Here is a 230,686-nt window from a genome sequence, read left to right as displayed (position 1 = left end):
TGCGCGCCGACCTTGATCAGGGCGCCGCGGAACAGCGGGAAGTCTTCGAGGGAGAACGGGTGCCGCATGTCTTCGTGCATCCACTCGAGCGCGGCGGCCTCCGGGTCGGCTTCCCCGGTCACGTCCGGGTAGCGGATCGGGAGGTCGGTCAGCGGCTCGATGAGCTGCCGCGGTTCGCCCTCGACCTCGACGAACCGGGCGCGGAAGCACTCGGCCTCGTCGGCCAGCGCCCGCAGCGCCGTCCGGAACACCTCGACGTCCAGCGGGCCGGAGATGTCCAGGTAGTCCGCCATCGCGTAGGCGAGGCCGCCCCCGGACAGCTGTTCGTCGTACCAGACGTCGGTCTGTGCGGTGGACAGGGGCAGGAACGCGTCGACCGCGGTCATCAGGGCACCTCGAAGAGTGTTTTGGCGTACGGGGATTCGTGTTCGGCACCGTCGAACAGCGCTTCGGGGCCGTAGTTGTCCTTGACCCACTGGTCCTGGTAGATCGTGTCCAGGTAGCGGTCACCGAGGTCGGGCGAGATCACCACCGCCGTGGCCGCGTCGTTCTCCTCCAGCCAGCCCAGTGCGCCCGCCAGCACCATGCCGGAGCCGCCCCCGAGCAGGAAGCCGCTCAGCGCGAGCCGGCGGCAGGCGCGGATCGCGGCCGCCTCGTCGACCCGCACCAGATCGTCCACAAGGGACATGTCGATGACCGGGAACCGCACGCTGGTGCGCACCGCGGTGCTGCGCCGGGCGGCGCGCGGCCCGGGCCCGACGCACTCGACCGCCACGATCCGCACCTGCGGCCGGACCTGCCGCAGGTAGCGGGCGCAGCCGGTGAGGGTGCCGGCCGAACCGACGCCGACGAAGAGCACGTCGAGGTCCGGCACCGTGCGCAGGATGTCCGGGCCGGTGGAGCGGAAGTGGGCCATCCAGTTGCCCGCGTTGGCGTACTGGTCCAGCCAGGTGTAGCCGTCGTTCTCCGCGCACAGCTTGCGGACGAGCCGCAGGCCCGCGGCCGGGTCGGGGGCGACCAGCACCTCGGTGCCGAGGTTCTGCATCAGCTGCCGGGTGAGCAGCGTGCTGCGCGGGTCGGTCACGCAGACGAACCGGTACCCGCGGCTGGCCGCGACCAGGCTCAGCGCCACCCCGAGGTTGCCCGACGACATCTCCACGATGGTCGAGCCCGGGCGCAGCACGCCCGCGCGCTCGGCCAGCGTCACCATTTCCAGCGCCGGCTTGAGCTTGCTCGACCGCGCGAAGTTGAAGCCTTCGCACTTCATCAGGACCCGCCGGCCCACGACGTGGCGGAGGTCGACGTACAGGTCCGTGACGTCGAACTCCTCCGGCCTCGTGATCACCTGCACGACGAACCTCCGGACGACGATTTCCCGGCGTGGGCGGCGAAGGGGTCGCCGCGCCCGACCTTGCCCGCGATCAGGCCCTGGAAGAGGGTGAGCTTCTGGATGTTGCCCGCGCCCTCCATGAACTCGACCCCGCGCGCGTCCCGGACGAGCTTGTCGAGCACGGCGTGGTCCCAGCGGGCTCGCGGCCCGAAGAAGCTGCAGGCGGCGAGGGTGGCTTCTTCGGCCAGCCGGCACGCTTCGGCCTTGGCCGCCGAGGCGAGGTGGCCGCGCGAGCCGTCGGCGTCGACCTCGACGGCGGACAGGTGCACCAGGTGGCGCACGCTGTCGATGCGGTGGCCGAGCGCGTCGAGCCGGTCGCGCTCGGCGCGATCGAGCCGGAGCCGGCCGGCCAGCACGGAGTCGTGGGCGGCCGCGGCGATGCCGACCGCGATCGCGGCGACGCCCGGGCGCAGCCGGTTGAAGGTCTGCACGCACGCCCACATCCCGCGCCGGGCGGGCGACCGGTCCCGGCCGAGCACGCGCTCGGCGGGCACCGCCACGTCGTCCAGCGTCACCTCGCAGATCCGCGCGGCCCGCAACCCCAGTGTCTCGATCGGCTCGGCGCGGTACCCCGGGTCCGCGGTGTCCACCAGGACCGCGGTGACGCCCAGCGGGCCGGGCCCGGTCCGGGCGAACACGACGCCGAGGGCGGCCCGCGCGGCGTTGCCGACGTACTTCTTGCGGCCGTCGAGCCGGTGCACCCCTTCTGCCGCGGGCGAAAGCGCCGTCTCCAGCGCGGCGGCGTCGGATCCCCGGCCGGGTTCGGTGAGCGCGAAGAACGTCCACGTGGGACGTTCGAGGAGCCGTCCGTAGAACCACTCCTTCTGCTCCCGGTCGGCCAGCACGTCGACGAGCACGCCGGACATCGACGCGCCCGGGCCGGCCAGCATCAGGCCGGCGTCACCGCGGGCGAGCTCTTCGAGCACCACCACCCGTTCGATCGCCGTCATGCCGTGGAAGCGGTGCCCGCCCAGGCGCAGGCCGGCGCCCCCGAACTCCGCCGGGATCAGCATGGACGCGAGACAGCGGACCCCGGCGAGGTCCAGGTGCGCGCCGACGCCGTCGGGTTCGAGGTCCAGGCCGGCGCCCGCGGTGCGGAACTCCGCACCCCACTCGCGGGCCGCGTCCCGCAGCGCCCGCAACCGGTCGTCCAGCACCGTCGCCGTCACGCCGCGACCTCCGGGGTGTAGGCCCCGGCGAGCAGCTCGGAGACGTCCGCGACCTCACCCGCGCCGCCCCGGGCGAACCCCGCCGCCCCGAGCAGGCGCAGCAGGACCCGGTCGGACTCGGTGAGCCGGGTGTGCAGATAGGACAGTGCGGCCGGTGCCGGGGTGTCCGCGGTCAGGGCCGCCCGCACCTGGAGCTGGCCGGTCAGCGCCTCGGCGACGGCGCCTTGGACCAGCTGACGGCGCAGCAGCGTGGTGTCCCCGCTCCGGCGGCCACCGAGGTAGCCGAGGGCCGCGTCGAGCAGGGCACCGGACAGGCCCAGCCGCAGCCACACCGACCCGATCGCCAGGACCGGGTCGGCGGGGCCCGCGGGCCGGGGAGTGCGGGCGAGGACCACGGTGCCGCCCGGCAGCTCCGCGGTCCGGACCACGAGCACGTCGCCGTCCACCGGCAGCGTCGGCAGCGTCGGCAGGACTGCGGCCCCGCCGGCACCGAACACCGGCGCCCCCGCCGGCAGCGCGGCGTGCAGCGCGGCCAGCGCCGGGGCCATCCCTTCCGCCCGCGCGATGTCGTGGCACCGCAGCCAGGTCGCCGTGATCGGCGGCGAGATCGTGGTCATCGCTCAGGCGGCCATTTCCGCCGAGACGAACCGGGCCAGCGACCCCACCGACTCGAAGTGGCTCATTTCCAGGTTCTCCGCGTCGAACTCGATGCCCAGCGCCTCTTCCAGCTGCATCAGCAGTTCCAGCACGCCGGTGGAGTCGAGACCCGCGTCCGCGAGCCGGGTCTCCGGGCCGAGGTCGGGCACCTCCGTCTCCAGCACGGACTCGAGTGCGGCGCAGATCCCCGCGACGACGCGGTCGTCCAGGACCTCCGTCGGTTCAGCCACGGTTTCCGTCACAGTGCTCACCATTCCCTTCGTCAAGACAGCAGTCGTTACCCACGGGCCCGGAACCGGGCCTCGAGTTCTTCGGTTTCGCTTCCTAGCCCGCGACGACCCGGTCCAGCAGGGCGAGGCCGCGTGCCTCGCGCCGCCGCAGTCCCCGGGAGGTGCGCAGCGGGTCCCAGCCCGGCTCGCGGTCCGGGAGCAGCTCGGGATTCCCGAGTGGACCGTCGTCGAGGACCGGCCGGCCGAGGATCGTCGACGCGCACTGGGCACCCCCGGTGGCGCAGCCGACGATGCCGCCCCCGTGCAAGATGCTCTGCCCGGTCAGGTAGAGACCGTCGACCCCGGAACCGATATCGGGTCGTTGCCCGACGCGGCCCCAGGTCTGCAGGCCGTACGCCGTGCCGCCGGTCGAAAGCGTGTAGCGCTCCTGGGTCAGCGGCGTCGACGTTTCGACGTGCACCATGTTCGCGCGGAACGGCCCGATCGCCGCCTCGGCCAGGTCCAGCATCTGCTCGGTCAACCGGTCCTTCGCGCCGACGTAGGCTGGCTCACGCCGGTACCGGGCGCCGTGCGCCGGGCCGTCCGTGAGCCCCCAGGGCGCGTACCCGGGCGGGCAGGCGGTCATGATCTGGAAGTTCGTGTGCCCCGGCGGGCACGCCGCGCCCGGCACCGGATCCTTCAGGGAGGCGAAGGACAGGAACGCGAACGGCAGTTCGTCGAGGCTGCCCGACTCCACCTTTGCGTAAGCGGCATCGACGTCTTCGTCCGGCCAGTACCAGATGTTCGCGCTCGGCAGCGCGAGTTCCTTGTCGAGGGCGACGTAGCAGACCGCCAGCGGCAGGCGCATGGTCGCCGTCTCGGCGCGGGCCACGACCGGCTCGGGCAGGTTTTCCCGGCCACCGCACAGTTCCAGGACCGTGCGGCAGTAGTCCGCATTGGACACCACCACCGGCGCGCGGTGGACCGTGCCGTCGGTCAGCCGGACACCGGCCGCCCGGCCGTCCTCGATCAGGATCCGGTCGACCCGGGTGCGGGTGAGCAGCGTGCCGCCGTGCGACTCCAGCAGCTCGACGAACGACGCGGCGATCACCTGGCCGCCGCCCTCCGGGTAGTAGGCGCCGCGGAGGTAGTCGTCGAGCATCATCGTGTGCGCGACGACGAGCGTGCTCGCCGGGGCCGAGCCGTAGTTCCCGGACTGGGCGGCCAGCACGGTGCGCGCCCGGGCCGACAGGCCGCAGTGGTCGAACAGCTGCGCCAGCGTCCGGCGGCTCCAGCGCAGCATCACGGCCGGCACCTTCGCGCCCGGGCCGGCCGCGAAGGCGGGCTGGCGGCACGCCTGCGCGATCGCCGAGCAGATGTCGAGGTAGCGGGTGATGCCCTCGGCCTCGGCGGGCAACGCGGCCCGCAGCCGGTCGGCATAGCGGTCCCACCCGGCCGGCACGTCCACCGTGACGCTCGGCAGCACGATCCGGTCGAAGCCGTCCGGGTCCATCGGGTGGAAGCGCACCCGGTCGCCGAGGCCGAGCCCGGTGAGCACCCGCGGCAGCAGGCCGTCCGGTCCGCAGTCGCCGAGGTAGTGCACCCCGACGTCGAACTGGTAGGCCCGCCGCCGCCGGAACACGTGGCTGTTGCCGCCCGCGACGTCGTGCTGTTCCAGCACGAGCACCCGCATCCCGCTGGCGACGAGGTACCCGGCGCACACGAGGCCGCCGATCCCGGAGCCCACCACGATGGCGTCCCAGCGGCCGGCGGCCGTCTCTTCTGTGTCCACGCCCCGACGCTATGCCGGAGCGGTGACCTCGGGCTGACCGCGCGCTGACAATCCAGGGGGAGAGAGTCGTCAGCGCCTCACTGGGGTCCCCGGCCCGCCCGAGGTCACCTATTCAGGGGCGAGCGTCGAAGGCGACGGCCTGGTGCGCAACGTGAACCACGTCGGCGCACAGGTGGCCACCACCGTCAGCACGACGGCCAGCCCGAGTATCACCAGATATATCCACAAAGGACCCGACGGGACGGGGCTGTCCGAGACCGCCGCGCTGAACGGCACCAGCATCGACGCGGCGACCAGGGTGCCGAGGAAGACGCCGATGGCGGCCACGATCCCCGCCTCCACGGCCATCATCCGCATCACCTGGCCCCGGGTCGACCCGATGAGCCGCTGCAGCCCGAACTCCCGCCGCCGGTCCGCCGTCGCCATCACCAGGGTGTTCACCATGGAGATGGCGGCGTACACGAGCAGCAGCCCGACGATCAGGTAGTTGACCCAGGCGTTGGCCTGGACCTCCGCGACGAACGCCTTGGTCAGCGCCTCCCGGCCGGCCACCTGCACGCCGTCCGCTCCCCCGACCTGGCCGCGCAACGCGGCGAGCAGGTCGGCTTCCCCGGTGCCGGGTTTCGCCATGACGAGGATCCGGTCGGCCGCGCCCGCCGCGGTGTGCGGCGCGAGCGTCTCGGCCGGCATCAGCGCGGAAGCGGAGGCCGCCGTGGTCCGCAGCGTCGCGACGACGTCCAGGGTGGCGTCGGAGCCGTCGCCCAGCCGCATGACGATCTTCGCGCCCACGCCGGCCCCCAGCCGCTGGGCGAGGTCGGCGGGCAGGGCGATCGTGTTGCCGTGCAGGGCGTCGAGCTTCCCGTCGGCGACGATGCTCCCCCACGCCTGCGCGATGCCGTCCGCGGTGACCCCGGTGAGGTCCACGCCGTCCTCGTCCTGCGTCGGGTCCGACGGCTTTTCGTTGTACCCCTTGCTCGTCACGAACGCCGTCGCGCCACCGACGCCGGGCGCCTGCTGTACCTTGGCGACCAGGTCCGGAGGCAGGTCCCCGGTCGCCGACGTCACCACGGCGTCGGCGAGCAGCGAGTCGGAGTACTGCTTCTCCGCGACCGCCACCTCCGTGGTCTGGAAGTACAGCATGAAGATCGCCAGCCCGGTGGCCAGCATGATCGGCGTGACCGCACCGGCCATCGGCATCCAGCGGGCCCGGGCGTTCAGCGAGGCCAGGTAGCCGGGCAGGCCGCCGAGCGCGTGGATCGGCCGCCGCAGCAGCCCGGCGAGCAGCTTGGTGAGCCCGGGCGCGAACAGGGCGACGGCGGTGGCCACCAGCGTCACGGCCGGGCCTGCCGTGCTCGCCGCGAGCGGGCCGTCGACCACGGTGATCGTGAGGTAGGCCAGCGCCACCGCGCCGATCAGGCTGGACACGCCCAGCCAGAGCCGCGTCGGCGTCAGCCAGCGCGTGGGGATCGCCGTTTCCCGCATGGCTTCGACGGGCCGGGTGCGGCCGGCGTACCGGGCGGCGACGAACGCGGCGCCCCACGCCGAGCCCAGGCCGACGATCGCGGCGGCGACGACCGGGTAGAAGCCCTGCTCGAACTTGAGCACCGGCTGGATCACGCCGAACCCGGTCAGCCGCCCGAAGAGCCAGTCGCCGAGCAGCATGCCCGGGAAGATCGCCAGCGCCGTGCCGAGCGCGCCGATGATCATCGACTCGCCGGTGATCATCCGGCTCAGCTGGCGCGGGGTCGCGCCGATCGCCCGCAGCATCGCCACCTCACGACGGCGCTGCTGCACCGAAAGCGTCAGCGTGCTGGCGACGACGAACATCGCGACCTGCGCCGCGAGGCCGCCGAACACGGCGGCGAGGATGATCAGCAGCTCGCCGTCGCCGGCCGCCCTGGCGAACTCGGCGGAGCCGCGGGCGTCGCCGGTCAGCGTCACCGCGTGCTGGTCCCGTACCGCGGCCGCGATCTGCGCGCTGACGGCGGTCACGTCGGCCCCGGGCGCGAGCTGCACCCCGAAGGCGTCGACCTGCCCGGCCGCGGGCCGCAGGCCGCCGGCCTCGGCGGGCGAGAAGAACACCGCGTCGCCCGCCATCCGCCGGCCGGCGTCGGCGACGCCGGTGACCTGGTAGGAGCGGACGCCGCCGTGGACGGCGATGTCGGCCTTGCTGCCGGCGTGCGCGCCGATCCGGCCGGCGGTGGCCGAGTCGAGCACGACTTCGCCCTCGCGGATCGGGGCCACGCCTTCGGTCAGCCGGTAGGGCGCCAGCTCCGCGGAAACCCAGCTGTGGCCGGCCTGCGTGCCGGGCACGGAGGACCCGCCCGGGTCGGCGAGCACGTCGGCGTGGAAGGAGACGTCCGGGACGACGTGAGCGACGCCGGGGACCCCGCTGATCGTGTTCGCGAGGCCTTCGCCGAGCCGGACGCGCTCGGACAGTGTCGCCGTTTCGTGGTAGGCGTCTTCACCGTGGCCGACCGTGGGCAGGTCGTAGGACTGGTTGCCCGCCACCACGATCGGCGCGGCGGCCAGCCGCTGCGGCGGGATCACGGTCCGGACGCCGGTTTCCATCAGGCCGCCGCAGGCGAGCATGACCGCGGTGCCGACGAACACCGAGACGAGGGTGGCGATGAAGCCACCGGTGCGGTAGCGCAGGGTGCGCAGGACGAGGGCCAGCATCAGCGCGTCAGCTCACTCAGCCAGGGTCCCTCCGGGGACCGTTGTTCGGTGCGGGCGACCAGCGCGGTCATCCGGCGGGCCACCTCTTCGGGGTTCGGCTGCCGCAGCTCGTCGACGACCCGGCCGTCGGCGAGGAACAGCACGCGGTCGGCGTAGGAGGCGGCGACCGGATCGTGCGTGACCATCACGATGGTCTGGCGGGACGCGTTCTTCGCCTCCCGCAGCAGGGAAAGGACTTCCTGCGCCGAGCGCGTGTCCAGGGCCCCGGTCGGCTCGTCGGCGAAGATGACTTCGGGGTGCGTGACGAGCGCCCGCGCGATCGCCACCCGCTGCTGCTGCCCGCCGGAGAGTTCCGCGGGCCGGTGGTGGCGCCGCTTGCCGAGTCCGACCTGCTCGATCACCCGGCGCACGAAGGCCGGGTCGGCTCGCCGGCCGGCGAGCCGCAGCGGCAGTGTCACGTTCTGCTCGACGTCCAGCGCGGGCAGCAGGTTGAAGGCCTGGAACACGAAGCCGATCCGGTCGCGCCGCAGCTTGGTCAGCTCGATCTCGCGCATCGCGCTGAGGTCCGTGCCGCCGAGGGTGACCGTGCCGGACGTCGGTTTGTCCAGGCCGGCCGCGCAGTGCAGCAGCGTGCTCTTGCCGGAGCCCGACGGCCCCATCACCGCGGTGAACGTGCCGCGGGCGAAGCCCGCCGTCACGTTGTCGAGGGCGAGGACCTGGGCCCCGTTCTTGCCGTACGCCTTGCGTACGGACAGCAGCCGCACGACTTCGACCGTGTCGTCTTGCTGGTACATCTGCGGCTCCCCTGCCGTGGCTTCGATCCCTTACCGCGACCACGTTACGAAGCCGCGGGCCGGTTTCCGAGGGTGCTAGGGAGCGGACTTATGCGGGGGTTAGCACTACCGCGGAGAACGAGCCCACCTGCGCATAATGGGCGCCATGACTAGCGGAAGCCCGGTCGCCGCCATGACGCGGTCGCTGCTGCGCGACGGCGGCCTGGCGACAGTGCGCGGCAGCGCGCTCGCCGTGGTCGCGGTGACCGAACTCGTGATGTTCGTCGTCGTGGTCACCGCCGGTTCGCTGCTCGGGGTGGGCATCGGCCTCTTCGTGCTGCCCCCGGCCGTGCTGCTGATGCGGCACCTGACCAACGGCGTGCGCGCGTCGGCCGCGGCGTGGTCGGGCGTGCGCATCCCGGCGCCGTACCTGCCGGAGCCGGCGGGCGCCGGCTCGCCGCTGCGCCGCTGCCACCACCTGCTCGGCGACCGCGCGAACTGGCGCGACGTGCTGTGGCTGCTGGTGGACAGTTCACTGGGGATCCTGCTCACCCTGACGCCGTTGCTGCTGATCCTGCACGGCCTGCGCGGGCTCGCGATGCCGTTCCTGATCGGCTCCGACGCGGCCGACTGGCTGGGCAGCTGGTACGTCGTGATCCCGGTGGACGACCAGCCGACGGCCTGGTTCGCGGCCATCCTCGGCCTGGCGCACTTCCCGCTGGCGCTGTGGAGCGCGCCCCACCTGCTCCGGCTGCACGCGAAGCTGGCGGCCACGCTGCTGTCGCCGACCGAGGTGACCCGGCTGACGAACCGGGTGCAGCACCTGTCGGAGAGCCGCGACGACGCGGTGGGCTCCCAGGCGACGGAGCTGCGCCGCATCGAGCGCGACCTGCACGACGGCGCGCAAACCCACCTCGTCGCGATGGGGATGACGCTGGACGCGGCGATGCGCGTGCTGGATTCGCACCCCGAAGCCGCGCGGTCCTTGATGGACGAAGCGAAGAACAGCTCGGCGAAAGCGTTGCAGCAGCTGCGAGACCTGGTCCGCGGCATCCAGCCGCCGGTCCTGGTCGACCGCGGCATCGCGGACGCGATCCGCACCCTGGCCCTGGAAAACCCGCTGCAGATCGCGACGACGATCGACCTGCCCGGCCGCCCGTCCCTGGCGGTCGAGACGGCGGCGTACTTTTCGGTGTCCGAGGTGCTGAACAACGCGGTGAAGCACTCGGGCGCGCAGACGGGCGAGATCAACGTGCACTACGAGTTCGGCCGCCTGGTGATCAACATCAGCGACACCGGCCGCGGCGGCGCGAGCACGGAGAACGGGACCGGGTTGCGGGGCATCGAAAAGCGGCTGGCCCCCCTCGACGGGTTCATCACCATCCTCAGCCCGCTGGGCGGCCCGACGATGGTGACGATCGAGATCCCCTGCGCCCTCGAGCGCTGAGCTACCGCCGCTTCCCCCACCGCCCGTCGTCCGGTTCCTCGCCCCGCCGCAGCGCGTCGAGGTAGGCGCGGTCGGTGGCGAAGCGGGCCGCCACTTCAGGTCCCTTCGCGACGGACCCGTGGCCGGGGATGAGCACGTCCGCCTGCCGGGCCGCCTCCTCCAGCCGGTCCAGCGCCGCCGGATAAGCGACCTCCTGACCGTCTCGGCGCGGGTCGAGGAGCGGGATCAGGACGTCGGAGAGCATGTCGCCGACGAGCAGCACGCCCCGGTCGGCGAGCAGCAGGGCGGCGTGCCCGGCGGCGTGCGCGTCGTGCTCGATGAGCTCGCCCGGCAGCGGTCCGCCGTCCGCGGGCAGCGGCGTGACGAGCGCGACCAGGTCGGCCGGGACGTCCGGCGCGGTCTCCACCGCCATCGCCTGTGCACGCTCCCGGGCTTCGGTGGCCACCGCCGCGCAGGGCGCCGTGGCGTAACGCGGGACGTCGCCGAACCGGGGGTGCCAGAGCAGGTGGTCGAAGTGCGGGTGGGTGCTGAACCCGGCGACGACCGGAAGACCCAGCCGCTCGACGTCGTCGGCGAGCTGGTCCAGTTCGGCACCGGTGATCCCGGGATCGACCAGGACGAGCCCGGTTTCCCCGCGCACCACGATGCTGTTGCTCCAGACCCACTCGCTCTGCCGGACCCAGACGCCGTCGGCCACTTCGTTCAGCATCGGGACACTCTAGTGCTTCAGGTACGCCAGCACCGCCAGCACACGCCGGTTCGCGTCCTCGGACTGCGGCAGGTTCAGCTTCGCCAGGATGTTGTTGATGTGCTTGGAAACCGCCTTCTCCGACACCACCAGCACCCCCGCGATGTTGCTGTTGGACCGGCCCTCCGCCATCAGCTTCAGCACCTCGCGCTCACGGGCCGTCAAGCGCTCCAGGCGGTCGTCGCGGGTGTTGTGGGTCAGCAGGCGGGTCACCACGTCCGGGTCCATCACCGTGCCGCCGGCCGCGACCTGGCGGACCGCGTCGACGAACTGGTCGCCGTGGAACACGCGGTCCTTCAGCAGGTAACCCACCGAACCCTCACCGTCGGCGAGGAGTTCGTCGGCGTACAGGCGTTCCACGTACTGCGAAAGGACCAGCACCGGGAAACCCTGCATCCGGCGCCGGGCTTCGATCGCCGCGCGCAGGCCCTCGTCGGTGAACGACGGGGGCAGCCGGATGTCCACGATCGCGATGTCCGGCCGCTCGCGCAGCATCGCCTCCAGCAGGTCCGGTCCGTTGTCCACCGCCGCGCTGACCTCGAAGTCGTGCGCCTCGAGCAGCCGCACCAGCCCGTCCCGGAGCAGGAACTGGTCCTCGCCGATGACCACGCGCACTTGTCCGTCCCCCACCCTGAGCCCGTTGACGACCACCATCATAGGGGCCCGGTCAGGCGGGCTCGGTCACCACGCAGACACCCAGCGCGCGGTGGTCCGGGTCGTAGTCGGCCAGCACGAGGGGGCCCGCGGCGCCGTCCGCGAGCGGCGCCCACAGGCCCGTGCACGGGTACTCCGCCGGCGCGGCGGCGGCCCCCGGCCACGCTCCCGTGCGGGCGAGCCCGGGCCCGGTGACCGCGGTGCCCGGCGGCCGGAACCCGGCCACGGCCGCGGGCGCCACCCCCGGCACGACACCGGCGCGGAGCGCGCGCCCGCCGCCGGGCTCGAACAGCAGCGCCGCGGCGGCGTCGCCGACGTGTTCCGGGGTGTCGTACGGCGTGACACCCTGGTCCATGACCAGCACCAGGACCCGCCGGAAACCGTGCCGCCGCACGTAGGAAGCCGCGATCCGCAGCGCGCTGAACGGCGCCAGTGCGCCCTGCCCGGACACGGCGAACACCAGCGGCCCGCCCGGGAGCACGGCCGTGAGGTGCACCGGCGCCGACAGCCGCGGGTCGAACTCGGGCGCCGCGTGCGCGACGACCGCCAGGTCGATCCGCTCGCCGGACAGCTGCCCGGCGAGCAGTTCCCGCGCCATCGCGAGGAAGGTGTTGCCCCGCGCGCGCGTCACCCGGCTGGGGCGGAAGCCGATCTCGTGCCCGCGGCTGAGGTCGGCGAAGTAGTGGTGCAGCTCGGGGACGTCGATTTCCCGGTCCCCTGGCCCGAATTCGCGCCGGATCGCCAGCGCCAGGGGCAGCGGGAACGGCCGCAGTCCCGCCGGTGGTGCGGCGGACAGGACCGGGGCGGCGGCACGGTACATCGCCTAGCGCTCCGCGCCCGCGGCGGCCAGCGGGGCGAACTCGTGCAGGTGCTGGCGGCGCAGCAGGTCCGCCGGCTGGTCCCGTTCGCTGACCAGGTGCGCGCGCCCGCCGTAGACCAGCACCTCGGCCGGGTAGCCGTGGCTGAGGAACAGCACCGGGGACGCCGTCGGGCCGTAGGCACCGGACCGGGTGACGCCGATGAGGTCGCCGCTGCGCACCGGCGGCAGGGCGGCCTTCTTGGCGAGCACGTCGTTGGGCGTGCACAGCGGCCCGGTCACCTGCCAGGTTTCGGTGGCCGGCTCGTCGATCCGGTTGAGCAGGCGGATCGGGAAGTCGCGCTTGACGTAGGAGCCGATGCCGACGGCCGCCATGTGGTGGTTGGTCCCGCCGTCGGCAACGGCGAAGTTCTGCCCCATCGAGGTCTTGGTGTACCGGACGCGCACGACGTAGGTCCCGGACGTGGCGGCCAGGTACCGGCCGAGTTCCATCACCAGCCGCGTCGCCGGGTGCCGCTGCGCGAACTCGTCGATCACCGGGTTCAGCAGCGAGGCCAGCCGATCGCGGTCGAGGTCCGTTTCGCCGTCGAAGTACGCGACCCCGAGCCCGCCGCCCACGTCGACCATTTCCAGCGGGAAACCGAGGTACCGCGAGACGCGTTCGGCGAGGTCGAAGATCCGCCGCGTGTTCTCGACGATCGGCTCCTCGTCGAGGATCCGCGTTCCCATGTAGACCTGCACGCCCATCAGCCGCAGGTTCGGGTGCCGCTCCACGAGCCCGGCCGAGGCGAGCAGCTGCTCTTCGTCGATGCCGAACTGGCGCGGCTTGCCGCCCATGGTCAGCCCCGAACCCTTGACCGCGAAACTCGGGTTCACGCGCAGCGCGACCCGCGCTTCGATCCCCCGCTCGCGCGCGAGGTCGTCGAGGAGCCGGAGCTCGCCGAACGATTCGCAGACCACGGTGTGGACACCCTCGTCGAGGCAGGCAGCCAGTTCCGCCGCGCTCTTGCCCGGGCCGAGGAAGATGATGTCGGCACCGGCCACACCCGCGCGGCGGGCGGTGATCAGCTCGGCCATCGACGAAACCTCGGCCCGCGCGCCGTGGGCGTGCAGCAGGCCGCAGACCGAGATGTTCGGATTGGACTTCAGGGAGTAGAAGATCTCCAGCCGCGGGTGCAGCCGTTCGCGCAGCGCGGTCAGCCGGCCGCCCAGCTCGTCGCCGTCGTAGACGAACAACGGTGTGCCGTAACGCTCCGCGAGTTCGGTGATGCCGATACCCTGGATCTCGAACTCGACACTCATGAAGCGCTCCTCATTTCCGGAAGACCATGGCGGAAAAGGTCGACCCCAGGCCGACCGAGATCATCAAGTAGCAGGCCCCGGGCGCCAGCAGGCCCAGGCCGTTCGCGGTGTGGTGGTTGAGGAACGGGTCGGCGCAGAAGCTGTGCCCGGTCGTCCCCACGTTGTCGAGGAAGATCCGGCTGCGCGGGATGTCCAGCGCCCCGCTCGCGCGGACCCACGAGATCTTGTTGACGTTGTGCGGCAGCACCATGGCGATGTCGTCGGAAGTGAGCCCCGCCGCCGCGATGGCCTCCCGCGCGACGTCCGCGACGGCGCCGGGGTAGATGCGCCGGAACTCCGCGGCCTGCTCGTCGTCGAGGATGACTTCGCCGCCCGGGCCGCCGAGCGTGGTGGTGGCGTAGCCGAGCAGGGTGTCCTGCCCGTCGCCCGGTCCGACGAGGACCGCCGCCGTGGCCTCGCCCATGATCGCGACGTCGGGGATGACCTGCGCGGAGTGGGTGAACGCCTTTTCCCCGGTGAGGATCAGCGCGAGCGCGTCGGGATCGCCGTCGGCGGCCAGCAGCGTGCCGCACAGGTCGACCGCGAGCAGCCCGGAGGCGCAGGCGTGGTCGGTGACGGTGAACATCGTCGCGTGGGCCAGGCCGAGCGCCTCCCGCACCCCGAGCATGGGGTTGACGGGATAGGGACTGGCGGCCGGCATGGTCTTGGCGCGCACGACGTACCGGACGCGTTCTTCCTGCCCGGCCAGGAAATCGAGCTTGCTGACCGCGCCGAGCAGCAGGTCCGCTTCGGACTCGTCCGACCGGCACACTTCGGACAGGCCGTACATCCGGCGGAACCGCCGCAGCTGCGTGGCCGACAGCCCCAGCTCGTCCTGCAGCGATTCGATCGGGACGGTCCTGGGCACGTAGGCGGACACCGCCACCAGCGAAGTCATCGCGCCGTCACCCTCCCGGTCCTGCCGATCGTGCTTGCCCGGCAAGGATTGCCGCGGACGCTGACGGCGCACTGACGACCTGCTGACCCGGCGATCAGCCGTCGGCGCCGGCCACTCCCGCGACCGCTCACGCCTCCGCGTTACGGCTCGGGCCGCCGTCAGCCGGACGGCTCGCCGAAAGCCTTGAGCAGCAGCCGGTGCAACGTCTCCCGCTCCCCCGGGCTCAGCCGGCCGAACAGCTCGGCGGTGACTTCGCTTGAGACCTCTTCGACCTTCCCGACCGTGGCCCGGCCGTCCCCGGTCAGGGTGAGGACGTGCCGGCGGCGGTCCTCGGTGTCCCGCTCCCGCAGCACCCAGCCGGCGGCTTCGAGCCGGTCGAGCACCTTCACCAGGTCGCTGCGGTCCAGGCCGAGCCGGTCGGCGACGCGCTGCTGGGACAGCGGGCCGGATTCGCCGATGCAGACCAGTACGTAGAACTCGCGCAGGGACACCCCGGATCCGGCCAGCTCGGCGTCGATCCGGCTGACGCCGGTGCGGTGCAGGTGTCCCATCAAGTAGGTGGGCCAGCGCAGCAGGGCACGGGGACGCTCGGGGGGCAAGGGGGCCATGCCGCGAATCCTAGGACAGGTACCGCGGGTTGGCTCAATTGTAGGGATACCCTACAGTAGGAGTCATGAACGAAACCGTCCTCATCACCGGAGCGAGCCGCCCGCAGGGTCTCGGCTTCGCCGTCGCCCGCGCGTTCGCGACCCGCGGCTACCACGTCGTCCTCGCCGGCCGGGACGCCGACCGGGCCGGCGCCCTGGCCGGCCAGCTCACCGGCGAAGGACTCTCCGCCGACGCGATCCGGCTCGACGTCACCCTCCCGGCGGACGTCGCAGCGTGCGTCGAGTTCCTGCGCACCCGCGCCGGCCGGCTCGACGTGCTGGTGAACAACGCCTCGACCATGCCGGACTTCACCGCGTTGTCCCTGCTCGACGCCGACCTGGCCGAAGCCCGCGCCGCCTACGACGTCGACGTCCTCGGCGCGCTGGCGCTCGTGCAGGCGTGCCTGCCGCTGCTGCGGGCCGCGCCCGCCGCGCGGATCGTCAACGTCTCCAGCGCGGCCGCCGCCCAGCTCACCGCCGGGACCGGCGGCGTCCGGGCGCCCGGTCACTCGCTGGCGAAGTACGCCCTCGACGCGCTCACCACGGCCCTCGCGGCCGAACTGCGCGAAAGCGGCATCCTGGTCACCGGCGTCGACCCCGGCTCGGTCGCCACCCACCCGGAGCGCGGCGACGACGCCGACGACCGCTCCCCCGCGGAAGCGGCCCTCGACGTCGTCCGGGCGGCGCTCAGTGCCGCCGCCCCAGCGCCTCTCGCTTGACGAAGCCGATCACCCCGGTGGCGACGAAGAGCACCGCACCCACGATGATCAGCCAGAACAGCCCCTTGACGACGATGCCGAGCACGACGAGCACGGCCCAGATCACGAGCAGGGCGACGAGGATTCCCATGGCGGTCCCCTTCCGGACGGTCAGGAAGGGGATACCCGGCGCACAGGCCGGCTACGCACCCCCGCAGCGTTCCCGGCCGTCCCAGGTCCCGGGCACTCCTCAGCCGGGATCCGCTTGCCCAAGGTGACGAACAGCAGGACCAGGCCCACGGTCAGCAGGATGTGCCCCAGCCCGGCGACCAGGGCGAGTGCCTCGCCGGCCGGCTTCCCCAAGACGGTCAAGGTGCCTTTGAGCGTCATGGCGCCGACGGTGACGGCCAGGCCCGCGTTGTAGATCCCGAAGAACCACCGGAACAGGCCGTGGCCGGTCAGGTCGAACAGCTTGTCCAGGGCCAGCACGATCAGGAAGAACAGCATGCCGAGCGCCAGGATGTGCGTGTGCACCACGGCGAGCTGGGTTTCGCCGGTGAAGCCGGTGATCTTGGTGAGTTCGCGGTAGCCGAGCCCGCTGACCAGCCCGAGGACCAGGTACACGTGCGCGGTGTTGAGGATCGTTCTCATCGGTGCCTTCACGGGGTTTCGGTGGTGCCGCGCCGGTCCCAGGCCGGGCTGGTGCGGAAGTAGGTGTCGTAGAGCTCTTGGACGTCCGAAAGGGACTGCGGGGGCTGCTGGCCGTAGGCGATGCGTTCCAGGTGGCGGAAGTACTCGAAGCGTTCGACGCCCGGGGTGATGACGATGAGGATGTCGGCGTCGTGGCCCGGGGCCGCGGCGAAGGCGTGGGCCAGTCCCGGGGGCACGACCACGAGGTCGCCGCGTTCCGCGGTCACCACCTGGTCGCCCGACAGCAGCTGGGCGGTCCCGTCGAGCAGGTAGAACAGCTCGGCGGAATTCGCGTGGTGGTGGGGTTTCGCGCCGTCGGCGCCGTCGGTGAGGGTGACGCGCTGGGTGGACAGCGCACCGCCGGTCGACCCGGCGTCGGCCAGCAGCCGCACGGTCGTGGGGGCCCGGCCGATGACTTCGGCGTCGGCCGCGCGGACGACCAGGGAATCGGTGAAGCCGGGCAGGACGAGCGTCATCGGAGGGAGTCCTTTCGGGTGCGGCGAGGTGCCGCTGCGCGAGGGGCGGTGGCCGTCCGGCCGGGCAGGGCACCGTCGACCGCGGCCGGGGTGCGTTCGCGGGCTCCCGGGCACGGCGTGGTCATGTCGTGCAGCCTCGCGCGGACGGCTTGGAATCCACTTGGAACGGTTGGGATGATCACGGCATGGTGTGGCTTCGCGTGCTCGGGCCGATCGCGGCCGAGCGGGACGGTGTCCCGGTCCCGCTCGGCGGCCCGCGGCAGCGCGCGGTGCTCGCCATGCTGGTGGCCGCCCGCGGCCACGTCGTCCCGGTCGACCGGATGATCGAGAACCTGTGGCGCGGCGAGCCACCGGCCAAGGCACTGGTGTCGCTGCAGGCGTACGTGTCGAACCTGCGCAAGCTCCTGGAACCCGGCCGTCCCCCGCGCGCGCCGGCGCGGGTGCTGGTCAGCGCGCCGCCGGGGTACGCGCTGAGCCTGCCGGAGGAGGCGGTCGACGCGTGGCGGTTCGAGGGGCTCTTGCGCACCGCGCGCACCCTGACCGGCGAGCGAGCGCGGGCGGCGCTGACGGAAGCGCTGGCGCTGTGGCACGGCCCGGCGTTCGCGGAGGTCGCGGACGAGGAGTGGGCCCGGGCGGAGGCATCGGCCCTGACGGAGGCGCGCCACATCGCCCGCGAGCTCGGCGTGGCGGCGGCCTTGGACCTGGGGGACGCCACCGCGGTGACGGCCGAGGCGGAGGCATTGGCGCGCGAGGAGCCCCTGCGGGAGGAGGGCTGGCGGCTGCTGGCGCTGGCGTTGTGGGGAAGCGGCCGGCAAGGGGACGCTTTGGAGGCGCTGCGGCGGGCCCGGAAGGTGTTCGCGGAGGAGCTCGGCTTGGATCCCGGGCCGGTGCTGACCGAAGTCGAGACGGCGATCCTGGCCCAGCGCGACGTCCTGCCGGGAAAGGCGCGGCTGGTGGCCACCGCGGAAGGCGGGCCACGTTCGGAGGCTGCCGGGGCGTTGGTACCGCGGCGGCCGGCCATGGCAGGCCTTGGCCTCGCCAACGATCCCGGCCGGCCGCAGCCGGCCACCCCCGGCACCAGCCATCCACGCGACCCCGGGCTGCCTATGCCGCTGCGGCCGGGCACGGCAGGCCTCGGCCACCCGCACACTCCCGGGCCTCAGCCACTGCGGCGGGGCACGGCGGTCCTCAACCCCCCGCCCAATCCCAGCCATCCGCACACACCCGGCCAGCCGCAGCCGGCCACCCCCGGTCCCACCCGCCCGATCACCTCCGCACTGCCGTCACCACCCCCCGGCGCGGGCCTCTTCCTCGGCCGGGAAGCCGAAATCGCCGCCCTCACCTCCCTCGCCGCCGCCGGTGGGGGGATCGCTCTCGTGACCGGCGAAGCCGGGCTCGGCAAGTCCGCCCTGCTCGCCGCCCTGAGCCGGCGGCTGACCGCCGATGGCTGGCTCGTCGCGACCGGCCGGTGCCCCGAAACCGCCGGGGCTCCCGCCGCCTGGCCGTGGACCGAAATTCTCACCGAAGTGGCCCGCACGGTCCCTGCCCCGGCCGCCCTCGCGCCTCTCCTGGCGGCCGATCCTGCCGAGCCTCCCGCCGACCCCGCCGCCGGCCGGTTCCGGTGGCACCGCGCCGTGTGCTCCTGGCTCGCCGGTGCGGGCCCGGTCGCGATCCTGCTCGACGATCTCCACTGGGCCGACGCCGAAACCCTCGCGCTGCTCGCCGCCGCCGGCGCCGGGCTCGAACGTGCCCACGTCCTGCTGGTCGCCGCCTTCCGGCCCGGCGAAAACGGCGAAAGCGACGAAAACGCCGGGCGCCTCCGGGAAACCCTCGCCACGCTGGCGGCCCGCGCTCCCCTGCGGCTGCCGCTCGCCGGGCTGCCGGAGCGGGCCGTCGCCGAGGTCGTCGAGGCACTCTGCGACGTCCCGGTCGACGAGCACACGATGGCCGCCCTGGCCCGGCGGACCGGCGGAAACCCCTTCTACGTCAGGGAAAGCGCGCGGCTGCTGCGCAGCGAGGGCGCCTTGGTCGCCGTCTCCGAGGTGCCGGACGGGGTGCGGGACGTGCTGCGGCGCCGGCTCGCGCGGCTGCCCGCGGCCACCGTGTCGGTGCTGCGGCTGGCCGCGGTCGCCGGGCGGGAAGCCGACGTCGAAGTGCTCGTCGAAGCGGCCGGCACCGACGAGGACGGCGTGCTGGACGCGCTGGAAGCCGGGCTGCTGGCGGGCCTGCTCGACGAGCCCGCGCCCGGCCGCGTGCGGTTCGTGCACGCGCTGGTGCGCGACACCCTGATCGCCGACCTCAGCGGCCTGCGGGCGCGGCGCCTGCACGGCCGGATCGCGGTGGCGGTGGAGCGGCGCCACCCCGGCGACATCGCCGCCCTCGCCCACCACTACACCCGCGCCGCCGCGGCGGCCACCGCCGGCAAGGCGGTCGACTACTGCGTCCGGGCGGCCGAACAGGCCGGACGCCGCTACGCGCATGACACCGCGGTCACGTTCCTGTCCGACGCGCTGACCAGCTTCGGACGCCTGCCGGGCGACCGGCTCGCGGACCACGTGGCCCTGCTCGGCGACCTGCTGCGCGCGCAGATCCGGGCCGGCGCGGTGCCCGGCGCCCGCGCGACCCGGCAGCAGGCGATCGACCTCTCCGAAGCCGCGGGCCGCGAAGACCTGGTGATCGCGGCCTTCACGGCGTGGACCGAGCCGACACCGTGGCAGACCCGCCCGTACGGCACCGAAGACACCCCCGTCGTCGACCTCCTGGCCCGGCTGCTGCGGCGGCCCGGCCTGGCCCCGGACGTCCGCTGCCGGCTGCTCGGCGCCTACGCCGTGGAACGGGCCGACAACGGCAACCCCGACGCCAGGGCGGCCGCCGAAGAAGCGGTCGCCCTGGCCGGCGAGCCCCGGCTGCGCGCCCACGCGCTGGCGACGCTGTCCCGCGAGCTCGACGCCGACCTGGAGTGGCGCGAGAAGGCGGAGATCGGCCGCGAGCTGGACCGGCTGGGCGAGGAGCACGACCTGCCGGTGTACCGGTGCTACGGCCGGATCGTCGGGGCCCGCGCGGCCGCTGCGGCCGGTGCGGTGGCCGACGTCCACCGGCTGCTCGCCGAGGCCCTCGACCTGGCAGGGGCCTACCGCCTGCCCGAACTGACCGACGTGGCCGAACTGGCCCAAGCGATGCTGGCGCACCTCGCCGGCGACTTCGGCGGAGCCCGGCGGCGCTACACCGAGGTGACCGGGCGGATGGCCCGCCGGGGCTCCCACCACGGCCACGCGTACCGCCGCCTCGCCGAAGCCCTGGGGCTGCTGGACCGGAACCTGATGCCCGCCTTCGCCGAAACGGCCGAAGGGCTGTACCACGACTTCGGCCCGCTCGCGGCCGACCTGCACGCCCTCGGCCTGGCCGCCACCGGCCGGCCCGGGGAGGCACGCCGGGTCCGGCTGCAGGCGCGTCCCCTCCGCCGGGACTGCTTCTTCACGCTGTTCGCCACCTTCCGCGCGCTCGCGGTGGTCGCCCTGGACCAGCGCGAAGAAGCAAGGGCCCTCTACGAAGCACTCGAGCCATACGCGAAGGTGACGTCGGCGGGCGCGGCGAGCCTGTCCCTCGCCACGCGCCCGGTGGCCCGGACGCTGGGCGAACTGGCACTGGCGCTGGGCGACCCCGAACTGGCGGCGGCCCACTTCGCCGACGCCACGGAGGCCGCCGGGCGCTGGTCCTGATCGGTCAGCGGACCCGCCGGTGGCCGGGTGCCGTCTGCACGGGCGAGCACCTGGACGTCGTCGTGACCGGCGACGGGCCGGACTCCGGCTGCCCGCCGCCGCGACGCACGAACACCGGGGAGAACCTCAGTGCGTCTCGGTGCTGAAGCCGCCGTCGATGGTGAGCGTCGCGCCGGTGATGTTGCCGGCCACCCGGTCACTGGCCAGGAACGCCACCAGGTTCGCCACCTCCGCCGGCCGGGTGAAGCGGCCCGTCACCGCGTGGGCGGCGGCCTCGCCGGCGACGGCCTCCGCGTCCGCGCCCGTCGCGGCGGCCAGGGTTTCCGCCACCCCGCCGGCGCCGAGCCACAGGTCCGTCGCGACCGGGCCCGGGCTGATCGCGTTGGCGCGGATGCCGCGGGGGCCGAACTCCTTCGACACCGACTTCGTGAAGTTGACCAGCGCCGCCTTCGCCGCGCTGTAGTCGATGACGCCGGGGTCGGGCAGGTGCGCGTTGACCGAGGCGATCGTGACGATGCTCCCGCGGCCCGCGGTCACCATCGTCGGCAGCACCGCGCGCGTGGCGCGGACCGCGCTCAGCAGGTTCAGGGTCACCGACCGGGCCCACTCGTCGTCGGTGACCAGCAGGAACCCGTTCGGCCGCGGCGACACGGCGCCGACGTTGTTGACCAGGACGTCGATCCGCCCCCGTTCGGCCAGTGCCAGCCCGGCGAGCCGGCCCGGGCCGTCGGGGGTGCCGAGGTCGACGGCCAGCGCGTGGGCCTTCCCCGCCCGCACCAGGGCTTCGAGGTCCGGTCCGGGGTGGCGCGCGCCGGCCACGACGTGCGCGCCCTCGGCGATCAGGGCTTCGGTGACGGCCAGGCCGATGCCCCGGCCGGCTCCGGTGACGACGGCGACCGCGCCGTCCAGTCCGAGGTCCACGTCAGCGGATCCCCTGCTCGCGCAGCCAGCCGAGCACGGCGTCGGCGACGTCGCGCCAGCCGTGGTCGATGGTCAGCGAGTGGCCACGGCCCTCGAACTGCTTCAGCTCGGTCACCGCGGTGGAATCCCGGTACTGCTTGAACGTCGAGCGCGTGACCACGTCCGGGACGGTGTGGTCCGCGGTCCCGGAGATCAGCAGCAGCGGGCCGCGGTCCTCCCGGCGGGTGTCCACCTGCGCCTCGGAGTGCAGCACGAAGTTCGCGGCCGCGGCCTGGAACAGCGGGCGGGCCGGGGACGGGATCGTCCAGCGCCGGTGCAGCTCCGCCGACTCCTCGTCGGTCAGCGCGTTGCCGAAGCCGAACCGGAACTCCTTCTCCGTCAGCGACACCGACCGGTGGCGGTTCGCCGGGTTGCCCAGTGCGGGCAGGCCGGCGCGCAGCTGGGCCAGCGGCAGCGGCAGGACACCCTTGATCTGGGCGGGGTCGATGGCGACGCCGGCCAGGCCGATCCCCTGCCCCAGCAGCTTCTCGGTGATCAGGCCGCCGAAGGAGTGGCCGATGATCACCGGCGGGCGGCCCAGGCCGGCGATGATCGACGCGTAGTGGCCGGTGGCGTCGTCGATGCCGGTGTCCGCGACGGCGTCCGGGTTCGCCCGGGCCAGCTCGACGGTCTCGGGCTCGTGCGGCCAGCCGGGCGCGACCGGGTCGTACCCGGCCGCCCGGAAGTGCTCGATCCAGGGGTTCCACGAGGTGGCGTGCAGCCACAGCCCATGGACAAACACCACGGGGGTGCCCGGCTCGGCCATCGTTCCTCCAGTGTGTGGGAGCGGTCCCCCGAAGCCAACACCCGGCCCGGCCGCCGCGTCCAAGACCTGTTGCGCGCGCATCGATAGCCGTGGTGGCATCGTCGGTGACCGGCTCCACCCCTGCGCGCGGAAGGCCCGCATGGACCTCGACCTCCGGCTGGTGCGCTACTTCGTCACCGTCGCCGACGAACTGCACTTCGGGCGGGCCGCCGCCAAGCTGTTCATCAGCCAGCCGACGCTGTCCAAGCAGATCCGCAAGCTCGAAGCCGACGTCGGCGGGCCCCTGCTGGTGCGCGACAGCCGCCACGTCGCCCTGACCCCGCGCGGCGACCGGTTCCTGCACCTCGCCCGGCAGCTGCTGGCCACCGCGGACCGGATGCTGCGCGAACCGGCGCCGCACCACCTGCGGATGGCGCACATCTTCGAACTGGACACGAGCCGGGTGGTCGCCGACGCGTTCCAGGCGGCCCACCCCGGTGTCCGGCTCGTGCAGAGCCAGATGGACAGCGGCCGCCAGCTCGCCGCGCTGCTCGAAGACCAGCTCGACGTGGCGATCATCCGCGTCACCGGCGCGATGCAGGCCGCCCACCCGGCCGGGTGGCAGCACGCGTTGCTGCGGCTGGAGCCGTTCTGGCTGGTCGGCAGGCCCGGTGACCCGCACCGGGCGGCGGCGTCGGTGCACGAGCGCCCCCTGGAGGTCTTCGCGGACGCCCCCGGCACGGCGTTGTACAACGTGCACGGCCGGTATCTCAGCTCGCTGGAGCGGCACACCGGCCTGGCCCTGAACTGGCTGGGCAACCCCGGCACGTTCGACACCTGTCTCGCGGCCCTCACCCGCGCCCCCGGCCGCGCGTACCTGCTGGAGTTCGACAGCTACGCCCGCCGGTACGCGGCCTCGGACATCCCGGCCTGCCGTCCGCAGGAACTGCAACCGGTCTACCCCTGGTCGCTGGCCTGGCGCGACGGCGAACAGCCGGAAGCCGTCCGGGCGTTCCTCGCGATCGCGCACGAAACCGCCGCCCGCCACCACTGGCTGCACCCCGAGCGCGCCGGCGCCGCCCCGCTGTGGGCGCCGCCTGAGGACCTCACCGTCGTGACCGCGTCCTCCGGTGCACCGGAGGACGGCGAGCCGTAGCCTTTCGCTGGTGGCCCGGGTTCGGTCGGCCGCGCGAGGAACGAGCAGAGGAGTTCGGATGCAGGGAGTCGACCCGTCGGTGCCGCCCAGCGGCACGGGCTGCGCGGACTGCGACGCCGCGGACCCGCCGGGCTGGTGGTTCCACCTGCGGCGCTGCGCCGGCTGCGGGCACATCGGCTGCTGCGACTCGTCACCCGGGCAGCACGCCAGCGCCCACGCCGCGGCCACCGGCCACCGGTTCGTGCGCAGCTTCGAGCCCGGCGAGGAGTGGTTCTGGGACTACGACGAGCAGGTGATGTTCGAATCCGGCCCGGCGCTCGCCGAGCCCGCGCACCGCCCGCTCACCCAGACCGCGCCGGGCCCGGCCGGGCGGGTCCCGGAGGACTGGAACCGCCACCTGCACCGGTGACCGGCCCCGGCCGGGCGCGCCGGATGCGGTTGAATGACCGTCGTGACGCTCGACGACTGGCTGGCTCACCTCGCTTCGGCGGCCGGCGACCGGGTGACCATCGACCCCGCGCTCGTCGCCGAACTCGCCGGCGCACTCGGGGCGGACGAGGCCGGCCTGCGGGCCACCCTGCTGGATCTGCTCGACTTCCACGCCGGAAGCGCGGCCGGGAACGGAAACCGCGGCGGCGCCGGGCACGGGGACCTGGCACCGGCGGTGGCCCGCGCCGTCGTGTTCGGGTCGGTCACCGCGGTGGTCCTGCGGCAGCTCGGGGCCGGCGCCCTTCCGGCCGGCGTCCTGAACGCGGTCGCGAACCTGCTGTTTTCCGTGGAGCGGGCCGAACTCACGACCGGCGACCCCGTGCTGCACGCCCGCGTGCCCGGCACGGTTCCGCCGGACCCCGGCGCCGCCGGGCTGGCCGACGTGGTGGCCTGCCTGGACCGGGCGGGGCTCACCCGCGGCGGCGAGGTCGTGCTCGGGCCGCGGCGGATCCGGCTGGTGTGCCGGGCGCCGGTGGCCGGGCCGAAGGTGTTCATCTCCTACGCCCACGAGGACGACGGCCACAAGGAAACCGTCCGGAGGCTGGCGGAGCTGCTGGTGCGCAACGGGATCGACACGGACCTGGACCAGTGGGCCGGGGCCGGGCGCCAGGACTGGCAGGCGTGGGCGACGAGCCTGATCTCGCAGGCCGGCTTCGTGCTCGTCGTCGCGTCGCCCGCCTACCGGCGGGTCGGCGACGGTTTCGCGCAGACGAACGACAACCGGGGCGCGCAGGCCGAGTCGGCGACCATCCGCGACCTGCTGCACCGGGACCGGCACACGTGGACGGCGAAGCTGCTGCCCGTGGTGCTGCCCGGCCGCTCGATCGACGACATCCCGCTGTTCCTCCAGCCCTACTGCGCCGACCGGTACCACGTCACCGAGCTTTCGGACGCCGGCATCGAAGACCTGCTGCGCGCGCTGACCGGGCAGCCGCGGTATGTGCGGCCGGAGCTCGGCACGGTGCCGCACCTGCCGCCCCGCTCCCTGCCGCGTCCGGGCCGGTCCTGACCCGGCGGACCGGCACCGGTCCGAACCTGGTCCGGCCTTGGTCCACGCGGCACCGTCCGGCCGCCGCGAGTCCACCCCCCGCTTCAGCCGGGATCCTGCCCGCCATCGGACTGCTCGCCGCGGTGGCGATCCCAGGTGTGCACAGCGGATCCGCCCAGGTGCGCGGCGCCCGGATCCGGGAACGGCGGATGGCACGGGGGCTTTCCCTGCGGGCCGTGGCCCAGCGGGTCGGGCTGGACGCCGTTCAGCTGGACGGTGCCCGCGGTGGACCAGGTGACGACCATCGGGATCCAGTTCTGGAGCGGGTCCGACCAGCCGCTGCTCGTCGGGATCGACGCCGTGACCTGGTGACGGCTCGGGGAGCCCGCCGCCGTCAGGACCGCCCGGCCAGCAGCGTGGTCACCGTGTCGTCCGCCCCGGCCAGGCGCAGCTCCCGCCCGAGGCAGCACGCCTCGACCGCGCGCCGGACCACCGGTGACGGCAGGACCACGAATTCCGCTCCGCGACCGGCGCAGTCTTCGCTCGTGAGGAGCAGGGCACGCAGGCCGGCGCTGCCGCAGAACGTGACTCCGGTGAAGTCGGCGATCATCCACGTCGTTTCCGACAGTGCCGTGTGCAGGGCTTCGCACAGCGATTCACCGTTCGAGCTGTCGATTTCCCCGGATACGGCGACCACCGCCGCCCCCTCCGCGATCCGGCGGACGGTAATGCCGATTCCGGCCGAACCACCGCAGTCCACCCGCCACTGTCGCATCGAACTCACCCCTGATCATGGTTCAGCGCGGTAGGAGGAAGAAGGTAAACCGCGCGGCTCCACCGCGGCAACCGGACGCCGACGATTCCCGCTTTCGTGGGTGTTCGGTCCGCCGATTTCCCCTCTCCCGGGTGGCGATTTCCGAACCGTATTCCCGCGCCCCCTGATCGGGGTCACCCGGAGACATCCCCCGGTCTTTCCGGTTGTCCGCGGCCGGTCCGGGTACGCGGCCCGGATGACCGGCAACCGAAATCCGTCGCCGCCCCCGGACAGCTCCGTCCGGCGGTTCACCGACGACCTGGTCGGCGCCGCTTTGGCGGGCGACTACGACGGCGTGGCGGACGCGCTGGGCGTCCTGGCCCGCTCGGATCCCGCGCGGTTGCCCGCCGCGGTCGTCGGCGAGCTGGTGAGCCGCTGCACCGGCGCGGTCCGCGCGCTCCAGCGCACGCAGGCCGACGCGCTGTTCACCGTCGTCGTCGAGAACGAGCGGGGCGAGCCCGCGCCGGTGGAACGGCTGCCGCGCGGGCCGAGATCGGCGTTGCGCGCGGTGCTCGCGGCGCTCAACGACGATGGGCCGAGCCGCGACATCCACGTCGAGCTGGCGACCCGCGGCGGCCCGGTGGACCTCGTGGGCGTGCTCAGTCACCTGCTCGTGTGGCTCGTCGAGCTGTCGGCTCCCTCGGCGGCGGAGTTCCCGCTGTTGAGCTGCTTCGCCGGCTGACGGCTCCCGGCCGCGGCCAGCCGTTCCTGCACCCGCGCGTGGCGGAACTGGTAGACGCCGCCGGCCTGCCGGAGGACGCCGCGGCGGTGGGCGTCGTCGAGGAAGGGCATCAGGCGCCAGGGCAGGCGGCCGGTCGCCGCCAGCCAGACGTGGTGGACGAAGTAGCTGCCCCACGCCCGGGTCACCAGGACCGCCAGGCCGATACCGCCCCCGAAACACACGCCGGCCACGAACGGCAGCACGGGGTCCGCCGCCGGCGGGAACACCTGGCCGCCGGCGATCGCGCCCGCGAGGCCGTAGCACACGGCGGCGACCCCCCGGGCCATGAAGAACCCGAACAGCGCGCCCGCCAGCCCGCCCGCGACGGCGAGCGCCAGGTCGTACCGGCCACCCAGCACCGGCAGGAACCGCGTCTGCGCGGTGAACGCGAACGCCATCCCGTCGAACAGCCCCAGCGACACCAGGAACGAGACGGACAACGCGATCGCGCCGGTCCGTTCGTTGCGCAGGATCGTGCCCGGGCTCGCCACGCGGGCGGCGTCGACCGGTTTCGCCAGCCACACGTGCACCGCGAACACCAGGCCGAACACGAGCGCCAGCAGGACGACCAGGCCGGTGGCCAGCGACCAGCCCAGCCCGAGCAGGACACCCACGACGGCGCCGATCGCGAACCGCCCGGCGAACTTCCGCGCGGCGCCGGCGAAGCGCAGTTCGGTGCGCAGCGGCTCCGGCGCGCGTCCGAAGCGGTGGGTCAGGCAGGCGGCGCCGCCGAAGGAGAGACCGTAGATCGCGGCCAGCCCCGGACCGTCGTCGACCCAGCCTGTGACGACGAAGAACACCGCGATCAGGGCGCCGACCAGCGCCGACCGGGTCCGGACCGGCACCGCCCGGTACAGCTGCCACCACGCCAGGTCGCGGCTGCGCGTCCGCTCGAGGTGCCGGGCCAGGAACCCCAGCCAGCGCGTCGCCTGCTCCGCGGTGTACCCCCCGGAGGGGCTGGTCTTCGGGTTCCGGCCCGGCGGCTGCGGCACCTGCGCGTAGGCGTCGGGGACGAAGGAGTCGAGCAGCCGTCCTTCGAGGACTGCGGCGTCTTCGGCGTCGAGCAGCTCCGCGGGATCGGTGCCGGGACGGCCGTAGGCGATCCGGGCGAGGTCGACCATCAGCGGCGTCCGCAGCACCCGGCCCAGCGGCGCGCCGGGCTCGCGGCCCAGCCGCTCGGCCACCGGGCGCCAGCGGTCCTGGCCGGCGCCCTGCCGCGCCGCCAGGTAGGTGAGCGCTTCCTGCCGGGCGACGGGTTCGAGCCGCACCACGGTGGCGCCGCCGAACACCGGCCCGGCTTCGCGCCGGACCTGCTCGTACTCGGCCGGGCGGCTGGTCAGGACCAGCGACCGGCCCACCGCCATCGCCTGGTCCAGGGCGTCGAGGGCGGCCACGCGCAGGTCGGGCGGCAGCTCGTCGAGGCCGTCGAGCACCGGGACGACGTGGCCGCCGAGCACGAGCCGGGTGGGTGCGTCCCGCCCGTACTCCCGCGCGTTGAGCAGCGCCGGGTGGTTCTCGGCGAGCCGGCCCGCCAGCCACCGGTCGAGGTGCTCCCGCCGCGGGTCCCAGGAAGCCAGGGAAAGCAGGACCGGGACCGGCGCGCCCGGGGCGCGGACGCGCAGCAGCTCCAGCGTCAGCATCAGGGCGAGCACGGACTTGCCGGAGCCGGGCTCGCCGAGCACGACCAGCTGCGGCACCGGCAACGCGGTGAACACGCCCGCGATGTCGTCGAGGTCGCCCCGCTGCACCGGCCTTCCCGGACCCGCGACGGCCGACCAGCGCAGCGCGATCGGCTGCGGCCGGTGCAGCGAACGCAGCTCGGCTTCGGCACGCCACTGCCACGTGACGGCTTCGGCCAGCTCGGTGACCGCGCGGCCGAAACGGTGCTCCGGCGCGGGTTCCGGGGCCGTGGCGGCATCTTCGCCGGCCGCGGCGTCGGCGAGGACCCGCTCGTGCAGCCGCCGCAGGTCGGCGTTCGGGTCGACGCCGAGCTCGTCGGCCAGCCGCCGGCGCAGGCCGTGGAACAGCGCCGACGCCTCGGCGTAGCGGCCCTCCTCGGCGAGGGCGCGCATCAGGAGCAGGTGGGGCAGTTCGCGGATCGGGTGCTCACCGCAGAACTCGGTCAGGCGGCGGACGACCTCGCCCGTTTCGCCGAGCCGCAGCTGCCATTCGGCGCAGAGTTCCACGGCTTCGGCACGTTGTTCGTCGAGCAGGGCGGCCCGGCCGGCGAGCGTGGCGGTCCGCACCCCGTCGAGCGCCGGGCCCCGCCACAACGCCAGGGCGGCGCGGATCTCCTCGACGGCGTCGACGAGTTTCGCCTGCCCGGCCAGCGCGCGTGCGGCATTGACGTGCCGGTGGAACCGGAGGGAGTCGAGGTCGCCGGCGTCGGTCCGCAGCCGGTACCCGGGGCCGTCGGTGACGATCGAAGCGCCGGCCTCGCCGAGCCGGCTACGCAGCGCCGAAACGGAGTTGCGCACCTGCTTGGCGGCCGTCACGGGCGGCTCGTCCTCCCAGAGCGCGTCGATCAACCGCTCGACCGGGACGACGGAGTTGGCGTTGAGCAGCAGGGCGGCGAGTGCGCGTTGCTGACGCGGGCTGGCGAGGGTGATCCGGTCTTCGCCGGCACGCACTTCCAGCGTCCCGAGAATCCGGAACCTCATCGCGCTTTCCCCCTCGCCTCGCGCCCTTCGCCCGCGCCCGGGTTCCGGAACCCGCAGGTGAAGCGACGCGAGGACGAAACGAGGACGGCGTCCGGAACCCTAGGGCCACGGCCGAAGAGGGGGAATGCCGGGGCGACCCGGTGGCGGGCGCGTCGTTGGGGGTCGCGCCCTCCACCGGGACCGCCGGGCGGGGACCCGGCGGCCGGAGACTGGACAGAAGCCGGACAATCCGCCTGGCGGGCGGCCGCGCCACAATTCTTGCGGTTCAATCGGAGCCACCGGCACCGGGAGCCCAAGGAAAAGACTGGATGAGCATCGCAGAACACCCGCGGGTTTTCCTCAGTTACGCCCACGATTCGGCCGAACACCAGGACGTCGTCCGGCAGTTCGCCACTTTTTTGCAGGCCCAGCTGGGGGTCGAGGTATTTTTCGACCAATGGGTCGACGGCCACCGGCTCGACTGGTCGCTGTGGGCCTCCCAGCACCTCACCAAGGCCGACTTCGTGCTGGCCATCGCCTCGCCCGCCTACAAGCGCCGCGCCGAAGGCGACGAGGTTGCCGACGTCGGCCGCGGCTCCCAGTTCGAGGCGGCGATGATCAGGGACAACCTGACCCGGGACCTGCCGCGCGAAACCCGGCGCATTCTTCCCGTGGTGCTGCCCGGGCGGAGTGTCGACGAGATTCCCTCGTTCCTCAACGCCCATTCCACCACCCGGTACGAGATCTCGGAATTCACCCTCGAAGGGACCGCGAGCCTGCTGGCCGCGTTCACCGGTGTGCCCCGGTTCGCGCCACCCCGGATCGGCGAGTGGGTCGGTGCGCGGCAGGCGAGCCGGCCGGCGGCGGGCGCCCAGCTGCTCACCACGGTGCTCCAGCCGGTCGCGAGCACGTCGGACATCCGGTTCACCGGCGCCGAAATCGACGGGATGCACCGCGGCACCAGCATCGTCTACCGGCCGCAGCTGTTCGCCAACGACCCGCGCGGTGTCGTCGAGTTCAACCTCAGCCGCCGGTACCGGCGCTTCGAGTCGGTCGCCGGGGTGCTCGACGACGCCGACGAGGCCGACCAGGTGGGTTACTTCCAGGTGTTCCTCGACAACGTGCCGCAGGGCCAGTTCGAGGCACGGCTCGGCAAGCCGGCCTGGATCCGGTGCGACCTCACCAACGTGCTGCGGATGAAGCTCGTCGCGTGGCGTCCGGGGATGACCCTGCACCCGCTGGCCGCCGGCGCGGCCATGGCCGTCGGCCGGTCGAACCAATTGCCTTCGCTGGGCTGGGGCGATCCCACCCTGGTCGAATAGCGCGCGAAGGGGCCCGGCGCGGGATGCGCCGGGCCCCTCGACCGCGGTGGTCAGCTCGTCGTCGTCGGTGTCGGCGCTTCTCCCGGCAGGCCGAGCAGCTTCGCCTCACCCAGGTCGAACGCGTCACCCCCGACACCGCTGCGGCAGGTGGGGTTGACGAGCTGCCAGGACAGGCGCAGCCGGAGCACGCCGCTCAGGTCGACGTCGACGGGTGTCGGCTTTCCGAGCTCCAACGTGACGGAGGTCAGTTTGCGGCCGTCACCGAACACCTCGAACTGCACCTTCAGCCCGGAGTCCCCGGAGTTGTCGTCCATGCCCGCCGTCGCGACGAACCGGCGGTAGCCCTTGGACACGTTGTACTCGATCGCGCCCGTTTCGGAGCAGTAGGAGACGCCCATCGAGACGGTGTGGAGGTAGCTCTTCCCCGCGATGTTCCCGGGCTGGCTGACGTTCGACCAGGAATTGCCGTTGACCGGCCGCAGGTCCGCCAGGTAGACCTCGACCGCGGACCGGGCGACGGTCAGCTTGATGTGCCCGGCCAGTGCGGCACCGGCCTTCGGGTCCTGGCCGATCACCGTCCCCGGGGCCGCGGTCTGCTCGATGGAGTCCACCGTTTCGATCTGGACGCCGTTGCCCAGCAGGTCCTGCGCCTCCGCCAGCTTCTTGCCGACGAGGTCGGGCGCGACCGTCGGAGCCGCCGAGGTGGTGGTCGTGGCCACGTCCGAGGAGGTCGCCACCGAAGCCGTCGAAGGAGCCGGCGCGGCGACCGGGGACACCGCGGGTGGCGCCGACGAGGAGCCGAGGTTCAGCGCCGTGATCGTCCCGGCGATCGCCAGCGCCGCGACGACGAGGACGGGAACCACCTTCCGCTTCCGCCGCCGCGCGGGCGGCGGGCCGGTGAGGGGGGTTTCGAACACCGTGTCTCCGATCCCCGGCGGCGGCATCGCGCCGGTCGTGGTCTGCTGCCGCCCGTAGGTCGGCAGGGGCGGGCGCGCCAGCCGCGGCCCGACCGGGCTGTTGGCCAGGTCCGGCACCATCGCTTCGAGCACCGCCCCGATCCGGCCGGCGGCCGGGCGCATCGCCGGGTCCACCGCGAGCAGCAACCGCACGACTTCCCAGAGCGGATCCGGCATGTCGCCCGGACGGCCGGGTTCTTCGTCCGCGCGCCGGACGTACCCGCCGGGGAAGGGCACCACGCCGCAGTAGAGCTCGTAGATCACGACCCCGAGGGCGTAGCTGTCCGCCGCCTTGGCCGGCTCGCCCCCGCCGGCGACTTCCGGGGCGAGGTACTTCGACGCTTCCCGCAGGGAAATCCCGGGCTCTTCCGGCACGATGCGGAAGATCCCGGCGCCGGTGAGCTTCGGAATCCGGACGGGCCCGGAGTCGTCCATCAGCACGTGCTCCGGGCGCAGGTCGCCGTGGACGACGCCCACGTCGTGGACCGCCTGCAGCGCGGCGGCGACGCCGGCGGCGATCCGCGCGATCTCCTTCGGCAGCAGCGTTCCCGAGGCGTCGAGCCGGTCGCGCAGCGAACCCCCGTGCACCGGATCCAGCACGAGGGTCACCACGTCCCCCTCGGTGAGGAGGTCGTGCACCGTCACGAGGTTCGGGTGGCCGAGTCCCAAGAGGACGGACTGCTCGCGCACGAACGCCGCCCGGCCGTCGGAGCGGCCGGCCGGCAGCTGCCGGCACACGACCTCCCGCCCGTCCGGATCCACCGCGGCCCGGAAAGTTCCGCCCCTGCCTCGCGCCAGTTCCGCACCGAGCCGGTAGCGCCCGGCGAACTCAGGCTCCATTCCGTTCCACCCTCCGAAAGCATTCGATCATTCCGCCCGGCCGGATCCGGCGTCATGGCACAACAGTCGGAAGCGAGAGCACGGCCGCTACCGGGAACGAAGCACTTTCGGTAAGTGTCATGGTTCTGACCAGTTTCACATCACATTCCCGCGACGCCGGAGAGCAGCGCCGTAACGACCGCGAACAACCGTGCGACTGCCGGGGAACAAATCCGTTCGAACGGCCGGAACACTCACGAGGAGCCAAAATGACCACCGGACAGCAGCCGGCCCACACCCGCCCCGCGACCCCCTACAGCCAGGGAAAGCGCGCGTTCTACGGGCTCACGTGGACGTTCTGGACGATCGTCCTGATCATCGCCGCGTTCACGATGTTCAACACCGACCTCGTCGGCCAGGGCTTTCTCGCGCTGGCATTGTCCGGCGCGACCGGGTACTACGCCTACCGGATCTGGACCTGGCAGGCGCGCCGGCTCGTCTTCTTCATCATCTTCTGACGACGCTACTTCAGGGCCATGCCGGGAATGCGGGCCCGGATCGCGTCCAGGCCGGCCTCGTCCGAAACGCCCTGGAAGTCGTAGCGCGGCGTGTACGGCGCTTCCAGTTCGCGGACCTCGGCCTCGGACAGGACGATGTCCAAAGAGGCCACTGCATCGTCGAGCTGGTGCACCGAACCCGCTCCGACGAGCGGGGCGGTGACCACCGGCTGGTGGTGCAGCCACGCCAGGGCGATCTGCGCGCGGCTCACCCCGCGGGCATCCGCGATCCGGCCGACCGCGTCGACGATCGCGCGGTTCGACGCCTCCTCCGCGGGCGAATAGAGCAGGTCGGCGAAGGCGCCGTCCGTCGCCGCCCGGGCCGTCGCCTTCGCGTCGTCCCAGGCGCGGGCGAGCCGGCCGCGGGCCAGCGGGCTCCAGACGATCGTGCCGACACCCTCGTCCAGGCACAGCGGGATCATCTCGCGTTCCTCCTCGCGGGCGAGCAGGTTGTAGTGGTCCTGCATCGAGACGAACCGCGCCCACCCGTGCTGCTTCTGCAGGTGCAGCGCCTTCGCGAACTCCCAGGCGGGCATGGACGACGCGCCGAGGTAGCGCACCTTGCCCGCCTTGACCAGGTCGCTGAGCGCCTCGAGGGTCTCCTCCAGCGGTGTCGCGTGGTCGTTGCGGTGGATCTGGTAGAGGTCGATGTAGTCGGTGCCCAGCCGGCGCAGCGAATGGTCGATCTCGGTCATGACCGCCTTGCGCGACAGGCCGCGGCCGTTGGGGCCGGGACGCATCGGGTGGCGCAGCTTGGTCGCGATCACCACCCCGTCACGCGCCGCGAAGTCCTTGAGGGCGCGGCCGAGGATCTCCTCGCTGGACCCGTTCGAGTACATGTTCGCGGTGTCGAAGAAGGTGATGCCGACGTCCAGGGCGTGCTTGATCAGCGGCCGCGCCTGCTCCTCGCCGAGCGACCACACCGGGTGGCCGCGGTCGGGTTCGCCGTAGCTCATCGCGCCGACCGCGATGGGCGAGACGTCCAGGCCGGTGGTGCCGAGCTTCACGTAACGCATGGGATTCTCCCGAGGACGGAAACTCGCGGAGGATCCTCCGCGAGTGACCGCCAAACTAGCGGAGGATTCTCCGCACGTCAAAGATGGGGCATGATCGGGTCATGACCGACGGGACGTACGGCACCCAGCGCAAGGCCGCCGCGCGCAACCGCGTCGCGATCATCGAGGCGGCCCACGAGCTGTTCGCGCAGAACCCGCTCGTGCCGCTGAGCGAGGTCGCCAAGCGCGCCGGCGTCGGCGCGGGCACGCTCTACCGCCACTTCCCCACCCGCGAAGACCTGATCCTCGCGGCCTACCAGCACGACATCGAGCGCCTGACCACCACCGCCGACGAGGTGCTGGCGCGCCACACGTCGGCGAAGGCGGCTTTCGTCGAGTGGTTCGAGACGCTGTCCGCCTACATCCGCATCAAGCACGGCCTCGGTGACGCGCTGCACAGCGCCGCGGCCCAGGAGATGATCCAGTCCGCCTGGGCCCCCACCACCGCGGCGGTGACGAAGCTCGTCGAGGCGTGCGTGGCCGAGGGCACGATCGCCCCCGGGCACGACCCGGCCGACATCATCATGCTGATGAGCTTCCTGTGGCGCGTCGCGAACGACGACGAAGGCGCCGCACAGGGGCGGCGCCTGATCGCCGCGGTGTTCTCGGGCCTGCAGGCGCCCCCTCAGCCGGCCTGAGCGACGCTTCGCGTCCTCAGCCGCAGCGCGGAGACGAGGAAGAAGACGCCGCCCAGCGTCGCGTAGCCCGCCAGCGCCGCGAGCGAGGCACCGTCCTTTGTGGCCTGGAAGATGAAGGAAGCCCCGGCCAGCACGGAAATCCCGCCACTGAGGATCATCGCCCACTGTCCGCCGAGACCGCGCCGGGCGACGCCGGCGACGAGCTGGACCGCACCGGCCACGACGGCCCAGATCCCCCACACCCGCAGGACGGCGGGAATCCCGGACGCGGCGGCCACGGCCACACCGGCCGCGGCGAGCAGACTGATCACGACGTTGACGTACAGCGTTGCCGCCTTCGACGTGCGCGCGTCGATCACCGCGGCGGCCACGTCGAACAGCGGGTAGAGCACCAGCAGGGCGACGCTGACCGGTCCGAGGCTCGACGCCGTCGTGAACAGCAGGGCCGCCCAGACCAGGGCGAAGGCGAAGCGGGTGAAGTAGAGCCGTCGCAGGGTCGGCGCGATTTCGGTGTCCACGAATCCTCCGGGTAGATAGAACGATCTGTCTCGTCAGGGACTATGGCAGTCCGTCGGCGCCGTCGTCAAGACCGACCGTTCTATCTGCTAACCTGGGTGGTGACCGCGAGGAGGACCGTGTCCGAAGCCCGAGCCCGGCTGCTCGCCTCGGCGAGCCGGCTGTTCTACACCGAAGGACTGCACTCGGTCGGCATCGACCGGGTGATCGCCGACGCCGGCGTCACCCGCGCCACGCTGTACCGGCACTTCCCGAGCAAGGACGACCTGCTGGTGGCGTACCTGTCCGAAGCCGACAAGGCGATCCGCGCCCAGGTGGAAGCGGCCCGGGCGGCCGGCGGCGAACCGGCGGACGTCGTCCGCGCGGTGGCGGCCACGATCGCGGAGGGAATCCGGTCCCCCGGCTTCCGCGGCTGCGCGTTCCTCAACGCCGCGGCCGAGTACCCGGACCCGGGCCACCCGGTGCACCAGGCGGTGCTGGCCCACCGGCAGTGGTTCTCGACAACGGTGACGGAGTTGCTGGCGGCCACGGGCGAAACGGCCCCGGAACCGGCGGCCCGGCATTTCGTGTTGCTCCGCGACGGCGCGATGGCGGCGGGCTGCCTGACCGACCCGGGGCCGATCTGTGAGACGTTCCTGCTGGGCGTGGAAGGAATTCTGCGGTACCGGGACGTCCCGGTCGTAGCTGGAGAGACGCACGGTAAGACTTAGTCCGCATGAGGTTCCTCGAGAATCAACCCCGCTTGGTCGCTCTGGTTCTGGTCCTGCCGGAGCTTGCCGTGCTGGGGGAAGCGGATCAAGCTCGTGATCCCGGTGCCGCGCGGGTGGAAGCGATCAAGGCGGGTCTGGGCAGCGCGGCCGGCGCGACCGGCATCTTCGCCTTGCTCCTGGCGGTGAGGCGGCAGACGCATCAGGAACTGACCGCCATATTTGCCCGGCGCCGACCTCCCGGATGGATCTCAGGACAGCCTTCCTGGTTCGAGCGGACCTCCGGGGCGCCAACCTCCGTCGCGCCAATCTCTCGATGGCGCGGCTCGCCGGCGCCCTCCTCGAAGACGCCGATCTCGAGGCAGCAAACTTCGAACACGCGAACTTGGCGGGTGTGCGAGCTGTCGGCGCCCACTTCCGGGGAGCTCGCCTTTACGACGCCAACCTCACCAACACGGATTTGTCGGAGATCGACTTCCAAGGAGCGGACTTTTCCAGAGCCACCTTCCCGGTCGCACGGATCGACCCCGCTGCCTACACCTTAAGGCGTCGAGGCGGGAACGTCGTCGGCTCCGGCTCATAGCCCAGGCGGTCGATCGCCGCCGTGATGTCCAGGGTTCGCTCCATCGCGAACTGGCTGATCACGTACCGGTTCACCCGCCCCCGGGGGAACACTCGCGCGACCGGTGTCACCAACGCCGCCGGGACATACAAAGGCCGCGCCGGAACACCTGCCGAAGCCAGCAGGCCGCGCAGCGCCCAGCCGATCGGGACCGGTTCGCTGTCGGCGATGTTGAACACCCCCGCCGCCGTTCCGGTGGCCGCCAGCAGGCAGGCGCGGGCCAACGCGTCCACGGCCGTCATGCTGACCAGGACCCGGCCGGTGCCCGGCACCGGCAACCGGCCGGCGCGCACGTTCTCCAGCAGGCGCGGCAGCAGCGTCGTGTCCCCCGGGCCGTACACCGCATGGGGACGCAGGACGACCGGGCGGTCGCCGACCGCCAGCACCAGGCGCTCGGCCGCCGCCTTCGCCGCCGCATACGCGTCCAGGTAACGGCTGACCGGGCCTTCGTGCTCCTTCGCGCGCACGGTCGGCCGGAACGGGTCGTACACGCCGGCGCTGCTCACGTGGACGATGCGGCAGTCCGGGAACGACGCCAGCACGTGGTGGGTCCCGAGCAGGTTCGTCCGCCACACCTCGTCCGCGACGCCGGTGCCGGTCGCCGACGCCGCGCAGTGCACCACCGCGTCGACGTCGGGCGGGTCGGCCAGCTTGGCCGCCCCGATGTCCCACGGGCGGTAGGCCGCGCCGCCGAGGTGGCGGCCGTCCGCCGCCGCACGCCGGCCGAACGCCGTGACTTCCCAGCCCGCCGCGGTGGCGGCCCGGCAGACCGCGCCGCCGACGAACCCGGTCGCGCCGGTCACCGCCAGTCTCATGGCCGGCTCGCGGTGATCAGCTCGCGCAGCGACGTCGCCGAAGGTATGCAGCCGTGCGGGCCGTCCCCCGGGCTCGTCAGGCCGTAGCTGCTTTCGATCTCGTCGGCCGGCGCCGGCGGTCGGTGCCGGACACCTTCCGGATCAGCCGGCACGGTGTGCTCGATGTCGTCGGCAGGGCTCACGGGTCACCTCTCACGGGATAGGGGGTGCGGCCGGAGCCGGCCACGCCTTGCACGCTGGCCACGGGCGCTGACCGACAGCTGACAGGTGGCCCCGATTCCGGGGCTCCTGTGCGCCGTGCACAAGGAATCCGCGGCACCCGCCCAGCCCGCGGGGCTATGGTCGGCGGATGCCGGGGCATCCGCACGCACCCAGGAGAGTCATCCGCGAGGTGGCCGCCGCCGTCCTCGCCGAGCTGCCCGTGTTCGCCGACCGCCTGGTCGAGCGGGGCGCGGTCGAGGAAAAGACGTTCTACGCCCGCGGTGACTGGGTTGCGCCCGCGGACATGCGGCAGTCCTTCATGGACAACGCCCGCAGCGCGCTGGTCCTGATGAGCGAGGGGTTCGGTACGCGGGCCGGCTGGAGCGCGGCCCCGCTGGCCACCGGCCGCCGCCGGGCCGAGCAGGGGGTCCCCCTGGAGGCGGTGCTGCACCTGTTCCGGCTGGGCACCGAGCTGCTGTGGGAGATGCTGCTGGCCGCGGCCCGCCGCCGGTCACCGGACGAGCTGGCCGAGTTCATCGACAGCGTGATGGTGCTGTGGCAGGCGACCGACCGCGTCTCGACGGCGATGGTCGAGGGGTACCGGTCGCGGGAGACCCGGCTGCGGGCCCGGGCGGACCGGCGGCGGGAGCGGCTGGTCCGGCTGCTCGTCGAGGGCCGGGGCGCCGACCCGGTGGTGGCCGCCGAAGCCGAGGCCGGCCTGGGCCTGCCCGGCCACGGCCGGTACGCCGTGGTTCTCGTCGGCTGCGACCTGGCCGACGACGTGGTGCCCGCACCCGGCCTGGCCGCCCTCGGTGTGCGCGTGGTCGCAGCGCTGTACCGGGACCGGGTCGTGTGGCTGGCCGAGCTGGGCGGGGTCACCGCCGACCGGCTGGCCGCCTCGCTGACGCCGCACCTGCAGCACCGCGCCGGCCTGTCCGGCGAGGTCGACGGCCTGGCCGAGATCGGCATCGCCTACCAGCTCGCCGAAATCGCGCTGTCCACACAGGAACCGGACGTGCCGGGGCTCGCCGTCCTCGACGACCGGCTGCCCGAGGCACTGGTGGCGGCCAGCCCGCGGCTGGCCCGGCGGCTCGCGGCCCGGACGCTCGGCCGGGTCCTCGAACTCGAGGACGAAGAACGCCACGTCCTGCTGGCGACCCTGCGGGCGTGGTTCAGCGCGGGCCGGTCCGCCACCCGCGCCGGCGAACTGCTCTACTGCCACCGGAACACGGTGCTCAACCGGCTGCGCAAGCTGGAGCAGCTCACCGGCGCCTCCCTCGAAGACGACCGGCACCAGCTCTGCTGCCGCCTGGCCCTGATGGCCCACCGCGAAAAGCCGTGAACGGCCCACCGGCGGCGCGTCCGCCGGTGGGCCGTTCCCGGATTCCGGTCAGGAGGTGCTGCAGCTGACGCTGGGCCAGCTCCAGTTCCCGTTGCTCATGATCGTGACACCCCAGTTGTTGCCGTTGCCGTTGGGGGTCGCGACGAGCACCTGGCTGCTCGGCCAGGTGGCGTTGACGTTCCAGGTGGCACTGATCCGCTCGGGGCTGGGCACGTTCATCGTGACCGTCCACGAGGAGGACCCGCTGACCGAGACGTTGAGGTTGTACCGGTCACCCCACGACTGCCCGGCCGAGAGCGTGGCCGTGCAGCTGCCGCCGCCTGGTGTGGTGGTCGTGGTCGTCGGTGTCGTGGTGGGCGTTGTCGTCGTGGTCGTCGGCCCGGTCGGCGTGGTCGTCGTCGTCCCGGGTGAGGCGGCGTTGAGGGCGTTCAACACCGAGTTGTACGCGGCCTTCTTGTTGCCGTTGCCGTCGAACAGGAGCGGGCTCTCGTTCGACCGCCACGAGTCGCTGTCCCGCACGCCCCACACCGTGATGCCGACGCAGCGCGCGACGTTCATGCACGCCTGGGTCAGCGCCGAGTACTGCGAGGTGTTCGCGTTCGTGACGTCGACCTCGGTCAGCGCCACGTCGACGCCGAGCGCCGCGAAGCTGGAGATCGTCTGCTGGAAGTTGCCCGGGACGGAACTCCCGCCGGTGAAGTGGGCCTGCAGGCCGACGCAGTCGATCGGCACCCCGCGGGACTTGAAGTCCTGGACCATCCGGTAGACGCCCTGGGTCTTGCCGTAGCTCCAGTTGTCGATGTTGTAGTCGTTGTAGCAGAGCTTGACCGACGGGTCGGCCGCGCGGGCGGTCCGGAACGCGACCTCGATCCAGTCGTTGCCGGTGCTCTGCAGGTTCGACGACCGGCGGCTGCCGTCTTCGTTGAACGCTTCGTTGACCACGTCCCAGTAGGCGAGTTTGCCCTGGTAGTGGGCCATCACCTTCTGGATGTGGTTGATCATGGCGTTGCGCAGGTTGCTGCCGCTCATGCTCTGCATCCAGCCGGGTTGCTGCGCGTGCCAGGCCAGCGTGTGCCCGCGCACCCGGGAGCCGTGGCTGACCGCCCAGTTGTAGACCTGGTCGCCGGACGAGAAGTTGAACTGGTTCTGGTTGGGCTCGGTCGCGTCGGGCTTCATCTCGTTCTCGGGCGTCACCATGTTGAACTCGCGGGCCGCGATGGTGGTGTAGGCCGAGTTGCTGAGCCGGCCCGCGGCGATCGCGGTGCCGAAGTAGCGGCCCGACTGGGCGGCCGCGGCCCCGAGCGTGCTCGCGGCGGCGTCCGCACCGGGCGCCGACACCAGCACCGCCGCGGTCGCGGCGACGGTGGTCACCCCCGCGAGCACTCGGGTGGCCGGCGACCGCCACCACTGCCGCCGTCGGCGCGGGTCCGGGGAACTTTCTGCCATCCGTGGTCTCCTTCCGGGCTGGAAGGCCAGCACAACACGGCATTCCGCGGCCACGCAAAAAGTTTCGGCCAACTTTCGAAAGCGTGAAAATTACCTGCCACCGGGCACCGGAGCCCGGCACTGGGTACGGCGAAGCCCCGGGCCGGCCGTCTCCGGCCGGCCCGGGGCCGGTCAGCCGTTGCGCACGATCCGCCACCGCGTCGCGGCGGCGCCGCTGTCGGGTCCCTGCGCGGCGTACGCACCCGCCGCGGTCGAGTTGTTCTCGATGGTCAGCAGCTTGCCGCTGTTGACGTTGCGGATCTTCACCGTGCCGTCGCCCTGGTCGACGACGGTCCAGCGGTGGTCGGCCGTTCCGTTGTCCGACCACTGCAGGACCTGGGCGTTGTCCGCCGTCGACATGTCACGGACACCGAGCACCTTGCCGCTGTTGGCGTTGCGGAACCGGACGGCGGTCCCGTCGGTGACGATCTCCCAGTTGTGGTCCGCGGTCCCGTTGTCCGACCACTGCAGCGCGCGGCCGCCGTCGGCGGTGGACATGTTCTCGATCCCCAGCAGCAGCCCGCTGCCCACGTTGACCAGCCGGGACGTCGTCGCGCCGGAACCGCCGCCGGTGTTCCAGTAGACCGTGTAGTTGAAACCCTGGGCGTCGTGGAAGGGCACCAGGTTGACCGTCGAACCGTTGGCCTTGGCGCTGAAGAGGAGCGCGCTGGTGCTGGTCCGCGTGATCGACGCCGGGTCGAGGGACGGCGGTGCGCTGAGCGTGCTGGTGCCGTAGTTGCCGGCCAGGACCACCGGGCCGTAGGTGACCGCCGCGATGTTCGCGTTGTCGTTGGCGGGCCGCAGGACGGCCTTCATGGGCAGCCGGACGGTGACCGCGTCCCCGGAGGTCCAGGACCGGGTGAGAGTGGCGTAGCTGCCGGGGGTGGCGGTCACGTTCTGCGCGACGCCGTTGACGCTGATCGTCGCCCCGGCGGCCCAGCTCGGGATGCGGATGCGCATGGCCCAGCTGCCGCTCGCGTTCCCGGTGACCGTCAGCGTCGTCGTGTCGCTCGCCGGGTAGGACGTGGTCTGGGTGACGGTGATCCCGCGCTGGGTCCAGGTGAGCACCGACGGCAGGAACAGGTTGACGATCAGCGTCGTGTCGGTGTGGAAGTAGATCGAGTCGGCCAGCTTGGTCTGGGTTTCCACCCCGGTGCCCTGGCAGCACCAGAAGGAGTTGTAGTCGGTGCTCCACGTGCCGCCGCCCCACGCCGGGCCGAGGCCGCGGCGGCCGCCCGGGTTGAGCGAGCTGAAGTACGTGATGTGCCCGTGGCTGTCGGCCGGGTTCTGCTGGCCGATCATCTGGTTGAGCAGCGCCCGCTCGTAGTACTCGGCGAGGTCGGCGCGGTCCGGGTAGAGGGTGAACAGCTCCCGGGTCAGCTTGAGCATGTTGTAGGTGTTGCAGCTTTCGCACGTGTCCTGGTTGAGGTACGCGGCGATGGCGTTCGGGGCGCGGAAGTGCTCGGCCTGGCTGTTGCCGCCGATGGCGTAGGTGTGCGCGCCGACGGTGATGTTCCACGCGTTGGTGGCGATGTCCCGGTAACGGGTGGTGCCGGTGGCCTTGTACTCCCGGGCCGCGCCGATCCACTTGGGGACCTGCGTGTTGGCGTGCAGCCCGTTGAGCTGGTCCCGGTTCGCCGCCAGCGGGTCGAACACGGCGGCGTGGTCGAACCGCTGCGCGACGGTCAGCCAGCGGCTGTCGCCGGTGTACTGGTAGAGGTCGGTCAGCACCGCGTTCATGCCGCCGAACTCGGTGTTCATCACCGACTGCATCTGGCTGTAGCTGAGTCTCGCGGTGCGGCGGTCGACCCACCCGGCGAGGTTCAGCAGCACGTCGCGGGCCTGGGTGCTGTCGGCGTAGCGCCAGACGTCGAGCAGGCCGGCCATGGTCTTGTGGATGCAGTAGTACGGCACGTTGCCGTTCGACAGGTTCCCGGCCTCGAGGGCGGTGAAGTCGGATTCGGGGAAGCCGGACAGGTAGCCGGCCCCGAACCCGGCGGCGCCGTTGTTCGCCTGGCACTTGGCCAGCTCGGCCACCATGTAGGTGGCCTTGTCCCGGCAGGTGGTGTCGCCGGCGACGGCCCACAGCTGCGCCCACGCGGTCAGGAAGTGGCCTTGGACGTGGCTGCGGAAGGGGAAGTTCGGCGCGTCCCAGCCGCCGTTGGTGGCCGCGCCGCCGGTCGAAAGCCGATGGTTGGCGCGGAAGTTGTACAGCAGCCGGTCGACGTCGACGAACCGCAGGTAGTTCTGCGTCCGGTTCTGGTTGTCCAGCCAGCGGCTCGCGGTCAGCCGCACCTGCCCGAGGTCGAACGGGAACGCGGCCACCCCGATCTCCGAGCGGACGGGATCGGTGGCCGCCAGGGCGGGCGAACCCCCGAGGACGGGGCCGGCGGCCGAGGCAAGGGCGGTGGCTCCGGCGGCTTGCAGCAGTCGCCGCCGGGTGAAGGAGGAGTTCACCGGGTTCTCCGTTCGTCGCTGAGAGGAGGACGCGGTGGAACGTTAGCGCTAACATTCGCCGCTGTCACGCCCCGGACGTCGGGGGAAGGGGCGGCGGCGTGAGCGGCGCGCACCGGTGGGGCCCGGACGGTCCGCAGGGCGTGAAAGTTACCCGGTCTCCGCCGGCACCGTGCCGCCCTGCCGCAGCCGGCGCCAGGCTTCGCGGCGCCGGTGCTGCGCCTCCGGGTCCGCGACCGGGGCCGCCGACAGCAGCCGTTGCGTGTACGCGTGCGCCGGGGCCGTCAGCACCTCCTTCGCCGGCCCCTGCTCGACCACGTGCCCCCGGTGCATCACCGCGACCCGGTCCGCGAGCTGCTCGATCACCGCCAGGTCGTGGCTGATGAACAGGCACGCGAAGCCGAACTCGTGCCGCAGCTCGCGCAACAGGTCGAGGATGCGGGCCTGGATGGTCACGTCGAGCGCGCTCGTCGGCTCGTCGGCCACCAGCAGGTCCGGGCGCAGCGCCAGGGCCCGCGCGATGCACGCGCGCTGCCGCTGGCCGCCCGAAAGCTCGTGCGGGTAACGGGAAGCCAGTGCCGGGGACAGCTGGACCGCGTCGAGGAGACCGGCCACTCGTCCGTCCACTTCGGACTCCGCGACCGCGCGGTGCAGCCGCAGCGGGGTCGCCACGCTCTCGCCCACCGTCGTCCGCGGGTTCAGCGACGACAGCGGGTCCTGGAACACCACGCCGATCCGGCGCCGCAGGGCCTTCGCCGCCCGGCCGCGGGTGCGCGTGATGTCCGCGTCCCCGATGCGCACGGATCCCGCCGTGGGCGCGAGCAACCCGGTGACCGCCCGGGCCACCGTGCTCTTGCCCGAGCCCGACTCGCCGACCAGGCCGAGCACCTCCCCCGGCTCCACGTGCAGGTTCACCCCCGCCGCGGCGTGCACAGCCAGCGCGCGGAACCGGCCGCGGTAGGTGACCGCCAGGTCCGTCACGCGCAACAGCGGCGCCACGGCGGGGACGTCCGGGACCGACGCCGTCGCCGGGTGCCCGGCCGCGGCCACGTGCCCCGGCCCCACCGAGATCTCCGCGGCCACCGCGCGTTCGAGCCCGGACGTCGCCGCGCTGCTCAGCGAGACGACCGAGCCGAGCAGCTGCCGCGTGTAGTCCTCGGCCGGCGTGGCGAAGATCCGCGCTGCCGTCCCCTGCTCGACGACCCGGCCGTCGTGCATCACGACCACCCGGTCGGCGAGGTCGGCGACCACGCCCATGTCGTGCGTGATCAGCAGGATCGCCGTTCCCAGCCGCGCGCGCAGGTCCCGCAGCAGCTCGAGGATCTCCGCCTGCACGGTGACGTCCAGCGCGGTGGTCGGCTCGTCGGCGATCAGCAGCTTCGGCTCGTTCGCCACCGCCATCGCGATGACGACCCGCTGCAGCTGGCCGCCCGACAGCTCGTGCGGGTACGACCGGAACCGCTCGCGCGGGTCCGGCAGCCCCACCAGGCCGAGCAGCTCGACCGCCCGGTCCCGCGCGGCGGCCGCCGCGAGCGGCCGGTGCGTGCGGATGGCCTCGACGAGCTGGTCCCCGACGGTGAACACCGGGTTCAGCGCGCTCATCGGCTCCTGGAACACCATGCCGACCTCGCCGCCGCGGACCGCCCGCAGCTCGGCCGGCGTCATCGCGTAGAGGTCCCGCCCGGCCAGCTCCGCGCGGCCCGTCACACGGGCCGTGGGCGGGAGCAGGCCGAGCAGGGACATCGCGGTGACCGTCTTGCCGGAGCCGGACTCCCCGACCACCGCGACGACCTCGCCCGCACCGACCTCGTAGCCGACCCCGCGGACGGCTTCGACGTCGCCGAACGAGACCGCCACGTCGTGCAGCCGCAGGAGCCCGGCCCCGGTCACTGGAGCAGCCCGAACTTGCGGTAGTCGACGTAGGCCGGGAAGCGGCCGATCTGCACGCCGCCCACCTGCGAACCGTGCAGGAACGAGTTGCGCGTGTAGATCAGCGGCACGACCGGCGAGTCGGCGAGGATCTTCTTGTCCAGCGCCGCCCACTTCTTCCCCGCCTCGGCCGGGTCCACAGTGGCCTGTGCGTCGGCGATCAGCCGGTCGACCTCCGGATTGTTGTAGCGGGACTCGTTGTACCCGCCGTTGCCGATTTCGGTGGACTGGAACAGCGGCTGGATGTTCGCGTTGGCCGACGGGATGTCCGGCTGCCACGAGGTGAGCGTCAGGTCGTAGTCCGAGAGACCCTTGGTGTCCACTTCGGACGTGTACGTGTCGTCGTCGAGCGGCTTGATGGTGACCTTGATGCCCGCCCGCGCCAGCGACGCCTGGATCGCCGCGGCCTTCTCCGGGAAGCCGTTTTCGTTGTGGGTGGCCAGGACCAGGCCGTCGAGCCCGTTCGGCAAACCCGCCTCGGCGAGCAGCTGCTTGGCCTTCGCCGGGTCGCCGGACGGCGGCGCCGGATACAGGTCGTACTGCTCGCGGCCCTGCAGGCCGGGCGTGATCAGCGTGGTGGCGACGTCGCCGGCCAGCTGGGCGCTGCCCGCGCTGGCGACCTGGTAGGCGGCCTTGTCGACGGCGTACTGGAACGCCTGGCGCACCTTCGGGTTCGTCAGGTTCCCGCGCTGGGTGTTCAGCGAAAGGTAGGCCAGCGCGCCGGATTCCGACGTCACCAGCCGGGACTTCGCCGACGCGTTGCCCTGGATCTGGGCCAGCTGGGCCGGCGAGGCGAACGACATGCCGAAGGCGGCGCGGTCCTTGCCGGTGTCGTCGATCAGCCGCTTGGAGATGACGCCGGTGTCCTGCCCGAGCTCGAAGTCGACGGTGTCGGCGTAGGCCAGCCGCGTCTTGTCCTCGTCGCGGCTCCAGTTCGGGTTGCGCACCAGCTTCGCCGACTTGCCGCGCTGGTAGCTCTGCAGCTGGTACGGGCCGGACGCGACCGGGTGGTCACCGTAGTTCGCCTCGGCGCCCTTGCCCTTCGGCACCGGCGAGAACGCCGGGGTGCTGGCGACCCAGTTGAAGTCGCCGTACGCGCGGGCGAGGTGGAAGACGATCGTCTTCGCGTCCGGCGTCTGGATGGTGTCGAGCTCCTTGCCCTCGAACGGGCCCTTGTACGCCAGGCCCGGCGAGAGCAGGTCCTTGTGGTAGGCCAGGCCGCCGGAGAACGCGGGCGCGAACGACCGCTCCAGGCCCCACTTGACGTCCTCGCTCTTGATCGGCGTGCCGTCGGCGTACTTCAGGTTGTCCTTGAGGGTGAACGTCCAGGTCCTGCCGCCGTCGCTGGGGCGGCCGGTGTCGGTGGCCAGGTCGGGCACGATGGTGGTGTCCTTGCCCGGCGCGACGTCCCAAGACGTCAGCCGCCGGTGGACCAGCCCGAGCGTGGTGACGACCAGGTTCGAGCTCTTCGCCGGGTCCCACGTGATCGAGGGCCCGTCGTTGAGCAGCAGGAGGGTGCCGCCCGGTTTGACGGTGCCGCCCTGCCCCGCCGGTGTGTCGTTGGCGCCGCACGCCGTCAGCAGCATGACGGCCGCCACCAGCCCCGCAGCAAGCTGTGACAACCGGGGCTTCGCCCCGGGCCGGGGGCTCCGCCACCCGGAACCCCCGAAAAGCGGCCTGAGTTTCATCGTGTCCCCTTCAGACGAGGCGGGCCCGCGGATCGAGCGCGCCGTAGCAGAGATCGACCAGGAAGTTCAGGACCGTGACCAGCAGGGCCGAGAACAGCGTCACGCCGAGCAGCACCGGCAGGTTGAGCGAGGCGATGGCGTCGACGAGCAGCCGCCCGACCCCGGCCATGCCGAAGATCCGCTCGGTGATCACCGTCCCGGCCAGCAGCGAACCGAGGTCGACGCCGAACACCGTGACCACCGGCAGCAGGACGTTGCGCAGCGCGTGCCGTCCCACCACCTTCCGCTCGGTGAGCCCCTTCGCCCGCGCGGTGCGGATGTAGTCCTCGCCGAGGGTCTCCAGCATCTGGCCGCGGGTCAGCCGCGCGTAGATGGCGGCGTGCAGGAAGGCCAGCACGAACCACGGCAGCACGAGGTGCCAGGCCCACTGCACGGGGTTCTCGGTCAGCGGCACGTACCCGTTCTTCGGGACGACGTCGAGCGCGAAGGCGAAGATCGTGATGCCGATCATCCCGGCCAGGTAGGCGGGCATCGAGACGCCGGCCATCGCGGCGGCCATCGTGATCCGGTCGGCCGCGCTGCCGCGGCGCAGCGCCGAAAGCACGCCCAGGCCGACGCCGGCGACGATCCAGATCGCGGCCGCACCCAGCGCCACCGAGAAGCTGACCTCGATCCGGCCGCCGATCTCGCTCAGCACGTCGACGTTGTTCTGGAAGTCCCAGCCGAAGCAGGGCGCGGTGCAGTGGATCGCCGCGGCGCCGACCCCGAACGTGCGGCCGCCGAAGATGCCGCCGAGGAAGTCGAGGAACTGCCGGTACCAGGGGACGTCGTAGCCCATGAACTCCCGCGCGAGCTGCAGCCCCTCGGGCGAGCAGGGGCGGCCGCACGCCATCCGCGCCGGGTCGGCGGGCAGGATGTAGAACACGACGAACGTCACGAACGCGACGACGAACAGGACCAGGAGCATCCCGGCGAACCGGGTCGCCGCGAACCGGGCGGTGCGCATCAGGCCGCACCTCCGGAGCGCGGGTCGAGCGCGTCGCGCAGGGCGTCGCCGACGACGTTGAACGCCAGCGTGATCAGGAACAGCAGCAGCCCGGGGAAGACCAGGTACATCGGGTCGGTCTCGAAGAAGTCGATGGCGGCGCTGATGGTCCGGCCCCAGCTGGGGGTCGGCGGCAGGACGCCGACGCCGAGGAACGACAGGGCGGCCTCGCTGCCGATCATCGACGGCACGGTCAGGCTGGCGACGACGATGACCGGCGCCCACAGGTTGGGCAGCAGCTCCTTCGTGAACACGTGCCACGGCCCGGCGCCCACCACCCGGGCGGCGGCGACGAAGTCGCGCTGGGCCAGGCTCAGCGTCTGGGCGCGGACGATCCGGGCCACCCGCGGCCAGCCGAAGAGCCCGAGGACGGCGATCAGCGTCACCTGGCGCGGGAAGTCCACCGGCAGGACCGCGCCGAGCGCGATCATGAAGATCAGGTACGGGAAGCCGAGGATGACGTCGGCGGTCCACGTCACCACCCGGTCCCACCAGCCGCCGAGGTAGCCGGCGCTGACCCCGGCCACGACGCCGAGCACGGTGCCCAGCGCGGTGGCACCCAGCCCGACCAGCAGCGACGTCCGCGCCCCGTGCGCGACCAGCGCGAAGAGGTCGACGCCGGTCAGCGGCTCGACGCCGAACCAGTGCGTGCCGCTCAGCCCGCCCAGCCTCCCGGCCGGCAGGCCGGTCGGGCCGAGCGTGCCGATGTCCGGGGTCAGGCTCTGCCCCTCGGCCAGGACGAAGAGGTCGGCCGCGGCCGCGAGCAGCACGATGACGACGATCAGGACCGCGCAGACGGACGTCCACCGCCCGGAGCGGACGGCACGCCACACCGCGGCGGGCAGGGAACGCGCCGCCGAGGGCGGCAGAGCGGGGACGGACACAACACCTTCAAGGTTCAGCCGATCGAGTGACGATCGAGGACTTTAAGGAGTTCGCGCGTGATCGATCCACTGTCTCGTAGGGTGGGACGATACTTGCTTGCGCCGCCCGTGTCATGGGAACGGAGATCGACGGCCGGCAGAACCACCGCACCGGCCGAGCGTCTAATGGAGGCGATGCCCCCGAGGACGGAAGGACGTGCTGCGGGTTGTCCCTCTTGGTCGACCGGCCGCCCGGCAGCGCCGAGGCGCCTCCGGAGGCTCTGCCGCCGAAGGGCCGCCGGCGCTGGTGGTACGCGCTCGTCGTCGTGGCGCTGCTGGCGGAGATGGCGATCGCGATGATCACCACCGCCGTGGAGCAGTCCCCGACCATCGACGAACCGGTCTACGCGGGCACCGCAGTCGTGTACCTGGAGCAGCACAGCCTGCGGTACAACCCCGAGCACCCGCCGCTGGGCAAGCTGGCCGTCGCGGCCGGGCTGGCCTTCACCGGCGTGCACCTCGACCCCGGCTTCACCGGCGACCAGACGCAGCTGGGCCGGCACGTGCTGTACGAGTCCGGCCAGGACCCGGGCCGCCTGCTGCTGGCGGCCCGGTTGCCGGTGATCGTGCTGACGCTGCTGTTCGGGCTGGTCGTCTTCCTGTTCGCCCGCGACCTGACCGGCCAGGCCGGCGGCCTGGTCGCGCTGGCGCTGTACGCGTTTTCCCCGGACGTCATCGCGCACGGGTCGCTGGCCACCCTGGACGTGCCGGTGGCCGGGTTCCTGGTGACGTCGGCGTGGCTGGTGTGGCGGGCCCGGCGGCGTCCCGCGCTGTACGTCCCGTTGACGGGACTCGCGCTGGGTGCGGCCGTGGCCACGAAGATGAGCGGGCTCGCCGCGGTGCCCGTGCTGCTGCTCCTGGTGGTCGTGTCGGTCCGGCGGGCGCCGGTCGGTGGTCCGAAATGGCTTCGCGCGATCGGGGCGGCGATTTCCGTGGCCTTGCTGGCGATCGCGGTCGTGTGGGCGTCCTACCTGGTCGTCGATCCGCAGCTGCGCTGGACGGCACCCCCGGGCCTGCCGCCGTTCCACGGCGTGCGCGCGCTCGCGGCGTGGCTGCCGCTGCCGGAGCCGTACCTGGCCGGGATGCGCATCCAGTTCGGCTTCGAAGACCAGGTGTGGACGACGTTCCTGTTCGGCACGCAGCACACCGGAGCCCTGTGGTACTACCTCCCGGCGGCGCTGCTGGTGAAGACACCGTTGGGAGCATTGGCGTTGTGGGCGGCCGGAGCCGTGACGCTGGTGACGGTCCCCCGCCTGCGCCCGGCGGCGTGGTACGTGCTGCTGCCTGCGGCCGTGCTGCTGGCGGCGGCCATGACGGGCAGCCGCGACCTCGGCGTCCGGTACGCGGTGTTCATGCCGATGTTCCTGGCCATCGCGGCGGCCGGCGTGGTCGCCCTGCGGCACCGGTGGGTGCGCATCGCGGCGGCGGCGCTGGTCGTGTTCACCGCGGCGAGTTCCCTGCGGACGTTTCCGTACTACTTGCCTTACTCGAACGAGGCTTTCGGCGGCCCGGAGGCGACGCACCGGCACCTGCACGATTCGAACGTCGACTGGGGTCAGGACTTGCGGCGGCTGGGATCCCGGTACGCGGGCTCGCGGGTGTGGCTGGTGTACAAGGGCGCCGGGGTGCCTTCGTACTACGGGATCGTCGCGGCGGACCCGTTGGCGGTCCCGGCGACGGAGGTGCACGGGCTGCTGGTGGTGTCGGATTCGGCGGTCGCCAAGGCGGACGGGCGGCTGGCCGAGCTGATCGCGACGAGCACCCCGATCGACGAGGTGGGCCACGCGATCACGATCTACCGGCGGCCGTGAGGAACTGGACAACCGTTCCGCGGCCATTGACCCTCCGCGAACTACCTGCGACCCTTCGTGCACGCGCTCTCGCTCTGTGGCCGGGGAAGGGGAGAGACCGATGCCAGCCGGCACGCGCATCCGATCGCTCGCACTGGAACTGACCGGGCGTTGCCAGCTGTCCTGTGCCCACTGCTACGCCGAGTCGTCACCACGCGGCGGGCACGGTTCCATGACCGGCGCGGACTGGCGGGAAGTGCTGGACACGGCAGCCGGATCCGGCGTGACGGCGGTGCAGTTCATCGGCGGCGAACCGACTCTGCACCCGGAGTGCGCGAGCCTGGTCGAACAGGCACTGGCGTCGAGCATGCAGGTCGAGGTGTTCACCAACCTGGTGCAGGTCAGCCGATCCTGGTGGGCGCGCTACCTGCTGCCGGGGGTGTCCGTGGCAACGTCCTACTACACGGCGGATTCCGCGGCGCACGACGCCTTCACCGGCCTGGCGGGCAGTCACGCCCGGACGCGGGCGAACATCGCGGAGGCCGTGCGGACGGGGGTACGGATCCGGGTGGCGGTGGTCGGATCCGGTGCGGTGGCGGACCAGGCGTGCGCGGACCTGACCGCGCTGGGGGTCGAGAAAGTCACGGTGGGCCGGTTCCGCGAGATCGGCCGTGGCTCCCGCGGCAACCGCCCGACGGCCGCCGAACTGTGCGGTCGATGCGCCCAGGAAAGCGCGGCCATCGACCCGTTCGGCAACGTATCGCCCTGCGTGATGGCGCGGTCGATTCACGTCGGAAACGTCCGCCGGGAGGCGGTCGACAAGATTCTTGCCGGACCGCGGATGGCGGCGATCTCCGCCCGCTTCGCCAAGCGGAACGGCGGCAGCGACTGCCCGCCCAATCCGTCCGGCCCTCAGTGTTACGGCGGTTGACGCTCAGTCGAGCAGCCCGGCCAACCGTGCCGAGTAAGCCTGCGTCAGCGGATCGGCATAACCTTCGAACAGGTCGTACGCCTCTTGCCGGCACGCCCGCGCTTCGACGGCATCCTCCTCCGCAAGGGCCGCACCGAGGTTGTCCAGAGCGACCGCGAGCTGCCACCGGTCGCCGAGATCCCGGAGAATCGCCACCGCACGGCGGTGGAAAGGCACGGCGTCCGCCGCACGGCCGAGGCCCTGGTACGCCTCCCCCGTGCCGTCCAATGCGACAGCTTCCCTGACCGGGCTCTCGAGCGCCCGGTGCAGCGTCGTCGCCCGCTGGCAGGAGATGAGCGCGTCGTTGAACAGGCCGTTGAGCCGTTGGATCCGGGCATACTCGAGGAGCACCCAGCCTTCGTTGCGGTCCTCGTTGCGAGTGCGCGCGAGTTCAAGCGCTTTCTCGGCCGATTCGAGCGCTTCTCCTCTGCGGCTTTCCGCCGAATCGGCCTGTGCCCGGGCCAGCACGACGAGCGCGACCAGTTCCCGCCGCTGGTCGCCGAGTTCCCGGCTCAGCGCGAGGCTCCGGCTCGCGGTCTCGATCGCCTCCGGGTACCGGCCCGAACCGCAGTACGCGTCCGCGAGGTTGAACAGCGCGGTCGCCTCGCGCTCGGGATCATCACGGTCGCGCGAGAGCGCCAAGGCCGACTCCAGTTGCTCGACGGCTTCGGGGAACCTGCGTTGCATGAGGAAGAGCACCCCGAGCATGTTGACCGACAGCAATTCCCCTTCGCTGTCGCCGATTTCGCGGCGGAGCGCCAGCACGTCCCGGTGCACGCGCACGGCGTCGTCCAGCCGATGCTGGGCGGAGTAAGCGGTTCCGAGGGCGAACAGCGCTTCCGCCTCAGCCAGCCTGTCGCCGTCCCGGCGTGCGGCACTCGTCGCGGTCTCGATGACCTGTAGCCGGTCGGCGATCGTCGCTTCCCGCGTGAAGTACGGTCGCAGCATCAGCGCCAGTTGCCAGGAAACGCGGTGCAGCCCGGATTTCTCCGCGGCTTGGACGGCGGCCAGGAGGTTGGACCATTCGACTTCGTACCACCGCGCGCCGTCGAGGTAGGCCGGGAAGGTGGGCACCGCCGAAGGAGCCGGAAGCGCCGTCGGCGGGAGGAGCCGGACCGGTGTGCGCATGGCTGTACCGGCGGCGTGGGCGACGTGCAGGTACCACGCCAGCACCCGGCTCAGGGCGGCATACTGCTCCTCCAAGGAGTCTTGGTGGTGGGCTGCGTTCGTCGCATACGCGCGCAGAAGATCGTGGAATTCGTAGCGATCCGGCCCGGTCTGCTCGATCAAGTGGACACCGCAGATGGAATCCAGCAGCCGGCGGGCGTCCAGCACCGTGACGCCCGCCAGCTCGGCCGCCGCCTGGACGCTGAACTCGGGCCCGGGGTGCAGGCCGAGCAGCCGGAACATCCGGGCCGCGTCGACCGGAAGCGCCCGGTACGACCAGGCGAACACCGCGCGCACGCCATCCGCTTCTTCGCCGTCCTCGGCGGTGAGGGCGTCCCAGAGCCCGGATTCGTCGCGCAGGTCCTGGATGAGCTGCGCCAGCGGCATCCACGGCCGGGTCGCGGCCCGTTCGGCGGCGATCCGCAGCGCCAGCGGCAGGCAGGCGCACAGCCGGGCGAGCTCGGCGACGTCGGCCGGATCGTCCTCGCCGCGGTAGTCCGCGGTGATGGCGGTGATCAGCTCGACCGACTCGGATTCGGGCAGAACTTCCAGGGTAACGCGCTGAGCACCGTCGCGGGCCATGAGCCCGGCGAGCCGGCTTCGGCTGGTGACGACGACCCGGCAGCCGTCTGCGCCCGGGATGAGGGGCCGTACCTGACTGACGCTTTCGGCGTTGTCCAAGACGACCAGGACGCGACGGTTGGCCAACAACGACCGGTAGAGAGACGCCTTGGCCTCCAGGTCGGCGGGAATGCGGGACGGGGGTACGTCCAAGGCGCGGATGAATCGGTCAAGCGCCTGTTCGGCGGTAATCGGAGTACCCGGATCATAACCGCGGAGGTTCACGTACAACTGACCGTCGGGGAATTGGTCCTGCGTGCGATGCGCCCAGCGGAGTGCCAACGCCGTCTTACCCACCCCGGCCGTTCCGACGATCACCGTGAGGTGCGCGGCTTCCGGGCCGAGCGGGAACAGGGCGGTGTCCAGCCGGCCCAGTTCCGCGGCCCGGTTGACGAATCCGCGGACGTCGCCCAGCAATTGACGAGGCACGTCACGCCGCTCTGGGCCGGAACGGTGAAAGTGCACGCCTCCGCTGACATCACGCGCCTGGACGACATCACTGGCTGTGCCGGACAGCTCCGATCGGGTGCCGTCCATGGGAACCGGTACCGCCTTGTCGGCGTTCCTGTTCATCGGGTTCATCGTTCCTCCGCAGGTCGATGCAACCGAACCTCCACCGTAGGGCTTCGTCGGCGGCCCGGCGAGGCCTCAAGGATTGAGGTCGCAAGAACGCGACACTTGTTTCACCCTGCCGTGGTCCCGGTTCGACCCCGCACTACGGAGTCCGCCCCTCGTGCGCGTGAAATTTACAAAATCTCTCCGATATTTCCGCCGACGCGACCTCGGGCTCGTCACCGGCTCCTTGCCACCCCCGCGGAACGGCTGCTAACGATGACGGGCGGACCAAGCCGCAGCTGATGCGCCATCGACCTTCTGTGACGGAGATCCGATGTCCTTGCTCTCCCCCGGCCGGCGGCTGACCGCCACCGCGCTCACCGCGGCGATCGCCGCCGCCACCTTCGTCGTTCCCGCCGCCGCGGCGGACGTGCCCGCCAACCTTCCCGTCTACCGGGACACCCGCTACAGCTTCGCCGAACGGGCCGCCGATCTCGTCTCCCGGATGACGCTCCCCGAGAAAGTCCTGCAGCTGCACACCAACAGCGCACCCGCCATTCCGCGGCTCGGGGTGCAGCAGTACACCTACTGGAGCGAAGGCCAGCACGGGCTCAACACGCTCGGCGCCAACACCGATCACGGCACCGACACCGGCGGGGTGCACGCCACCAGCTTCCCCACCAACCTCGCGAGCACCATGTCGTGGGATCCCGACCTGCTCTACCAGGAGACCACGGCGATCTCCGACGAAGCCCGCGGCATGCTGGACAAGTCGCTGTGGGGTGTCGCGCAGAACAACATCGGGCCCGACAAGAACGGGTACGGCTCGCTCACCTACTGGGCGCCGACCGTCAACCTGGACCGGGATCCGCGGTGGGGGCGGACCGACGAGGGATTCGGGGAGGATCCCTTCCTCGTCGCGAAGATGGCCGGTGCCTTCGTCAACGGCTACCAGGGCCAAACCCCGTCCGGCCGGCCCATGACGCCGTACCTCAAGGTCGCCGCCACCGCCAAGCACTACGCGCTCAACAACGTCGAGAACGACCGGCACGCCGACTCCTCCGACACCACCGACGCCAACATCCGCGACTACTACACCGCCCAGTTCCGGTCCCTCATCCAGGACGCGCACGTGTCCGGCCTGATGACCTCCTACAACGCCATCAACGGCACCCCCGCACCGGCGAACACCTACACCGCCAACGCCCTCGCCCAGCGCACCTACGGCTTCGACGGCTACACCACCTCCGACTGCGGTGCGGTCGGTGACGTCTACGCGCCGGGCAGCCACAACTGGGCGCCGCCCGGCTGGACCACGACCACCGCCGGGGCCGCGACGCAGTGGGCGAACGCCGCCACCGGGCAGCGGGTCTCCGGGGCCGCCGGTGGGCAGGCCTACGCCCTGCGCGCCGGCACCCAGCTCAACTGCACCGGCTCCGAAGCCACCGTGGCCAACGTCGAGGAGGCCATCAAGGCCGGTGTGCTCTCCGAAGGCGTGCTGGACAACGCGCTGGTGCACGTCTTCACCACGCGGATGCAGACCGGCGAGTTCGACCCGCCGGACCGGGTGGCCTACACGAAGATCACCAAGGACCAGATCCAGAGCGCCGCGCACCACGCGCTGGCCGCGAAGGTCGCCGCGAACTCGCTCGTGCTGCTCAAGAACGACGCCGTGCCCGGCACCGGGAAGCCCCTGCTGCCCGCCGATCCGGCGAAACTCGGCACCGTGGTCGTCGTCGGTGACCTCGCCGGCAAGGTCACCCTCGGCGGCTACTCCGGCGAACCCGCCGTCCAGGTGAACGCCGTGCAGGGCATCACGGCCGCCCTCAAGGCCGCGAACCCGGCCGCCACCGTCACCTTCGACGCGTGCGGCACGTCCACCGGCGCCACCACCGCGGCGAGCTGCGCCGCGCCGACCCTCGAAGCGATCAAGGCCGCCGACCTCGTCGTGGTGTTCGCCGGCACCGACGGCGCCACCGCCACCGAGGGCAAGGACCGGACCAGCATCGCCATGCCCGGCAACTACGACTCCCTGATCGACCAGGTCAAGGCGGCCGGCAACCCCCGCACCGCGCTCGCCGTGCAGGCGGGCGGCGCCGTTTCCCTCGGCCACGCCGGGACCGGCGTCCCGGCCGTGGTGTTCAGCGGCTACAACGGGGAAAGCCAGGGCACCGCGCTCGCCGACGTCCTGTTCGGCAGGCAGAACCCCAGCGGGCACCTGAACTTCACCTGGTACGCCGACGACACGCAGCTGCCCGACATGAAGAACTACGGCCTGACCCCGTCCCAGACCGGCGGGCTCGGCCGCACCTACCAGTACTTCACCGGCACGCCGGCGTACCCCTTCGGCTACGGGCTTTCCTACACGAACTTCGCCTACTCGCATGTGCACGCCGACACCCGGCACGTCACCGCGGACGGGCAGGTCACCGTGCACGTCGACGTGACCAACACCGGCAGCACACCCGGTGCCACGGTCGCCCAGCTGTACGCCGCCACGGCGTTCGGCGTGCCCGGCGTGGAACTGCCGCGCCGGCGCCTGGCCGGGTTCCGGAAGACCGACGTGCTCGCCCCCGGCCGGACCCAGCACCTGGCCATCCCGGTCCGGATCAAGGACCTGGCGCTGTGGGACGAAGGAAAGCACCGCCAGGTCGTCTACGACGGTGCCTACCGGTTCGGCGTGGGCGCCGACGCCGACCACCTTTCCGGCACCGCCACGGTGGCCGTCAGCGGGGCCATCACGCCGAAGACGCGGTCGGTGACCGTGCAGCCCGGCCAGGTCGTCTTCGCGCCGGGCGCGCGGCTGGACCTGACCGGCCGGAACCCGTGGATCGCCGACGACACCGCCCAGGCGGACCGGCACGTGCCGGCCGACCACGTCGTCGAGGCGGTGCGCGACGACCAGTCGTTCACCGACCTCGCGCACGCCCGGATCGGCTACCGCAGCAGCGATCCGCGCGTGGCCCAGGTCAGCCGGACCGGCCAGGTGACCATGGTGGCGCCCGGCGTGGCGACCATCAGCGTCACGGTCGACGGCGTCACCGGCACCACCCCGGTGGTCGTCAAGCAGCCGTTCACGCTCACCGCACCCGCCCAGGTCAAGGCGGGCACGACCTACCCGGTCACCACCACGCTGCCGAACCCGGCAGGCGCGCGGCCGCTGCGGGACGTGACCATGACGCTCGACGTGCCCGCGGGCTGGACCGTGAAGGCCACTTCGCCGGCCACCTTCGCCGTCGTTGCCGCCGGGCAGACGGTCAGCACCACCTGGGAGGTCGGTGTGCCGGCCTCGGCGCAGCCCGGCAAGTTCGCCCTGTCGGCGCAGGCCACGTTCACCTCCGCCAACGGGCGGGGCACGTCCGTGGACGCGACCACCGTGCTGCTGCCGCACCCGCCGTACCCGTCGCTGTCCGCGGCCTACAACAACGTGGGCATCAGCGACGACGCCACCCCCGGCGCGGGCAACTTCGACGGCGGCAACGCCAGCTTCTCCGCGCAGGCGCTGGCCGCGGCGACGCCCAGCCTCACGCCGGGGGCCACGTTCACCCACGACGGGCTGACGTTCACCTGGCCGGACGCCCCGCCGGGTGGCCGGGACAACGTCGTCGCCGGCGGGGTCGCCGGCGGGCAGACGATCGCCATCTCCGGCTCCGGCCACACCCTCGGCCTGATCGGCGCGGGTGACTACGGCAGCCCGAGCGGCACGGCGACGGTGACCTACACCGACGGCACCACCGAGTCCCATTCGGTGAGCTTCGCCGACTGGTGGGCCAACGCGGCCACCGGCGGCGACATCCTGACCACGCTGCCGTACCTGAACAACAGCAACGGGCGGCTGAACCAGCAGGTGAGCCTGTACTACGCGCCGATCCCCTTGCAGCCCGGCAAGACCGTGCAGTACGTGACCCTGCCGGACGTCAGCGACGGAGCGAACATGGGCACGGCGGCGATGCACATCTTCACCATGGCGATCGGGTGAGCCTCACCGGGCACAGGTGAAGCTCGTGGCGCGGTCCGGGTCACCCACCCGGTACCGCGGCCACGCCGGGTACTCGCAGAGGGGGCGGGTGCGCTGGTGGGCCAGGTCGGTGACCACCTGGTTCGCCGGTGCCCGGCCCTGCTCCACCCACCGTTCGAGCGCCGTGAGCGAGTCCCAGCCGGCCGCGAACGCCGGAGTCCCGAAGTTGGCGTGGTTGGCCCCGGGCACGACGTAGTAACGCAGGAACTCGCTCACCCGCGGCCCCACCACCGCACGAACCCGCTCGTAGTAGTCGCTCGTCGAGTACGGCGAGACCAGTTCGTCCGCGGCGCCGTGGAGCAGGATCAGCTTCCCGCCGGCCCGGGCGAACGGGCGCAGGTCCGCGTTGTTGCGGTCCTGGACGGCGGACAGGGCGCTGATCCGGCCGAGCCACCGGCCGGGGTGGCGGGGATCCACGTCCAGTGCGTCGTGCGCCGGGTCCCGGGTGAGGAAGTACTTGACCCACTGGGCCCAGTACTGCATCCCGTAGCCGCTCGTCACCGGCATCGGATCGGCGGGCGCGGTGGTGCCGAAGCCGAGGAACGGCGTCCGCATGTCCGCTCCCGCCAGGAACGGGAAGCCCGGGTAAGCGGTTTCACCGCTGGCGATCCGGTACGGCCACCGGAACGGGGACGACATCGCCTCCACCGCGCCGATCTGCGGATCGGACAGGCAGCCCGGCCCGGCGTCCGTCCCGTTCGGACAGCGCAGCGTCCGCGGATCGAAGCGGCAGCGAGGATTCGAGACGACCTTGTCGGTGACGCCGTCGGCACCGTCACACGCCTTGATGACGCTGTCGTAGAGGAGCGTCTGCTTCCCGGGTCCGGGGAAGGCTCCGGGACGCGACAGGATCTGCGTCAGGTAGCCCAGGTCCAGGACCTCGGCGAGGTTGTTCCACGCCGGGTAGGCCGAAATCACGCCGTCGAAGGCGGCCGGCCACCGCTGGGCGACGACGAGCGCTTCACGGCCGCCGGTCGACCCGCCCGCGAAGAACACCTCGGCGGGTGTCGCCGCGTAGGCGTGCCGGATGAGGAACAGGCTCGCGTCCCGGGTCTTCTTGAGGGCGTCCCCGGCGGCGAAGTTGGTCAGGGCTTCGTCGTTCAGGCCGAAGGACCCGTCCAGGGACGGCGGGGACGCCGGGTTCTGCTGGTGGCCGGAGTCGCTCGCGAAGGTCGCGTACCCGCGGGCCAGCGGGGCCGGCCGGTCGGCGGGACCGAACGGCACGTTCGCCGTCACGTCGGGGATCGTCCCGTTGAACCCCCCGCCGCCGAACATCAGCGCCCTGTGGTTCCACGCGCGAGGCAGGGCGACCCGCAGTTTGATGGCGGGTGCGGCCGGGTCGACGGGGTAGAGGTCCGCGTCGACCCGGCAGTACTCCACGGGACCGGTCACGACGGACACGGCCGTGACGCGGCCGCCGGTGGTCGGCAGGCTCATCACCCGCGCCGGGATGGCCAGCCCGGCGAGCCCGGCGCAGTCCATGGCCGCCGGGGCCGCCGCGGCGGCGGGCGCGGCGGAACTCGCCGCCAAGACCACGGCCGCCGAAACGACGAACTTGCGCGTTCTCATCGCGGCTCCTTCTCAGTGGAGGTGCGCGCCCGGGACGGCGTGCGGGTCGGCGCGGACTTCGGCGGGGTTCGTCTCGGGCAGGAACCACGCGCTGGCGAAGGTGATCAGCCCCATCGCCGTGATGTAGAGGGCGACCGGCCAGGTGCTGCCGGTCTCCGCGATCAGCGCGGTCATCAGGAACGGCGTACCGCCGCTGACGATGATCGCCGACAGCTGGTAGGCCAGTGACGCACCCGAGTAGCGGACGGCCGGGGCGAAGAGCTCGCCGAGGAAACTCGCGATCGGGCCGTAGGTGAGGCACTGGAACACGAAACCCACCGTCACGGCGACGAAGATCAGCGGCAGGGACGCGGTGCCGACGAGCCCGAAGTACGGGAAGCCCCAGGCCGCCACGCCCAGCCCGCCGACGAGGATCAGCGGCCGCCGGCCCACCTTGTCCGAAAGGTACCCGGACCACGGGATGGTCGCGAGCATCGCCGCGGAGCTGAGCAGCACGACCGCGAGGAGCGCGTTGCGCTTGAGCCCCAGCGAACCGGTGCCGTAGCTCAGCAGTCCGGAAATGCTGACGTAGAACAGGCTGTTGGTGGCCGACAGCAGCCCGCAGCCGAGCAGGATGGTGCCCCACCGGCGGCGGACGACCTCGGCCAGCGGCGCCCGGACCACCGGCTTCGACGTTTCCCGCTGCAGGGCCCGGAACTCCGGCGTGTCCTCCACCTTGGCCTGGATGTAGAGCACGACCGCGAACATCACGACGCTGAGCAGGAACGGGATGCGCCAGCCCCAGGTGAGGAAGGCGGCGTCCGGCATGAGGGCGCTCGCGGCCACGAAGATCAGGTTGGACAGCACCACGGCCACCGGAACGCTGGTCTGGCCGAAGGTGCCGGCGAACCCGCGCCGCTTGGGCCCGGCGGACTCGGTCAGCAGCAGCACGATGCCGCCCCACTGCCCGCCCGCCGCGAGTCCCTGGACGAACCGCAGGACGACCAGCAGGATCGGCGCCAGTGCCCCCACCGCCGCCGCGCTGGGCAGGCAGCCGATGAGGAAGGTCGCGGCCCCCATCAGGGCCAGGCAGCCGACGACGACCGGCTTGCGCCCGTACCGGTCCCCGAGGTGCCCGGCGAGCACCCCGCCGATCGGCCGCGCCACGAACCCGGCCCAGAACGTGCTGAACGCCAGCAGCGTCCCGGTCAACGCCGTCGCGTGCGGGAAGAACACCTTCGGGAACACCAGCGCGGCCGCGGTGCCGTAGAGGAAGAAGTCGTACCACTCGATCGAACTGCCGACGAGGCCCGCCGCCAGCAGTTTGCGGAAGGCCCGGCGCCGGGTGGCGGACACCGCGGCTTCGGACTGCCCTTCGGGCTGGGTGAGCGGGATGGCCATGGGTGCCGCCTTCGTCGATGAGCGCCGGCAGGTGATGGCGGTCATGGTAGGGCGCCGTTACGCTGCGACCGGAGGTGTGGACCACCCACTCCTGCGCCCCGCACGGTGGGGCTTTCGCCCACCCCGAACCCGGAGGATCGCGCCGTGACCAGTGGCTCGCCCGGACGCCGCGAGCGTGAACTGGCGTCGTTGTACGCGACCGTCAAGTCGCTCACCGCGCTCGGTGAGCTCGACGAGGTCCTGCAGTCGATCGTCCACCACGCCCACGACCTGATCGGCACCGACTTCACCTACCTCTCGCTGGTCGGCGCGGACGGCCGGCTCTCGGCCCGCGCGTCGGACGGGACGATCTCCGCGGAGTTCCTCGCCGCGACCATCCCGGCCACGGTCGGGCTCGGCGGCAAGGTGCTGGCGTCCAAGAGCCCGCACTGGGTGCGCGACTACGCCACCTCGACGCGCATCCGGCACGATCCGGACTTCGACCGCCTGGTCGGTACCGAGGACCTGGTCGCGCTGCTCGGCGTTCCGCTGGTGATCCGCGGCGAGGCGGTCGGCGCCCTGTTCGCCGCGGACCGCTCCGAACGGTCGTTCCAGGCCGAGGAAATCGCGCTGCTCAACGCGTTCGCCGATCACGCCGCCGTCGCGCTCGACAACGCCCGGCTGTACGAGGAGAGCCGGACCGCGCTGCGGGAGCTGCGGGTCGCCTACCGGAAGATCGAACGGGCGCAGGCGATCCACGAAGCCCTGACCGGGGTCGTGCTCGGCGGCGGGACACCCGGCGACGTCGCCCAGCACCTCGCCGGCCAGCTGGGCGGGTCCGTCACGCTCCTCGACCGGAGCGGGGCCGTTGCGGCGCACCGGGATTCGGCCTCCGGGCCGGTCGACGGTCCATTGGGGACGGACCTGGCCGGAGCCGTCGAGGAGGCCCGCCGGACCGGCCGCTGCACGACGTCGTCCGGGGCCGGCGGCACCGACCGCAGCGTGGCGGCGATCCAGGCCGGCGACAGCTACCTCGGCGCGCTCGTGTGGAGCCGGCAGGCGGCCGCGCACGACGACACGGACCTGCGGACCCTCGAACGCGCCACGCACATCCTCGGGCTGCTCATCCTCAAGGAGCGGGCCGTGGCCGAGGCGGGCGAGCGGCTCAGCGGCGAGCTCCTGACCGAGCTCCTGGTCGGCGGGCCCGGGGCCGGTCCGGCCCAGCGCGCCCGCGCCCGGGCGCGCGGCATCGACGTCGACGCGCTGGACCTGGTGCTGGTCGCGGACTCCCCCGCGGTGTCCCCGGCCGATCTGGCGCGGCACCTGCACGACCTCGCCCGTGACCGCGCCGGGCTGGCCGGCGAACACCTGGGCCGGGCCACGATGATCCTGCCGGGCGCCGACGCCGACCGGACCGTCGCGGAAGTCCACACCGGACTCCGGCGCTCGCTGGGCGGCCCCGTGCTCGTCGTCGGGGAACGGGCGGACGACCACGACTGGGCCCGCGCCCACGTCCTGGCCGGCCGCTGCAACGCCGTGCTGCGCGCGCTCGGGCACACCGACCTGGGCGCCACCACGCGGGAATACGCCTTGTACGCCTTGGTCTTCGACCCCGGGCGGGCCGGCGAGCTCGACCGGTTCCTCGCCGGCTCGATCGGCGCCCTCCTCGAGTACGACGCGCGGCGGGGCACCGACCTCGTCGGCACGCTCGGCGCGTACTACCTCCACCGCGCCAACGTCGCCGCGACGGCCCGTGCGCTGCACCTGCACGTCAACACGCTGCTCAAGCGGCTGGACCGGGCCGGTGCCGTGCTCGGGTCCGGCTGGCGCCACGAGAACGACCTGGAACTACAGCTCGGCCTCCGGCTGCACCAGCTCCGCGCGGTCGCGTCCTGACGCCGCGGCCGAATCGCGCAGGGCGGCCTTCGAGATCTTGCCGGTGCCCGTCTTCGGCAGGCCGGGGACCAGGACGACTTCGTCGGGCAGCCACCATTTCGCGACCCTCGGCGTGAGGTGCGCCAGCAGCTCGCCGCCCGTCGTCACGCTGCCTTCGCGCAGCACGACGTAGGCCACCGGGCGTTCCATCCACCGCGGGTCCGGGCGGCCGATCACCGCCGCTTCGACGACGTCGGGGTGGGCCGTGATGGCGCTTTCCAGCTCGACCGAGGAAATCCACTCGCCGCCGGACTTGATCAGGTCCTTCATCCGGTCCACCAGCCGCAGGTAGCCGTCGGCGTCGATGGTGGCCAGGTCGCCGGTGCGCAGCCAGCCGTCGGCGGTGAAGCTGCCGCCGTCGTCGACCCGGTAGTAGCCTCCCGCCACCCAGGGGCCCGCCACCTGCAGCTCGCCGACGGCGACGCCGTCGCGGGGCAGCTCCCGGCCGGTCTCGACGTCGGCGATCCGCACGTTCACCAGCGGCAGCGGCTGGCCCTGGGCGGCCCGCACGGCCACCCGGTCCGGCTCCGGCGCGGACCGGTGCTGGGTGCGGGTGCCGCCGATGGCCCCGACCGGGCTGATCTCCGTCATGCCCCACGAGTGCGTGATGGGCACGCCGATCGCGGCGCGGTAGGTCTCCGACAGCGCCGGCGGGACGGCCGAGCCGCCGCCGAGCAGGAACCGCGTGGCCCCGAGGTCGTGGTCCCGCAGGCCCGGGGCCAGGCCGGTCCAGACCGTCGGGACGGCCCCGGCGACCGTGACCCGCTCGGCCGCCATCAACCGCAGCAGGTGGTCCGGGTCGGCGGACGGCCCGGGCAGCACCAGGGACGCGCCCGCCAGCATCGCGCCGTAGGGCAGGCCCCAGGCGTTGGCGTGGAACATCGGCACGATCGGCAGCACGACGTCGCTCTCGCAGAGCCCGATCAGGCCCGCGGCCAGGGTGCCCAGGGCGTGCAGGACCGTCGACCGGTGGCTGTAGAGCACCCCCTTGGGGCGCCCGGTCGTCCCGGACGTGTAGCACAGGCCGGACGCGAGGTGCTCGTCCGCGAGCGTGAAGGTGTCCTCGAACGAGCCGGTGAAGGGCGCGGCCGCGGACACCAGGTCGTCGTAGTGCAGGATGCGGGGGTCGGCCGGGACCGGCGTGCCGCTGTCGTCGGGCAGCACCACCCAGTGCCGCACGCCCGGCAGCCGGCCGGCGCTCGGCCAGATGCGGGGCAGCAGCGCGCGGTCGACGAACACGACGTCGTCCTCGGCGTGCCCGACGATGTACTCGAGGTGCTCCGCCGGCAGCCGGATGTTGATCGAGTGCAGCACCCGTTTGGTGGCCGGGACGGCCAGGTAGAGCTCCAGGTGCCGCCGGTGGTTGCTCGCGAAGGTCGCGACCCGGGCGCCGGCCGGGACGCCGAGGGTGTCCAGCGCGGTGGCGAGGCGCCGGGTGTGGCCGGCCACCTCGGCGTAGGTCAGCCGCCCCTCGCCCGCCGTGACGACTTCCTTGTGCGCGAAGAGCCGCTCGGCACGCTCCAGGATGTGGGCGATGGTGAGCGGTCGTGGCTGCATCAACCCGTCCATGGCACCCCTTTCGTTCGGGTCGCCAGTGACTGTAGGAGCGGTTCCGGCCGCGAAGAGAGGGCGGAACCGCCCACTCGTCCGGCCCCTCCGGTGGTGATCACCTCCACGCCGGCGGGCCGTGGGCCCGCCCCGGGCAGCGCGTCAGGCCGATGTGCCGAGGCGCTCGACGAGCATCTTCCGCACCTCGTCCGCGATCTCGCCGCCCGCCGCCGTGGCCACGGTCCGGGTCACCGCCGGGACCAGGTCGGCCACCAGCTTGCCCTCCAGGGCGTCGGCGAGCTTCTGGGCGTCGACCGGGTGCTCCGGGCTGTCCGTGATCAGCTTCGTGATCGCGTCGAGCGACGAGCCGAGGGCGGTGAGCTTCGCGTCCATGTCCTTGATGAACGCGGCGTAGTTGCGGTTTCCGTTGACGTCGAAGACGTTCCCCCACATCAGGTGGGCGAAGTCGTCGCTGGTGAAGGGCATGGCGGCCTCCGGGCCGAGGTGGTTTCCGGTGTAGGACTCGTCGAAGTCGACCGCACCCGCCGAGCCGGGGAGGGTGCCGCCGCTGGTGTACTGGTGGACGTCGTAGCGGCCCGGGTACCGGCCCGGTCCGGGTGCTTCCGGGCGGGCGCCGTAGCGGGCGATCACGATCACCAGGCCGGGCACGTCCCACCGGTCCGGCCGCAAGGCCGCCGCGAAGGACGCGCTCAGGTAGACCGCCGGGCGGAAGCCCGCCGCCGCGATCCGCCGGCAGAACGCCGTGGCGAACTCCGCCGCCACCGCGTCCGGCCGGAACGGGGCCTCGAGGTCCAGCAGCGGCACGACCCCGGTCGCGCCGAGCCGCCGGACCTCGCCGGCCAGCACGTCCGCCTGCCGCTCCGGGCCGGGCGCGAGCTGCGCGTAGTGGTAGCCGCCGACGGGGATGCCCCGCGCCTTCGCGCCCGCCACGTGCGTGTCCGGGCGGTAGACCAGCCCGCGTTCCACGTGCTGGTAGGGCGCCCCGCCGCCGGACACCTTGACCCAGGCGAACGCGACGTCGTCGACCTGGTCCCAGCGCAGGCCGCGTTGGTAGAAGGGGTGGACATCGGTGCCCCTGGCCATCACGGATCTCCTCTCCCCTACTGCCCCGGCTGGAGCGTGGCGACCGGGCAGGACGGCGGGACGTTCCACCGGTTCCCGGTCGAGACGATCGACGGCGGGAAGCCGCCCGCCGCGCGTTGTGAACACTGCAGCGAGCGGGCCGCGCCGCGGGCCGAGTTGAGCGCGACCGTGACCCCGTGGAACGGCTCCGGCCGTGAATCGAGGCGGACCGCGGCGAAGTACGGGCTCGTCCCGGCCACCGTGTTGCCGGTGATCGTGGCGTCTTCGATCGGCCCGCTGATGCCCTGCAGCGCGATCCCCGAGCCGTCCGGGGCGGCTTCGGTGAAGGTGATGTCGTTGTCCCGGACGCCGATTTCGTGCACCGAATCGCCGTAGATGCCGTCCGCGTCGCCGTCCACCGCGATCGTGTTGCCGGTGATCGTCACCCGGTCCGGGAACCCGCCGCTGTGCGGGGTCACGCGGATGCCGGGACCGGCCACGCCGTGCCGCCGGATGACGTTGCCGTCGATCTTGTCGCCGGTGGCGACGTTCTGCGAGTCGACGACGCCGGCCCCGCTCACCGCCGTCACGTCGAAGGTGTTGCCCGCCACGACGACGTCCTCGGTGCGGTAGAGGGAAAGCCCCTTGCCGCCGAAGGTGTTGCCGGTGATCGTCGCGTGCCGGTAGGACGTCAGGGACGCACTGAAGGTCACCGTCGAGTCGGCGAAGGAGTTGCCTTCGAGCCGCAGCCCGTCGTCCCAGTCGCCGCCGGTCGCCTCGCCGTCGAAGGCGGTGTCGCCGATCCGCTCGCCGAAGTGGTTGCCCAGCACGGCCAGGGAGAACACGTTGCGCTGCACGCCGATCCCGGACCGCGCGCAGCTGACGAACGAGCCGCCGGCGATCGTCACGCGCCGGACCGCGGTGGCCGGGGTGTTGCCGAGCACCCGGATGCAGTCGCCCTTGCGCGCGCCGGCCGCCGCCGGGTGGGCGAAGACGACGTCCCGCACGGTGACGTCCGTGACCGGCATCGAACAGGTTCCGTTCGCCGTCGTGCAGACGCCGGAGCCGATCGCGATCGCGTGGGTCTGCTCGTCGGTGTTCGTGGCCGCCGAGGTGTCGATCGTGAGCCGTTCGACGGTGGTGTCGCTCGCCCCCGGGTCGAGCGACACCACCGCGACCGCACCCGCCTGCTGGTCGCCGGCCAGTTCGAGGACCGTGCCCGGTCCGCTGCCGGTGATCATCACGCGCGCGCTGTGCGTGGACAGCGCGGCGAACCGGTCGTAGGACCCGGCCGGCGCGCGCGACACGCGCCAGTGCCCGCTGCTCAGGCACACCGTGCCGCCGCCCGCGGCCCCCGCCGCGTCGATGGCGGCCTGTACCGGCGCCCGGTCGTCCACGCCGTCGTCCGGCACGGCGCCGAAGGCCGCGGGGTCGAAGCACCCGCCGGTCCCCGAGCCGGCCCGGGGCACCGCGGCCGCCGAGACGACGACCGCGGTCGCCACCGACAGGGTCGCGATCGCCGCGGTCACCAGCAGCGCCCGCCCTCGGATCCGTTTCATCGCCACACCTTTCACCAGAAGAAGAGCCAGCGGCCGCCGAGCCGGACACCGTGGCCCTGGTAGGTCACCCGGCGCTGGCCGGGGGTCAGGCACCGCGAGCCGGAGATCCGGTGCCACAGCTCGGTTTCGGTGAACACCACCGTGCCGGTGCCGTAGGGCACCGTGACCGGCACGCCGCCACCCCGGCGGCCGGGCGGGGCGCCGGGCACGTCGGCTTCGATGTCCAGGCCGCTCCCGCCGTCCGGCAGCGCGAACGGCACGGTGAAGTTGACCACCGCGGTGATGTCGGCCCGGCGCGCGAGGAGGGACGGCACCTGCGTCTCGAGGGCGTCGACGTGCCAGCCGCCGCCGGCGTACTCCCCGGGCCCCGGGAACTCGAACAGGTGGAAGCCGGGGACGGCGAGGTCCTCGGCGTACACCACCGGCAGCCCGTACCGCTGCTCGAAGAACGCCGCCACCCGCTCGTGGACCAGCCGGAAGTGCCGGTACAGCAAGCGGTTCTCCGCGCGGGCGCAGGCCGCGTAGTAGCCGGGGCGCTCGCGGTTGCGGTAGAACGCCTCGCCGATCGTGCTCAGGCCCGGGGTGTCGCCGCGCCGCAGCCCGGCCGGCACCGCGTCGACCGCGGCGAGGACCTCCGCCACCTCCGCCGGGGTGAACAGGCCGGCCGTGAAGGCCCGGGCACTCCCGAAGGCGATCTCCCCGGCCGGCCGGACGCCGGTGTCCACTGTGGTCATGCGGAACGCTCCTTGCACAACTCCGCCGCGGCGAGCAGCCCGGCGATGGCCGCCGCGATGGGCTGGCCGGTTCTCGATTCGTAGTAGGTGAACCCCGGCGAAGGGTTGACCTCGAAGCAGTACCACTCGCCGTCCGGGGTCCGCCGCAGGTCGACGCCGGCCACCGGCAGCCCGAGCCGCTTCGCCAGGTCCTGGCAGCGGTCGGCGACGCCGGACGGCAGGTCGATCCCGGTCAGCACCGGCGCGCGGAACCCCTGCGCCCGGGCGTAGCGGTAGTCGTCGGCGTCGCTGTCCACCTCGGCGGCGAACACTTCGGTGCCGACGACGTGCACGCGCACGTCGGTGCCCGGCACGTGCCGCTGGAACTGGGTCGGGCAGGCGGTCACGGCCGCCAGCCGGGCGCGGTCGGCCGCCCCGACGCGGCGCACCCGGCTGCGGATCCCACTGGTGGACTTGACGATGACGTCGCCGTGTTCGGCCAGGAACGCTTCGACCCGGGCCGGGTCGTTCGTGACCAGGGTCGGCGGCACGCGGAAGCCGGCGGCCGCGACGAACCGCAGCTGGTACGGCTTGGACCCGTTGCTCGCGCCGGCTTCCGGCCGGTTCAGGACGTAGGCGGGGGTGCGGTCGGTCCAGGCGTTGAGCACCTGGTCCAGCTCGGCGGCGTGCCGCCATTCCGGCGCCGACGGCGGCAGCGCGCGCACGGCGGGCAGCCGGGTGCTGTCGTGCGGGCGCACGTAGGCCGCCCGCACGGCGTCGAGGTCGAACTCCTCGCCGCCGGCGATCACCCGGGTGCGGCCGTGCGGACCGGCCCCGACCCGCACGGTGGTGTCGAGCACGCGCCGCTGGTCCAGGAAACGGACGGGGGCGTCGAGCTGCCGCAGCTGCGCCAGCACGGCGGCCATCGGGTCGTCCGCGAGCAGGCCCCACAGCAGGATGGTCATCCGGCCACCTCCGCGACGGTCCCCCGCAGCGCGGCCAAGACGGCGTCCGCCACCTGCGCGTCGGACACGTCCGGCCACGCCGAGATGTCGCGCACCCGGGCGCGCGGGCCCGGGCCGGACACGGTCGCCGTGAGCAGCGGGGTGCCCGCGAGGCGGCCGAGCTCGCACAACCGCTTGCCCACCTCGGGGTGCACGTCGCCGAAACAGGCGTCCCGCACCACCTGCACCCGGACGGCCCCGTCCCAGTCCGGGACGGCGGCGAGCGGCGGCGCGACGCCGAGCCCGAGCCGGCGGTCGGCCGCGTCGACCCGCAGGCCGGCCGACGCCGCCAGCTCGGCCCACTCCTCGGGGTACCACGGCGGTCCGTTGAGGCACCGCGGATCGGGCGGGTTCAGCACGGGGGCGGGGCACGCGTCGAGCCAGGCCAGGAGGAACGCGGTCAGCTCGGCCCCGGCGTACGCGCGGTCGCCGGAGTGCACCCGGGGCAGGTCAGCGCCGGTGATCACGCCCAGCCGGTTCAGCACGCCGGTCACCGGGATCGGTGTCCCCTCCGCGGTCGCCAGCCCGGCGGTGACCCGGCCGTCGCGGTCCACGTCGAGGCTCCAGCAGGCCCGGTCCAGGTCGCCGGCGGTGACCAGGAGCGCCTCGCTCCCCCACCGGGCGGCGAGGGCGCGAGCGGAAACGTCTTGGGCGTGCGCGAGGATCAGCAGCATCTCAGCTGTCCTCGTCCGGACCGGACAGCGCGTCCCGGCCGACCTCGGGGCGGTCCTCCAGGGAGATGAACGTGCGCTCGTCGCCCTCGGCCTGGTCCGCCGCGGGCGGCGGGGAGCCCGGAGCGGCGGTGCCGGCGAGGTCGAGGAACTCCTTGCGGTCGTCCTTGGCCCGCTCCTTGTCGTCCTTGCCCTCCTTGCCTTCCTTGTCCTTGTGCTCCTTGCCTTCCTTCTCCTTGGTGTCCTTGCCTTCCTTGTCCTTGCTTTCCTTGCCCTCCTTCTCCTTCTCCTTTTCCTTCGTCTCCTTGGTCTCCTGCTTGTCCTTGATCGGGTCGATCCGGCGGTCGAGCGCGGTGAGCTTCACCTGCAGCTCCTGGACCACCCCGAACAGCTCCAGCCGCAGCTCCTTCATGCAGTTGCTGACCGTGCGCAGGGCCTCGGCGACGTCGCCCAGGTCGTCTTCGATGGCGTGGAACCGCCGGTTGAAGCCGATCTCGGTGGCGGTCTCCCCGGCCTGCACCACGGTCACGCCGTCGACGAAGTCCGGATGCGCGAAGGAAGGCTCGAAGTGCAGCTCGCACTGCGGCGCCTCTTGGGGGACGTTGGTCTGGAACACGAACGGCGGGGTTTCGGTCGCCGTGAGACCGGGGCCGGCCTGCCGGGCGATGGCGCGGCCCAGCACCGCGATGACGTCGTCCTCCGCCACGCCCGCGCCCCGCAGGGCGTCGACGATCGTGTGCGCCGGGACGCCGTAGACGAGCTGCTCTCCGGGTTGTTCGCTCATGAGCTCTCTCCTTGTCCTGCCCGCGCGGACGGCGTCAGGCGGTAGTGCCGGTAGGCCCGGGCGGCGGCGATGTTCAGGCCGGTGGACGTGCCCGAGCCGTCCACGTCGACGTGCCGCCGCCGGATGGCGAAGGTGTCGGCCCGCACCCCGACGGGCGTGACGAGCTCGACGATGTTCAGCAGGTGTTCGTACTGGCGCAGGGTCAGCAGGGCGCCGTCGGGCAGCGCCGGCCGCCACGTGTACGGGTTGTTCGCGCCGGAGCGCTGTCCCACCACGCACGACACGACGCTGATCCCGTCGTTGAAGACCGGGATCGTGACGACGGCACCGCGCCGCGACGAGAGCGTCGCGTGCTGCTCCCCGAGCGCCCGCGCCTGCCAGCGGTGGACCAGGGTGTGTTCCCCGGCGAGGTTGCTGCCCGCCAGCGGCAGCCCCGCGACGCCGAACATCAGCGCCAGCGTCCCGGCGCCGGTGGCCAGCGCGACGACGCTGCTCGCGCCGGCGTCGGCAGCCGTGGTGAACAGCGGGCTCAGCAGGGTGGAATCCTTGAGCACCGCGGCCGTGCGCGGGGCACCGAGGTCGAAGAGCGCGTAGTCGCGGGGCGACACGGTGCCCAGCTGCCGGGTGAACTCGCCGACGTCGGCCACCTTCGCCAGGCTCCGATCGGCCAAAGCGGCGTCCAGCCCGGGGACCGTGCTGGTCGGCCGCGCCCCTGCCAGCACCGCGGCCGGGTCGGCGGCCGGGGTCAGCTGCGCGCCCGCGAGCGCGCTGATCACCGAGACCACCGGCACGTCGTGGTCCGGGTCCGTCGCCGAGAGCAGCTTCGCGGTCAGCGTCAGCGGGACGTCGCCGTCGGAGTCGGGCTCGATGTCCATGACGAGGGGGCCCATCGGTGCCGTGCTGGCGAACACCGTGCCGTCGGCGTCCGGCTCGACGGTGCGGAAGCCGCAGGCGCGCAGCAGCCACGCCCCGATCGGGTCCGCCGACCTCGGCCGCGGCACCAGGTTCGGATTCCCGAGCTTGCCCGCCGCGGTGACGGCCGCGTCGAGCTGGGCCGCGACGGGCGCGGCGAGCAGCGCCCCGAACCCGAGCTCGAACCGCGACCCGCCCGCGTTGTCCTGTCCTTGGAGGACACGAGGCCACGGTCGCGCGCCCAGCTGCCCGCACCGCTGGTCGAGCGTGGTCAGCGCCTCGGCGACGGCGGGCGCCACCGGCTGGAAGGATTCCACCCGCCAGGCGGCGAGCGCCGCGCGCTGGACGTCCACGCGGGCCACCTCGTCCGGCGGCAGGAGGCGGGCCGCGTGCGTGTCGTCGCCTTCGGCGCTGTCGGCGGGCCAGATCAGGTGCACCCGCCGGATCGCGTTGAGCAGTGCGGGGATCTTGCCCGGTGAACCGGGGGCGACCAGCCGCAGCGCGATCAGCTGCGGATCGACCGACTCGTCGGCGGTCACCGTGCTCGTCACGCCGAAGTCGGCGAGGAAGCCGCCGCCGCCGAGCACGGAGTCGATCCACGGCTTGCTGGGCAGCCGCACCCCGCGAAGCACCCGCAGCCGGGCCCGGTAGGACGCGTCGTCCTCGCGCGTGCCGGGTGGCTGGAGCGGCCGGGTGGCGGGGCTCTGCTGCTCGGTGTCCCAGAACAGCTCGTCGGAGAACCGCGGGCTGGACAGGTCGGCCCCGATCCGGTCGAGCGCGTTGCCGCTCGCCCCTGCCAGGGTCCGCATCGCGCGGATCTGCCGCGCGGTGCGCCGGATCCGGCCCTTTTCGTCGAGCAGCACGGTGAGCAGCCGCCCGAGCACGCCTTCGACGAGGTCGAACCGGACGGCGGCGATCAGCTGCGCGGCGCTGAGCGCGGTGCCGGTCTCCCCGCCGCGGATTCCGCGCGCCAGCAGGGAGAACGGCGTGCCGGCGTCCCCCTTGCCCGCCGGCGGCACGGCCGCCACCAGCGCGGTGCCCGCCGCGGTGTGCGGCGCGAACGTCACCACCGGGAGCGTTCGGGGCACACCGTTCCCGGACTGCAGCGCGGGCAGGATGGTCAGCCCTTGAGCGTCCACATCGGACAGTACGGTGCACAGGACCAGGGGCTGCCTGGTCACGCTGCCGACCGCGGCCTCGGCCTGCCCCGTCGGCCCCGGCGGCGGGGTGGCGCGCAACGTCAGCGGCCGGGGGGTGGCCGCCTGGGACAGCGGCCCGATCAGCTCGGCCGCCGCGGCGGCCAGCGCACCCGCACCGAAGCCGGCCGGGTCGAGGAGTGGGTCAGTGGTGGTCATGGCTCACCGCACCGTCAGCCGGCCGGGCTGCTCGACGAAGACCGCGATCTGGTCGGCCCCCACGATCAGGTTCTCGTCCACGTCGAGCGCGACCGGTGAAGTGCTGTCCGCCCCGCCGGATCCCACGGCGTCGATCGACGGCGGGAACCGGACCAGCTGGAGCCCGTTGACGTCGACGACGCCGGGCTCGGCCATCAAGGCCGCGGACAGCGCGGCGGCGCGCACCGGTTCGGCGAGGGTCAGCCCGTCGACGACCCCGCGCAACCGCGCCGCCAGCCGCTGCTTGAGGGCGAGCGCGGCGGGGCTGAGGTTGCGGCTGGCCAGCGCCCCGGACGGCAACGGCAGTCCGGCGGTCACCACGTCGACGTCGACCGTGAAGTACACCTGCTCGGCCCGCACCACGTCGGGGAAGATCCCGATCGGGCGGACGTCGCGGATCGCCTGCTGCACGGCCGCACGCAGCCCGGACGCGCCGTCCCAGATCGCGGCCTCGGTCGGCGCGACCAGCACGGTGACGAAGAACGGCGACGACATGTCCCGGTCGGCCGCGAACAGCCGCTCGAAGAAGTCGAACTGGCCGAAGATCGACTGGGACAGGTCGAGCCCGCCCGCCCCGTCCCGCACCACGGCCTGCCGTACGCCGGGCACCAGCGACACCGTGGCCGCGATCGACTCCGCCGTCCACAGCGACCTCGGGGCGTTGAGCAGCAGCGCGCGGTAGCGGTCGTCGTCGAACTGCGTGTCGCCCCCGGTCAGCGCCTGCGTGTGCTGGATGCGGACCAGGCCCTGGCCGATCGACGCGGCCGTGTCGGGGAAACCCGCCGCGACGTCGGCGTCGATCATCGCGTCGAGCTTGGTGTCGGCGGCCTCCCACCGGTCGATCCGCTGCGGGTGCCCGCCGCTCGTGTCGGTCACCGCCGGGTCGAGGTTGCCGACCGGCCCGGGGTCGAAGCTGGTCACCGGCGCGACGGCCGACGTGACGCCGGAGGTCAGCTGCACGGCCGCGGCGAGCGCGATCCGGTGCCCGCCCGGGGTGGCCAGCCGCGCACCGCGGGGCAGCACGAGGTTCGCCACCCCCGGCGGCAGCGCCTGCGCCAGGGTCAGCGTGATCGCCCCGGTCGCGGTGCGGAACGGCCGCGTGATGCCGAGTTCCGCGCCCAGGTCGGACAGCGCGCGGCCGCGGGCCGTGCTGACGAAGCTGTCGTCGTACTCCGCCGCCAGCGCCGCCCAGGTCCGGGCGTCCTCCAGTGCGGTGATCTCCAGCAGCTTGCGCACGACGCTGCCGCTGGTCAGGTCGATGGCCGGGTCGATCAGCTGCTGGGCCAGCGCGATCTTCTCGGCCAGCAGCCGGGTGAACGGCTTGGGCAGGAACCCCGACGGCGTGACGCCGAACGCGCCGCTGCCGGTGGACCGGGTGACGCTTTCGTCGACGGCCAGGACGTCGGTCAGGTCGATGCTGGTCTCGGAACTCATGGCGTCCTCCCGGGAGTACCGGACGCGACGACGCCCGGGGTGTCGATGGCGCCCCACTCGGCGCCGGTGGCGAGGCCGCCGGTGGCCAGCGTCGCCGGATCGCCGGTGATGGCTTCGAAGGAGACGGTGATGGCGAACGACCGCGAGGCCGGGCCTTCGGTGGGTGCCGGCGTGGTCAGGTCGACCACCCGCCGCACCCGCGGATCGGCCGCCACCATCTCGATCACCGCGCTGCGCAGCCCTTCCCGGGCCAGCACCGGCGACGTCTGGCGCACCAGGGGGGTCAGGCCGAGGAAGCCGAACCGCACGTTGAACGGGTCGCTGCCGCGCAGCGTGGTGAGCCCGATCGCGAGGTCCTGGCAGAGCGCGTCCACCCCTTCGACCAGGTCGAGGTCGACGCCGGTCGCGGTGGCCCGCAGCACCAGGTCGCGGGCGGTGTCCGCGGTGTCCGTCAGGTCGGCGCGCGGGCCGAACCCGAGCAGCCGGCGACGGCGGACGGCGGAGTCGTCGCCCGGCGGGGGCGGTGGCAGAGCAGCGGTCATCGTCGTTCCTTCACGAAGCGGTGAGCTTGTCCTGGCCCGCATCGACCGTGACGGTCTTCGTCGGGTCCGGCGGCTGTTCGGACGGGGGGTTCTCGGTGGTGGCGTGCAGCGTGTCCAGGAGCACGGCGGCGGTGCCGACGGTCAGCCGCCGCGCCACCCCGGGGTTCGGGGCGGGCGCCGGCGTGGTCGTCCGGCACGGCGACGGTGGGCCGCCCGGCGGGAAACCGCAGTTGACGTAGGGCGCGGTCGCGGCGGCCTGGGAGAACAGCAGCACGGGCTGCCCGCGGACGGTCAGTCTCGCGTCGCCGGCCGGCGCCGGCCGGACGCCGTGGTGCGCGCAGGTGAACGTGCCGGAGCTCGTCACGGGGAAGGCCATCAGCTCACGTCCATCGTTCCGCCGGCGAGCGCCACCCGGACGTCCTTGGCCTTGAGGTCGATCTGCCCGTCGCCGGCGTCGAAGGTGATCGACGAGCCGGTGATCGTCACGCTCCCGTCGGCCTGCAGCAGGATCCGCGCCGGGGTCCCGGATGCGGGTTTGGTCTCGATCAGCACGCTGCCCGCGGGCGCGTCCGCCTCCGGGTCCGGCCGCTGCGGGACGGGCGTCAGTGCGCCGGGGTCGTCGACGACGCGCAGCACGAACCGGGCCGTCTCGACGACCCGGTTGCCCCGGCTGTCGGTCAGGTCGTGCGTCGCGGCGCCGTCCAGCGGTACCTGGTCCACTTCGGACGGTGGGGATCCGTCGTGGGGCAGGTGTTCGGGCGCGTCGACGTTCGCCGGCAGCGCCAGCCAGTAGTCGCCGGGCCGGGCCGCCGGGCCCGCGCCCAGCACCCACAGGGCCCCGGCGTCCACGTACTCCCCCGGGCCGCCCGCGCCGTCGACGAGCAGCGCCCGGGTGCCCGGGTAGCGCGGCAGCACGAGGCCGAAGTTGCCCCACGCGAACGGCGTCGCGTAGGGCACCCGGTGCGCCTCGGCGGGCACGTCCCGGCTGACCACGGCCCGCTGCGCGGTGCTGCCCGAGCCGTCGCCGGGATCCCGGGAGACCCAGAAGTCGCTGGTGTGCCGGGTTTCCGTCGCCTCGGCGGCCAAGTGGTCGTGGACGAGGCCGACGTGGGAACGGGCCCGCTGCGCGACGGCGGCGGTGAGGCCCGCCGTCGCGCCGCGGAGGCTGACGGCGAAGGCCTGCGCGGGGTCCGCGGCCGCCTCGGCGACCTGGGGTGCGGGCCGGACTTCCGGCGCCGGCGTGCCGCCGAGGTCCCAGCCGTCGTCGCCGTCGGCCAGCACGAACGCCTTCACGACCGTGAGAAAGCCCTCCTCCCGCGATATCCGGTGGCTGACCTCGGTGATCCGGCAGTTCGCCGGAGTGACGTCGAGGCCCGGATCGCCGAACGGCCGCACGTTCAGCGAGCCCAGCAGGGTCGCCCCGATGCTCGGCGGCTCGGCCTGCGGGAAGTCCTCCGGCGGCAGCTCGACCACCAGGGTGTCGCCCGGCTTGAGGTCCGGCCGCCCGAGCGTGGTCACCGACACCGTCAGCCGGGACTGCGGCGCGTCCGGCCGGCTGCCCGCCGCCGGTTCCCGCGGCCGGGCGGACCCGCGCTCGACCACGAGCAGGCCGCTGTCGTCGTCGACGTGGCGGCGCTGCGGCAGCTGGGGTCCCGCCTCCCCGGCCCACAGCCCGACGTGCAGGACGCCGTTGCGGATCAGGGCGAGCGGCTGGCCGTACCGCCGCAGCAGCTTGCGCGCCTGGTCCTCCAGCACGCCGGTCAGCGCCTGCAGGCAGGTGCCCTCCCGGACGGGGATCTGCACCGGGACGACCGTGCCCGGCGGCGGCGGGACGTCCGCGAGGCCGTAGTAGCGGACCGGCTCCACCCCGGCCTTGCCGGTGATCGCCCGGACCGCGTCCAGGATTCCCGGCTGGGACACCGGATCGGCGTCCGCCCCGGACAGCTGGGCCGTCACCAGCTCGCGCCCGCTCACCACCGCCTCGAAGCGGCGGGTGCCCGAGCGGCGCCACACCCGGTCGACGCGCAGGACCGCGACCAGGCTCAGCGGCGGCGGGTCCGGGGTGATCGCCCCGAGCGGGTGGTCGAGGCCGGTGAAGCGGGCCAGGTCGCCGGCCACCCCGGACGGCGAATCCTGCCACCACAGGTACAGCGAGGCGGCCAGGTGCCGGCCGGGAGCGACGTGGATCTGCTGGTAGTCGGCGTCGGTCAGGCCCTCGAAGACGATCTCGTACGCCCCGCCGGTCAGGTCGGCGGGCAGCGTGGCCGACACCGAACCGGTGTAGGTCTCGCTGCCGAGCGTGGCCAGCGGCCGCCCGGACTCCTCCTCGGAGAACACGACGGCCCAGGCGGGCACCGTGCCCGGCGTGACGTCGGGGCCTTCGGCGGTCGCGATCGGGATGCTGCGGCTCATCGGTGCCTCCTTCCGGATCAGGGGTTCGGGGTGTTCAGGACGGGGATGCCGGGGTCGCCCGCCGGCCGCGGCGGGCCGGTGTCGGGCGCCGGGCCCAGGTCCCGCCAGCGCAGGGCGAGCCTGCTGCCGAACTGCCCGGGGCTGCGCAGCGTGCCGACGGTGACGATCAGCAGGTCGACGGTGACCTCGACGGCCGCCACGGCCCCGAGCCGCAACGCGAACGGCACCCCGGCCACCACCGGGACCGTCTCGCCGATCTCCCCGCCGGACAGCAGCGTGAGCCGCGGCCACGCGGCCCCGGCGTCCCGGGCGGCGGCCGGATCGGCCTCCTCGCGGGTGTCGAAGACGACGGCCTGCGGGTCGGCGGACAGGACGCTGCGGGCGACGCCGAGCGGGACGGCGAGCACGAGGCCGCGCGCGCCGTCGAGGTCCATCCGGACCGGCAGGCCGGCGGCGAGCTCCTGCTTGAGCACGCGGGGCGCGGCCGGCCCGCTCGCCGGGACGTCGGGGCCCGGCGCGGCGAGCACGGCGAAGGGCGGCCGGCCGATCAGCCCGGGCAACGCGAACGCGGTCATCGTCGTCCCCCTCAGACCGGCAGGGCGTCGGTCAGCGCGCCGACCCCGACGGAGGCGACCTCGAGCAGCTTGGCGAGGCTGCCCGGCCGGGGCAGTTGGATCAGCTGCACCGACACGTCGATCGCCTCGCGCCGCCCGGCCGCCTGGGTGAAGGTCAGCGACTGGACGGCGAGGTCGGTGCGGATGGTGGCCGCGGTGATCAGCACCAGCCCGCCGACCGCGTTGCGGGTCAGCCGGGACAGCGCGGTGCCCTGCCTGCTGGATTCGGCCAGGTTCTCCAGCGCGACCTTCCAGGCGAACCGCGACGGGCCGAGCAGCACCGCGCTGAAGGACAGCGTGTCGTCGTGGGTGACGACGGCGACGCGGCGCCGGCTGCCGCCGATCTGCGGCACGAAGTACGTCGACGCGATGGACAGCTGGGTGACGGCCCAGAGCGGGACCGGCACGATCCCGTCGGACAGGATGGCGCTCGGCGTGTGCAGGCCCGGTTCGTAACCGCTCACGGGACATTCCCTTCGGGTGCGGGCAACTCGATGCGGCGCTCCGGCGCGACGGGACCGCGTCGGTCGAGGTCGTTGAAGGACAGGTACTTCCGGGCCGCGCCGGTCAGCCAGGACAGCTCGCCGCCGGCGTTGGTGACCACGCGGCCGACGCCCTTGCGGGCGAGGATCTTGCCGATCCGCCGTTGCACGCGATCGCTGGTGATCTCCTCGGGCCGCACCCGTGAGACGTATTCGCTGACCTCGGCCGACGCCTCCGCCGCGCGCTGGATGGCGTCGACGAGCTTGGGCGGCAACGGGACTTCGTCGCGCTGGAGCCAGCTGCCGAACTCGGCGACGTCGGCGGCCATGTTGTCGGCGATGTTGTCGAGAAGGCTGCTGACTTCGCCCAGCCCGCGGCTCGACAGGGCCTTGTTGTCGCCGAACCAGACTTCGCCGGTCCGCACGTCCACGGCGACGAAGTCGGTCCCGCCGACCGTCACGTTCAGGTCGGGCACCTTGATGATCCAGGCGTCGTCGGCGAGCTGGAAGGCCGCGGTGCGCTCGCCGAGCAGGCCGCGCACGTGGGACCGGGACAACGCCCGCACGTACCGCTCCAGGGTCGCTACCGGCTTGCCCTCCGCCCGCCTCGCCACGGCGTAGCGCAGCCAGTCCGAGGCGAGCTTCGCCAGCTGTCCCGGGCTGCGCGCGGCGAGCTCGACAACAGCCGAGCTGCGGCCCAGCCGGCGGGTGATCTCGTCCTGGGACGGCAGCCCGATCTCGGCCGCCGCCCGGTCGAGGACCTCGGCCCGGGTCCGGGCCTGGGCGCTGCCGGTCCCGTCCGGGCCGACGTCGTGCAGGGCTTCGCGGTGGACGTCGTTCAGCCGCCGCAGCGCGGCTTCGAGGTCGGTCCGCCGCTGCCCGGTGATCCCGTGGTCCGCGCAGAACCGGTCGATGAGCCCGGAAAGCGCGGCTTCGTTCTCCCCGAGCACCACCAGCCGCAGGAGATCCGGGTCGAGGACGTTGGCCTGGTTCACCAGGGTCCGCTGCTCCACCGGAAGCTCCCGGTACGCGGCGTGCACCCGGGCCGTCCCGGCCACCTGCCGGCCCGGGCCGACGCCGAACGCGTAGTCCAGGCCCGGGTTGCGGACGTCGTCGAGCGCATCGAGGGCGTGCGCGATCGACTCCTCGTCCATCCCCTTCTCCGCCAGCTCGCGCCGGAACGCCGCTTCCGCCCGGGGCTCCTCCCGCAGGGCGGCTTCCAGCCGGCCGGGCGCGAGCAGCTGGGCCCGGTCGAAGGCCACCCGCCGGTCCGCGGGCAGCGCCCGCACCCGGGCGGCCCGCCGGCGTCCGGCCTCCGTGGGCGGCTCGGGAGCCGCGTCCGGGGCGAGCCGCTTGTCCGGCAGGTTCGGGCGGTCGCGGGCCCACCGCTGCGGATCGGCCAGGGCCTGGACGTCGTCGGCCAGCGCCGCCTCGAACACGCGGAGGTTCTCCAGGTCCGCTTCGGTCAGCGGCTGCCGGAAGAGCCGTTCGTAGAGCTCGTGGACCCGCCCGCGCAGCTCCCGCACGCTCGCCATCGCCGCCTCGAAGTCCCGGACGTACCCGAGCCCGAGGACGTCCAGCGACGAGCCGACCGACCGGTCCCAGAGCTCGCGCAGGCGTTCCTCGGTCAGCCGGGTGCGCTGCCGGACTTCGGACAGGCCCGCCAGCAGGCGCGGGTGCTCGCTCAGCACGGCGTGCGCGCCGCCCGGCGGCCGGGGCGTCACGGCGCACCTGCCCCGGCGGCGCGGGCCGCCGCGGTCATGATCTCGCGCAGCTCGTCGCGGGAGACCTCGCCGTGCGGGTCTTCGCGCACGACCGCGTCGACGAACCGCTCGATGGCCGAGGACAGCACGAGGTTGAGCACGTACCCCTTGACCGCTTCCTTCAGGAAGGCGCTCACCAGCTCTTCGGCGGTCACGACGGCGAACAGGTGCTCGGCCTCCTGCTTGGCCAGCCGGATCGCGGCGATGGCCGCCGCCCGGCGCTCGGCGCCCGGCAACGCCAGCCGGGCGGCGCCGGAAACCCCGCGGGCGAACGGTTTCGCCGCCGGCAGGAACGCGAGCGCGGCCCCGATCCAGGCCGCCCACAGCTCGGCCTCCGCCTGGGCCCTGGTGATGAGCTCGTCGCCGCCGAGCAGCGCCCGCTGGATCCCGCGGTGCTCGTAGGCGGTCGCCAGCGCACCCAGCGACTGGGCGGCGCCGAGCAGGAACGCCGCGGGCGGGCAGAAGACCGCGAGGAACGGCAGCCCCACGAGGTTGAAGAACTCCGTCAGCTCCGCCTTGCCCAGCTCGGCCGCCGCCAGCTCGTGCAGGGCGTCGACGTAGACGGCCTGGAAGTCGAACATCGGCCGCAGGCGCTCGTCGGCCTTCCGGTGGATGCCGGTCAGCCGGGCACCGATCTCGTCGGTGCGGTCCTCGACGAAACTCGCCAGCCCGAGGGCGATCGTGCGGTCGCGGCGCACCCGCGCGGTGCGTTCGAGATTTTCGCGCCGGATTTCCTTGAGCACCTCGGAAAACTCGCGGTCCACCGCTTCGGTGACGGCGTTGCCCGCCTGCTCGCTGCGCTCGTCGTCACGGCGTTGCGCGTCCTTGAGCCGGCCGGCGACGTCCGACAGGTCCTTGATCTTTTCGAGGAACGGGTCGATCAGGAGCGCCTCGTCGCGGGCCGTGCCGATCGCGAAGGCCAGCTGCTCGTCACTCCACCAGCGCCCGCGGGTGTCCTTGGCCCAGTACTCGCCGTCGAGGACCACGACATCCGGGTTCCGGTCGTGCCACAGGTTCGGGGCGCGCCACGCGAGCCCGGGGTTGCGGTCGCGCGCCTTGGCGAGGCCGATCCGGCGGCGCAGGTCCTCCAGCTCGACGCTCGGCGCCAGCACGATCACCAGCAACGCGCGGGTGAACCGCATGTACTGCGGGAAGTTCGTGCTGTCCAGCCGCCGGTCCAGCTCGGCCAGGCTCTTCTCCAGCACCTCCAGGAGGACGTCCTGGCAGGCCGAGACGAACAGCTGCCCGACGGCGTCCCGCCGCACCCGGAAGAACAGCTGGTGGAAGTGCGCGGCCCACTGGCCGCTGTGGCCGGCGAGCGGGCAGCGCAACGACTTCGAGCGGTCGGCGGAGTACATCGCGTCGACGTAGGCCGCGGCGAGGTTGGTGGCGAGCACCGCGACCTCGGCCAGCCGGCGCAGTTCCGCCTGCCGGCCCCGCGTCCCGCCGCCGGCGGCACCGAGGCGTTCGCTCTGCCGGCCGATCTCGGCCGTGGCCACGATGGCGAACGAGCCGGCGTAGCCGCCGGGCGGCATGCCCAGCCGGGTAGCGATCTCGCCGATCAGCGCGGCCAGGTGCTCCCGGTCGGCAGGCCACTCGGTCAGGTGCGGTTCGCCGAGGTAGGGCGTCTCCAGGTCCGCCTCGTCGGCCGAGGAGAGGTCCAGCGGCGCGCAGTCCGTCCCGTACCCCTCGCGGCGAACCTCCTCGGTCAGCACCGCGACCGGCAGCGTCCCGCTGGTGAACGACGCCGGCGCCACGTGCCACTGCACGTGGGCACCGCCCTTGCGGAACTCGTAGATCACCGCCGGGCCCGGCCAGGCGAACTGCGGTGCGCCAGGCTTCTCCAGGTCCAGCTCGACCAGCGCCGCGTGCCACTTCTTCCGGTCGCCGACGAACCGCCAGTACCGCAGCTCGTCGGCGTCCAGCGCGCCGGCCGCCCGTTCCCCGCCGCCGAAGCGCTCGGGCACGAACAGGGTGAAGTTGCCCGCGATCCGCAGCCGCGGCTGCCCGCCGTTGGCGACCACGATCGCCTGCCGCGGAACGCCGCCGATGCGCGCGATGACGAGGACCTCGGCGGGCGGATCGCCGTGGTAGAGACCGAGCACGGCGTCCCAGGCCTCCCCCAGCGTGGCGAAGGACCGCAACCGCACGGCGGCTTTCGGCGTCCCGGTGGTTCCGGCGGGCCGCTTCGCGGCGCCGGCGGCCGGAGCCCGCAGCCGGGCCGTCGCGGTGTGCAGGGCCGCCCGGGTGGCGGCCGCCAGATCGGCGGCCAGCGCCTGGGGCAGCGGAGCACCGGTGAACCGGACCGTCACCCCGGGCGGGCGGGCGTCCCAGATCCCCTCGCGCACCACGGCCACCTGCCCGGCCCGCTCGGCCGCGCGCAGGGTCGCCTGCTCGGTCGCGGCCCCCACCAGCCGCGCCAGCTCGTCCGGCGGCCCCGCCGGATCGAGGTCGAGCCGGATCCGGACCGGCACGCGCACGGTCGTCATGCCAATCCCTCCAGCGCCGCGGTCAGCCGCTGGATGGTCGTGTCGGCCGGGCGGTCCGGCGAAACCAGCCGGATCTCGACCTCGACCGGGAACTCGAGGACCAGCCCGCCGGGCCGCGCGGTGGCGTGCGCCCCCGCTTCGTCCCACCACTCCTCCGGCAGCGGCAGGAGGCCGCCGGCACCGGCTTCCGGGGCATCGGACACGGAACTACCCCTCTACAGCGACGCCTGCAGCGGACCGGAGGTCTTGGTGCCCCCGGCGTCCGTCGCGTCGACGTGCATGGAGAAGCCGGAGAACGTCGCCTGCGGGGCGCCGGTCACCGTCGCGGCCGTCGGCGAGGCGCTCGTGATCACGCACCGGCTGAGCACGATCGTGGAGAACGACCAGTCGTCCCCGCTGCGCTCCTGCATCGCGATGCTGAACTCGGTCGCGTTCAGCGCCAGCGCGGTCAGCTGCGCGGTGGCCGGGCCGATCGCGTTGACCGTCAGCGAAAAGGTCAGCGAGAAGGGCTGGGTGACGACACCGACGTGGGTGCGTTCGATGCTGTGCAACGGCTCGGCCGTGGTCGCGAACGTGGGCGTGAAGGACTGGATCGGCGAGATTTCGTGGTCGACGCCGCGGTCGTCGGTGTAGTGCACCGAGAGGCGGGTGTTCCAGCTGGCTTCGGGACTCGACATGCTGGGCTCCTGGTCAGAACTGGGGGGCGAGTGTCACGTTGAGCCGGTGCACCGCGGGCCCGTACGTGATGCTGATGAGGACGGACACCTGCCGGGTCTGGCGGGCGGTGACCACCTGGGCCTGTTCGGCGGTGGTGCGGGCGGATTCCGGCAGCGCGAGGATGGCCAGCAGCGGGATGGTGACGGAGAAGTCGTCGATCACCGCGCCGAGCTGCAGCGGGCCGAGGATGCCCTCCACCCGGACGCGCACGGCGGTCAGGCCGGCCTTGGTGATCCGCGCGTCCCCCACCGAGCCGATCAGCCCGGCCCGCAGCCGGGCCTCGGCGTCGTCGATCACCCGGCGCGTGTCGCCGTAGACGATCGCGGGATCGGACGAGAACACGCCGCCGTCCCCCATGAACAGCCCGGTCCCGGGCACGAGCGCCGGGTCGATCAGCGGGATGACGCCCTGGCCCGCCAGCCCGGTGACCTCCGCGGGCACGTACTGCTGGGTGATCGGCATCGTGAAGCCGCGGACCTGCTTGAGCACGAGGCTGGTGGCCGGGGCCAGCCCGGCGACCGCGCCCATCACGGCCGCGGCGGCGTCGGCGACCGGGTTCGGGTTCGCCGTCTCGTCGGTGGTCGCCCCGCGCGCGGCGACGAGGATCATCCGGCCGGTCGAGCTCTTCAGCGCGCCGTAGGAACCGCCCGCCAGCACGGTGTCCACATAGGTCGCGGTCTTCGCGATGGCGGGGTCGATCATCGCGACGGCGATCCGCCGGTTGCCCGCCGCCGACGTGTTCTCCACGTGCTCGGCCAGCGCCCGCAGCCCGGTCGCGGGGGTGCTGCCGCTGGTGGCCGCACCCACCGTCGTCTCCCCGGCCAGGCAGACGAACGTGACGTCGTCCGCGGCCTCCAGGCCCGCGAGCGCGGCGGCGTAGCTGCCGGCCGACGGCGTGCGGACGCCGTAGACCTTGCTGGGCCGCGGGTCCTGGGCGAACACCAGGTCCAGGCTGCGGGTCAGCGGGGTCGCCGCGCCCGCCTTGCCGAAGAGCGCGAGCGCGTCGGCGTGGCCGGTGACCACCAGCGGCGTCGACGCAGGTGCGGTGGCGCCGTCGGCGTTGCCGACGACGGCGACCACGCCCGGCGAACGTTGCGCGACCGGGACCAGCGCGCTGGTGTCGATGGTGACGTCGACAAAGGGGAAAGCCGGTTGCACGAGGGTGGCCATACCGATCTCCGTACGTGGTTCTGACGTGGTCGATGCGCGTTTCGCGCGGGACTTGGCGGTCATGTGGGCTCCGTGGTGGTGATGACGGCGACGCCCTGGCCGGCGAGCCAGCTCCGCGCCGCGCGCAGCCGGCCGGCCCGCCGCTGCTCCGGCGTCGTGTCGCTCGGCGCCCCGGGCCAGCCGGGGTCGTCGAACGTCGTGTCCGGGACGACCCAGCAGACGAGGCGGTCGAACCGGCGGGCCGGCGCCCCGCGGGGGACGTCGGCGGCGGCGTAGCGGGCGGCGCCGAGCCGGGCCACCGCGGTCGCCCGCAGCAGGTCACGGGGGCTCGTGGCGGCGTCCGCGGCGAGGAACGCCACGAGCACCGGGAGCGGGACCGGTACCGGGGCCGGGTCGTGCTCCGGCGGGCTCATCGCCACCGTGGCGTCGATCCCGACCGGGGAGTCCGTTTCGGACGCCCCGGTCGAGACGTCCACAATGGTCCCGTCGGGCAGCGCCGTGCGGACCACGACGGCGCCGGTCCACACCGCGTCGGCCGCGACCGGCGGCGCCTGCCCGGTGTCCCAGGACGCGCTGACCTCCCACGGCACCGGCTCGCCGGTGCGGCGGAACTGGGCCAGCGCCGCCACCCGGGCCCCGAGCGGCACGGCGAGGTCGAACCGGTCGAACGTCGCCGTCGCCGGTTCGGTCACGAGCGCGGGGTCGAGTTCGTAGGCCACGGTGCCGATCGCGAGCAGCGCCTCGGCGGTCAGCACGGAAGGGCGGGCCACCGGATCGGCGAGCCGCAGCACGATCTCACTGGCGACGTCCATGGGCCCACCGTGGCAAGGCGCGTCGACAGCCCGTCGACAACCGGTCGACAACGCCGGGATTGGGCCGAACGGACGCGTATCCACGCCGCGGTCCGGCCCCTCCTGAACAGGGTGGGGATGGACGACCGGCCGGAGTTCCGCGTGCTCGGCCCATTCGAGGTGCTGGTGCACGGCAGGCCGCTCGACCTCGGCGGTCCCCGCATCCGCACGCTGCTCGCCCTGCTGATCGCGAACGCCGGCCGGGTCACCGGGGTGGACACGATGGCGGACGCGCTGTGGGACGTCGACGCCACGCCCGGCACGCCACGGACAGTCCGGACCTACATGTCCCGCGTGCGCCGCTCACTGGCCCCGGTCGCCGCCGACCTGATCGAGACCCGCGCGGCCGGCTACGCCCTGCGGCTGGAACCGGCCCTGCTCGACGCCCGCGAGTTCGAACGGCTGGTGACCGCCGGGCGGGCGGCGCTGGCGGCGGACCCGGTGACGGCAGCGGACCGGCTGTCCCGCGCGCTGGCGCTGTGGCGCGGCGACGCCTACGAGGACTTCGCCGGCACGCTGGCGCTGCTGGCCGAAACCCGGCGGCTGCAGGCGTTGCGGCTCGGCGCCCTCGAAGACCGCATCGACGCCGACCTCGCCACCGGCGCCGGCGAGGCACTGATCGGCGAACTGACCGCGCTGACCGACCGGCACCCCGGCCACGAACGGCTGTGGGGGCAGCTGATGACGGCGCTGTACCGCGCGGGCCGCCAGGCGGACGCGCTGGACGCGTTCACGCGGGCCCGGACGGTGCTCATCGGCCAATTCGGGCTCGACCCCTCGCCGCGGCTGGCCGGGATCCACCGCCGGATCCTCGACAACGATCCCCGGCTGCTCCCGGCGGCCCCGGCCCGGCCGGTCGCCGTCCGGCCGCCCGCGGCGGTCCGCAACGACCTCCCCGGCGACATCGCCGACTTCGCCGGCCGCGAAACCGAGCTCTCCCGGCTGCTGGCGGCCCCGGGCGGCGTCGCGCACGCCGCGCCGACGGCCGTCGTGATCGAGGCGATCGACGGAATGGCCGGCATCGGCAAGACGACACTGGCGATCCACGCCGCGCACCGCCTCGCCGGGCACTACCGCGACGCCCAGCTGTTCATCGACCTGCACGGGCACACCTCCGGCCAGGCTCCGACCACCCCGGCGGCGGCGCTGGACACGCTGCTGCGCGCCCTCGGCGTGGCCGCGGACCGGATCCCCCGCGAACCGGACGCCCGCGCGGCGCTCTGGCGCGCCGAACTGGCCGGCCGCTCGATCCTGGTCGTGCTGGACAACGCCGCGGACGCCGCGCAGGTCCGGCCGCTGCTGCCGGGCAGCGCGGGATCGCTGCTGCTGATCACCAGCCGGCGGCGCCTGGTCGGGCTGGAGGCGGCGCGCACCGTGTCCCTGGACGTGCTGCCGGAGGACACCGCCGTCGGCCTGTTCGACGGCATCGTCGCCGACGACCGGCCCGCCGCGGAAGCCGGCGCCGTCCGCGACGTCGTCGCGCTGTGCGGGCACCTGCCGCTGGCCATCCGGATCGCGGCGGCGCGGCTGCGCACCCGGCCCGCGTGGACCGTGGCCCACCTGGCCGACCGGCTGCGCCAGGCGGGCCGGCCGCTGGCCGAGCTGTCGGCGGGCGACCGCAGCGTCGCCGCGGCGTTCGCGTTGTCCTACGGGCACCTGGACGCCGCGCAGCAGCGCATGTTCCGGCTGCTCGGCCTGAACCCGGGCCCGGACATCGACGTCCCCGCCGCCGCGGCGCTGGCCGCCGTGGCCCCCGCGGAAGCCGAGCGGCTGCTGGAAAGCCTCGTCGACGACCACCTGCTCCAGCAGCCGGTGACCGGCCGGTTCCGCTTCCACGACCTGGTCCGCCAGCACGCGCAGGCCACCGCGCTGGCCGACGAGCCGGAACCGGACCGGACCGCGGCGCTGCGCCGGCTGGTCGCCTTCCACCTGCACACCGGCCACCGCGGCAGCCGCCTGCTCGACCAGCAGCACCCGCCGATCGACGTCGGCGAGCCACCGCCCGGCTGCGTCCCGGCCCCGCTCGCCGACGACACGGCCGCGATGACCTGGTTCGACGGCAACCACCAGTGCGTGCTCGCGGCGCGGCAGGCCGCCGAGGACGCCGGCTGGGACACGTGGGTGTGGCAGCTGGCCTGGACGCTGGACAACTTCCACTACCGCCGCGGGTACCTGCAGGCCAACATCACGTCGTGGCTGGCCGGGCTGGGCGCCGCCGAGCGGCTGGGCGACGTGGCCGTGCAGGCCCGCGCGCACCGCCGCCTCGGCCTGGTCTACGGCCCGTTCGGGATGCCGGCCGAGGCGTTGCACCACCTGAACCGGTCACTGGCGCTGGCCGGGGCGATCGGCGACACGCTGGGCCAGGCGGGCGTCCACTTCGTCCTGGCGCTGCACTGGGCGAACGAGAAGGACGACGAGCGGGCCCTGGAGCACGCCACCAGCGCGCAGGAGCTGTACGGCGCCCTCGACGACGGCAAGTGGGAGGCGCGCGCGTTCAGCCTGATCGGCGCGTGCCTGAGCCGGCTGGGGCGCCACGACGAGGCGCGGACCCACGCCGAAGCGGGACTGGCCCGGTGCCGCGAACGCAACGACGTCTACGGCCAGGCGGACGCCTTGGACAGCCTCGCCGCGATCGCGGCCGAAACCGGCGACCACGACGAGGCGCTGGACCGCTCGAGGCGGGCCCTGTCCCTGTGGCGCGACCTGGACAACACCTACCGCCAGGCGGCCACGCTCGCCGCAATGGGCGACGCGCACCAGTCACTGGGCCACGCGGACCAGGCCCGCGAGGCGTGGCACCAGGCCGTCGCCCTGTACCGGGCGGGCAACCTGCACCCGGCCGCGGACGAGATCGAGAAGCGCGCGGCGAGCTGGAGCCGGACCGGCGACCTCGGCTGAAGGTGCCCGCTCAGGACGTCACCGCGAGCCCCTCCGGTTCGCTCCCGACCGGGACCGTCGCGACCACCTTGTTCGTCGCGATGTCGATCACCGACATCGAGCCCGAGGCCGAGTTGGTGACGAACACGTAGCTCGTGTCCGGGGCCGCCGCCACGCCTTCGGGCTGGTCCCCGACCGGGATCTCCGGGCGGCCCAGGACCGACACCGTGTCGGAACCGGCGTTGGCGACGTAGACCTGGCCGCGCGGGGTCACCGCGATGCCCATCGGGACCTGCCCGACCGGCTGCGTCGTCATCAGCGTCGGCCCGGTGGCGCTGATCGCGTTGACGCTGTTCGCGCCGGTCGCCGCCACGTAGATCCGGTCGCCCGCCGGGTTGATGGCGATCCCGGCCGGGAAGCGGCCGACCGGCAGCGTGGCCACCACCTGGTCCGTGCCGGTGTCGATCACCGACACGGTGGCCGCGCCGTTGTCGGTCACGTACACCCGGCGCCCGTCCGGGCCGGCCACGGCGCTGTGCGGAAAGTGGCCGACCGGGATGCGCCGCACCACGGTGTTCGTCGCGGTGTCGATCACCGACACGGTGTCGGCACCGAAGTTCGTCACGTAGGCGCGCGTGCCGGTCACCGCGACACCGAACGGGTGCACGCCCACCGGCACCGTGGCCACCGTGGAATACGTCCGGGCGTCGATCACCGAAACGGTGTCGGAGAGCTCGTTCGCGACGTACACCCGGTCCCCGTCGGGCGCCGCGCCGACGCCGACGGGCGACCGTCCCACCCGGACGGTCGCGACCACCTCCTGCATCCGGGTGTCGTACACGGTGACGTTGTCGGAACCGCTGTTCGCCACGAACACCTGGACCCGCGACGGATAGGCGTGCGCGTCCGGGCCGACGGACGCGGCCGCCAAGAGCAGCACCGCCAGCACCCGGATCCGCACGGCACGCCGCCGCGAGCGCGGAATCGCGCCATTGCCGAATGACATTACCTTCTCCAGTCGGGCAACCCTGTCTTGGGCAGGAAATGAAGGCTTTTCTTGTTCGGGACACCTTCGGCGAAACCGGTCGGCGAAGCGCTTGTGGCGCGCCGTTTCCCGGGCCGCGCCCACGCTAACCGACGATTCGGCGGACCGGCCACCGGAACAAGATCATGATCGCCTTGACGAGTGAAAACGGCGGCGGCGGACCGCGATTTGCCGGGATAAACCTTTTGAACCCGGACGGGTGTCACCGATGTCGTGTAGGGAACGTATGGCGCACGTGTAACGGCGGCCCAATAGATTCCGCGTTGTTCGCATTACCCGAACCGTGGGAGTTCCGATGACGCTGAAAGAACGAATGACGACGAGGAAGATCGGCGCGGCCGTGGCGGTGGTGGCCGCGGCCGCCGGGGTGGTGTTCGCGGCGGAGCCCGCCAGCGCCGCCTACCCCACCAGCACCTTCGACATCACGTACGGCGCGAGCTACTACCGCGGCACCGTCACCTGGTACAACCGGTCGGTCGGCGTCGCCGGCACGTTCAAGGCCACCGGGTGCCGGCGGGTGTACGCGTCGGCGTGGGCGGGTTCCACCCGCCTGGATTACCAGAGTTCCAGCACGCATTGCGACTCGACCACGTCGGCGCCGTTCTCCCTTTCCGCGGACGTCTCCGGCGGGGCCGGTGAAGTCGACCTCTGGATGACCGACGGAACCGGGCAGGCCCTCAAGGGCGTGATCTGCCACCGCGGGGTCAGCGCCTGTTCCTGACGGGCGCACGTGTAGCGATCGTGTAGGCCCGCGCGGCAGGCTCCCACCCATTCCGGCGGACGGGGGAAGAGGTGAGCAGGTCACCCTGGCCGCCGGTGCCCGCCGGGCGGCAGGAGATCGACATCGACGTCGACGTGCTGTTCGGCACGCTGCCGAGCCGGCGGCTGGACGCGTCCCTGGACGCGGCGACCGGGCTGCACGTGAAGCACCGGATCCGGCGCGGCCTGGTCTGCCCGCTGCGGGGGGCGTTGTTCGACGCCCGCGCGGGCAACGACGAGCTGCGCAAGGCCGGAAACCGGACGCGGTTCGTGCCCGTCGGCGCGGTCGACGTGCGGGACGCGCTGGCCGCGGAGGCGGAGATCCCGCGGCTGGCCGCGTCCGGGGTGCGGCTGCTGCGGCTGTTCCCGCCGGAGCAGTGGGTCGAGCCGGATTCGGCGGGGCTGGCGCACATCGTCGACGTCGCCGTCGGCCACGGGATGGTCCTGCTCACCAGCGGGGATTTCAGCCAGTTCTGGCGGCCGTTCGCCGGCCGGGGGGCGCGGGTGTGCTTCCTCGACGTGCACGCCTACCGGGTGGCGGACTTCGTCGTGCTCGCCCGCCGCGAACCGGGGTTCGTGGCCTCGACGCGGCTGCTGTGCGGGCCCGACTCGATCGAGCGCATCGCGGGCGAGGTGGGCGCGCACCACCTGGCCTACGGGTCGCGGGCCCCGCTGCACGACGTCCTGCCCTCGGCGCTGCGGCTGCGGACGGCGGGGCTCGACGACGGGGCGTGGCGGCAGGTGGCCGGGGGTACGGCCGCGGCGTGGCTGGCGGACGAGGCATGATCATCGACGTCCACGGCCACGCCGGGCCGTGGTTCTTCAGCACGGACGTCGGGAGTGCCGAACTGAACCTCGCGCTGATGGACCGCTACGGCATCGACCGCCAGATCGTCTCCGCTTCGGAAGCCGTCACCTACGACATGGTGTCGGGCAACCGGTGGCTGGCGGAGGTGCTCGACACCCACCCGCGCCTGCTCGGGTACGTGGTGGTGAACCCCAACGACCTCGGCACCGCCGCGCGGGAGCTGGAGAAGTACCAGCCGGGCGGCCGGTTCGTCGGGGTCAAGGTGCACACGACGTACCCGGACCGGCCGCTGCTGTCGGCCGAGGTCCGGGACGCGCTCGGGCTGGCCGCCGAGGCGGGGCTGCCGGTCCTGGTCCACACCTGGGACGAGACCGTGCTGGGGCTGGTCGACGTGCTGGAGCGGTTCCCGGACCTGCGGGTGATCGCGGGGCACATGGGCGGCCCGGCGTGGCGGGCGGCGGTCGAGGCGGCCCGCCGCCACGAGCGGCTCTACCTGGAGCCGTGCTGCTCGATCACCGACCGCGGCCGGTTCCGGTACGCGCTCGACCGGGTGCCGCTCGGCCAGCTGCTGTTCGGCACGGACAGCACCCTGGTCGATCCCGCGATCGCGCTGGGCGTGGTCCTGGAGGACGGGCTCACCGACGAGCAGTACGACCACGTGATGTGGCGCAACGCGGCCGCCCTCTTCGGCCTCGCCGGGGAACCGGACCCGGGCGCATGAGGACCGCGGCCGTGCTCGCGGTGTCCGCGCTGATCGCGGCTTCGCTCGTGGCCTGCGGCCCGGGCTCGCCGGGCGGCACGGTCACGCTGTGGATGTACCCGGTCATCGCCGACCAGGCGCAGAGCCGGGCCTACTGGCACCGGGTCGAGGCCGGGTTCGAACACGACACCGGCGTCGACCTCAGGATCGAGCTGCAGCCGTGGGAGGGCCGTCAGGAGAAGCTCGGGGCCGCGCTGATGGCCGGCAACGGCCCCGACGTGGTGCTGCTGCAGTCGGACATGATCCCGCAGTACGCCGGGGAAAACGCGCTGGCCCCGGTCGACGACGTGGTCGCGGGCAGCCCGCGCCCGTACCCGCCGGCGGTGGTCGGCGCGCTGCAGGTGCAGGGCCGGTCCTACGGCGTGCCGCTGTACCGGACCGTGACGACCACCGTGTACAACCGGAAGCTGTTCGCGGAAGCGGGAATCACGCAGCTGCCGCGGACGTGGGACGAGGTGGCGGCCGCGGCCCCGAAGCTGGCCGCCCACGGCGTCCCGGTGCTCGACTACTCGGGTTCCACCGAGGAGACGCTCAACCTCACCTTCTACCCGCTGCTGTGGCAGGCGGGCGGCAGCGTGTTCACCCCCGACGGCCGCAGGAGCGCGTTCGCGTCGCCGGAAGGCGTGTCGGCGCTGCGGTTCCTGGTCGGCCTCGAGGCGGCGGGCGGCCTGCCGCGGGACGCGGCGACCAAGCGCAGCGGGCTCGCCGACGACGCCATGGTGACCGGCCGGGCCGCGATGTCGCACGCGATGACCGCGGCCGCGGCCCGCACCGTCGTCGCCGCGATCGGCCCGGAGAACACCGTGATCGGGCTGCCGCTGCAGAACCGGGCGCGGGTGACGTTCGGAACTCCCGGTGCGTTGTCGTTGCTGCGCAGCGCGAAGCACCCGGAGGTGGCGCGGAAGCTGCTCACCTACCTGACGTCGCCGGCCGTGGCCGGCGAGCTCTGCACCCGCTCCGGCTTCTTCGGGCCGTGGGCGGACGCGCCGCCGCCGTCGGCCGACGCGGTCGACAAGGCGTTCGCCCAGGCCCTGCCCTTCACCTCGGCCGGGGACGCCCACCCGCAGGCGCGGAAGGTGATGGGGCTGCTCGCGCCCCACCTGCAGGCCGCGCTGCTCGGCGAGAAGACCCCGGAACAGGCGCTCGCCGAGGCCGCCGCGGAGGCCGACGCGTTGCTCGGCAGGGGCTGATGGCCCGGCTGCGCCGGGCATGGACGGTGCTCGTCTTCCTGCTGCCGGTCCTGGTGCTGTTCGGGATGTTCCGGTTCCTGCCGATGCTGGGGGCGGTGGGGCTCAGCCTGAGCGAGTACCACCTCGGCGGGGACTCGCGCTTCGTCGGCACGGAAAACTACCGGAGCCTGTTCTCCGACCCGGTCTTCCTGGACAGCCTGTGCACGACGCTCGGCTACGCCGCCCTCTACGTGCCGCTCACCCTGGTGACGGCGCTGGCCACCGCGGTGCTGCTGCACGTCGTGCCGTGGGGGCGCGGTCTGTTCCGCGCCGCGTTGCTCGCGCCGTACGCCACCAGCCTGGTGCTCGGCGGGGTCGTCTGGCGGTGGGTGCTGGAACCCACCGGCGCCCTCCGGCAGCCCGGGCTGGTGCTGCCCGCGCTGGCCGTGGTCGGGGTGTGGAAGGGGTTCGGCTACGCGATGCTCGTGCTCCTCGCGGGCATCGGCGACGTCCCGGCCGACTGCCTGGAGGCGGCCAAGGTGGACGGCGCGAGCGCGTGGCAGCGGTTCCGCCACGTGCTGCTGCCTTCGCTGCGGCCGGCGTTGTTCTTCGTCGTCGTGGTCGAAACCGTGAGCGCGTTCCAGGTCTTCGACACCGTGTACGTGATGACCGGCGGCGGCCCGGCCCGTGCCAGCTACACGCTGGCGTATGCGGTGTACGACTACGGTTTCCGGTACTTCGACGTGGGCCGCGCGGCCGCCGCGGGGGTGACGCTGTGGGCCATCGTGCTGCTGGTGTCGCTCACCCAGCGCCGCGCCTTCGAACGGAACCCGTGATGGGCCGCCGGATCTGGCCGGCCGCGCTGCTGGCCGCGGCCTCCCTGGCGGCCGTCGGCCCGTTCGTGCTGATGCTGCTCGTCGCGTTGTCGCCGGGCAGCGCACTCCCCCGGCGCCTGCCGGACGCGCTCACCTTGGCCAACCTCGCCGGCGTGCTCTCGACCGAGAGCTTCCTGCGCTGGACGCTCACCACGGTGATCTACTCGGTGGTCTCGGTCGCGGCGGTGCTGCTGTCGGCGTCGATGGCCGCCTACGTGTTCGCCCGGAAGCGGTTCGCCGGCCGCGAAGTGCTGCTGTGGTCGTTGCTGTCCACGATGATGGTGCCGTTCCACGCGCTGCTGATGCCGTCGGTGGTGGTGATCTCCCGGCTCGGCTGGTCGGACACCTACGCGGGGCTGATCGTGCCGACGCTGGCCAACGCCCAGGCCGTCCTGCTGCTGCGGCAGTTCGTCGCGGCCCTGCCCGACGAGGTCTTCGACGCCGCGCGCGTCGACGGCGCCGGCGACTGGCGGGTGTACCTGAGCATCGTGCTGCCGCTGTGCCGCCCGGTGCTGGCCACGCTGGCGGTGTTCGTCTTCCTGTGGCACTGGAACGACTTCCTGTGGCCACTGGTGGTCGCGCAGTCCGACGGGATGCGCACGCTGACCGTCGGACTGTCCACTTTGGAGGCCGGACACCTGACCGCGGGACAGCTGATGGCCTCGGCCACCGTCACCGGGGTCCCGTGCCTGCTGGTCTTCGTGCTGCTGCAACGGCACCTGGTCAAGACCATCGGATTCACCGGCTCGGGACGCTGAGCCCCAGCCGGTGGCGGGTGGACACCGCCCGCTCGTGGGAGACCCGCATGCCCAGCCGCCCGAACAGCTCGGCGGACCGGGCGAAACAGGCGGCGGATTCGGCGAAGTGCCGGTTGCGGTGCGCCACCCAGCCGAGGCTGTAGAGGACCGACGCCTTGTCCGCGCTTTCGTCGTCCGGGGAAAACACCGCCAGCGACCGGGACATCAGGCTCGACGCCCGGTCGGCATCGCCCTGCTCCGCGCAGGTCGCGGCGAGCACGTGCAGCGCGAGCGCCTCGTCCCGGGGGCAGGAGGCCGCGTGGAACAGCTCGATGGCCTCGGTCAGTGCCCGCTCGGTCGCATCGCGGTCGCCCCGGGCCTTGTGGTGCAGCCCGAGGCTGAACAGCGCGCAGGCCTGGCCGTACCGGCTGCCCAGCGCGCGGAAGGCCGTCAGGGCGCTGCCGAGGCACCGCGCCGCTTCCCCGAGCCGTCCCTCGGTCCGGTGCACGATGCCCAGTGCCTGCAGGGCGAAAGCGGCCCCGGCGGTGTCCGCGCACCGGTCGAAGGTGCCCCGCGCCTGCTCCAGCTCGGCCGCCGCCTCGGCGTGCGCACCGTGGAACAGGTGCACGCTGCCGAGCCCGAGGCTGGCGTAGGCGTGCCCCCGGCTCTCCCCGATCTCCGCGAAGAGCTCCTGTGCCTGCCCGAAGTGCTCGTTCGCCTCGCCGTAGCGGTCGCGGTAGAACGCCAGCGCGCCGAGCCCCTGGTGCAGGATCGCCCGGCTGCGCCGCGCCCCGGTGCGGATCGCCGCGGCCAGGGCGAGCCGGTGGGTGTGCTCCCACAGGTCGTAGTGGCTGCGCAGGTCGAACAGGGTGGTCAGGGCGCAGGCGGTGTCGCAGGCCAAGGTGGTCATGTCCAGGGCGAGCGCCTGCTCGAGCACGGCGACCAGGGCGTCCCGCTCGGCGTCCAGCCAGGCGAGCGGGTCGGCCAGCAGTTCCCCGGCGGTGCGGTCGTCGAAGGGCGCGCCGAGCCCGGCCGTGAGCCGCACCTTGAGGAACCGGCACGGCAGCCCGGATTCCGCGCGCACGGCCAGGCCCAGCCAGGCGCCGAACGCCCGGTGCAGCGCCGCGGCCCGCTCGGCGGGCGGGTCGACGGCGTTCGCGCGTTCCCGGGCGAAGACCCGCAGCAGGTCGTGGAAGCGGTAGCGGCCGGTCCCGGACACCTCCACCAGGTGCACGTCGACCAGGCTGTCGAGGATGTCCTCCGCCGCCGGCAGGCCGGTCTCGAGCAGCGCGGCGACCACCCAGGCCGGGAAGTCCGGGACGTCGAGCAGGCCCAGCAGCCGGAACGCCCGCTGCTGGACGGCGTCCAGGGCCTCGTAGCTCCACGCCAGGCCGGCGCGCGCTTCGAGGTCGTCGATGCGCAGCTCGTTGAGCCGGGTGCCTTCGTCGGCGAGCCGCGCGGCCAGCCGGCCGACGGTCCACTGGCCGCGGCGGGCCAGCCGGGACGCCGCGATGCGCAGCGCCAGCGGGAGGTTGCCGCAGTAGCGGGCCACCGCGGCGGCGGCGTCGGGTTCGGCCGCCATCCGCGCCGGGCCGGCGATCGAGGCCAGCAGCCGCACGGATTCGTCGGCGCCGAGCACGTCCAGGTGCACGGTGTGCGCGCCCACCAGCTGCCCGCGGCTGGTGACGAGCACGGCGGACCCGGGCGATCCGGGCAGCAGCGGGCGGATCTGCGCCATGCTCGCGACGTCGTCCAGCACGATCAGCACCCGCCGGGCCGCCAGCTGCGACCGGTACAGCGCGGCGCGGGCCTCCAGGTCCGCCGGGACGGCGTGCGGGTGCACGCCGAACGCGGTCAGCAGGGTCGCCAGCACGGTGGCCGGCTCGCGCGGCGACGAGCCGGGTCCGCCGAGCCGGACGTAGAGCTGGCCGCCGGTGAAGTGCTCGCCCGCCTCGTGCGCCACCCGGACGGCCAGCGCCGTCTTGCCCACCCCGGCCTTGCCGGTGATGGCGGTGACCACCGACCGCGACGGGCGGGTCAGCAGGCGGTGCAGCTCGGCCGTTTCGGCGGCCCGGCCGGTGAAGTCGTCGATGTCGGGCGGCAGCTGCATGGGCCGCACGGCGTCGCCGTCTTCGGGCCCTTCGCCGCGGAGGACCCGCTCGTGCAGTTCCCGGACCGCGTCGCACGGTTCGACGCCGAGCGCTTCGACGAGCACGTCCCGCAACGCGCGGTAGGTGTCCAGCGCTTCGGCGCGCCGGCCGGCCCGGTGCTGGGCCAGCATCAGCCGCTGCCACAGCCCCTCCCGCAACGGCTGCTGCCGCACCAGCGCCGCCAGTTCGGGGATCAGCGTGCGGTACTGGGCGGCCGCCAGCCGGGCGTCGGCGAAGTCCTCCCGGGCCGCGGCGGCCGTCTGCTGCAGCCGCGCCACCTCGACCTCCAGCCAGCCGGCGCACGGGACGTCCTCGAGCGGTTCCCCGCGCCACGTCGTCCACGCCTGTTCCCAGAGGGTCACGGCCTTGCCGGCGTCACCGGCGGCCAGCGCCGTCCGGGCCGCGTCCGCCGTGGCTTCGAAGATCCGTGTGTCGAGCCGGCCCGGGTCGATCCGCAGGCGATAGCCGCCGCCGTCGGTGACCAGCAGGTCGCGCAGGCCGATCCCGGCGAAGTCGCGGCGCAGCCGGCTGACGTAGGTGTGGACGTTCGCGACGGCGGAAGCGGGCGGCCGCTCGCCCCACAGCGCCTCGACGAGGGCGCCGAGCCCGACCGGCTGCGGGGTGCGGACCAGGAGCGCGGCGAGCAACGCCCGCTGCCGCGGCGCCGCCGGCTTCAGCGGCCGGCCCCCGTTCGTGACGTGCAGAGGACCCAGGATCCCGAACCGCGCAGTCTCGCCCAAAATTTTCCCACCCCGGATGGGGAACGTAGCAGACCTGACCGGCGCTTTGATCGCCCGAAAGGGGCGTCCACGGCGTGTAGGTCCCGTGTAGGCCCAGCTCGTTACGTTGGCGCGGTTCGCCGATATCACCCGCCGAGGGGATGGCGAGACCCTGCCACCGGAGGAACGCATGAACAACCGCACGAAGTGCGCCGGCCTCGCCCTGGCCCTGGCCCTGACCGGGCTCGGCGGCACCCCCGCCGGCGCCGCGACCAGCCAGGACTTCGGCCCGGTCGTCGTCACCGGGGTGCCCAAGGCCCCGACACCCCCGGCGAAGGCCACCCAGAAGGTGGTGCCGCTGGCCACGATCGGGACGCAGCTGACGGCCGGGGCCACCGCCTACGTCTACTCGGAACTTCGGGCCTACGACGCCGACCAGGCGAACCTGATCGACAACGAGATCCGGTGTACAGGTGCTGGCGCGTCCAACGTCGTGCTGGGCGAGAACGTGCTGCCCGCCACGCACCCGGACCCGGCGCTGCGGGACATCGAGATCGTCAACCGGTTCCTCGTCACGGCGACGACGAGCGGCGCCCTGAGCTGCACGCTGTACCTGCGTACCGCTTCGACGTCGGCCTTCGAAGCGCGGGAAACGGTGTCGGGGACGCTGCGGTTCGCCTCGACGGCGGTGGGCGGCGACGCGGACGGGACGGCCATCCAGCGGTCCCTCCCGGCGGGCAACCTCCCGGTCACGTCGACGACGGTGGCGCCGGTGGTCACGGCGACCCTGCCGGCGGGCTACCGGGAGCTGGCGGTGATCGCGGACGTGGAGTTCCACCGCGGCCCGGAACCGACCCCGGACAGCCCGATCCACTATTCGACGGCCCGCTTCACGTTGACGGCCACGACCTCGGGCGGCCCGGACTGCGCGAGCGCACCGGCCGCGCAGACGGAGGAGACGGTGGTCCGCGGGGCCAACCACGCGGCGATCCCGCTGTACACGAAGGTCCCGGTCAACCCGGGCTGCACACAGGTGAGCGCCAAGGTGACGACGACGTACGTGGCGGGCAACCCGGGCTCGGTGGGCGGCGCGGCAGCGGGGCTCACCGACGAGACGGGCGTGAGCGGGTCGACGCCGAACCACACCTCGGCGATGACCCACCTGTTCGTCGTGCCGAGCTGACGTTCTCAGCTCACCGGAGCCGCCTTGCCGAGCGCGGCTTCGGTGAGCGTCGGCGCGGTCCGGACCAGACTGGGCACCGCCTCTTCGGGAGGCAGGCGGTGCAGGTCCGTGAGCCCGGACAGCGCCGTCCCGGCCGCGGAATCGGGGCGGCGACGGCGACCATGTTCCGCACGATCGGCACCTCGGTGTTCGGCGCGCTGCTCGCCGGCGGCGGATCCGGGCCCGCGGCCGTGACGGGGATGTCGCGCATCCTCACCGTCGCGGCCCGGCCGATCCGAAACCCCGCTCGGCGGCCGGTCAGGGCGTGCGGGTGTTCAGTGATCCCGCCAGCCGCCAGGTCCGCAGCCGTTCACGGGCCGAGCGCAGGCCCGACTGGATCAGGACGATCTCCGTGGCCCCCGCGTCGAAGTACCGGCGCAGGCCCGCTTCCACCACCCGCTCGTCCCCGATCAGGGCGAGGTCCGCGGCGTGCGTGGCGCCCTCGGCGTCGAGGATCCGGCGGTACGACGGGATGTCGCCGTAGTACCCGAGGTGCACCGCCGCGATCTGGCGCACCGGGCCGGGGTCGTCGGTGACCACCGCCGGGACCGCCGCGATCACGCGCGGCTCCGGGCGTCCGGCGTCGGCGGCCGCCTTGGTGAGGGTGGGGACGATGTGGCCGGCCAGCGCGCGCGGGCCCGCCAGGAACGGCAGGGTGCCGTCCGCGAGCTCGCCCGCCACGCGCAGGGCCTGCCGTCCCATGGCGGCGACGACGATCGGGACGTCGCCGCCGCCCGGGACCGTCGTGGGCAGGGGCGGGCAGGCGGTGAGGGTCTCGCCGTCGAACAGGGGGCGGCTGCCGCCGAAGATGTCGCGCAGCACGGTGAGGGATTCGCGCAGGGACGTGATCGGCGGCGGGTATTCGAAGCCGAACGCCGGTTCCAGCAGGCTCTGCACACCCAGGCCGAGGCCGAGGGTGAACCGGCCGCCGGTGGCGGCCTGGGCGGTCTGCGCCTGGGCGGCCAGGTGCAGCGGGTGCCGGGGGTAGAGCGGCACCACGGCGGTACCGACGGCGATGCCGGGCACCTCCCGCCCGGCCAGGGCGGCGAGGGTCAGGGCATCGTGGTCGAACAGCTGCGAGAACCACACCGAGCGCAGCCCGGCGGCCGCGGCCTCGCGGGTCTGGGCGAGGAGTTCTTCGACGCTGTTGGCGGCCCCGGAGAGGTCGCCGGCGGGCAGGGCGGCACCGATGGTCATGGGGGTTCCTCCGCGATCAGGCTTCTTCGGGGTGACGGGGATTCACGACGGCACGGGATCGGGCGCGGCAAGAGGCGGTCGGCGCGCGGGGGCGAGCGGACTGCGCAGGCGGCGATGCCCGAGGCGGCCGGCACCCCTCGGTTGGGCTGGGCAGCGGCGACGCTTGGGGCGGCCGGCACCCCGCGGTCGGGCTGCGCAGGCGGCGGCGCCCGAGCCGGCCGGCACCACACGAGCGGGCTGAGCAGGTGGCAATGCCCGAGGCGGCCGCCGCACACCAACCCCGGCAGCGCCCGCCATCACGCCTCTTCCGGGTAATCGGACTCCCGGCGCCACGAGATCGGGCGCGGCCGCGGCAGGCGGCGGTGTCCCGCACGGCCCGTCGACCGGGGCGCCCCGTCGCCCTGGGCGCGGTCGGCCGCCAGGTCGTACTGGTTGCGTCCCAGAGCAACCCGGGGCGAAGCCGTCCGGTTGCCCTCCGCCGACCCTCCCGGCACCGGGGCCGGCAACGCCGAGTCCACCGCCACCGAAGCCCGGGCGCGGCCGACCCCGGCGAGGACTTCGCGGACCAGCTCGTCCCAGCTCAGGCCGCCCGCCTGCTCCCCCGCGGTGAGCGCGCGGGTGATGCGGCCGGCCGCGTCGGCGAAGCGGCTCTCGCGGACCGCGAGCTCGCCGAGGGACCGCTCCAGCGCCGCCTCGGCGCGCCGGTCGCCCGCCGGGACCACCGCGCTCAACGCCGTTTCGCCGCTTTCGCGCCAGTCCGCGTACCAGCCGCGTTCGCCGGCCAGGTCGGCCACCGCGAGCGCGAGTTCCGCGCAGTAGCGGGGTTCCCCGGCGTCGGCGGCCTGGCGCACCGCGGCCAGCAGACCGGTGTGCTCGCGGTCGTACCACGTGCGCGGGTCGCCGGGGACAGCCGGCACCGGCGTCCGCGGCAGGCCCTCGACCGCGACCCCGCGGGCCTGGTCGGCCAGGTGCAGCCACGCGCCGAAGAGCCGCCGTGACGCCGCCGCGCGATCGGGAAGTGGTTGCGCCGCAAGCAGTTCGAGCGCGAGCAGGCGGGTGAGCGGCGGCAGCCGGTAGCGGGTGCCGGCCACGTCGACGAGCCGCGCGTCGACGAGCGCCTCCAGCGCGTCGGCCGCTTCGGCCGGACCGACGTCGGCCAGCGCCGTCGCCGACCAGCCCGGCCAGCTGCCCGCGGGGAGCAGGGCCAGCCGGGCGAACAGCTCCCGCGCCGGGCCCGGCAGGTCGCCGAGGCCGCGCCCGGCGGCGTCGCGGACGCCCGCGCCGAGCCGGCCCAGCCGGTCGTCCTCCGAGCGCAGCCGCGCCACCGCCTGGGCCAGCGTGCGGCCGGGCCGCGCGGCGACGTGCGTGGCGGCCCCGGTGACGGCCAGCGGCAGCCCGCCGCACAGCTCCACCAGCTCGACCGCGTCGGACAGCTCGGCGGTCACGCGGTCCTCGCCGACCAGGGCCGACAGCAGCTCGACGCCCTCCGCGCCGTCCAGCACGTCCAGCTCGGCCACGGTGACGCCGGGCCGCGACGCCACGCGGGCGTGGGTGGTGACGAGCAGCCGGCAGCCGCGGGCGTCCGCCACGAACGGCGTGACGCGCGACAGGCTCGCCGCGTCCTCCAGCACGGTGAGGACCCGGCGCCCGGCGAGCACGCTGCGGTACAGCGCCGCGCGGCCGTCCAGCTCTTCGGGGATCTCGGCCGCGGGCACCCCGAGCGCGTGCAGGAACCGCGCGAGCACGTCGGCGGCGTCCTCGTCGGCCAGCCGCGCGTAGAGCACCCCGTCGGGGAAGGCGGGCGCGGCGCGGTGCGCGGCTTCCGCCGCCACGGCGGACTTGCCGACCCCGCCGCGTCCACTGAGGACAGTGACGACGGCGGCACCGGGACCGTCGTCGGCGAGGCCGCGCCGGAGCCCGGCCAGCAGCCGCTCGTGCCCGGTGAAGTAGGGCAGGCGCGCCGGCAGCATGCGCGGCGGCGCCCAGCCGGCCGCGGGTGCCTCGCCCGAACCGGCGAGGATGTCCTGGTGCAGTTCGCGCAGGGCGGCGCCGGGTTCCAGGCCCAGCTCGTCGACGAACCGGCGGCGCACGGCCCGGTAGGCCGACAGGGCCTCGACCCGGCGGCCGCACCGGTGCAGTGCGGTCATCAGCTGCAGCACGAACCGCTCGCGCAGCGGGTACTCCTCGGTCAGCACCGAGATCTCCCCGACGACCTCGCGGTGCAGGCCCAGCTCGAGCTCGGCGTCGAGGCAGTCCTCGAGCACCTCCACCCGCCGCTCGGCGATGCGCACCTGGTGGGCGCGCACGACCCCGCTGTCGATGCCGGTGAGCGGCTCCCCGCGCCACAGCGCCAGCGCCTCGCGGAACGCGGCCCGCGCGTCCTCCGGGCGGCGCGCCGCCCGGCCGCGCGCCACCAGCGCCTCGAACGCGTGCAGGTCCAGTTCCCCGGGCGCGAGGTCGAGGCAGTACCCGCTGCCGCGCGCGGAAATCCGCTCCCCCAGCCCGGCCTTCGCCAGCGCCCGGCGCAGCGCCGACACACAGGTCTGGACCTGCGCCCGGGCCGTCGCGGGCGGCGCGGCACCCCACAGCGCGTCGAGCAGCACTTCCAGTGGCACCACGCGGTTGCCGTTGAGCAGCAGCAGCGCGAGCACCACCTGCTGGCGGCGGGCGGTGACGACGACCGGCTCGCGGCCGTGGACCTGCAGCAGGCCCAGGACGCGGAAACCGGGCTCGGCGTCGTTGCGGGGGTTCCGGGTGGCGGAGCCCCCGGCCCGGGGCGAAGCCCCGGTTGTCACGGAGGCCGGTTCGGGGACGGCATCGGGGACGGCGCGGAGCGCGGCCGCTCCGGGTGTCGGCACGGTGGTCTGCACGGTGTTCCCTCCGGGGGTCAGACGAGGACTTCGGGCGGCGCCGGGTGCCCGAGGAAGGCGGTGGGGCTGGCGGTCAGGCCGTAGGCGCCGGCCTGGAAGATCGCGATCAGGTCGCCGATCGCCGCCCCGGGCAGGGAAACCCGGTCGCCGAGCAGGTCGAGCGGGGTGCACAGGCAGCCGACCACGGTGACCGTCTCTTCGGGACCACCGGGCGCGGACGCCAGGACCAGGGGGTAGTTGCGCCGGATGGCCTGGCCGAAGTTGCCGGACGCGGCCAGCTGGTGGTGCAGGCCGCCGTCGACGACGAGGAACGTCGTGCCGCGGGAGACCTTCCGGTCGACCACGCGGGTGAGGTACACCCCGGCCTCGCCGACCAGGTAGCGGCCGAGCTCGATCACCACGCGCGCTTCGGGCAGCGCGGGCCGCAGGGAGACGTCCAGGAGTTTCGCCAGGTTCTCGCCGACCTCGTCGAGGTCCAGTGCCGTGTCGCGGGCGGTGTAGGGAATCCCGAAGCCGCCGCCCAGGTTCACCGACCGCACCGGGCCGGGCGCCGCCTCGGCGAGCTGCAGGACCAGCTCGACCGTCGCGCGCTGGGCCTCGCACAGGCTTTCGGCGCGCAGGTTCTGGGAGCCGGCGAAGACGTGGAAGCCCTGGAAGTCGAGTCCCGCGGCGCCGACTTCGGCGAGCACGGCCGGCACGCGCTCGGCGTCGATGCCGAACTGCTGCGGGCCGCCGCCCAGGCGCATGCCGGACCCGCGCACGGCGAAGTCCGGGTTCACCCGCAGTGCCACGCGCGGGGTGAGGCCGAGGCGGTCCCCCGCCTCCCGCACGCGGGCCAGCTCGGTGGTGGACTCCAGCTCCACGGTGACGCCGGCGGCGACCGCGCGGGCCAGCTCGGCCGGGGTCTTGCCGGGCCCGGCGAAGCTGATCCGTTCCGGTGGGACGGTCGTGTCGAGCGCCTGCCGCAGTTCCCCGGCGGAGGCGACGTCGAGGCCGTCGACGAGGCCGCTGAGGTGGTGCAGCAGCGCGGGCATGGGGTTGGCCTTGACCGCGTAGCTCAGTTCGACGTCGCCGGGCAGGGCGGCCCGCACCCGCTCGACGCGGGTGGTGACGAGCGAGCGGTCGTAGGCGAAGAAGGGGGTGGTGCCGACCCGCGCCGCGAGCCGGTCCACGGGCACGCCGCCCACGGTGAGCACACCGCCGGCGCGGCGATGCGGCGCCGCCGCGGCTTCCGTCGTGTTCGCCATCGCTTTCCTTTTCTTCGAGCACGGGGAAATAGCAACCGGAAAAGGCACCGCCGTCGGTTCCGTGGCGGTACGGGGACCACTGAAGCAACTACCCACCCACCCGGGCATGGGTAGTCCTCACCCAGATTCGGTACGTACGTGGGGATGGGGGCACCCAGGTGTACCTGCTGTGCCCGCGCGGTCACCGGAGTGACATCACCCGCGCCGGCCTTCTACCGTGTTTTCGCAGGTCAGAGCAATTGACCACACCGTTCGGCGCAGTACCCCACCCCCGTTGCTCCAGCCGGGTGGCCCGCTGGCGGTGGCAGCTTCCTGCCGTCGCCTGCCTGCCACCGCGCGCCCTGGAAACACCCCTTGACGAACGGGGTGCGCAGCCCGCACGATCGGAATCCACCGGCACCACCGGGAATTCCCGCAACCGCCGGCACGAAGCGCATTTCCCGATTTCTGCGACCCCTTCCGACGATGGGTGAACTATGTCTTCCCTGCCTGCTCCCGGTGAGCCGATCGCGGTGGTCGGCATGTCCTGCCGGCTGCCCGGTGCCCCTTCCCCGGCGCGGTTGCGCCGGCTGCTGGCCGAGGGCCGCGAGGCCGTCGGCGCGGTCCCGCCGGGGCGGTGGGCGGACGGCGACGGGACCGGGCGCGGCGGCTTTGTGTCCGATGTGGACGGTTTCGACGCCTCCTTCTTCGGGTTCTCCCCGCGCGAGGCGGCAGCGATGGACCCGCAGCAGCGGCTGGTGCTGGAGCTGGCGTGGGAGGCGTGCGAGGACGCCCGGATCGCGCCCGGCACGCTGCGCGGCAGCGGCACCGCCGTCGTGGTCGGCGCGATCGCCGGCGACTACGCCCTCCTGCACGACCGCCTCGGGGCCGGCCCGCACACCCTCACCGGCACCCACCGGAGCCTGATCGCGAACCGCGTCTCCTACGTGCTCGGGCTGCGCGGCCCGAGCCTGACCGTCGACTCCGGACAGTCGTCGTCGCTGGTGGCGGTGCACCTGGCGGCCGAGCAGCTGCGCCGCGGCACCGCGGCCGTCGCGCTCGCCGGCGGGGTGAACCTCAACCTGCTCGCATCCGCGACCGAGACCGTCGACCGCTTCGGCGCGCTGTCCCCGCAGGGCCGCTGCCACACCTTCGACAGCCGGGCCGACGGGTACGTCCGCGGCGAAGGCGGCGGCTTGGTCGTCCTCAAGCCGCTGAGCGCCGCGCTCGCGGACGGCGACCGCGTCCACGCGGTCCTGCTCGGCGGCGCGGTGAACAACGACGGCGGCGGCGCGGGCCTGACCGTGCCGCGGGCCGGGGCGCAGACCGAGGTGATCCGGCTGGCGTGCGCCGACGCCGGCGTCGCGCCGTCCGACGTCCAGTACGTCGAGCTGCACGGCACCGGCACGCCGGTCGGCGACCCGATCGAGGCGGAAGCACTGGGGGCCGCGTTCGCCGGGGACCGCCCGGCGCCGCTGCAGGTCGGTTCGGTGAAGACCGTGGTCGGCCACCTCGAAGGGGCCGCCGGGATCGCCGGGCTACTGAAGGTGCTGGTGTGCCTGCAGGAGCGCCGGCTCACGCCGAGCCTGAACTTCGCCACGCCGAACCCGGCCATCCCGTTCGGGACGCTGAACCTGGAAGTCGTGCGGGAGGGCCGGGACTGGCCGCGGCCGCAGGACCGGCTCGTCGCCGGGGTGAGCTCGTTCGGCGTCGGCGGTACCAACTGCCACCTCGTCGTGGCCGAAGCTCCACCGGCCACCCCGCCGGAAGATGCCGTCGCCGAAGACGTCCCGCTGGTGCTCTCGGCACGTTCGGCCGCCGCTCTCACCGCCCAGGCCCGCGCTTTGGCCGGCCACCTCGCCGAGCACCCCGAGCTGCCCCACGGCGATGTCGCCCGGTCGCTGCTGCGCACCCGGGACCGTTTCGAGCACCGCGCGGTCGTGTTCGACGACCTCGCGTCGCTGGCCGCCGGCACGCCTTCGGAGCACGTCGTGACGGGGCGGACCGTCGACGGTGCCGACGTCCTCGTGTTCCCGGGGCAGGGTTCGCAGTGGCCGGAGATGGCCCGTGCGCTGCTGCGCGACTCCCCCGTGTTCGCCCGCCGGCTGGCCGAGTGCTCGGCCGCGCTGGCGGAGTTCGTGGCCTACGACCTCCTGGCCGACCTGCGCGACGGCACCGCCGACCTGGACCGCGTCGACGTCGTCCAGCCCGCGCTGTGGGCGGTCATGGTGTCGCTGGCCGAGGTCTGGCGCGACGCGGGACTGACGCCGTCGGTCGTCGTCGGGCACTCCCAGGGTGAGATCGCCGCCGCCACCGCGATCGGCGCGCTGTCCCTGGCCGACGGGGCCCGGGTGGTCGCCTTGCGCAGCCGGGCGATCGCCGGGATGCCGCGCGGCGGCGGGATGATGTCGGCCGGTGCGCCCGAGGACACGGTCGTGCCGCTGCTGCCGGCCGGGGTGTCGGTGGCCGCCGTGAACGGCACCCGGTCGGTGGTGCTGTCCGGGCCGTCGGACGCGCTGGCGGCGTTGCACACCCGGCTCACCGGGGACGGCTACCGCGCGAAGATCCTGCCGGTCGACTACGCGTCGCACTCGGCGGCGGTCGACCCGCTGCGGGAGGAGATCCTGCGGCTGCTGGCCCCGGTCCGTCCGGTGTCCACTTCGGTCGCTTTCGTCTCGGCGCTCACCGGAAAGCCGTTCGACACCGCGGGTCTCGACGCCGCGTACTGGTTCGAGAGCCTGCGGCGCCCGGTCCGGTTCGCCGAGGCGACCGCGTGCGCCCTGGCCGCCGGCGGCGCGCGGTTCGTCGAGTGCAGCCCGCACCCGGTGCTGCTGGGCAGCATCGAAGAGACCGCAGAAGCCGCCGGCCGGGCCGTGGCCGTGGTCGGCACCCTGCGGCGGGACGACGGCGGCCGCGACCGCCTGCGCCGCAGCGTCGCCGAGGCGTTCGCCGCCGGGGCGGGCGTGCGGTGGGAGGTGCCGGGCGAGCGGCTGGTGGACCTGCCGACGTACGCGTTCCAGCGGACCCGGCACTGGCTCGGCGAAGAGGTGGCGGCCGCGCCGGTCGCCGTCGATCCGGCGCAGGTCGCGGACCTGGTGCTGGCCACCGCGGCGGCCGTCCTCGGCCACGCCGGCACCGGCGGCATCGACCCCGCGAGCACGTTCAAGGACCTCGGCTTCGACTCGGTGAGCGTGGTCGAGCTGCGCACCCGGCTGCAGGCGGCCACCGGGCTCAAGCTGCCGACCACGCTGCTGTTCGACTTCCCGACACCTTCTCATCTCATCGCGCACCTGCGCGGACGGCCGGGCGATGCCGCTCCTCCGGCGGAAGCCGCGCCGCAGCAGGGCGATCCGATCGCGATCGTCGCCATGGGCTGCCGCTTCCCCGGCGGCGTCACCTCCCCCGCCGAGCTGTGGGACCTGGTCGCCGCGGGCGGCGAGGCGGTCACCGAGCTGCCCGCGAACCGCGGCTGGGACCTCGACACGCTCCTCGGCGAGGCCGGCCCCGGCTCGTGCGCCACCCGGTTCGGCGGGTTCCTGCACGACGCCGACCGGTTCGACCCCGCGTTCTTCGGCCTCAGCCCGCGTGAGGCGCTGGCCATGGACCCGCAGCAGCGGGTGCTCCTGGAGATCAGCCACGAGGCGATCGAGCGCGCCGGGCTCGAGCCGGACGCGCTCGCCGGGACCGACACCGGCGTGTTCGTCGGCGCGATGGCGATGGACTACGGCCCGCGCCTGCACGAGCCGACCGGGCTCGTCGACGGCCACCGCCTCACCGGCACCTCCCCCAGTGTCGCGTCCGGCCGGATCGCCTACACCTACGGGCTGCGCGGGCCCGCGCTCACCGTCGACACCGCGTGCTCGTCGTCGCTGGTGGCCATCCAGCTGGCCGTCGACGCCCTACACCGGGGCGACTGCTCGCTGGCCCTCGCCGGCGGTGTCACGGTGATGGCCGAGCCCGGCAACCTCGTGGACTTCACCCGCCAGAACGGCCTGTCCGCCGACGGCCGCGCGAAGGCGTTCTCCGCCGACGCCGACGGCACGGCGTTCGCCGAGGGCGCCGGGATGCTCGTGCTGGAGCGGCTGTCCGACGCCCGCCGCCACGGCCACCCGGTGCTGGCACTGCTGCGCGGCGGCGCGACCGGTTCGGACGGGGCCAGCAACGGCCTCACCGCACCGAACGGCCAGGCACAGCAGCAGGTCATCCGCCGGGCACTGGGTGCTTGTGGACTGTCCACTTCGGACGTCGACGTGGTCGAGGCGCACGGCACGGGCACGGCGCTGGGCGACCCGATCGAGGCGCACGCGCTGCTGGCCACCTACGGGCAGGACCGCGAAACGCCGCTGTGGCTGGGGTCGCTGAAGTCCAACATCGGCCACACCCAGGCCGCGGCCGGGGTCGCGGGCGTGATCAAGATGGTCGAGGCGTTGCGGCACGACACGATCCCGCGCACGCTGCACGCCGACGTGCCGAGCCCGCACGTGGACTGGGCGAGCGGCCGGGTCGAGGTGCTGTCGGAGCCGCAGCCGTGGCCGGAGTGGGGCCGGCCGCGGCGGGCTGCAGTGTCGAGCTTCGGGATCAGCGGGACAAACGCGCACGTGGTGCTGGAAGCCGCGCCCGCCCAGCCATCCCGCACCAGCACCGCAATCCCCGCCACCGCGGCCGCCGAGCCGCTGGTCTGGCCCCTGCACGCGCACACCGACACCGCCCTCCGCACCCACGCCGCCCGCCTGCGCACCTACGCCGAAACCGCGTCCGACATCGACCTCGCCGCCACCGGTCCGCTCCTCGCCCGCCGCCGTCCCGGCAGCTGCCGCGCGGTCGTCGTCGCCGAAGACCGCGCCGAACTCGTGGCCGCCCTCGCCGCTCTCGCCGAGGGTGCCCCGCACCCCGCGCTCGTCACCGGCACCGCCGCGGGCGATGCCCAGCCCGTGTTCGTCTTCCCCGGCCAGGGCGCCCAATGGCCGGGCATGGCCGCCGAACTCCTCACCGCGGACGCGGGCTTCGCGCGGCTGCTCACCGACGCCGCCGAAGCGCTGCAGCCGCACACGGGCTGGTCGGTGCTCGACGTGCTCACCGGCGCCGAGGGCGCGCCGGGACTGGAGGGGACCGACGTCGTGCAGCCGGTGCTGTTCGCCGTCATGGTCGCCCTCGCCGGACTGTGGCAGGCTGCCGGGGTCGCTCCGGCCGCGGTGGTCGGCCACTCCCAGGGCGAGCTGGCCGCGGCCGTCGTCGCCGGGGCCCTGCCGCTCGCCGACGCCGCCCGGATCATCGCCGTCCGCAGCCGGCTCCTCACCGCCGAGCTCGACGGCACCGGCGGCATCCTCGCCGTCGGCCTGCCCGTGGCGCAGGTGCGGGACCGCCTGGGCCCGTGGGCCGGGCGCCTGTGGCCGGCCGTGGACAACGGCCCGGTCGGCACCGTCGTGGGCGGCGACCTGGCCGCGATCGAAGAGTTCGCCGCCGCCTGCGCGGACGTCCAGATCCGGCGCACGCCGGTGGCGTACGCCGCGCACACCCCGCACGTCGAGGCCGTCCGCGAGGCACTGCTCCAAGAGATCGGCGAACTCGCCCCCGCCGACACCGCCACCACGATCTGCTCCTCCTGCACCGGCGGCTTCCTGCCGGGCTCGGAGCTCACCCCGGGCTACTGGTACCGCAACCTGGCCGAGCCGGTGCGGTTCGACGCCGCCGTCCGCGCCTTCGCCGGCTACCGTCGGCCGCTGTTCGTCGAGATCAGCCCGCACCCCATCCTCGCCGGCGCGGTGCAGGAGATCCTCGCCGACGCGGCCATCGACGGCACCGCCGTGGGCACGCTGCGCCGCGGGGAAGGCGGCCGCCGCCGGTTCCTGCTGGCCCTCGCCGCGGCGCACGTCCGAGGCGCCGGCGTCGACTGGCCGCGGCTGCTCGGCCCGGTCACCCGCCACCCGGACGTGCCGGTCTCGGCGTTCGACCGGCAGCGCTACTGGCTCACCGGCCACTCCGGCGGCCTGCTCGGCACCCCCACCCCGGTCGCCGACGGCGACGGCCTCATCGCCACCGGACGGCTCTCCCGCACCTCACTGCCGTGGCTGGCCGGGCACGCGGTCCGCGGCACGGTCCTGTTCCCCGGCACCGGGTTCGCCGAGCTGGCCCTCGAAGCGGCGGACGGCGGGAGCGTCGAGGACCTGACGCTCGAAGCACCGCTGGCGCTGCCCGCGTCGGGCGCCGTCGAAGTCCAGGTCGGCCTCGGCCGGGCGGACGAGACCGGCCGGCGCCCGCTGACCGTCCACACGCGACTCGGCGACGGGCCGTGGACCCGGCACGCGACCGGCACGGTCGGCCCTGCGCTCCCGGCCGCCCCGCCCCTGCCGGTCTGGCCACCCCTCGGCGCGGAGCCGGTCGACCTCGACGGCGCCTACCCGCGGCTGGCCGCCCGCGGCTACGAGTACGGCCCCGCCTTCCAGGGGCTCACCGCGCTGTGGCGCGACGGCGACGACCGGTACGCCGAGGTGGCCCTGCCCGCCGAAGGCGAGTTCACGGCCCACCCCGCGGTGCTCGACGCGGTCCTGCACGCCCTCGTGCTCGACGGCACCGAGCTGCTGCTCCCGTTCTCCTTCGGCGGCCTGCGGATCACCTCGCCGCTGCCGGGTTCGGTGCGGGCCCGGCTGTCCGGCTCGGCGGCCACCGGTGTCGAGGTCACCCTCTACGACACCGCCGGCACGCCGCTCGGCGGCATCGAGTCGCTCCTGCTGCGGCCCGCCGCCGGGACGAAGGCGGCCGCGGAGCTCCACCGCGTGGAATGGACGCCGGCCTCGGTGGGAGAAGGCACCGACCGGGAGTGGACCGTGATCGGCACGGAGCTGCCCGCGGTCGTCCCGCCCGTCGTGCTCACCACCGCGCACGAACTGCCCGCCGTGCTCGACCTGGTGCAGCGCTGGCTGCTCGACGAGCGGTGCGACGGCTCGAAGCTGGTCTTCCTGCAGGACCCGGGTTCACCCGAAGGCGCGCCGGTGTGGGGGCTGGTGCGCTCGGCGATCGCCGAGCACCCCGGCCGCTTCGCCCTCGCGGGTGCCCGCCCCGGCGCCGTCCTTGCGGCGGCGCTCGACGCCGGCGAGCCGCAGTTCGCCGTGCGCGACGGCGCGGTGCTCGTGCCCCGGCTGGCGCGGTACGCCCCCGAGCCGTCCACTGTGGACTTCGGCGGCGGCACGGTGCTGGTGACCGGGGGCACGGGCGGGCTCGGCGCCCTGGTCGCCGAGCGGCTGGTGACCACGCACGGCGTCGGTGACCTGCTGCTGGTCTCCCGCCGCGGCGGGGACGTCCCGGCCCGGCTGGCCGGGCTGGCCGCCCGCGTCCGGGTGGTGGCCGCCGACGTCGCCGACCGCGCCGCGCTTTCGGCCGCCCTGGCCGGCGAGACGCTCACCGGGGTGGTGCACGCCGCCGGGATCCTCGACGACTCGACCCTCGCCGGGCTCACGAAGGCGCAGCTGGAAACCGTGCTGCGGCCCAAGCGTGACGCCGCCTGGCTGCTGCACGAGCTCACCGAAGACCAGCCCCTCGCCGCGTTCGTGCTGTTCTCGTCGATCGCCGGGGTGCTCGGCAACCGCGGGCAGGCGAACTACGCCGCCGCCAACGCGTCCCTCGACGCGCTGGCGGAGTACCGGGCGGCCCGCGGGCTGCCGGGCGTGTCGATCGCGTGGGGCCTGTGGGACACGGCCACCGGCATGACGGCCGCGATGACCGCCACGGACCGCGCTCGGCTGACCGGCGTCCGCCCGATCAGCGAGGCGCAGGGGCTCGCCGCGTTCGACGCCGCGCTCGGGCTGTCCGGCACGGTCGTGGCGTCCTCCTGGGACACCGCGGCCCTGCGGGCGGCCGACGAAATCCCCGCCGTGCTGCGGAGTCTCGTCCCGGCGCGCCGCGCTGTCCCGGCCGCCGCACCGGTTCCGGCGGGCCTGGCCGGGCAGCTCACCGGGCTGGACCGGGAAACGGCCGCCGCGACGGTGACCGGCTTCGTCCGGACGGAGGTCGCCACCGCGCTGGGGCACCGGTCGCCGGCGTCGGTCGAGGTGGCGAAGCCGTTCAGCGAGCTGGGGATCGACTCGCTGACGTCGGTGGAGCTGCGCAACCGCATCGGGGCCGGCACCGGGCTGCGGCTGCCCGCGTCGCTGCTGTTCAACCACCCGACCGTCGAGCTGCTGGCCGCGCACCTGCTCGGCGAGCTCCTCCCGCCCCCGCCCGACCCGGCGCAACGGCTGCGCGAGGCCCTGGCCGAGGTCCTGCCGAGCGCGGATGACGAGGACCGCGGGCGACTGGCGGACGTCCTGCGGGAGGCCCTCGATGGACTGGACGGCCTCGGCGCGGAGCCCGCGCTCGACCTCGCCTCGGACGACGAGCTCTTCGCCTTCATCGACAAGCTCTGACCTTTTGCGAACGATAGGGGTTCGGTTATGACCGGCGAAGACAAGCTTCGCGACTACCTGAAGCGGGCGACGGTCGAGCTCGCGGGCGCGCGCCGCCGGCTGGCCGAGTACGAGGCCCGCGAGAGCGAGCCCATCGCCGTGATCGGCATGTCCTGCCGGTTCCCCGGCGCCCCGGACGTCGACGCGTACTGGAAGCTGCTCCGCGAGGGCCGCGCCGCCGAAGTCGGCGACGTGCCCGCCGGCCGGTTCGACCACGTTCCCGGCGTCCGGCGGCAAGGCGCGTTCCTGTCCGAAGTGGACGGCTGGGATGCCCCCTTCTTCGGTTACGCGCCGCAGGAAGCGCTGCGGATGGACCCCCAGCAGCGGCTGCTGATGGAGCTGGCGTGGGAGGCGATGGACGACGCGGGCACCCCCGCGCCGCGCCTGCGGGGCAGCCGCACCGGCGTGCTCCTCGGGTTCTCCGACGCCTTCCAGTACGGCCAGGTGGAGGCCGAGCGCGAAGGCACCGGCGTGTACGCCGACCCGTACATGGGCCAGGGCAGCCTCGCCAGCGTCGTCGCGGGGCGCCTGGCGTACCACTTCGACCTGCGCGGGCCGGCGTTCTCCCTGGACACGGCGTGTTCGTCGACGCTGGTCGCGGTGCACCTCGCCGCCCGCGCGCTGCGGGCGGGCGAATGCGACTACGCCCTGGCCGGCGGCGGTTTCCTGGCGCTGCACCCGTTCCTCTACGTGTACAGCAGCCGCAACGCGCTGCTGTCGCCGACCGACCGCTGCCACACGTTCGACACCGGCGCCGACGGCTACATGATGGGCGAGGGCGGCGGGATGGTGGTGCTGGCGCGGCTGTCCGACGCGCTGCGCGACGGCCACCGGATCCGCGCGGTGATCCGCGGGTCGGCGGTGAACCAGGACGGCCGCAGCAACGGCCTGACCGCGCCCAACCGCAGCGCCCAGGTCGACGTGATCCGCCGGGCCCTCACCGACGCCTCGGCCGAACCGGCCGACGTCGACTTCCTGGAGGCCCACGGTTCGGGCACACCGCTGGGCGACGAGATCGAGCTGGGCGCGCTGGGCGACGTGTTCGGCGGCCGTCCCGCGGACCGGCCGCTGACGGTCGGGGCGGTGAAGACCAACATCGGCCACACCCACACCGCGGCCGGGATCGCCGGGCTGATCAAGACGGTGCTGGTGCTCGAGAACGGCGAGGTGCCGCCGAACCTGCACATGACCGACCCGGCGGAGCAGGTGCTGGCGAACTCGGCGGTCCGGCCGGCCACCGGACTGGCCTCGCTGCCGGACGGCCGCCCGGCGGTCGCGGGGGTCAGCTCGTTCGGCTGGTCGGGCACGAACGCCCACCTGATCCTGCAGTCCGCACCGCCTTCCGACCTGCCGCAGCCGGGCGTGAGTGACCCTGCTTTCCCCTCACGACCCTGCGAAGGACCGCCGGTCGCCGAGCTGGTCCCGGTCTCGGCCGCGTCGCCGGCCGCGCTGAGCGCGCAGCTCGCCCGCCTGGGCCAGGCCGCCGCCGATGCCCCTTCGGTCACGCGTGATGCCCCGGCCATCACGCGAGATGCCCCGAACCTCACCGACTTCGCCCACACCCTCCGCGAAGGCCGGGCCCACCTGGACCACCGCCGGGCCGTCGTCGCCACCAGCCTCGGCGATGCCGCCCGGCAGCTCGCCGCCGCGGCGCAGACCCCCGGCGTGCACCGGAAGCCCGGCAGCCCCAAGGTCGCCTTCCTCCTCCCCGGCGTCGGGGACCAGTACCGCGGCCTGGCCACCCAGCTCCACCGGGACGAACCCGTGTTCGCCGCGGCCGTCGACGAGTGCTGCACCATCGCCGCCGACCGCTGCGGGGTCGATCTGCGGAGCGCCTTCTTCGCGGAATCACGAGCCGCCGAAGCCTCGTTCTTCGGCGCCGCCCCGGAAGACGAACTCCTCGACCGCGCCGAGGTCGCCCACCCGCTCCTCTTCACCGTCGAATACGCGCTCGCCCGGCTCCTCGCCGACCGGGGCGTCAAGCCGGACCTGCTCGTCGGCTACAGCCTCGGCGAGTACGTCGCCGCCTGTCTCGCCGGGGTCTTCACCCTGGCCGATGCCCTGTACGTCGTCACCGGGCGGGCCCGGCTGATCGGGCGCGCGCCCGCCGGGCGGATGCTCGCCGTCGCCGCCTCCGCCGGCCAGGTCTCCGAAGCCCTGGGTGAAACGAACGTGGACGTGGCCGCCCTGAACGGCCCGCAGATGACCGTCCTCAGTGGAGCGCCGCAGGACATCGAAACCGCGGCCGGGCGGCTCAAGGACGCCGGGCTCGCGGCACGGGTGCTGCGATCGGCCCACCCCTTCCACTCCGGCCTGCTGGAACCCGCCCGCGAGGAGCTGGCGCAGCTGGTCGCCTCCGTGCCCCGGCAGGCCCCGCGGATCCCCGTCGTCTCGAACGCGACCGGCACCGTCCTCACCGACGCCGAAGCCGTCGACCCGCAGTACTGGGCCGCGCACCTGTGCCGCCCGGTGCGGTTCGCCGACGGCGTCCGGCACTGCGCCGGCCAGGACGTCGACGCCTACGTCGAGCTCGGCCCCGGCCAGACGCTCGGCGGCCTCGTCCGCCAGAACCTCGCCGCCGCCCGCCCGGCCGTGCTCGGCACCCTCCCCGCACCCTGGCCCGTCGAGGACCGCCCCGCCGAAGGCATCGCGCTCCTGGAGACGCTCGCCCGGCTGTGGGAACTCGGCGTCGACGTCACGACCCGGCACCACGGCGGCCGCACCGTGAGCCTGCCCGGCTATCCCTTCCAGCGCACGAAGTTCTGGCCCGCGGCGACCCGCACCCAGGCCGAACCGGCGGCGGAGCAAGGCCGGCTCTACGCCCCGGTGTGGCGGCTCGACCCCACCCGCCCCACGGCCACCCCGCACGGCTCGCTGATCACCACGAACGCCGAACTCGCCGCGCTGGCCGCGAAGGCGGGCATGACCGTCGGCACCGATCCGGCGAAGCTGCCCCAGCCGGTGCACGTCGTCCACGACGGCGGGTTCGACGAGCTCCTCCGGACCGTCCAGGCCCTCGACGGCCACGACGTCCGCCTGCTCACCGTCACCACCGGCGCGGCCGAGATCACCGGCGGCGACCTCACCGACCCCGGCGCCGCGGCGACGCACGGCCTCGGCCGCGGCGTCCGCGCCGAGTACCCCGGCCTGCGGTGGCGCGGCGTCGACGCCGACGCCGATACCCCGGCCGAGCACCTCCTGGACGAGCTGGCCCGCCCGTGGAGCGACGACGCGGCGGCCGGACCGGTGCTCGCCGGCTGGCGCGGCGGACGCCGCCGCCTCCAGGAGTACACCGAGATCACGCTCGACGACGTCACCCCGGACTGGGGCGGCACGCACGTGGTCACCGGCGGCACCCGCGGGCTCGGCATGATCGTGGCCAAGCACCTCGTCCGCCACGGCGCCCGCAAGCTCGCCCTGATCAGCCGCAGCGGCGAGGCGGACCCGGCCGACCTCGCGGAACTGGAACCCGCCGAGGTCCTCCTGCTCCGAGCCGACGCGGGTGCACCGGAGCAGCTGGCCGGAGCACTGGCCGAGGCCGAAGCCCGGTTCGGCGGGCTCGACTCGATCGTGCACGCCGCGGGCCTGCCGGGCGGCGGCCTCGCGCAACGCCGCACGGCGCAGGACATGCGCCACACCCTGGCCCCGAAGGTGAACGCGGTCGGCCCGCTCCTCGCCGCCCGGCCGCGGCGGCTGGTCCTGTTCTCCTCGATCGTCACGGTCGTCGGCGGCATCGGCGAAGCCGACTACTGCGCGGCCAACAGCGTCCTCGACGCCCACGGCGCCGCACTGTCCACAGCGGACACGCAGGTGGTCACCGTCGCCTGGGGACACTGGCAGCACGACTCCTGGGCCGACGCGGCCACCGGCGAGGCCCGCCTCGCCTACCGTCGCCGCTACGGCTTCACCGCCGAAGCCGGCTGCGCCGTCCTCGACCGGCTGGCCGGCCACGGCGTCCGCGGCACGGTCGTGGCCCTGCGCCAGGACCTGCCGGCGGCCCGCCGCGAGCTGGCCGCGCTCAACGACCTCGGCGGACTCCTCGAAGCCGCGCCGGCGCCGAAGTCGCGCTACCCGCGGCCGCCGTTGCGGACCGAGTACGCCGCCCCGCGCGGCGAGCTCGAAACCGACATCGCGGGTGTCTGGGGCGAGTTCCTCGGCATCGACGCCGTCGGCGTGCACGACCCGTTCTTCGACCTCGGCGGCAACTCGCTGGTCGGCATGGCCATGGTGGCGGCGCTGGAGAAGCGCCTCGGCCGCAAGATCGCGCCGGCTGTGCTTTTCGGCCACCCCACCGTGGCCGCCTTCGCCGCCGCCCTGACCGACACCGACGCCCCCGCTCCGCGGGCGGCCACCACCGGATCCGCGCGGGGCCAGCGCCGCCGCCTGGCCGGCACCCGGAAATGAGGGACACCGTGACCGACACCAGCATCTCGCCTGCGGACATCGCCGTGGTCGGCATGGCCGGCCGCTTCCCGGGCGCCGACGACGTCGGTGCGCTCTGGGAAACCGTCCGCGCCGGCCGCTCCGGCATCACCCGCTTCACCGACGCCGAGCTCCTGGCCGCCGGCGTCCCCGCCGACCGGCTCGGCGATCCGGCCTACGTCAAGGCGGGGGCCGTCGTGCGGGGGGTCGAGGACTTCGACGCGGGCTTCTTCGGGATCAATCCGAAGGAAGCCCAGATCCTCGACCCGCAGCACCGGCTCTTCCTCGAGCACAGCCAGCACGCCCTGGAGGACGCGGCCTGCGACCCGGCGCGGTTCGAGGGCGCGATCGGCGTGTTCGCCGGCTGCGCGTGGAGCACCTACCTGACCCACAACCTCACCCCGGCGAACGCGGCCGCTGAGATGGGCGAGATCGCCATCGCCCTCGGCAACGACAAGGACACCCTGGCCACGCGGGTTTCGCACACCCTCGGCCTGTCCGGTCCGGCGTTCAGCATCCAGAGCGCCTGCTCGACGTCGCTGGTCGCGGTGTGCGTCGCGGCGAGCAGCCTGGCGAACTTCGAATGCGACGTCGCACTGGCCGGCGGGGTGTCGATCGGCGTGCCGCACCGCGTCGGCTACCTCTACCAGCAGGGCGGCATCGCGCCGCCGGACGGTGAGTGCCGCGCGTTCGACGCCGCGGGCCTGGGCGCCCCGCTCGGCGGCGGGGTCGGCGTGGTCGCGCTGCGCCGGCTGGAGGACGCGCTCGCCGACGGCGACCGGGTGTACGCGGTGCTGCGCGGCTGGGCGGTCAACAACGACGCCGGCCGCAAGGTCGGCTTCACCGCGCCCGGCGTCGAGGGGCAGGCCACGGTGATCGCCGAGGCGCTCGCCGCCGCCGGGCTGGAGCCCGCCGACATCGGGTACGTCGAGGCCCACGGCACCGGCACCGCCCTGGGTGACGCCGCCGAGATCGCGGCGCTGCAGCAGGTGTTCGCGGGCCGCTCGCTGCGGATCGGCTCGGTCAAGACGAACGTCGGGCACCTCGACCGCGCCGCCGGTGTGACGAACCTGATCAAGGCCGCGCTCGCCCTGCACCACGAGGAGATCCCGCCGACGCGCAACCTCGGCACGCCCAACCCGCAGCTCACCGCGGGTGGCGCCGAGCTGACCGTGGTCACCGAGCGCACGCCGTGGCCGCGCACGGACACCCCGCGCCGCGCCGGTGTCAGCGCGTTCGGCATCGGCGGCACGAACGCCCACGTCGTGCTCGAAGAAGCGCCGCTGACCGTGCCCGCGGTGCCCGGCTCGGACGGCGGCCCGGAGCTGCTCGTGTGGTCGGCCCGGTCGGCCGCCGCCGCCGACGCGGCCACCGCGAACCTCGCCGCCCACCTGGAGAACTCCGGCGACGCGCTCGCCGACGTCGCCCACACGCTCCAAAGCGGGCGGACGACGTTCGGGCACCGGCGGATGCTGGTCGCCGGTTCGGCGGCCGAGGCGGCACAGGCGCTGCGCGAGGGCACGGTGTCGGCGTCGAGCGACACCGGCACCGGCCGCCGCGTCGGGTTCCTCATCGCGGGCACCGGCGAGCAGTACCCCGGCCTGGCCGCCGAGCTGTACGAGACGGCGCCGGTGTTCCGGGCCGAGCTGGACCGCTGCCGCGCGCTGCTGGACACCGGCGTCCTCGCCGAAATGCTCGGCGGGCGCGAAACCTCGGGCGGCTTGGCCGCGCTGCTGGGCCGCACGACCGGAACGGACCGCACCGGCGACCGCACCGACGTGCTGCACCCGGCCCTGTTCGCCGTCGAATACGCGCTGGCGCAGCTCGTGCGTTCGTGGGGCGTCGAGCCGGCCGTGCTGGCCGGCTACAGCCTCGGCGAGTACGTGGCCGCGTGCCTGGCCGGGGTGCTCTCGCTCGAGGACGCGCTGAAGCTCGTGGCCCACCGCGCGAAGCTGATCGCCGCGCTGCCCGGTGGGGCGATGGCGGCCGTGCCGCTGCCCGCCGACGACGTGCGCGCCCGGATCGCCGGCCTGGACCTCGACATCGCGGCTTTGAACGGTCCGCAGCTCACCGTCGTGTCCGGCACGTCCGAGGCCATCGCCGCCCTGCGGGCGTCGCTGGGTGACGTGCCGTGCCGCCCGCTGGCGACCACGCACGCCTTCCACTCCCGGCAGCTCGCCGGCCTGCGCGACGAGCTGACCGCGTGGGTCGCCGCGAACGTGACGCTTTCCGCGCCCACGATCCCCTACGTCTCCAACGTGACCGGCGAGCTGGTCACCGAGGCGCCCGACCCGGCGTACTGGGCCGAACACATGTGTGCCCCGGTCCGGTTCGACGACGCACTGGCCACCCTGCTGGCCGACGAGGACACCGTGCTGCTGGAGCTCGGCCCGGGCCGCTCGCTGGGTGCGATGGTCCGCGGGCACCGGGCGTGCCCGCCGAAGCGCTGGGCCTCGATCGTGCCGACGCTGCCCGGCGCCGACGACCCGGCCACCGCCACGACGGCCCTGGCCGAGGCGGCCGGACGGCTGTGGCTGGCGGGCGTCGACCTGGACTGGGCCGGCGTCCGCGGCGGCCGCGAGGGCCGGCGGGTGGGCCTGCCCGGCTACCCGTTCCAGCGCTCGCGGTACTGGATCGACGCCCCCGGCACCGTCACCCCGGAGGTGCCGCGGCTGACCGCCGAACCCGACGAGCACGTGCAGCTGCTGACCCCGTCGTGGCAGCCGCAGCCCGCGCCCGCGGCCGGGACCACGGGCCGGGTGGCGATCCTGCCGGATTCCGGCGGTGTCGCCGCGGCACTGGCCGCGCTGCTCGGTGACGTGGCCGAGGTGGCCGACGCGGACACGGTGGTCGACCTGTCGGTCCTCGACTCCGACGACGACGTGGCGGCGGTCCACGCGGTGGCCCGCACCCTGGCCGCGGCGGCGGGGGACGGGTCGCGCGCGGTCCGGGTGCTGGTGGCCACCCGCGCGGGCCAGGCGGCCGGGAGCGGCCCGGTGCGCCCGGCGCAGGCGGCCGTCGCCGTGCTGCCGGTCGTCGCCAACCAGGAACACCTGAACCTCGACGCCGGCACCGTCGACCTCGACCCCGCCCACGGCCCCGCCGAGGCCGCAGCCGTGCTGGCCGCGGAACTGCGCTCCCCCGGCGCCCCGCTCGTGGCCTACCGCGGCGACCGGCGGCTCGTCCCCGGCTACCGTCCGGCCGGACCCGCCGCCCCGCCGGCGATCCGGGCCGGCGGCAGCTACCTCGTCACCGGCGGACTCGGCGGGGTCGGGCTCACCATCGCCGAGCACCTCGCCACCCGCGGCGCCCGCCGCCTCGTCCTGGCGAGCCGCAGCGGGGGCACCGAAGCCGCGGTGGCCCGGCTGCGTGCCCTGGGCGCCGAGGTCCACACCCCGCGCGTGGACATCGGCGATCCCGCCGCCGTGCGGGCCCTGCTCACCGAACGGTTCGACGGCATCGTCCACGCCGCCGCGGATTCCGACCCCGCCGGGTTCCGCTCTCTGTCCGAAATGGACGAAGCGGGTATCGCCCGGCATTTCGCCGCCAAGGTCGGCGGAGCTCGTGTGCTGGCCGCGGCCCTCGACGAGCTGCGGGAGACCGATCGTCCCGAGTGGACACTGCTCTTCTCGTCCACCTCGGCGCTGCTCGGCGGCGTCACCTTCGGCAGCTACGCCGCCGCCAACGCGGCGCTGCTGGCCGAGGCCCACGGCCGTCCCGGCTGGCTCGCCGCCGCGTGGGACACCTGGCCCGGCACCCTCGAACGGCTCGACGCCCGGCTCGGCGCCTCCATGGCCCGGCACGCGATGACCCGCACCCAGGCGCTGGCCGCGTTCGACCGCATCACCGCCCACGCGGGCCCGGCCGTGATCGTCGCCGCCGGTGGGCTCGACGAGCGGCTTCCCGGCGCGGCGAAGACCACGACCACCACCACCACCGCCGACCGGTTCCCGCGGCCCGACCTGCCCCAGCCCTACACCCCGCCGATGACGGCCACCGAACGCGGCCTCGCCGAGGTCTGGTCGTCCGTGCTGGGCGTCGAACCGGTCGGCACCCGGGACAACTTCTTCGACCTCAACGGCAACTCCCTGCTCGCCCTGCAGATGCTCGCCCTGGTCAAGGACCGGTTCGGCGTCGCCATCCCCACCGTCACCCTGTTCGAGCTGCCGACCGTCCAGGCCCTCGCGGCCACCCTCGACGATCAGGCACCGGCGCCGGTCCAGTCCCCGGTCGTCGTCGCGGACGCCGACGACGACGAGCTGGACCGCCACATCGCGATCGTCGGCATGGCCGGCCGGTTCCCCGGCGCGGGGACGGTCGACGAGTTCTGGCGCAACCTGTGCGACGGCGTCGAGTCGATCACCTTCTTCAGCCCCGACGAGCTCATCGCCGCCGGGGTCGACCCGGCCCAGGTCCGCGACCCGGCCTACGTGCCGGCGCGGCCGGTGCTCGACGACGTCACCGGCTTCGACGCCGCGTTCTTCGGCCTCAGCCCGCGCATGGCGGCGCTGACCGACCCGCAGCAGCGCCTGTTCCTGGAGGTCTGCTGGGAAGCCCTGGAGGGGGCCGGGTACGCGAAGCCCGGCGAACGCGGCCGGGTCGGCGTGTTCGGCGGCTGCAACCTCTCGACGTACCTGCTCGGCATCGCGAACCAGTTCACCTCCGACGCCGACGCCAGCATCTACGAGCTGGTCATGGGCAACGACAAGGACGCGCTCACCACCACCGTGTCCTACCTGTTCGACCTGCGCGGCCCGAGCATGGCGGTGCAGACGTTCTGCTCGACGTCGCTGGTCGCGGTGCACACCGCGATGCGCAGCCTCCGGGCGGGCGACTGCGAAATGGCGCTGGCCGGCGGTGTTTCGGTCCGCGTGCCCGACCGGATCGGGCACCTGCACTCCCCCGGCGGCCAAGAGTCACCCGACGGGCACGTGCGCACCTTCGACGCCCAGGCCCACGGCAGCATGTTCGGCGACGGCGCCACCGTCGTCGTCCTCAAGAAGCTCGGTGCCGCCCTGCGCGACGGCGACCACATCTGGTCGGTGATCCGCGGTTCGGCGATGAACAACGACGGCGCCCTCAAGGTCGGCTACACCGCGCCGAGCGTGGGCGGCCAGTCGCGGGTCATCGCCGACGCGATGGCCGACGCCCGGGTCGCGGCCGAAGACGTCGGCTACGTCGAGGCCCACGGCACCGCGACCGAGCTGGGCGACCCGATCGAGGTCGCCGCGCTGACCCGCGCGTTCGGGGACACCGCCGAAAAGCAGTACTGCGCGCTGGGCTCGGTGAAGCCGAACGTCGGGCACCTCGACCGCGCCGCGGGCACCGCCGGGCTGATCAAGGCGTCGCTGGTGGTCCGCGAGGGCCTGATCCCGCCGACGCTGCACTACACCGCACCGAACCCGGAGATCGACTTCGAGCACAGCCCGTTCCGGGTGGCCGCCGAGCTCGCGCCGTGGAACACCGGCGGCGGCCGACCCCGGATCGCCGGGCTCAACTCGCTGGGCATGGGAGGCACCAACGTGCACGTCGTCGTCGAACAGCCGCCCGACCGGCCCGCGCCGCCCCCGGGTGACCCGGACACCGAGCGCCGTTACCAGGTGCTGCCGGTCTCGGCCCGCACCGCGGACGCCGCCGACGCCGCCGCCCGGCGCCTCGGCGAGCACCTCGCCGGGAACCCGGACGCGCGGCTCGCCGACGTCGCCTTCACCCTGCAGGAGGGGCGCAAGACGTTCGAGCACCGGCGGGCCGTCGTCGCGTCCGATGTGGACAGTGCGGTGACCGCGCTGGGCGCTCCGGCGACCCGGGTCGAGCCGGTGCAGGACCGGCCGGTGGCGTTCCTGCTCGCCGGCGTCGGCGAGCAGTACCCCGGTCTCGTGGGCGAGCTGTACCGGCGCGAGCCGGTCTTCCGCGCCCACCTCGACGAGTGCCTGGTGCACCTCGACGGCGACCTCGTCACCGGGGTTCGCGGCGGCGGGCCGAGCCTGGCCGCGCTGCTGGGCCGCGGCGGCGACGAGGACCCGCGGGCCGAGCGGCTGCAGCGGACCGAACTCGCGCAGCCGCTGATGTTCGCCGTGGACTACGCCCTGGCCCGGACGCTGATGGACTGGGGGCTGCGGCCCGCCGCGATGCTCGGCTACAGCCTCGGCGAGTACGTCGCCGCCTGCCTGGCCGGGGTGCTCTCCCTCGAAGACGCCCTCGCCCTGGTCGCCAAGCGCGCGGAGCTGATCGCCGCGCTGCCGGGCGGGGCGATGGCCGCGGTGCCGCTGCCGGTCACCGAGCTGGAGACGCGCTTCGACCTCACGGGCCTCGACATCGCCGCGGTGAACGGCCCGGAGCTGGTCGTGGTGGCCGGGCCGGGTACGGCGGTCGACCGGCTCGCGCAGGACCTGCGGGCCGCCGGCATCCCGTGCCGTCCGCTGCGCACCAGCCACGCGTTCCACTCGCGGATGCTGGCGCCCGCCGCGGCCGGGCTGACCGCGTGGATCGCCGCGAACGTCACGCTCAACGCCCCCGAACTGCCCTACCTGTCCAACGTGACCGGCGGCCCCGCGACCGCCGAGCTGGTCACCGACCCCGGCTACTGGGCCCGGCACATGTGCGAAACCGTCCGGTTCGCCGACGCGGCCACCGCACTGCTGGCCGACGAGCACCTGGCCGTCGTCGAGATCGGCCCCGGCCCGTCGCTCGGCGCGCTGCTGCGCGGGCTGAGCCCGGCGAGCCGCTGGCCGATGATCACCGCCACCCTGCCCGCCGCGGACGACCCGCGGCCGGCCGACGAGGTGCTCACCGACGGCCTGGCCCGGCTGTGGCTGCTCGGCGCCGACCTCGACTGGTCGGCCTACCACGGCCGCGGCACGGCGACGCCGGTCTACCGCGGGACCGCCCCGGGCCGCGTACCGCTGCCGACCTACCCCTTCCAGCGGCAGCGCTACTGGATCGAGGCGAAGCCGGCCACCGGGACGGTCCGGGTCGAGACGCCCGCGGACGGGCCCCTGGAGGAGTTCGACCGGATCCCGCTGCTGCCCGAGGAGCAGTGGATCAGCCTGCCCACCTGGCGCCAGACCTCGGCCGCGCCCGTCGCGCCGGAGCCCGCGTCCTGGCTGGTGTTCGCCCGGCCCGGCCTCGCCGAGGACGTCCTGGACGGGATCCGCCGCACCGGCGACCCGGTGACCGTGGTCCGGCCGGGCGCGGGGTACCGGCCGGGCCCGGACGCCACCGTCCGCCCCGGCGACGTCGACGACCTGCTGAAGCTGCTGCGTGACCTCAAGCGCGGCGGGACCCGCCTCGACCGGGTCGTCCACCTGTGGAACCTCGACGACGGCGACTCGCTGTCCCTCGGCCTGCACACCCTTGTCGCGCTGGCCCGCGCGGCCGGCGAGCTGGGCCTGGGCGGCTGGACGCTGGATCTGGCCGCCACCGGCACCCAGCGCGTCCTGCACGACGGCGAGCTGCGGCCCGACGCGGCCACGCTCACCGGCCCGAACCTGGTCATCCCGATGGAGTACCCGGGTGTCCGAACGCGACTGATCGACGTCGACGCGGCCGCCGGTGCCGCCGCCGTGGTCGCCGAACTGCACCGCCCGGCTCCCGGCCGCACGGTCGCGCTGCGCGGCTCGCGACGCTGGCTGCCCGGCTACGAAGTGCTGGCGCCGCAGCCGATCGAGCAGGCCCGGTCCGTGCTGCGCGAGCAGGGCGTCTACCTGATCACCGGCGGCCTCGGCGGGATCGGGCTGGCGATGGCCGAGCGGCTGGCCCGCGACAGCCACGCGAAACTGGTGCTGTTCGGCCGCCGCGGCCTGCCGCCGCGGGAGCGCTGGGCCGGGATCGCCGACGGCACCGACGAGGTGCCCGGCACGATCCGCGACCGCGTCGCCCGGGTGCGGGAGATCGAAGCCCTCGGCGGCGAAGTGGTGGTCGTCGAAGGCGATGTCGCCGAAGAAGCCGACGTCCGGCGCGCGGTCGCGGTGTCGATCGAGCGGTTCGGGGCACTGCACGGCATCCTGCACACCGCGGGCGTGCCGGGCACCGGGCTGATGCAGTTCAAGGAGCCCGGCGACGCCGATCAGGTCCTGGCCCCGAAGCTGCCCGGCTCCCGGGCGCTCAGCGCGGCCACCGACGGCCTGGACCTCGACTTCGTCGCGCTGTTCTCGTCGATCACGTCGGTCACCGGCGGTGGTCCCGGCCAGGTGGACTACTGCGCCGGCAACGCCTGGCTCGACGCCTACGCCGCCTCTCACGGCGGCCGCACGGTGTCGATCTCCTGGGGTGAGTGGACCTGGAACGCCTGGGACGAAGGGCTTTCCGGGTACGAGGAGGACATCCAGACCTACTTCCGGGAGCACCGCGCCAAGTTCGGCATCGACTTCGAACAGGGCTGGCGCACGCTCCTGCGGGCACTGGCCTCGGGTGAACCGCACGTCGTGGTGTCCACTCAGGACCTGGACGCGGTGACCGCCGTGGCGGCCCGGTTCAGCGTCGACGCGGTCACCTCGGCCGCGCACGGCGGCTCGACAGCCGATCGCCACCCGCGGCCGGAGCTCGTCACGCCGTTCGAGGAGCCCGAGGGCGACGCCGAGCGCGCGGTGGCCGAGGCGTGGTGCGAAGCGCTGCGCCTGGACCGGGTCGGCGCGTCCGACAACTTCTTCGAGCTCGGCGGCACGTCCCTGCTCGGCATCTCCCTGCTGGCGACGCTGCGCACGGCGTTCCCGGACGCCGAGCTGCCGCCGCACATCATCCACGAGGCCCCGACCGTCGCCGCGCTCGCGAAGATCGCCGCCGGCGACCCCGGGACCCCCGAACCCGCACCCGACACCCAGGCGCAGGGACAGCTGCGCCGCTCCGGCATCAAAGCCGCGGCCGCCCGACGGCGCCGGGCCTGAACGACAACTCGCACAGCAGAAAGGGAACAGTCATGGCAGTCACGGGAGTGGTGGGCGCCGGCGTCATGGGCATCGGCGTCGCCCAGGACTTCGCCGCCGCCGGCCACGAGGTCGTGCTGGTCGACACCGGCGAACGGATCCTCGACGAGGCCCGCGCCGCGATCACGCGCAACTGCCGGCTCAGCCGGCTCATGGGCGGGCCCGCGCTGGACGCGGACGAGATCCTCGCCCGGATCACCACCGCGGTCGGCCTGGCCGCGCTGGACAAGACCGAGATCCTGGTCGAGAACGTCACCGAGGACTGGGACATCAAGGCCGCGGTGCACGCCGAGCTCGACGAGGTCTGCTCGCCGGACACGGTGATCATCGCCAACACCTCGGCCGTGCCGATCACCCGGATCGCTTCGGTCGGGAAGAACCCGGGCCGCGTCATCGGCGTCCACTTCATGAACCCGGTGCCGCAGAAGCCCGTCGTCGAGCTGATCCCCGGCTTCCACACCACGCCGGAAACGATCCTGCGCACCCGCGAGCTGCTGACCAGCATCGGCAAGCGCTGGGTCGACGTGAAGGACGCGTCGGGCTTCGTGTCCAACCGCGTGCTCATGCTGACCGTCAACGAGGCCGCCTACCTGGTGCACGAGGGCGTCGCCACCGCCGAGTCGGTCGACGAGGTGTTCCGCGGCTGCTTCGGCCACCCGATGGGCCCGCTGGAGACGGCCGACCTGATCGGCGTCGACACGATCCTCTACAGCGTCGAGGTGCTCTACGAGCACTACGCCGACTCGAAGTACCGCCCCTGCCCGCTGCTCAAGCAGATGACCGACGCCGGCCTGCACGGCCGCAAGTCCGGCCGCGGCTTCTACACCTACAGCTGATCACCTTTCGACCCAGAAGGAGAACACACCATGTCCGAGACCACCGGCGACATCCTCGCCTTCATCACCGGCCGCTTCCCCCAGGCCGAGATCACCGCGACCGAGGACATCTTCTCCCTCGGCTACATCAACTCCCTGTTCGCCATGGAGCTGGTGATGCACCTCGAGAAGACGTTCGCCGTCACCATCCCCAACGAGGAACTGCGGATCGACAACTTCCGCACCGCGGCGGCGATGACCGAGCTGGTCGGCCGCCTGCGCCCGGCCGCGACGGTGGGCTGAACCGTGACGGAGGTACTGGCAGCGGTCCGCGCGCCCGGCCGCGAGGCCGCGCGGGCCTTCGTGGACGAGCACGTCGTGCCCCACGCCGACGCCTGGGACAAAGCCGGGCGCATCCCCGAGGACGTGCTGGACAAGATCGCCGATGCCGGGCTGTGGGCGCCGTTTCTGCCGCCCGAGCTCGGCGGGTTCGGCCTCGACATGGTCACCCTCGGCGAGATCCACGAGGAGGTCGGCCGCGGCTGCTCGTCGGTCCGCAGCCTGCTGACCGTGCACACCATGCTCTCCTGGGCGCTGCTGCGCTTCGGCACCGAGGCGCAGCAGCACCGGTGGGGCCCGGAGCTGGCCCGCGGACGCGTCCTCGGCGCGTTCTGCCTGTCCGAGCCCGGCGCGGGCAGCGACACGGCCGCGATCACCACCACGGCCACTCCGGACGGCGACGGCTGGCGGCTCGACGGCCTCAAGAAGTGGACCACCAACGGGCAGCGCGCGGACCTGTTCCTCGTCTTCGCGAAGGGCCCGGCCAGCACGATCGCGCTGCTCGTGCCGCGCGACACGCCCGGCGTCACGGTCACCCCGATCGACGACATCCTCGGGACGCGCTCGTCGATGCTGGCCGAGATCCGCTTCGACGGCGTCCGGCTGGGTGCCGACGCGCTGCTCGGGCCGAGCGGGTTCGCTTCCGGCATGGTCCTCACCGGCACGCTCGACCTCGGCCGCTACAGCGTCGCGGCCGGGTCGGTGGGCATCATCCAGGCGTGCGCCGACGCGTGCGCGGACTACACGAGCAAGCGCACGGTCGGCGGCACGCCGTTGAAGGATCTGCCGCTGATCCAGGCGAAGCTGTCGGACATGGTCACCGACGTCCGCGCGGCCCGGCTGCTGCTGGCCGAGGCCGGCCGGCTCAAGGACCGCGGCGACTCGGCCACGATCATGGCCACCTGGGTGGCGAAGTACTTCGCGTCGGTCGCGGCCGCGAAACACGCGTCGGAGGCCGTGCAGGTGCACGGCGCCAACGGCTGCAGCGGGGACTACCCCGTGGCCCGGTTCTACCGGGACTCGAAGGTCATGGAGATCATCGAGGGCAGCACCGAGATCCAGCGGATGACCATCGCCGCCGAGGCCTACCGGAAGCAGGTACCGTGACCAGTCTCGTTTCCCCGGCACCCGTGGCGAAGCCGGTGCAGGGCAAGATCAAGTGCGTGGTGTGGGACCTCGACAACACCGTCTGGGACGGGGTCCTGCTGGAGGACGGCGACGTCCGGCTGCGCCCGTGGGTGGTCGAGCACGTCAAGCGGCTCGACGCGATGGGCGTGCTGCACTCGGTCGCCAGCAAAAACGACCACGAAGCCGCGATGGCGAAGCTGCGCGAGTTCGGCCTCGGCGAGTACTTCCTGTTCCCGCGGATTTCGTGGAACGCGAAGTCGGTGTCGATCGGGCAGATCGCGCAGAAGCTCAACCTCGGGCTGGACGCCTTCGCGTTCGTCGACGACCAGGAGTTCGAGCGCGCCGAGGTGGCCTTCGCGCTGCCGCAGGTGACCACTGTGGACATCCTGGAGGCCGACGAGGTGTTGCGGCGTCCGGAGTTCGCGCCGCGGTTCGTCACCGACGAGTCGGCGCAGCGGCGCGGGATGTACTTCAGCCAGCTCGCCCGCGACGACGTCGAGGCCGACTTCGCGGGCACCGGCGAAGACTTCCTGGCGAGCCTGGACCTGCGGTTCACCATCGCGCCGGCCCGGCGGGAGGACCTGCAGCGGGCCGAGGAGCTGACGGTCCGCACCAACCAGCTCAACTCGACCGGGCGGACGTACTCCTACGACGAGCTGGACGCGTTGCGCTCGTCTCCGGACCACGTGCTGCTGGTCGCGTCGCTGACCGACAAGTTCGGCTCCTACGGCAAGATCGGCCTGGCGCTGCTGGAAAAGGGCGCGCCGGACTGGCGGCTGAACATGATGCTGATGTCGTGCCGGGTGATGTCCCGCGGTGTCGGCACGGTGCTGCTGGGCCACGTGATGGGCCTGGCCCGGGCGGCGGGGGCCGGTCTGCGCGCGGACTTCGTCGAGACCGGGCGCAACCGGATGATGCAGATCACCTACGCGTTCAGCGGCTTCCGCGAGGTCTCGCGGGAGGGCTCGCACGTGGTGCTGGCCGCCGATCTGGCCGCGATCCAGGAACCGCCGGCGTACGTGACGCTCGAGGTGGAGTCGTGACGACGGCCGTGGCGAGCCGCTGGCTGCCGTTCCCCGCCACGGCGGGGAACGTGCGGCTGTACTGCCTGCCGCACGCGGGCGGCTCGGCGTCGGCGTTCCGCTCGTGGATCGGCCGGCTGCCCGGGGTGACGGTGTGCCCGGTCCAGCCGCCCGGCCGCGAGACGCGCCAGCGGGACACCCCGCACACGTCGATGGCTTCGTACGTCGCCGACCTGGCGGACTTCGTGCTGTCTTCCGACGATGGGCCGTACGCGGTGTACGGCCACAGCCTGGGCGCGCTGGTCGGGTTCGAGTTGGTGCGGGAGATCGCCCGCCGCGGCGCGGCGCTGCCGGTGCACCTGGCGGTGTCGGGCTGCCCGGCCCCGCAGTGGCCGACCCCGGACGACCCGATCGTGGCGGGCATGGGCGACGCGGAGATCGTGGCCCTGCTGCGGACGCTCGGTGGGACACCGGAGGTGTTCCTGAACGACCCGCGGGTGCTGCGGTTGATCCTGCCGCCGATCCGGGCGGACCTGACGGTGAAGAACACCTACGGATATGTCGCCGGTCCGCCGCTGGAGGTTCCGGTGACGGCGCTGGCGAGTACCTCGGACATCCGCGCGAGTGCGGAGTCGGTGCTGGCTTGGCGGGAGCAGACGGTGCGGCCGTTCCGCGGGCACGTCCTGGAGGGCGGGCACTTCGCGGTGCTGGAGCAGGAGGACGTGACCCTGGCTCACCTGGCCGCCGCCCTGCGCCCTTGGTCGTAAGGGGCCCCTGAACGTGGTGGGTCCGCCGCCAATACCCCTGGCGGCGGGCCCATCACCCGCGCCTACCTTCGGTCGGCCCGCACGAACGGATCGACGATCAACCAGTGTCACAAAAGGGCCCCTCCCCGATTTCGGGAAGGGGCCCTTTGTGGGACCGGCTCAGGAACCCAGCTCGGCGATCCGGGCGGCGAGCAGCCGGACCGTCGGCAGCTCCACGACCGCCGTCGCCGGGAGGTTCCACTGGGCTGCGATGCGGACCGCGCCCGCGGAGCGGCCGCCCAGGTCGAAGAAATTGTCGTCCGCGCCGATCTCCGTGTAGCCCAGGGCCGTGGCCCAGCGGGCGGCCACCTCCTGCTCGAGGCCCGGCTCCGGCTCCACGAACGGCGTCCCCAGCGCCGGCCGCGGCCGGGCCGAAGCCGGGATCCGCGCAGGCTCGGCGGCCGGGGCCGGGCGGACCGGCGGCACTCCGGACAGCACGATCTCCGTCAGGTGGTCCGCCGCCGCCACCGCGGCCAGCACCGCCGACGACGGGTCCGCCGCCGACACCACGGTCGTCCACAGCCCGCGGCCCGCGAGGCGGGCGGTGCGGGCCTCGGCGGCCAGGACGCGGCCGGCGGGGTCCGGCCGGACGACGAGGATCCCGCGCCGTCCGGCGAGGTCCGGCACGTCGTGGTGCACCTCCGCGTCCGCGTGCCCCGTCAGCGAATACGGCTCGTGGTGCCGCCGCCACGACTGGTCGCCGCGTACCGCCAACGGGGTCTCGTGGTGCAGGATCGCCGCCAGGACCTGGTCCACCGCGGCGTCCGCGCCCACGTCCACGTGCCGCGCGGTCAGCGCCGTGAGCGCCGCGTGCGACGGCGTGGTCAAGTCGGGCCCCAGCACCCCTACCGCGCCGGAGGTCAAGGTCACCATCCCCGGCCACAACCCGGCCGCCACCTCGGCGTCGCCGGGCGCGCCGCCCAGCGCGAAGCCGTGCACGACGGTCCGCGGGACGACGACCAGCGAACGCGCCAACCGAGGCAGGTCGCCGGGCCCGACGACGAAGTCGCCGGTGTCCAGGAAAGCGAACGCGGGCCCCGGCCGCACCGTGGTCACCTCGCCCCCCGCCAGCGTGATGCGGGAAACCAGCGCCTCCCCGGCCGGATCGGCCGCGAACACCAGCCACGGCCCCGCCGCCCGTATCCGGCGCTCGAGACCGGCCGAAGGCTGCGGGTCGAGCCGCCACGACGGCACGTGCGCCGCCGGGCTCGGCGCCGGATCCACCCAGAACCGCTTGCGCTGGAACGGATACGGCGGCAGCTCCACCCGGCGGCCCTCGCCGCGGTGCAGGGCCGCCCAATCGAGGGTGCAGCCCGCGAGCCACAGCCGGGCCAAGGCGGAAAGGACCCACGAGGAATCCGAGCCGCCTTCGACGACAAGGGTTTCGGTGGCGCTCTCGTCCAGCCGGACGCCCAGCCGGGTCAGCCCGGCGGACACCGCCGCCAGCGCCCCCTCGCGGGTGGCCGCCGGTGCGGGCACCTCGGCCCCGGCCAGCAGGCGGTGGGCGGCCGAGGCCGTCGACGCCCACTCCGGGCCGGCGTCCGCGACCAGGCGGACCCGCGGGTCCCGGCGGCGGGTCTCGCCGTCGAGCCACCGGCCGGGGTCGGCCAACGCAGCCAACGCGTCGGCGTGGTCCCGGACCACCACAGCCCGGCGGAGCGCGAAGTGGCCGCGCGAGACCTGCAGGGTGAAAGCCACGTCGCCGAGATCGAGGGCAGGGTGGGCGGCCAGGTGAGCGCGCAGCCGCGAGGTCACCTCGTCGAGGGCGGCGGGATCTCCGGCGGAAAAGGTCAGCAAAAAGGGCCCACCGCAACGGCGGGGTTCCCGCAGAGGCGGCTGTTCCAGCACCACGTGCGCGTTCGTCCCGCCGACGCCGAACGAGCTGACACCCGCCCGGCGCGGCGTGCCGTCCGCGGGCCAGGGAACGTCCGCGGGCAGCACGGTGAACCGGTCGTCCATGGCCGGATTGGGCGTCCGGAACCCGGCGGTGCCCGGCAGGACGCCGTCGCGCAGGTTCAGCGCCGCCCGGATGAGGGACGTGACGCCGGAAGCCCGGTCGAGGTGCCCGATGCTCGGCTTGACCGAGCTCAGCACGCACGGCGCGGCGCGCCCCGGCCCGAAGACCCGGTTCAGCGCGGCCAGCTCGATGGAGTCGCCCAGCGGCGTGCCGACGGCGTGGCACTCGACGTACCCGACCGTCTCGGGTTTCACCCCGGCCACGGCGAGGGCGGTGTCGACCACCGCGGCCTGCCCGGCGACCCCGGGGGCCGGGTAGCCGGCGCGGTCCCGGCCGTCGTTGTTGACCGCCGAGCCGAGGATGACCGCGTGCACGACGTCGCCGTCGGCGAGGGCGTCCTCCAGGCGTTTCAGGGCGACGACCGCCGCGCCGGACCCCATCACGGTGCCGTTGGCGTCCGCGTCGAGAGCCCGCACCCGGCCGTCGGGCGAGAGGATGCTGCCCTCTTCGGAAAAATGGCCGCCGGTCTGCGGCAGCGGCAGGGCGGCGCCGCCGGCCAGGGCCAGGTCGCACTCGTAGGTCAGCAGGCTCTGGCACGCCAGGTGCACCGCGACCAGCGAGGTCGAGCAGTACGTCTGCACGGTGATCGCCGGGCCGCGCAGGCCCAGCTTGTACGACACGAGCGACGTCAGCGAGTCGCGCTCCACGCCCGCGGACAGCAACGGCTTCCCGCCCGGTTCCCCGCCGAGGCCGGGGATGTTCTGCGTCAGGTAGTCGGGGAACGCGCACCCGGCGAACAGCCCGACGGGCACGCCGGGGTCGGTCGGCCGGTAGCCGGCCCGTTCCAGCGCCTCCCACGAGCATTCCAGCAGCAGCCGGTGGTGGGGTTCCAGGGTCTCCGCCTCGCGGGCGGAAAGCCCGAAGGCGGCGGCGTCGAAGGTCTCGACGCCGCCGGCGACGGGCCCGCCGACGCGGACGTGGCCCGGGGCGGCCGGGTCCACGCCCGCGGCGGCGAGCTCGTCGTCGGTCAGCTCGCGCAGGCCGGGGATCCCGGCCGCGAGGTTGCGGCGCAGCTGCTCGACGTCGGCGGCGCCGGGGAACCGGCCCGCCATCCCGACGAGCGCCACGGCCGATTCGGGTGCCGGTCCGGTCACGGCAGGTCCTTTCTCCGGGAGGTTCAGAGCAGGTGGCTGCGGCCCCAGCCGTGGGCCAGCCGGTAGGTGGCGAACGCGCCGGTGGCCAGCCCGATCCCGAGCACGATCAACCCCGGGCGCAGCATCGCCTCGGCGTTGCCGGCCATGGCCGAGCGGATCAGCGACAGTCCCCAGTAACCCGGGGAGAACGGCGCGATCGCCTGCGCCCACGACGGCATCAGCGACACCGGCAGCAGCGAACCGCCGAGCGAGCTGATGGTGATCGCGCCCAGGTCGACGGCGACGATCAGGTCGCCGCGGCTGCGGACCACAGTGGACAGTGCGGCGCCCATGGCCAGCAGCATGAAGCCCCACAGGCACATCGCGCCGAACACCAGGCCGGGCGACACCGGGAACGGCATCCCGACGACCAGCCAGCCGTAGATGATCAGCACACCCTGCTGGATCAGCAGCACCACGAACACCGGGACGGCCTTGCCGATCAGCAGTTCCGCGCGGGCGGCCCGGCTGGCGCGCAGCCGGTCCCAGGTGCGCCACTCGCGTTCGACGAAGATCGCGTTGCCCACGATCGCCATGGCGAACACCGAGAACATCACCAGCTGCCCGGTCACGGCCTCGACCGCGCCGGTGCCCAGCGCCTTCACGTACAGCGGCTGGAACAGCACCATGAAGATCATCGGCGTGATCAGGTAGCTGATCAGCTGCGAAGGGTCGCGCAGGCGCAGGATCGCGTTGTAGCGGACGAGGGCGCCCGCCCGGGAGAGGGAGTCAGTGCGCGTCGACATCGGTCGTCACCGCCAGCGAGTGGTAGAGGTCGTCCAGGCTGGGGTTGCGCAGCTCGACGGACTCGACCGGCCGTTCCACCGTCGGCAGCAGCTCCAGCAGCGTCCCGGTCGGGTCGGTGGTCGAGACGGTCAGCTGCTCGTCGGCGGTCCGGACGCGGACCTCGCCGGGCAGGCCCGACAGCAGCTCGTCCGCGCCGCCGCGCGCGATCACCCGGCCCTCGGCGGCCACCGCGATGGTGGCCTGCAGGTCGGTCAGTTCGGTCAGGTAGTGGGTGGTGTAGACCACTGCGGCTCCCTCGCCTGCTCGTTGCTTGACCACGTCGAGCAGCGCCTGACGGGTCTCGGGGTCGGCACCGGCGGTCGGCTCGTCGAGCAGCAGCAGCGCCGGCCGGTGCACCAGCGCCGTCGCGGCCTGCGCCCGCCGCTGCTGGCCGCCCGAGAGCAGGCCGCAGGTGCGGTTGAGAAAGCTCTCCAGCCGCAGCGCGGCCGTGAGATCGTCGATGGCCGAGCGGAGCGCAGCCCGGCGCAGGCCGGCCAGGCGGCCGTACAGCTCCAGGTGCTCGCGCACGGTCAGCGGGCGGTAGAGCGCGATGTGCTGCGGGGAGATGCCGATGCGGTCGCGGGCGCGCGTCGGCGACTCGCCGTCGACGAGCACGGTTCCGCTGTCCGGGCGCAGCAGCCCGGACACCATTTCGACGAAGGTGGTCTTGCCGGCGCCGTTGTGGCCGACCAGCCCGACGATCTCGCCCGCGGCGACCTCGAGGCTGAAGCCGTCGAGGGCCTGCACTTCGTCGTAGCGTTTCCGGAGGTCGATTGCTTGCAACATAGGGATCGCTCCTTGCGATTCACGGCCTTTGGACTGTCGCACGGGGACCGCGGCGAACAGATGCTTCCGCGGTGGCAGGAAACTGCCGTCATTCGGTGCCGGCGGGCACCGCGATCAGCGTGTCGCGCAGGGCGACGCGGTCGAACTTGCCGTTGACCGACCGGGGCAGCTTCGGCAGCACCTCGACCCGCCGGGGCAGCATGTACGCGGGCAGTTCCTTCGCCAGCGCACGGGAAACCGTCTCGGCGTCCACCTCGGGCGCGACCGCCAGCACGATCCGCTGGCCCAGCACCGGGTCCGGCACGCCGAACGCGGCCGCCTCCCCCACCAGACCGGTCGCGTACGCGGCCTCTTCGACCTCGGCGGGGCTGACGCGGTAGCCGGACGTCTTGATCATCTCGTCGGTCCGGCCGACGAAGTAGAGGAACCCGTCCTCGTCGCGGTAGACCGTGTCGCCCGACCAGACGGCGATCTCGGGACGCACCAGGCCGTCGGGGCCCGGCACCGGGCGGAAGCGCTCCGCCGTGCGTTCCGGGTCGTTCCAGTAGCCGAGCGCCACGAGCGCGCCGCGGTGCACCAGTTCGCCGTGCTCGCCGGGCAGGCACGGCGAGCCGTCGGCGCGCAGCACGAGGACTTCGGCGTTCGGGATCGCCTTGCCGATAGAGCCGGGACGGCGGTCCGCCTCCGCCGGGTCGAGGTAGGTGGAGCGGAACGCCTCGGTGAGGCCGTACATCAGGAACGGTTGCGCCGCAGGGAAAAGTTCGCGCAGCCGGGTCAGGGTGGCCCGCGGCATGCGGCCGCCGGTGTTGGCGAAGTACCGCAGCCGCGCGGTCGCCTCGGCGGGCCACTCCTGCGTCACCAGCTGCAGCCACAGTGGCGGCACGCAGGTGAGCGCGGTGACGCCGTGCCGGGCGCAGAGCCGCACGATTTCCCGTGGCAGCAGGTAGTTCACGAGCACGACGTGCGCACCGGCGGCGAACGCCGTGGTGAGCTGGCTGAATCCCGCGTCGAAGCTCAGCGGCAGCGCCGCGAGCACGACGTCGTCGCGCGTGTGGCCGAGGTATTCCGCGACGCTCGCGGCGCCGGCGAGCAGGTTGCGGTGGGACAGCACGACACCTTTGGGGCCGCCGGTGCTGCCGGAGGTGTACATGATGGCGGCCGGGTCCTGGTCGATCACCGCGCCGGGAACCGCTTCCGGCGCGGCCGCGGTCAGCGCGTCCCACCCGGGCTGCCCGAACACCACGACCGGAGTCTCGTCCGGCACCGCCTCGCGGACCGTCGCCAGCCGCTCCGCGGTCGTGAAGACCACCGCGGGGGCGCAGTCGGCCGCCACGTGCGCGATGTGCCGGGACTTGAACAGCGGGTTCAGCGGCACCAGGACCGCACCGGCGGCCGCGGCGGCGAACAGCGCGACGACGGTTTCCAGGCGCTTTTCGGCATACACGGCCACCCGGTCGCCGCGGCGGACGCCGAGCCGGTGCAGGCCGTGGGCAACGCGCGCGACCTGGTCCCGGAGCTCGCCGTAGGTCAGCGTGCGCTCCTTGTACGTCAGCGCCGGATCGCCGGGCGCGCCGCGGGTGAGCAGCTGGTCGAGCCGCACCGGGGCGGCCGCCTCAGACATCGGCGGGCTCCGGGGCGACGAACTCCGCGACGGCCGCCCAGAGGCTGCCGGCGGTGGCGAAGGTGTCCTCGGTGAGCAGTTCGTCGGGCAGCTCGAAACCGAAGGTCTCCTCCAGGTCGGTGACGAGCTGCACGACGCCCATCGAGTCGAGCCCGAGCGCGGCGAGGTCGTCGTCCTCGTCGATCCGGTCCCCCAGCGCGTAGGGCAGGTGCGCGATCAGGATCTCGAGGAACCCCGGCGGGATGGGGAGTGTGTCAGGCATGGCGTCACCCTGTTTCGCTTTCGGCGGTCAACCGTTGTCCTCCCGAGGACACCACCGGCCGGACTCACCGGGCCATCACGCCGCTCTCGTCCCGCCACTGCCGGGCGAGAGCGGGGTGAGAGCAGTCCGAGAAGTCCGGCTGCGACGGTGGAAAGCAGAAGCCGGATCCTTGGAGGCACGATGTCGACGGCCACTCTTCCGCCGCCCGGGGCGTTTTCCGTGCCCGAGCCCGACCCCGAAGCCGAGCTGTACCGCTACGCGGCCCGCTGCGGCCGCATCTCGTCCGTGGACACGGCGGCGGCGCACCTGGGCCTGCCCGCGGACACGGTGGCGGCGGCCGCCGCCCGGCTCGTCGAGCTCCACCTGCTGCGGCCGGCCGACGGCGGCCTGGTCCCCCGGGAACCGGCGGCGGCCGCGGAGCTGGTCGTCACCCCGCTGGAACGCGCGATGTACGAGCGCCGCGAACAGGCCGACCGGCTGCGCGAGCGCATCGACGGCATCACCCGGGCCCCGGCGGGCGCCGCGGGCGCCCTCGACCGCGTGGAGGGCGTCGCCGAGATCCGCGGCCTGATCAAGCTGGCGGCCGAGGTGTGCCGCGACGAGCTGGTGGTCCTCCACCCCGGCGAGGCGGCCGACGACCTGGTCGACGAGCTCCTGGACGCGTGCTGTTCGGTCCTGGGCGACGGCGTCGGCGTGCGGGTGGTGTGCCCCCACCGCAGCCGCGCGGGCTACGCGGCCCGGGCCCGGTTGACGCAGCTGTCCGGCCGGGGGGCCCAGGTCCGCACGCTCAGCCGGGTACCGGAGGCGGCGGTGGTCTTCGACCGCTCGCTGGCGGTGACGCTGGACGTCGCCGACCTCTCGGCCCGCCGGGTCCGCGACCAGGGCATGGTGCGGTTCCTGCTGGGGTTGTTCGACCAGCTGTGGGACGGGGCGACGCCGTATTCGGCCGAGGACCAGGGCTACAGCGGCGAAATCGCCCACGACCTGCAGCAGGCGATCGCCCGCCTGATGGCCCAGGGGCTGACGGACGAGGTCGTGGCACGCCGGCTCGGGATGTCGGTGCGGACGTGCCGGCGGCACATCGCGGCGATGCTGCAGAACCTGGACGCGGTGTCGCGGTTCCAGGCCGGAGTTCAAGCGGCCACGCGCTTCACCCTCGCCTGACCGCCGGCCCGGCCCAGACTCAAGCGCCCCAACGCCACATTGAGGTCTTCTTAGTAGCGGTCTTGGTGTTCGTGGTGGGTGAGGACGAGGGCTGCTTGGACGATCGGGCCGATGCGGTGGGGGCAGAGGCTGATGTGGCGGAGTGCTGACCAGCGGGTTTTGAGGATGGCCATGGCGCGTTCGCCGAGGGCGCGGGTCCGGGCGTGGAGCAGGTTGTGGACCCGTTGCCGGGCGTTGAGGGGTGGTTGACCTGCGGCTTCTTGACCGGTGTGAGGATCCCGATCCCGGCGGCATGGTAGGCCTTGTCGGCCAGGGTTTTCAGGCCGTGGCCTGCGGCGGCGGTCAACGCGCCGACGATCCCGTGGTCGCGGGCGGCGGAGAGGTCGTTGCGGGAGCACCGCCGAAGCCCAGAGCGGGAACCCGTCGGCGCTGGCCAGGAACTGGATGTTCCCGCCGAAGGCGCGGCGTTTGCCGGAGTACCACAGATGCACGATCCGGCCGCGGTGCTTGCCCTTGGTTTTGGTGGTGGTCGCCGCGACCCGGTCACATCGGAACAGGGAACCGTCGAGGACTACGTGGGTGTCATCCCGGGCGCGTCGCTCGGCCAGCACCTGGTGCAGGTCCGAAGCGTGGGCGGCGAGGGCGGTGATGGCTTCGTGCAGGGAGCGGTAGGCGGTGGCGGTGCTGATGCGGTGGTCGGTGGCGAGCCGGTGGAGGGGGATGGCGTCGCGGAACCAGCGCAGGACCAGCACCGCCTGCCAGTACGGGGTCAGCACCCGCCGACCGCGGCGGGTGCCGCGGCGTCGCCGTTCAGTCCGCAGGATGCGGGCAACGAACCAGACCAGCTCGCGCGCCACATCGAGCGTGGCACCATAATCGATCACGTGGGGCCTCTGGAACCTCGGACTTGATCTTCGCAAATCCAGTCCTACCAGGGGCCCCACACCTCACTCCAGCTCAACACCCGGCCCACCCCTACTGAGAAAACCTCATTGGGGCGCTTGAGTCCGGGCCCCGCAGTCGTCGGGTCACCGCCGCACGAAAAGGGGCCTTCCGCTCGCGGAAGGCCCCTTTTCCTTGCCCGCCCTACCAACCGGCAGCCTCGGCCACGACACCGTAGGTCCGCGGCAGATCGGTCATCCGGTAGATACCGGCCTCCGGGATGCGGATGCCGTACCGGTTTTCGATCCGGGCGAGCAGCTCGATCACCACCACCGACGTGACCCCCAGATCGCCCGCGAACGATGCCGCGGCGGCCACTTCGGCCGGGGGAACCGAGAACAGGTCGGCGGCCAGGGCCGCCAGTTCGTCGAGCCGGGCCGGGACCGGCGCCGCGGCAGCAGGCGCCGCCGCGCGGCGAAACGGGCGGGGCGGCCGGGCGCAGCCCGCCGCCGCCACCGCGACCACCAGGTCGGCCTGGTGGCTCAGCGTCACCACGATCTCCTCCAGGCCGGCCTCCTCCGCGATCTCCGCCGCACCGCCGCCCAAGGTCACCAGCGGCGCTCCCCAGTCGTCGTTGGTGACCTCGATGTCACGCCAGCGCAGGCCCTGGCCGAAACCACGGCCCAGCATCTTGCACGTGGCCTCCTTGACGGAAAACCGTCCGGCCAGCCGTTCCAGGGACCGTTCGGCACCCATCCGGGCGGCCTGCTCGAGCTCCACCGGGGTGAAGACCAGCGTCCGGTACCGGTGGTGCGCCGCGACCTCCGCGAACCGCGGGATCGACATCAGGTCCACGCCGATTCTCATCCACTCCGCCCCCCGAGCAGGCTCGCCGTGGCGGCCGGGACCAGCCGCACCGCGGAAACGTCGACCGCAAGCAGCGACAGCCAGCCCTCGCGCAGCGGACCGCGCGTGTGCAGCAGGACACGGTCCCCGTCGGCGACCACGCCCTCGGCCAGCGCCGCGCAGAACGCCAGCCAGGCGTCGCACGGGCCGCGTCCGGTGAACCGGTGGTCGCCGGCCAGCGCGGGTTTTCCTTCGCCACAGCCGGAAACCGCCAGCGCCGAGGCGCCACGGCGCACCCGCATCCCGACCGCCGCGAACCGCGGGTGGCCGCCGGCCGCGTCGGCGAACAGCGGCTCGTCGCAGATGACCGCCGTCGCCTCGCCCTCGACCGCCCACTCCAGCAGCCCGAAGACGGCCGTGCCGCCGAGCTCGTCCAGGTGGGACAGGCCGACGTCCTCGCCCGCCCAGCCGCTGCGGTGCACCAACCCGGCCAGCGCGGCCACGTTCGGGTCGCGCAGCGGGCCGGACCGCACGAAGAACAGCGGCTGCGGCACGGCGGGGGGCCCGAGGGCCGCCAGCACCTCCGCCGCGACGTCGACGTCGTCGTCCTCCGGGATCCGGACCATCAGGCGGGACAACGGGATCCCGGCGGCGGCCAGCCGCTCCGGCGGCACCAGGTCGGCGGCGCCGGGCAGCGACGACAGCGGCACGTACTCCTCGCGCCGGGCCGCGGCGAACGCGATCGTGTCGATCCCCAGGTCAGGCATCGGCGTCTCCCGCCTGGTACCCGCGCGCCACGTGGAGGCGGTGGATGTTGCTCGTGCCCTCCATGAACTCGAACGCGTGCACGTCCCGCGTCCACTTCTCCAGCAGCGGGTGCTCGATCAGGCCGGCCGGGCCGAGCGCGGCCGACGCCCAGTGCGCCGTCCCCACCGCCAGGCCGACCGCGCCGAGCTTCGCCGCGCTGGAGAGGTAACCGCGCTCGGGGTCGCCGTCGATCCGCGCCGCCGCCTCGTACACCAGCTCACGCCCGGCTTCGGCGCGGGCGAGGGCGAGCTGGCCGCCGGGGGCGTTCTTGCGGTGCTCCAGCACGTACTCGACCATCGCCAGCGCGGTGCCCACGGCGGACGCGGCGATCCGCACCCGCATGTGGTTGAACGTCGTGATGGCGGCGAAGATCCCGCGCCGGGTCACCGGCAGGTGGTCGCCCAGCAGGCGACCGGCCGGAATCGCCACGTCCGAAAAGGACAGTCGGCTGATGTAGGCGCCGCGGAGGCCGATCATGTCGAGTTTCTCACCGTGCCAGCCGGCCGCCGGAACCTCGACCAGGGCCGCGCGGATCGACAGCGCGCCGCGGCCGGTACGGCCGAACACCACGCCGACGCTGCCGCGGGCGGCGTTGCCGACGTAGCACTTGCCGCCGTTGAGGCGCCAGCCCTCGCCGTCGCGGTCGAAGCGGGTCTCCATCGCGGTGGCGTCGTTGCCGCGGCTCTCTTCGGTCATCGCGAAGAACGACCAGCGGCGGCCGCCGTGCATCCGGGTGAAGAACCACTCCTGCTGCTCGGGCGTGCCGAGCAGTTCGACGAACACCCCGGCCAGGCCGGGTGACGGGCAGGCCAGGATGGCGCCGACGTCGCCGCGGGCCAGTTCGATCAGCCCGGCCACGTTCTCCAGGCACGAGCCGCGTTCCATCGCCCGCAGCAGCGGCGTCGACGGCAGCGACTCGCGGTACTGCGGCGGCGTGTCGGCCAGCCGGACCATCTCGAACACCGGCGAGTTGTAGTGCTCCTCCATCGCGTCCGGGTCGACGTCGATGGCCAGGGCGCGCGACCGCAGGTCCGCGGCCGCCTCCCGGCTCAGGTCGCGGACCGCGCGGACGCGGTCGCTCAGCTCGATCATGCCGGTTCTCCTTCCGGTTCCCGGTCCACCCAGGTGCCGGCCACCAGGGCCGAGACGTAGAGCGACCGCGCGGGTGAGGTGGCCAGGAAGCCGGAGGCGCCGAGGTGCTGGGCCACCCGCCAGCCCAGCTCGTCCAGCTCGCGGTGGACGTCGGCGACGGCGGCCGGGTGCCGCTGCGAGCGCACCTGGGCGCGCAGCCGTTCCACCGCGGCCATCACGTCGCCGATCGCGCCGGCGATCAGCTGCTTGCGGATCAGCGGTTCGTCGCCGCTGGTCCGGTTCGACAGGTGCTCGACGACGTGGTCGAGCACCGAGCGCAGGACGCCCAGCCGGACCGCGGCCAGGTGCCGGCCGAAGTCGGCCAGCTCGTGGGCGTCCCGCTCTTCGCGGGGACGGCACGGGCAGGCGAGGAAGACGATGTCCTCGCGGTCGGCCAGGCTGTGCGTGCGCACTTCGGCGCCTTCGGGCACCGCGGCGGCGGGCACGGCCGCGTACCGGCCGGGGGCCAGCCGGTCGGCCGGGGTGGCGGGCAGGGCCCGCGCGAGACCGGCGGCGAGGCCGTCGCTGCGCGCGGTCCGCTCGCATTCGAGCAGGCTGGTGGTCACTTCTCCTCCACGACCTCGACGATCACCGACTGGAAGTAGGCGCCCTGGCCCACGGAGACCAGGGCGCAGCGCTGTCCGGGACGCAGCCGTCCGGCCGCGTCGGCGTGCTCCAGGGCGAGCAGGGAGTCGACCCCGAAGTTGTGCCCCCGCTCGGCGACCAGGTCCAGGGGGATCCGGTCGAACGGGAAGCCGGACAACCCGCTGAAAGTGCGCCAGAACATCCGGTTGGACAGGTCCGGCAGCACCCAGTCCACATCGGACAGGGTGAGACCGGCGTCCCGGGCCGCGGCGCCCACGACGGCCACCGCCTGCTCGCAGCAGACCTTGCCGAAGAGCGTGAACTCCTCCTTGGTCATCCGCAGGCTGCGGTGGAAGCGGGTGTCGCGGGTGCTCGCGCCGCCGAGGTAGCGGTAGCGGGCCGGCCCGTTCCCGACCACGAGGGCCGCCGCGGTGTCGCCCGCGACGGTCGTGCCCGGGATGTAGCGGCCGCGGTCGCTCGCGCTGCCCTGGTCGCCGCCGAGCACGAGCACGCGGTCGTCCGGGGCCGCGCCCGGGCGGGCGAGATAGCGGCGGGCGAGTTCGACCGAGCGCAGCACCGACGTGCAGTTGACGTGCGACACCCCGAAGAACGGGACGCCCGGCAGGCCGAGCGCGTCGCGCAGCCGGTCCGGGAAGGTGCCGCACAGGTCGAGCTCGGCGATGAGCAGGGTGTGGCCGTAGAGCACCAGGCTCGCCGGCCCGCCACCGAGCGCGGCCCGCCCGGCCTCGGCCAGGTGGTCCGCCATCCGTTCGCCCGGCGCGAGCACCGGGCTGTCGCGCAGGCCGTAGATGCGGCCGAACATGCGCCGCTCCAGGGGTTTGGCGCCCGACCGCACGAGCACGTCGTCGACGGCCTCGACGCGGCCGGGCAGCCGCACGGCGACCCGGGACAGCCCCGTGTCCATCAGTGCTCCCTCCCCGGCCCACGCGTGTCGACCTCCTGATCACGCGTGTCGGCTCCCCGATCACGCGTGTCGACCCTTCGCTCACGGGCGAAAGCCGGCGCGCCCATCAGTGCTCCCTCCCCGGCACGAGCAGGCAGCTGCAGAACGTGCCGCCCGCCGGCTCGAAGTCGGCCAGCAGCACCGGTTCCGGCAGCGGCCACAGGCGGGCGAGCCCCGCCCACACACCCGTGCACCACAGGTCCGGTACCGCTTCGACGCGGCTCGCGTACGGCGTGCCCGCGAGCCGCTTGGCGAGGCCCGCGCCGGCCAGGACGCGGACGCCCGGGTGCCGGTACAGCACGTCGGCCAGGGCCAGGGTCGCCGTGTGCGGGCCGGTCCCGCCGAGCCGCACCTCCTCCAGCTCCGTCACGGCGACGTCGCCGGTCGCGCCCGCCTGCAGCAGCACCGCCGCGTCGGGGCGGTGGGTGGCCGGGTGGCCGCTGTCCCACAGGACGGCGTTCTGGTCGTACACCAGCAGCGCCGCCGAGGCCGCCTCGCCGAGCCGGCACATGCCGTCCAGCAGGCGCAGCGCCGTGAACGCCGCCCCCGGTCCCGGCCCGGCGACCGAGCACGGTTCCGGGTTCCCGGGCAGCCGTCCGGCCAGGTAGCAGCCGGCGACTTCGGAGTGGTACAGGTCGGGCGAGTGGTAGGCGAGCACCACCGCGTCCAGCGGCGGCAGCGGGGCGCCCGCGTCTTCCAGGAGGGCCTCGGTCATCTCGATGAACCCGTTGCCGGTGCGGGCCAGGAAGTCCTCCTGGTCCGTCGCGGCGCCGAAGGTCTCGACCATGAGCCGGGCCAGTTCGGGGCGCATCCCGAACACCGGCTTGGCGCGTTCGGTGAACACCCGGTGCGTCACGCCGCTCAGGTGCACCCCGGCCGGGCGCGGAGGGCTCGCGGCCCGCCCCGGCGGCGCGAGTGTTTGGAGGGACATGGCTCAGACCGCCGCGGCGGCCCTGGCGAAGGCCGACTCGATGTAGTCGGTCAGGCTGCCGACCGTGCGGAAGACCTCCGGGCCCAGCTCGTCCGGGTCGATCTCGAGGCCGATGGTGTCCTCGAGGCTCATCAGCAGCTCGATGACGCTGGTGGAGTCGAGCGCCAGGTCCTCGAACAGGCGCAGCTCCGGGGTGACGCCGCCGATCTCCTTGTTGAGCACGGCGGACAGGGCGATCTCCAGGTGGGCGACGATCTCGGTGCGGTTCATCTCGGCTCGCTTTCCGTGCTGGTGGTGGGCTGGTGCAGGTGCTGCTTGCGGAGCAGGTCCGCGGGCTCGTCGCGGTCGCGGACCAGGAAGGCCGCACCCCCGCGCACGAGCACCTCGGCGGGGAACCCGTGGCTGAGGAACAGCCCGGGCGAGGCCGACGGCCCGTAGGCGCCGGAGTTCAGGACGCCGACCAGGTCGCCGGGGCGCAGGTCGGGCAGTTTCACCTGCTTGAGCAGGGTGTCGTTGGGCGTGCACAGCGGGCCGGTGACGGTCCACGGGCCCGGCTCGACGGTGTCGTCGGTGTCCTCGCCGGCCGCGCGCGGGGTGAGCAGCACGGCCGGGAAGTTGCGCTTGACGAACGAGCCGATGCCGACGGCCGCCATGTGGTGGTGGGTGCCGCCGTCCGCGATCGCGAACCGCTCCCCCATCGACTCCTTGACGTACCGGACGCCGAGCACGTAGACCCCGGCGCGGCCGGCCAGGAACCGGCCGGACTCCATGATCAGCCGGGTCGCCGGGTGCGCCCGGTGGAACGCCTCCAGCATCGGGTTGATCTCGGCGGCCACGTCGGCGGCGTCGAGGTCGTCCTCGCCCTCGAAGTACGCGACCCCGAGGCCGCCGCCGATGTCGACGGCCTCCAGCCGGATGCCGGTCTCCGCGGCCACCCGCTCGGCCAGGTCCAGGGCGTAGCGCGTGTTCTTGCCGATGACTTCGGCGTCGAGGATGCGGGTGCCCATGTAGACCTGGATGCCGGCGACGTCGGCGTGGCGGTACTCCGCCAGCCGCGGGCCGGCCGCGAGGACCTGGGCCTCGTCGATGCCGAACTGGCGGGGCTTGCCGCCCATGGTCAGCCGGGACCCGCTGATCGCGCAGGTCGGGTTGATCCGCAGCAGCACCCGCTGCTGCCTCCCGAGCTCGGCGCCGAGCCGCTCGATGTCGTCCAGCTCGGCGAAGGACTCGCAGACGATCGCGTAGACGCCGGTGTCCAGGCACGCCCGCAGCTCCTCCTGGCTCTTGCCCGGGCCGAGGAAGATGATGTCGTCCGGCCGCACACCGGCCTTGAGGACGGTCTGCAGCTCCACGATGGAGGAGACCTCGGCCCGCGCGCCGCCGTGGTGCAGGGCGGCGAAGACGCTGATGTTCGGGTTCGCCTTGAGGGAGTAGAAGACCTCGATCGCCGGGTGCAGTACCGCGCGCAGGCCGGTGATGGTGGCGTGCAGGACGTCGCCGTCGTAGACGTAGAGCGGCGTGCCGAAGCGCGCGGCCAGGTCCTGGTAGTCGATGTCGGTCATGCGTCCTCTCCTGCCATGGCGGCGAGACGGCGCTCGGCCTCGGTCCGGACGGCGAGGGCCTCCTCGGGCGAGTCCCCGACGCAGATCGCGTAGAGGCGGCCGTGGAAGGAGCCCTCGCCGGTGGCCGCGGCGTTGAGCGTCGCCAAGTTGTTGACCAGCACGCCGGTGTCGCCGGCGCCGGTGAAGAACAGGTCGCCGAGCGCGGTCTCGACCTCGGCGAAGGTGTGCTCGCGCTGCAGCTTCAGCGAGAAGGTCGCCGCGATGGCGTGGCGGCCCTCGGGGATGAACTTCTCGGCGATCCGGCTCTGGTAGGTCGACATGTTGAACCGGGCGTTGATCTCCAGGCACGGGTAGAGGGTGCCGTCGGCGGCGAGCATCGCGTCGACGCCGACCATCCCGAAGAAGCCTTCGTCGTGCAGCGCGCGCCCGATCTTCTCGACGGCTTCGGCGAGCTCGCGCGCCGCGACCGGCGGCAGCTCCACCGGGAAGCGGTGTCCCTGGTGGACGCCGTTCTTGAGCACGGCGGCCTTGACCGTCTCGAAGCGGACGCCGCCGGTGCGCGAGACGACGAACTGGTAGTTGAGGTCCTGGGCGTGCTCGATCCAGGACTCGACGACGAGGTTCGCGGGCGCGTCGGCCCCGCGGCGCTCGATCAGGCGCAGCAGGCGGTTCGCGCCGCGCTCGTCCTCGACGACGACCATGCCGCGGCCGGAGACGCCGAGCGACTCCTTGACCACGACCCGGCCGCCCAGCGCCAGCTGGGAGGTGAGCGCCTCGCGCAGCTGGCCGACCGTGTGCACGACCCGGCCGGGCACCTGGCGCAGGCCGAGCGAGTCGACCAGGCCGCGGCTGAACACCTTGCCGTTGACCGCCTTGCAGATCTGTGCGGTCGAGCCGGCCAGCGGCAGCCCGGACTCTTTGGCCAGGGCCTCTTCCGACGCCGAGATGCCCAGGGGCATCAGGTAGGTGTTGCCGTCGGCGAGCTCACGGAGCCGGGACAGCAGCTCCGGCGAGTTGAGCGCGTCTTCGGTCACCATCGCGTCCGGGTCGTTGTGCTCGGCGATCAGCGTGGTGCCGTCGGCCGCGCCGATCCGGGCGAGATAGGCGGCGAACCCGGCGTCCATGGGGGCCTTGAGCACCACCAGGTCGCCCTCGCCGGCGAGCAGCGCGCCCATCTCCTCCATGCGGTTGACCGTGGCCCCCGCGAACGAGATGCCGGCGCCGGGCAGTTTCGGCTCACCGACCGCCCAGCTGCGCTCCACCTCGAAGTTGTTGACGAAGACGAACCGCGCACCGGCGTCGCCGGTGAGGTCCTTCTTCAGCCGTGCCACGAAATTCATCCCTGGTTCCCTTCTCCGATCTCGACGACGGCCGCCGCGAAGGTCGCCCCGAGGCCGGCCGAAGCCAGCAGCACGAGGTCCCCCGGGTCGACCCGCCCGTCCGCGCGCACCGCCGCCAGGTTGATGAACGGATCGGAGCTGTAGCAGTGGGCGTACTTCCCGACGTTGTCGAGGAACACGCGGTCCCGCGGCACGCCGAGCGCGCCCGAGATGCGTTTCCAGGACAGCTTGTTGACGTTGTGCGGCAGGATGGCGGCGATGTCCGCGGCCTCGACCCGGGCGTCGTCGAGGGCGTCCTGCATGACCTGGGCGAGCGCGTCCGGGTAGACGTGCTTGTACTGCAGCTGCAGGGCTTCGTCGCAGTCGATGCCGCGGTAGAAGCGGCCCAGCACGGTGAGCGCGCGCCCGAGGACGCGGTCGCCGCGCGGGTCCGGGCCGAGCAGCACCGCGGCGGCGCCGTCGCCCTGGATCGTGGTGTCGCGGATCAGCCGGGCCTCGTGCATCAGCACCTTGTCGCCGGTCAGCACGAGCACCCGGTCGCCGGGCGCCGCGGTGGCCAGCAGCGACCGCGCGATGTGCAGGGCCTGGATCCCGATGACGCAGTTGAGGTGCGACAGGCTGAACGCGGTGGCGCGGTGCAGCCGCAGCCGCGTCCGCACGTCCTCGAGGAGGCCGGGCGTGGCGACGGCGACGTGCTGCATGGTGTGCGCGTGGACCAGGAACCGGACCGAGTCGCGGTCCGTTCCGGCCAGCACGCGCTCCCCCGCGCCCGCCAGCATGTCGGCCAGGTCGAGGCCGTCGGCGACGGCGACGCGGTCGAGGCCGAGGAAGCGGGTGAAGAAGCGCAGCTGCGTCGCGTCGAGGCCGAGCGGGCCGGCCAGGTCGGCGACGGGCAGGCTCGTCTCCGGCACGAACGACGCCACCCGTTCCAGGCGGGGTGCTTCGAGCAGGGACATGGTTTCCTCCTCTTCGTACCGGCTCAGCCGCGGGCCGGCACGAGCTCGTGCGCGAGCGCGGACAGGGGGCGGGCGGTGGTGAACGGGACGAGCCCGGCCGACCAGCCGCGCTCGTGCAGGGCTTCGACCACGCGGGGCAGGCGCAGCACGCGGCCGCCCGCGCCGAGGTAGCTGCGGGCCGGGTCGACCTGCTCGAGGCCGTTGACCTCGGCGACAACGTCGGCGAGCACCCGCTCGGCGGGCGCGGTGCCGGTTCGCTCGGGTTCCCGGGCTCCGGTCCGCGGTGGCTTCGGCGGGGTGAAGCCGAGGAGCGCGGCGGCCTCGCTGACGCGCAGGTCGGTGCCGGGGTCGCGGTGGGCCTCGACGAGCCGGGCGTAGCCGCGCAGGAAGTGTTCGACGGCGTCGGCGTCCATCACCGCGTCCAGGGCCTGCAGGGCGAGGGTGATGCCGTCGGCCCATTCGTAGACGCGGAGGTAGCTGTCCGACCCGGCGTGCGCCCAGTCGGCGGGGGCCGCGTTGACCGCGTACCGGTCGCGCTTGGTGCGGCAGGACCGCGGTGCGTTGTCGAGGAAGTTCAGCTCGGCGACCACGCGCACGCCCTCCTCGGCGATCAGCTCGTACACGCGGTCGTAGGGCACGTGCGCGTGCGCCATCGCCTGGCTCACGCGGGCCGCAGACTCCTTGACCACGGCCGAAAAGAGCGGATCGCCGCCGAGGTCGGCGAGCACCGGCGTCGGGTAGGACAGGCACGTGACCGCGCCGCCGAAGCCGCTGGCGTCCCGCTGGCTGGTGTACATCCGGTGCGCGACCAGCGTTTCGCCGGTGTACGCGGCGAGCGTGACGGCATAGGCGGCCAGGTGCACGGCCGAGGGCCACACGTGCTCGCGCGCGGCGATCGCCCGGGCGGCCGACAGCAGCGTCGGCACGGTGAAGGAGGCGCTGTGCGCGGCCTCGGAAGGCTTGCGGCGCTTCGAGAAGACGTCTGCAGGAAGCTTCTTGACGATATCGCGCCAGTGGCTCAGCGCGGGTTCGAGGTCGGCGTCGGTGCGGCTCTCCTCGAAGCGGGCGAGGTCCACCGGCTGGTGTTCGACCGGGTCCAGCACCGCGGGGCGGCCCTCGGTGCGCGCGGCCAGGAGCTCGTCGAGCTCGGCGGCCAGGCGGTCGAGGGCGACGTCGTCGAAGGCCAGGTGGTTGAAGACCAGGTGCAGGCGCACCAGCCGGCCGCCCGTGGTGACCACGCAGGCCCGCAGGGGCCACTCGCGGGCCAGGTCGAACGGGGTCCGGGTGAGGCGCGCGATGACGTCCACGGCGTCCTCCGTGGTCGCCTCGATCACCGGCTGCGGGGCCGGGGGCTGCACGAGCTGCCGCGGCCAGGCGCGGCCGTCCGCGGCGGTGCCGGTCAGGTCGTAGACCGTCCGCAGGACTTCGTGCCGGCGCACCAGGTGCGTCAGCGCGGCGCGGACGGCCGCGACCGTGCAGCCCGCGGGCAGCGGGTAGCTGGTGCCGATGTGTGCCTCGTGCCGGGACGGCGCCGGCACCCGCAGGTACCGCAGCAGGTGGTGGTGCTGTCCCCAGCAGAGGTTCGCGCTTTTCCCCTCGGGCATCCGGGGCCTCCAACCGTGAATCGTCGTACGCCGATGGTGGGCGGCGACGGCGGAAATGGTTAGCCCCTGGCGGTGGCACGTTCTCCGTGGCACGAACATGACACCGGGGGGTGCGGAGTTTTCCTTGACCGGCAACGGTTCGTCGGTGAATCTGGGTTGGCCCCGCTCCGAACGCAGGAATCGCGGACCGGATCCGCGGGGAAATCCCACCAATGGAATGAGGAAACACGCATGTCGAAGGAAGCTTCGAAGGTCGCCAGCAAGGTCGCGTCGAAGGTCGCCGTGAAGGAGGCCTCCAAGGTCGCCGTCAAGGAGGCGTCCAAGGTCGCGGTCAAGGAAGCGTCGAAGGTCGCCGTCAAGGAAGCGTGACCTCCCGGCGGGTCGGCGGCGCACCATACCGGAAGCGCCGCCGCCCCGCCGATCCGCCCGGCGGTCGTGAGTGGGAAACAGTGTTCCAACCCTGTTTCTCACTCACGACCGGCCGCGGCGGAGCAACCACCCGCGCCAACCACGCCACCCATCAGCCCGGGAGGGGCCATGACCTCGATCGCGCCCGCCGCACCGCCCGCCGCCACCCCGGCGGACCGCGCGCTGCCGCGCTGGTCGGCCCGCGCCTACGCGGACGCCGACCGGGCCGCCGTGCTCGCGCTCTTCGCCGATCCCGGCTTCTTCTTCCGCACCGGACGGCCCGCCACGCGGCCCGAGTGGGAAGTCCTCGAGCTCCTCGGCGACGACACCCGCGTGCTCCGCGCCGACGGCGAACCCGCCGGCCTCTACGCCCTCGAGCACGAGGGCAGCGAGCACGGCTGCCACTACCTGCTGCACCTGCGCCTGCGGTCCGGCGCGCAGGCGCACTGGTGGCGCGACGCCTACCGCGAGATCGTGCGGGCCCTGCGGTGGCGGCACGAAGTCGTCCGGCTCTCGGTCCGGTTCCCCGAGTTCGACCCGGTGGGCCTCGCCTTCGCGCGGTCCGCGGGCCTCACCGAAGAGGGCACGCTCGCCGGCGTGACCACCCACGAAGGCCGTCGCCGCGGCACGGTCTTCTTCTCCCAGGTCTGGGCGGAGTCATGAAACTGCGCGGATACCGCGGCACCGACCGCGACCTGCTGACCGGGCCGTGGCTCGCCGGCGAGCTGCTCGGCCTGCCCCTCGCGGACTGGCCCGCGCTCGCCGAGCCCACCGAGGTGCCCCCGCCCGCCGGTCACGACGAGGAGCTGTGCGTCACCGACGGCGCCTTCGTCCGCTACACCGGCATCGACTGGGTGCACCGGCGGGCCCGCGTCGAAATCGGTGTCCACCCCGGACTGTCCGATGTGGACGAGCTACTGACCGCCGCCGTCGAGCACGGCTTCACCGGGCTGAACCTGCGGCGCCTGCACGGCTGGGTCACCCCGGCCGCCCGGCCCGGCCCGGCCGCACTGGCCGCGGCCGGCTTCCGGCGCGAAGCCGTCGTCCCGGCCGCCACCTGGTTCGACGGCGCACCCGCCGCACGGGAGATCTGGGGGACGATCCGCCATGACTGAGCTCAAACCGCTTTCGCCCGCCGAGGCCGCGCGGGGGCTGCGCCGCGCCGGCGACGCCGCGCGCGGGTTCCTCGGCACCGACCCGGTGACCCAGAACGACGCCCTGCTCGTGCGCGAGCTCGTCCGCCGCGAAGCCCAGGTCTACGCCGCGGGCGGCGCGCTGGTCGGCTGCGTGCCGAACCGGGCGCAGCCGCGCCAGGCGTACGTCTCGAGCACGTCGGCCGGCCCGGAGCCGGTGCGCGCGCTGCTCGGGCACCTCGCCACCTACCACCGGCGGACGTCGTTCGTCGCGCTGGTCGCCGCCGACGGCGGTGCCGCCGCTTTCCTCGGGGCCGGGTTCGCGCGCACCGGCGTGCTGCCCGGCCACCGCTACGCCGGCCACGCCTTCCACGACGTGCTGGTCCTGGTGAAGGAGGAGCCATGCCGATCGTGACCGTCCGGCACTTCACCGAGGAGGACGTCCCGCTGCGCACGGAACTGCTGCGCGAAGCGCGGTTCACGGCCAACCTCACCGACTTCGCCGTCGGGTCCGACGACGACGGCCTGCAGGCCCGGCAGCTGCGCACCATCACCGAGGAGCACCGCACCAAGCGGATGTTCACCGTGTGCGGCCCGCGCGACCGGGTGATGGGGTTCGCGTGGATCACCTCGATCGACTGGCGCGCGCAGACCTGCGAGCTGTCCTTCGGCGTGCTGCCCCGCGACCGCGGGCTGGGCGCGCTCGCCGTCTACGCGGTGCACAAGCACCTGCGCGACGAGCTCAACATGCGCGTGATCGTCAACCAGGTCCTCACGCACAACACGATGTTCCTGTCCGCCGAGGCCCTCGAAGCCCAGCACCAGGTCCGGTGCGAGCGGGATTCCTACACCGTCGGCGAATGGCGGACGGCGTGCTATTGGACACTGTCCGACGAGGACATCCGGGCGCACCAGGCGACGGCCGGGCAGCGCCGCCGCGAGCTGGCCGAGCGGATCCGCGAGCGCATCGAGGCCCGGTCGTGACCGGGCGGGCCGGGTACCTGCGCACCCCCGCGGTCTCCGGCGGCACCCTCTACTTCGCCTGCGAGGACGACCTCTGGTCGGTTCCGGCCGACGGCGGCCGGGCGCATCGCCTGACCGCGGGCCCCGGCGAAGCCCGGCGCCCACGGATCTCCCCGGACGGCACGGAAATCGCCTTCGTCGGCACCGACGACGGCCCGGCCGAGGTGTACGTCATGCCGGCCGGGGGCGGTCGCCCCCGGCGGCTGACCCACCAGGCGGGCCGCTGCCTCACCGTCGGCTGGCACCCGCACACCGGCGAGGTCCTCTACGCGACCGACGCCGAACAGCCGTCCGGCTTCGGCGCGCGCCTGTTCTCGGTGCCGCCGGCCGGCGGTCCCGCGCGGCCGCTGCGGCTCGGCCCGGCCGACACGATCGCCTTCGGCGACGGCGGGGTCGTCGTCGGCCGCAACACCGCGGATCCCGCGCGGTGGAAGCGGTACCGCGGCGGCGGCACCGGCGAGCTGTGGTACGCGGAGCACGAAGCCGGGCCGTTCACGCGGCTCGTGGCGCTGCCCGGCAACGTCGCCGACCCCTGCTGGACCGGCGGCCGCGTGCACTTCATCAGCGACCACGAAGGCATCGGCAACGTCTACTCGTGCCTGCCCGACGGCACCGACCTGCGCCGCCACACCGACCACCACGACCACTTCGCGCGCAGCCTCACCACCGACGGCACCCGCCTGGTCTACACCGCGGGCGCCCGGCTGCACCTGCTGGACGAGCTCGGCGCGCGGCCGGTCGAGGTCGACCTGGGCGGCGCGGCCCCGCAGCGCGGCCGCCGGTTCGCCCCCGCGGGCGAGTACCTCGACGGCGCCCGCCTGTCCCCCGACGGCACCCGGCTCGCGGTCACCGCCCGCGGCAAGGCGTTCACCTTCGCGCACTGGTCCGGGCCGGTCCGCGGGCACGGCAGCGCCGACGGCGTCCGCTACCGCCTGCTGCGCTGGCTGGCCGGCGGGCGGCAGCTGGTCGCCGTGGCCGCCGACGAGAGCCCGGACGAGCGGATCGTGCTGATGGACGCCGAGGGCGGCGAAGACGCCCCGGTGCTGGTCGCCGGCGGCGTCGGGCACATCACCGAGCTGACCGCCTCCCCCGCGTCCGGGCTCGTCGCCTTCGCGACCAGCCGTCAGCGCGTGTGGATCGTGGACACCGCCGACGTGCTCCCCCGGCCCCGGCTGCTCGACGCGAGCCGGCACGAGCGCATCGAGGACCTCGCGTGGTCGCCCGACGGCCGCTGGCTGGCCTACACGTTCCCGGAGTCCCCGCGCACGTCGTCGATCAAGCTCGCCGACACCGCGTCCGGGCGCACCCACCGGGTCACCGAGCCGGTGGTGCGGGACGCGCGCCCGGCGTTCGACCCGTCCGGGCGGTACCTGTACTTCCTCGGCCAGCGCGACCTCACGCCGGAGCTGGACCAGGTGCAGTTCGACGTCGGGTTCCCGTTCGGGTCGCGGCCGTACCTGATCACCCTGCGGGCGGACGAGGAGTCGCCGTTCGAGGCGCGGGCCGCGGTGCCCGGGCAGGCGCTGCCCGCCCCGCGCGGCGACGGCCGGGTCGAGATCGACCTCGACGGGATTTCCCGGCGGGTCGCGGCGTTCCCGGTGCCCGAGGGCCGCTACAGCGACATCGGGGCGCTGCCCGGGCGCGTGCTGCTGCTGTCGGTGCCGTTGTCCGCGCCCGACCCGGCGCACCCGGGTGCCGGCGCCGAGGGCACGGTGTCGCTGGTGGAGCTGGCATCGGGCCGGGTCACCGCGGACTGCCTCGGCCCGGTCGACGAGCTGGACGTCCGCGGCGACGTCGTGCTGCACCGCACCGACAGCCGGCTGCGGGTGCTGCGCGCCGACGCCGCCGGCGACCCGCCCGACGGCGAGGAACCGGGCCCGGCCACCGGCTGGGTCGACCTCGGGCGCGTCAAGGTCCCGTTCGACCCGTCCGCGGAGTGGCGGCAGATGTTCCGCGAAGCGTGGCGGCTGCAGCGCGAAGGCTATTGGGACGCGCGGATGTCCGGCCTCGACTGGGACGCCGTCTACGACCGGTACGCGCCGCTCGCGGAGCTGGTGTCGTGCCGCGCCGAGCTGTCGGACCTGATCTGGGAGCTGCACGGCGAACTGGGGACCTCGCACGCGTTCGAGCGCGGCGGCGAGTACCGCGCCGGGCCGGACGAGGCACAGGGTTTCCTGGGCGTCGACTGGGACACCACCGCCGACGGCTCGCAGTGGCGGATCGCGCGGATCCTGCGCGGCGACCCGTGGAACCCGAAGGCCGGTTCGCCGTGCGCCCGGCTGGGCGCCGACATCCGCGCGGGCGACGCCGTGGTCGCGGTCAACGGGCGGCGGGTCGGCCCGGCGGGGCCGGGTGAGCTCCTGGTCGGGCAGGCGGACCGGGAAGTCGAGCTGACGGTCCGGCGCGGCGCAGCCGAGCACCGCGTGGTCGTGCGGGCGTGCGCGAGCGAGGCCCGGGCGCGGTACCTGGACTGGGCCGAGGGCAACCGCGCGTACGTGCGGGCGGTGTCGGGCGAGCGGCTGGGGTACCTGCACGTGCCCGACATGACGCGCAGCGGCTACGCCGACTTCGTCCGCGGGTTCCTGACCGAGCTCGACCGCGACGGCCTGATCGTGGACGTCCGGTTCAACACCGGCGGGCACGTGTCGCCGCTGCTGCTCGACCGCCTGGCCCGCCGCCGCACCGGCACCGAGCACGGGCGGTGGAGCGGGATGGCGCCCTACCCGACGGAGTCGCCGCGCGGCCCGATGGCGACGCTGCTCAACGAGCACACCGGGTCCGACGGCGAGATCTTCGCGCACGTCTTCCGGGCGCTCGGGCTGGGCCCGCTCATCGGCAGGCGGAGCTGGGGCGGGGTGATCGCGACCTGGCCGCGGCACCGGCTGGTCGACGGCACGGTCACGACGCAGCCGGAGTTCCGCTACCGGTTCGGCGACGCGGGTGGTTCGCTGGAGAACCACGGCGTCGAGCCGGATCTGGCGGTGGTGCCGGCCCCGGACCGGCTGCTGCCGGGCGAGGACGACCAGCTCGCGGCGGCGGTCGCGCACCTGCTGGCGGAGCTGGGGTCGCCGTCGGACGAGCTGCCCGCCCCGCGGGCGGCCCTGCTGCTGCCGCAGGCGCCATGATCGTCGACGTGTGGCTGGTGCCGGTCCGGCCGCGGCCGGACTGGCTCGGGCTGCTGTCCGAGGCCGAACGCGCCCGCGCCGCGTGCCTGGCGGCGCCGGAGGTGTTCACGGCTTCCCGTGCGCTGCAACGCCTCTGGGGTGCGTCGGTGCTCGGCATCCCGCCTGCCGAGGTCGAGGTCGACCGGTCGTGCGCGCACTGCGGCGACCCCGCCCACGGCCGGCCGCGGCTGGCGGGCGCCCCGGCGTATTCGGTGTCCCACACGGACCGGTGGCTGCTGCTCGCGGCGGCGGAGGCGGGGCTGATCGGAGCGGACATCGAGGACCCGGCCGCGGCGGCCGACCCGGCCGGGCTGGCGGGGGTGGTCCTGTCGGCGGCGGAGCACCGGGAGTTTTCGGCGGCGCCCCCGGCGGAGCGGGCCGGGCGCCTGCTGACGGCGTGGACGCGCAAGGAGGCGGCGATGAAGCTGGCCGGGCTGGGGCTGGCGGCGGCCCCGGCGCGGGTGGACGTGCGGGGCCCCCTCGCCCGTTCGGGGGTACCCGAATGGCCGCAGGAGCCGGTGCACCTGAGGCCGCTCGCGGTTCCCGGAGGGCACGTGGCCGCGTTGGCCACGACCGTGCCGGTAGCGGCCGTGCACCGCCGTGACCTGGCCGAACTCACCGCATCGACGCTCGCGGGACGGCCGTGAACCCCCAGGATCGGAGGCAGACCCCCGCAGCGGGTACCCAATCTGGGTAGGCGATACCCATGCGCTCGCATCTCCCAGGGTGCGAGTCTCATCGGCGTGAGCCAGACAGTGGAAACTCCCGAGCAGGCCCCCCGCGAGGCACCGGCGTGGTGGACCGCCGCCCACCTGCCCGGTGAGGCCGGCGAGAGCAGGCCCGGCTGGGCGCTGCTCGCCGAGGACGTCCTGGCTTCCCTGCCCGCCGAAGGTGACTGGCCCGCCCCCGTCGACGCCGACGGTGACCGCGTCTTCCGGCACGCCGTGCTCCCGTTCCTCACCGCCACCCGGGACCTGCTGGTGCAGCGGGTGCCCGCCGCCGAGCGCGTCTGGCCCGGGGTCGAGACCTGGCTCGGCGGGCAGCTGACCGCCCTCGCGGCCCGGACCTTCGTGCTGGAACTGCACTCCGCCAAGAAGGCCGGCCTGCTGCGCGGCGCCACCGGGCGCGACCGGTTCGTCGACTTCCTGCGCCTGCTCGGCTGCCGCGGGCACTTCACCGGCGTGCTGACCCGGCACCCGGTGCTCGGCCGGCTGCTCGCCCGGACCTGCCTGCGCACCGCCGACGCCGTCGCCGAGCTGCTCACGCGGTTCGCCGCCGACCGCCCCGCCCTGGGCGCCGGTCTCCTCGCGGGCAGCCCGGCCGAGCTGGAGGAGCTGACGCTGGGCGCCGGCGACGTGCACTCCGGCGGCCGGGCGGTGGCCGTGCTCGGGTTCGCCGACGGGCGGCGGCTGGTCTACAAGCCGCGGCCGCTCGGGCTGCTCGCCCGGTGGGGCGACCTGCTGCGCTGGTTCGCGCAGGCGCGGCCCGGGCTCGCGCCGCGCCCGCTGGGCGTGCTGGCCCGCGACGGCTACGGCTGGGCCGAATACGTGCCCGCGCGGCCGTGCGCCGACCAGGCCGGGGTCGAGCTGTTCTACCGCCGCCAGGGCGCGCTGCTCGCCCTCCTCTACGCCCTCGACGCCACCGACATGCACTGCGAGAACCTCATCGCCTCCGGTGACCAGCCGATGCTCGTGGACGTCGAAACCCTCTTCCACCCCGCGTTCACCGCCCTCACCCGCAACGGGCCCGACCCGGCCGCCGCCGCGCTGCGCCGCTCGGTCGCGCGCACCGCCCTGCTGCCCACGCTGATGCTCGGCGAGCACGGCGCGCTCGACGTTTCGGCGTTCGGCGGCGGCAACGGCGAGCCGAGCCCGGTGGAGGTGCCGCACTGGGTCGGCGCCGGGACCGACGACATGCGCCTGGCCCGCGGGCCGCTCCCCTACGCCGGCGGGGCGAACCGCCCGGTGCTCGCCGGGGCCGAGGTCGACGCCGGGATGTACCGGCAGAGCCTGCTGAGCGGGTTCCGCGCCGCCTACGAAACCCTGGTGGACCGCCGCGAGGAGCTGCTCGGTGGCGTGCTGGACGCCTTCGGCGGCGAGGAGATCCGCCTGGTCATGCGGCCGACGCAGGTCTACGTGACGCTGCTGACCGCTGCGACGCACCCGGCGCACCTCACCGGAGGCGCCGCCCGGCCCGAGGCGTTCGCTTCGCTCGCCGAAGACCACGGGAAGGCCCACCTGCCCGCGCTGGTGCCCCACGAGGTCACCGAGCTGTGCGACGGCGACGTGCCGGTCTTCACCGCCGCCGCGGGGTCGGTCGACGTCACCACCGGCACCGGGGCGGTGCTGCCCGGCCTGCTCGCCGCCAGCGGCCTCGACCAGGCCCGCGCGAAGATCGCGCAGCTCTGCGCCGAGGACCTGCGCGAGCAGGAGTGGTTCGTCGAGGCCACGCTCGCCACCCGCCGTCCGGAGGTCCGCCACCGCGCGGGGGCGCCGCTGCCCGGCGCGGTCGCCGCCGTCGTGCCCGACAGCCAGCACCTGCTCGCGCTGGCGTCGGCCATCGGCGACGACCTCGTCGCCCGCGCCGCCCACGACGACGGCCGGGCCAACTGGGTCGGCCTGGAACTCCTGGACGGACGGCACTGGCTGGTGCTGCCGATGGGCGCCGGGCTCGCCGAGGGCTACTGCGGCACCGCGCTGTTCCTGGCCCAGCTGGGCCGGCTCACCGGCACCGCCCGGTACTCCGAGCTGGCCGCGAAGGCCGTGCGCACGCTGCCGATGCTCGTCGAGGTCCTCGCCGAACACCCCGAGCTGGCCCGCGAAGTCGGGTCCGGCGGGTTCTTCGGCCTGGGCGGCATCTGTTACGCCGTCGCCCGCCTGGCCTCGCTGCTCGGGGACAGTGCGCTGGCCGCCTGCCTGCCCGCCGCGATCGCCGCGACGGCCGCCGCCGACACGGCCGCGCCCGCGGGTGTCGGCGAAGGCACCGCGGGCGCGCTCGCGGCGATGCACGCCGTGCACGCGGAAAGCGGGCTGCCCGAAGCGGCCGAACTGGCCGCCACGCTCACCCGGCGCCTCGCCGGTGCCCCGCGCCCCACCGCCCCCGGTTTCCTGTGGGGCGCGGCGGGCGTCGACTGGGCACTCGGCCGGGGTGGCCGGACCGCGGTGGACCCGGTGTCCGGCGACCTGGGCTGGTGCTCGGGCGTCGCCGGCCGGATCCTCGCCGCGGCCGCCGCCCGCGGGCACGCCGGGCCGCCGCCCGGCGCGGCCACGCAGGCGGCGGACAGTTTCTCGGCCGCGGTGGCCGCCCGGCCGCCGTCCGCCGACCAATCCCTCTGCCACGGCGAGCTCGGCACCCTGGAAGCGCTGGTGGTGCTGGCCGGGCAGGGACACGAACCGTCGGTTTCCGCGTTGCGGAGGGCGACCTCGCGCCTGGTGGGCGCTGTCGAAGGACACGGGCTCCAGTGCGGTACGCCGCACGGAGTAGCGAGCCCTGGCCTGCTGACCGGAACCGGGGGTATCGGTTTCGGGTTGCTGCGGGCCGGTTTTGCCGAACAGGTTCCGTCGGTTCTCTTGCTCGAGCCGTCGGGACGTCCTCAGTAATTCCGCGAAACACCTCATCCTGGGAGTGCAGATGCGCAACGACACCAACGCCGGCGAATTCGACCCGACCACCGCCGGCTCCGAGGTGGACAGCCCGCTCGGCGACGCCACGCCGGGTGCGGAGCCCGCCGGCAGAACGAAGATCGGTGTCCGCGCCGGGATTCTCGCCGGCCTGACCCTCGGCGTGGCCACCGCCGCGGTGGTCACGATGGACATCAGCACCGTGGTGAGCAACCACACGCACGCGTGACGTGTGCGGAACGGCACAAAGCGTGACAACATGCGAAATCTTGCCGTCCGAACAGTGGAATCTCCACCGGAAGACGACCGAATCCGTGACTCCGGTCTCTAAGGTTGGCGCATGCGCACCCGTGCCCCCGCTCTCGTCGGCCGAGGAACGGAGATCGACGAGATCGAGCGGGTGTTGGACGACGCTCGCCGCTCGTCCGGATCGGCCGTGTTCGTCACGGGGGAACCCGGGATCGGCAAAACCCGGCTCGCCGCCGAAGCGGTCGGCCGCGCCCTCGACGCGGGATTGGTGGTGCTGCGGGGACGCGGCAGCACCACCGGGCCCGCGGTGCCGTTCCGGGCGCTGACGGAGGCGCTGCTGTCGCTGGCCCGCACCGGCGGCCACGAGCTGGTCGAGCAGCTCGGGCCGTACCGGTCGGTGCTGGGCAGGCTGATCCCGGACTGGGCCACCGGCACCGACACCGCGGGCGACTCCTCGCTGGTCGTGCTGGCCGAGGCGACGCTGCGGCTGACCGGGCTGGCCGGGGCGGGCCGCGGCTGCCTCTTCGTCGTCGACGACCTGCAGGACTCCGACGTGGAAACCCTTGCCGTGGTGGAGTACCTGGCCGCCAACGTCCGCACGCAGCCCGTGGTCGTCCTGGCCACGCTGCGCGCCGAACCCTCGCCCGCGCTGGAGTCGGCCCACGCCGTCGCCCGGCGGGGCGAGGGTTTCCTCATGCCCCTGGACAGCCTCGGCCCCGCCGAGGTGCGCGAGGTCGTGGCGTCCTCGCTCGGCGCCGAGCCGGGCCAGGTGTCCGCCGACGTCGCCGAGCGCCTCTTCGCCGACAGCGCGGGCAACCCGCTGGTCGTCGAGGAACTGCTGCACAGCATGGTGGCGGCGGGCGAGCTGGTGAACGGCGCGGCGGGCTGGCGGTTCACCGGGCACAGCAGGGGCGCGGTGCCCTCGACGCTCGTCACGATCATCACCCGCCGCGCCGACCGCCTCGGCGAACGCGGCAAGCAGCTGCTCGCCATCGCCGCGGTGCTCGGCCGCCGGTTCCCGCTCTCGGTCGTGCAGCGGGTGAGCGAACTGGACGACCACAGCCTTTTCGGACACCTGCAGTCCGCCGTCGCCGCGCAGCTGCTGATCGCGGACGAGCGCGGCGAAGACTGGTACGCCTTCCGCCACCCGCTCACCGCCGAAGCGCTGCTGACCCTGCTCAACCCGGCCGAACGCGTGGCGCTGTCGGCGAAGGCGGCCGACGCCGTGGTGGAGCTGCACCCCGACCTGCCGGGCGAGCTGTGCAGCCTCGCCGCGTCGCTGCGGCTGGGCGCCGGGGACCGCTGGGCGGCCGCCGACCTGTACCGCGAAGCCGCCCGCCGCGCGCTGGCCGAAGGCGCGCCGGGATCGGCGATCGCCGTGCTGGAGCACGCGGTGAACCTGCTCGGCGACGACGCGGACCGCCGCGGCGAGCAGTCCGGGCGCTACCGGGACCTGCTGGAGCTGCTGCTGTTCGCGCTGGCGGAGGCGGGGCAGTTCGACCGCGCGGTGAAGGTCGCCGGCTCGCTGCGGCCGTCCGACGGCCGGGACACGGCCCGCCAGATCCGCGTCCACGTGCGGCTGGCCTGGGCGGCGCAGGTCGCCGGCCGCTGGGCGGAGGGTTTCGAGCAGGTCGCCGCGGCGCGGGCCCTGCTGCCCGAGGAAGGGCTGGACGAAGAGGCCGTGGCGGTCGACGCCGTGGACGCGTACCTGTCGATGTCCGGCCCGGCTCCCGACCGGGTGCGCCGCAGCGAAGAGCTGGCCCGGCGCGCGGTCGCCGGGGCCGAGCGGATCGGTTCGCCCTCGACGGCGTGCCAGGCGCTCTACGCGGTCGGGTTCGTCGTGCGCGAGCGGGACATGGCCGAGTCGGACGAGTGCTTCCGCCGGATGCTCGACAGCGCCGCCGAACACCGGCTGACGAACTGGCGCAACTACGCCCTGGTCGGGCTGGGCGGCAACGCCTGGCTGTCCGAAGCGGACCCGTCCGGGCTGGAGACCGCGCGCGCCGAGGCGTTGCGCACGGGCGGGATCAGCCTGGCGTACAACGCGGAAGCGGTGCTGGGCCTGCATTCCGTGCTGTGCGGCCGGTTCGGCGAGGCCGGACGGCGGCTCGACGCGTGCTACGCGGAGGCGTCGCGGATCAAGCTGTTCGCGGTGAGCCGGTACGTCCAGATGGCCCAGGCGGTGCTGGCGGGTCACCGCGGCGACCGCCGGACGATGGAGGCCGCCCTGGCCGAGTTCCGCCGCGACGGCGGCGACACCGGCCCCGAGGCGCCGCTCGCCCGCGGCCTCGCGCAGGTCTTCTGCTCGCTGCTGGAGGAGGACCGCGACACGGCCCGCGCCGAACTGGAAACGCTCGCCGCCGACCAGGCCCGGCAGCAGAGCACGTTCCACCTGGCGGGCACCCACGGGCTGAAGCTCCTGCTCGACGTCATCGCGGGTGACGCCGGCTGGGACGACCACCGCCGCATCGCCGCCGGCGCGGCCGGCGGAATGCGCTGGAACCGCCAGTTCGTCCTGCTGGCCGAGGCGGTCCTGCACGGCCGAGACGACGCACACGAGGCGGCCGCGGCGGCGATGCACCGGGCGGCGCAGGCGGCCTCCCCGTTCGGCATCGCCCGCCCGCTGGGCCTGCGCCTGGCGGCGGAACCGGCGATCGACCACGGCTGGGGCGAACCGGCGGACTGGCTCCGCGAAGCCGAAAGCCGCTTCCACGGCGCGGACGTGATCCCGGCGGCCAGCGCGTGCCGCGCCTTGCTGCGCCGGGCCGGGGCGTCGGTGCAGCAGCGCCGCACGGGGACCGAACGGGTGCCCGAGAGCCTGCGCGCCATCGGGGTGACCCTGCGCGAGTACGAGGTCTTCGAGCTGCTGGCGTTCCGGCTCAGCAACAAGGCGCTGGCGGCACGGCTGCACATTTCGCCGCGGACGGTGGAAAAGCACGTGGCGGCGCTGCTGATGAAGACGTCGGTCCGCGACCGGGCCGAACTGGCCGGCTTCGCCGCCGAACACTCGTCAGCGTCGGAAGTCTGACCCGGCGGCCAGGGCCGGCTCGCCGAGCAGCGCCTGCCGCAACGGCTCGCGCCACTTTGCACAGACGGGGTCGTACGCGCCGAAGTCCGTCCCGAACTCCCAGTAGGCCCAGCTCAAGCCGAGCCGTTCGGCCTCCGCGCGGACGAACGCCGTCCACCGGGCGCGGGAAGCCATGTCCGCGGCGGAGAACGCCCCGAACTCACCGATGAACACCGGCAGGCCCCGCTCCCGGCCCCACGCCGCGACCTCGGCCAGGTCGTCGCGGACGGCGGCTTCGTCGGCGGCGCCGCCCCAGGTGTGGCCGAGCCACCGGTGCGCCCCTTCGACCCAGCCGGCGCCCTGGTGGGTGAACTCGAACGGCGCGTAGTAGTGGACCGTGGCGATCAGGTTGCCCTCCTCGGGCACGGCCAGCGCCCGCAGCGCGCCGGGGCTGTTCATCCCGGCCGGCCCGACGATCACGGTGCGCCCGGGGTCCGCGTCGCGGACGGCGGCGAGCGCCGCCGCCAGCACGGCGTTCCACCGGCTCGCCGTGAGCCGGTCGCGCGGCTCGTTGAGCAGCTCGAAGCAGAGCCGTCCGGAGTGGCCGGCGTAGCGAGCCGCGATCTGCCGCCAGAGCGCGAGGAAGCGCGGCAGGTGCTCGTCGGGTGCGGCGCAGAGCTCGGCGTAGTGGTGGACGTCGACCACCACCCGCAGGCCGCGGTCGAGCGCCGCGTGCACGCCCGCGTCGACGCGCCGGAAGAACGCCGGGTCGATGGCGTAGGGCGGCCGGGAGCCGGCGTGGGCCGACCACCGGACGGGCAGGCGGATCGTGTCGAAGCCGGCCGCGGCCACTTCGTCGAACCAGCGCTCGGCGAGCGGCAGCTCGGGGCCGCCGTCCAGGGCGTCGAGCGCGTTGCCGAAGTTGATGCCGCGCCCCAGCCCCCGGTTCGTCTCCACAGGACAAGACCGCTGCCGTGACCGGTGAGGTTCCCGTGGGTGTCACCCGACCCGGTGCCATCGGCCCCGGTTCCGTTCCGACGGGGCGGATCCGGGGCAGTCCCCGCACGAGAAGAAACCGGCTTCAGAACAGGAGAATCGCCATGCGACGCCTCGTTGCCACGGTCAGTGCCCTGGTGTTGACGACCGGAGTCCTCTTCGGAGCGGAGGGCATCGCCGCGGCCCAGACGGAACCCGGGCCGCTGCGGTGCGTCGGCAGCTCACTCGAAATGTTCGCCACCAACGGGCTCTGCGTCCTGCCGCGGAACTTCCCCGTCCTCGGTGTCCCGGTGTCCTGACGCTCAGCCCAGTGCGACGTCCATCGAGCGGGTGGGGATCGCGTCCAGCGCGGCGAGGGTCTCGTCGTCGAACGTGATTCCGGCCGCCGCGATGTTGGCCGCCAGGTGCGGCTCGCTCGTCGTGCCCGGGATGAGGTGGACGTTCGGGGCGTGGTGCAGCAGCCAGGCCAGGCCGATCTGTTCCGGGCTGCGGCCGAGGGCCCGCGCGGCGGCCTGGACCGCGGGCTCGCCGGTCACCTTCGGCAGGCCGGGGAACGCGCCGCCCAGCGGGAAGAACGGGACCCAGGCGACGTCCTCCGCGACGCACAGCGCAAGGATGTCCTCGTCGTCCCGGCTGACCAGGCTGTAGGCGTTCTGGACGCAGGCGATGCCGGCCGGCAGGGCCCGGCGCAGGACGTCGAGGGTGACGCTGCTGAGCCCGATCGCGCCGATCTTGCCCTCGTCGCGCAGGGCCGTCATCACCGCGAGCTGGTCGTCGAGGTCGACGAGCTGGTCGCCCTCGGCGAGCAGGCCGGGCCCGCGGTCGGCGCGGCGCAGGTTCACCAGCGGGATCCGGTCGAGCCCGAGCGCACGGAGGTTGTCCTCCACGCTCGCGCGCAGCTGCTCGGGCCGCTGCGCGAGCCGGAGCGGCGTCGGGGCGCCGGGGTCCGGGTCGGCGCCGACCTTGCTGGCGACCAGGAAGTCGTCGCCGGCCCGGAGCGCGTCGCGCAGGACGCCGTTGACGAAGCCGTCGCCGTAGAACTGGGCGGTGTCGACGTGGTCGACGCCGAGCTCGACGGCGCGGCGCAGCAACGCGACGGCCGCGGCGCGGTCGTCGTGCAGGCGCTCGAGCTGCATCGCCCCGAAGCCGACGCGGAAGACGGTGCGGCCGGCGAGCGCGGCGCGTGCGGTGGAAGGCATGGGTGTCCCCGTCCTTGTGCGATGATGGCGAAGCGGAGGAACCTCCGCTCAAGCCCGACCGTAGCACAACCGGAGGTGCCTCCGCTTTGCCGTCGCCCGAACCCGGCCGGCCCGTGCGCTCCGACGCGCGCCGCAACCGGGACAAGCTCGTCGCGGTCGCGCGGGCCGCGTTCGCCACCGCGGACGGCACCGTCGCGCTCGAAGCCGTCGCCCGCGAGGCCGGCGTGGGGATCGGCACGCTCTACCGCCATTTCCCCACCCGCGAGGCGCTGGTCGAAGCCGTCTACGCGGCGGAGCTCGACGACGTCACGGCCGGCGCACCGGCCCTGCTCGAGCGGCTCCCCCCGGAGCAGGCCCTCCGCGCCTGGATGGACCGCTACGCGGCCTTCGTGGCGACCAAGCGCGGTATGGCGGACGTCCTGCGCGCCGGCGTGGCCTCGGGCCGCATCGCCACCCCGGTGACGCGGCAACGCATCACCGCCGCGATCGGCTCGATCCTCGACGCCGGCGTGCAGGCGGGCACGCTGCGCGCCGGCACCGACCCCGAGGACGTCACGCTGCTCCTGCTGGGCACGTTCCTGTCCACCGCCGGCGAACCGGACCCGGAGCGGACCGGCCGGATGCTCGACCTCATCGCCGACGCCTTGCGCCCCTAGTGCACCCGGACCGGGAAATCCGGCAGCGTCAACGCCGAGTGCTCGGGCCGCGGCGCGCGCCGCGGTGCCGACGAAAGCTCCCGGAGCGCGGCGTTGCGCTCTTCGAGGGCTTCGGCCGTCGCCGGGAAGAGCGTCGCCTGCCCCTCGCTCACCATGGCCTGGTTGGCCTCCACGAAGTCCCGCAACCGGTTCTCGTACGCGGCGAAGGCCGCCTCGTGGTCCGGGATGGTGGCCAGGGCCTGGCCGAGCACGTACGCGCCCACGAGGGCCAGGCTGGTGCCCTGGCCGGTCAGGAACGACGGTGCATACGCGGCGTCGCCGACCAGCGCCACGCGGCCCGCCGACCAGCGCGGCAGGTGGATCTGGCTGACGACGTCGAAGAACAGGTCGTCGGCTTCGCGCATCCCCTGCACCAGGCGCGGGACCTCCCAGCCGTCGCCGTCGAAGGTGCGGGCGATCAGGTCGCGCTGGGCCTCGGGGTTCCGGAACGCCTCGATCGGCGCCTCCGGCCGGGCGAACACCAGGAAACCGTGGACCACTTCGCTTTCGAGCACCGCGTACAGCGCCGCCCCCTTGCCGGGGGTGGTCCACGTGACACCCTCGCGGACGAGCCCGAAGTCGTTGGGCATGGTGAACCCGGCGAAGCTGTAGCCGAGGTAGCGGTGGAACCGCGCCTCGTCGCCGAAGACCAGCCCGCGGGTGTTCGAATGCAGGCCGTCGGCGCCGATCACCAGGTCGTAGGTCTCCCGGCGGCCGCTGCGGAACGTGACGTCGACGCCGTCGTCGTGCTGGGCCAGGGTTTCGACGGTGTCACCGAACCGGACGTCGGCGTCGTCGCGGATCAGGTCGTACAGCGTGTGGATCAGGTCGCCCCGGCGGATTTCGAGGTCTTCGCCGTCGACGCCGCCGATGACCACGTTCGGGTCCACCGACGCGACTTCGCTCCCGTCGACGTCGAGGAACGTCAGCCGCTGCGTGGAGATGTGCAGGTCACGCAGGCGCGGCAGGATCCCCATCCGCCGGACGGCGTCCAGGGCCGTGCCGCGGATGTCGATCGGGTATCCCCCGGCCCGCAGTTCCGGCGCCTTCTCCACGACGGTGACCGCGAACCCGACCTGCCGCAGCCAGAAGGCCAGCGCGGGCCCGGCGATGCTCACTCCCGAGACCAGGATCTTCATGACAGCTCCTTTAGCTAAGTTAGGTATCTAAACTGAGAGTGCGAGAATGCCCCCTGGTCACTCCCGACCAGACCGACTATATACCTAAGTTAGCTATCTAAGAGGTGTGATGGGCGACACAGACGGCGGCGACCTGCGCTCGGTGCTGCCCCGGATCCTGCAGCTGGGCACCCTGATGAACCGCAGCGGCCTCGGCGAACGGGCGATGAAGCGGATCGGGGCCGACCTCGACCGGCCCGGGCTGTCGATCCTGATTTCGCTGTACATGACCGGCAAGGCCCTGCGCGTCGGCGAGATCGCCGAGCGGATGCAGGTCGCCGGCCCGCACGTCACGCGGCACCTGCACGTGCTCGAACGGCGGCGGCTCGTGCGCGGCCTGGCCGACCCCGACGACCGGCGGGCGCGGCTGGTCGAGCTGACCCCCGAGGGCGCCGACATCGCCGACCGGTACGTCACCACGCTGCTCGGCTGGTTCGGCGACGCGCTGTCCGGCTGGTCACCGGAGGACCGCCGGACCTTCTACGACCTCCTCCTGCGGTTCACCGACGACTTCGCGGCGTTCCTGGCGGCGACCGGCGAAGAGGAGTGAGCCTCCGGCACACGTCGCCGCGCGCGGTTTGACCCCTCCGGGACAAGCCCGCGCCGTCGATCTCCTGCGCGATGGAAAAACCATCGCGGAATCAGCATCCGGGTCCCCCACTCCGGCCGGCGAAACGGTTTTCGCGAAACTCGCGCCGCCCCGGGATATTAGCCGTGAAAACCCGGCCCACAATGCCCACTAGTGGACAATACCGGCCCGTCCGCCGATGTTGTCCACTAGTGGGCAAACCCTTGCTGTCCAAGGTAAGCGCTGGTGAACATACCTTTCGTGCCGGGGGCGAGCCGCCGCCGGGGCGCGATCGGGCAACCTTCCGCAGCCATCGCAAGGGGGACACCGTGACCCTGATTCTCAAGACGAAGCCCGGCGACTACTCCGCGGACCTGCCCGCCGGATTCTCCGCGGGCGAACTCTCCGACTACCTGACCGACTACTGCGCCAACCCGCTTTTCCGCAGCGCGCGGTTCGAAGAGCTCGAGATCGACGACGACCCCTACCGTCGGCCGGTGCGGCCCGAGGACCTCAGCTTCCTGCGCTTCGACCGCCCCTTCGGGCGCGCCGACGCCTCGCAGCTGTCGGCCCTGATCGGGCACCGCATGCTGCTGAACATCCACGACACCGCCAAGCCGATGTACGCGGCGAACATGACGCCCGAGCGGTGGGAGGAACACCGGCTGTTCTACGGCGAACGCAACCGCGTCCTGGGCGAGCTCGTGCGGCCGCTGCTGGAGGAGCACGTGTTCGGCTTCGTCCGGGAGGCCGTCGCCGAGCAGGTCGCCGACCGGCCCGAGCCCGGCGTCGCGACCCTGCGGGGCCTGCTGACCGACCTCGCCGAGCGGCGCGCCGTCGCCGCGGAAGAGGTCGTCGGGCTGGTGGCCGGGGCGAAAGCCGCCGGCGAGGCCGCGAAGATGACGGCGGTCCAGCTGCTCGCCGGCACCCTCAACGCCCCGCTGCGGGTCAGCCCGCTGATGATCCCCGCCCCGGGCGGCAACGCGGTCGCGGCGATGACCGGCGCGCGCCGCGAGCCGCACCCGATCGACGACGTCCTGGGCGCGGTCCTGGACGCGTGCGGGTTCGGCCTCGAGCCGCACCGCTACTACCAGTACTACCTGCCGTCCACATTGGCCGCGATGAACTACCTGAGCGGCGCGGCCCGCGATCCCGGCCGGGTCTTCGAGTTCCTCGGCGCCATGTGCGTACGCACCCTGGATTCGCTGGCCCTGATCGGCGGGCACGGCGCCCGGCTGGCCGAACTCGCCGGCCCGGCGGGCTCTTCCCGAGCCGAAGCCGCCCTCGCCCGCACCGCGCCCGAGGCGGAGACCGCCGCGACCGTCGAAGCGATCACGCGAACCGTGCTCGACCCGCTGTCCCACCGCTTCGGCCCGCCGGCACTGGCCGCCTTCGACCGCGGCGCGCGCGAATACGCGCTGCTGCTGGACGTCCACCACGACGACCTGACCGTGCAGCTGCGCTGGATCGACAGCGCCGAGGCCTACCGGGCCAAGGCCGAACGGCTGCAGGCCGCCATCGACGAGCACCACATCCCGGTCGCCCTCGACACGTTCGTCGAGTCCTGGGAGGAGTGCTCCACCACCCACGTGCACGACGACGACCGGCTGCTGGTCATCGAGAGCGGCGAGATGGAGTTCTGGAACTGCTTCTCCGGCATGCACAAGTTCCGCGCCGGCGACAAGCTGTTCATCCCCAAGCACCGCCTGCACGGCTCGGTCGTGCTCTCCGGCGAGTGCGTCTACCACCAGCCGGTGATCACCGCCGACCTGGACCAGCGCTATGGCTGAGCGGACCGCCGGCGTCCTGCTGCCCGAGATCCCCGGCAAGCGGCTGTTCCGCGCCGACCGGGCCGAGCTGCCGCAGGACGCCCCGGCGTGGCTGGTCCGGGCCGCGGAGGTGTTCCGGGCCGACGTCGGGCACGCCGAATACCCCTGCCACTTCGGCCGCAACGCGCTGCACCTGGGCGAGCTGTTCGGCACCTGGGTCGGCGAGGACGGCGACCTGGCCGCGATGCGCGACGACCTCGTCGCCTTCCTGGACGCCACGCGGCCCTTCGCCCACCGCCGGATGGCGCTGGCCGCCTTCTTCGCGCCCGAGCCCGGCGCCGACCACGCCGAGCACGGCCGGCGGTTCTGGACCGTGCTGCGCCGGCTGTGCGACACCGACGACCGGCCCTGGCCCGACGAAATCCCGGCCGCGCCGGAACACAGCCGCTGGGAGTTCTCCTTCCACGGCGTCCCGATGTTCGTCTTCGCCGCGGCCCCGACGCACGTCGCCCGCCGCAGCCGCAACCTCGGGGACGGCCTGGTCATGCTGTTCCAGCCGCGCAACGTCTTCGCGGGCATCGAAGGCGGCAGCCCGGCCGGGATGGTCGCGCGGCGCCGGATCCGCGAGCGGCTCGCGGCCTGGGACACGATCGAGCCGCACCCGTTCATGGGCGACTACGGCGACCCGTCGAACTTCGAGTGGAAGCAGTACTACATCAGCGACGCCGACGGCGGGGCGATGTACGAGAGCTGCCCGCTCGACCACCCGTTCCCCGGCGACGCCGAACCCGCCGCCGAGCTCCACGGCTTCGTCCACCGGCAGTTCGAAGCGCAGGCCGCGAAGACCCCCACGGCGGTCGCCGTCATCGCCGGCGAAGCCGTCCTGGACTACCGCACGCTGGACCGGCGCGCCAACCACCTGGCCCGCACCCTGCGCGCCGAGGGCGTCCGGCCCGAGCACCGGGTCGGCGTCGTCGCCGACCGGAGCGCCGACACCGTCGTCGCGCTGCTCGGCGTGCTGAAGGCCGGGGCCGCCTACGTGCCCGTCGATCCCGCGCTGCCCGAGGAGCGGACCGTCCTGATGCTGGACGAGTCGGGCGTCGACGTGGTCGTCGCCCCGGGCCGGCTGCTCGGCCAGATCCCGGTGGGCCCGCGCCGCCTGGTCGCGGCCGACGGTGCCGGGCAGACCGCCGACGAGCCGCCGGCCCACGAGGCCACGCCGGACAACCTCGCCTACGTGCTCTACACGTCCGGCTCGACCGGCACGCCCAAGGGCGTCATGGTCACCCACCGGCAGCTCGCCTCGGCCACGCTCGCCCAGGGCGTGCCCGACCGGCCGTGGCCCGAGGCGTTCCTGCTGCCGATCTCGTTCTCCTTCGACGCGTCCGGCGTCGGCCTGTGGTGGACGCTGACCAGCGGCGGCGCCCTGATCCTCCCGGCGGACGGCGACCACCGCGACCCGGGACGGCTCCGGGAGCTGATCCAGCTGTACGGGGCCACCCACCTCGACTGCACGCCCGCGCTCTACGACCTGGTCCTCGGCTCCGACCCGGCGCCGCTGGCCAGCCTGCGCTGCGCGATCGTCGGCGGCGAAGTGCTGCCGCCGTCACTGGCCGCGCGGCACCGCGCCCTGCTGCCGGACTGCCTGCTGGAGAACAACTACGGGCCGACCGAAGTGGCCGTCTGGGCCGTGACGCACCTGATCCGCGACGACGTCCCGGCCGGGCGGGTGCCGATCGGGCACGCCATCGCCGGCGCGCACGCCCACGTGCTGGACGACACCTTCGCCCCGGTCGCCGACGGCGAGGTCGGGGAGCTGTTCCTCGGCGGCGGCAACGTCGCCCGCGGCTACCAGCTGCGGCCCGGCCTGACCGCCGAGCGCTTCCTGCCGGACCCGGCCACGCCCGGGGCGCGGATGTACCGCACCGGCGACCTGGTCCGCCGGGGCGAGCACGGGGTCCTGGAGTTCCACGGCCGGGCGGATTCCCAGGTCAAGGTCCGCGGTCACCGCGTGGAGCTGGGCGAGGTCGAGGCCGCGCTGCGCGCCCACCCGGACGTGGCCGAGGCCGCCGCCGCCCTGCGCACCACGGCGGGCGAGCCGGTCCTGGTCGCCTACCTCGGCCTGGCCCCCGGCGTCCGGCTGTCCGACGCCGCCGTCCGCGCCCACCTCGCCCCGCGGCTGCCCGCCTCCTTCCTGCCGTCGCGGATCGTGCGGCTGACGGCGTTGCCGCGGCACGCCAACGGCAAGCTCGACCGGGCGGCCCTGCCGGACGTCGCGGAGGCCGGGCGATGAAACTCGTGCTGCTGCGCCCGGCCTTCCTGCCCGCCGACGTCCGGTCCCTGCGGTCCGGCCCGGTCACCGACGCGGTCGCCGAGCTCGGCCCGATCGTCGCCGGCCGGGCCCTGGACGACGCCGGGCTGCTGGCCCGGCTGGCGGCCGTTCCGGTGCGGCCGGCCGGGACCAAGCTGGACCGGTCGGCGTTCACCGGCGTCCTGACCCGCAAGGAACAGCACTTCGCCGTGCACGACGGGTTCTTCGGCGTCTTCCGCGCCACCGACGCCGCGCCCGAGCTGCTCGCCCACTGCGCCCTCGTCGGCTACCGCACGATCCTGCGGGAGGCGGTCCGCTGCGGCACGACGCTGGACGACGAGCAGTGGGGCCGGCTGCGGCACGGCGTCGAGGCCGTCGTCGCCTACGCCCTCGGCCTGCCGATCGGCGAACCGCGGCCCGCCCCGGCACCGGCCGGCACGGCCCCGCTGGATCCGCACCGGCGCTGGCGCAGCGGCCACCACGTGTTCTTCCCCTTGATCCAGGCCATCGTGCTGGGCCTGGGCTGCTTCCAGACCGCGCTCAACGCCGGCCGGCTCGAGGACGCCGGGGAGGCGCTGGCATTCGCGACCGCCACCATGTCGGCGTCCCGCGACGCCATGCGGTTCGCCGCCGACTTCCCGCCCGGCGACTACCGCAGCGCGGTCCGGCCGGCGATGGCGCCACCGCACCTGCCGGTCGGGCTGTCCGGGGTCATGTCCGAAGACCACGACCTGCTCATCCGCCGCTTCCGCGAGCTGCGCGAGGTCTTCCCCACCCTGACCGGGCCGCTGGCCGGCCGGCGCGAAGAGTTCATCACCGCGGTCGAAGCCACCTACGACGCCCACAAGGGCGTCTGCGCGCGGTTCGACGGCGACCACGTCGTCAGCCTGCGGATGAGCGCGTCGAGCTCGGCCAAGGCCGTCGGGGTGCTCGAACAGCTGGAACGGTCCCGCCTCAACACCTTGAGGTCACTGTGACGACTCCGGAAACCCTCGCCGAGCTGCTCGCCCGCCGCGGCGCCGAGCAGCCGGGCCGCGAAGCCATGACGTTCCTGTCCGACGACGGGACCGCAACCGCAACCACCTACGCCGAGCTGGACGCGCGGGCGCGGGCCATCGCCGCGCTGCTGTCCGGCACCTGCCGCGCCGGGGAGCGGGCCCTGCTGCTCTACCCGCCCGGGCCCGACTACGTCGCCGGGTTCTTCGGCTGCCTGTACGCCGGGATCATCGCGGCGCCCGCCTATCCCCCGCTCGACTCCCGGCAGGCCGCGCGCCTGACCGGCATAGCCGCCGACGCCACCCCGGCCGCCGTGCTGACCGGGTCGGCGTTCCTGGACCCGGCGCGTGCCCTGCTCGAACCGGTGCTGCGCGAAGCCGGGGTGGCCGCGGCGTGGCTCGCCACCGACACCGCCGCGGCCGCCGCCGAAGCGCAGCCGGTGCGGCACAACGCGGACCGGATCGCGTTCCTGCAGTACACCTCGGGCTCCACCGGGCAGCCCAAGGGTGTCGTGATCACCCACGCCAACCTGCTGCACAATTCGGCCTTCATCCGCGACCGGTTCGGCCACACGGCCGAGAGCCGCGGGGTGATCTGGCTGCCGCCGTACCACGACATGGGGCTGATCGGCGGGATCCTGCAGCCGGTGTTCGCCGGCTTCCCGGTGACGCTGATGTCGCCGTTGAGCTTCCTGCGCGAGCCGGCGCGGTGGCTGCGCGCGGTCTCCGACCACGGCGCGACCACCAGCGGCGGCCCGAACTTCGCCTACGACCTCGCGGTCCGCAAGACGACCCCGGAGCAGCGCGAGGCCCTGGACCTGAGCCGGTGGTCGGTGGCCTTCACCGGCGCCGAGCCGGTGCGTCCGGCCACTTTGGACGCTTTCGCCGACGCGTTCGCGGTCGCGGGGTTCCGCCGTCGGGCGTACTTCCCGTGCTACGGGCTGGCCGAAGCCACGCTCATGGTGACCGGGGTGCATTTCGACACCGATCCCGAAGTAACGGCGTTCTCGGCCGACGCGCTCGCCACCGGCCGCGCACTGCCGGCCTCCGGCGGCACCCCGGCGCGGCAGCTGGTGTCCTGCGGGACACCACCGGCCGGCGGCGGGATCGCGATCATCGACCCGGACAGCGGGTTGCCGGTCGGTGACGGGACGATCGGCGAGATCACCGTCTCCGGGCCCTCGGTCGCCGCCGGGTACTGGGGCGGCCGCGACGCCGGCGTCTTCGGCGGCGGCCGGGTCCGCACCGGCGACCTGGGCTTCCGGCACGGCGGCGCGCTGTACGTCACCGGGCGGCACAAGGACCTGATCATCGTCCGCGGCCGCAACATCGCCCCGGACGACGTCGAGCTGACGGCGGCGGGGGCGCACCCGGCCCTGCGGCCCGGCTGCGGGGCCGCGATCGCCGTCGAGGCCGGCGGCGAAGAGCGGCTGGCGGTCGTGCACGAGGTGCAGGGCCCGAAACCCCTGCCGCTGACCGCGATCGCGGACGCGGTGCGGACGGCGGTGCTGGCCGAGCACGGCGTGGCGGTGAGCCGGGTCGTGCTGCTGGGCAAGGGCGGCCTGCCGAAGACGTCGAGCGGGAAGGTCCGGCGCTCCGAGTGCCGCCGGGCGCTGGCGGCCGGCGAGCTGCCGGTGCTGTCCGACGACGGCCCGGCCATCGCCGAGGGCCTGCGGGAGTCCGCCGCGACGGTGCTGGGGCTGGCGGAAATCGACCCCGACGTGCCGCTGGCGGCGCTCGGCCTCGACTCGGTCAAGGCCGCGGAACTCGCGGTGCGGGCCGAAGCGGCCGGTGTCCGGCTGCACCTGCCGGACCTGATGACGGGCGCCGCCCTGCGGACCCTCGCCGGCTCGGCGACGGCGATCGAAGCCGGCCCGGCTGAGGACACCGACGCGCTCACCGAGGGCGAGCGCGCGATGTGGTTCCTGCACCGCCTGGCCCCGGAGTCCACGGCGTACCACATCGGCCACGCCGTCGACGTCACCGGCCCCTTCGACGCAGACCGCTTCGCCGCCGCCCTGGAATCGGCCATCGCGCGCCACGCTGCCCTGCGCACCCGCTTCGGTGTCCGCGACGGCGAGCCGTACCGGATCGTCGGCGAGTCCGCCGTGGACTGGGCGTCGATCGACGCGGCCGGGTGGCCGCCGTCCCGGGTGGACAGTGTGCTCCAGGCGATGATCGACGCACCCTTCGACCTGGAAGCCGGGCCGTTGTGGCGGATCCGCCACTGGCGGCTGGCCGCCGGGCGGCACGTGCTGGCCCTGGCCGTCCACCACGTCGCCGCGGACCTGTGGTCGCTGACCGCCCTGGTCCGCGAGCTCCTCGACGGCCCGCGGGACGCCGGCCGCGCGCCGGCCATGACCGCCGCGGTCCGGGCCGAGCGCAGCTACCTGGCCACCGCCGAGGCCCGCCGGGCGCACGAACGCTGGCGCCGGCGCCTGGCCGATCCCCCGGAACCGCTCGACCTGCCCACCGACCGGCCCCGGCCCGCGGTCCAGGGGTTCGCCGGCGCACGGCACCTGCGGGACCTGCCGCCGGAAACGGCCCGCGCGGTCGACGCGCTCGCCGCGGCGGAGCACGTCTCCCCCTACGCCGTGCTGCTCGCCGCCTACACCTGGCTCCTGCACGCCTACACCGGCGCCACCGACCTCGTCGTCGGCGCGCCGGCGCCGGGCCGGCTGACCGCCGACACCGCCGGCGTGCTCGGCCTCGCCGTCAACGTGGTGCCGGTGCGGTGCGAGCTCACCACCGACGGCACGTTCCTCGACACGGTCCGGCACGTCGCCGCCCGCGTGCGGGAGGCCCTGTCCGGGCAGCGGATCCCGCTGCCGCGCCTGGTCGAGATCGCCCAGCCCGACCGCGACCCCGGGCGCAGCCCGCTGGTCCAGACGTTGTTCGCCCTGCAGCAGGCCCCGGCCGGCGACCCGCTTGCCGCGCTGCTGCTCGACACCGGATCCGCCGACGTCGGCGGCCTCCGCCTGACCCCGCGGCCGGTCGCGGTCACCGGCGCGCAGCTCGACGTGTCATTGGAACTCGTGCGCACGGCCGGGACGCTGCGCTGCGGGCTCACCTACGACACCGCGCTCTGGGACGCCGACACCGCCGCCCGGTTCACCGGGCACTTCGCCGCCCTGCTCGGCCAGGCCGTCGCGAACCCGGCGACCACGGCCGCGGGGATCGACCTCCTGCTGCCCGCCGAGCGCACCGCCGTCGAGACCGGCTGGAACGCACCGCGCACGCCGATCCCCGAAGAACTCTTCCACGAGGCCGTCGATCGCCAGGATCCGCACGCCATCGCGGTCCGCGACGGCGATCGTGCCGTCTCCTACGGGCGGCTCAAGCGCTGGAGCGACACCCTCGCCGCCCACCTGCGCGGGCTCGGGGCCGGCCCCGAGGACCGGATCGGCGTCCTGGCCGACCGCTCCGCCGAGTTCGTCGCGGCGGTCCTCGCGGTGCTCAAGGCCGGCGCGGCCTACGTGCCCCTGGACACCGAGCACCCCACCGCGCGGCTCGTGGCGCTGGCCCGTGACGCGGGGATCGGCCGGCTCGTCGGCCCGGAACCGCAGGCGGCCGCGTTGGCCGACGCCATCGGCGGCAATGTGTCCACAGTGGACTGTGGTGAGCCTTTCTTCGAGCTCGACGGACCGCGCAAGAGCGCGCGTCCGGACAACGCCGCGTACGTCATGTACACGTCCGGTTCCACCGGCGAACCGAAAGGTGTCTGCGTCACGCACACCGGGGTGGTCAACCTGCTCGACGCCCTGGCGTGCGAAACGGGCGACAGCTGCGCGTGGTGGACCAGCGGCGGCTTCGACGTCTCGGTGTTCGAGATCTTCGGGGCGCTGCGGGCCGGAGCCACCGTCGACGTCGTGCCCGCCGCGGTCCGGCCGCACGCCGAACGGTACGTGGACTGGCTCGGCGAACGCGGGATCACGCACGCCTACGTCCCGCCCTTCGCGCTGACCGCGCTGGAGGCACGGATCTCGCGGCTGCCGCTGCGGAAGCTCGTGGTGAGCGTCGAGCCGACACCCGAACCGCTGCTGCGCCGCATCGCCGCCGCGTCGCCGGGGCTGTCGGTCGTCAACGGGTACGGCCCGACGGAAGCCACGATCTTCGCGACCGTGCACGAGCTCGACCCCGGCGGCTCCGGGACCGGCATGGTGCCGATCGGCCGCGCGGTGCCGAACTGCCCGGTCCGGGTGCTCGACGCCACCGGCCGGGCGGTTCCGCCCGGCGTGCCGGGCGAGCTGTTCGCCGGCGGCGCCGGCCTGGCCCGCGGCTACCTCGGGCGGCCCGCGGCCACCGCGGAGGCGTTCGTGCCGGATCCGTTCGCCGACCGGCCGGGCGCCCGGATGTACCGCACCGGAGACGTCGTGCGGTACCGGCCGGACGGGTTCCTGCGGTTCCTGGGCCGCCGCGACCAGCAGGTGAAGCTGCGCGGCGTGCGGATCGAGCCCGGCGAGGTGCAGGCCGCACTGGCGGCGCAGCCGGAAGTGGCGTCGGCGCTGGTGACGCTGCGGCGGATCGGCGGGCAGCCGGTGCTGGTCGGGTACGTCGTCCCGGCGGGTTCCGGCGGCGTTCCCGATCTCCGGGCCCGGCTCCGGACCGTCCTCCCGGCCCCGATGGTGCCGTCCGCCGTCGTCGTCCTCGGCAGCTGGCCGGTCACCGTCAACGGGAAGCTCGACCGCCGCGCGCTGCCGCTGCCGGAATCCGTGCGCGCTCACGCCTTCGAAGCCCCGGACGGCGACCGCGAACGCACGGTCGCGGAGATCGTCGGCCGGCTGCTCGGCGGCCGCCGCGTCGGACGGCACGACGACTTCTTCGACCTCGGGGCGCATTCGCTGCTCGCCGCGCAGGCCGCGCTGCAGATCGGCGGCGCGCTCGGGCTCGACGTGCCCGTCGTCGCGCTGTTCAGCCACCCCACCGTCGCCGGGCTCGTCGAAGCCCTGCCCGCGGTGGCCGCACCGGCTGCGCCGATCACCGCCCTGCCCCGTGCCCACGAGGACCCCGACGCACTGGCCGCGCGCCTCGCCGCGCTGCCCGACGACGTCGTCCGGTTGCTGACCGACGAGGTGAGTGGAGCATGACCGACCTGTCCGTTCCCCGGCGCCGGCTGGCCGAGCGCCTGCAGGACGACGCCGGGCACGGCGTCACGACGTTCCCGGCGACCGCCGCCCAGCGCCGCATCTGGCTGCTGCACCGGCTGGCGCCGCACAGCTCGCGCTACACCATGCCGGCCGCCCTGCGCCTGCACGGCGAGCTGGACGTCCCCGCCCTCCGGCGGGCCCTCACCGCGGTCGCCGCCCGCCACGAGGCGCTCCGCACGGTTTTTCCCGCCGTGGACGGGATTCCGGTGCAGCGCGTACACGCCGAAGCTGACCTCCGGCTGGAGATCCGGGAGCCGAACGGCGTGGCCCCGGTGGACGCGCTGCGGCGGGCCGTCGCGGAGCCCTTCGACCTCGCCGCCGCCCCGCCGGTGCGGGCGATCCTGTGGCCGGTCGCGCCCGGCGAGCACCTGCTCCTGGTCGCCGTGCACCACATCGCCGCCGACGCCTGGTCCCTGCCGATCCTGCTCACCGACCTGGCCGCGGCCTACCGCGGCGAGGACAGCCGCCCGCCCCTTCCGGTCCAGTGCGGCGACTACGCGGTCTGGGAAGCCGGCGCCGACGCCCGCGCGCAGGCCGACGCGGCGGCCGGGTACTGGCGGCGGGCCCTCGCGGATCCGCCCGGGCCGATGGACCTCCCGGCCGACCACCCGCGCCCGGTGACCGAGGCGGGCCCGGCCGCGACGCACCGCACCGAGCTCCCGCCCGAGCTCACCCGGCAGCTCCGGGCCCACGCCCGCGCCGCCCGGACCACGGTGTTCACCGTGCTGCACGCCGGTCTGGCCGCCGTCCTGCACCGCTTCACGGGCGCCCGTGACCAGATCATCGGCGTCCCGGTCTCCGGCCGCACCCGTCCCGAGACCGCGGCGCTGGCCGGCTGCTTCGTCAACACGCTGCCGCTACGCACCCGCTGTACCGCCGACACCGGCTTCAGGGCGTTGCTCGACCAGGTCCGCGACCGCACCCGCGAGGCTCTCACCCACCAGGCGGCGCCGTTGGAGCGCATCATCGCGGAGGCCGGCGCACCACGGGTGCCCGGGCGTGCGCCGTTGTTCGACGTCGGACTCACCCTGCAACCCCGCCTCGACGTCTCCGGGTTGTTCGCCGGGCTGCGCGCCGAAGCGGTGCCGCTCGACGCCGCCGACGCCAAGTTCGACCTCGGCTGCCTGATCGAGGAGGACGGCGACACCCTGCGCGTCGCGTGGGAGTACCGGGCCGACCTGCTCGACGCCGCCACCGCCGGTTCGATCGCCGCCTGCTTCACCGCGCTCCTGACCGAGGCGGTGGCCGATCCGGACCGGCCGCTCGGCGCGCTGCCGCTGGTTCCGGACCCGCCCGGGCCCGCCACGCCGGTCACCGGGACCGTCGTCGAGCTGTTCGCCGCCGCGGTCGCCGCGAACCCCGACGCGACGGCGATCGTCGACGGCGACCGTGTTCTCGGCTACCGCGACCTGGACCGGCTGACCAACCGGATCGCCCGGGCGCTGCGCGACCGCGGCGTCGGCCCGGAAACCCCGGTCGGGGTGTGCCTGCCGCGGTCGGCGGACTTCGCCGTGGCCTGCCTGGCCGTGCTGAAGACCGGCGGCCACTACGTCCCGCTCGACGCCGGCCAGCCGCGCGAGCGCTTGGAGCGCATGCTCGCCGACGCCGGGATCGCCCACGCGATCACCGCTTCGCCTGCCCCGGAGTTCCTCGCCGCGACCGGCACGCTGTCCATCGACCGGCCGGGGGAATGGGCCGGACAGCCGGACACCGCCCTCACCGTCCCCGTGCACCCGGACACCCTGGCCGCCCAGATCTTCACGTCCGGCTCCACCGGCCGCCCCAAGGCCGTGGCGCTGACCCACCGCGGCGTCGTCGACCTGGTCCGGCCCGGCGGCTACAGCGGCCTGGGCCCGGACCGGACGCTGCTCTGGCTGTCGTCGGTGTCCTTCGACGCCGCCACCTGGGAGATCTGGGGGACGCTGCTGCACGGCGCCCGCGGGGTGGTGCACCCCGAGCTGGCCTTCACCGCCGCCGCGATCGGCGCGGCCGTCCGGGCCCACGACGTCACCGCCGCCGTCATGGCCACCGCGCTGTTCCACGCGATCGTGGACGAGGACCCGGCCGCGCTGCGCGGGCTGCGGACCGTGCTGATCGGCGGCGAGGCACTGTCGGTGCCCCACGTGCAGCGGGCGCTGGCGGCCGCGCCCGGGCTGACCGTGATCAACGGGTACGGGCCGGCGGAAGCCACCACCTGCGTCACCGCCCACCCCGTGTCCGAAGTGGACACCGGTCCGCCGAGCGTCCCGATCGGGCGCCCGGTCAACGGCAGCCGGGTACTGCTGTGCGACGCCGACGGCTATCCGGTGCCGTCCGGCGCGGTGGGCGAAGTGTGGCTCGGCGGTCCCGGCCTGGCCCGCGGCTACACCGGCCAGGCGGCCCAGACCGCCGAACGGTTCGTGCCCGGCCCGGACGGCGGCCGCTGGTACCGGACCGGCGACCTGGCCCGCCGGCTCGGTGACGGCACGCTGCTCTTCCGCGGCCGCGTCGACACGCAGGTCAAGATCCGGGGCCACCGCGTGGAACCCGGCGAGGTCGAGGCCGTGCTCACCCGGCACCCCGCGGTGGCCGCGGCCGCGGTGGTCGCCCACCGGCTCTCCCCCACGGACAACCGGCTGGCCGCGTACGTGGTCACCGGCGACGTCACCCCGCTGCGTTCCTGGCTGGCCACGGCGCTGCCGTCCTACCTGGTCCCCGCCTCCCTGACGGCGCTCGACACGCTTCCGCTGACCCGCAACGGCAAGCTCGACCCGGCCCGGCTGCCCGCACCGCAGTGGGCCGGGCACGCCGGGCCGGGCCGGCCGCGGACCGGGGCCGAGGACGCCGTCGCGCGGATCTGGGCGGACCTGCTGGACCTCGACGCGGCCGCGATCGGCCCCGATGACGACTTCTTCGACCTGGGCGGCCATTCGCTGCTCGCCTCGCGCCTGGTCTCCCGGCTGGCCGCGCGGCTCGGCGCCGACGTCGACCTGGCCGAAGTGTTCACCCACACCACGCTCGCCGCGCTGGCGGACGCTGTCGCCGCGGCCCGGCCGGCGCCGGCGGCCGGGGCGATCGAACCGGGACCGCGTCCGGCGCCGCTGTCCCACGCCCAGGAGCGGCTGTGGTTCCTGGCGCGCCTCGACCCGGACTCGCCCGTGTACCACCTGCCGCTGTCCGTCCGGATCACCGGACCGCTCGACACCGCCCGGCTGGCTGCCGCGTGGGACACGGTCATGGCCCGCCACGAAGCTCTGCGCTCGGTGATCGAGGAACGCGACGACGGGCTGTTCGCCGTTCCCGCCGCGCCGGCCACGCTGGAGTACGCCGAACAACCTGACCCCGGCTTCGCGCGGCGGCCGTTCGACCTCGCGCACGACGTCCCGGTCCGGGCGCTGCTGACCCGCGCCGGCGAGCAGGAGCACGTGCTTTCCGTCGTCGTCCACCACATCGCCGCGGACGGCTGGTCGGTGGCGATCCTGGCCGAAGAGCTGGGCGCGGCCTACGCCGGCCGCCCCCTCGGCACCGCCGTCCAGTACGGCGATTTCGCGCACTGGCAACGGAACCGGCTGACCGGGGCCGCCCTGGACACCCTCACCGGCTTCTGGCGCTCCACATTGGACGGCGCACCCCTCGTGCTGGAGCTGCCGGCCGACCGGCCGCGGCCACCGCGCCAGTCGTTCGACGGTGCTTCGGTGCCGGTCACGATCCCGGCCGCGACGGCCGCCCGGATCCGGGCACTGGCCGCGTCGGCCGGCTGCACCGGGTTCATGGTGCTGTCCGCGGCGTTCGCCGCCACGCTGTCGGCCTACAGCGGGCAGCACGACGTCCTGTTCGGGACGCCGGTCGCCGGGCGCCCGCACCCGGACGTCGAACGCACGGTGGGCAGCTTCGCCAACACCGTGGTGCTGCGGGCCGACCTGTCCGGCGAGCCGACCGCCCGGGAACTGCTGGCCCGGGTGCGGCGGACGTGCCTGGCCGCGTTCGCGCACCAGGACCTGCCGTTCGAGAAGCTCGTGGAGGCGCTGGCGCCGGAGCGGGACCTGTCCCGCAGTCCGGTGGTCCAGACCCTGCTCGCGCTGAACACGAACACCCCGCCGCGGCTGGACCTGCCCGGGCTGGCGGTGCGGCCGCTGGCCGCCGAGCTGCCGGTCGCGCGGTTCGACCTGGCCCTGTGGCTCGCCGACGGCGACGACGGCGGGATCGGCGGGTTCGCCGAGTACGACCCGGCCCTGTTCGACCGGGAGACCGTGTCCGCGATGCTCGCGCACTTCGCGGAGCTGCTGACGGCGATGACCGCGGATCCGGACGTCGTGCTCGAGACCGTCCTGACCGACGCCGACGCACGACGCCTGCGCGCCTGGGGCGAGGGACCCGCGGTCCTGGCGGGAGAACCGGTGCCGGCCGCGGTCGCGCGCATCGCCGCGGCCGACCCGGACCGCCCCGCGATCGCTGCCGAAGACGGTTCGGTGCGGACCTACGGGCAGCTCTGGCAGGCCGCCGCCGGCGTGGCCGCGCGGCTGCGGTCGGCGGGCGTCACGCCGGGGGCCGCCGTCGGGATCTGCGCCGGGCGGTCCGCGTCGACGGTCGCGGCCCTGCTCGGCTGCGGGCTCGCCGGTGCCGCGTACGTCCCGCTGGATCCGGCGGCCCCCGCGGCCCGGCTGGCGCGGATGGCGGAGATCGCCGGGATCGCCGTCGTGCTGGCGGACGCCGAATCGGCCGGGCGCATCACCTTCGCGCCGGTGCTGCCGGTCGACCCCGGCCCGGACGGGGGCTCCACTCCGCCGCCTCTGTCCGAAGTGGACGGCCCCGCCTACATCCTGTTCACCTCCGGCAGCACCGGCGAACCCAAGGGCGTCACCGTCACGCACTCCGCGCTGACCGCGTTCCTGGCCGCGATGACCGGGCACGAGCCCGGCCTGTCCGCGCGCGACCGGCTGGTCGCCGTCACGCCGTTCACGTTCGACATCGCCGCGCTCGAAATCTTCGGCCCGCTGACCTGCGGCGCCTGCGTCACCCTCGCCGAGGCGGCCACCACGCACGACGGTGTCGCGCTCGCCCGCTTGCTGGAGGCCGCCGACTGCGACGTGCTCCAGGGCACCCCGGCCACCTGGCGGCTGCTCCTCGACGCCGGGTGGCGGCCCTGGCCGGGGTTCCGCGCGCTGTGCGGCGGCGAGGCGCTCCCCGCCGACCTGGCGGCCGAACTCCGCGAGTACGGCGCCGAACTGTGGAACCTCTACGGTCCCACCGAAACCACGGTGTGGTCGACCGTGGCGTGCGTCGACGACGGTCCCATCGGGATCGGCCGCCCGATCCCCGGCACCACCCTGGAACTGACGACCGCCACGGGGGCCCGCGTCCCGGTCGGCGCGGTCGGCGAGATCCGGCTGTCCGGAGCGGGCCTGGCCCTCGGTTACGCCGGCCGCCCGGCCGTCACCGCCGAGCGGTTCGTCCCCGGTGACGGCGGGAGGCGCCGGTACCGCACCGGCGACCTCGCCCGATTCGACCACAGTGGACGGCTGCGGCACCTCGGGCGCGCGGACGCGCAGCTGAAGATCCGCGGCCACCGCGTCGAACCGGCCGAGGCCGAAGCCGCCCTCACCGCGCACCCCGGCGTCCCGGCCGCGGCGGTCGTGGCCCGCGAGGGCCGGCTCGTCGGCTACTACCTGCCCGATCCGGCCTCCGGCGGGCACGTCGATCCCGCTGTCCTGAAGACCCACCTGGGCACCCTGCTGCCCGCTTACCTGATTCCCGACCTGCTGCTCCCCCTGGCCGAGTTTCCGTTGACCCCGCACGGGAAACTCGACCGCACCGCGCTGGCCGCGCGGCCGATCCGGCAGCCGGCCGGGGATGCGGACCCGGGCCCGCGCGACGGGCTGGAAGCCGTCGTGGTCGAGATCTGGTCGGACGTCCTGGGCCGGTCACTGGCCGCGGGCGACGACTTCTTCGAGGCGGGCGGGCACTCCCTCGACGCCGCCCGGGCCGCCACCCGGCTGTCGGCCGCGCTCGGCGTCGAAATCCCGGTCCCGGCCGTGTTCGAGCACCCCAGCCCGGCGGCGCTGGCCGGATGGGCGCGGGCCCGGACCGCGGGGCCCGCCGACCCGGTCCCGGTGCTGCCCGGCGACGGCCCGTTCCCGCTGTCCTCGGCGCAGGAACGGCTGTGGTTCCTGGCCGAGTACGCACCCGAGTCCCCGGCCTACAACGTCCCGGTCGCAGCTCGCCTCACCGGCCCGCTCGACGTGCCTGCGCTACGCCGGGCGCTCGACGGCCTGGTGGCCCGGCACCCGGCGCTGCGGACGGTGTTCGCGGAGGACGGCGGCCGCGGCAGCCAACGCCACCTGCCGCCCGGGGAGGCCGCGCTGCGGATCATCGACCTCGCCGCCGCCCCCGACGCCGCCGACCGCGCGGCCGCCCTGGCCGGTGCCGCGGCCACCCGGCCGTTCCGCCTGGCCGCGGGCGAACCTCCCTTCCGCGCCACCCTCGTCCGCGTGTCCGAACAGGACCACGTGCTCGTCTTGGTCCTGCACCACATCGTCGCCGACGGGTGGTCAGTGTCGGTGCTGGCGCGCGACCTCGCCGCCGCCTACGCCGGCACCGAGCTGCCGGAACCGGCGTTGCGGCACAGCGACTACGCCGCCTGGCAGCGCGGCCGCGCCGCCCGCGCCGCCGGGCAGCTCACCCGCCGCTGCGAGGACCTCGCCGGTGCCCCGCACACCCTGGAGCTGCCCGCCGACCGGCCCCGGCCGCCCGAGCGCCGCCACCACGGCCGCACCCTGCCCCTGTCCGCCGGCACCGGCCTCACCGACGGAGTCCGCGCGCTCGCGCGGGACGCCGGCGTCACCGAGTTCATGGTGCTGCTGGCCGCCTTCGCCGCCACCCTGACCCGGTTCAGCGGGCAGGAGGATCTGCTGATCGGCACCCCGGCCGCCCAGCGCACCGCCCCGGGCACCGCCGACGTCGTCGGCCTGTTCGCCGAGACCCTCGTGGTGCGCGCCCGCACCGGCGGCGATCCGACCGTGCGCGAGCTGCTGGCCCGCGTCCGCCGCGCCTGCCTGGACGCCTACGCCGCCCCCGACGTCGCCTTCGAAACCCTGGTGGACGCGATGGCCCCGCAGCGCGACCCGGCCCGCAGCCCCCTCTTCCAGGTGATGATCGCCCTGAACAACACCGCGGGCGCGCTCCCGCAGCTGCCCGGCCTGGCCGTCGAGCCGGTGCCGGTGCCGAACCGCACCGCCAAGTTCGACGTCGTCCTCAACCTGCTCGACACCCCCGCCGGCATCGACGGCGGGCTGGAGTACGACACCGACGTCTACCAGGAACCGCTGATGGCCCGGTTCGCCGGGCACTACCTGCGGACCCTGCGGGAGTTCACCGCCGATCCCGGCCGGCCCCTGTCGGCCATCGGAGCGCTGAGCCCGGCCGAAGAGCAGACCTGGCTGCGCGACTTCAACCACGTCCCGGCCGGCTACGACCCGCAGGTGTGCCTGCACACCCTCGTCGAAGCCCAGGCCGCCGCGACTCCCGGCGCGGTGGCGGTTTCCCTGGCCACCGAACCCGGGCAGCCCCGCCCCGAGCTGACCTACGCCGAGCTCGAGGACCGCGCGAACCGGCTCGCCCGGCACCTCCTCCGGCGGGGCGTGCGACCCGACGACATCGTCGGCGTCGCCCTGCCGCGCAGCCTGGAGGCCGTCGTCGCGCAGTACGCGATCCTCAAGGCCGGCGCCGGGTTCCTGCCGCTCGACCCGGCCCAGCCCGCCGCGCGGCTGGCGGACATCCTCGGCGACGCCGGGGCCCGCCTGGTCGTCACCGACGCCGCCGGCGACCACGTCCTGCCGCCGGAACCCGGCCGGGTCCACGTCGACCGCGGCGAGTGGCGGACCGAGGACGCCTCGCCGCCGTCCGTGGCCGTGGGTCCGGGGCACCTCGCCTACGTGGTCTACACCTCCGGATCCACCGGCAAGCCCAAGGGCGTGCAGATCGAACACCGCGCCATCGCCAACAACCTGCTGTGGATGCAGCAGGACTGGCCGCTGGGCGCCGCGGACCGGATGCTGCACAAGACCACGACCACCTTCGACGTCGCCGTCAAGGAGGTGTTCTGGCCGCTGCTGGCCGGCGCCGAGCTGGTCCTGGCCAAGCCCGGCAGCCAGCGCGATCCCGACTACCTCGTCGAGCTCATCGAGGACGCCGGGATCACCATCACCCACTTCGTGCCGTCCATGCTGGAGCTCGCGGTGGAGGCGCTCGACGCGGCCGGCACCACGTTCCCGGATTCGCTGCGGTACGTCATGTGCGGCGCCGAGACGCTGCCGGTCGCCACCCAGGAAGCGTTCTTCGCGCACGGTTCCGCCGACCTGCTGCACATGTACGGGCCCACCGAGACCGCGATCGCCGTCACCGGCTGGACCTGCAAGCGGGCCCAGTCCCGCGGCCGGGTGCCGCTCGGTGTGCCGATGCCGCTGGTGGAGCTCTACGTCCTGGACCGGAACGGCCGGCCCGTCCCGCCCGGCGTCTGGGGCGAGCTGCACGTCGGCGGCTGTTCGCTCGGGCGCGGCTACCTCGGCCGGCCCGCGGAGACGGCCGCGGCGTTCGTGCCAGACCCGTTTTCCGGCCGGGAGGGCGCCCGCCTCTACCGCACCGGCGACGTGGTCCGGCACGGCCCCGACGGCCTGCTGGAGTTCCGGGGCCGGGCCGACGACCAGATCAAGATCCGCGGTTTCCGGGTCGAGCTCGGCGAAATCGAAGCCGCGCTGGCCGCCGAACCGGACGTGCGCCAGGCCGCCGCCGTGCTGCGCGGCCGCGGCGCCGACGCCCGGCTGATCGGCTACGCCGTGCCCGCACCGGGGACGGACCTGGATCCCGCGGACCTGCGCCGCCGGCTGCGCGGCCGGTTGCCGGACTACATGGTGCCCTCCGGCATCGTCGTTCTCCCGGCGATGCCGCTCGGCGACAACGCCAAGGTCGACCGGGCGGCGCTGCCCGACCCGGCGCCGCGGCGGACCGGCCCGGCCGCCGCGCCGCGCGACGCCTTCGAAGCGGCCGTCGCCGAGGTCTGGGCCGAAATCCTCGGCACCGGCGCGGTCGGCGTGGACGACGACTTCTTCGTCCTCGGCGGCAACTCGCTGCAGGCCGCGCGCATCGCCGCCCGGCTGCGCGAACGGTTCGGCTGCGAACTGCGCCTGCGGGACGTGTTCGTGGAACCGACGGTCGCCGGGATCGCGCGGCTGCTGCGCGCCGCCGGCCGGACCACCGCCATCACCCGGCAGCAGCGCCGGGCCCGTCCCGCTCACTCCGGGGGAATGCCGTCATGACGACCCTGCAAGGCCCGGCCGTGCCCGACACCACCGCCGAGGACGTGTTCCCGCTGTCCTTCGCCCAGGAACGGATCTGGTTCCTGGACCAGCTCGACCCCGGCAGCGCCGCGTTCACCATCACCGCCGCGCTGCGGGTCCGCGGCCGGCTCGACGCCGCGGCATTGGACCGCGCGCTGACCGCGCTGGCCGGACGCCACGAGGTGCTGCGGACCCGCTTCGACCACGACGGGACCGCACCGGTGCAGCTCGTCGCGCCCGAGAAACCCCCGTTGCTGCGGCTGATCGACCTCTCCGGCCTGCCGGTCGAGCAGGCGCGAGCCGCGGCCGACGCCATCGCGGACCGGCAGGCGCGGTCGTCGTTCGACCTGCGGGAGGGTCCGCTGCTGCGGACCGGGCTGGTGCGGATCGCCGACGGCGAAGGGCTGCTGCTGCTCGTGCTGCACCACACGGCCTGCGACGGCTGGTCGGCCGACCTGCTGGTCCGTGACCTGGCCGAGCTGTACCGGGCCGAGGTGCGCGGGACGGCACCGGACCTGCCCGAGCTGCCGATCCAGTACGCCGACTTCGCCGTCTGGCAACGGGAAACGCTCGCCGAAAGCGGCCTGGACGAGCAGCTGGCGTACTGGAAGCGGGCGCTGGCCGGTGTCCCGCGGGTGCTGGACCTGCCGGCCGACCACCCGCGCCCGGCCGAGCAGGACTTCGGCGGCGCGATGGTGTCCCGGGAGCTCGGGCCGGACCTGGCCGCGACCCTGGTGGACGCGGCGCGGGCGGCGGGCGCGACGCCGTTCATGCTGCTGCTGGCCGCCTACCAGGCCGTGCTGGCCCGCCGCTCCGGGCAGCCGGCGTTCCTGGTCGGGACGCCCGTCTCGGGCCGCACCCGCCCGGAGACCGCCGAGCTGCTCGGCTGTTTCATCAACATGCTGGCACTGCCCGCCGACGTGGCGGGCGACCCGCCGATGCGTGACCTGCTGGCTCGCGTGCGCCGCAGCTGCCTGGCCGGTTACGCGCACCAGGACCTGCCGTTCGAGCACCTGGTGACCGAGCTCGACCCGCCGCGCGACCTGGGCCGCGCGCCGCTGGCGCAGGTGCTGCTGGCGGTGCAGGACGGGCTGTCGGGCGAGGTCGACGTCGAGGGCGCCACGCTGGTCCCGGCTCCGGTGTCCGGCGGCGTGGCCAGTTACGACCTGACCCTGGATGCCCAGCTGGCGCCGGAAGGCTTCCGGCTGAACCTGGTCTACGCGACGGCGTTGTTCGAGGCCGCGACCGCCGAGGGGATCCTGGAGGACGTCGTCGCGGTGCTGACCGCGATGGGCGACGACCTCGGCGTCCGGCTCTCGGAGCTGCCGATCGGCGCGGGCCTGGCGGCCGCGGCCGAGGTGGAGGCCGGCGAGGCCCGCCGGATCGCCGCCGAGGTGCTGGGGATCGCGTCACTCGAGCCGGTCGAGGTGACCGGCTCGGGAGGTGAGCCGGTCGCGCTCTGCCTCCGTGACGACGCTCGCCGCGCCGAGGCCCGCCGGGCCGCCTGCGAGCGCGGTTCGCTGTTCCTGGAGCTGGATCCCACCGCGCCGCCCGCCTACCTGGCTCGCCACCTCGGGCCGGCGGCGGTCCTCGTCACCGATCGCGAAGATCTGGCGGACCTGCCGGTCCCGGTGGTCCCGGAGGTTCCCCCCGGCCGCACGGACCCGGCCGGTGACCGGTCGCTGCTTCCGGCCCAGCTGAGCCGGGATCTGGTCTTCCCGCTGCGCGCCCTCACCGGCGCCGCCCCCTCCCTCGGCGTCACCGACTTCACCGGCCGTCCGGTGCTGCCGGGCGCCCGCGGCGAACTCTGGCTGTCCGGCTCCGCCGAGCCACTGCACCACGTCGACGGCGCCGCCCGGACCGCCGAGCTCCTGGTTCCCGCCCCCGGCGGCACCCGCCGCCTCCGGACCGGCCGCGCGGCACGCGTGGTCGACGGCCGTGTCGAGCTCCTCGACCCGCCGGACCTGACCGAGCTCGAAGCGGTCCTGCGCGCGCATCCGGACTTCACCGCCGCGGCCGCCGTCACCACCGGGACCGGCGAGACCGTCGCCGTGCACGCTCCCGCCGTAGTGTCCGATTTGGACAGTTATCTGGGGTCCGAGCTGCCCGCCCGGCTCCTGCCGGACCGCTGCCTCGGCGTGGCCGAACTGCCGGACACGCCCGAAGCGCTGCTCGCCGTCACCGCGCAGCGCACCAGCGGCTACGAAGGCGCCGCCCGGCCGCGCACCCACCTGGAACGGGCGATCCTCGACTGCTTCGGCACCGCCTTGGACCGCCGCGACATCGGCATCCACGACGACTTCTTCGACGCCGGCGGCACTTCGCTCACCGCGGCGCGCCTGATCGTCGCCCTGCCCGAAGCCGTCGGGATGCCGGTGCCGCTGAAGACGTTGTTCACCAACTCCACGGTCGCCGCACTCGCCGCGGCCCTCGAAGACCCCGAAGGCCCGGGCGCCCCGGACAGCGCCATGGCCACCGCCCTGCGCGACGAACAGCTGCCCGCCGCCATCACGCCGTCGGGATCCCCGCGGCCCGCACCGCCGGACGGCGGGCTCGGCTGCGTCCTGCTCACCGGCGGCACCGGCTTCCTCGGCGGCCACATGATCGCCGAGCTCCTGCGCCACGGCGCCACCGAAGTCGTGTGCCTGGTCCGCGGCGAAGACCCCGCCGAGCGCCTGGCCGCGAACCTCGCCGGCTACGACCAGGACGTCGACGCGGCGAAACTCACCGTCCTGCCCGGCGATCTCACCCTGCCCCGCTTCGGCCTGGACGAAGCCGGGTTCGCCGAGCTCGCCGACCGCCTCGACGTCATCTACCACTGTGCCGCGCACATGAACTTCATCCTCCCCTACCGCGTGCTGCGCGCCCCGAACGTCGTCGGCACCACCGAAATCCTCCGGCTGGCCTGCACCGGGCGCCCGACTCCGGTGCACTACGTCTCGACCATCGACATGCGCGTCGGCGACGTCCTGCCCGAACAGCCCGGGGCCCTGGAGGCCGGCACTTCCGACGGTTACGTGCTCAGCAAGAAGACCGGCGAGCACCTCGTCCTGGAAGCCGGGCGGCGCGGCCTGCCGGTCGGGGTGTACCGGCCGTGGCTGATCACCGGCGCCACCGGCACCGGCGCGGTCGGCGTGCGCGACCAGCTGGCGCTGTGCCTGGCCGGCAGCCTGATCGCCGGCCTGATGCCCGAGGACACCCCGATCCCGCTCCACGTGCTGCCGGTCGACCTGGTGTCCGCGGCGATCGTCCGGCTGTCGCGCCTGGCGCCCCGGCCCAACCCGGTGCACCAGTTCTACAACCCGCAGGTGGCGCCGATGAAGACGATCCACGAGCACCTCACCCGGACCGGGTACCGGTTCGACACCGTGCCCTACGCGCAGTGGCGGGTCCAGCTGGCCCGCCGCACCGCCGGCCGTCTCGACGGCCTGGCGGCCCTGCTGTCCATCGACGGCCCGATGACCGGCGACCCGGACGTCGTCGAGATCGGCAACACGCTGTCCGGACTCGGCGGCGACGCCGGCTTCCCGGACATGGACGTCGACTACGTCGCCAAGACGGTCGCCTTCCTGGTCCGGCAGGGCATGGTGCCCGAACTGAGCGCGAGCGGAGTGCACTGATGACCACCGAACCCTGGCTGCGCCGCGCCGCGGAGGCCGACGGCGGCGACGTCCGCCTGTTCTGCCTGCCCCACGCCGGTTCCGGGCCCGCCCGCTACCTGCGCTGGGCGGACCGGCTGCCCGGCGTCGACCTGGTCGGCGTCTGCCTGCCCGGCCACGAGCGCCGCGTCGCCGAGCCGCCGCTGCGCCGCGTCCCGGACCTCGTCGAGGCCCTGACCGGCGCCGTCGCGCCCCACCTCGACCGGCCGTTCGCTTTGCTGGGCCACAGTTTCGGCGGTCTGCTCGCCTTCGAGCTCGCCCGCCGCCTGGAAGCCGGCGGCGCCCGGCCCCGGCACGTGTTCGTCTCCGGGGCCGCGCCCTCGCCCACCACCGAGCCGCCGGCCGCCGCCCTCGGCGACGAAGCCTTCGTCGCCCACGTCCGCCGCCTCGGCGGCCTCGACCCCGACGTGCTGGCCCACCCCGACCTCGTCGACCTCGTCACCCCGGCCCTGCGCGCCGACTACGAGGCCGCCGAGGCGCACACCCCGGACCCCACCGCGACCGTGCGCGCCCCGATCACCGCGCTCGGCGGCCTGCACGACCCGGCGGCACCGCCGGGCGCCCTGATCGCCTGGGGGCGGCACACCACCGGCCGGTTCACCCGCGTCACCCTGCCCGGCGGCCACTTCGCCCTGTTCGACCAGGAGCACAACGTGCTCCGCACCGTCCGGACCACCCTGGCCGCGCACGCGACCAGTGCGCATCTGAAGGAGGCAGCACGTTGAGTCCCTCGAGAAGGAAGTCGACACCGCGGGGCCGGCTCGGCCTGCACTCGGCCTCGCTGGCCGGCGCGCTCGCCCTGGCCGTGGTGGTCCTGCAGGTGTCGGTCGCGGGCGCCGGCACGCTCCCGCCGCTGGGCGCGGCGGTCAACCCCGGTACCGGCGTGTGGGTCACCGCCGGCCAGGGGAACCCGCCCCACGACCAGACCCTGTCCCTGCCCGGCCTGTCCGGCAGCGCCACCGTGGCGTTCGAGGCGGACGGCACCGCGCACATCGCCGCCGGTACCGACGCGGACATGTACCGGGCGCTGGGCTACACGCACGCCCGCTTCCGGCTGTTCGAAATGGACCTGGCCCGGCGCCAGGCCGAGGGCCGGCTGGCCGAGACCACCGGCGACCCGGCCGCGCTGAACTCCGACAAGTACGAGCTCGACCTCGGCCTGCTGCGCGCGGCCCAGCGCGACTGGACCGCGATGGCGGCCGGTTCCCCGGCCCGCGCGGTGCTCACTGAGTACGCCGACGGCGTCAACGCCGCCATCGCGCAGCTGAAGCAGGACAACGCCCTGCCGCTCTACTACAAGCTGATGGACTTCCCGGTCGAGCAGTGGACGCCGGTCGACAGCCTGGCCGTGCAGCGGCTGGAAACCCAGACGCTGTCCTTCGACCCGCTGCCGACCGCGTTCAGCTACATCGCCGGCGCCTTCGGCGAGCAGAAGTTCGAGGAGCTCTACCACGCGGTCGGGCAGAACCCGCAGTACCCGTACGACCCGGGCCCGTACCGGAAACTGCCGTTGACGCCGATCCCGGCGCGCAACGACGGCGCCCCGACGCCGCCCGCGGGCACGACCGGCGGCGGAGGCACGCCGCAGGCGCCCTCCGGTGGCGCGGCGCCCTCGGACGGGTTCGCGGCCGGGACCTCGCCGCAGGCGATCGAGGCGTCGGCGCAGTTCCAGGACCGCATCGCCCAGCTGCCCGCGAACGCCGTGCACACCATCGGCAACAGCAACGCGTGGGTGGTCTCCGGCCAGCACACCGCGTCCGGCAAGCCGATCCTGGCCTCCGACCCGCACCTGAACCTGACCGTCCCGTCGATCTGGTACCAGGTGGAACTGCGCTCGCCGGGCTACCAGCTGGCCGGGGTGACCGTGCCGGGGATCCCGGCGGTGCTGGGCGGCAAGAACCAGCACATCAGCTGGGGCCTGACCAACTCCCAGCGGCCGGGCACCTTCTACTACCTGGAGAAGACCGACGCGGCGCACCCCGACCAGTACTTCTGGAACGGGCAGTGGCGGCCGATGACGAAGATCGTCAACAAGATCAAGCAGCACGACGGCTCGACGGTCGAGTACCCGACCCGGATGACCGTGCACGGCCCGGTGATGACCGTGCAGGGCGTCACCGCCGCCGTGTGGTTCACCGGGACGCTGCCGAGCGACAACTTCGACAGCATGCTGGCGCTGGAGAAGGCCACCAGCTTCGACCAGTTCCACCAGGCACTGCGCGGCTGGAACACCCCGGCGCAGAACTTCGCCTACGCCGACGACGCCGGCAACATCGGCATCGTCAACGCCGGGCTGCAGGCGCAGACCCCCGAGGGCTGCCTGCCGTTCCTGCCGATGTCCGGGACCGGGGAGTGCGACGTCACCGGGAGCATCCCGTTCGAAGCGCTGCCGAGCACGTACAACCCGCCGTCCGGGTTCGCGCAGACGGCGAACCAGCGCGAGGTCGGCACCGACTACCCGTACTACTACGGCCGCGGCTACGACTTCTTCGACCAGGGTTGGCGGTCCACCGAGATCACCAAGGCGCTCACCGGCACCACCGGCGTGACCTCGCAGCAGATGCAGGACCTGCAGATGTCCATGGTGGACGACGTGGCCCGCGCGCTGCTGCCGACCGTGCTGAAGGACCTGCAGGCGGGGTCGTGGGACCCGGTGCAGGCGCAGGCGCTGGAGGCGCTGAAGAACTGGGACTACACGCTGACCGCCGACTCCGCCGCGGCCACCGTCTGGGGCCGGTTCATGGTGCTCTACGGGTACGCGGTGTGGCACCCGGTGTGGCAGCAGTACAAGATCCCGGCGCCGCCGCGTGACGTGTTCACGCCGCGGACCAACGACAGCACCTACGCCGTCGACGGGCTCAACGGGCTGCTGATCAACCTGAGCATCGGCGACCCCGCCAACCCGCTGTTCGCCCCGCCGGGTGCGGGCACCCGCACCGCACCCGAGGTGATGCGGAAGGCCTTCGCGGCCGCGGTCGCGGACCTGCAGGGCAAGCGCGGACCCGACGTGCGCACCTGGAAGCTGGGCGACGGCCACAAGGTGATGATCGCCTCGCTGCTGCAGTCGCCGGTGCTGGACCTGGGGCCGTTCGCCTCCGGCGGCAGCGGCCGCACGATCAACTCCGTGGTCAGTGCCGCGCCGGTGCGGCACGGCAAGCCGCTCACCGGCGTGGCCGTCGGCGGCGCGAGCTGGCGCATGGTCGTCGACTGGGGCACCGGGCAGTCCGTCGGGATCTATCCCGGCGGCCAGAGCGAAAACCCGGCGTCCCCCTGGTATTCCGACCGGCTCGCCGACTGGTTCGCCGGACGCAACCGACCGATCCTCGAGGGCGAACCCGCCCTGGCCGCGACGAAGGGGCGGACATGGACACTCAATCCCTGACCGGGCAGCTGCCCGGCCGGAGCACCACGGCAACGGAAACCGGCACCGCGACGCGCAGCCGGACCTGGGTCCGCGTCCTGGCCGTCGCCGCCGCCGGCGTCGTCCTGGACTGGGGCGGCAACCAGCTCGGCTGGTGGTGGGTCACGGTGCTGACCGGCGTCGCGGCCGCCCTGCTGCTGCGCGGCCGCGCGCTGGCGGTGTTCACGCTGGCCGTGCCGCTGCTGAGCTGGGGCGGCGAGCTGTTCCGGCTGTGGACCACGACCGACACCACACGGATCTCCCGCGTCACGATCGGCCTGGCCGGCGTCAGCGACGACGCGGCGTGGCTGGGCTACGTCCTGACGCTGTTGTACGCCGTCCTGCTGTGTGCCGCCGGGGCCTGGGTGGCCGCGGCGGCCCGGCAGGTGGTCCGCACGGCCCGGGCGGCGCGGCGCAATCCCATCGAGCAGAAGGAGACGCTCAGCGATGTCTGACGACGAGGACACCCGCGAGTACGCGGTCGTGATCAACCACGAGGAGCAGTATTCGATCTGGCCGGCCGGCCGCGAGCTGCCCAGCGGCTGGACGGAGGTCGGCGTCCGCGGCCCGAAGCGCGACTGCCTGGACCACATCGAACGGGTGTGGACCGACATGCGGCCGAAGAGCCTGCGCACGGCGATGGCCGCGGCCCAGTCGCCGGGAGCGTGAGGATGCTGCGCTACAGCCGGGCTTACCCGCCCGAGGCGGTCCGGGCGTTCGAGCCGGCGTCGGACTGGGTCGCCACGCACGCCGCAGAGGGACCGCTGTTCCTGTGGGATGACTTCAGCGTCACGGCCGACGCGTTCGCCGACGAACCGGCGTACCGCGACGAAAGCGCGGAATGGCAACGGTTCTGCCGCGAGCAGCTCCGGTTCGCCGTCCCGGGCGACGTGGGGTGATCGGGTGGCGGCGCCGGTGCGCCGCCACCCCCGTTTTTTCCGGGACCGCCCGAGGAGACCGCCGATGAGTGCCGACCACGAAACCACGGCCGCGAAGGACGTCGAGCCCCGCCCGTCGCCCTTCGCCCCGTTCCGCCGCCGCGCCTTCCGGATCCTGGTGGCCGGGCAGTCGCTGTCGACGCTCGGCGACATGGTGTACCTGGTCGCCCTGCCGTTCGTGATCCTCGGCGCGGGCTACGCGACGACCGGCCTGAGCATCACCCTCACCGGGTTCGGGGTGGCCCGCATCGTCACGGCGCTGCCGGGCGGCGCGCTGGCCGACCGGTTCGGCGCCCGGCCGGTGATGCTGGGCGCCGACCTGGCGCGGTGCGCGGCGCTGACCACGCTGACCGTCGCCGCCGTCCGCGGGGCACCGGGGCTGGGCCACCTGGTCGTCACCGGGATCGTGCTCGGCGCCTGCGAAGGCGCCCACATCCCCGCGTACCGCTCGATCACCCCGGCGCTCGTGCCGGACGCGGAACTGGCGGCGGCGAACTCCATCGGCATCGCGGCCAACCTGTTCGCGAACGTGATCGGGCCGCCGATCGGGGGTGTCCTGGTGGCGCTGGTGGCGCCGTGGCCCGCGATCGGGGCCGACGCCGCTTCCTTCGCCGTCTCCGCGCTCGCGCTGCTGGCCATCCACCGGGTGCCGGCGCCACCGGAGCGCCCCGCGGCCGCGGGATCCGGGTCCCTGCTGGGTTTCGTCCGTTCGTCGCCGTTGTACCGCACGGTCCTGCTCATGACGGTGGTCCTCGGCGCCTCGGTGGGCGGGACGCTGGAGGTGGCGCTGCCGGTCCTGGCCGGCACGCGTCCCGGCCTCGGCCCGGCGGGCTACGGCTGGCTGATGGCGGCCCTGGGGATCGGCATGCTGGGCGGCGGCGCCTCCGCGGGCGCACTGACCCACGGCCGCCGCCAGGGCCCGCTGGTCATCGCGGCTCTGGCGGTCAACGGCGGCCTCCTCGCCGCCCTGCCCCACGTGGGCGGCCTCGTCCCGATGGCGGTCACGATGGCGGTGGTCGGTGCCCTGGACGGGGTGCTGGCGGTCCTGGTGATGACGGCGACCCAGCGGATGCCACCCCCGCGGCTGCTGGCCCGCGCCCAGGGGCTGATCAGCCTGGTCACGTTCGCCATGTTCCCGCTGTCGGTCGCGGTGGCCGGGCTGGTGCTGCACCGGTGGTCCCCGGCGGCGATGTTCCACCTGACGGGTCTCGGCTTCGCCGCGGTGGCCGTGTGCGGGCTCGCCAGCCGCAGCCTCCGCCGCCTCTGACCGCCCTCACCCGAGCTCCGTGGCCGCGCGAGGCTGTTCCGCCTCACCGGGCCGGGCCTCACCGCCGCCGACCGCACCGCGCACGGACCCCGAGGCCGCGCAAGCCCTCCCGGCTGCGCGGCCGCCGGTGCCCCCTCACACGAGGCCGCGCTTGGCCGCCGCCACCCCGGCCTCGAACCGGCTCGATGCGTGCAGCCGGTCGCACAGGGCCGTCACGCGGCGCCGGTAGGTGCGCACCGAAATCTCCAGCCGGCGGGCCGCCTGTTCGTCCTTGAGGCCGGCCGACAGGCACCGCAGGATCCGGACCTCCAGCTGGGACAGCTGCGGCGGCACCACGCCGGCCGGTGACGCGGGCCGGGCCTGCTGGAACGCCCAGGCGGCCACCGCCAGCACGGCCGGTGCGCGCAGGACCGTGCGGTCCTGCCGCTGGGGGAACACCACGGCAATCGAATCGACCATGGCCAGCCAGGTCGTCAGCCCGGGCAGGATCCGCACTTCGACGCCCGGGAGATCCGCGGCGGGCGGCCGTTCGATCTGCAGCAGCTGCCCGGTCTGCGGGGATTTCCGCAACCACGACTCCTCGACCTCGTGCAGGCGGCGGAGGATTTCCCGGTCGGCGCGTTCGGCACCGGCGCCCCCTTCGGGGTCGTACCGCCCCAGCACGTCGTCGACCGCGGCGTGCAGCCGCGCGGCGAGATCGGGGCAGCCGGCTCTCTTGAGCGCCCAAGCGGTCTCCGCCGTCGGCACGTTCGCTTTTCCCAGCATCGATCCCCCTCCCCCAAGCCGGATCACCCGGCCGTTCCCGAAGATCGCCGCCGGTTTGACCGGGCAGGAAAAAGCACGAACCGCCCAAAACGGTTTTCGCAGTTCGCCGCACCCCAGCAGATCGACGATCGTAACACCACCATCGCATGGGCCGTCGACAATTCGTCGACAGTCCTTCGACGCGAACTTTGTTCCGGGAATACGCGCAATCCTTTTCCCGCCGGAAACGCCCGGTCACATCCGCCGGGCGAGATCGCGGGCGACGTCGAGCGCGATCTCCCGCGCCCGGACCGCGAGCGGGGATCCGGTGCGCCCGGCCGGCCGGTAGAGGGCCAATGAGCGGCTGGGCGACGGTTTCAGCGGGCGGATCCCGAGCTGCTCGTCGGAGAAGGCGTCGTGCGCGTGCAGGGCGAGCCACGGCAGCACCGCCCAGCCGATGCCCGCCCGCACCATCGACAGGATGGTTTCGTGTCCCGCGGTGCGGAACACGATCCGCGGCTGCGCTCCGGCCACCGCCGGTGGTGGGTGGGCGGCCAGGCGACCATCGGCACGTCGCCGAGCCGCCGCACCCCGGACCGGGCGCGGACGAGGCGATGGGCCGGGAACGGGCGCATCGCCTCGCCCGCCGCGATGAAGGTACCGTGGCCGCTGAAGGCGTGGCCGGACGTGCCCACCCGGTTCGTGCTGGGCAGCGAGGACCACTGCTTCCCGCCGGCGTTCCGGCCGCCGGGCGGCTCGGGCTCGTCGCGGACGAAATCGCCGCCGGGCACTGCGTCGCGCTCAGCCGTCCCGCGGAGCCGGCCGAACTCCTCGAGCGCTACCGGGCAGGCTAGGTTGCGCGCATGAGCCTTCTCGATGACGTCGCCGAACGCGACGGCTGGCGGTGCTGGGTGTGCGACGAACCGGTCGACCCCGGGATGTCGGTGAACGACCCGCGCGGCCCCAGCGTCGACAGCCGGACCGCGGACCGGAAGGCCAAGGTCGCCGAGCGGCTCGCGCACCGCGGGTGCAACACGCGCAAGGGTGCGGTCAAGGTGGTCATCCCGTGGCCGGACCGCCTGCACGTGGGCGACCCCGCGCCACTGATCACGGTGGCCGGGCGGCTGGAGCGCAAGGGCGGCCGGGAGACGGTCGCCCGCTGCCCGACCGAGCAGGACGCCCGGGAAGCGGCGGACTGGCTGGTCGATCGGTTCTCGCGGCTGGTGCCGGGGCTGCCCGTCACCGCCGGCGTCCAGCCGGGCGGCGGGCAGTTCCTCGTCGTCCTGGAGACCGGCCGCCGCTGACCGCTCGCGGCCGCGGTGGACCACGGCACCCGCGCCGTGCTAGAAGTAGAACGTGTTCCAGTTCTGCCGGTGCCGGGAGGTGCGGGGATGAGCGTCCCCACGGTGACCGAACTGCTGCTGGCCCGCGCCGGGGACGACCGGCCGGGCCTGCGGTTCGAGGACGAGACGTGGTCCTGGGCCGAGCACGTCCGGGCGTCGGCGCGGCAGGCGGCTGGCCTCCGGCAGGCGCTGCGCTGGGACGAACCACCGCACGTCGGCATCCTGGCCGACAACGTCCCGGCGTTCTCCGTGCTCCTGGGCGCCTGCGCGTTCGCCGGGGCGGTGCTGGCCGGGCTCAACCCCACCCGGCGCGGCGCGGCCCTCGCGCGGGACATCCGGCTCGCCGACTGCCAGATCGTGCTCACCGAGCCGAAGTACCGGCCGCTGCTGGACGGACTGGACCTCGGCCGGACCAGGGTGCACGACCTGGGTTCGTGGCCGGCGCCGGCGGAACCGATCGACCCCGTCCCGGCGTCCCCGGACGACCTGCTCATGCTGATCTTCACCTCCGGCACCAGCGGCGATCCGAAGGCCGTGCGCTGCACGCACGGCAAGATAGCGTTTCCCGGGGCGATGCTCGCCGAACGCTTCGGGCTGTCCACATCGGACACGGTCTACGTCACGATGCCGATGTTCCACTCCAACGCCATCATGGCCGGCTGGGCCGTCGGCCTGGCGGCGGGCGCGGGCATCGCCCTGCGCCGCCGCTTCTCCGCGTCCGGTTTCCTGCCCGACGTGCGGAAGTTCGGCGCGACCTACGCCAACTACGTCGGCAAGCCACTGTCCTATGTGGTCGCGACGCCCGAGCGCCCGGACGACGCGGACAACCCGCTGCGCCTCGTCTACGGGAACGAAGGCGCGGCCGCGGACCTGCTCGCGTTCGAGAAGCGCTTCGGCTGCAAGGTCGTCGACGCGTTCGGCTCCACCGAGGGCGGCGTGGGGTTCGCCCGCACCGACGACACCCCGCCCGGCTCACTCGGCCGGCCGGCCGCCGACGTGGCCATCCTGCACCCGGAGACCGGCCGCCCGTGCCCGCCGGCCGAGTTCGCTCCCGACGGCCGGCTGGCCAACGCCGGCGAAGCCGTCGGCGAACTGGTCAACACCGCGGGCGCCGGCTGGTTCGCCGGGTACTACCGCGACGCGCAAGCCGACGCGGAGCGCCTGCGCGACGGCCGGTTCCACACGGGCGACCTGGCCTACGCCGACGCCGACGGCTACTGCTACTTCGCCGGACGGCTCGGGGACTGGCTCCGCGTCGACGGGGAGAACCTCGGCACGGCCCCGATCGAGCGCATCCTGCTGCGCCACCCGTCGATCACCGACGCCGCGGTCTACGCGGTCCCGGACCCGGTGACCGGAGACCAGGTGATGGCCGCCATCGTCACCGGCGGCGCACCCCTGGACCCGGCCGAGTTCGGCCGGTTCCTCGCCGGCCAGCCCGATCTGGGGCCCAAACAGGTGCCGAGGTACGTGCGAACGGTCCAGGAACTGCCCCGGACTTCGACGTTCAAAGTCGTCAAGCGGCAGCTGTCCGCCGAGGGCCTGAACTGCGCCGACGTCCTCTGGGAACGCACCGGACGGGACATCGCCTACACGAAGGCCGGGTAGGGCGTCCCGGCTTCTCTCGTGCCGATGCACGCTCATCCGCAGAGCCATCGGAACACCCCATATCCCTGCAAAGACAACAAAACCTCGGACATCGGTCACCTGACGGATGTCTGCGCACCCGGCTCCCGAGAAACATTGCTTTACGGAGTTCACCGCTCCGGCCTCGACGACGAGGAGGAGCGATGTCTCGTGCTACCACCACCGTCTCCACCCTGGTGATCTTCGTTCTCGCCGTCAACCTGCGGCCTGCCGTGACCAGCCTGGGTGCCGCCCTTCCCGACATCTCCGTCGCCGGCAATTTCGTCGGCGCGGTGCTGGTCGCCCTGCCCTTGTGGGCCATCGGCCTCGGCGGGTGGGCGACCCCGTGGCTGTGCAGCAGGGTGGGACCGCACCGGACCGTCAGCGTCGCCCTCGTCGGGCTGGTGCTTTCGCTGGCCGGCCGGGTGCTCGGCGGGCCGGTCGAGCTGCTGGCCGGGACCGCGCTCGCGTGCCTGTCCATCGCCGTGCTCGGCACCATGTTGCCGCTGCTGGCCCAGGGTTCCGCCGCCTTCACCTTCGGGCTCGGCTTCGGGAGCACGGCCGGTGCGCTGGTCACCCCCACGGCCGTCATGACCTCGTCCTGGCGGGTGGCCCTCGGGGTGTGGGCGACCGCGGCGCTGGTGGCCCAGCAGGTCTGGCAGCGCACCCCGGGCGAATTCGGGTCGCCGCGGCCCGCCTCCGGGGCGGCGCCCGCCACCGCCCTGACCATCCACTTCGGACTGATTTCGACGGTGACGTTCCTGGTCATGGGCTGGCTGCCCGGAATTCTGCGCGACGCCGGGGTCCCGCCGACGACCGCCGGGGCGTGCCTCGCGCTGTCCATGGCCATGGGATTGCCCATGATGTGGCTGGTACCGGGCTGGACCCGCCGCTGGCGCAACCAGACCCTGCTCGTCGTCGCGCTGGCCACGCCCAACGTCATCGGGGTGGGCGGCCTGCTCATGGCCCCCGCGGCCGCGCCGTGGCTGTGGGCCGCGGCCACCGGCACCGGCATGGGCGCGCTCGCGTTCGCCCTGACCACCGTTTCCCTGCGCAGCAAGGACAGTTCCCTGTCGCTGTCCGCCGTGGTCCAGGGCTTCGGGTACCTCATCGCCGGCTTCGGCGTGCTGGCCTGCGGCTGGCTGCACACGAGTACCGGCACCTGGCGGACCCCGCTGCTGCTGGTACTGGCGGTCCTGATCGGCCAGGTCCTCAGCGGGCACTTCGCCGTTTCCCGCCCGACGACGCTGGTGGTGCCGCCGCTTTCCCTGCCGCGCCAGGGGGACGCGCCCGAGCTCGGGGTGTGACCCCGCGGCTCAGCCGGAGGCGGACTGGTGCCGGGCCGCCTCCCGGGCGATGTCGATGCGCGAGTGCACCTCGAGCTTGGTGAGGATGTGCGAAACGTGCGTGCCGACGGTGCGCGGGGACAGGTAGAGGCGACCCGCGATCTGCGGGTTCGACAGGCCTTCGACGACGAGTGCGGCGATCCGGCTCTCGGTCGGGGTCAGGCTGTCCCAGCCGCGCGTGGCCTTCCGGTGCTTCACCGTCGGCCCACGGCGGATGCCGAACGCGCGGAACAGGGCGCGCAGCCTCGCCACGTCCCACTGCGCGTCCAGCCCCGAGTAGAGGTCGATGGCGTGGGTGAAGGCGGCCCGGGCCGAACCGCGGTCTTCGGACCGTGCTTCGGCGAAGGCGACCGCGGCGGCTTCTAGCGCCTTGGCCCGCGACAGCGGGCGGCCCGCGTCGCGGTAGCCGTCCGCGGCCCGCAGCAGCATCGTGCCGTCCCGTTCCAGCAGCCCGCGGCAGTACAGGACGAGCGCGCGGCGGTGCGGAACCGCGGACTCGGCGCCGATCGCGCCCACCCGGGCCTCGATCTTCGCCGCGGCCCGCTCGTCGCCGATCGCCGCGGCCAGCCGGGCGGCGTCCCCCAGCAGGTCCTCCCCCGTGTCTTCGCCGGCCGGGACGGCGGTCAGCACCGCGAGCGCGCGCTCCGGGGCGCCGGCGTGCTCGAACGCGAAGCTTCTGGCCCGCACCAGCGGTTCCACGACCTCGTCGCCGATGTGTTCGGAGTACAGCGCCGCGATGTCGAGGTGCCGGCGGGCCGCCGCCGTCTCGCCGCGGTGGAAGTGGATGATCGCCGCGACCCCGTGGTCGCAGCACACCACGTTCGGCTCCTTGCGGTCGTCCGGGACGACGTCCACCTCGGCGAGCGCGTCGTCCCACCGGCCGGCGGCCAGCAGCAGCTGCCCGAGCGCGCTCTGGGCCTGGGCCAGCCGCGCGATGCTGCCGGTGCGGTCGGCCAGTTCGCGCGCCTGGCCGGCGGCGGCGAGCGCGTCGGGGTAGCGGTCGAGCGCGCCGAAGGTGACCGACTGGTTGATGCGCAGCTGCAGCGTGAGGTCGATCAGCGCGGGGTCGCCCCGCACGATCGCCATCGCGCGCTCGAACAGCGGCAGCGCTTCGGACCACTCGCCCCGCGACATCGCGACCAGGCTCAGCACGTGCAGCGCCCACCCGGTCGCCCAGCGGTCTTCGACCGGGCCGAGTTCGTCCAGCGCCGCGGTCGCGACCCGGCGTGCGGTGTCCATCTCCCCCACGTAGCGGTGGGTGCGCGCGATGAGCACCAGCAACCGGGCCCGGTGCCGCGCCTGCAGCCCGGGCTGGGTCAGGGCGTGCTTCAACGAGGCCAGGTATTCGGCGGCCCGGCCGGTCCGCCCGCGGCACTGGACGACCGTCGTGTGCAGGTCGACGCGCACGTCGGGGTCGCGCACGCGGTCCAGTGCGCGGCAGGCGATCCGCTCGGCCTGGGCGATGTTGTCCAGCTGGTAGTAGGCGTCGGCCAGCCGGCAGGCCAGCGCGCCGGTCACGGCGTCGTCGAGCGGGGTGTCCCGCACGGCCCGGCGCAGCAGGGCGACGGCGACGACGGGCGCCTGGCCGATCAACGGCATCGCCACTTCGAGCAGCCACTGCACCGCCCAGGCCGGCACCGGCACCCGGCTGTCCGTTGTGGACACCATGGGCAGCAGCTGCCGGGCGACCCGCTCCACCGGGGCCTTCGCCTCGGCCAGCGCCCACGCCGCGTCCTGGTGCCAGGCGATCCGCACCGCCGTCGGCATTTCGTCGTACAGCGCCCCGCGGATCAGCGGGTGCCGGAACTCCAGGTCGTCGCCCGCCGCCACCAGCACCCCGGCGGCGCGCGCCTCGTCGAGGGCGGGCAGCAGGGCGGCGAGCGGGGACTTCGTCACCGTCACCAGGTCCTCGACCGAGAAGCCGACGCCGAGCAGCGCCGCGGCCCGCAGCACGCCCAGCGTCGATTCGGAGAGGAAGCCCAGCCGGTCCGCGATCGCTTCCGGCAGGGAGTCCGGCGTGGCCGCACCGGTCAGCTCCACCACGCCCGCGGTGTCGACCTCCAGGCGCGAGCTCCGGGCCAGCGCGTCGACCAGTTCGGTGAGGTACAACGGGTTCCCGGCCGCGCCGTCGGCCAGCCGCGCCAGTTCGGCGCCCGGTTTGCCGCCGGCCAGCGCGGCCACCAGCTCGAGCACCGCCGGATCGGCCAGCCTGCCCAGCCGCAGCCGCTCGCCCGGCCCGACGATCCGGAAGAGCGAGCGCAGGTCGTCGCGGCGCGGCACCGGGCGCAGCACGCCGACCAGCAGCAGCGGCAGCTGCCGGACCGAGCGGGCCAGCCGGCTCCACACCGCCACCGTCGTGCGGTCGGCCCACTGCAGCTCGTCGACGACCAGCACGGCCGGCTCGTCCTGGCAGAGCTCGTCCACCAGCGCGATCAGCTGCTCGGCGGCCGCGGCGGCGAGGTCGGCGCCCTTGCCCGCGACGGCGCCGCCGCCCAGCAGCTCGGAGATGGCGTCACGACGGGGATCCCGGGTGACCGGGGTGATCTCCAGTGCGTCCAGCAGCGGCAGCAGCGGCAGCGCCTGCCCGAGTTCGTCGCCGGCGCCCCAGTACACCTGGCAGCCCGCCTCGGTGGCGGCCACGCAGGCGGACCGGACCAGCGCGGACTTGCCGATCCCGGGTTCGCCGTCCACCAGCACGGCGCGGCCCCGGCCGTCGGCGACGTCACGGATCCAGCCGACCAGCCGGGACAGTTCGTCGTCCCGGCCGACCAGCAGCTCTGTACCCTCCGTGAGCGGTCGCACACGGCGATTTTAGAAGTAAAACCTGTTCCCCAACAAGAGGTGCACCCGGTCAGGGCGGAACTTCTACCGTTAGTCGAGACTTCGGCTCGGGGAAACATCCCATTCGATAAATGCGCCGATTCGTGATCCGGGCGTGATTCCACCGCGGGGTCGCGGAAGCTCGGGATCCGCTCGCCCCGGCCCGGACAAACGACCGGACGGCGGGGGTTGCCCCCGCAAAGTCCCTTGTCGGCAAGAACATCGGCCTCACATCCGCAGCCGGGACGGCTTCCCGGCCGCAGCAGGCCGCCGCAGGGAAGCGGGGGTGTTCGACGTTTTCGACGCCACCGGGGCGCCTCTTGCCCCCACCGCAAACGACCTTCGCGCGAATACGGGCGGTGACGACGGCCGGATTCGATATTGCCGGACCGTCCTCCCCGGATTTGCCGTGGTTCCGTTGTTTTCCGCGCCGCCGCGCCGTCCCCGGCTACGGTTTCCGCACCCCGCCGGACCGGTTCACGCACCGTGACGGCCGGCCGCGGCCCGCGGCCGGACCGGTCCAGACCAGCAGCCGCGCCCGCCGTCCCACCGGCCCGATCCCCCGGTCCGGACGGGCCGCCGTCCGGAATCGGTGGCTCGTGAACCTTTCCGCCGCGGCAATTCGTAGCGCTCCTCGATATCGGCGGACAAAGCACAAGATCGTCGATCACGTATCCGTGCCGCCATTCTGGTGAAACCCTGCCTCCGGCGCACATCACGCATTGTCAAGCGCAGGACGGGTGCCTACAGTGGCCAGCTTGATGCCGGGGAGTGAATCACCCACCTGTCCGGTATTCGGTACACCGACTCTCATCTCCTTCGAGGAGCATGCCTTGTGTTTGGAATCGTCAGGAGCAGTCGCCGGGGTCGCGCTCGCCACGCCGTGCTCGCCCTTGCGGCCCTCACGGCCGTCTCGGGCTGCGGCGCGCTCGGCGCGGACAGCTCGAGCTCCGCATCGACCGGCAGCGGCCTGGAGAAGGCGACGCTGAAGGTCTCGATCCTGCCCACCACGGACCTGGGACCGTTCTGGCTGGCCCAGGACAGCGGCTACTTCCAGGCCGAGGGCCTCACCGTCGAGTCCGTCGTCGCCGCCAGCGGCCAGGCCTCGCTGGCGAAGTCGATCTCGGGTGAGGCCGACATCGCGTTTTCGACCTACCCGCCGTTCTTCACCGCACGCAGCAGCGGCGCCGCCGACATGGAACTGGTCGCCGACGCGACGTCGGTCAACCCGAAGTCGAATGCGATCGTCACGGTTCCGAATTCGCCGGTGAAAACAATCTTCGACCTGGCGGGCCGGAAGATCGCCATCACGGCCAAGAACACCGCGTCCGATCTTCTGACCCGTTCGGTGATGCAGGACCACAACGTGGATTACGGCAAGGTGAAATGGGTGCTGATCCCGTTGCCGAACATCGCGGCAGCACTGCAGCAGGGTGAGGCCGACGCCGCGTACCTGCCGGAACCGTACGTCACGCAGGCCGCCAAGACGGCCGGCGCGATCCCGGTGGTCGACATCAACACCGGCGCCACCCAGGACTTCCCGCTGACCGGCTACGGCGCGACGAAGACCTGGGTGCGGGAGCACCCGAAGACGCTCGCCGCGTTCCAGCGGGCGATGCAGAAGGCCACCCACGAGGCCCTGATCGACCGCGCCAAGGTCGAGCCGCTGCTGGTACGGTTCGCCAAGATCGACGAGGACACCGCCAAGCTGCTCACGCTGCCGGGGTACGGCTCGATCCTGGACGCCCGCCGCCTGCAGCGGGTGCCGGACCTGCTGCTGCAGCTCGGCGCCATCCCGTCGCCGATCGACGTGAACTCGATGATCGCGCCCCAGGCCGGCAGATGATGACCCGGTGGTGACCACCCCTCGTCCCGCGCTTGACCTTGACACTGTGACAAGGTCTTCACTGCGGGGAGGAGGTGGTCACCATCAACCGCACACCCGAAACGCCCCTGCTCGACGCGCTGGGCGCCGCGAACCCGTCGGCCCGGCTCCAGGCCGCGCTGGCGGCCGGCACCCAGGCCGACCCGGGGCTCGCCGGCCCGCTCGTGGCCCGGTGCGCCGTGGAGCCGGACTTCTTCGTGCGCGACATGCTCACCTGGGCCCTGACCCGCCTGCCGGCGGAGGTCACCGTGCCCAGGCTCGTCGAGGAGCTCCGGTCCCGGCGCGCGCAGGCCCGCAGCCAGGCGCTGCACACGCTGTCCAAGATCGGCGACCGGACGGCGTGGCCGTCGATCACCCGGTCGTTGCTGCACGACCCGGACGACGAGGTCGCACGCAGCGCGTGGCGGGCCGCCGTCGTCCTCGCGCCGCCCGGCGCCCGGGGCGAGCTGGCGGCGGATCTGGCGCACCAGCTCGGCCGGGGTGACCGGGCCGTGCAGCTGAGCCTGAGCCGGGCCCTCGTCGCCCTCGGCGACGCGGCCGAGCCGGCCCTGCGGCCGGGTCTGGCGAGCCCGGACGAGGGCGTGCGCGCACACGCCCGGGCCACGCACCGGCTCCTGCAGGATCCGGACGCGGCTTTCGACCTGGCCGTCGACGAGGCGAAGCGGATCGTCGCGCTCGGCCCGGACCGGGCCGCGGAGACCGCGTGCTGATCGGCGAGGTGGCCCGCCGGTCCGGGGTGAGCACGCGGATGCTGCGGCACTACGACTCCCTCGGGCTGGTGCGGCCGACCGGCCGCACCGTCGGCGGCTACCGCGAGTACTCCGAGGCGGACATCCGCCGGATCTTCCACGTCGAAGGGCTGCGCTCGCTGGGGATGTCGCTGCGGCAGGTCGCCCGGGCGCTGGCGGATCCCGCGTTCACGCCGTCCACGCTGGTCGGCGACCTCATCCGGCGGACCGAAGACCGGTTGCGGCGGGAACAGGAGCTCCTGGAGCGGCTCCGGGCGATCGACGCCTCGGAGCCGTCCGGCTGGGACGGCGTCCTGCACGTCGTCGAGCTCCTGCACGGGCTCGATTCGCCCAGTCCGTCACGACGGCAGCAGGCCGCGCTGGCGCCGATCGAGGACGTGCCGCTGCTGGCCAAGGCGGTCCTCACCGAGGCGCACCCGAACGTCGCCGGCGCCCTGCGCTGGGCCCTCGCCCGCGCGGGCGCCGACGGCGTGGCGGGCGTGGCCGCCGGGATGCGCTCGGACGACGCCGCCGTCCGCCGCCGCGCGGTGCGGGCGATCGCCGAGCTCCCCGGCGACGAGGCCACCGCGATCCTCGCCGGCGCCCTCGACGACCCGGACCCGGACGTCCGCCGGCACGCCGCACTGGCCGCCGGCCGGCGCGGCACGACCGCCGCCGTCGACGTCCTCGTCGCCATGGTGGCCGAGGGCACCAACGACGTCGAAGCGGCGGAAGTGCTCGGCACGCTGGCCGGGGATCCCGGGCAGGGCGAACGGATCCTGGACGCGCTGGCCGGGGAACTCACCGGGGGCGCGGCGGTGCGGATCCGGGTGGCCCAGGCGCTCGCGGAACTCCCGGGGCCGCTCCCGCTGGCCCTGCTGCGGCAGCTGGGCGACGACGAGGACCGGGCGGTCGCGCTCATCGCGTCGGCCCTCGCGGACGCGCTCGGCGAGCGGCCTGCGCCGTGAGGGTGCCGGCGGGGACGCCGGTCAGCAGGGGCCGATCGAGGACGCCTGGTCGTTCGGGTTCTTGCCGACGTAGCTGGAGGCCGTGCCCGCGGACATCAGCGTGGCGTCGCGGCCGACGTAGTCCTCGTTCCAGTACCAGCAGTACACCTGGCCCGTGTTGTTGACCCACGAGCTCAGCTGGTCGGACCACGTGCCGTCGTTGTTGTTGTGCTTGGAGCTGCGGCAGCCGGGGCATTCGTACGCACGCAGGTCCGCGTAGGCCGCGCCGGCCGGGATGGCCAGTACCGTTCCCCCGAAGTCCTTGTGCTCGTAGAGGCAGACGGAATTCGCCGGGCACGAGGCGAGCACCGAGGCCGGGATCGCGGACGCTGCCGCGATACCCGGAACAGCCAGGAAAACGGCGGCGCCGATGCCCGCGAGAGCGGCGATGCGGGTTCCGAATTTCGACATCTGCTATTACTCCCCTTTGGTGGCCGGTGATGTCGGCGAGCCTAACCGTCACCACAGGGGAATTGCGTTGTCACATCTCGCAAAACCCGATCACCGCAGTTGGCACGACGCGCAATCAGGCGTAGGCACCGGCCTGCAGGCGGGCGACGGCCGCGGTGAGGATGCGGATTCCCTTCGCCGAACCGGGGTCGATGCCGGTGACCTCCCGCACCCGCCGGAGGCGGTAGTCGAGGGTGCGCGGGTGGACGTGCAGCCCGACGGCGGCGCGGAGCCGGTTCATGTCGTTGCGGTAGTAGGCGTCGAGCGTCGCCACCAGGTCCGGGCCGTTCGCCAGCCGCCGCGCCACGTCGCGCAGCCACTGGTCCACCTCGGGCACCCGCACGACGCCGAGCTCGACGAAGACGTCCCCGATCCCGGACAGCACCTGCGGAACCCGCTGCACCGGCGCGACTTCCGCGATCTGGCGAGCCATCGACACCGTCCCCGCCAGCCGGGCCGCCGGACCGGCCGCGACGCCGACGCGGCACGCTCCCGCCACCGCCTCGGCGATGTCGCGCACCACGGCCAGCGCGTCGTCCCCCGGTGTCTCCTCCCGGGCGCAGACGGGCAGCAGCACGAGCAGCTCGTCCGGGCGGCGCCAGGCGATCGGCACCGTGTGCAGCTTGAACACCGACTCGACGAGGTCGTCGGCGTCGTCGTCCCGGCCCGGCGGGCGGCCGGGGAACCGCAGCACCACGGCGACGTAGTGGTCGTGCAGGCAGACACCGAGGTCGTGCGCGAGGCCGGGCGCCGACAGGTCGCCGGCCAGCAGCAGGTCGACGAGGTCGTGCAGCCGCTTGCCCACCGAAAGCCGCAGCCGCTGCACGGCCAGGTAGCCGTCGAGGTAGCAGCCGCTGCCCCGGGCCCCCTGCGCACCGAACCAGGCTGTGAGGCGGAGCAGTTCTTCGAGGTCGTCCCCTTCGGCCACCTCGTTGATTTCGTGCAGCATCAGGGTGGCGTGCAGGGCGAGGACGTGCTGCGCCGCGCCGGTGGACAACCCTTCTTCGGCCCGTTTCCGGCCGATGTCCCCGATGAACGCCAGGTCTTCGTCGGAAAGGCAGCGGCCGTCCCGGACCAGTTCGACGGTGTGCCGGCGGAACCACACCGCGTAATCCAGCATTTCGGCCCGCGATCGCGGATTTTCGGCCCGCATCCGGTATTCCGGCAGCTCGCGTTCATAGGCGGTCAGCTCGGCGCGCGCGTTGGCGTCCGAGCGTTTCATCAGTTCTTCGAGCAGGCCACTCATCCCGATCCGTCCTCCCCGTCAGACGATCAGAGCGGCTCGACCCGGCCGAGGTCCGGCACCGTCGGCCCCCCGCCCGTCCATCGACGGGCGATGTCGTTCCGTTACGGGCGGGGGTCGAGGATCTCCGTCGGCAGTCCCAGCTTTTCGACGATCCGCGCGACGGCGTCACCGAGCCGCACGAAGTCCTCGCCGAGGGGATCGACCACCAGGCGGCGCACGGTCGCGACGTGCGCCGGCGCCGACGCCGCCAGGTGCGCGCGGCCGGCGTCGGTCAGCGTCGCGGTCGTGAACCGGCGGCCCTGGCCGGTGCAGACCCGGCGCGTCACCCAGCCCCGGTCCTCCAGGCGCGCCACGGCGTGCGAAATCCGGGGCAGCGATCCGTTGGCCATCTCCGCGATTTCGCTCATCCGCAGGGTTTCCTCCGGCACCGCCGACAGCCGGGCCAGGATCATGTAGCCCAGCAGCGTCAGGTCGGCGTCGCGCAGCAGCTGGCTTTCCAGCGCCCCCGGCAGGGTGAGCAGCACTTTCGCCAGGGTGATCCACGCCCGCCGTTCGTCTTCGGCGAGCCAGCGCACGGGCTCCTCTTCGCTCACAGCCTTGACTTTAACACGCAACCCAACCTACCGTTTGGGTTGAACACGCAACCCAAGGAGGAGCGATGTCGACCACCCCCAAACCCACCGCGATCACGGCTCTGCGCCTCGGCTTCGCGCTCCTGGCGGCGGCCGCGGTGAACACGGTCATCGCCCTCGGGGCGCTGTCACTGGACGACGGCGGCATCGGCATGGGCCTGTCCCCCGCGTCCTACCTGCCCGCCACGGCGGTCGGCCTGCTGCTGGGCACGGTCGGCTGGTTCGTGATCGCCCGCCGGGCGCCGCAGGCGCTGCGCGTGGTGGTCCCCGCGGTCCTCGTCCTGACGTGGGTCCCTGACCTGCTCCTGTTCACCGCGGGCGCCACGGCCGCCAACGTCTTCGGGCTGATGCTGATGCACCTCGTCGTCACCACGGCGGTGGTCGCGGCCCTGCGCCCGACCCTCCAGCCGGCCGGGCACGGCGTCCAGACGGTCCGGACCACCGAATAGCCGAGTGATGCCCGGTCACGCGATGTTCGCTCAGGCCGCGGCGCGCTCGGCGAGCGGACGGCGGCGCAGGCCCGGGTCGTGTACGGCCGGCGGCTGGTAGTTCTGGTCGAGCGCGCCGATGTTGGTGCCGGGCGGCACGATTTCGTCGATGCGGTCGAGGACGTCGTCGGTGAGCCGGACCTCGAGGCCGGCCAGCAGGTCGTCGAGCTGGGGCATGGTCCGCGGGCCGAGCAGCGCACTGGTGACGCCGGGGTGGGCGATGACGAAGGCCATCGCGAGGTGCGTCATCGGCAGGCCCGCTTCGGCGGCCAGCGGGACGAGCTGCTCGACGACGTCGAGCCGGCGTTCGTCGCTGAGGTGCTTGAGCAGGTGGGCCCGGCGCAGGTCGTTCCGCTCGCCCTTGCGGACGCGCCCGGTGAGCAGGCCCTGGCCGAGCGGGCCCCAGATCAGCGTGCCCATGCCGAAGCGCTGGGCCAGCGGCAGCACTTCGCGTTCGACGCCGCGGTTGAGGATCGAGTAGGCCGCCTGCTCGGCGCGGAACCGCGCCAGGCCGCGCCGTTCGGCGACCCACTGGGCCTCGACGAGGTCGGACGCCAGGCTCTGGGACGTGCCGATCGCGCGGACCTTGCCGGCGCGGAGCAGGTCGGTGAGCGCGGAAAGCGTTTCCTCGACGTCCGTCGCGGGATCGGTGCGGTGCAGCTGGTAGAGGTCGATGTGGTCGACCTGCAGGCGCCGCAGCGAGTTCTCGACGGCGGTGGTGATCCAGCGCCGGGACGCGCCTTGGTGGTGCGGGTCGTCGCCGACCTGGCGGCCGAACTTGGTGGCGAGCACGACGTCGTCGCGGCGGCCTCGCAACGCCTTGCCGACGACCTCCTCGGAGTCGCCGTAGGCGTCGGCGGTGTCGATGAAGTTGATCCCCGCGCCGAGCGCCTTGTGGATCATGCGGGCGGAGTCGTCCGGGTCGGGATTGCCGAAGGACGTCGCGAACATCATCGCGCCGAGCGCGTACGGGCTGACCTTGATCCCGGTCCGGCCGAGGGTGCGGTACTGCATGGGTTCTCTCCCGCCGAGGTGCCGGCCGGCGCGGATGCCGTACGCTGGCCGTAAGTGGAAACCTATTCCGGAACTATACGGAAAGGGTTTCCGGTTATGCAACCGAGAGGGGCGAAGTGACCCAGGAGACCCGACGGCGGCGCGCCGACGCCCAGCGCAACGTCGAGGCCCTGATCGAGGCGGCGCGGACGGTCTTCGACACCTCCGGCGTGGACGCCCCGGCCAAGGAGATCACCGACCTCGCCGGAGTCGGCGTCGGCACGCTGTACCGGCACTTCCCCCAGCGCTCGGACCTGGTCAAGGCCGTCGTGCGGACCGGGATCGACGCCGTCGCCGACGCCGGCCCGAAGCTGAGCGCCGCCCACCCGCCGGAGCGGGCGCTTTCGCTCTGGATCGACCGGTTCGTCGAACTCCTCGAGACCAAACGCGGGCTCGCCTCGGCCCTGCACTCGGGCGATCCGGCGTTCGAAGGGCTGCCCGGCTACTTCATGGAGCGGCTGGGCCCCACGCTCACCGCCCTGCTCGACGCGGCGGCCACCGACGGCGCGATCCGCGGCGACCTCGGCGCCGAAGACCTCCTGCACGCGATCGCCTCGTTGTGCCGGCCCGTACCCGGCCGCGAGCCGGCGCACGGCAGGCGCATGGTCGCCGTCCTCGTCGACGGCCTCCGCCACGGCGCCGGCTGAAGGGCGGCGACGAGGCGGACGACCGCACGGTCGTCGTGAGCCAGGCGCCGGAGACGGCTGCGCGAGCGTCGCCGGTGAACGCGCCCACGACCTGACCCGCGCCCTTCGTCCTTCCCCGGTCAGCGGACCTGCGCAGCACCGCTCACCGACACCACCGTCCGGGAGCCCAGCCGCCCCTTCCCGGGCTCCCGGGTGACCTGCCCGGCCGCCACCGCGGCCGTCAGCGCGCCGAGGGCATCCTCGGCGCGGTAGATCGTCTCGAGCAGCGTGAACCGCTGCAGCTCGGCGACCGGGCCCGGGCCCCGCCGGTCCAGTTCCGCCAGCAGCGCCCGCCGCAGCGGCAGCAGCTGCGGCGTGAGCGAGATGTCGACCAGCGTGCCCTCCGCGTCACGCGGGTCGCGGTAGCGGATGCCCGCGAACTCGTCCACCGCCCACAGCTCGTTCTTGAACGTCGCGAGGTGCCGGCTGTCGGCCGTCGCGAAGACCAGCGTCCGCGCCTGTCCCGTCCCGGCCACCAGGTCCACCGCCACCCCGCAGCCGAGGCCCGCCGCCCGCAGCCGCTCCCGGTGGTCCGTGCCCGGCTCCGCCGTGAGCAGGACCTCGTGCGCCTTGCCCCGTACCAGGGACGACGGCCATTCGCCGGACAGGTGGGCCAGCATCGGCCCCGGCACCTCGACGTCCCGGAGCCCGGCCGCGGTTCGGACCGCGAGCCCCTCCGGTGCCCCGGCCGGCGCCGGCCGGCCCACGACCACCGCCGTCAGGTGGTGGCCGGCGAGCCGGTCGGCGAACTCGCCGAAGACGCGGAAGGCGTCGGCGGCGAAGTCCCCGCACTCGACGTACGTCCCGCCGCGCTGCGACCGCAGCACCGTCGCCGTCCACGCGTCGAGGTACCGCACCAGCACGTCACGCTCGACGGAAACGTGCGGGTCAGGACGCCGGACGCGCTCGGCCACGCTTCCGGTTGTACCGCACCCGCTCTCCCGCCACCAGAACCCTTCCGGGCGCCTTGCCCGTCGCGTTGCTTTGTTCTATAACTACTACAACAGAGCAACAAGGGAGCGGCCCGTGATCATCAGCCTCGACCTGTCCGGCGACGTGCCGATCTACCAGCAGCTGCGGGACCGCGTCGTGGAGGGCATCGCGGCGGGCACGGTGCGGGAGGGCGAGTCGCTGCCGTCCACGCGGCAGCTCGCGGCGGACTTCGGGATCAACTTCCACACCGTGAACAAGGCGTACGACCTGTTGCGCCAGCAGGGTTTCGTGCGGCTGAACCGCAAGACCGGGGCCGTGATCGGCCCCACCGCCGCCGACGCGGCGTTCACGGACGGCTGGTCGGCGCGGGCGCGCACGCTGCTCGCGGAGGCCGTCGCCAAGGGTGTGCCCGCGGACGAGGTGCTGGCGGCGTGCCGTGCCCTGCTCGCGGACTTCGAGGAGCAGCAAGGGGATGAGGCATCGTGACGACGACCGGTGTGGTGGCGCACCTGGTGCTGGTGGCCCTGCTGGGGTACCTGGCGTGGCTGACGCCGGTGCTGTCCGCCCGCAGCGTGCGGTTCGGCGTGCGGGTGCCGGACGACCGGATCGAAGACCCGGTCGTCCGGCGGGAAACGGCCCGGTTCCGCACGAGTGTGCTCGCCGCCGCCGGGGTCATCGCGGTGTCCGGTGCCGGGCTGATCCTCACGGCAGGCATCGCGGTGCTGCCCGTGGCCGTGCTGGCGACGCTGGTCGTCTGGTACCTGCTCTACCTGCGGGCCAACCGGGTCATCACGGCCGCCAAGCGCGAGCAGGCCTGGTACGCCGGCGTCCGCCAGGGCATCGCGGTGGACACGTCGTTGCGCAACGACCCGCCGCGTTTCCCGTGGCCCTGGCTGCTGCTCCCGGTGCTCGTGGTGGCCGCGACGGCGGTCGTCGGCGTGCTCCGGTACCCGGGCCTGCCGGACACGCTGCCGGTGCACTTCTCCGGCGGCACCGCCGACCGGTTCGCGCCGAAGTCCGTGGGCAGCGCCTTCGGGATCGTGTTCGTCCAGGCCGTCCTGACGGTGGTCCTCTGCGTCTCCGGCGTGCTGGTGTTCCGCGGGCCGGCCGACGTCGACCCGGCGCGGCCGGCGGCGTCCGCCCGGGCGCACCGGAAGTTCGTGGCCCGGCTGGGCCGGGCGCTCATCGGGCTGGCCACCCTGATCGACCTCGGCCTGTTCGCCGCCGCCTGGGCGACCTGGGAAACCTCGCCGGACGCCGGCCTCCTGCTCCCGCTGACGATCGGGCCGGTCGCCGTCGGCGTGGCGCTGCTCGTGGCCGTCACGGCCCGGCGCCACCGCGACCGCGAGCCCGGCGAGCACACCGGCCTGTCCCACCGCGACGACGACGGCCTCTGGATCGGCGGCGTGCTCTACCGCAACCCCGACGACCCGTCGTGGTTCGTGGCCCGGCGGTTCGGCGTCGGCTGGACGGTCAACATCGGCAACCGCGTCGCCCTCGTGACCTGCCTCGCGCTGACCGCCGCGGTCGTCCTGCTCGGCCTCTTCCTGCCCTACATCATCCACTGAGCAAGGGAATCCCATGCACACCCTGCTGGCCGCGGCCCTGGTCGCCGCGACCGTCGCACCCGCCGGCGGCCTTCCGGCCACCGACCGGGAAATCACGTTCCAGTCCGGCGGCATCGCCGCCCACGGCACACTGCACGTGCCCGCGCACCGCCCCGGCGCCCGCCTCGCGGCCGCGCTGCTGCTGCCCGGCAGCGGGCCCACCGACCGCAACGGCAACCAGCTGCCCGGGTTGCGGCCGGACACCCTGGCGCTGCTGGCGGACGCGCTGGGCCGGGACGGCGTCATGACGTTCCGGTTCGACAAGTACGGCAGCGGGCCGGCGCACACCTTGCCGCCCGCCGGCGCCGGCTACGACGTGTTCATCCGCCAGGCCGTCGCCGCGTACGGAACCTTGCGCGCGCAGCCGGAGACGAACCCCTCCGCCATGCTGGTCGCCGGCCACAGCGAGGGCGGCATGAACGCGCTGCTCGCCGGCACCGCCGTGCGGCCGCGGCCGGCCGGGCTGGTCCTGATCGCCCCGCAGGACCAGCGGCTCCTCGACCTGATCGCCGCGCAGGTCGGCGCCCAGCTCGACGCCGCCCTGCCGCCGGCGGCGGCATCGGCCCAGAAGGACCTGATCGCCGCCTGGATCGCCGGTTTCCGCGCCGGACGGCCCCCCCGGCACCGACGGCATGCTGCCGTCGATCGCCGAGCTGTTCCGCACGCTCGCGGCGCAGAGTGCTTTCCTCCGCGGCGACGACGCGATCCACCCGCCGGACGTGGCCCGGAAGGTGCCGCGCGGGACGCGGGTGCTGGTGACGTGCGGGACCGCCGATCCCCACGTCCCCTGCGCCACCTTGCCACCGTTGCTGAAGGCCCTGCACGGCGAGCACCTGGCTGCTCTGGAGGGGATCGACCACCTCCTGCACCCGGCCGGCAGCCCGGTCGAAGGGCAGCCACTGGCCCCGGCCTTCCTGGCGGTGCTGCACCAGTGGGTGAGGCCCTGGTCGGCCCGGTGAAGGCGAGCGGTCAGCGGAGGTGGTTTTTCCGCCGGTGCCAGACCACGCCCGCGACGGCCACCAGCAGCACCGCGGGCAGCCCGGTGACGAGCCACCCTTCCACCGGCGCCGCGGGAACGACGTCCACGTGCGTCACGGCGGCGTGCAGCGAGTTCTGGGCCGGCGGGCCGCCGGCGCTCCCGTTCTGTTCGTGCCGGTGCGCCACGACTGCGTATTCGATGGCGGTAGGCATTCCGCAGCCCTCCTCGGATTCTCGCGAACCGCAGACCAGTGTGCCGGGGCCGCGCGGAGAACTCCAGACCCGTCAGAGTTCCCTGAGGTGCAGCAGGGACCGGACGTCCAGCTCACGCCGGACCCGGTTGCCGCGCAAGGCGTCGACCACGGTCGCGGCACCGAGCCAGGTGGCTCCGGCGTCCTCGGTCAGGAGGCGGGCGCCGTGCGCCTGCCCGCCGGTTTCGATCCAGTCGTCGACGAACAGCGCCCGGTCGCCGCCGCCGACCAGGCGCCTGCGGAAGCCGAGGCTGAGGTGGCGGTCCCGGTAGTCGGGTGGGGTGGTCCGCCGCAACCAGGCATCGCTGTCAATGCAGCCGGCCCGGTTCTTGCGGACTTCGACGAACCCGACGCCCAGGTGCAGGGCGACCAGCGGCCCGAGGAGGCAGCCACGGGACTCCGGCCCGATGACGACCGTCGGTGGCCGGTCGGCGAACAGCCCGGCCAGCGCGGGACCCAGGTTCGCGAGCAGCTCGGGACGGCGCCACCACCCCGTCACGTCGGCGTAGCGGTGCCGGTCCGGGCGGTCTCCGTGCCAGGTCAGCGCACGGCGGAGCCCGGACTTCACCTCTTCGAGCGACACGTTCGGCGACATCGGCCCATCGTCGGGCGACGCCCTCTCCCACGCAATCGGATTACGCCGCCGCGGTTTCGGAAGCGGCCGGCGTCAGGCGGCCGGACCATCCACAGTGGACACCTCCGGTGGCGCCGGCAGCGCGAGCAGAGCGGCGATCACCGACACCGTGTCCCCGCGCCGGCGCCACACCGCCTTCTCCCCCGGCCCGGTTCCCGTACGGGCCGCCGACGCTTCGAGTTCGCCGTGGATTTCGATGCGGTCGCAGAACTCCGGCCACCCGTAGGTGCCCACGATGATCGTCAGCTCGCCGTGGGCGTCGGCGATGTGCTGGAACCGGAAGCCGCGGGCGACCAGGGCGCGCAGGCCCTCCTCGGCCGTCACCCGCGGTCCCGCTCGTCCGGGGCCCGCCGGGTCTTCCCGGCCGCGGGCGGGGCGGCCGTGCTGTCCGGTGCGGCCTCCGCCCGCCGGGCGGGGCCGGGCGGGGTCCGGCCGCCGCGGGCGTTTTCGACCCAGCGCACGGTCATGCGCCGGCGGTGTCGCGACGACGGGACACAGGTCCTCCTTGGCTCGATGCGGCGGACCAGCCTTCCCGAGCGGGCCGGTCGCGCGGATTCCCGCCGGACGGGAGTTTTCGCCGGATTTTCGGCGTGATCCCACGAAAAGCCGTGATGCGCTACCGTGCTCCGTCATGGGTACCAGCGGGGCGAAACCCGGGAGCAAACCGGAGCGGGAACGGCTCCGGCACCAGCTGCTCGCCGCCGGGTCGAGCCCGGCGCGGATCGCCGCGGAAATGGCCGGCCGCTGGCAGTTCAATCCGCGGCAGGCCTGGCGGTACACCCACGGCCTGTCCCAGACGGCGGTCGCGGCCCGCTGCAACGACCTGCTCGGCGACCCGCGTGCCCCGATGACCGGCAAACGGATCAGCGAGTACGAGGCGTGGCCGCAGCGCGGCATCCGCCCCACGATCCACGTCCTCGCCCTGCTCGCCCGGGTCTACGGCACCGTGCCCCGCGCCCTGCTGGGCGAGGACGAGCTGCCGCTGCTGCCCGAGCCCGAGCGCCTCGTGCTCGACCAGCTCGCGCCGGCCGCGGAGCCCGCCGCTGCCCCGGCGCCCGGAACGCTCGACGCCGCCGCGGTCCGCGCCGCCGCCCACGCTTCGGGGGCGCACGCCGAACACGCCGAAATCACCGAGGTCGGCGCGATCACCCTCGAACAGCTGGACCACGATGTCGTCCAGCTCGCGCGCAGCTCCATCCTCGTCCAGCCCGCCGAGATCTTCGGCGAGCTCGTCCGCGTGCGCGACCGCGTCTTCCAGCTGCTGCAGCGGCGCGCCCACCCGGCCCAGCAGTCGCACCTGTACCTGCTCGCCGGCCAGACGTGCGGGCTGCTGGCCGGCGCCAGCATGGAACTGGGCTGTTACGGCGCCGCCGCCGAACAGTCGCGCGCCGCCTGGGTCTACGCGGAAATCATCGGCCACAACGGGCTCAAGGCGTGGCTGCGCGGCACGCAGGCGCTCATCGCGTTCTGGTCGGGCAACCCGCGGGAGGCGGCGCACCTGGCCAAGGCCGGCCGCGAGTACCTGCGGCACGGCACCGGCTTCGTGCGCCTGTGCAACATCGAAAGCCGCGCCTGGGCCTACCTCGGCGACGTCCGCGAGACCCACGCCGTGATCAGCATGGGCCACCGCGCCCGGGAGCAGGCCACCGAGCCCGACGAACTGCACGACCTCGTCGGCGGCGAATTCGGCTTCGACGAGGCACGGCAGTCGTTCTGCAACGCCGGCGCCTGGGTCCAGGTCGGCAAGCCGGTGCTGGCGATCGAGGCGGCCGAGCGTGCGCTCCGCCTGTACGCGACGGACGCCGAGCGCAACCGCCGCTACGGCGGCGAGGCGTCCACCCGCCTGGAGATGACCGACGGCTACCTGGCGGTCCGCGAACTCGACGCCGCCGACGCCGCGCTCGACCCGGTGATCGGCACCCCCGCCACAGCCGGCGTCGCCCACCTGAGCACCCGCCTGACCGACATCTGCACGACCCTGGACACCGCGCCCTACCGCAACTCCCGCGAAGCCCGCGAACTCGCCGAACGGATCCGCGCCCACCCGGCGCTGGCCGGTCCCTGACCGCCGGGCGTTGCAACCCGCCGCCGGAATCCGACTGTCCCGGTATGACGCGCAACGGGCTGCTCGTGGCCGCCGGGATCGCCCTGCTCGTGGCCGGGCTGGGCTGGTGGACCCTGCAGGTGACGCTGCTGGAGCCGGGCGAACGCAGCAACGCCAGCGGATACGGGCAGTTCGTGCTGGCGGCGTTCGGGGTGGTGCTGACGGTCTGGCAGGCCTTCGGCGGCAAAGTCCGGTCCGGGCGCGCCGCGGCCGACGCCGACGCCCTCACCGACACCCTCGCCGCCGTCGTCCAGCGGCAGTGGACCGCGGCCGCGACGGAACGCGGCCTGCTCCAGCCCGAACCCCTGCCGATCCGCTGGCACCTCAGCAGCCAACCGGTGGCGGCACCGCCGGCTTCGGCCACGACCCGGGGCTCCTTCCCGCCGCTGCCGGGCCTGAGCCGCACGACACCCGCCCAGCTGCGCTCGGGCACGCACCGGACGCTGCACCGCGTGTACGGCGGGCTGGCCTCCGGACGGCTGATCATCGCCGGCACCCCGGGCACCGGGAAGAGCTCGGCGGCGATCCTGCTGCTCCTGGACGCGCTGCACTACCGCAACCAGGTCGCCCCGGAGCAACGCCGTGCGGTGCCGGTCCCGTTCCTCACCACGTTGCAGGGCTGGGATCCCGAACAGACGTCGGTGCGGGAGTGGCTCACCGGCAAACTCGTCGACATCCCCGCGTTCGGCGGCCGACACCGCCGCCGGTCGGCCGCCGGGTTGCTCGACGCCGGTCGCGTCGCGGTGTTCCTGGACGGCCTGGACGAAATCCCGGAGGACGACCGGCCCCTGGTCCTGCGCGCCCTCAGCCGGCAGGCGACCTTCCGGATCGTCCTGCTGACCCGCACGTCCGAACTGGTCGTCGCGGCGAAGAGCGGAATCTTCGCCGGCGCCGTGGCCCTCGAACTCGCCCCGCTGAAGACCGCCGACGTCACCGGCTACCTGAGGCGCTGCCTGGTCGACCCGCCGCCGGCCCCCTGGGAGAAGTTCCTCGCGACGCTCGGCTCCGGCACCGATCCCGTGGCGGCGCAGGCTCTCGACAACCCGTTGTCGATCTCGCTGGTCCGCGACGTCTACCAGCGGACCACCTCGGCGGTGCCCGGTGTCGACGACCTGCTGGACCGGAACAAGTTCCCGACCTCCGAGTCGATCGCCGAGCACCTCCTGGACCAGGCGGTGGCCGCGGCGTACGAACCGCAGCCCGGCCGGGCCGGATCGAGGTATCCGGAGGTGACCGCCCGCCGGACTTTGGAGTTCCTCGCGGCCAGGCTCAGCGCCGAGAACACGCGCGACCTCGCGTGGTGGACCATCTCCCACTGGACACCGGCCCTGGTCCGCACCCTGGCCGGCGGCTTTGTCGGCGCGGTCGCGACCGCCGCCGCCGGAATGCTCGGCGTGCTCGAAATCGGCCTGATACTGGGCTGGAAACTCGCGATCAGCCCTCTCATCGTGACCACCGGCTTCGCCGTGATCGGCTTCGTCGTCGGCGCGCCGGCACACGGGCGCCTGCGCAATCAACCACATCAGCTGAATCTCTACGGCGGGGGCCATGTTCAATGGAAAGAGAATGCCACCGCCGGCCTCTCGCTCGGCGTGGGTTCCGGGGCGGCCAGCGGCCTTTACTTCACCTATTCCGCAGGTACTCTGTCAGCCGGCGTAACGGCCCTTTTGCTTCAGACTCCGCTGGCGTCCGGCGCCTTCATACTCGCTTCATCACTTTGGGACAAGATGTTGACTCAGGAACCGCCAAAAGCGATCGAGCCACGATATCTCCTCCGGCAGAGCCTGCTCACCGGAGCGGCTGTCGGGCTAGGCGTGGGGTTGGCGATAACGGCTGGTACTTTTGGACTTGCAGCAGTCGCGAACCTCGTCGAGGCCTGGGACAGTTTTCCGACCGCGTGGGAAATCGGGCTGTTGGCGCTCACGTGGAGCGTAAACCTGGGTATCGCGATCGGCGCCGTCTGCTCGAGCGGCTGCACCACCGCCCTGGCCCAGCTCTACTTCTTCGTGACCGGCAAAACCCCGCTGCGCCTGGCCCGTTTCCTCGACGACGCCCGGGAACGGCAGATCCTCCGCACCGTCGGCTCCGACTACCAGTTCCGCCACGCCACCCTCCAGGATCGGCTGGCCGGCGCCGCACCTGACTGAACCGGAGCGTGCGGGCCGTCACAGCATGCCGGGGCCGAACACCTCGTAGCGGATGCGCTCCGCGGGCAGCCCGCGGCGGATCAGCCCATCGCGGATTCCGTACATGAACGGCAGCGGGCCGCACAGATACGCGGTGGTGTCCGGGGTGAGCGGCAGGGCGTCGACGTCCATCCGGCCGGGCCGCGACTGCTCGTCGTGATCGTGCTCGTACCACCGCAGGTCCCGGACGTTCGCCAGGCCCGTTGCGGTGTGGGCGCATTCGCGGCGGAGTGCGTGGTGGGCCGGGGACCGGTCGGCGTGCGCCAGGACGACCGGGCGGGTCGGTCGGGTGCGGGCGAGGTCGTCCAGCATCGCGGCCATCGGGGTGATGCCGATGCCCGCGCTGGCCAGCAGCACCGGACCGGCGCCCGCGTCGAGCGCCGTGTCGCCCGCGGGCGGGCCCAGCAACAGCGTTCGGTCCTCCGTCACGCAGTCGTGCAGGAAGCCCGACACCGCGCCACCCGGGGCGCGGCGGACGGTGATCCGCAGCGAACCACGCCCGGGGCCCTGCGACAGTGAGTACTGCCGGGGCTGGTGACGCCCGTCGGGCAGGTCGACCGCGACCGAAACGTACTGCCCCGGCCGGAAATCCGGCACCGGTCCGCCGTCGTCGGGCACCAGCGTGAACGACACGGTGCCGACGGCCTCGTCGAGGCGCTTGGCGACCCGCCAGCGGCGCCAGACGTCGGCGGGATCGACGTCGCCGCGCTCGTAGAGCCGCGCTTCGGCCGCGATCAACCGGCAGGCGAGCAGCCAGTAGACCTCCTGCCACGCGGCGGCGATCTCGGGGGTGACCGCGTCGCCGAGGACGGTGCCCACGGCGGTGAGCAGGTGATGGCCGACGATCGGGTACTGCTCGGCCCGGATGCCCAGCGACACGTGCTTGTGGGCGATCCGCTCGGCGATCGGGTCGAACGGCGGGGCGCCGGGGTCGAGCAGGTGCCCGGCGAAGGCCACGACGGCTGCCGCGAGGGCGAGCTGCTGCCGGCCGTCGGCCTGGTTGCCCTGGTTGAACACCCGGAGCAGCTCCGGGTGCGCGGCGAACATCGACGAGTAGAACTCACCGGTGATCTCCGTCGCGTGCGCGCGGACGACGGGCAGGGTGGCGCCGACCACCGCGGCGGATGCTGGGGACAGCAAAGGGTTTTTCTCCTTCGTCGGGGAGCGGGCCGGGCGCTGTCGCCCGGGCGCTCCCCCGATCCTGCAAGGCCGGGGCGGGGCCGCCCAGGGATCTTCGGACCGCGGGCCGGGGACCTTGGTCATCTCCGGGCGGCCGCGGGCCGCCGGATGGCCGGGTGTGATCGCCCGGGTGGCGCAATCCGTCGATTTCCGCCCGACTGGCGGCGCGACGGTGTTAACTTCCGTCCGTCATCCGCGGCCCGAGCGAGGTGTTCCTGTCACCGTGACCCCGCACATGGACAAGTTCGCCGCCTACCTGCGCATGTTGAAGGACCGCAGTGGGCAGGGCTACGAACGGCTCGGCCGGCAGGCCGGGGCCAGCGGCTCCAGCCTGCACCGGTACTGCTCCGGCAAGAGCGTGCCCGCCGACTACCGCGTGGTCCATTCCTTCGCCAAGGTCTGCGGCGCGTCGGCGGACGAACTGCGCGAGCTGCACCAGCTGTGGGCCCTGGCCGACGCCGGCCGGGACGAAGAGGGACCGCCGGACGAAGCCGGGCAGGTCGACCAGGCCGAGCGGGTCGGACCCGTCGGGCACGCCGGGCCGTCGCGGCTGCGGCGCTGGTCCGTGCCGGTGGCCGTCGCGATCGTCGTCCTGCTGGCCGGCGGGCTGTTCTGGGTCACCGCCGACGGGTCCGGGTCGCCGCCCGGCCGGTACGCCGACCGGGTGCTGTTCTCCGCCGCCTGCCAGCCGCCGGTGAGCATGGGCCAGCACGACGAGTGCGTCACCGAGGTGCAGAACCTGCTGGTCGCGGCGCACGGGCGGCTGTCGGTCGACGGATCCTTCGGCCCGGAGACGCTGCGCCGGGTCACCGCGTTCCAGGTGCTGGCCGGCCTGCCCGCCCGCGGCGTGGTCGACGAGGCCACCAAGAACGCGCTGTACGACCACCGGACCAGCATGGCGGGCTGGTCGCCGTCGATGGTGGAGCAGCGGATCCGGGCCGTGTTCACCGAGGCACCGGACACCGCGGTCGCGATCGCCCGCTGCGCGTCGTTCCTCGATCCGCTGTGGGTGCTGCCGAACACGAACGGGAGCCGCAACTGGGGCGTGTTCCAGATTTCCGACGGCCGGCTGCTGGAACTGGGCGGCACGCCCCGGCAGGCGTTCGACCCGGCCTGGAACATCGACGCGGCCCACCGGCTGTGGCGCGCGCACCACGACTTCCACGACTGGCCGGCCTGTTCGGCGGCGCTGGAGAACCCGCAGTCGCACTGAGCCCGGCCGGGCGCCGGGAACCCCCAGGTCTCCCGGCGCCCGGCCGTGCGCTCAGACCGTGCCGTTCTCCCACCACCACGAGCGGCCGAGGTCGGCCCGGCTGTCCACGTGCTGGTGGTCGGTGTTGTAGGTCTCCAGGCCGGAGAACCCGCAGGTCTCGGCCTTCTGGTAGACGGTCTTGTTGGCCACGCCCGGCACGTTCAGGTCGGCCGCGGTGCCGTAGAGGTGCATGCTGTCGCTGGCGCCGCCGATTTCCGCGTTGTGCGCGATGCTGCGGAACCCGGAGTTGACCGTGATCGGCTTGTTCCCGAGTTTCTTGCGCAGGGCCTCCAGTTTGTACATGCAGCGCCGGGCGTTCTCCTTGGCGGTGGCCGCGCTGACCTTGCCGCCGTTGAAGGTGCCGCTGTCGCGGTCGGTGAATTCGCTGAAGTTGAAGTGCACGGTGGAGCCGTCGCTCTGCTCCAGCGCGTTGAGCGCGGCCTGGGTGGCCGGGCCGACCTGGCCGTCCACGCCGAGCCCGTACGCCGCCTGGAACCGGCGGACGGCCGCGGCGGTGCCGGGGCCGAACTCGCCGTCGATCGAGACGCGGCTCTGGCTGGCGTGGTCGGCCGCCCAGCCCGCGACGCGGATCTGGAGTTCGGTGACGTCGGCGCCCGTGCTGCCCTGGGTGAGCGTGCGGGACCAGGGGTAGGCCTGGGCGGTGCCGGTCAGCAGCAGCGGGCTGACCGCCGCGGCCGCGCCGAGCACCACCGCGCCGCGCAGCACCGTGCGGCGGCTCATGGAGGGGGTCATTCTCGTCCTTTCCTTGCGGGGGTTCACCGGTTGGCGAGCTGGTCGAGATCGGCCTGGGTGCCGTTGAAGACGTCGCCGGTGGCCGGCGCGGGGATGCCGTCGGGGATGGCCGCGTCGGTGTACTGCCACATCAGCCAGGTCCGCGACCCGGCGGGCAGGGCCGGCTGCGTGACGGACTGCCGGTAGTCGGCGAGCTGCATCGGATAGCCGGACAGCGCGGTGGTGCCGCCGAGGCAGGCGTCCAGGAACGACTTCTGCGTGTAGATGATCGGGGTCCGGCCGAACGCCGCCTGCACCTTGTCCAGCCACGCCTTGGCGTCGGCCACGGTGACGTACGGCGGGCAGCCGCCGGAGCCGTCGTCCTTCCACTCCAGGTCGAACACGGGCGGCAGGTCACCGGCGCGTTTCCCGGTGTACCCGGTGGCCTTCACCGCGGCGATGAACCGATCGGCCTGCGCACCACCGGTGTTCGCCGCCGTGCCCGTGTAGAAGTGGTACGGCCCCACGGCGAGGCCGGCGTTGCGGGCGGCGGGCAGGTCGGTGGCGAGGTACTCGTCGGTGACGTTGAGGCCGCGGGTCGCTTTGACGGTCGCGAACTCGACGCCGGACGCCTTCACCGCACCCCAGTTGATCGCCGCGCCCCCGGGGTGCTGGTACTTGGCCGTGTCGACGCCGTCGATCGGGTGCCCGGCGGGCTTCGGCGGCGTGCAGTAGGTGTTGCGGCTGGACCAGTCGGTGACCTTCGCCCAGGTGGTGGGCCCGGCGACGCCGTCGGCACTGGCGTTGACGCAGTGCTGGAACTCGATCACGCGGTTCCGGGTGCCCGCCCCGAACTGGCCGTCGATCGTCAGCGGCGGGTAGTGGCCCGGCTCCATGGCGAGGTTCAGCCGGCACTGGAGTTCCTCGACGTCCGCGCCGGTGGAGCCGCTCTGCAGGGTCGGGCGGGCGGTGGAGTGGCCGCACACGACGCTCTGCGCGGTGCCCGCCGTGCCCTGGGTGGCGCACTTGCGCGGCCGCGCGGCCCACGAGTTGAGGGCGGCCCAGGTGTTCGGCCCGATCTGCCCGTCCACGCTCAGCGCGGCGCACTTCTGGAACACGCGCACGCGGGCGTCGGTCGCCGGGCCGAAGGAGCCGTCGGCCCCGATGGGCGGGTACCGGCTCGCCTTGGTCGCCAGGTTCAGTTCACATTGCGCTTCGGTGACCGGAGCCCCGGACGCGCCTTGTTTCAGGGTGGGCTGGGCACTGGTGTGCCCGCACACCGCAACGGGTTCGGCCGCGACCGCGGTCGCTGCGGCGGCGGGGACCACCAGCAGCACCGCGACGGCCAGAGCGAGTCTCTGCATGCGGTGAAGGCTGGCAGCGGCGGCCCCGCCGGTCGCCGGTCAGCGCGGCATTCGGGACGCCGGGACGATCCCACCCGTCCGGACCAGCGGAAACGCCAGGCGGGTGGGATGTTCCCGGGACGCGGGCTAGCCCTTGACCGAGGCTCCGGAGTCCGGCACCCCGGCGTAGTCGGGCAGCTCGACACCGTTGAGCGCGCGCTCGACCAGCTCGGGGAGTCCCTCGGTGTCCAGCTCGGCGCCGTCGCGGCTGAGCGCGTGCAACCGGCCGATCTCCTGGTTGGCTTCGACGAACGGGCGCATCGCCCTCTCGTAGGCGGCGAACCCGGCCTCCGGGTCCCACCCGGCCGCGGCCAGCTCTCCGGCCAGCAGGTAGGCGCCGACCAGGGCCAGCCCGGTGCCCTGCCCGGACAGCGGTGACGAGCTGAACGCCGCGTCGCCGTGCAGCGCCACCCGGCCGCTCGACCAGCGGTCCATGACCACCTGGGCGACCTGGTCGAGGTAGAAGTCCGGGGTGTCGTCCAGGTGCGCGAGCAGCTGCGGCGTCAGCCAGCCCAGGCCGGCGACCCGCTCGCGCAGGAGGCGCTTCTGCGCTTCGACGTCGCGATGGTCGACGTCGAAATCGGGCGCGGTGAAGGAGAACATGGCCATCGCCCGGGTGGCGTCCTGGATCGGCCGCAGCATGGCTGAGCGCCCGGGCTCCTGGTACTCGAGCAGCCAGCGGTCGAGCCCGAACTCGTTGGGCACGCTGTAGAAGGCCATCACGTGCCCGAGGTGGCGGACGAACCGCTCACGCGGCCCGAAGACCATCGCCCGCAGCGCCGAGTGCAGCCCGTCCGCGCCGACCACGAGGTCGAAGCGCCGCCGGCCGCCACCCGCGAAGGTCACGTCGACGCCGTCGGCGTCCTGGACCAGCTCGGCGATCCGGTCGCCGAAGACGTACTCGACGCCGTCGCGGGTGTCCTCGTAAAGCACCCGGGACAGGTCGCCGCGCAGGATTTCGATCTCCGAGATGTACCCGTCGCCGCCGTCGTCCTCCGCGCGGAAGGTCTCCAGGACGGTGCCGTCGGCGGCCACGGTGTGCGCGCCGGCCGTTTCGGTGCGGGCCGCGCGCACGGCCGCGTCCAGCCCCATCCGCCGGATGACCTCCCGGGTCACCCCGCGCGCGTCGACCGCCTGGCCGCCGGGCCGCAGCCCGGGCGCCCGCTCGACGACGGTCACCTCGGCCCCCCGCCGACGCAGCCAGTGCGCCAGCGCTGGCCCCGCGATGCTCGCCCCCGTCACCAGAACCCTGACACCGTTCACTGCGCCCCCCTGCTCCCGGGATCTTTGCCCGGAGATTACCGCGGCCCGCCGGGCCTGCCGGACCACCGACCACACCGCCCGGCCCAGCCCGGCGATCTCCGTCAGGACGGGCCGTACCAGCAGGACCACCGTCATCCACTCGACCATGCCCATCGCCGCCTCCTCGGGTCGTCCTCCCGATCCTGCGCGGCACCGCGGCCGGGTTGACGCCGGCGGACGAACGTTGACGGGTGCCGACCGGTTCGTACGCTGAGGGCCGTGGGCGTACTGAGACGGGCGGTGACCCCGCCGGGGCCGATCACCGACCTGTTCGACCGCTTGCACGAGCTCCACCTGCGGGCCGGGGAACCCGGCCTGCGGCAGATCGCCGCCGACATCGGCATCGGCGTCGTCAGCCACGCCACCGTGCACACCGCGTTCACCGGCCCGCGGGTCCCGAAATGGGGCTACCTCGAGCTGATCGTCGAGACGCTGGGCGGGGACACGGCCGTGTTCCACCGGCTGTGGCTCGCGGCGCGGCAGGCCGAACGCACCGGCGGCCCGGCCCCGGCCGCCCCGGCGCCGGTGCCGGAGACGGCTGCCTGGTCCTGCACGAACGTCCTGGCCGGGCACGGCTGCGAGGTGACCGGGGTGGCGTTCAGCCCGAACGGGCGGCTGCTCGCGACGGCGAGCGCGGACATGTCCGTTCGGCTGTGGAACACCCACGACGGAACGCCGCACGGGCAACCGTTGACCGGCCACCGCGGTCCCGTCTGGGGCGTGGCCTTCAGCCCGGGCGGGCGCGTCCTGGCCACCGCGAGCGTGGACACCACCGTGCGCCTGTGGGACCCGGCCACGGTCACCGCCCTGCCGGGGCCGCCCCTGGAGCACGACGGCTACGCGGTCGCCGTGGCGTTCAGCCTCCACGGCCGCACGCTCGCCACCGGCGGCGGCGACACCCTGGTGCGGGTGTGGGACCTCGACGGCGAGCCGTCCCTGCGCTCGGTCCTGGCCGGCCACACCGGCGCCATCAACGACCTGGCGGTCAGCCCCCGCGGCTGGATCGCCTCCGCGGGCACCGACGGCGACGTGCGCCTGTGGCACGTGGGCGACGGGGAAACCGTGGGCCGGTGCCTCGCCGGGTACTCCTCGTCGATGGCGTGCCTGGCGTTCGGCCCGGACGGGCGCACGCTGGCCGCCGGAGCCGACGACGGGACGGTCCGCCTGTGGACCACGGCCACCGGGACGTCCGTACGGGAGCCGTGGACGGCCCACGAGAGCCCGGTCTGGGGCCTCGCGTTCCACGGACCGGACACGCTGATCACGGCGGCCCGCGACCACACCGCCCGCCTGTGGGACTGGGCGTCCGGTGTCCCGGCGGGACCACCGCTGACCGGTCACGAGGACGCGGTGACGCAGGTGGCGGTGAACCAGGCGGGCACGATGCTGGCGACGTCGAGCGACGACGGAACCGCCCGCCTCTGGCGGCCCGCACCGGCTCTCGCCTGAGCGCACCCCCGATCAGGGCCGCTGGTCGTCGCGGCGGGTGGTGCCGGTTCCGAGGGCGGCCCATTCCCGCTGCCACGCGGTGAACCGGCGGCGGTTCAGCAGGTGGACCGCACCTCGGTAGGCGAGGACGAACAGGGAAACCGCCGCCGCCCAGAGGGTCGCCGCCCCCAGGGGTGCACCGATGATCGCCGCCGCCATGGTCAGCGGGCGCTCCGCCGGGGCGCCCGTTTCGTCCACCCAGATCTCGACCTCGTGGCCCGCGACCGTGCCTGCCGCCGCTTCCACTTCACCCACTCGCTGCTGTCCGTCTCGGGTCCACCAGGTCGCCCGCGTCGGAACGGAGCCGAACGGCGTTTCGCCACGACCGGCCGTGGCCGGCAAGGGGCCGTCGGCCAGCAGAACCGCCGTCACCGGGTAGCGCGTCGCCGTCTGTTCGCGGGACTTGGCGGACTCGACCGAGTACTCGCCGATGCCGAACAGCACCGCGCCCACCGCCGCGGCCAGCGCCAGCAGGACGACCAGGATCAGCAGCCGGGCCTGCAGCCGGTCCGACGAGCGGACCAGCGGGCCGTGGCCGGGCAGGAGCGTGTGCCGCAGGCGGGTCAGCTGCATCCTGGTGTCCATCGGTCCGGTCCTCCGGGTCGCTCGGGAAACTGCGCCCAGCATCGCCGGAGTGCGAGTTCACCGCGCAGGGGCGACGGTCCCCGGCCAGTGGGCCCTGCGGCCGTTTCCGGCGCGGGGGTTCCGGTGACTTTGGGCCCTGGCCACGACGGCCGGGATCCCCGACGCTGGACTCCCGGCCGTCGGGTGAGGAGCCTCTGATGCCCCGGTCTGCCCGCAGCGGTGCCGCACCGCTTTCCCGGAAGGAGAAGGGCTGTGACGGTCCGGCCGTGGCACGGTGGCGAACTGCGCTGGAACGCCGAAACCGAGGACTGGACGGTCATCGCGCCCGGGCGCGGAAACCGGCCGCACCGGGTCGGCCGGGCCGGCTGCCCGTTCTGCCCGGGCACCACCCAGGACACCCCGCCGGAGACGTGGCGGCTGCCGGGCGACGGCGCCGGCTGGCGCGTCCGCGCGGTCCCCAACCGCTATGCGCTGTCCGACAAGCACGAGATCGTCATCGAGTCGCCCCGCCACGACTGGGACCTGGCGACCGGCACCGTGCCCGAGGTCGCCGACGTCCTCGGCGCCTGGCAGCACCGCCACCGCGCGCTCCGGCCGTCGGCCGCCCAGGTCGTCGTGTTCCGCAACCACGGGCTCGCGGCGGGGCGCACCACCGCGACCACGGACGGCGGCTCGCCGACGAACAGCTCGAAGGTGCGCTGAACGACGGAAAGCGGATCGTCTTCGCCGACGACCACGTGGTCGCCTGCACGCCGTTCGCACCGGTCGCCGCGTACGAGATCAGGATCGTCCCCCACCGCGCCCACGCGGACTTCGCCGCCGCCACGGCCGAGGAGATCCGCGCGACGGCCGGTTGCCTGCGGGCCGTCCTGGCCGCGCTCCGCGCCGAGCTGGGCGATCCCGCCTACAACATCGTCGTGCGGACAGCGGCTACGAGACCGCGCCCTTCCTGGCCTGGTCGTTGCAGGTGATCCCCCGCCTGGAGACCCCGGCCGGGCTGGAGCTCGCGACCGGTGTCCCGGTGACGACCGTGACGCCGGAGCACGCTGCCGCCCGCTTGCGCACCGCCGTGGCGGTGTGACGCCGTCAGCGTGGTCGCCGCAGCGCGGGCCGAACGACGGCGAGCACCTGGGCCAGCAGGCCGATCACCGAGCCGGCCAAGCCGGGACAGTGTCCTTGGTCCACCGCGGCGGGCCCTAAGGTCCGCCGCGCAGCACCTCGTCCACCGCCCGGCGCGGGCTCGGCGGATCCGCTTCCGCGGCGTAGCCGATGCGCAGGAGGGCTTGGGGGAAGCCGGTGAGGCCGAGGTCTTCGCACAGCGCCGAGCGCACCGGCGCCAGGTGCAGCGGCTGTGTCAGGACCGCGGCCGCCAGGCCGAGGTCGACCGCGGCGAGCCAGGCGCGTTCCATCGCGTAGCCGGCCCGGACGTGGTCGAGGCGCGAATCGTCCACGGTCACGAAGAGCAGGAGCGTCTCGCCAGCCAGGCGGCGTTCGAGTTCGGGGGTTTCCGGGATGTCGGTCGCGCGGCGGACCAGGCCGGCCCAGGGCACCGAACCGGCCGGGATCCGGCTCGCGGGCAGGCCGACGCCGTGCCGGTGCGCCTGCTCGTCCCGGATCGTCCACAGCGACAGCTCGCGCTGGTAGGCGCCGTCCTGCCGGAAGGCCTCCGCGGCGAAGTGCAGCAGCCGGGCGACGACGGCGACCTCGGGGACGGGACGGGCTTCGACGCCCGGCGCCCCGCCCGCGGCGACGATCCGCCGCACCACGGCGGCGGGCACGGCCACGCCTTCGAACGGCGCGCGGTGGCTGGCACGGCGGGCGATCGCCCCGTAGCAGCGGAGTTCCTCGATCGACGGCGCGGCCGGTTCGCCGACGGCCACCCGGGCCACCACGTCCGGCCGCTCGTCCTCCGGCAGGAACGCCACCACGCAGGACCGCCCGAGCGTGCGGACCGCCAGCTCGAGGTTCGCCACCGCCGCGCCGCAGGAGGCGGCGCGGTCCCGGCCGTGCGGGTCGTGGTGCGGGAGGGCCGGATCCGGGCGTTCGCGCACCAGCAGCTCTCCCGGGGCGGCTTCCAGCAGCCAGGGCTGCGTGTTGTGCACCGAGGGCGCCCGCATCATCGCCCGGACCAGGACTTCGGTCTCGGCGGGCGTCCAGGTATCCACAGTGGACACGGGGATCACCCGGCCCGGGACAGGTACCGGCCCCACGGGGGACGGCGGTGGTGGCGCAGGCGGTCCAGCAGCGCACCGCGGTCGCCGCGCAGGTCCGGCGGGACGGGTTCGCCGGCCGCCCCGCCCGCGGACCGGATCGCCGCCACGAACCCGCGCACGCGCGAGGGCCCGGGCACGAGCTCGCCGCCGAGGTAGGCAAGGACCAGCAGGTCCTCGCCCGAATGCGTTTCCATGGCGAACGCCCAGCCGTGGCGCTCGTCCCACACCAGCGCCATGTCCCGGCCGGGGTGACGGCGCAGCCGGACGTCGAGGGCGATGTACCCCGACGCGGGTGCGCCGAGGTCCACGGTGCAGGACTCCTCCCCCACGCCGACCGCGGCGCTCACCGCGGCCAGGTAGCCGGTCAGGCCGCTGCGCAGGCCGTGGTCACGGTCGATACCGGTGAGCAGGGGAATCACCTTCCATCGTTACGGGTCCGGCCACTGCGGACCGGGTTCTCGTCGGGACCCGACGGTACGTTCCCGGCGGCGCCCCCGGATGGCGTCCTTCGGCCCCGGCGGCAGGGACTTTCGTCATCCGGATGCCCGGCGACCGGCGGCTCTCGGCCTTGGTCCGCCGAGGCATGCCGCTGTCCGCGACGATCCGGGCGCCGGCCCGGCAGCCGGCCGCCTTCCCCACGCGGGCCGGGCGCGGGCCGGCCGAATCGCTCGCCCGGGCCGTGGCCTGCCTGCTGCCCGAGCACCGAAAGTCCTCCGACCGAAGGCACTCCGGCCCTCCCGGCCGCGGCCACCGCGGTGCGAAGGTCGGACCGCAAGCCTCCCCCGACGACGAGGAAAGCCGATGATGGACCGAGCATTCCCGGACGACTTCACCGTGAAGACCGCGGTGGCCATGGCGGTCCGCGCGCCATCGGTGCACAACTCCCAGCCGTGGTTCTGGCGGCTCGGGCAGGGCTCGCTGCACCTCTACGCCGACCCGGACCGGCGGTTGCCCGAGACCGACCCGGACGGCCGCGACCTGATCCTCAGCTGTGGCGCCGCGCTCCACCACGTCCGGGTCGGCTTCGCCGCGCTCGGCTGGGCCGCCGAGGTGCACCGGCTGCCGAATCCCGCCGAACCCGGCCACCTCGCCGCGATCACGCTGCACCCGCACGACCCGTCCCAGGACGAGATCGCGATGGCCGCCGCCATCCCGCGTCGCCGGACCGACCGGCGCCGCCACAGTTCGTGGGCCGTCCCGCTCGGGCACGTCGAGGCGATGTCCCGGGCGGCCGCGCTGGAAGGCACCGTGCTGCAGGCCGCCGAGAACTCGGCACGCTACTACCTGGCGACGGCGATCGAAGAGGCCGCGGACCGGCACGCCGCCGACCCGGCCTACCGCACCGAGCTGTCGGCGTGGAGCGGCCGCCACCTGTCGCCCGACGGGGTCCCGGCCCGCAACACCCCGGCCCCGGACGACACCCCGGGTGCGCTCCGGACCCGGCCCTTCGCCGACCCGCTCCTGGCCCAGCCGCCCGGGACGAAGGCCGAGGACGACGAAACCGTCCTGCTGGTGCTGAGCACCGCGTCCGACGACCGGATGTCGCGGCT

175 protein-coding genes and 2 pseudogenes (2 of these 177 running past the window's edge) are annotated in these 230,686 nt (G+C 73.8%); 78 read left to right on the top strand and 99 right to left on the bottom strand.

Annotation, left to right across the window (positions count from 1 at the left end; all coding sequences use genetic code 11):
- From AB0J55_RS03350 to AB0J55_RS03315, 8 genes are all read right to left on the bottom strand, one after another.
- On the bottom strand, nt 1-386 hold the beginning of the coding sequence (locus AB0J55_RS03350) for an amino acid adenylation domain-containing protein (RefSeq protein WP_364242102.1). 9,733 nt of this gene lie to the left of the window's left edge; the window shows 386 of its 10,119 coding nt (coding positions 1-386); its start codon is at nt 384-386; its stop codon lies beyond the left edge, outside the window.
- Nucleotides 386-1,351, bottom strand: coding sequence for a pyridoxal-phosphate dependent enzyme (locus AB0J55_RS03345; RefSeq protein WP_364242099.1), 966 nt, complete (start codon nt 1,349-1,351; stop codon nt 386-388). Before AB0J55_RS03345 ends, AB0J55_RS03350 begins: the two co-directional genes overlap by 1 nt.
- A complete protein-coding gene (locus tag AB0J55_RS03340; RefSeq protein WP_364242096.1) occupies nt 1,342-2,559 on the bottom strand; it encodes an acyl-CoA dehydrogenase family protein in 1,218 nt (405 codons plus the stop codon). The genes AB0J55_RS03345 and AB0J55_RS03340 overlap by 10 nt, the downstream gene beginning before the upstream one ends.
- A complete protein-coding gene (locus AB0J55_RS03335) occupies nt 2,556-3,176 on the bottom strand; it encodes a DUF2786 domain-containing protein (RefSeq protein WP_364242093.1) in 621 nt (206 codons plus the stop codon). The genes AB0J55_RS03340 and AB0J55_RS03335 overlap by 4 nt, the downstream gene beginning before the upstream one ends.
- Before the next feature lie 3 nt (nt 3,177-3,179).
- Nucleotides 3,180-3,446, bottom strand: coding sequence for an acyl carrier protein (locus AB0J55_RS03330; protein ID WP_364242090.1), 267 nt, complete (start codon nt 3,444-3,446; stop codon nt 3,180-3,182).
- Nucleotides 3,447-3,540: 94 nt separating this feature from the next.
- Nucleotides 3,541-5,217: an NAD(P)/FAD-dependent oxidoreductase gene (locus tag AB0J55_RS03325; protein ID WP_364242087.1), complete on the bottom strand. Its 1,677-nt coding sequence runs from the start codon at nt 5,215-5,217 to the stop codon at nt 3,541-3,543.
- Between the two features lie 108 nt (nt 5,218-5,325).
- Nucleotides 5,326-7,896 (bottom strand): FtsX-like permease family protein, encoded by a 2,571-nt coding sequence (locus AB0J55_RS03320; protein ID WP_364242085.1) that lies wholly within the window; start codon nt 7,894-7,896, stop codon nt 5,326-5,328.
- Nucleotides 7,896-8,690 carry an ABC transporter ATP-binding protein gene (locus AB0J55_RS03315; RefSeq protein WP_364242082.1) on the bottom strand — a complete coding sequence of 265 codons (795 nt, stop codon included), beginning with the start codon at nt 8,688-8,690 and terminating at the stop codon, nt 7,896-7,898. Before AB0J55_RS03315 ends, AB0J55_RS03320 begins: the two co-directional genes overlap by 1 nt.
- A 145-nt stretch (nt 8,691-8,835) precedes the next feature.
- Here AB0J55_RS03315 and AB0J55_RS03310 point away from each other — a divergent pair, with 145 nt between their 5' ends.
- The gene (locus AB0J55_RS03310) at nt 8,836-10,116 is read left to right on the top strand and encodes a sensor domain-containing protein (protein WP_364242079.1); all 1,281 of its coding nucleotides are present in this window, start codon (nt 8,836-8,838) and stop codon (nt 10,114-10,116) included.
- Nucleotide 10,117: 1 nt separating this feature from the next.
- Here AB0J55_RS03310 and AB0J55_RS03305 read toward each other — a convergent pair whose 3' ends face one another.
- From AB0J55_RS03305 to AB0J55_RS03280, 6 genes are all read right to left on the bottom strand, one after another.
- On the bottom strand, nt 10,118-10,825 hold the full coding sequence (locus AB0J55_RS03305; protein WP_364242076.1) for an MBL fold metallo-hydrolase: 708 nt from the start codon (nt 10,823-10,825) through the stop codon (nt 10,118-10,120).
- Between the two features lie 9 nt (nt 10,826-10,834).
- Complete coding sequence (locus tag AB0J55_RS03300) at nt 10,835-11,479, bottom strand: response regulator transcription factor (protein ID WP_364242073.1); 645 nt, start codon at nt 11,477-11,479, stop codon at nt 10,835-10,837.
- Nucleotides 11,480-11,531: 52 nt separating this feature from the next.
- Complete coding sequence (locus AB0J55_RS03295) at nt 11,532-12,338, bottom strand: hypothetical protein (protein WP_364242071.1); 807 nt, start codon at nt 12,336-12,338, stop codon at nt 11,532-11,534.
- Nucleotides 12,339-12,341: 3 nt separating this feature from the next.
- Nucleotides 12,342-13,637, bottom strand: coding sequence for a diaminopimelate decarboxylase (gene lysA / locus AB0J55_RS03290; protein WP_364242069.1), 1,296 nt, complete (start codon nt 13,635-13,637; stop codon nt 12,342-12,344).
- A 10-nt stretch (nt 13,638-13,647) separates the two neighbouring features.
- The gene (locus AB0J55_RS03285) at nt 13,648-14,574 is read right to left on the bottom strand and encodes a 3-oxoacyl-[acyl-carrier-protein] synthase III C-terminal domain-containing protein (protein WP_364242067.1); all 927 of its coding nucleotides are present in this window, start codon (nt 14,572-14,574) and stop codon (nt 13,648-13,650) included.
- Between the two features lie 158 nt (nt 14,575-14,732).
- Nucleotides 14,733-15,182: a MarR family transcriptional regulator gene (locus AB0J55_RS03280; protein ID WP_364242064.1), complete on the bottom strand. Its 450-nt coding sequence runs from the start codon at nt 15,180-15,182 to the stop codon at nt 14,733-14,735.
- Between the two features lie 65 nt (nt 15,183-15,247).
- On the opposite strand from AB0J55_RS03280, the gene AB0J55_RS03275 reads away from it, so the two are divergent.
- Nucleotides 15,248-15,940 (top strand): SDR family NAD(P)-dependent oxidoreductase, encoded by a 693-nt coding sequence (locus AB0J55_RS03275; protein ID WP_364242061.1) that lies wholly within the window; start codon nt 15,248-15,250, stop codon nt 15,938-15,940.
- On the opposite strand, the gene AB0J55_RS03270 is transcribed toward AB0J55_RS03275, so the two are convergent.
- Genes AB0J55_RS03270 through AB0J55_RS03260 form a run of 3 tightly spaced genes read right to left on the bottom strand, consistent with a single transcriptional unit; the run spans nt 15,909 to nt 17,085 of the window.
- Nucleotides 15,909-16,070: a hypothetical protein gene (locus AB0J55_RS03270; protein ID WP_308676469.1), complete on the bottom strand. Its 162-nt coding sequence runs from the start codon at nt 16,068-16,070 to the stop codon at nt 15,909-15,911. The genes AB0J55_RS03275 and AB0J55_RS03270 overlap by 32 nt on opposite strands.
- Before the next feature lie 20 nt (nt 16,071-16,090).
- Nucleotides 16,091-16,570 (bottom strand): DUF2871 domain-containing protein, encoded by a 480-nt coding sequence (locus AB0J55_RS03265; protein WP_364242057.1) that lies wholly within the window; start codon nt 16,568-16,570, stop codon nt 16,091-16,093.
- A gap of 8 nt (nt 16,571-16,578) precedes the next feature.
- Nucleotides 16,579-17,085 carry a cupin domain-containing protein gene (locus tag AB0J55_RS03260; protein ID WP_364242054.1) on the bottom strand — a complete coding sequence of 169 codons (507 nt, stop codon included), beginning with the start codon at nt 17,083-17,085 and terminating at the stop codon, nt 16,579-16,581.
- Between the two features lie 185 nt (nt 17,086-17,270).
- Here AB0J55_RS03260 and AB0J55_RS03255 point away from each other — a divergent pair, with 185 nt between their 5' ends.
- Nucleotides 17,271-20,804 (top strand): BTAD domain-containing putative transcriptional regulator, encoded by a 3,534-nt coding sequence (locus tag AB0J55_RS03255; protein ID WP_364242051.1) that lies wholly within the window; start codon nt 17,271-17,273, stop codon nt 20,802-20,804.
- Between the two features lie 126 nt (nt 20,805-20,930).
- Here the strand turns inward: AB0J55_RS03255 and AB0J55_RS03250 are convergent, their stop codons facing one another.
- Complete coding sequence (locus AB0J55_RS03250) at nt 20,931-21,725, bottom strand: SDR family oxidoreductase (protein ID WP_364242049.1); 795 nt, start codon at nt 21,723-21,725, stop codon at nt 20,931-20,933.
- Nucleotide 21,726: 1 nt separating this feature from the next.
- On the bottom strand, nt 21,727-22,530 hold the full coding sequence (locus tag AB0J55_RS03245) for an alpha/beta fold hydrolase (RefSeq protein ID WP_364242046.1): 804 nt from the start codon (nt 22,528-22,530) through the stop codon (nt 21,727-21,729).
- Nucleotides 22,531-22,669: 139 nt separating this feature from the next.
- Here AB0J55_RS03245 and AB0J55_RS03240 point away from each other — a divergent pair, with 139 nt between their 5' ends.
- The 3 genes from AB0J55_RS03240 to AB0J55_RS03230 are packed head-to-tail and all read left to right on the top strand — an operon-like array spanning nt 22,670 to nt 25,163.
- Nucleotides 22,670-23,665, top strand: a complete 996-nt coding sequence (locus tag AB0J55_RS03240; RefSeq protein ID WP_364242043.1) for a LysR family transcriptional regulator — start codon at nt 22,670-22,672, stop codon at nt 23,663-23,665.
- A 58-nt stretch (nt 23,666-23,723) separates the two neighbouring features.
- Nucleotides 23,724-24,074 carry a UBP-type zinc finger domain-containing protein gene (locus AB0J55_RS03235; protein WP_364242040.1) on the top strand — a complete coding sequence of 117 codons (351 nt, stop codon included), beginning with the start codon at nt 23,724-23,726 and terminating at the stop codon, nt 24,072-24,074.
- Between the two features lie 33 nt (nt 24,075-24,107).
- A complete protein-coding gene (locus AB0J55_RS03230; RefSeq protein WP_364242037.1) occupies nt 24,108-25,163 on the top strand; it encodes a toll/interleukin-1 receptor domain-containing protein in 1,056 nt (351 codons plus the stop codon).
- A 373-nt stretch (nt 25,164-25,536) separates the two neighbouring features.
- On the opposite strand, the gene AB0J55_RS03225 is transcribed toward AB0J55_RS03230, so the two are convergent.
- A complete protein-coding gene (locus tag AB0J55_RS03225; protein WP_364243392.1) occupies nt 25,537-25,917 on the bottom strand; it encodes an STAS domain-containing protein in 381 nt (126 codons plus the stop codon).
- Nucleotides 25,918-26,152: 235 nt separating this feature from the next.
- On the opposite strand from AB0J55_RS03225, the gene AB0J55_RS03220 reads away from it, so the two are divergent.
- Entirely contained in the window at nt 26,153-26,638 is a 486-nt protein-coding gene (locus AB0J55_RS03220) for a hypothetical protein (RefSeq protein ID WP_364242034.1), read from the top strand.
- On the opposite strand, the gene AB0J55_RS03215 is transcribed toward AB0J55_RS03220, so the two are convergent.
- A complete protein-coding gene (locus tag AB0J55_RS03215) occupies nt 26,560-29,337 on the bottom strand; it encodes a BTAD domain-containing putative transcriptional regulator (RefSeq protein WP_364242031.1) in 2,778 nt (925 codons plus the stop codon). The genes AB0J55_RS03220 and AB0J55_RS03215 overlap by 79 nt on opposite strands.
- Before the next feature lie 308 nt (nt 29,338-29,645).
- Here AB0J55_RS03215 and AB0J55_RS03210 point away from each other — a divergent pair, with 308 nt between their 5' ends.
- Nucleotides 29,646-30,638: an SEFIR domain-containing protein gene (locus AB0J55_RS03210; protein ID WP_364242028.1), complete on the top strand. Its 993-nt coding sequence runs from the start codon at nt 29,646-29,648 to the stop codon at nt 30,636-30,638.
- 50 nt (nt 30,639-30,688) lie between these two features.
- Here AB0J55_RS03210 and AB0J55_RS03205 read toward each other — a convergent pair whose 3' ends face one another.
- On the bottom strand, nt 30,689-32,434 hold the full coding sequence (locus tag AB0J55_RS03205; RefSeq protein ID WP_364242025.1) for a protein kinase: 1,746 nt from the start codon (nt 32,432-32,434) through the stop codon (nt 30,689-30,691).
- A 248-nt stretch (nt 32,435-32,682) separates the two neighbouring features.
- Here AB0J55_RS03205 and AB0J55_RS03200 point away from each other — a divergent pair, with 248 nt between their 5' ends.
- Nucleotides 32,683-32,931 carry a hypothetical protein gene (locus tag AB0J55_RS03200; RefSeq protein WP_364242022.1) on the top strand — a complete coding sequence of 83 codons (249 nt, stop codon included), beginning with the start codon at nt 32,683-32,685 and terminating at the stop codon, nt 32,929-32,931.
- 5 nt (nt 32,932-32,936) lie between these two features.
- On the opposite strand, the gene AB0J55_RS03195 is transcribed toward AB0J55_RS03200, so the two are convergent.
- The gene (locus AB0J55_RS03195) at nt 32,937-33,986 is read right to left on the bottom strand and encodes an aldo/keto reductase (protein ID WP_364242019.1); all 1,050 of its coding nucleotides are present in this window, start codon (nt 33,984-33,986) and stop codon (nt 32,937-32,939) included.
- A gap of 101 nt (nt 33,987-34,087) precedes the next feature.
- Here AB0J55_RS03195 and AB0J55_RS03190 point away from each other — a divergent pair, with 101 nt between their 5' ends.
- Complete coding sequence (locus tag AB0J55_RS03190) at nt 34,088-34,663, top strand: TetR/AcrR family transcriptional regulator (RefSeq protein WP_364242016.1); 576 nt, start codon at nt 34,088-34,090, stop codon at nt 34,661-34,663.
- Here AB0J55_RS03190 and AB0J55_RS03185 read toward each other — a convergent pair.
- Nucleotides 34,651-35,181: a hypothetical protein gene (locus AB0J55_RS03185; RefSeq protein WP_364242013.1), complete on the bottom strand. Its 531-nt coding sequence runs from the start codon at nt 35,179-35,181 to the stop codon at nt 34,651-34,653. The genes AB0J55_RS03190 and AB0J55_RS03185 overlap by 13 nt on opposite strands.
- Nucleotides 35,182-35,298: 117 nt before the next feature.
- On the opposite strand from AB0J55_RS03185, the gene AB0J55_RS03180 reads away from it, so the two are divergent.
- On the top strand, nt 35,299-35,889 hold the full coding sequence (locus tag AB0J55_RS03180) for a TetR/AcrR family transcriptional regulator (protein ID WP_364242011.1): 591 nt from the start codon (nt 35,299-35,301) through the stop codon (nt 35,887-35,889).
- A 241-nt stretch (nt 35,890-36,130) separates the two neighbouring features.
- A complete protein-coding gene (locus AB0J55_RS03175; protein ID WP_364242008.1) occupies nt 36,131-36,469 on the top strand; it encodes a pentapeptide repeat-containing protein in 339 nt (112 codons plus the stop codon).
- On the opposite strand, the gene AB0J55_RS03170 is transcribed toward AB0J55_RS03175, so the two are convergent.
- The gene (locus AB0J55_RS03170) at nt 36,421-37,323 is read right to left on the bottom strand and encodes an NAD(P)-dependent oxidoreductase (RefSeq protein WP_364242005.1); all 903 of its coding nucleotides are present in this window, start codon (nt 37,321-37,323) and stop codon (nt 36,421-36,423) included. The genes AB0J55_RS03175 and AB0J55_RS03170 overlap by 49 nt on opposite strands.
- Nucleotides 37,320-37,505, bottom strand: a complete 186-nt coding sequence (locus AB0J55_RS03165) for a hypothetical protein (RefSeq protein WP_364242003.1) — start codon at nt 37,503-37,505, stop codon at nt 37,320-37,322. The genes AB0J55_RS03170 and AB0J55_RS03165 overlap by 4 nt, the downstream gene beginning before the upstream one ends.
- Before the next feature lie 167 nt (nt 37,506-37,672).
- On the opposite strand from AB0J55_RS03165, the gene AB0J55_RS03160 reads away from it, so the two are divergent.
- Nucleotides 37,673-38,866 carry a helix-turn-helix domain-containing protein gene (locus tag AB0J55_RS03160; protein WP_364242000.1) on the top strand — a complete coding sequence of 398 codons (1,194 nt, stop codon included), beginning with the start codon at nt 37,673-37,675 and terminating at the stop codon, nt 38,864-38,866.
- Between the two features lie 48 nt (nt 38,867-38,914).
- On the opposite strand, the gene AB0J55_RS03155 is transcribed toward AB0J55_RS03160, so the two are convergent.
- The 6 genes from AB0J55_RS03155 to AB0J55_RS03130 all read right to left on the bottom strand — a co-directional run bounded on the left by AB0J55_RS03155 (nt 38,915) and on the right by AB0J55_RS03130 (nt 48,351).
- Nucleotides 38,915-40,312, bottom strand: coding sequence for an endo-1,4-beta-xylanase (locus AB0J55_RS03155; RefSeq protein ID WP_364241997.1), 1,398 nt, complete (start codon nt 40,310-40,312; stop codon nt 38,915-38,917).
- A 171-nt stretch (nt 40,313-40,483) separates the two neighbouring features.
- Nucleotides 40,484-42,808: a beta-L-arabinofuranosidase domain-containing protein gene (locus AB0J55_RS03150; RefSeq protein ID WP_364241995.1), complete on the bottom strand. Its 2,325-nt coding sequence runs from the start codon at nt 42,806-42,808 to the stop codon at nt 40,484-40,486.
- Nucleotides 42,809-42,955: 147 nt separating this feature from the next.
- Entirely contained in the window at nt 42,956-44,695 is a 1,740-nt protein-coding gene (locus AB0J55_RS03145) for an ABC transporter ATP-binding protein (RefSeq protein ID WP_364241992.1), read from the bottom strand.
- Complete coding sequence (locus tag AB0J55_RS03140) at nt 44,692-46,320, bottom strand: ABC transporter substrate-binding protein (RefSeq protein WP_364243390.1); 1,629 nt, start codon at nt 46,318-46,320, stop codon at nt 44,692-44,694. Before AB0J55_RS03140 ends, AB0J55_RS03145 begins: the two co-directional genes overlap by 4 nt.
- Nucleotides 46,321-46,432: 112 nt before the next feature.
- Complete coding sequence (locus AB0J55_RS03135) at nt 46,433-47,428, bottom strand: ABC transporter permease (RefSeq protein WP_364241990.1); 996 nt, start codon at nt 47,426-47,428, stop codon at nt 46,433-46,435.
- A complete protein-coding gene (locus tag AB0J55_RS03130) occupies nt 47,428-48,351 on the bottom strand; it encodes an ABC transporter permease (RefSeq protein ID WP_364241987.1) in 924 nt (307 codons plus the stop codon). Before AB0J55_RS03130 ends, AB0J55_RS03135 begins: the two co-directional genes overlap by 1 nt.
- Nucleotides 48,352-48,557: 206 nt before the next feature.
- Here AB0J55_RS03130 and AB0J55_RS03125 point away from each other — a divergent pair, with 206 nt between their 5' ends.
- Nucleotides 48,558-50,201: a phospholipid carrier-dependent glycosyltransferase gene (locus tag AB0J55_RS03125; protein WP_364241984.1), complete on the top strand. Its 1,644-nt coding sequence runs from the start codon at nt 48,558-48,560 to the stop codon at nt 50,199-50,201.
- A gap of 76 nt (nt 50,202-50,277) precedes the next feature.
- On the top strand, nt 50,278-51,111 hold the full coding sequence (locus AB0J55_RS03120; RefSeq protein ID WP_364241982.1) for a radical SAM/SPASM domain-containing protein: 834 nt from the start codon (nt 50,278-50,280) through the stop codon (nt 51,109-51,111).
- 3 nt (nt 51,112-51,114) lie between these two features.
- Here AB0J55_RS03120 and AB0J55_RS03115 read toward each other — a convergent pair whose 3' ends face one another.
- Complete coding sequence (locus AB0J55_RS03115) at nt 51,115-53,520, bottom strand: tetratricopeptide repeat protein (RefSeq protein ID WP_364241979.1); 2,406 nt, start codon at nt 53,518-53,520, stop codon at nt 51,115-51,117.
- 307 nt (nt 53,521-53,827) lie between these two features.
- On the opposite strand from AB0J55_RS03115, the gene AB0J55_RS03110 reads away from it, so the two are divergent.
- Nucleotides 53,828-57,472 carry a glycoside hydrolase family 3 C-terminal domain-containing protein gene (locus AB0J55_RS03110; RefSeq protein WP_364241976.1) on the top strand — a complete coding sequence of 1,215 codons (3,645 nt, stop codon included), beginning with the start codon at nt 53,828-53,830 and terminating at the stop codon, nt 57,470-57,472.
- A 3-nt stretch (nt 57,473-57,475) separates the two neighbouring features.
- Here AB0J55_RS03110 and AB0J55_RS03105 read toward each other — a convergent pair whose 3' ends face one another.
- Nucleotides 57,476-59,080, bottom strand: a complete 1,605-nt coding sequence (locus tag AB0J55_RS03105; protein WP_364241974.1) for a tannase/feruloyl esterase family alpha/beta hydrolase — start codon at nt 59,078-59,080, stop codon at nt 57,476-57,478.
- Nucleotides 59,081-59,092: 12 nt separating this feature from the next.
- Entirely contained in the window at nt 59,093-60,460 is a 1,368-nt protein-coding gene (locus tag AB0J55_RS03100) for an MFS transporter (protein WP_364241971.1), read from the bottom strand.
- A 144-nt stretch (nt 60,461-60,604) separates the two neighbouring features.
- On the opposite strand from AB0J55_RS03100, the gene AB0J55_RS03095 reads away from it, so the two are divergent.
- On the top strand, nt 60,605-62,335 hold the full coding sequence (locus tag AB0J55_RS03095) for a GAF domain-containing protein (protein ID WP_364241968.1): 1,731 nt from the start codon (nt 60,605-60,607) through the stop codon (nt 62,333-62,335).
- Here AB0J55_RS03095 and AB0J55_RS03090 read toward each other — a convergent pair.
- The 20 genes from AB0J55_RS03090 to AB0J55_RS02995 form a co-directional block, all read right to left on the bottom strand.
- On the bottom strand, nt 62,288-63,931 hold the full coding sequence (locus AB0J55_RS03090; protein WP_364241965.1) for a long-chain fatty acid--CoA ligase: 1,644 nt from the start codon (nt 63,929-63,931) through the stop codon (nt 62,288-62,290). The genes AB0J55_RS03095 and AB0J55_RS03090 overlap by 48 nt on opposite strands.
- Before the next feature lie 153 nt (nt 63,932-64,084).
- Nucleotides 64,085-65,026, bottom strand: coding sequence for a GH25 family lysozyme (locus AB0J55_RS03085; RefSeq protein WP_364241962.1), 942 nt, complete (start codon nt 65,024-65,026; stop codon nt 64,085-64,087).
- 17 nt (nt 65,027-65,043) lie between these two features.
- Nucleotides 65,044-66,564 (bottom strand): right-handed parallel beta-helix repeat-containing protein, encoded by a 1,521-nt coding sequence (locus AB0J55_RS03080; RefSeq protein WP_364241960.1) that lies wholly within the window; start codon nt 66,562-66,564, stop codon nt 65,044-65,046.
- A gap of 11 nt (nt 66,565-66,575) precedes the next feature.
- On the bottom strand, nt 66,576-67,298 hold the full coding sequence (locus tag AB0J55_RS03075; protein WP_364241958.1) for a hypothetical protein: 723 nt from the start codon (nt 67,296-67,298) through the stop codon (nt 66,576-66,578).
- On the bottom strand, nt 67,295-68,242 hold the full coding sequence (locus tag AB0J55_RS03070; protein ID WP_364241955.1) for a RimK domain-containing protein ATP-grasp: 948 nt from the start codon (nt 68,240-68,242) through the stop codon (nt 67,295-67,297). The genes AB0J55_RS03075 and AB0J55_RS03070 overlap by 4 nt, the downstream gene beginning before the upstream one ends.
- The gene (locus AB0J55_RS03065; RefSeq protein WP_364241952.1) at nt 68,239-68,955 is read right to left on the bottom strand and encodes a hypothetical protein; all 717 of its coding nucleotides are present in this window, start codon (nt 68,953-68,955) and stop codon (nt 68,239-68,241) included. The genes AB0J55_RS03070 and AB0J55_RS03065 overlap by 4 nt, the downstream gene beginning before the upstream one ends.
- A gap of 1 nt (nt 68,956) precedes the next feature.
- Nucleotides 68,957-69,736 carry a hypothetical protein gene (locus AB0J55_RS03060; protein ID WP_364241949.1) on the bottom strand — a complete coding sequence of 260 codons (780 nt, stop codon included), beginning with the start codon at nt 69,734-69,736 and terminating at the stop codon, nt 68,957-68,959.
- Entirely contained in the window at nt 69,733-72,003 is a 2,271-nt protein-coding gene (locus AB0J55_RS03055; RefSeq protein ID WP_364241946.1) for a hypothetical protein, read from the bottom strand. Before AB0J55_RS03055 ends, AB0J55_RS03060 begins: the two co-directional genes overlap by 4 nt.
- 3 nt (nt 72,004-72,006) lie before the next feature.
- Nucleotides 72,007-73,476, bottom strand: a complete 1,470-nt coding sequence (locus AB0J55_RS03050) for a hypothetical protein (RefSeq protein ID WP_364241943.1) — start codon at nt 73,474-73,476, stop codon at nt 72,007-72,009.
- A complete protein-coding gene (locus AB0J55_RS03045) occupies nt 73,473-74,018 on the bottom strand; it encodes a hypothetical protein (protein ID WP_364241940.1) in 546 nt (181 codons plus the stop codon). Before AB0J55_RS03045 ends, AB0J55_RS03050 begins: the two co-directional genes overlap by 4 nt.
- A gap of 10 nt (nt 74,019-74,028) precedes the next feature.
- Nucleotides 74,029-74,394: a hypothetical protein gene (locus tag AB0J55_RS03040; protein ID WP_364241937.1), complete on the bottom strand. Its 366-nt coding sequence runs from the start codon at nt 74,392-74,394 to the stop codon at nt 74,029-74,031.
- On the bottom strand, nt 74,394-76,430 hold the full coding sequence (locus tag AB0J55_RS03035; RefSeq protein ID WP_364241934.1) for a hypothetical protein: 2,037 nt from the start codon (nt 76,428-76,430) through the stop codon (nt 74,394-74,396). Before AB0J55_RS03035 ends, AB0J55_RS03040 begins: the two co-directional genes overlap by 1 nt.
- A gap of 17 nt (nt 76,431-76,447) precedes the next feature.
- Nucleotides 76,448-77,005, bottom strand: a complete 558-nt coding sequence (locus tag AB0J55_RS03030; protein ID WP_364241931.1) for a hypothetical protein — start codon at nt 77,003-77,005, stop codon at nt 76,448-76,450.
- Nucleotides 77,006-77,016: 11 nt separating this feature from the next.
- The gene (locus AB0J55_RS03025) at nt 77,017-77,508 is read right to left on the bottom strand and encodes a hypothetical protein (RefSeq protein ID WP_364241928.1); all 492 of its coding nucleotides are present in this window, start codon (nt 77,506-77,508) and stop codon (nt 77,017-77,019) included.
- Nucleotides 77,505-79,250, bottom strand: coding sequence for a hypothetical protein (locus AB0J55_RS03020; protein WP_364241926.1), 1,746 nt, complete (start codon nt 79,248-79,250; stop codon nt 77,505-77,507). Before AB0J55_RS03020 ends, AB0J55_RS03025 begins: the two co-directional genes overlap by 4 nt.
- Nucleotides 79,247-81,778 (bottom strand): hypothetical protein, encoded by a 2,532-nt coding sequence (locus tag AB0J55_RS03015; RefSeq protein WP_364241923.1) that lies wholly within the window; start codon nt 81,776-81,778, stop codon nt 79,247-79,249. Before AB0J55_RS03015 ends, AB0J55_RS03020 begins: the two co-directional genes overlap by 4 nt.
- Nucleotides 81,775-81,981 carry a hypothetical protein gene (locus tag AB0J55_RS03010; RefSeq protein WP_364241920.1) on the bottom strand — a complete coding sequence of 69 codons (207 nt, stop codon included), beginning with the start codon at nt 81,979-81,981 and terminating at the stop codon, nt 81,775-81,777. Before AB0J55_RS03010 ends, AB0J55_RS03015 begins: the two co-directional genes overlap by 4 nt.
- Before the next feature lie 12 nt (nt 81,982-81,993).
- Nucleotides 81,994-82,455: a hypothetical protein gene (locus tag AB0J55_RS03005; RefSeq protein WP_354818426.1), complete on the bottom strand. Its 462-nt coding sequence runs from the start codon at nt 82,453-82,455 to the stop codon at nt 81,994-81,996.
- Nucleotides 82,456-82,468: 13 nt separating this feature from the next.
- Entirely contained in the window at nt 82,469-83,665 is a 1,197-nt protein-coding gene (locus AB0J55_RS03000; RefSeq protein ID WP_364241917.1) for a hypothetical protein, read from the bottom strand.
- A gap of 59 nt (nt 83,666-83,724) precedes the next feature.
- Entirely contained in the window at nt 83,725-84,477 is a 753-nt protein-coding gene (locus AB0J55_RS02995; RefSeq protein ID WP_364241915.1) for a hypothetical protein, read from the bottom strand.
- A gap of 117 nt (nt 84,478-84,594) precedes the next feature.
- On the opposite strand from AB0J55_RS02995, the gene AB0J55_RS02990 reads away from it, so the two are divergent.
- On the top strand, nt 84,595-87,414 hold the full coding sequence (locus AB0J55_RS02990; RefSeq protein ID WP_364241912.1) for a BTAD domain-containing putative transcriptional regulator: 2,820 nt from the start codon (nt 84,595-84,597) through the stop codon (nt 87,412-87,414).
- Nucleotides 87,415-87,424: 10 nt separating this feature from the next.
- Here AB0J55_RS02990 and AB0J55_RS02985 read toward each other — a convergent pair whose 3' ends face one another.
- Nucleotides 87,425-88,399: a beta-propeller fold lactonase family protein gene (locus AB0J55_RS02985; RefSeq protein WP_364241910.1), complete on the bottom strand. Its 975-nt coding sequence runs from the start codon at nt 88,397-88,399 to the stop codon at nt 87,425-87,427.
- A 334-nt stretch (nt 88,400-88,733) separates the two neighbouring features.
- Here AB0J55_RS02985 and AB0J55_RS02980 point away from each other — a divergent pair, with 334 nt between their 5' ends.
- From AB0J55_RS02980 to AB0J55_RS02955, 6 genes are all read left to right on the top strand, one after another.
- A complete protein-coding gene (locus AB0J55_RS02980) occupies nt 88,734-89,159 on the top strand; it encodes a hypothetical protein (protein ID WP_364241907.1) in 426 nt (141 codons plus the stop codon).
- 71 nt (nt 89,160-89,230) lie between these two features.
- Nucleotides 89,231-89,983 (top strand): hypothetical protein, encoded by a 753-nt coding sequence (locus AB0J55_RS02975; protein ID WP_364241904.1) that lies wholly within the window; start codon nt 89,231-89,233, stop codon nt 89,981-89,983.
- Nucleotides 89,980-90,726, top strand: a complete 747-nt coding sequence (locus tag AB0J55_RS02970; protein ID WP_364241901.1) for an amidohydrolase family protein — start codon at nt 89,980-89,982, stop codon at nt 90,724-90,726. The genes AB0J55_RS02975 and AB0J55_RS02970 overlap by 4 nt, the downstream gene beginning before the upstream one ends.
- On the top strand, nt 90,723-91,955 hold the full coding sequence (locus tag AB0J55_RS02965; protein WP_364241899.1) for a sugar ABC transporter substrate-binding protein: 1,233 nt from the start codon (nt 90,723-90,725) through the stop codon (nt 91,953-91,955). Before AB0J55_RS02970 ends, AB0J55_RS02965 begins: the two co-directional genes overlap by 4 nt.
- Entirely contained in the window at nt 91,955-92,770 is an 816-nt protein-coding gene (locus AB0J55_RS02960; protein WP_364241896.1) for a sugar ABC transporter permease, read from the top strand. The genes AB0J55_RS02965 and AB0J55_RS02960 overlap by 1 nt, the downstream gene beginning before the upstream one ends.
- The gene (locus AB0J55_RS02955; protein WP_364241893.1) at nt 92,770-93,567 is read left to right on the top strand and encodes a carbohydrate ABC transporter permease; all 798 of its coding nucleotides are present in this window, start codon (nt 92,770-92,772) and stop codon (nt 93,565-93,567) included. The genes AB0J55_RS02960 and AB0J55_RS02955 overlap by 1 nt, the downstream gene beginning before the upstream one ends.
- On the opposite strand, the gene AB0J55_RS02950 is transcribed toward AB0J55_RS02955, so the two are convergent.
- Nucleotides 93,548-96,436 carry a BTAD domain-containing putative transcriptional regulator gene (locus AB0J55_RS02950; protein WP_364241890.1) on the bottom strand — a complete coding sequence of 963 codons (2,889 nt, stop codon included), beginning with the start codon at nt 96,434-96,436 and terminating at the stop codon, nt 93,548-93,550. The genes AB0J55_RS02955 and AB0J55_RS02950 overlap by 20 nt on opposite strands.
- A gap of 169 nt (nt 96,437-96,605) precedes the next feature.
- On the opposite strand from AB0J55_RS02950, the gene AB0J55_RS02945 reads away from it, so the two are divergent.
- Nucleotides 96,606-97,598: a hypothetical protein gene (locus AB0J55_RS02945; RefSeq protein WP_364241887.1), complete on the top strand. Its 993-nt coding sequence runs from the start codon at nt 96,606-96,608 to the stop codon at nt 97,596-97,598.
- A 297-nt stretch (nt 97,599-97,895) separates the two neighbouring features.
- Here AB0J55_RS02945 and AB0J55_RS02940 read toward each other — a convergent pair whose 3' ends face one another.
- The 3 genes from AB0J55_RS02940 to AB0J55_RS02930 form a co-directional block, all read right to left on the bottom strand.
- Nucleotides 97,896-98,834 carry a TIGR03564 family F420-dependent LLM class oxidoreductase gene (locus AB0J55_RS02940; protein ID WP_364241886.1) on the bottom strand — a complete coding sequence of 313 codons (939 nt, stop codon included), beginning with the start codon at nt 98,832-98,834 and terminating at the stop codon, nt 97,896-97,898.
- A 296-nt stretch (nt 98,835-99,130) separates the two neighbouring features.
- Nucleotides 99,131-101,704 (bottom strand): BTAD domain-containing putative transcriptional regulator, encoded by a 2,574-nt coding sequence (locus tag AB0J55_RS02935; RefSeq protein WP_364241883.1) that lies wholly within the window; start codon nt 101,702-101,704, stop codon nt 99,131-99,133.
- Nucleotides 101,705-101,721: 17 nt separating this feature from the next.
- Nucleotides 101,722-102,951, bottom strand: coding sequence for a pyridoxal-dependent decarboxylase, exosortase A system-associated (locus tag AB0J55_RS02930; RefSeq protein ID WP_364241880.1), 1,230 nt, complete (start codon nt 102,949-102,951; stop codon nt 101,722-101,724).
- A gap of 476 nt (nt 102,952-103,427) precedes the next feature.
- Here AB0J55_RS02930 and AB0J55_RS02925 point away from each other — a divergent pair, with 476 nt between their 5' ends.
- The 8 genes from AB0J55_RS02925 to AB0J55_RS02890 are packed head-to-tail and all read left to right on the top strand — an operon-like array spanning nt 103,428 to nt 128,782.
- The gene (locus AB0J55_RS02925; protein WP_364241878.1) at nt 103,428-111,329 is read left to right on the top strand and encodes a type I polyketide synthase; all 7,902 of its coding nucleotides are present in this window, start codon (nt 103,428-103,430) and stop codon (nt 111,327-111,329) included.
- A 27-nt stretch (nt 111,330-111,356) separates the two neighbouring features.
- Entirely contained in the window at nt 111,357-115,772 is a 4,416-nt protein-coding gene (locus tag AB0J55_RS02920) for an SDR family NAD(P)-dependent oxidoreductase (protein ID WP_364241875.1), read from the top strand.
- 8 nt (nt 115,773-115,780) lie between these two features.
- Nucleotides 115,781-124,672, top strand: a complete 8,892-nt coding sequence (locus AB0J55_RS02915; protein WP_364241873.1) for an SDR family NAD(P)-dependent oxidoreductase — start codon at nt 115,781-115,783, stop codon at nt 124,670-124,672.
- Between the two features lie 32 nt (nt 124,673-124,704).
- Nucleotides 124,705-125,547: a 3-hydroxyacyl-CoA dehydrogenase NAD-binding domain-containing protein gene (locus AB0J55_RS02910; protein ID WP_364241871.1), complete on the top strand. Its 843-nt coding sequence runs from the start codon at nt 124,705-124,707 to the stop codon at nt 125,545-125,547.
- Between the two features lie 30 nt (nt 125,548-125,577).
- Nucleotides 125,578-125,829: an acyl carrier protein gene (locus AB0J55_RS02905; protein WP_003066161.1), complete on the top strand. Its 252-nt coding sequence runs from the start codon at nt 125,578-125,580 to the stop codon at nt 125,827-125,829.
- A 3-nt stretch (nt 125,830-125,832) separates the two neighbouring features.
- A complete protein-coding gene (locus tag AB0J55_RS02900; RefSeq protein WP_364241867.1) occupies nt 125,833-126,972 on the top strand; it encodes an acyl-CoA dehydrogenase family protein in 1,140 nt (379 codons plus the stop codon).
- Entirely contained in the window at nt 126,969-128,036 is a 1,068-nt protein-coding gene (locus AB0J55_RS02895) for an HAD-IIIC family phosphatase (protein WP_364241864.1), read from the top strand. The genes AB0J55_RS02900 and AB0J55_RS02895 overlap by 4 nt, the downstream gene beginning before the upstream one ends.
- Nucleotides 128,033-128,782 (top strand): alpha/beta fold hydrolase, encoded by a 750-nt coding sequence (locus tag AB0J55_RS02890; protein ID WP_364241861.1) that lies wholly within the window; start codon nt 128,033-128,035, stop codon nt 128,780-128,782. Before AB0J55_RS02895 ends, AB0J55_RS02890 begins: the two co-directional genes overlap by 4 nt.
- Before the next feature lie 159 nt (nt 128,783-128,941).
- Here the strand turns inward: AB0J55_RS02890 and AB0J55_RS02885 are convergent, their stop codons facing one another.
- The 5 genes from AB0J55_RS02885 to AB0J55_RS02865 all read right to left on the bottom strand — a co-directional run bounded on the left by AB0J55_RS02885 (nt 128,942) and on the right by AB0J55_RS02865 (nt 135,426).
- Complete coding sequence (locus AB0J55_RS02885; RefSeq protein ID WP_364241859.1) at nt 128,942-131,932, bottom strand: beta-ketoacyl synthase N-terminal-like domain-containing protein; 2,991 nt, start codon at nt 131,930-131,932, stop codon at nt 128,942-128,944.
- A gap of 23 nt (nt 131,933-131,955) precedes the next feature.
- Nucleotides 131,956-132,717: an ABC transporter permease gene (locus AB0J55_RS02880; RefSeq protein WP_364241857.1), complete on the bottom strand. Its 762-nt coding sequence runs from the start codon at nt 132,715-132,717 to the stop codon at nt 131,956-131,958.
- Nucleotides 132,701-133,543, bottom strand: coding sequence for an ABC transporter ATP-binding protein (locus tag AB0J55_RS02875; protein ID WP_354911939.1), 843 nt, complete (start codon nt 133,541-133,543; stop codon nt 132,701-132,703). The genes AB0J55_RS02880 and AB0J55_RS02875 overlap by 17 nt, the downstream gene beginning before the upstream one ends.
- An 88-nt stretch (nt 133,544-133,631) precedes the next feature.
- A complete protein-coding gene (locus tag AB0J55_RS02870; RefSeq protein WP_364241854.1) occupies nt 133,632-135,164 on the bottom strand; it encodes an acyl-CoA ligase (AMP-forming), exosortase A system-associated in 1,533 nt (510 codons plus the stop codon).
- On the bottom strand, nt 135,157-135,426 hold the full coding sequence (locus AB0J55_RS02865) for a phosphopantetheine-binding protein (RefSeq protein WP_364241852.1): 270 nt from the start codon (nt 135,424-135,426) through the stop codon (nt 135,157-135,159). Before AB0J55_RS02865 ends, AB0J55_RS02870 begins: the two co-directional genes overlap by 8 nt.
- A 180-nt stretch (nt 135,427-135,606) precedes the next feature.
- Here AB0J55_RS02865 and AB0J55_RS02860 point away from each other — a divergent pair, with 180 nt between their 5' ends.
- Complete coding sequence (locus tag AB0J55_RS02860; protein WP_364241850.1) at nt 135,607-136,590, top strand: helix-turn-helix transcriptional regulator; 984 nt, start codon at nt 135,607-135,609, stop codon at nt 136,588-136,590.
- A gap of 50 nt (nt 136,591-136,640) precedes the next feature.
- Here AB0J55_RS02860 and AB0J55_RS02855 read toward each other — a convergent pair.
- From AB0J55_RS02855 to AB0J55_RS02800, 12 genes and pseudogenes are all read right to left on the bottom strand, one after another.
- Nucleotides 136,641-137,474, bottom strand: a pseudogene (locus AB0J55_RS02855) (transposase family protein).
- 202 nt (nt 137,475-137,676) lie between these two features.
- Nucleotides 137,677-138,339, bottom strand: coding sequence for a holo-ACP synthase (gene acpS, locus AB0J55_RS02850; RefSeq protein WP_364241848.1), 663 nt, complete (start codon nt 138,337-138,339; stop codon nt 137,677-137,679).
- Complete coding sequence (locus AB0J55_RS02845) at nt 138,336-139,085, bottom strand: hypothetical protein (protein ID WP_364241846.1); 750 nt, start codon at nt 139,083-139,085, stop codon at nt 138,336-138,338. Before AB0J55_RS02845 ends, acpS begins: the two co-directional genes overlap by 4 nt.
- Nucleotides 139,078-140,217 carry an acyl-CoA dehydrogenase gene (locus AB0J55_RS02840; RefSeq protein ID WP_364241844.1) on the bottom strand — a complete coding sequence of 380 codons (1,140 nt, stop codon included), beginning with the start codon at nt 140,215-140,217 and terminating at the stop codon, nt 139,078-139,080. Before AB0J55_RS02840 ends, AB0J55_RS02845 begins: the two co-directional genes overlap by 8 nt.
- The gene (locus AB0J55_RS02835; RefSeq protein WP_364241843.1) at nt 140,214-140,822 is read right to left on the bottom strand and encodes an acyl-CoA dehydrogenase family protein; all 609 of its coding nucleotides are present in this window, start codon (nt 140,820-140,822) and stop codon (nt 140,214-140,216) included. The genes AB0J55_RS02840 and AB0J55_RS02835 overlap by 4 nt, the downstream gene beginning before the upstream one ends.
- The gene (locus AB0J55_RS02830) at nt 140,819-141,766 is read right to left on the bottom strand and encodes a 3-oxoacyl-[acyl-carrier-protein] synthase III C-terminal domain-containing protein (RefSeq protein WP_364241841.1); all 948 of its coding nucleotides are present in this window, start codon (nt 141,764-141,766) and stop codon (nt 140,819-140,821) included. Before AB0J55_RS02830 ends, AB0J55_RS02835 begins: the two co-directional genes overlap by 4 nt.
- Nucleotides 141,767-141,872: 106 nt before the next feature.
- Nucleotides 141,873-142,736: a hypothetical protein gene (locus AB0J55_RS02825; RefSeq protein ID WP_364241840.1), complete on the bottom strand. Its 864-nt coding sequence runs from the start codon at nt 142,734-142,736 to the stop codon at nt 141,873-141,875.
- Nucleotides 142,737-142,739: 3 nt separating this feature from the next.
- Nucleotides 142,740-143,006 carry an acyl carrier protein gene (locus AB0J55_RS02820; protein WP_003100549.1) on the bottom strand — a complete coding sequence of 89 codons (267 nt, stop codon included), beginning with the start codon at nt 143,004-143,006 and terminating at the stop codon, nt 142,740-142,742.
- Nucleotides 143,003-144,298, bottom strand: a complete 1,296-nt coding sequence (locus AB0J55_RS02815; RefSeq protein WP_364241837.1) for a type III PLP-dependent enzyme — start codon at nt 144,296-144,298, stop codon at nt 143,003-143,005. Before AB0J55_RS02815 ends, AB0J55_RS02820 begins: the two co-directional genes overlap by 4 nt.
- Nucleotides 144,295-145,638: an ATP-grasp domain-containing protein gene (locus AB0J55_RS02810; RefSeq protein WP_364241835.1), complete on the bottom strand. Its 1,344-nt coding sequence runs from the start codon at nt 145,636-145,638 to the stop codon at nt 144,295-144,297. The genes AB0J55_RS02815 and AB0J55_RS02810 overlap by 4 nt, the downstream gene beginning before the upstream one ends.
- Nucleotides 145,635-146,594, bottom strand: a complete 960-nt coding sequence (locus AB0J55_RS02805; RefSeq protein ID WP_364241832.1) for a ketoacyl-ACP synthase III family protein — start codon at nt 146,592-146,594, stop codon at nt 145,635-145,637. The genes AB0J55_RS02810 and AB0J55_RS02805 overlap by 4 nt, the downstream gene beginning before the upstream one ends.
- Nucleotides 146,595-146,617: 23 nt before the next feature.
- Nucleotides 146,618-148,198 (bottom strand): condensation domain-containing protein, encoded by a 1,581-nt coding sequence (locus AB0J55_RS02800; protein ID WP_364241830.1) that lies wholly within the window; start codon nt 148,196-148,198, stop codon nt 146,618-146,620.
- Nucleotides 148,199-148,429: 231 nt separating this feature from the next.
- Between AB0J55_RS02800 and AB0J55_RS02795 the strand changes: the two genes are divergently transcribed.
- From AB0J55_RS02795 to AB0J55_RS02750, 10 genes are all read left to right on the top strand, one after another.
- Nucleotides 148,430-148,567 (top strand): hypothetical protein, encoded by a 138-nt coding sequence (locus tag AB0J55_RS02795; protein ID WP_156081341.1) that lies wholly within the window; start codon nt 148,430-148,432, stop codon nt 148,565-148,567.
- Nucleotides 148,568-148,735: 168 nt separating this feature from the next.
- The gene (locus AB0J55_RS02790; protein ID WP_364241827.1) at nt 148,736-149,269 is read left to right on the top strand and encodes a hypothetical protein; all 534 of its coding nucleotides are present in this window, start codon (nt 148,736-148,738) and stop codon (nt 149,267-149,269) included.
- On the top strand, nt 149,266-149,721 hold the full coding sequence (locus AB0J55_RS02785; protein ID WP_364241824.1) for a hypothetical protein: 456 nt from the start codon (nt 149,266-149,268) through the stop codon (nt 149,719-149,721). Before AB0J55_RS02790 ends, AB0J55_RS02785 begins: the two co-directional genes overlap by 4 nt.
- The gene (locus tag AB0J55_RS02780) at nt 149,714-150,154 is read left to right on the top strand and encodes a hypothetical protein (protein ID WP_364241822.1); all 441 of its coding nucleotides are present in this window, start codon (nt 149,714-149,716) and stop codon (nt 150,152-150,154) included. Before AB0J55_RS02785 ends, AB0J55_RS02780 begins: the two co-directional genes overlap by 8 nt.
- Complete coding sequence (locus tag AB0J55_RS02775) at nt 150,142-150,723, top strand: GNAT family N-acetyltransferase (protein WP_364241819.1); 582 nt, start codon at nt 150,142-150,144, stop codon at nt 150,721-150,723. The genes AB0J55_RS02780 and AB0J55_RS02775 overlap by 13 nt, the downstream gene beginning before the upstream one ends.
- The gene (locus AB0J55_RS02770; protein ID WP_364241816.1) at nt 150,720-153,887 is read left to right on the top strand and encodes a S41 family peptidase; all 3,168 of its coding nucleotides are present in this window, start codon (nt 150,720-150,722) and stop codon (nt 153,885-153,887) included. The genes AB0J55_RS02775 and AB0J55_RS02770 overlap by 4 nt, the downstream gene beginning before the upstream one ends.
- A complete protein-coding gene (locus AB0J55_RS02765) occupies nt 153,884-154,573 on the top strand; it encodes a 4'-phosphopantetheinyl transferase superfamily protein (protein WP_364241813.1) in 690 nt (229 codons plus the stop codon). The genes AB0J55_RS02770 and AB0J55_RS02765 overlap by 4 nt, the downstream gene beginning before the upstream one ends.
- Before the next feature lie 96 nt (nt 154,574-154,669).
- Entirely contained in the window at nt 154,670-157,525 is a 2,856-nt protein-coding gene (locus tag AB0J55_RS02760) for a type 2 lanthipeptide synthetase LanM family protein (protein ID WP_364241811.1), read from the top strand.
- Nucleotides 157,526-157,556: 31 nt separating this feature from the next.
- Nucleotides 157,557-157,775, top strand: coding sequence for a hypothetical protein (locus tag AB0J55_RS02755; RefSeq protein WP_364241809.1), 219 nt, complete (start codon nt 157,557-157,559; stop codon nt 157,773-157,775).
- A gap of 111 nt (nt 157,776-157,886) precedes the next feature.
- Nucleotides 157,887-160,823: an AAA family ATPase gene (locus AB0J55_RS02750; protein ID WP_364241806.1), complete on the top strand. Its 2,937-nt coding sequence runs from the start codon at nt 157,887-157,889 to the stop codon at nt 160,821-160,823.
- Here AB0J55_RS02750 and AB0J55_RS02745 read toward each other — a convergent pair.
- Nucleotides 160,806-161,759 (bottom strand): glycoside hydrolase family 5 protein, encoded by a 954-nt coding sequence (locus AB0J55_RS02745; RefSeq protein ID WP_364241803.1) that lies wholly within the window; start codon nt 161,757-161,759, stop codon nt 160,806-160,808. The two genes, AB0J55_RS02750 and AB0J55_RS02745, sit on opposite strands and share 18 nt — an antisense overlap.
- Nucleotides 161,760-161,902: 143 nt before the next feature.
- Between AB0J55_RS02745 and AB0J55_RS02740 the strand changes: the two genes are divergently transcribed.
- The gene (locus AB0J55_RS02740) at nt 161,903-162,097 is read left to right on the top strand and encodes a hypothetical protein (RefSeq protein ID WP_364241800.1); all 195 of its coding nucleotides are present in this window, start codon (nt 161,903-161,905) and stop codon (nt 162,095-162,097) included.
- 3 nt (nt 162,098-162,100) lie between these two features.
- On the opposite strand, the gene AB0J55_RS02735 is transcribed toward AB0J55_RS02740, so the two are convergent.
- The gene (locus AB0J55_RS02735; protein ID WP_364241797.1) at nt 162,101-162,997 is read right to left on the bottom strand and encodes an aldo/keto reductase; all 897 of its coding nucleotides are present in this window, start codon (nt 162,995-162,997) and stop codon (nt 162,101-162,103) included.
- Between the two features lie 86 nt (nt 162,998-163,083).
- Here AB0J55_RS02735 and AB0J55_RS02730 point away from each other — a divergent pair, with 86 nt between their 5' ends.
- Complete coding sequence (locus AB0J55_RS02730; RefSeq protein WP_364241794.1) at nt 163,084-163,653, top strand: TetR/AcrR family transcriptional regulator; 570 nt, start codon at nt 163,084-163,086, stop codon at nt 163,651-163,653.
- Here the strand turns inward: AB0J55_RS02730 and AB0J55_RS02725 are convergent.
- Nucleotides 163,650-164,831, bottom strand: a complete 1,182-nt coding sequence (locus AB0J55_RS02725) for an FAD-dependent monooxygenase (protein ID WP_364241791.1) — start codon at nt 164,829-164,831, stop codon at nt 163,650-163,652. The genes AB0J55_RS02730 and AB0J55_RS02725 overlap by 4 nt on opposite strands.
- Before the next feature lie 109 nt (nt 164,832-164,940).
- Between AB0J55_RS02725 and AB0J55_RS02720 the strand changes: the two genes are divergently transcribed.
- The 13 genes from AB0J55_RS02720 to AB0J55_RS02660 all read left to right on the top strand — a co-directional run bounded on the left by AB0J55_RS02720 (nt 164,941) and on the right by AB0J55_RS02660 (nt 194,235).
- A complete protein-coding gene (locus tag AB0J55_RS02720) occupies nt 164,941-165,420 on the top strand; it encodes a MarR family transcriptional regulator (protein WP_364241789.1) in 480 nt (159 codons plus the stop codon).
- Nucleotides 165,421-165,767: 347 nt separating this feature from the next.
- Nucleotides 165,768-167,228: a hypothetical protein gene (locus tag AB0J55_RS02715; RefSeq protein ID WP_364241786.1), complete on the top strand. Its 1,461-nt coding sequence runs from the start codon at nt 165,768-165,770 to the stop codon at nt 167,226-167,228.
- Nucleotides 167,221-169,500, top strand: a complete 2,280-nt coding sequence (locus tag AB0J55_RS02710; RefSeq protein WP_364241784.1) for an amino acid adenylation domain-containing protein — start codon at nt 167,221-167,223, stop codon at nt 169,498-169,500. The genes AB0J55_RS02715 and AB0J55_RS02710 overlap by 8 nt, the downstream gene beginning before the upstream one ends.
- Complete coding sequence (locus AB0J55_RS02705; protein WP_364241781.1) at nt 169,497-170,495, top strand: hypothetical protein; 999 nt, start codon at nt 169,497-169,499, stop codon at nt 170,493-170,495. Before AB0J55_RS02710 ends, AB0J55_RS02705 begins: the two co-directional genes overlap by 4 nt.
- Nucleotides 170,492-175,600 (top strand): amino acid adenylation domain-containing protein, encoded by a 5,109-nt coding sequence (locus AB0J55_RS02700; protein ID WP_364241778.1) that lies wholly within the window; start codon nt 170,492-170,494, stop codon nt 175,598-175,600. Before AB0J55_RS02705 ends, AB0J55_RS02700 begins: the two co-directional genes overlap by 4 nt.
- Nucleotides 175,597-184,950: an amino acid adenylation domain-containing protein gene (locus AB0J55_RS02695; protein WP_364241775.1), complete on the top strand. Its 9,354-nt coding sequence runs from the start codon at nt 175,597-175,599 to the stop codon at nt 184,948-184,950. The genes AB0J55_RS02700 and AB0J55_RS02695 overlap by 4 nt, the downstream gene beginning before the upstream one ends.
- Nucleotides 184,947-188,591, top strand: a complete 3,645-nt coding sequence (locus tag AB0J55_RS02690; protein ID WP_364241772.1) for a thioester reductase domain-containing protein — start codon at nt 184,947-184,949, stop codon at nt 188,589-188,591. The genes AB0J55_RS02695 and AB0J55_RS02690 overlap by 4 nt, the downstream gene beginning before the upstream one ends.
- Complete coding sequence (locus tag AB0J55_RS02685; RefSeq protein ID WP_364241770.1) at nt 188,591-189,355, top strand: alpha/beta fold hydrolase; 765 nt, start codon at nt 188,591-188,593, stop codon at nt 189,353-189,355. The genes AB0J55_RS02690 and AB0J55_RS02685 overlap by 1 nt, the downstream gene beginning before the upstream one ends.
- Nucleotides 189,352-192,012 (top strand): penicillin acylase family protein, encoded by a 2,661-nt coding sequence (locus AB0J55_RS02680; protein ID WP_364241767.1) that lies wholly within the window; start codon nt 189,352-189,354, stop codon nt 192,010-192,012. The genes AB0J55_RS02685 and AB0J55_RS02680 overlap by 4 nt, the downstream gene beginning before the upstream one ends.
- Nucleotides 191,994-192,485, top strand: coding sequence for a hypothetical protein (locus AB0J55_RS02675; protein ID WP_364241764.1), 492 nt, complete (start codon nt 191,994-191,996; stop codon nt 192,483-192,485). The genes AB0J55_RS02680 and AB0J55_RS02675 overlap by 19 nt, the downstream gene beginning before the upstream one ends.
- Nucleotides 192,478-192,699 carry an MbtH family NRPS accessory protein gene (locus tag AB0J55_RS02670; protein WP_364241762.1) on the top strand — a complete coding sequence of 74 codons (222 nt, stop codon included), beginning with the start codon at nt 192,478-192,480 and terminating at the stop codon, nt 192,697-192,699. The genes AB0J55_RS02675 and AB0J55_RS02670 overlap by 8 nt, the downstream gene beginning before the upstream one ends.
- 2 nt (nt 192,700-192,701) lie before the next feature.
- Nucleotides 192,702-192,929, top strand: a complete 228-nt coding sequence (locus AB0J55_RS02665; protein ID WP_364241759.1) for a hypothetical protein — start codon at nt 192,702-192,704, stop codon at nt 192,927-192,929.
- Nucleotides 192,930-192,993: 64 nt separating this feature from the next.
- The gene (locus AB0J55_RS02660; protein ID WP_364241756.1) at nt 192,994-194,235 is read left to right on the top strand and encodes an MFS transporter; all 1,242 of its coding nucleotides are present in this window, start codon (nt 192,994-192,996) and stop codon (nt 194,233-194,235) included.
- A 135-nt stretch (nt 194,236-194,370) separates the two neighbouring features.
- On the opposite strand, the gene AB0J55_RS02655 is transcribed toward AB0J55_RS02660, so the two are convergent.
- Both AB0J55_RS02655 and AB0J55_RS02650 read right to left on the bottom strand, forming a co-directional pair.
- The gene (locus AB0J55_RS02655; RefSeq protein ID WP_364241754.1) at nt 194,371-195,000 is read right to left on the bottom strand and encodes a LuxR C-terminal-related transcriptional regulator; all 630 of its coding nucleotides are present in this window, start codon (nt 194,998-195,000) and stop codon (nt 194,371-194,373) included.
- A 234-nt stretch (nt 195,001-195,234) separates the two neighbouring features.
- Complete coding sequence (locus tag AB0J55_RS02650; RefSeq protein ID WP_364241752.1) at nt 195,235-195,513, bottom strand: LysR family transcriptional regulator substrate-binding protein; 279 nt, start codon at nt 195,511-195,513, stop codon at nt 195,235-195,237.
- Nucleotides 195,514-195,641: 128 nt separating this feature from the next.
- Between AB0J55_RS02650 and AB0J55_RS02645 the strand changes: the two genes are divergently transcribed.
- The 4 genes from AB0J55_RS02645 (at nt 195,642) to AB0J55_RS02630 (ending at nt 199,255) form a co-directional block, all read left to right on the top strand.
- A complete protein-coding gene (locus AB0J55_RS02645) occupies nt 195,642-195,833 on the top strand; it encodes a hypothetical protein (protein ID WP_364241749.1) in 192 nt (63 codons plus the stop codon).
- 9 nt (nt 195,834-195,842) lie between these two features.
- Nucleotides 195,843-196,283, top strand: coding sequence for a hypothetical protein (locus tag AB0J55_RS02640; RefSeq protein ID WP_364241746.1), 441 nt, complete (start codon nt 195,843-195,845; stop codon nt 196,281-196,283).
- Between the two features lie 87 nt (nt 196,284-196,370).
- Nucleotides 196,371-197,930 (top strand): long-chain-fatty-acid--CoA ligase, encoded by a 1,560-nt coding sequence (locus AB0J55_RS02635; RefSeq protein WP_364241743.1) that lies wholly within the window; start codon nt 196,371-196,373, stop codon nt 197,928-197,930.
- Nucleotides 197,931-198,112: 182 nt separating this feature from the next.
- Nucleotides 198,113-199,255: an MFS transporter gene (locus AB0J55_RS02630; RefSeq protein WP_364241740.1), complete on the top strand. Its 1,143-nt coding sequence runs from the start codon at nt 198,113-198,115 to the stop codon at nt 199,253-199,255.
- A 9-nt stretch (nt 199,256-199,264) separates the two neighbouring features.
- On the opposite strand, the gene AB0J55_RS02625 is transcribed toward AB0J55_RS02630, so the two are convergent.
- Complete coding sequence (locus AB0J55_RS02625) at nt 199,265-202,096, bottom strand: AAA family ATPase (RefSeq protein ID WP_364241737.1); 2,832 nt, start codon at nt 202,094-202,096, stop codon at nt 199,265-199,267.
- A 901-nt stretch (nt 202,097-202,997) separates the two neighbouring features.
- Between AB0J55_RS02625 and AB0J55_RS02620 the strand changes: the two genes are divergently transcribed.
- The 3 genes from AB0J55_RS02620 to AB0J55_RS02610 all read left to right on the top strand — a co-directional run bounded on the left by AB0J55_RS02620 (nt 202,998) and on the right by AB0J55_RS02610 (nt 205,695).
- Nucleotides 202,998-203,960 carry an ABC transporter substrate-binding protein gene (locus tag AB0J55_RS02620; RefSeq protein ID WP_364241735.1) on the top strand — a complete coding sequence of 321 codons (963 nt, stop codon included), beginning with the start codon at nt 202,998-203,000 and terminating at the stop codon, nt 203,958-203,960.
- A 74-nt stretch (nt 203,961-204,034) separates the two neighbouring features.
- Nucleotides 204,035-204,709 carry a HEAT repeat domain-containing protein gene (locus AB0J55_RS02615; protein ID WP_364241732.1) on the top strand — a complete coding sequence of 225 codons (675 nt, stop codon included), beginning with the start codon at nt 204,035-204,037 and terminating at the stop codon, nt 204,707-204,709.
- Nucleotides 204,703-205,695, top strand: coding sequence for a HEAT repeat domain-containing protein (locus AB0J55_RS02610; protein WP_364241729.1), 993 nt, complete (start codon nt 204,703-204,705; stop codon nt 205,693-205,695). The genes AB0J55_RS02615 and AB0J55_RS02610 overlap by 7 nt, the downstream gene beginning before the upstream one ends.
- Nucleotides 205,696-205,716: 21 nt before the next feature.
- Here AB0J55_RS02610 and AB0J55_RS02605 read toward each other — a convergent pair whose 3' ends face one another.
- The 3 genes from AB0J55_RS02605 to AB0J55_RS02595 all read right to left on the bottom strand — a co-directional run bounded on the left by AB0J55_RS02605 (nt 205,717) and on the right by AB0J55_RS02595 (nt 208,023).
- The gene (locus AB0J55_RS02605) at nt 205,717-206,145 is read right to left on the bottom strand and encodes a peptidase inhibitor family I36 protein (RefSeq protein WP_364241727.1); all 429 of its coding nucleotides are present in this window, start codon (nt 206,143-206,145) and stop codon (nt 205,717-205,719) included.
- A 115-nt stretch (nt 206,146-206,260) separates the two neighbouring features.
- The gene (locus AB0J55_RS02600; RefSeq protein ID WP_364241724.1) at nt 206,261-207,430 is read right to left on the bottom strand and encodes a helix-turn-helix domain-containing protein; all 1,170 of its coding nucleotides are present in this window, start codon (nt 207,428-207,430) and stop codon (nt 206,261-206,263) included.
- 101 nt (nt 207,431-207,531) lie between these two features.
- Nucleotides 207,532-208,023, bottom strand: a complete 492-nt coding sequence (locus AB0J55_RS02595; protein WP_364241721.1) for a MarR family transcriptional regulator — start codon at nt 208,021-208,023, stop codon at nt 207,532-207,534.
- A 65-nt stretch (nt 208,024-208,088) separates the two neighbouring features.
- On the opposite strand from AB0J55_RS02595, the gene AB0J55_RS02590 reads away from it, so the two are divergent.
- A complete protein-coding gene (locus tag AB0J55_RS02590) occupies nt 208,089-208,511 on the top strand; it encodes a DUF6069 family protein (RefSeq protein WP_364241718.1) in 423 nt (140 codons plus the stop codon).
- 30 nt (nt 208,512-208,541) lie between these two features.
- Here the strand turns inward: AB0J55_RS02590 and AB0J55_RS02585 are convergent, their stop codons facing one another.
- On the bottom strand, nt 208,542-209,564 hold the full coding sequence (locus AB0J55_RS02585; protein WP_364241715.1) for an aldo/keto reductase: 1,023 nt from the start codon (nt 209,562-209,564) through the stop codon (nt 208,542-208,544).
- A 116-nt stretch (nt 209,565-209,680) separates the two neighbouring features.
- Between AB0J55_RS02585 and AB0J55_RS02580 the strand changes: the two genes are divergently transcribed.
- Nucleotides 209,681-210,250 (top strand): TetR/AcrR family transcriptional regulator, encoded by a 570-nt coding sequence (locus AB0J55_RS02580; protein WP_364241712.1) that lies wholly within the window; start codon nt 209,681-209,683, stop codon nt 210,248-210,250.
- Between the two features lie 119 nt (nt 210,251-210,369).
- Here the strand turns inward: AB0J55_RS02580 and AB0J55_RS02575 are convergent, their stop codons facing one another.
- Nucleotides 210,370-211,203, bottom strand: coding sequence for a hypothetical protein (locus AB0J55_RS02575; protein WP_364241709.1), 834 nt, complete (start codon nt 211,201-211,203; stop codon nt 210,370-210,372).
- A gap of 112 nt (nt 211,204-211,315) precedes the next feature.
- On the opposite strand from AB0J55_RS02575, the gene AB0J55_RS02570 reads away from it, so the two are divergent.
- From AB0J55_RS02570 to AB0J55_RS02555, 4 genes and pseudogenes are all read left to right on the top strand, one after another.
- Nucleotides 211,316-211,708 (top strand): GntR family transcriptional regulator, encoded by a 393-nt coding sequence (locus tag AB0J55_RS02570; RefSeq protein ID WP_364241706.1) that lies wholly within the window; start codon nt 211,316-211,318, stop codon nt 211,706-211,708.
- Nucleotides 211,705-212,790, top strand: coding sequence for a DUF5808 domain-containing protein (locus AB0J55_RS02565; RefSeq protein WP_364241703.1), 1,086 nt, complete (start codon nt 211,705-211,707; stop codon nt 212,788-212,790). The genes AB0J55_RS02570 and AB0J55_RS02565 overlap by 4 nt, the downstream gene beginning before the upstream one ends.
- Before the next feature lie 13 nt (nt 212,791-212,803).
- A pseudogene (locus tag AB0J55_RS02560) lies at nt 212,804-213,253 on the top strand (alpha/beta hydrolase); the annotation flags it as partial.
- A gap of 208 nt (nt 213,254-213,461) precedes the next feature.
- Complete coding sequence (locus AB0J55_RS02555; RefSeq protein ID WP_364241700.1) at nt 213,462-213,788, top strand: hypothetical protein; 327 nt, start codon at nt 213,462-213,464, stop codon at nt 213,786-213,788.
- 10 nt (nt 213,789-213,798) lie between these two features.
- On the opposite strand, the gene AB0J55_RS02550 is transcribed toward AB0J55_RS02555, so the two are convergent.
- The 4 genes from AB0J55_RS02550 to AB0J55_RS02535 all read right to left on the bottom strand — a co-directional run bounded on the left by AB0J55_RS02550 (nt 213,799) and on the right by AB0J55_RS02535 (nt 215,159).
- Entirely contained in the window at nt 213,799-214,020 is a 222-nt protein-coding gene (locus AB0J55_RS02550) for a hypothetical protein (RefSeq protein ID WP_364241697.1), read from the bottom strand.
- 72 nt (nt 214,021-214,092) lie between these two features.
- Nucleotides 214,093-214,653 (bottom strand): phosphoribosyltransferase family protein, encoded by a 561-nt coding sequence (locus AB0J55_RS02545; RefSeq protein ID WP_364241694.1) that lies wholly within the window; start codon nt 214,651-214,653, stop codon nt 214,093-214,095.
- 72 nt (nt 214,654-214,725) lie between these two features.
- Nucleotides 214,726-215,016 carry a hypothetical protein gene (locus AB0J55_RS02540; protein ID WP_364241691.1) on the bottom strand — a complete coding sequence of 97 codons (291 nt, stop codon included), beginning with the start codon at nt 215,014-215,016 and terminating at the stop codon, nt 214,726-214,728.
- A complete protein-coding gene (locus tag AB0J55_RS02535; RefSeq protein WP_364241688.1) occupies nt 215,013-215,159 on the bottom strand; it encodes a hypothetical protein in 147 nt (48 codons plus the stop codon). The genes AB0J55_RS02540 and AB0J55_RS02535 overlap by 4 nt, the downstream gene beginning before the upstream one ends.
- 164 nt (nt 215,160-215,323) lie before the next feature.
- Here AB0J55_RS02535 and AB0J55_RS02530 point away from each other — a divergent pair, with 164 nt between their 5' ends.
- Nucleotides 215,324-216,757: a hypothetical protein gene (locus AB0J55_RS02530; RefSeq protein ID WP_364241685.1), complete on the top strand. Its 1,434-nt coding sequence runs from the start codon at nt 215,324-215,326 to the stop codon at nt 216,755-216,757.
- Between the two features lie 44 nt (nt 216,758-216,801).
- The gene (locus tag AB0J55_RS02525) at nt 216,802-218,943 is read left to right on the top strand and encodes a hypothetical protein (RefSeq protein WP_364241682.1); all 2,142 of its coding nucleotides are present in this window, start codon (nt 216,802-216,804) and stop codon (nt 218,941-218,943) included.
- A gap of 18 nt (nt 218,944-218,961) precedes the next feature.
- On the opposite strand, the gene AB0J55_RS02520 is transcribed toward AB0J55_RS02525, so the two are convergent.
- On the bottom strand, nt 218,962-220,122 hold the full coding sequence (locus AB0J55_RS02520) for a globin domain-containing protein (RefSeq protein ID WP_364241679.1): 1,161 nt from the start codon (nt 220,120-220,122) through the stop codon (nt 218,962-218,964).
- 262 nt (nt 220,123-220,384) lie between these two features.
- Here AB0J55_RS02520 and AB0J55_RS02515 point away from each other — a divergent pair, with 262 nt between their 5' ends.
- On the top strand, nt 220,385-221,374 hold the full coding sequence (locus tag AB0J55_RS02515; RefSeq protein WP_364241676.1) for a helix-turn-helix domain-containing protein: 990 nt from the start codon (nt 220,385-220,387) through the stop codon (nt 221,372-221,374).
- A 51-nt stretch (nt 221,375-221,425) separates the two neighbouring features.
- Here the strand turns inward: AB0J55_RS02515 and AB0J55_RS02510 are convergent, their stop codons facing one another.
- From AB0J55_RS02510 to AB0J55_RS02500, 3 genes are all read right to left on the bottom strand, one after another.
- Nucleotides 221,426-222,154 (bottom strand): D-Ala-D-Ala carboxypeptidase family metallohydrolase, encoded by a 729-nt coding sequence (locus AB0J55_RS02510; RefSeq protein ID WP_364243387.1) that lies wholly within the window; start codon nt 222,152-222,154, stop codon nt 221,426-221,428.
- A gap of 35 nt (nt 222,155-222,189) precedes the next feature.
- Nucleotides 222,190-223,509: a GH25 family lysozyme gene (locus tag AB0J55_RS02505; RefSeq protein WP_364241673.1), complete on the bottom strand. Its 1,320-nt coding sequence runs from the start codon at nt 223,507-223,509 to the stop codon at nt 222,190-222,192.
- A gap of 126 nt (nt 223,510-223,635) precedes the next feature.
- On the bottom strand, nt 223,636-224,793 hold the full coding sequence (locus AB0J55_RS02500) for an FAD-dependent monooxygenase (protein ID WP_364243385.1): 1,158 nt from the start codon (nt 224,791-224,793) through the stop codon (nt 223,636-223,638).
- Nucleotides 224,794-225,069: 276 nt separating this feature from the next.
- Here AB0J55_RS02500 and AB0J55_RS02495 point away from each other — a divergent pair, with 276 nt between their 5' ends.
- Nucleotides 225,070-226,299, top strand: a complete 1,230-nt coding sequence (locus AB0J55_RS02495) for a WD40 repeat domain-containing protein (protein ID WP_364241670.1) — start codon at nt 225,070-225,072, stop codon at nt 226,297-226,299.
- 12 nt (nt 226,300-226,311) lie between these two features.
- On the opposite strand, the gene AB0J55_RS02490 is transcribed toward AB0J55_RS02495, so the two are convergent.
- The gene (locus AB0J55_RS02490) at nt 226,312-226,923 is read right to left on the bottom strand and encodes a hypothetical protein (RefSeq protein WP_364241668.1); all 612 of its coding nucleotides are present in this window, start codon (nt 226,921-226,923) and stop codon (nt 226,312-226,314) included.
- A 252-nt stretch (nt 226,924-227,175) separates the two neighbouring features.
- On the opposite strand from AB0J55_RS02490, the gene AB0J55_RS02485 reads away from it, so the two are divergent.
- Nucleotides 227,176-227,625 (top strand): hypothetical protein, encoded by a 450-nt coding sequence (locus AB0J55_RS02485; RefSeq protein WP_364241665.1) that lies wholly within the window; start codon nt 227,176-227,178, stop codon nt 227,623-227,625.
- Nucleotides 227,626-228,119: 494 nt separating this feature from the next.
- Here AB0J55_RS02485 and AB0J55_RS02480 read toward each other — a convergent pair whose 3' ends face one another.
- Both AB0J55_RS02480 and AB0J55_RS02475 read right to left on the bottom strand, forming a co-directional pair.
- Nucleotides 228,120-229,097 carry a nitroreductase family protein gene (locus AB0J55_RS02480; protein WP_364241662.1) on the bottom strand — a complete coding sequence of 326 codons (978 nt, stop codon included), beginning with the start codon at nt 229,095-229,097 and terminating at the stop codon, nt 228,120-228,122.
- A gap of 5 nt (nt 229,098-229,102) precedes the next feature.
- Complete coding sequence (locus AB0J55_RS02475; RefSeq protein WP_364241659.1) at nt 229,103-229,555, bottom strand: DUF6292 family protein; 453 nt, start codon at nt 229,553-229,555, stop codon at nt 229,103-229,105.
- A 385-nt stretch (nt 229,556-229,940) separates the two neighbouring features.
- Here AB0J55_RS02475 and AB0J55_RS02470 point away from each other — a divergent pair, with 385 nt between their 5' ends.
- A protein-coding gene (locus AB0J55_RS02470; RefSeq protein ID WP_364243382.1) for an NAD(P)H nitroreductase crosses the window boundary here: on the top strand, nt 229,941-230,686 show its 5' portion. The gene runs 265 nt beyond the window's last position; 746 of the gene's 1,011 nt are visible here — the first part of the coding sequence; the start codon lies at nt 229,941-229,943; its stop codon lies beyond the right edge, outside the window.

It is taken from the genome of Amycolatopsis sp. NPDC049688, from assembly GCF_040674975.1.
Lineage (GTDB): Bacteria > Actinomycetota > Actinomycetes > Mycobacteriales > Pseudonocardiaceae > Amycolatopsis.
Note: the sequence above shows the minus strand (reverse complement) of the source record. Positions and strands in the feature narration are given on the sequence as shown.

Excerpts from the sequence above, each read along its gene's own strand:
- AB0J55_RS02640 (WP_364241746.1), top strand. The coding sequence starts at position 195,843 with ATGAGCCTTCTCGATGACGTCGCCGAACGCGACGGCTGGCGGTGCTGG.
- AB0J55_RS02785 (WP_364241824.1), top strand. The coding sequence starts at position 149,266 with ATGAAACTGCGCGGATACCGCGGCACCGACCGCGACCTGCTGACCGGG.
- AB0J55_RS02830 (WP_364241841.1), bottom strand. The coding sequence starts at position 141,766 with ATGGACACGGGGCTGTCCCGGGTCGCCGTGCGGCTGCCCGGCCGCGTC.
- AB0J55_RS03195 (WP_364242019.1), bottom strand. The coding sequence starts at position 33,986 with ATGCGTTACGTGAAGCTCGGCACCACCGGCCTGGACGTCTCGCCCATC.
- AB0J55_RS02845 (WP_364241846.1), bottom strand. The coding sequence starts at position 139,085 with ATGCCTGACCTGGGGATCGACACGATCGCGTTCGCCGCGGCCCGGCGC.
- AB0J55_RS03065 (WP_364241952.1), bottom strand. The coding sequence starts at position 68,955 with ATGCTGCTGATCCTCGCGCACGCCCAAGACGTTTCCGCTCGCGCCCTC.
- AB0J55_RS02805 (WP_364241832.1), bottom strand. The coding sequence starts at position 146,594 with ATGTCCCTGCTCGAAGCACCCCGCCTGGAACGGGTGGCGTCGTTCGTG.
- AB0J55_RS03235 (WP_364242040.1), top strand. The coding sequence starts at position 23,724 with ATGCAGGGAGTCGACCCGTCGGTGCCGCCCAGCGGCACGGGCTGCGCG.
- AB0J55_RS02960 (WP_364241896.1), top strand. The coding sequence starts at position 91,955 with ATGGCCCGGCTGCGCCGGGCATGGACGGTGCTCGTCTTCCTGCTGCCG.
- AB0J55_RS02720 (WP_364241789.1), top strand. The coding sequence starts at position 164,941 with ATGGGCGACACAGACGGCGGCGACCTGCGCTCGGTGCTGCCCCGGATC.
- AB0J55_RS02505 (WP_364241673.1), bottom strand. The coding sequence starts at position 223,509 with ATGCAGAGACTCGCTCTGGCCGTCGCGGTGCTGCTGGTGGTCCCCGCC.
- AB0J55_RS03085 (WP_364241962.1), bottom strand. The coding sequence starts at position 65,026 with ATGGCCAGGGGCACCGATGTCCACCCCTTCTACCAACGCGGCCTGCGC.
- AB0J55_RS03320 (WP_364242085.1), bottom strand. The coding sequence starts at position 7,896 with ATGCTGGCCCTCGTCCTGCGCACCCTGCGCTACCGCACCGGTGGCTTC.
- AB0J55_RS03140 (WP_364243390.1), bottom strand. The coding sequence starts at position 46,320 with ATGCTGCTGACGGCGTGCGGCGCCAACGACACACCGGCGGGGCAGGGC.
- AB0J55_RS02530 (WP_364241685.1), top strand. The coding sequence starts at position 215,324 with ATGGGTACCAGCGGGGCGAAACCCGGGAGCAAACCGGAGCGGGAACGG.
- AB0J55_RS02940 (WP_364241886.1), bottom strand. The coding sequence starts at position 98,834 with ATGACCATCGGTGCCGCCCTGCCCGCCGGCGACCTCTCCGGGGCCGCC.
- AB0J55_RS02675 (WP_364241764.1), top strand. The coding sequence starts at position 191,994 with ATGGACACTCAATCCCTGACCGGGCAGCTGCCCGGCCGGAGCACCACG.
- AB0J55_RS03000 (WP_364241917.1), bottom strand. The coding sequence starts at position 83,665 with ATGGCCACCCTCGTGCAACCGGCTTTCCCCTTTGTCGACGTCACCATC.
- AB0J55_RS03255 (WP_364242051.1), top strand. The coding sequence starts at position 17,271 with ATGGTGTGGCTTCGCGTGCTCGGGCCGATCGCGGCCGAGCGGGACGGT.
- AB0J55_RS02725 (WP_364241791.1), bottom strand. The coding sequence starts at position 164,831 with ATGAAGATCCTGGTCTCGGGAGTGAGCATCGCCGGGCCCGCGCTGGCC.
- AB0J55_RS02820 (WP_003100549.1), bottom strand. The coding sequence starts at position 143,006 with ATGAACCGCACCGAGATCGTCGCCCACCTGGAGATCGCCCTGTCCGCC.
- AB0J55_RS02800 (WP_364241830.1), bottom strand. The coding sequence starts at position 148,198 with ATGCCCGAGGGGAAAAGCGCGAACCTCTGCTGGGGACAGCACCACCAC.
- AB0J55_RS03240 (WP_364242043.1), top strand. The coding sequence starts at position 22,670 with ATGGACCTCGACCTCCGGCTGGTGCGCTACTTCGTCACCGTCGCCGAC.
- AB0J55_RS02775 (WP_364241819.1), top strand. The coding sequence starts at position 150,142 with ATGCCGATCGTGACCGTCCGGCACTTCACCGAGGAGGACGTCCCGCTG.
- AB0J55_RS02795 (WP_156081341.1), top strand. The coding sequence starts at position 148,430 with ATGTCGAAGGAAGCTTCGAAGGTCGCCAGCAAGGTCGCGTCGAAGGTC.
- AB0J55_RS02665 (WP_364241759.1), top strand. The coding sequence starts at position 192,702 with ATGCTGCGCTACAGCCGGGCTTACCCGCCCGAGGCGGTCCGGGCGTTC.
- AB0J55_RS03260 (WP_364242054.1), bottom strand. The coding sequence starts at position 17,085 with ATGACGCTCGTCCTGCCCGGCTTCACCGATTCCCTGGTCGTCCGCGCG.
- AB0J55_RS03245 (WP_364242046.1), bottom strand. The coding sequence starts at position 22,530 with ATGGCCGAGCCGGGCACCCCCGTGGTGTTTGTCCATGGGCTGTGGCTG.
- AB0J55_RS03075 (WP_364241958.1), bottom strand. The coding sequence starts at position 67,298 with ATGACCACAGTGGACACCGGCGTCCGGCCGGCCGGGGAGATCGCCTTC.
- AB0J55_RS03070 (WP_364241955.1), bottom strand. The coding sequence starts at position 68,242 with ATGACCATCCTGCTGTGGGGCCTGCTCGCGGACGACCCGATGGCCGCC.
- AB0J55_RS02630 (WP_364241740.1), top strand. The coding sequence starts at position 198,113 with ATGTCTCGTGCTACCACCACCGTCTCCACCCTGGTGATCTTCGTTCTC.
- AB0J55_RS02765 (WP_364241813.1), top strand. The coding sequence starts at position 153,884 with ATGATCGTCGACGTGTGGCTGGTGCCGGTCCGGCCGCGGCCGGACTGG.
- AB0J55_RS03045 (WP_364241940.1), bottom strand. The coding sequence starts at position 74,018 with ATGACCGCTGCTCTGCCACCGCCCCCGCCGGGCGACGACTCCGCCGTC.
- AB0J55_RS03210 (WP_364242028.1), top strand. The coding sequence starts at position 29,646 with ATGAGCATCGCAGAACACCCGCGGGTTTTCCTCAGTTACGCCCACGAT.
- AB0J55_RS02875 (WP_354911939.1), bottom strand. The coding sequence starts at position 133,543 with ATGTTGCAAGCAATCGACCTCCGGAAACGCTACGACGAAGTGCAGGCC.
- AB0J55_RS02815 (WP_364241837.1), bottom strand. The coding sequence starts at position 144,298 with ATGACCGACATCGACTACCAGGACCTGGCCGCGCGCTTCGGCACGCCG.
- AB0J55_RS02755 (WP_364241809.1), top strand. The coding sequence starts at position 157,557 with ATGCGCAACGACACCAACGCCGGCGAATTCGACCCGACCACCGCCGGC.
- AB0J55_RS02840 (WP_364241844.1), bottom strand. The coding sequence starts at position 140,217 with ATGATCGAGCTGAGCGACCGCGTCCGCGCGGTCCGCGACCTGAGCCGG.
- AB0J55_RS02635 (WP_364241743.1), top strand. The coding sequence starts at position 196,371 with ATGAGCGTCCCCACGGTGACCGAACTGCTGCTGGCCCGCGCCGGGGAC.
- AB0J55_RS03335 (WP_364242093.1), bottom strand. The coding sequence starts at position 3,176 with ATGACCACGATCTCGCCGCCGATCACGGCGACCTGGCTGCGGTGCCAC.
- AB0J55_RS02995 (WP_364241915.1), bottom strand. The coding sequence starts at position 84,477 with ATGGACGTCGCCAGTGAGATCGTGCTGCGGCTCGCCGATCCGGTGGCC.
- AB0J55_RS03285 (WP_364242067.1), bottom strand. The coding sequence starts at position 14,574 with ATGACTTCGCTGGTGGCGGTGTCCGCCTACGTGCCCAGGACCGTCCCG.
- AB0J55_RS02590 (WP_364241718.1), top strand. The coding sequence starts at position 208,089 with ATGTCGACCACCCCCAAACCCACCGCGATCACGGCTCTGCGCCTCGGC.
- AB0J55_RS02695 (WP_364241775.1), top strand. The coding sequence starts at position 175,597 with ATGACCGACCTGTCCGTTCCCCGGCGCCGGCTGGCCGAGCGCCTGCAG.
- AB0J55_RS02555 (WP_364241700.1), top strand. The coding sequence starts at position 213,462 with ATGCTGCCGTCGATCGCCGAGCTGTTCCGCACGCTCGCGGCGCAGAGT.
- AB0J55_RS02925 (WP_364241878.1), top strand. The coding sequence starts at position 103,428 with ATGTCTTCCCTGCCTGCTCCCGGTGAGCCGATCGCGGTGGTCGGCATG.
- AB0J55_RS03135 (WP_364241990.1), bottom strand. The coding sequence starts at position 47,428 with ATGCGCACCGCCCGGTTCGCGGCGACCCGGTTCGCCGGGATGCTCCTG.
- lysA (WP_364242069.1), bottom strand. The coding sequence starts at position 13,637 with ATGAGTGTCGAGTTCGAGATCCAGGGTATCGGCATCACCGAACTCGCG.
- AB0J55_RS02870 (WP_364241854.1), bottom strand. The coding sequence starts at position 135,164 with ATGTCTGAGGCGGCCGCCCCGGTGCGGCTCGACCAGCTGCTCACCCGC.
- AB0J55_RS02825 (WP_364241840.1), bottom strand. The coding sequence starts at position 142,736 with ATGTCCCTCCAAACACTCGCGCCGCCGGGGCGGGCCGCGAGCCCTCCG.
- AB0J55_RS02525 (WP_364241682.1), top strand. The coding sequence starts at position 216,802 with ATGACGCGCAACGGGCTGCTCGTGGCCGCCGGGATCGCCCTGCTCGTG.
- AB0J55_RS03155 (WP_364241997.1), bottom strand. The coding sequence starts at position 40,312 with ATGGCAGAAAGTTCCCCGGACCCGCGCCGACGGCGGCAGTGGTGGCGG.
- AB0J55_RS03215 (WP_364242031.1), bottom strand. The coding sequence starts at position 29,337 with ATGAGGTTCCGGATTCTCGGGACGCTGGAAGTGCGTGCCGGCGAAGAC.
- AB0J55_RS03050 (WP_364241943.1), bottom strand. The coding sequence starts at position 73,476 with ATGAGTTCCGAGACCAGCATCGACCTGACCGACGTCCTGGCCGTCGAC.
- AB0J55_RS02510 (WP_364243387.1), bottom strand. The coding sequence starts at position 222,154 with ATGAGCCGCCGCACGGTGCTGCGCGGCGCGGTGGTGCTCGGCGCGGCC.
- AB0J55_RS02670 (WP_364241762.1), top strand. The coding sequence starts at position 192,478 with ATGTCTGACGACGAGGACACCCGCGAGTACGCGGTCGTGATCAACCAC.
- AB0J55_RS03270 (WP_308676469.1), bottom strand. The coding sequence starts at position 16,070 with ATGGGAATCCTCGTCGCCCTGCTCGTGATCTGGGCCGTGCTCGTCGTG.
- AB0J55_RS02985 (WP_364241910.1), bottom strand. The coding sequence starts at position 88,399 with ATGTCATTCGGCAATGGCGCGATTCCGCGCTCGCGGCGGCGTGCCGTG.
- AB0J55_RS02535 (WP_364241688.1), bottom strand. The coding sequence starts at position 215,159 with ATGACCGTGCGCTGGGTCGAAAACGCCCGCGGCGGCCGGACCCCGCCC.
- AB0J55_RS03275 (WP_364242061.1), top strand. The coding sequence starts at position 15,248 with ATGAACGAAACCGTCCTCATCACCGGAGCGAGCCGCCCGCAGGGTCTC.
- AB0J55_RS02750 (WP_364241806.1), top strand. The coding sequence starts at position 157,887 with ATGCGCACCCGTGCCCCCGCTCTCGTCGGCCGAGGAACGGAGATCGAC.
- AB0J55_RS03105 (WP_364241974.1), bottom strand. The coding sequence starts at position 59,080 with ATGAGAACGCGCAAGTTCGTCGTTTCGGCGGCCGTGGTCTTGGCGGCG.
- AB0J55_RS03230 (WP_364242037.1), top strand. The coding sequence starts at position 24,108 with ATGACCGTCGTGACGCTCGACGACTGGCTGGCTCACCTCGCTTCGGCG.
- AB0J55_RS02710 (WP_364241784.1), top strand. The coding sequence starts at position 167,221 with ATGGCTGAGCGGACCGCCGGCGTCCTGCTGCCCGAGATCCCCGGCAAG.
- AB0J55_RS02740 (WP_364241800.1), top strand. The coding sequence starts at position 161,903 with ATGCGACGCCTCGTTGCCACGGTCAGTGCCCTGGTGTTGACGACCGGA.
- AB0J55_RS03015 (WP_364241923.1), bottom strand. The coding sequence starts at position 81,778 with ATGACGACCGTGCGCGTGCCGGTCCGGATCCGGCTCGACCTCGATCCG.
- AB0J55_RS03175 (WP_364242008.1), top strand. The coding sequence starts at position 36,131 with ATGGATCTCAGGACAGCCTTCCTGGTTCGAGCGGACCTCCGGGGCGCC.
- AB0J55_RS03060 (WP_364241949.1), bottom strand. The coding sequence starts at position 69,736 with ATGAGCGAACAACCCGGAGAGCAGCTCGTCTACGGCGTCCCGGCGCAC.
- AB0J55_RS03090 (WP_364241965.1), bottom strand. The coding sequence starts at position 63,931 with ATGCAGCCACGACCGCTCACCATCGCCCACATCCTGGAGCGTGCCGAG.
- AB0J55_RS02920 (WP_364241875.1), top strand. The coding sequence starts at position 111,357 with ATGACCGGCGAAGACAAGCTTCGCGACTACCTGAAGCGGGCGACGGTC.
- AB0J55_RS03005 (WP_354818426.1), bottom strand. The coding sequence starts at position 82,455 with ATGTCGAGTCCCGAAGCCAGCTGGAACACCCGCCTCTCGGTGCACTAC.
- AB0J55_RS02865 (WP_364241852.1), bottom strand. The coding sequence starts at position 135,426 with ATGCCTGACACACTCCCCATCCCGCCGGGGTTCCTCGAGATCCTGATC.
- AB0J55_RS03115 (WP_364241979.1), bottom strand. The coding sequence starts at position 53,520 with ATGAACCCGATGAACAGGAACGCCGACAAGGCGGTACCGGTTCCCATG.
- AB0J55_RS02490 (WP_364241668.1), bottom strand. The coding sequence starts at position 226,923 with ATGGACACCAGGATGCAGCTGACCCGCCTGCGGCACACGCTCCTGCCC.
- AB0J55_RS02685 (WP_364241770.1), top strand. The coding sequence starts at position 188,591 with ATGACCACCGAACCCTGGCTGCGCCGCGCCGCGGAGGCCGACGGCGGC.
- AB0J55_RS03280 (WP_364242064.1), bottom strand. The coding sequence starts at position 15,182 with ATGGCCCCCTTGCCCCCCGAGCGTCCCCGTGCCCTGCTGCGCTGGCCC.
- AB0J55_RS02705 (WP_364241781.1), top strand. The coding sequence starts at position 169,497 with ATGAAACTCGTGCTGCTGCGCCCGGCCTTCCTGCCCGCCGACGTCCGG.
- AB0J55_RS03160 (WP_364242000.1), top strand. The coding sequence starts at position 37,673 with ATGCCGGGGCATCCGCACGCACCCAGGAGAGTCATCCGCGAGGTGGCC.
- AB0J55_RS02990 (WP_364241912.1), top strand. The coding sequence starts at position 84,595 with ATGGACGACCGGCCGGAGTTCCGCGTGCTCGGCCCATTCGAGGTGCTG.
- AB0J55_RS02880 (WP_364241857.1), bottom strand. The coding sequence starts at position 132,717 with ATGTCGACGCGCACTGACTCCCTCTCCCGGGCGGGCGCCCTCGTCCGC.
- AB0J55_RS02790 (WP_364241827.1), top strand. The coding sequence starts at position 148,736 with ATGACCTCGATCGCGCCCGCCGCACCGCCCGCCGCCACCCCGGCGGAC.
- AB0J55_RS02545 (WP_364241694.1), bottom strand. The coding sequence starts at position 214,653 with ATGTCGCCGAACGTGTCGCTCGAAGAGGTGAAGTCCGGGCTCCGCCGT.
- AB0J55_RS02860 (WP_364241850.1), top strand. The coding sequence starts at position 135,607 with ATGTCGACGGCCACTCTTCCGCCGCCCGGGGCGTTTTCCGTGCCCGAG.
- AB0J55_RS03315 (WP_364242082.1), bottom strand. The coding sequence starts at position 8,690 with ATGTACCAGCAAGACGACACGGTCGAAGTCGTGCGGCTGCTGTCCGTA.
- AB0J55_RS03305 (WP_364242076.1), bottom strand. The coding sequence starts at position 10,825 with ATGCTGAACGAAGTGGCCGACGGCGTCTGGGTCCGGCAGAGCGAGTGG.
- AB0J55_RS02910 (WP_364241871.1), top strand. The coding sequence starts at position 124,705 with ATGGCAGTCACGGGAGTGGTGGGCGCCGGCGTCATGGGCATCGGCGTC.
- AB0J55_RS03040 (WP_364241937.1), bottom strand. The coding sequence starts at position 74,394 with ATGGCCTTCCCCGTGACGAGCTCCGGCACGTTCACCTGCGCGCACCAC.
- AB0J55_RS02660 (WP_364241756.1), top strand. The coding sequence starts at position 192,994 with ATGAGTGCCGACCACGAAACCACGGCCGCGAAGGACGTCGAGCCCCGC.
- AB0J55_RS03225 (WP_364243392.1), bottom strand. The coding sequence starts at position 25,917 with ATGCGACAGTGGCGGGTGGACTGCGGTGGTTCGGCCGGAATCGGCATT.
- AB0J55_RS02810 (WP_364241835.1), bottom strand. The coding sequence starts at position 145,638 with ATGAATTTCGTGGCACGGCTGAAGAAGGACCTCACCGGCGACGCCGGT.
- AB0J55_RS02690 (WP_364241772.1), top strand. The coding sequence starts at position 184,947 with ATGACGACCCTGCAAGGCCCGGCCGTGCCCGACACCACCGCCGAGGAC.
- AB0J55_RS02605 (WP_364241727.1), bottom strand. The coding sequence starts at position 206,145 with ATGTCGAAATTCGGAACCCGCATCGCCGCTCTCGCGGGCATCGGCGCC.
- AB0J55_RS02585 (WP_364241715.1), bottom strand. The coding sequence starts at position 209,564 with ATGCAGTACCGCACCCTCGGCCGGACCGGGATCAAGGTCAGCCCGTAC.
- AB0J55_RS02905 (WP_003066161.1), top strand. The coding sequence starts at position 125,578 with ATGTCCGAGACCACCGGCGACATCCTCGCCTTCATCACCGGCCGCTTC.
- AB0J55_RS02970 (WP_364241901.1), top strand. The coding sequence starts at position 89,980 with ATGATCATCGACGTCCACGGCCACGCCGGGCCGTGGTTCTTCAGCACG.
- acpS (WP_364241848.1), bottom strand. The coding sequence starts at position 138,339 with ATGAGAATCGGCGTGGACCTGATGTCGATCCCGCGGTTCGCGGAGGTC.
- AB0J55_RS03205 (WP_364242025.1), bottom strand. The coding sequence starts at position 32,434 with ATGGAGCCTGAGTTCGCCGGGCGCTACCGGCTCGGTGCGGAACTGGCG.
- AB0J55_RS03035 (WP_364241934.1), bottom strand. The coding sequence starts at position 76,430 with ATGAGCCGCAGCATCCCGATCGCGACCGCCGAAGGCCCCGACGTCACG.
- AB0J55_RS03080 (WP_364241960.1), bottom strand. The coding sequence starts at position 66,564 with ATGAAACGGATCCGAGGGCGGGCGCTGCTGGTGACCGCGGCGATCGCG.
- AB0J55_RS03200 (WP_364242022.1), top strand. The coding sequence starts at position 32,683 with ATGACCACCGGACAGCAGCCGGCCCACACCCGCCCCGCGACCCCCTAC.
- AB0J55_RS03190 (WP_364242016.1), top strand. The coding sequence starts at position 34,088 with ATGACCGACGGGACGTACGGCACCCAGCGCAAGGCCGCCGCGCGCAAC.
- AB0J55_RS02780 (WP_364241822.1), top strand. The coding sequence starts at position 149,714 with ATGACTGAGCTCAAACCGCTTTCGCCCGCCGAGGCCGCGCGGGGGCTG.
- AB0J55_RS02955 (WP_364241893.1), top strand. The coding sequence starts at position 92,770 with ATGGGCCGCCGGATCTGGCCGGCCGCGCTGCTGGCCGCGGCCTCCCTG.
- AB0J55_RS02945 (WP_364241887.1), top strand. The coding sequence starts at position 96,606 with ATGAACAACCGCACGAAGTGCGCCGGCCTCGCCCTGGCCCTGGCCCTG.
- AB0J55_RS03110 (WP_364241976.1), top strand. The coding sequence starts at position 53,828 with ATGTCCTTGCTCTCCCCCGGCCGGCGGCTGACCGCCACCGCGCTCACC.
- AB0J55_RS03100 (WP_364241971.1), bottom strand. The coding sequence starts at position 60,460 with ATGGCCATCCCGCTCACCCAGCCCGAAGGGCAGTCCGAAGCCGCGGTG.
- AB0J55_RS02930 (WP_364241880.1), bottom strand. The coding sequence starts at position 102,951 with ATGGCGAACACGACGGAAGCCGCGGCGGCGCCGCATCGCCGCGCCGGC.
- AB0J55_RS02655 (WP_364241754.1), bottom strand. The coding sequence starts at position 195,000 with ATGCTGGGAAAAGCGAACGTGCCGACGGCGGAGACCGCTTGGGCGCTC.
- AB0J55_RS03295 (WP_364242071.1), bottom strand. The coding sequence starts at position 12,338 with ATGTACCGTGCCGCCGCCCCGGTCCTGTCCGCCGCACCACCGGCGGGA.
- AB0J55_RS03030 (WP_364241931.1), bottom strand. The coding sequence starts at position 77,005 with ATGACCGCGTTCGCGTTGCCCGGGCTGATCGGCCGGCCGCCCTTCGCC.
- AB0J55_RS02980 (WP_364241907.1), top strand. The coding sequence starts at position 88,734 with ATGACGCTGAAAGAACGAATGACGACGAGGAAGATCGGCGCGGCCGTG.
- AB0J55_RS02600 (WP_364241724.1), bottom strand. The coding sequence starts at position 207,430 with ATGAGTGGCCTGCTCGAAGAACTGATGAAACGCTCGGACGCCAACGCG.
- AB0J55_RS02735 (WP_364241797.1), bottom strand. The coding sequence starts at position 162,997 with ATGCCTTCCACCGCACGCGCCGCGCTCGCCGGCCGCACCGTCTTCCGC.
- AB0J55_RS02550 (WP_364241697.1), bottom strand. The coding sequence starts at position 214,020 with ATGCCTACCGCCATCGAATACGCAGTCGTGGCGCACCGGCACGAACAG.
- AB0J55_RS03220 (WP_364242034.1), top strand. The coding sequence starts at position 26,153 with ATGACCGGCAACCGAAATCCGTCGCCGCCCCCGGACAGCTCCGTCCGG.
- AB0J55_RS03310 (WP_364242079.1), top strand. The coding sequence starts at position 8,836 with ATGACTAGCGGAAGCCCGGTCGCCGCCATGACGCGGTCGCTGCTGCGC.
- AB0J55_RS03265 (WP_364242057.1), bottom strand. The coding sequence starts at position 16,570 with ATGAGAACGATCCTCAACACCGCGCACGTGTACCTGGTCCTCGGGCTG.
- AB0J55_RS03055 (WP_364241946.1), bottom strand. The coding sequence starts at position 72,003 with ATGACCACCACTGACCCACTCCTCGACCCGGCCGGCTTCGGTGCGGGT.
- AB0J55_RS03170 (WP_364242005.1), bottom strand. The coding sequence starts at position 37,323 with ATGAGACTGGCGGTGACCGGCGCGACCGGGTTCGTCGGCGGCGCGGTC.
- AB0J55_RS02965 (WP_364241899.1), top strand. The coding sequence starts at position 90,723 with ATGAGGACCGCGGCCGTGCTCGCGGTGTCCGCGCTGATCGCGGCTTCG.